Below are 228,950 nucleotides of genomic sequence, written 5' to 3' on the forward strand. Positions count from 1 at the left end.
GGCAAAACGCTGGCCAAACCCGCGTTTTTGTCACTTTTCGTACGGGATATGGCTAAATTCCTGGGCGAAACGATCGACCTGCTGCCAATCGGTGTACTCCACTTCCTTACTGGTATCCGTTTCACCACCCGTCATACGCATAATAAATTGAATCATGATGCGGTCGAACCAGCGATAGCGCGGATAACGCAATGCGCCGGCAAACACCGCGCACTGTTTTGGCTGCCACGGCGAGGTCAGCAGAAACTTGCGGGTATAAGCGTTGGTTTGCGGCGAGCGCTTTTCCGGTTTGCGCGCCGTCAGGTTCACGGCAAAGAACGCGCTCGGCATTCGATTCAGCTGCTCGGCATGACGTTTGACGAATTTATCCAGCGCCGGGTTAAAGTGCCCGTAACGGATAGAAGCACCGATCATCACCAGCTGATACTGATTAAGGTCGACCTGTTCCGCCTGCAGCAGATCGATCACCTCACAGCGCAGCGTATCCTGCAATTTGCTTGCTATATAAGAAGCGATAGCACGTGTTTGCCCGTCACGGCTCGAATAAAGTATCAATGCCTTCATGGCGTACTCCTTATATCAGGCTCACTCACGCCAGAAGGTTGGCGTAAACAGCACCAGCAATGTAAACACTTCCAGGCGCCCAAACAGCATCGTCACCACCAGGATCCACTTGGCCGCCGCCGGCATCGTGGTGAAGTTATCCGCCACTACGCCCAGGCCGGGGCCGAGGTTATTCAGCGTTGCCGTCACTGCGGCAAACGCGGAGAAATCATCAACGCCGGTAGCAATGATCGCCAGCATGCTGACGATAAACACCAGCGCATAGGCGGAGAAAAATCCCCACACCGCCTCCAGAATGCGTTCCGGCAGCGCGCGGTTGCCCAATTTGATGGTATAGACCGCGTTAGGGTGCACCAGCCTTTTCAACTCGCGCGAGCCCTGCAGGTACAACAGCAGAATACGGATCACCTTCAGGCCGCCGCCGGTCGAGCCGGCGCAGCCGCCGATGAATGCCGAACACAACAACAGCATCGGCAGGAAAAGCGGCCACTTGGCGATGCTGTCGGTCGTAAAACCGGCCGTAGTCGCCATCGATACCACCTGGAAGAACGCCTGATTGAGCGTTTCCATACCGCTCTTATAGACGCCATGTCCCCAGAGCACCAACGTACATACCACCACCAGCGTCAACTGGACGAAGATGAACATGCGGAATTCAGGATCGCGCCCGTATACCTTCAGACTGCGGCCGCTGAGCAAAGCGAAGTGCAGGCCGTAGTTACAGCCGGAAATCAGCAGGAACACGGCGATGATGGTGTTGATGGTCGGACTGGCGTAATAACCGATACTGGCGTCGTGGGTAGAAAAGCCGCCGATGGCGATGGTCGAGAAACTGTGGCCGATGGCATCGAACACCGACATTCCTGCTCCCCAGAGCGCCAGCGCACAGGCTACGGTCAGCAACACATAGATTAGCCACAGGGTTTTGGCTGTTTCGGCGATGCGCGGGCGCATCTTGTTATCTTTCAGCGGCCCGGGCATTTCCGCCCGATACAGCTGCATGCCGCCGACGCCGAGTATCGGCAGTATCGCCACCGCCAACACGATGATCCCCATGCCGCCCATCCATTGCAGCATTTGGCGATAGAACAGAATGGCCTTCGGCAGCGAATCCAGTCCCACCAGCGTCGTCGCACCGGTGGTCGTCAGCCCCGAGAAGGATTCAAAGAAGGCGTCGGTCAGCGACAAGTTGGGCCGTTCAGAAAACAGGAACGGCAATGCCCCCACGCTGCCCAGCACGGTCCAGAACAGCACGACGATCAGGAAGCCTTCGCGGGGTTTCAGTTCGTGTTTCTGTTTGCGGTTCGGCCACCACAGCATCAGACCGATGGTCAGCGCCACGAAGAAGGTTTGGCTGAACGCGCGCCCCGCCCCATCGCGGTAAATCAATGCCACCAGGCCGGGAATAAACATCGTCCCGGAGAACAGGATGACCAGCAGACCAACGATACGGGTTATGGCGCGAAAATGCATTTCAGCACGATCCTTAGCAATTCAATTGGGAGGAATTATTGCGAAATGGGGGTTAATTGCAAATTACCGCGACTAAGATCACGCAATTTATTCCCAAACAGCTCGACCTCGGTGGCCGGCAACGCCAGATGCAGCACGACGGCGGCGCCGTATTCGCCCTGCAGGATCCGACCTGCGGTTTGCTGCAGCAAGTTCTCCACCAACGCCAACTGCGCATAGTCGCACTGCAAGATATATTCGGCTTCCGGCACCTTTTGAGCCAACGCCAGCTGCTTCAACGCCTGTTGAACACCGTTGCCATAGGCTTTCACCAATCCGCCGGTGCCCAACTTGACGCCGCCGTAGTAACGAACGACCACGGCGGTCACTTCCCCGATGCCGCTGCCCATGAGCTGCGCGAGGATCGGTTTGCCGGCGGTACCCGACGGCTCTCCGTCGTCGGAGAATCCCAGCTGCTGCGAGTCATCGGGGCTGCCGGCGACGAAGGCCCAACAATGGTGCCGCGCCGCCGGGTGCTCATCCCGCACCTGCTGAATAAACGTCTTTGCCGCTTCTACCCCGCTGGTCGGCGCCAGCAGGGTGATAAAACGGCTCTTCTTTATTTCTTCGGTAAAGCAGGTTGCTTCCGCCGGTATCGGATACGGCCGCATCAGGCCAGGTTCAGATCGCGCGTCATGTTCTCGATGCGCTTTTCGTGGATTACGATGTTGTCTTCGATGCGGATGCCGCCATACGGCTTCAGCGCATCGATGCGATCCCAGGCGAAGTGCTGCTTGAACTCACCGCTGCGGCACGGCGCCAACAGAGACTCGATGAAGTACAGACCCGGCTCGATGGTCAACACCATGCCCGGCTGCAACACGCGGGTGCAACGCAGGAACGGATACTTGGCCGGCGCCGCCAGATGGGTGCCTTGCTCGTCCTGCATAAAGCCGGCGGCGTCGTGCACCTGCAGGCCCAGCGGGTGGCCCAGCCCGTGCGGCAGGAACGGCGTAGTGATGCCCGTTTCAACCATCGCCTCTTCGCTGAGGCCGTTCACCAGCTTGTGATTCTTGAGCAGCTTGGCGATGCGCTGGTGCATCTGCACATGGTAGTCGGTATAGCGCACGCCGGTTTTGATGGTGTCGATCAGCGCCAGCTGTTCACCGTTGAGATCTTTCACCAGATGGGCGAATTCGCTGCCGCTTTGCGCCGCGTAGGTGCGGGTCAGATCGGCGGCGTAGCCGTTGTATTCCGCGCCGGCGTCGATCAGGAAACTCAGGGATTCGGCCGGCGGCTGATGATCCAGCTTGGTGTAGTGCAGTACCGAAGCGTGTTCGTTCAGCGCCACGATGTTGTCGTAAGGCACGTCGGTATCGCGGTGGCCTGTCGCCGTGAGGTAGGCCAGATTGATGTCGAACTCGCTCATGCCGGAGAGGAAGGCTTCATGCGCCGCACGATGGCCGGTTACCGCCGTCTTCTGCGCTTCGCGCATGCAGGCCAGCTCATAGCCGGTTTTGATCGAACGGTGGAAATCCAGGTAGTTCAACACCGCTTTCGGGTTGATGTTTTCCGAAGGGATGCCGAGATCGCGGGCGCGCTGTTGCGCATAACCGATATAGCCCACGCGCTCGCGCTGCGGCGGAAGCTGCTGGGCGATAGCGTCGGCGTTGGCCAGCGGCATCAATTCAAGGGATTTGGTCCAGAAACTGTCCGGCAGCGGCTCTACACTGTGCCAGTAGTCAACCGGGGAGTAGAACCACAGCTTCGGCTTGTTGACGCCATCAATCCACAACCAGCAGTTCGGCACCGACGTCACCGGCACCCAGGCTTTGAAATGCGCGTTCACTTTGAACGGATAGCTATGGTCGTCCAAAAATACCTTTTGCAGTTCACCGGAGTGAATCAGCAGCGCATCCAACTTGTTGCGCTCCAGCACTTCGCGCGCGCGTTTTTGCAGCTCTGCCAGGTGGTCGTTATACAAAGAAGCCAGCGTTTCCATCACATTACCCTTATGCCTTAGCACGAAAGAAGTCATCTTAACACAGCGCTCCGGCGCACCAACCTCATCGCGTTGGGCATGCGGAGCAGCTCGCAATTCCCGGCAAATGCCGTTACATCCGCAGTTTAACCTTAGCCAGCCGAGTGCCATCTTCAGCCCCGCATCGTCGTCGCCATGACACCAGCCGCCTTATTCAGCCTAACCTCACCTGAATGATAAATCGCCGCTGGCAAGTGTATGAAGACCGACAACCGCCAGCAAATGCCGATAGCACATAAAATATAACTTCGTTTTAAATCAAAACGCTAACTTGGTGAGATGTGATCAGACCAGCAAATATGCAATCTCTCATTTGCATATTTTTAACATAAAAACCACACTCCTCATCATCTGGTCATACCAGATCATACGCTGATTCAGGAGATAGACATGCTCTACCAAGGCGAAACATTACAACTGCACTGGCTCGATAACGGCATCGCCGAGCTGGTGTTCAACGCACCGGGCTCGGTCAACAAGCTGGACACCCGCACCGTCGCCAGCCTGGGCGAAGCGCTCACCGTGCTGGAAAACCAGCCTGAGCTGAAAGGGCTGCTGCTGCGTTCCTCCAAAGCCGCGTTTATCGTCGGCGCCGATATCACCGAATTCCTTTCTCTGTTCGCCGCACCGGCTGAAAAGCTGCAAGAGTGGCTGGTGTTCGCCAACAACGTCTTTAACCGGCTGGAAGATTTGCCGGTGCCGACCATTTCGGCCATTAACGGCTATGCGCTCGGCGGCGGTTGCGAATGCATTCTGGCGACCGATTTCCGCGCCGCCTCACCGGACGCGCGCATCGGCCTGCCGGAAACCAAATTGGGCATCATGCCGGGCTTCGGCGGTTCCGTCCGCCTGCCGCGCCTGCTGGGTAACGACAGCGCGCTGGAAATCATCGCCGCCGGCAAAGACGTCAGCGCCAAAGACGCGTTGAAAGTCGGTCTGGTGGATGCGGTAGTGGCACCGGAAAAACTGGCCGAAGCGGCGCTGAAAATGCTGCAACAGGCGATCGACGGCAAGCTGGACTGGCGCGCCGCGCGTCAACCTAAGCTGGAGCCGCTGAAGCTCAGCCCGATTGAAGCCGCGATGAGCTTCACCACCGCCAAAGGCATGGTGCTGCAGACCGCCGGGAAACATTACCCGGCGCCGATGACCGCGGTGAAAACCATTGAAGCCGCCGCCAAGCTGGGCCGCGATGAAGCGCTGAAACTGGAAACCGCCAGCTTCGTGCCGTTGGCGCGTTCCAACGAAGCGCGCGCGCTGGTCGGCATCTTCCTTAACGATCAGTTCGTGAAGGGCCAGGCGAAAAAGCTGGCCAAGAATGTGGATGCGCCGAAACAGGCGGCGGTGCTGGGCGCCGGCATCATGGGCGGCGGCATCGCCTACCAATCGGCGCTGAAAGGCGTGCCGGTGATCATGAAAGACATCAGCGACAAGTCGCTGACGCTGGGCATGAGCGAAGCGGCCAAGCTGCTCAATAAGCAGCTGGAGCGCGGCAAGCTGGATGGCCTGAAAATGGCGCAGGTGCTGTCGACCATTCAGCCGACGCTGGACTACGCCGGCATCGAGCGCGCACAGGTGATCGTTGAAGCGGTCGTCGAGAATCCGAAGGTCAAAGCCGCCGTGCTGTCGGAAGTGGAAAACCTGATCGCTGAGGACACCGTTCTGGCGTCGAACACCTCGACCATTCCGATTAATCACCTGGCAAAATCGCTGAAGCGCCCGCAAAACTTCTGCGGCATGCACTTCTTTAACCCGGTACACCGCATGCCGCTGGTTGAAATCATCCGCGGCGAACAGACCAGCGATGGCACCATCGCCAAAGTGGTGGCCTACGCCAGCCGCATGGGCAAAACGCCAATCGTGGTGAACGACTGCCCGGGCTTCTTCGTCAACCGCGTGCTGTTCCCGTATTTCGCCGGCTTCAGCCTGCTGCTGCGCGACGGCGCCGACTTCCGTCAGATTGATAAAGTGATGGAAAAACAGTTCGGCTGGCCGATGGGCCCGGCCTACCTGCTCGACGTCGTGGGCATCGACACCGCGCACCACGCGCAGGCGGTAATGGCCGCCGGCTTCCCGGATCGCATGAGCAAAGACTATCGCGACGCCATTGACGTGATGTTCGACAACCAGCGCTTCGGTCAGAAAAATCAATTGGGCTTCTACCGCTACAGCCAGGACAGCAAAGGCAAACCGCGCAAGGACAACGACGAGCAGACCGACGCGCTGCTGGCCGAAGTGAGCCAACCGCGCCAGACCATCAGCGACGAAGAAATCATCGCGCGCATGATGATCCCGATGATCAACGAAGTGGTTCGCTGCCTGGAAGAGAAGATCGTCGCCAGCCCGGCGGAAGCCGATATGGCGCTGGTCTACGGCATTGGCTTCCCTCCGTTCCACGGCGGCGCGTTCCGCTACCTGGATACGCTCGGCACCGCCAACTATGTTGAGCTGGCCCAGCGCTACGCACACCTCGGCGCCCTGTATCAGGTGCCGGCCGGTCTGCGCGCCAAGGCCGAACGCAATGAAAGCTACTACCCGGTGGCGACACCGCTGTCCGACGTCGCTACCCGCCAACCGGCATGAGGTCATAAAGATGGAAAACGTAGTTATTGTTGATGCCGTACGCACGCCGATGGGCCGCTCCAAGGGCGGCGCCTTCCGCCAGGTGCGCGCCGAAGATCTCTCCGCTCACCTGATGCGTGAAGTGCTGAGCCGCAACCCGGCGCTGGATGCCGCCGAGATCGATGACATTTACTGGGGCTGCGTGCAGCAGACGCTGGAGCAAGGCTTCAACATCGCCCGCAACGCCGCGCTGCTGGCCGAGATCCCGCACCGCGTGCCGGCGGTGACCGTCAACCGCCTGTGCGGCTCTTCGATGCAGGCGCTGCACGACGCGGCGCGCGCCATCATGGTCGGCGACGCGCACGTCAGCCTGATCGGCGGCGTGGAACACATGGGTCATGTGCCGATGAACCACGGCGTGGATTTCCATCCGGGGCTGAGCCGCAGCGTGGCCAAAGCCGCCGGGATGATGGGGCTGACCGCCGAAATGCTGGCCAAGATGCACAACATCAGCCGCCAGATGCAGGATGAGTTTGCCGCCCGCTCCCACCAGCGCGCGCATGCGGCGACGCTGGCAGGTTACTTCAAAAACGAGATCATACCGACCAACGGCCACGACGCCGATGGCGTGCTGACCCGTTACGATTTCGATGAAGTCATTCGCCCGGAAACCACCGTCGAAAGCCTGTCGGCCCTGCGTCCGGCGTTCGATCCGGTCAACGGCACCGTCACCGCCGGCAGTTCTTCCGCCCTGTCGGACGGCGCTTCCGCCATGCTGCTGATGAGCGAATCGCGCGCCAAAGCGCTCGGTTTGAAGGCCCGCGCCCGCATCCGCTCGATGGCGGTCGTCGGCTGCGATCCTTCCATCATGGGTTACGGCCCGGTGCCGGCCAGCAAGCTGGCGCTGAAACGCGCCGGTCTGAGCGTGCAGGACATCGATCTGTTCGAGTTGAACGAGGCGTTCGCCGCCCAGTCGCTGCCGTGCATCAAGGATCTGGGCCTGATGGACAGCATCGACGACAAGATCAACCTGAACGGCGGCGCCATCGCGCTCGGCCACCCGCTGGGGTGTTCAGGCTCCCGCATCTCGACCACCCTGTTGAACAACATGGAACGTCGCGACGCGCAGTTCGGCCTGGCGACCATGTGCATCGGCCTGGGCCAGGGCATCGCCACCGTCTTCGAACGCGTTTAGCTGTGTCTATCTTGGGATGACCGCGTCACCACTTCAAATCGCGGCATCCCGCCAAGTTTAGTTGCCGTTCTTCCCGCCTGTCAGGGGCGGGTTTTTTATGCCTGAAGTTTGCCGGCGTCCAAATAAAAACGGGGCGACCCTCGGCCACCCCGTTCACTGCGCATCGCCTCTGTCAGATAAACGAAAACGCATCGCCGAACATATGCGCTTCCAGCGCGCCGCGCTCGGCGCAGAAACGCTCACGGGCGATTTTCGCCATCTCGAAACGCCCGGCGATATAGATATCGTGCTCCGCCAGCGTGCCGAAATCCTGCAGCACCGCGCTGAGCACGGTGCCGCTGCGGCCGCGCCATTCGGCTTCCGGCTGCTCGACCACCGGGATCACCTTCAGATTCGGATGCTGCAACGACAGCGCTTCCAGCTCGCTCAAATCGTACAGGTGCTTCAGCTCACGCCCGCCCCAGTAGATCGAAATGTCGCGATCGGGCTGCTGCTCCAACGCGGTCAACAAGATTGAACGCGCGTAAGAGAAACCGGTGCCGCCGGCGATCAGCACCAGCGGACGGCTGCCCTCTTCCCGCAGCCAGGCGTCGCCGTGCGGCACGTCGACGGTGATCGCCTGCTCTTTCAGGATGCGATCCATCACCGCCATGGCATACAGATTCAGCTCCGAAGCGCCGATGTGCAGCTCGATATAATCTTGCTGCGTCGGGGTAGATGCCAGCGAGAACGGACGCTTGTCGCGCTCGTCCATCACCACCATCAGATATTGCCCTGCCTTGAAAGAAAACGGCTGCTCGGGCACCAGACGTACCCGATAAACCGTATCGGTAATGGCCTCTACCGAGGTCACTTTACAGCTCAATATTGTCATGCGTTCCCTCTGTCGGGTCATCAATGCAAAGCTGAGAACAGGGCCTGACGCTACAGCGTCGGTTCCCTGTCACTGAAGATTGCGAGCTCATCCCAGATTTCGTCGACGCGCGCACGTACCTTTTCATCCATCTGAATCGGACGGCCCCATTCGCGATCGGTTTCACCCGGCCATTTATTGGTGGCGTCCAGCCCCATCTTCGAACCCAGGCCGGAAACCGGCGAGGCGAAGTCCAGATAGTCGATCGGCGTATTCTCCACCAGAACGGTATCCCTTGCCGGATCCATTCGTGTGGTGATCGCCCAAATCACGTCGTTCCAGTCGCGCGCATTGACGTCGTCATCGCAGACGATAACAAATTTGGTGTACATAAACTGCCGCAGGAACGACCAGACGCCCATCATCACGCGTTTAGCGTGGCCGGCGTACTGTTTTTTCATGGTCACTACTGCCAGGCGGTACGAGCACCCTTCCGGCGGCAGATAGAAATCGACGATTTCCGGGAACTGTTTTTGCAGGATCGGCACGAACACTTCATTCAGCGCCACGCCCAGGATCGCCGGCTCATCCGGCGGGCGGCCGGTATAGGTCGAGTGGTAGATCGCGTTGCGGCGCTGGGTGATGTGGGTGACGGTGAACACCGGGAACTGGTCGATTTCATTGTAGTAACCGGTGTGGTCGCCGTAAGGGCCTTCCGGCGCCATTTCACCCGGCTCGATATAGCCTTCCAGCACGATTTCGGCGCTGGCGGGCACTTCCAGATCGTTGGAAAGGCACTTGACCACTTCGGTTTTATTGCCGCGCAGCAGCCCGGCAAAAGCGTATTCAGACAAGGTATCCGGCACCGGCGTGACCGCACCGAGGATGGTGGCGGGATCGGCGCCCAGCGCTACCGCGACCGGGAAACGCTCGCCGGGGTGCGCCTGGCACCACTCCTGATAATCCAGCGCGCCGCCGCGATGCGACAGCCAGCGCATGATCACTTTGTTCTTGCCCAGCACCTGCTGGCGATAGATGCCGAGATTTTGCCGTTCTTTATGCGGGCCGCGGGTCACCGTCAGCCCCCAGGTAATCAGCGGCGCGGCGTCTTCCGGCCAGCAGTGCATCACCGGAATACGGCCCAGATCGACATCCTCACCCTGCCATACCTGCTCCTGACAAGGCGCGGATCCCAGCACCTTGGTCGGCATGTTCAGCACTTGCTTGAACTTCGGCATTTTGTCGAACAGATCGCGGAAGCCTTTCGGCGGCTCAGGCTCTTTGAGGAACGCCAGCAGTTTGCCGACTTCGCGCAGCGCGCTGATGTCTTCCTGCCCCATGCCCATCGCCACGCGATTGGCGGTGCCGAACAGGTTGCACAGCACCGGCATGTCGTAGCCTTTCGGGTTTTCAAACAGCAATGCCGGGCCGCCCGCCCGCAGGGTGCGATCGGCAATCTCCGTCATTTCCAGGTAAGGATCGATCGGCTGGCTGATGCGTTTTAGTTCCCCTCTCTTCTCCAGCAACGAGAGGAAATCGCGTAAGTCACGGTATTTCATGCTGATCATTATAACGGCCAGTGGGGAGGGCATTATAAGCCCTCTTCACGGTTGTTGCTGCAATTTTGTTAACGCCGCCCGCCATCGGGTGGCCCTCAGCCGCAGTTGAACGGCACCAGCGCAGCCAGCGCACGCGTATCCTGATATTCGCGTGTCTCCTCGCCGTGGCGGAACACCTTGAAGCCCTGCCCGTTGGCGCTGAAGTAACGCAGCTCGTTGCCTTCAACGTGCAGCAGGCTGCCTTCACGCAACGCCACCACCGATTCGCTCGGGTTGATCGCGCAGAACTCCGCCAGGCGCTCGTCACGGGTTTCGCCCATGTGGCCGCTGATATGCGCGTCGATGTAATGCGGGTTGATTTGCACCGGGAACAGCCCCAGCGCCGGCAGCACCACGCTGCAGCGCACCGGCATATCATTGGTGGTGCGAATGCTCGGCGTGGCCACGTTGCAACCGGCGCTCCAGCCGACGTAAGGCACTTCACGCTCGCGCACCGCGCGCTGGATGGGCACGATCAGGCCTTGCTCGTGCAGCATTTGGTTCAGCAACCAGGTATTGCCGCCGCTGACCAAAATGCACTCCGCCTGCGCGATCGCCGCCGCCGGCGAAGCCGCGTGATGGATACTGATGACTTCAATGCCCAGCGTTTGCGCCAGCTCCTGCGCACGCTGGTCGTAGTCGTAACGGATCAGCGCATAAGGGATAAAGACGGCGGATTTGATGCCGCGACGCGCAATCATCGCCAGCAGTTGGCTTTTGGCATACCCCAGCAGCTCGGCTTCGCCAGACAGCTTGCCGTTGCTCAACAGAAACAGCTCCATTTATCTTCCCTCGATCAAAAACGATGAATAGCGTCACAGCCGGTGGCGCAACGCCTTGCCATACTGTGACGGTAACAAATTTTTAGCCCTCTGTTATACCAGCGCCGTATCGATAAGTGTGTGACCCCTCGCTAATAGCCGCATATTCATAGAGATAGGTGATGTTACACGCTGAAACTTGCATCACTATGTATCCGGAAGCGCTTTTGATATGCTTACCGGCTGGCAGAAAGGCATGTGAAATTATGGAATCCTGGTATCTACTTTATTGCAAACGCGGTCAGCTGTTGCGGGCGCAGGAACATCTGGAACGGCAGCAGGTAAACTGCCTCAGCCCGATCATCACGCTGGAAAAGATCGTGCGCGGCAAGCGTATCGCGGTCAGCGAACCCCTGTTTCCCAACTATCTGTTTGTGGAGTTCGACCCGGAGCGCATTCACACCACCACCATCAGCGCCACCCGCGGCGTCAGCCACTTCGTGCGCTTCGGCGCGCTGCCGAGCGTCATCCCGAACAAGGTGATCGATGAGCTGCGCACGCATGCCAGCGAAACCTATGTCGATCCGGAAACCCCGCAGCCGGGGGATACCGTCCTGATCGTCGACGGCGTGTTCGAAGGGCTGCAGGCGATCTACACCGAGCCGGACGGCGAGGCCCGCTCCATGTTGTTGCTGAACCTGATCAACAAACAGGTCAGCCAAAGCATCGACAACCGACAGTTCCAGAAGATGTAATGCAAAAGGCGCCCTCAGGCGCCTTTTTGTTGGCTCATTTCACGCTTAGCGACGCATCGCGTCGTCGTGCAGCCACTGGGCGACACGCTTGGCGAAGTAGGTCAGCACGCCGTCGGCGCCGGCGCGTTTGAAGCACATCAACGACTCCATCACCGCAGGCTGCTCCTGCAGCCAGCCGTTCTGAATCGCCGCCATATGCATGGCGTACTCGCCGGACACCTGATAAGCGAAGGTTGGCACGCCGAAGGTATCCTTTACGCGGCGCACAACGTCGAGGTACGGCATGCCCGGTTTCACCATCACCATATCCGCGCCTTCCTGCAGATCCTGTGCAATCTCCTGCAGCGCTTCATCGCTGTTGGCCGGATCCATCTGATAGGTCTTCTTGTTGCCACCCTTCAGATTGCCGCTGGAACCCAGCGCATCGCGGAACGGGCCGTAGTAACAGGAAGCATACTTGGCGGAGTAGGCCATAATCTGGGTATTCACCAGACCCTGCAATTCCAGACGATCGCGGATAGCCCCGATGCGGCCGTCCATCATGTCGCTCGGCGCCACGATTTCCGCGCCCGCTTCGGCATGGGAAAGCGCCTGACGCACCAGGATGTCTTTGGTCACATCGTTAATCACATAACCCTGCTCATCGATTACCCCATCCTGCCCGTGCGTGGTGTAGGGATCGAGCGCTACGTCAGTCAGAATGCCCAGCTCAGGCACCGCGTCTTTCAGCGCGCGCACCGTGCGCTGCACCAACCCTTCCGGGTTATAGGCTTCTTCCGCATGCAGCGATTTCAGACCTGGCTCAATCACCGGGAACAGGGAGATCACCGGCACGCCGAGTTTGGCGATGGTTTCCGCTTCCTTGACCAGCAGATCGATCGTCATGCGCGATACGCCCGGCATCGAGGCCACTTCTTCCTGACGGTTGCTGCCTTCCATGACAAACACCGGATAAATCAGGTCGTTGACCGCCAGTTGGTTCTCGGCCACCAGGCGGCGGCTGAAGTCATGACGGCGCACGCGGCGCATACGGCGACCAGGGAAGGTGCCCGGAAATGCATAGCTCATAGTTTTCTCCTAGCTCAAACCAGCCGGAATAGCCGGCGGGCGTTCTCATCGGTTTTTTGCCCCAGCCATTGCGGCTCTTCCTGTCGCCAGACGGCGACCTGATGCACGATATGGGGCAGGAAACAGGGTTCGTTGCGGCGAGATGCGGGTTTAGGCTGTAAATCCCGGGGCAACAGATAAGGGGCGTCAGTTTCCAGCAGCAGACGCTCGGACGGGATCTGCGGCAACAGGGCGCGCAATTCCAGGCCGCGCCGCTCATCGCAGACCCAACCGGTAATCCCGATCGACAGGCCCAGCGACAGGCAGCTTGTTAATTCTTCGGCGGTGCCGGTGAAGCAGTGCACCACGGCCGCGGGCAGTTTATCCAACCACGGCGTCAGTAGCTCGGCAAAACGTGCGTGTGCGTCGCGGCAGTGGAGAAACACCGGCAGCGCCAACTCCGCCGCCAGCGCCAGCTGCGCGGTGAACGCCGCTTCCTGCTGCGCGGGCGTCGAGAAATTGCGGTTAAAATCCAGGCCGCATTCGCCGATCGCCGCCACTTCAGGGCGCGCGGCCAACGCATAAATCTGCTCGGCGGTGTGTTCATCCCAGCCGCTGGCGTAGTGCGGATGCACGCCGGCGGTAGACCAACAGTAGCCCGCATATTGCCGCGCCAGTTCGGCGGCCTCGCAGCTCTCCGCCAGATCGGTGCCGGTAATCAACATCCCCGTCACGCCCGCGGCGCGGGCGCGTTCCACCACCGCCTGGCGATCTTTGGCGAATTGGCTGCTGGTGAGATTAACGCCGATATCAAACATAGTTTTTTCCAAAGCAAAAGCCGCCCAATGGGCGGCTTAGCAATCAATGTGGATCATGAGGCTGGGGGTTCGTCACCCTCGTCTTCTTCTTCCGCTTGCGGACGACGCTTGCCGGTATAGAAGCGAGCGAAGAATACCCCCACTTCAAACAACAGATACATCGGTATTGCCAACAGGGTTTGCGAGAACACGTCCGGCGGCGTCAACAGCATGCCGACCACAAACGCGCCGACCAATACATACGGCCGTTTCTTCTTCAGATCTTCCGGCGAGGTGACGCCACTCCAGCACAGCAGAATGATGGCGACCGGTACTTCGAAGGCGACGCCGAACGCCATAAACAGCGCCATGACGAAATCGAGGTAGTTTTTAATGTCGGTCGCAATGGTCACCCCCATCGGCGCGGTCTTGGCAAAGAAGCCGAAGGCCAGCGGGAACACGATGAAGTAGGCGAAGGCCATGCCGAGGTAGAACAGCAGGCTGCTGGACACCAGCAGCGGCATCATCAGGCGGCGTTCATGCTTGTACAGCGCCGGCGCGATGAATGCCCACACCTGATACAGAATCATCGGCGCGGAGACAAACACCGAGACGATCATGGTCAGCTTGATCGGCGTAAAGAACGGTGACGCCACGTCGGTGGCGATCATGCTCGCCCCGGCCGGCAACTGCTTGAGCAGCGGTGCAGAAACCAGCTGGTAGATGTCGTTGGCGAAAAACACCAGCACCACGAACACCGCCAGCACGCAAATAATCGAGTTCAACAGCCGCTTGCGCAGCTCTATCAGATGACTGATAAGGGGTTGGGTATCTTCAACAGCCATGTATTAACGATCGCCACTAGGTTGGTGAGACGCTGGGATTTTATCCGCAACAGGTTCGACAGGTGCCGGCGCGGTTTCCACCGGTGCTTTAGCCGGTTGCGCCGCCACGGGCGCAGCCGGGGATGCAGCCGCAACGGCCTCAGGCTCCGCTGCCGGTTTTGGCACGGCGGCGGGCGCGCTGGCGCGGGTTGCCGCTTCCGCCGGCGTCACGCCGTCGTGCAAGGCTTCCGGATCGATGGCCTGCGGGTTATGAATGGTGTTCGCCAGCTCTTCTGTCTCGCCCCGGTAGGTGCGTTTCAATGATTCCGCCGCGTCTTTCAGCTCATCCATCGATGCCTTCAGTTCCGGCGTCAGGTTCTGCAGGCCGGCCTGTTCGGCTTTTTTCAGGCTGTCCTGCAGCTCCTGCAGCTTCAGTTCCTGAGACAGTTCGTGCTGCACCGAGGCCGCCAGCGAGCGCAGCGCGCGGATCCAGCCCGACACCGTTCTGACCGCGACCGGCAACCGTTCCGGCCCCAGAACAATCAGGCCGATCACCAGCACCAGCAGCAGCTCACTAAACCCAATGTCAAACACGGTTTATACCTGCTCTTTGTTCTTCGACTCTTCCGGTTTCACTTCCGGCTGCTTATCAGTAATAGGCTTGGCCGCGAAGTCAGCGTCATCCAGGCTGCTTTTTTCAGCCGTGTTGGGGTTCGACGGCGTATCGTCGCCGATCGCCTTTTTGAAGCCCTTGATCGAGGCGCCGAGATCGGAGCCCAGCGTGCGCAGTTTTTTGGTGCCGAACAGCAGCACCACGATCACTGCGATGATCAACAATTGCGTAATACTAATACCGCCCATTTCAATTACCTCTAATTTTAAAGGGTCTTTTAAAGCCAGCCCGCATTATAGGCTCGGCCTTACCAGAGTAACGAATTAAATCAGGTGGTTCGCTTCCAGCCAATCACCCAGCATACGATGCCGGCGGCCATCATCCAGGCGGGAAACACCTCGATTTGCCCCAGCAGCAACAGCGTACCGCTTACTAACAGTGTAGCGCCAACGCCGAACAAATAACGTGACTGCCCCTGACGAACCCGCTGAGCCTGCATTTGGTTGGTCAGCTTATCAACGCTTTGTTGCAACAGTTTATGCTGCTGCAGGCTGTCGTAAAACAGCTCGGGCAGTTCGGGCAGCTTCTCCGCCCAGAACGGCGCTTTCTCTTTCAGCGCGCGCACCACGGCGGGAATGCCGACCTGATCGCGCAGCCAGCTCTCGAGGAACGGCTTGGCGGTAGTCCACAGATCCAGCTGCGGGTAGAGCTGGCGCCCCAGCCCTTCAACATACAGCAAGGTCTTCTGCAATAACACCAGCTGTGGCTGCACTTCCATATTGAAGCGGCGCGCAGTGTTGAACAGGTTCAGCAGCACATTGCCAAAGGAAATTTCCGCCAGCGGCTTCTCGAAAATCGGCTCGCACACGGTGCGAATGGCGAATTCGAAGTCTTCCACGTTGGTGTCGCGCGGCACCCAACCGGAGTCGACGTGCAGTTCCGCCACCTTGCGGTAATCGCGGTTGAAGAAGGCGATGAAGTTTTCCGCCAGATAGCGCTTGTCATCCTTGTTCAGCGAGCCGACGATGCCGCAGTCGATGCCGATATAGCAAGGATCTTCCGGATGTTCGTAGCTGACGAAAATATTACCGGGATGCATGTCCGCATGGAAGAAGCTGTCGCGGAATACCTGGGTAAAGAACACCTGGACGCCGCGTTCCGCCAACAGTTTCATGTTGGTGCCCTGCCGTTCAAGCGTGGCGATGTCCGAGACCGGAATGCCGTAGATGCGTTCCATCACCAATACGCTTTCACGGCAGTAGTCGGAATAAACTTCCGGTACGTACAGCATCGGGCTGCCGTCGAAATTGCGGCGCAGCTGAATGGCGTTGGCCGCTTCGCGCAGCAGGTTCAATTCGTCCAGCAGGGTTTTCTCGTACTCGCGCACCACTTCACGCGGGCGCAGACGGCGGCCGTCCGGCAACAGCTTCGGCACCCAGCCGGCCAACCGGTACATCAGCCGCACGTCGGCCTTGATGATCGGCCCGATATCCGGCCGGATCACCTTCAGCACCACTTCCTGGCCGGTGGTTTTCAACCGCGCGGTATGCACCTGCGCGATCGAGGCAGAGGCCAACGGCTGCTGGTCGAAATCGTCGAACCAGGTTTCCAGTGGGCCACCCATCGCCAGCTCGATATGTTTACGCGCCAGCGCGCCGTCGAAAGGCGCCACCCGATCCTGCAGCAACGTCAGCTGATCGGCAATGTGCGGCGGAAACAGATCGCGACGGGTCGACATCATCTGGCCGAACTTGATCCATACCGGCCCCAGCTCCTGCAGCGCCAGCCGCAGACGTTCGCCCAGCGGCTTGTCCTTGTGCCGATTCGGCATCCAGAACAGCAGACGGCGGCCAAAGCGCAGCGGCAGCGTCAAACGCATTTTAGGGATCAGTTCGTCCAGCCCATAGCTGAGAAAAACGCGGACGATAAAATACAAACGGCGCAGTTCGCCTGGGGTCATCGCTTGCCCTCCAACTTGTCCATGCGGGCAAACAGCGCTTCCGCGCTGCGGGCGAGAGCATCAACTTCTTCGTTGAACCACACCACTTCCAGTGGCCCCGGCGCCAGGCGCCACTCTTCCGTCAACGTCTCCGCCATGTCCTGCTGCCGGCGCATAAAGCCGGCTTTCAGCAGCAAGGCGCCTTTTCCCAGCGCCTGCGTAATGCCCTGGGCGGCGATATCGCCGATGTAAGGCGCCAGCCACTCCGCCGGATCCCACTCCGCAAGATCGAGCAGGCCAACCAGCTGTTGCACCACCTGAATATCGCCTTCCACCGTCAATTCGCCGCTGCGCATCAGCACCGGCAACTGCTGGCGATCGCGCAGCTTCAGTAAGACGGGAATGCGGCTGCGCACCGTGCAATCGGCGCTGTCTTCGGACTGCCCAAGCACGTCTACGCGCAGTTCGCTGAACACCAGCACCAGCGGTGAAGCCAGCTCTTCCAGTTCGATGCGCAGCACCTTGCCCGCCAGGCGTTGGCGAGCGGCTTTCATGCTGCGATCGCGAAACAGCAGGTTATTCAGCGAGGTTTCCAGCGCAGCGGTCAGCAGAGGGGTAAACAGCATCGGCATCTCCCTCTCAGAACTTGAAGCCGCGATGCAGGGCGACAATCCCACCGGTCAGGTTGAAATAGGTGACGTTTTCAAAACCGGCGTTGCCCATCATGCCCTTCAGGGTTTCCTGATCGGGGTGCATGCGGATCGATTCCGCCAGGTAGCGGTAGCTGTCCGGATCTTTCACCACCAGCTCGCCGATCTTCGGCAGCACGTGGAAGGAGTAGGCATCGTAAGCCTTGCTCAGCGGCGCCAGCAGCGGCTTGGAGAACTCCAGCACCAGCAGGCGGCCGCCCGGCTTGAGCACGCGGAACATCGAGCGCAGCGCTTTGTCTTTGTCGGTGACATTGCGCAGGCCGAAGGAGATGGTGATGCAATCGAAGTAATTGTCCGGGAACGGCAGCGCTTCGGCGTTGGCCTGCACGTAATTGATGTTGCCGACGATGCCGCGATCGCGCAGCTTCTCGCGCCCCATCTTCAGCATCGAATCGTTGATGTCCGCCAGCACCACCTGCCCCTGCTCGCCGACCATGCGGGAGAACTTGGCGGCCAGGTCGCCGGTACCGCCGGCCAGATCCAGCACGCGCTGCCCGCGGCGCACGCCGCTGCAGTCAATGGTGAAACGCTTCCAGATACGGTGGATGCCGAACGACATCAGGTCGTTCATCACGTCATACTTTGCCGCTACCGAATGAAAAACGTCCGCCACCATGGCCTGTTTTTCGTCTCTAGCGACGGTGCGAAAACCGAAATCGGTGGTTTCCTGCGGTTGATCTGCCATTGTCCTGCCTGCTATTCAGTCAATTTTGTGTGGATGAGTGTACCAGAAGCTCGGAGAATACCCCACCTCGCCACGGCCTCAGCCGTGCGAAACGAAGCCCGGTTCCCCGGCAGTATCGTCATCGTCTTTCGTCTGCGGCAGCGCGGCGACATCGTCGTCGTTCGCCTCTTCCGCTTCATCGTGTTGCGCGCCGGCTTGCTGCGCCAGCAGCGGGTTTATCGGCCGTTTGACCTCAACCCCCAGCGCGCGGAAACCTTCAATTTGGCCGATAAGATTACCACGGCCTTCGCTCAGTTTGTTCATCGCCTGACGATAACTGCCCTGCGCCTTGTCCAGGCTCTGCCCCAGCGCGGACATATCGTCCACGAACAGCCGCATCTTGTCATACAGTTTCGCCGCGCGATCGGCGATGCGCTGCGCGTTCTGGCTTTGATGCTCATAGCGCCACAGGTTGGTGATGGTGCGTAGCGCCACCAGCAACGTGGTCGGGCTGACCAGCATGATGTTGTGCTTGAGCGCTTCGCTGATCAGCTCCGGTTCGCGATCGATAGCCAGCAGGAAGGCGGGCTCGACCGGAATGAACATCAGCACATAGTCCAACGAGCGCAGCCCCGGCAGCTGCTGATAGTCCTTGCGGCCCAGCATGCGAATGTGGCCGCGCAGCGAGGCGATATGTTCGCTCAGCGCCGCTTCGCGCTCCACCTCGTCTTCACCGTTGAAATAGCGCTCGTAGGCGATCAGCGACATCTTGGCGTCGATCACCACGTCCTTGCCCTGCGGCAGGCGCACGATCACATCGGGCTGCATGCGGCTCTGGTGATCCACCCGCACGTTGACCTGCGTTTCATACTCGTGCCCTTCGCGCAGGCCGGAGGCCTCCAGCACCCGGCTCAGCACCACCTCGCCCCAGTTGCCCTGCGTCTTGTTGTCGCCTTTGAGCGCCTTGGTGAGGTTGATGGCTTCGCGCGCCATCTGCGCGTTCAACTGCTGCAGATTGCGTATCTCGTGCGTCAGCGTGTGGCGCTCCCGCGCCTCCTGGCCAAAACTGTCCTGCACCTGCCGGCGGAACCCGTCCAGCTGTTCACGCAGCGGCAACAGCAACCGATCCAAACTTTGCTTATTTTGCTCGTCCACCTTGCGGCCGCTGTGTTCAAAAATGCGGTTGGCGAGGTTTTCAAACTGGGTGGTGAGGCGCTGTTCGCTGTTGATAAGCAGGCGCTGCTTCTCTTCCGCCGCCATGCGCGTCTCTTCCAGACGGATGGTGACTTCGCGCAGCTCGGCCTCCTGCGCGCTGTTGACCTCGCGCTGGGCGCGCAGCTCCTGATTAAGCAGTTCACATTCGTTGCGCCAATGGTTGAGCTGTTGCAGCTTTTCATGCCCGGCCGCCAACTGGCTGTGCAGGTTGCGTAGCTCCAGCTCGCTCTGCCGCAGCTGCTGCTCGTGGCGCTGCAGAGCCTCTTGCCGCGCCGCCGTTTCCTGCTGCGCCTGCTGCAACGCTTGCTCCAGCAACCGCAGTTCGGTTTCATGTTGCGCATTCGTCTGCTGCACCCGCAGACTGGCGATCAGCCCCCCCAACAGCATGCCGATCGCTACGCCGCCAATCCCATAAATCAGACTGGTATCCACCCTGCCTCCTGTTGCACCTTGCCGTTCCGGCGTTTCGCACGCCCATTGCCCGTCACGTTAAGGGGAGGCTGTATGGATGTCCAGCCTGATTTTGCCCGCCGAGCACAATATTGCGCGGCGCTGCGCAATTTAGCGAGAAATCAGCCCAGCCACTGGCTGAGCCACTTGATGCCGAATGCCCCCGGCGCCAGAATGCCGAACGCCCAGATCATCGCCGACGTGACGTTGGCTAACTGGAAATAACGCTGCGGCATGCCGCAAATGCCGCCCACCAGCGGCACCACGGCGCGCAGCGGGCCGAAGAAGCGGCCGATGAAAATGCCCAGCACGCCCCAGCGTTCAAAGAATGCGTGGCCGCGCACCAGCAGCTGCGGATTGCGCGACAGCGGCCACATATGGGCCACGCGATCCTGATAGTGATAGCCGATCCAGTAAGAGAGCCAGTCGCCGAAAAACGCCCCGACGGCGGCGGCGGCCCAAATCGGCCAAAAGGCGATGCCGCTTTCGCCGATCAGCGCGCCCAGCGCCAGCAGGATCACCGTGGCCGGCAGCAGCAGCGACAAAAACGCCAGCGACTCGCCGAACGCCAGGAAGAAGATGATGGGAATGGCCCAGCCTTCGTGCTGACGCACGACGTCGCTGACCCAGTTGATAACGTCATTGAGGCTCAATGCGGGGCTCCTGATACGCGATAATTCGCCGCCTAGGATAGGCCGGGGCGAGTTAAACCCCGGCTAAACGCTCGGCGATTTACTCGAGGTAGAACGCCTGCAGCGCTTCGCGCTGGGCTGCGCCCAGGCCGTATTCCGCTTCCAGCCAGCGATCGGTGGAACCGTATTGCTGACGGATGCAGCCCAGCGCCGTCATCAGGAACTCCTCGCGCGCGCTGAGCACGTAGGCGAATTGCTCCAGCGCCGCTGCATTCAGCTTGATAGACAGCTGATCCAGCATCTGCTCGCGGAAAGTGGCCAGCGTGGTTTCGGTCAGCAGATAGTCTTCCAGCACCGTCGCTTCGTCGGCCCCCAGCGCGAACAGCACCAGTGCCGAACCGACCCCGGTGCGATCCTTGCCGACCGCGCAGTGCTGCACGATGGCGCCGCCGCCAGGATTGCTCAACAGCTGCGCCAGCCGCTGATAGGCCGCATTGCCGAACGGCAGGCGGCGATACAGCTCCAGCATGAACGCGCGGGCGTCGAAGGCGGCCAGCGTCTCGTTGGTGAGCTTCTCCAGGTTGGCGTTGACTTCGCTGCTCAGCGGGTTGGCCGGCACGTGGTGATAGTCGGCGCCACTCCACAGAATATCCGGCTTGGCCTGCACCTCGTCGGCATCACGGTAGTCCAGCACCGAGCGCACCGGCACGCCGGCGAGAAAGGCGCAGTCGTTTTCCGTCAGCCGCTCGAGGGAACCGGAGCGGAACAGCAGGCCGCGCTTGATGCGGCGCCCGTCGGCCACACCGTTGCCGCCGAAGTCGCGGAAATTGATGCCGCCGTCGAGCGGCGCGAGCGAAGGATGAAGCAGGATCTGGGCGGTCATAAACGTCCTCGTTGTTTTTGTTATGACAACGCGCGGCGGCCATCGGCGCAGCGCTGAGGAGTATCACCGTAACAGATTCGCCGCGAATGGAAAAACGGGCCGCGTCGGCGGCCCGTTGGGGGAAAGGCGATTACAGCAGGCGGCGGGCGGCGTCCACCACGATCTGCACCGCTTTGCTTTCGGTGTTTTTCATGGTCTCGGCGTTCGGGATCTCTTGCTGGGTGCGGTTGACGATCACCCCGGCCACCATGCCGGCACGCAGGCCCTGGCTGGCGCACATGGTCAGCAGCGTGGCGGATTCCATTTCATAGTTCATCACGCCCATCGCCTGCCACTCTTCCATCGAGCCTTTGAAGCGGCTGACCACACGGCCGGAGTAAGTGTCGTAACGCTCCTGGCCCGGATAGAAGGTATCGGAGGAGGCGGTCACGCCGATGTGCGTGGTGGCACCGCTGGCCTTGGCCGCTTCCACCAGCGCGGTGGTGCAGGCGAAGTCCGCGACCGCCGGGAACTCCATCGGCGCGAAGTGCAGGCTGGCGCCGTCGAGGCGTACCGCCGCCGTGGTGACCAGCACGTCACCGACGTTGATGTTTGCCTGAATGGCGCCGGTGGTGCCGATGCGCAGGAAGGTGCGAATGCCCAGCTGCGCCAGCTCTTCCACCGCGATAGAGGTAGACGGGCCGCCGATACCGGTAGAGCAGACGATCACCGCCTTGCCGTCCAGCTCCGCGCGCCAGGTAGTGAATTCACGATGGGAGGCCAGATGCACCGGATTTTCCATCAGCTTGGCAATCTTCTCTACGCGCTGCGGATCGCCCGGGACGATGGCAAGCTGGGCCCCTTGTAAATCGTTCTTGGTGAGGCCGAGATGAAAAACGTCAGACTGAGACATACGAGACTCCTCATGGATCATGTTTATTGGGAGGAACAAAAAAGCACTCTACTGAAAATCGCCGCTTAATTTCGTGACGACAATCACTATGAAAAGAGAAACAAATTACATGCTACATATTTTTTGTGATTTTTATCACAAAAAAAAGAACTATGACGCATCCAGAACGCGCCGCTAAACCTCAGTCTAGCCGACAAACTCGGCTGCTCCTCGCCCGTTGGTTGCCGGCTGAAACTATTTAGCTCATCAATCCGAAATAACCCCAACTTATCGGTTGCTTAGGGACAAAAAAGCCCTCTAACGCACCTTATGGCACTTACGCGGGGCAAAACGCGTAATAACATGATAAAAAGCGCTTAAAAATGCCGCAAAGCCAGATAATTAGCCGTTTTTTATCGACTTGTCCGAAAGTGCGTCACGCAGCGCCAATAATGGGTAATCTTTCCTATAGTTAATCTCAGCGCTTTTTTCTATTGCACGGAGACCGCAATGAAAACCGAACATGTGATGACATTAGAACAGGCTCAGGGGGGATTCGCCCCGGCCGCCGCGCCATTGGCCGCCTCCGCGATTATCACCGACGAACAGGGCATTCACGCCGGGCAAACGACCATCCCTTCCCAAGGCGATGCGCTGCCGGCCTACGTCGCCAAACCCGCCGACCAGAGCGGCCCTTTCCCCATCGTGCTGGTGGTGCAGGAAATCTTCGGCGTCCATGAACATATTCAGGATCTGTGCCGCCGCCTGGCCAAGCAGGGCTATCTGGCGATCGCGCCCGAGCTCTATTTCCGCCAGGGCGACGCCAACGACTACACCGATATCGGCGAGCTGTTCCAGCAGTTGGTGACCAAGGTGCCGGATCGTCAGGTGCTGTCGGATCTGGATCACGCCGCGCACTGGGCTATTCGCCACGGCGGCGACGCCGGCAAGCTGGCGATCACCGGTTTTTGCTGGGGCGGCCGCATCACCTGGCTGTACGCGGCGCATAACCCGCAGTTGAAGGCGGCGGTCGCCTGGTACGGCAAACTGGTCGGCGAGAAAACGCTGAACTCGCCAAAGCATCCGGTCGATGTCGCCACCCACCTGTCGGCACCGGTGTTGGGGCTGTATGGCGGGCAAGACAGCGGCATCCCGCTGGAGACGGTGGAAACCATGCGTCAGGCGATCCGCGCCGCCAACGCCGAGGCCGAAATCGTGGTGTATCCCGAGGTCGGGCATGCGTTCAACGCCGATTATCGTCCCAGCTACAACGCCGAAGCGGCGGAGGACGGCTGGCAGCGCATGCTGGCGTGGTTTGCCCAGCACGGCGTCAACTAATTTCCCCCGCATAAAAAAGGGCGCCGAAGCGCCCAATCATCACACCAGTAAATCTATAAGCGGCGGTTTATCCGCCGCACGACATCACGCTTGCTCGCGCAGGCGCTGTGCCGCCAATACCATGTTGGCCAGCGACTGCCGGGTTTCCGGCCAGCCGCGGGTTTTCAGGCCGCAATCCGGGTTAACCCACAGGCGTTCCGCCGGGATGTTCTGCGCCGCTTTACGCAGCAGCGCTTCAATCCATTCCACGCTCGGCACGTTCGGCGAGTGGATATCGTAGACGCCCGGCCCGATTTCGTTCGGGTATTCGAACTCTTTGAAGGCTTCCAGCAGATCCATATCGGAACGCGAGGTCTCGATGGTGATCACGTCGGCGTCCAGCGCGGCGATGGAGTCCATGATGTCGTTGAACTCGCAGTAACACATGTGGGTGTGGATCTGGGTGTCGTCCCGCGCCACGGCGGCGTTCAGTTTGAAGGCGTCCACCGCCCAGTTCAGATACGCCGCCCAGTCGGATTGGCGCAGCGGCAGCCCTTCGCGTAGCGCGGGTTCGTCGATCTGGATGATGCCGATGCCGGCTTTTTCCAGATCTTCCACCTCATCGCGCAGCGCCAGCGCAATCTGCTTGGCAATCACTTCGCGGGTCACGTCTTCACGCGGGAACGACCAGCACAGGATGGTCACCGGCCCGGTCAACATGCCTTTCACCGGCTTGTCGGTCAGCGACTGGGCGAATTTGGCCCATTCGACGGTGATGGCTTCCGGGCGGCTGACGTCACCGATGATCACCGGCGGCTTCACGCAGCGGGAGCCGTAGCTCTGCACCCAGCCATTCTGGGTAAACACGAAGCCGTCCAGGTTCTCGCCGAAATACTCCACCATATCGTTGCGCTCGGCTTCACCGTGCACCAGCACGTCCAGTCCGAGGCGCTCCTGCTCGACGATCGCCTGTTTGATGTGCTCACCGATGCTGGTGCGGTAGTTGTTGCCGTCCAAACGGCCCTGTTTGAAGTCCAGACGCAGGCCACGGATCTCGGTGGTCTGCGGGAACGAACCGATGGTGGTGGTCGGCCAGGCCGGCAGGTTGAAACGTTCGCGCTGCGCCCTGGCGCGCTCGGCGTAAGCGCTGTGGCGTTCGCTGTCCTGCGCGGTGATCGCCGCCAGGCGGCGCTCGACCTGTGGGTTGTGCACGCGGCTCGACTGACGGCGGGCGCGGATCGGCGCGCTGTAGGCGTCCAGTTCGGCCCGTTTCGTCGCGTCAGGCGCGTTCAGCGCCGAGCTCAACAGCGCCAGCTCGGCGCATTTTTGCAGCGCGAAGGCGAACCAGCTTTTCACTTCTTCGTCCAGACGGCTTTCCACGCTCAGATCGATCGGGCTGTGCAGCAGTGAACAGGAGCTGCCGATCCACAGTGGGCGGCTGCCCACCAGCGGCTGCAGACGTTCGAACCAGCGGCTCAGATCGGCGCGCCAGACGTTGCGCCCGTTGATTACCCCCAGCGACAGCAGCCAGTCTTGCGGCAATGCGGCGCTCAGCGCGGCGATATCGTCATGGCCGGCGACCAGATCGACATGCAGCCCCTGCACCGGCAGCGTGCGGACGGTATCGAGGTTGTGGCCGACGCTGTCGAAATACGTGGTCAGCAGCAGCTTCACCTGCCCCTGCAGCGCGTCGTAAGCCGGTTTGAACGCATCCAGCCAGGCTTGCGGCAGTTCCAGCACCAGCGCAGGCTCATCAATTTGCACCCACTCGACGCCACGTTTCGCCAGCTCGGCCAGCACCTGTTGGTAAACCGGCAGGATGTCTTTCAGCAGCGACAGGCGGTCGAACGCCTCGCCCTTCACCTTACCCAGCCACAGATAGGTCACCGGGCCCAGCAGCACCGGCTTGATGCGATGGCCGAGCGCCAGCGCTTCGTCCACTTCGTCCAGCAACTGAGTCCAGCCCAGCTTGAACTGCTGGCCTTGCTGGAATTCGGGCACCATGTAGTGATAGTTGGTGTTGAACCATTTGGTCATTTCCGCCGCGGCCGCCGGCTCGCCGGTCGGTGCGCGGCCACGGCCGATGCGAAACAGCGTGTCCAGATCGATCGTGCCATCCGCATTCTGATGGCGCGCCGGCACGTTGCCCAGCAGCAGGCTGGTGGTCAACACATGATCGTACCAGGCGAAATCGCCGACCGGCACCAAATCCACCCCGGCCTGCTGTTGCTGTTGCCAATGACGAGCGCGCAGCTCGCGGCCAACCGCCAACAGCTCTTCCTGCGTTGAGTTGCCGGCCCAGTAGCTTTCCTGAGCTTTTTTCAGCTCACGTCGTAGCCCAACGCGAGGAAAACCCAGTGTGTGATTCAAAATTGCCATCGTCATATTCCCCATTTAGCCGTCCAGATGTTTACACATCCATAATCAGCAGGTACTGTATTAACCACAAGCGCAATTTATTCACTGTCAATGTGAAGGACTCTCATGATCGAACTGAAACATTTACGGACGCTGCAGGCCCTGCGCAACAGCGGTTCGTTGGCGGGGGCGGCGGCCCAACTTCATCAGACGCAGTCTGCCCTGTCGCACCAGTTCAGCGATCTTGAGCAACGTCTGGGCTTCAAGCTGTTCGTGCGCAAGAGCCAGCCCCTGCGCTTCACCGCCCAGGGCGAGATCCTGCTGCAGCTGGCGGAGCAGGTGCTGCCGCAGATCCAGCAGGCGCTGCAGGCCTGCCACGAGCCGCATCAGACCACGCTGCGCATCGCCATCGAATGCCACAGCTGCATTCAGTGGCTGACGCCGGCGCTGGACAACTTCCGCCGGCGTTTCCCGCAGGTGGTGATGGACTTTACTTCCGGCGTGACTTTCGATCCGCAGCCGGCCTTGCAACAGGGCGAGCTGGATCTGGTGATGACGTCGGATATTCTGCCGCGCAGCGGCCTGCACTATTCACCGATGTTTGATTTCGAGGTACGCCTGGTGCTGGCGCCGGATCATCCGCTGGCCGGCAAGCCGCACATCGAGCCGGAAGACTTGAGTGACGAAACGCTGTTGATTTACCCGGTGCAGCGCCAGCGGCTGGATATCTGGCGGCATTTTCTGCAGCCGGCGGGCGTTAGCCCGGCGTTGAAGAACGTCGATAACACGCTGCTGCTGATCCAGATGGTATCCGCGCGGATGGGGATTGCGGCGCTGCCGCACTGGGTGGTGGAAAGTTTCGAACAGCAGGGGCTGATAGTGACCAAAACCCTGGGTGACGGCCTGTGGAGCCGCCTGTATGCCGCCGTGCGCGACGGCGAACAGCGCCAGGCGGTGACCGAAGCCTTTATCCGCTCGGCCCGCCAGCACGCCTGCGATCATCTGCCGTTTGTGCGCGACGCGGCACGCCCTGGCGCCGCCGGCGCCAAAGCGTTGACGGCCGACGTATAAACGTGCCGGGTGGCCCGCCCGCTTAGCCGAGCCGTTTCGGCGCCACCCAGCGCCGGTGCACCCACAGCGAAGCGACGATCACCGCCCCGCCAATGATAAAGCTCGGCCAATGCGGCTGCTGTTGCCAGATGGCCAGGTTGACCAACAAACCGGCCGGCACATGCATGTTGTTCATGATGCCGAGCGTGCCGGCATCCACCTGCGTCGCACCATAGTTCCACATAAAGTAGCCCAGCCCCGATGCCACCACGCCCAGCCAGATCAACACGCCCCACTGCAGATTGGTGGTCGGCAGCTGCTGCGGATTGCCCCACAGGAACCAGGCCACCACCGCCACCACCGCCGCCCCCAGGTAGAACCAGGAAAATGCGGTGTGCTGCGGCAAGGGGTGCACCTCCATCAGGCGCTTATAGCCGACCATGCCGATGGCGAAGCTGATATTCGCCGCCTGCACCAACAGCAGCCCCCACCAAAAGTGTTCGCTCAGCTGGTGATAGCGGATGATCGCCGCGCCCAGCACCGCCAGCAGCGCGCTGAATACGTAGCCCCAACGCAGGCGTCGGCCGCTCAGCAAATCGTAGATCAAGGTGATGTACAGCGGCGTCAGCACGGTGAACAGCAGGAATTCGGGCACCGTCAGGTAGAGATAGGCGCGGAAGCTGAACAGGTACATGATGCCCAGTTGGAAAGCGCCCACCAGCATATACAGCAGGATCACCCTGGGCTTGATATTGCGCCAGCGCAGAAACGGCAGGAACACCAACGCCGCCAGACCGATGCGCACCAGCGCCGAGAACCCGCTGTCGACCTGGCCCGCCAGGTACTCGCCAATCAGGCTGAAAGAAAACGCCCACAGGATGGTGGTTATAACCAAAAGCAGCACGATGGGTTCACCCTAAAAAGACCGAAAGGGCGATTGTAACGGAAGATGCGCGCCGCGTTGGCGAAAAGGCGGTTTACATCTGAACAAAAGACAAACTACCGGCAAAATTTCACCGTTGGGTTAGGCTTAATAAAAAGGCGAGGTAACCATCATGAAAACTTCTCACATCCTGTTTGTTCTGCTGTGGCTGCCCGGCCTGGCTGCGGCGGCCAACGGCGTAACCGACCTGCGCTCACAGCAGCAGTTGCTCAACCAAAACAGCCAACAGGCTCAGCAACAGCGCCTGTTGAACAATCGGCAGATGGATCAACGCCGCCTGCAGCAGCAACGGCAGTTCGACAATCAACGGCAGCAGCTGTTGCAAACCACGCCGAACGGCGGGCAGCTGCTGCCCAACGGCAACCAGCCGCGCGATCCGTTCAATCGCACCGCGCCGGCGGTGCCGCAGGCGCCGATGCCGGCTACGCCCGCACGCCCATAACGGTGAGGATCAGCGGCGTAGTGATCGCCGCCAGCACGGTGGACATCACCAGGCTGGTGGCGGCCGGGCCGGTGAGCGTATTGAACTGGCGCGACATCAGGTAGACGTTCACCCCCACCGCCATCGAGCCCAGCAGCACCACAACCCGGGTCTCCATCGGCGGCAGATCCATCATCCAGGCCAGCAGCCAAATCACTAATGGCTGCACCAGCAGTTTCAGCACGCAGATGGCGCTGCTCAGCCGCCAGCCTTCGCCGATGCGGTACTCGGCAAGCCCCATGCCCAGCACCACCAGCGACAGCGGCGCTGCCACCTGGCCGAGCATGCTGATCGGCCGATCGACGAAGGCCGGCAGCGGCAGGCCGGTCAGGCTGAACAGGGTGCCGGACAGAATGCCGACGATCAGCGGATTGGTCAGCACGCTGCGCGCGGTTTTGGCGAAGCCGCTCAGCGTCGGCGAGCCGTTGCGCGCCCATTCGATCGACACCGTCACCAGCGTCCACAGGATCAGGCCGTTGAACACCAGTACCAGCGCCACCGACGGGATCGCCGCCTCCCCCAGCATCACGCTGGCGATCGGCAAGCCGAGCATCACGTTATTGGAGAAAATGCCGCCCAGCGCAAACACCGATCCGGCGACGCCATCCAGCCGAAAGAGGTGCCGGGCGACGAGACGGCCGAGCACGAACACGATCAGGCAACTGCCGAAAAACGCGATCAGCAGCCGGGCGTCAACCGCCGGGCGCTGCGAGAAGTCGCACATCATGCGAAACAGCATGGCGGGCAAGGCGAGGGAAAACACGAAGCGCGTCAGGCCATCGGTGATGCCGGCAGGCCATTTCCCCCAGCGAATCAGCCCATAACCCAACGCGATCAGCACAAACAGCGGTAAAGACAGCACGATCTGGTGCCACAGTGACATCATAAAGCCAGGCATCGCATTCCTTCCGGTGGTGCGGCGGCAAGGCTTGTCGTCGCGGGATTCATCGGCGCCGGATTAAAAATCCGGGCCGATCAAATCTATCCGGTCGGTGCAAATGCAGTCAACGCCCCAGTCGAGCAGCAGGCGCGCGCGATCCGGTTGGTTGACGGTATACACCAGAATGCGCAGCCCGGCGTCTTTCAACGCTTTTACCCGCTCGGCGGTCAGCGCTTTGTGATCGATATGCAGCGAGACGCAATCCAGGCGTTCGGTCAGCTCGCGCCAGTTGTCGTCCCAGTCCTCCAGCAGCAGGCCGCGCGGCAAATCCGGCACGGTGCGCTGCGCCGCCGCCAGCGCGTCCACCGAGAAGGAGGAAAGCAGCGGATCGGTCTGCCCTTGCCACAGCAGCCGCGCCGCCAGCGCCACCACCCGGCCGGTTTCATCGTCGCTGCCGGTGGTCGGTTTGATCTCGATATTGGCCATCAGGCCGTGTTCCTGGCAGCGTTCCGCCACCTCCGACAGCAGCGGCAGCCGCTCGCCCTTGAAGGCCGAGCTGTACCAGTTGCCGGCGTCCAGCTGCACCAGTTTGTCCCACGGCAGCTCGCCCGCCACGCCCCAGCCGTTGCTGGTGCGATCCAGCGTGTCGTCGTGCAGCAGGAAAATTTGCCCGTCCTGCGCCAGCTTGGCGTCGAACTCGATCATCTTGTGGCCGTGGCGCGCGCCAACGTCGATCGCCGCCAGGGTGTTTTCCGGCGCCAGAGAACCGCCGCCGCGGTGGGCGACAATATGAGGGTAAGGCCAATGTCTGGTCATCAATCCATCCGTAATCCGCTGTCGGTGTCAAAGAAGTGCAGCGCCTGAGCAGGCAGCTGCAAATATAGCGTACTGCCCGCCGCCGGCAAGGTTTCATGCGATAGCCGCACGATCACCCCGTGGCCGCCCCACTGGCCGTGCGCCAGATTATCGGCCCCCAGCAGCTCCAGCGTCTGCAGCTGCAGCGGCACGCCCTGGCCTTGCGCCACCAACTGAATATGCTCCGGCCGAATGCCCAACGTCAACGGCCGCCCCGCCCACTGCGGTTTGGCCACCGGCAACGGCAGCGCCATGCCGTCCGCCAGCAGCAGCTGGCCGCCGTCGGCGCTCAGGGTGCCTGGCAGCAGGTTCATCGCCGGCGATCCGATAAAGCCGGCGACGAACAGCGAAGCCGGCCGTTGGTACACTTCGCTCGGGGTGCCGATCTGCTCCGCCACGCCCTTGTTCATCACGATGACCCGCTGCGCCAACGTCATCGCCTCCACCTGATCGTGGGTCACGTACAGGCTGGTGGTTTTCAGACGACGATGCAGCTGTTGCAGCTCCAGGCGCATCTGCACCCGTAGCTTGGCGTCCAGGTTGGACAGCGGCTCATCGAACAGGAATACCGCCGGTTCGCGCACGATGGCGCGCCCCATCGCCACGCGCTGGCGCTGGCCGCCGGAAAGCTCGCGCGGTTTGCGTTTGAGCAGCGGCTCCAGCTCCAGGATCCGTGCCGCTTCTTCCACCCGCTGGCGGATATGATCCTTGCCGAAACCGCGGATCTTGAGGCCGTAGGCCATGTTGTCGTATACGCTCATGTGCGGATAAAGCGCGTAGTTCTGGAACACCATCGCGATGCCGCGATCCTTGGGCTCCAGATCGGTCACGCGCCGGGTATCGATATAGATATCACCACTGGTGGTGCGTTCCAGCCCGGCCACCATCCGCAGCAGCGTGGATTTGCCGCAGCCGGACGGGCCGACCATCACGATGAATTCGCCGTCCGCCACGTCGAGGTCGATCTGTTTGATCACCGGCGTTTTACCGTCGTAAGACTTGGTGACCGCCTGTAGTTTTAATCCTGCCATCGTCGTTATTTCTCGCTATCAACCAGACCGCGCACAAACCAGCGCTGCATCAGAAGCACCACCGCCAGCGGTGGCAATAAAGTCAGAATCATCGCCGCCATCACCTGGTTCCACTGGGTCGGCGCGCCGGAGGTGGAGATCATGCTCTTGATGCCCGCCACCGCGGTGCCCATCGAGGCGTCGCTGGTGATCAGGATCGGCCACAGGTATTGGTTCCAGCCGTAGATAAAGGTGATGACGAACAGCGCCGCCAGATTGGTTTTCGACAGCGGCAGCACGATGTCCCAAAAGAAACGCATCGGCCCGGCGCCGTCGATGCGCGCCGCCTCCAGCAGCTCATCCGGCAGCGTCATGAAGAACTGGCGCAGCAGGAAGGTCGCGGTGGCCGAGGCCATCAGCGGCAGCGTCAGGCCGGTGTAGCTGTCCAGCAGGTTGAGGTTGGAGATCACCTCCACCGTCGGGAAGATACGCACCTCCACCGGCAGCATCAGGGTGAGGAAAATCAGCCAGAAGAACAGGCTGCGCAGCGGGAAGCGGAAGTACACGATGGCGTAAGCCGACAGCACCGACACCGCGATCTTGCCGAAGGTGATCGCCAGCGCCATGATCACGCTGTTCAGCAGCAGCAGCGAGAACGGCACCTTGAGGTTGCCCACGCCGCCCTGCCAGATATTGCGGATGTTTTCCCACAGGTGGCCGCCGGGCACCAGCGTCATCGGCACCTGAAACACCTGCTTGTCGTCCAGCGTGGCGGCGACAAAGGCCACGTACAGCGGGAACAGCACCACCAGCACGCCGATAATCAGCATCACATGGCTGAAGATATCCAGCCCGCGTCGATTCTCAATCATTGATAGCGCACCTTACGTTCAACGAAGCGGAACTGGATCACCGTCAGGCCGATCACCAGCAGCATCAGGATCACCGACTGCGCGGCAGAGCTGGAGAGATCCAATCCGGCGAAGCCTTCGCGGTAGATCTTGTAGATCAACGTGGTGGTGGACTGCACCGGCCCGCCGCCGGTGGCGGCGTCGATCACCGGGAAGGTATCGAAGAAGGCGTACACCAGATTGACCACCAGCAGGAAGAAGCTCACCGGCGCGATCAGCGGCAGCACCAGATGGAAGAAACGCCGCACCGGGCCGGCGCCGTCGATGGCCGCCGCCTCCACCAGCGAGCGCGGGATCGACTGCAGCGCCGCGAGGAAAAACAGGAAGTTATAGCTTATCTGCTGCCATACCGAGGCCAGCACCACCAGGAACATCGCCTGGCCGCTGTTTTGCGCATGGTTCCAGTTATAGCCCAGCCCGTTGAGGAAATGGGTGATCAATCCCAGGCCGGGGTTGAACAGAAAGATCCACAGCACCGCCGCCACCGCCGGCGCCACCGCATAGGGCAGGATCATCAGCGTGCGATAGAGCCGGCTGCCGCGCAGCACGTAGTCCACCAGCGCGGCGAAGAACAGCGAAACCGCCAGCCCGATGCCCGCCACCAGGAAGCTGAAGATCAGCGTGGTGTAGAACGAGTCGAGGTAGTAAGGATCCTGAAACAGCTGCTTAAAGTTATCCAGCCCAACAAACTGGCTGGACAGGCCGAACGGATCGAGGCTCTGCACCGAATACCACAGCGCCTCGCCGGCGGGCCATAAAAAGAAGACGGCGGTAATCAGCAGCTGCGGCAGCACCAACGCATAGGGCAACCAGCTGCAGCCGAAACCGGGACGGGAAGATGACATAGCAGTTAAACCATTAATCGGGTACGGAAGGATCGGCGTGAAGACGCGAGCCCGATCGGACGGGCCCGCGACGCAGGGTTACTTGGTCGATGCTTCGAAACGGCGCAGCAGCACGTCACCGCGCTGCACGGCGGCGTCCAACGCCTGCTGAGGCGTTTTCTTGCCGGTCCATACGCCTTCCAGCTCCTCATCCACCACGCTGCGGATCTGCGGCATGTTGCCGAGGCGCAGGCCCTTGGTGAACGGCAACGGCGGCTTGTTCAGCATCTGGCGAGTGGCGACGTCGGCGCCCGGGTTCTTGTCGTAGAAGCCCTGCTGCTTGGTCAGATCGTAAGCCGCGGTGGTGATCGGCAGATAACCGGTCTTCTGGTGCCATTCGGCGGCGATTTCTGGCTGCGCCAGGTACTGCAGGAACTCGGCCACGCCCTTGTAGGTGGCGGCGTCTTTACCGTTCATCACCCACAGGCTGGCCCCGCCGATGATGGCGTTCTGCGGCGCGTTTTTCGCGTCGGCGTCGTACGGCATCATGCCGACGCCGTAGTTGAATTTGGCGTAGTGCTTGATGTCCGCCAGCGAACCGGATGACGCGGTGGTGATGGCGCAGTCGCCGTTATAAAACTTCTCGGTGGATTCGTCTTTGCGGCCGAAGTAGGTGAAATCACCCTTCTTGTTCATCGCTTCGAGCAGCGCGATATGCTTGACCTGCAGCGGCTTGTTGAACTCCAGCTTGGCGTTGGTGCCGCCGAAACCGTTGTTTTCGCTGGCGAACGGCACGCCGTGCCAGGCGCTGAAGTTCTCCAGCTGGATCCAGCCCTGCCAACCGCTGGCGTAGCCGCACTTCATGCCGGCCTCACGCAGTTTGGCGGTATCCGCCGCCAGCTCCTGCCAGGTTTTCGGCGGCTGATCCGGGTTCAGGCCGGCCTTCTTGAAGGCGTCTTTATTGTAGTACAGCACCGGCGTAGAGCTGTTGAACGGCTGCGACAGCAGATGGCCGCTCTTGTTGTCGGTGTAATAGCCGGCTACCGTCGGCACGAACACCGACTCGTCGAAGTTGATGCCGGCCTCTTTAAACACTTCATAGACCGGTTTGATGGCCTTGCTGGCCATCATGGTGGCGGTGCCCACCTCGTAAACCTGCAGGATCGCCGGCGCCTTGCCGGAGCGGTAAGCGGCGATGCCCGCCGCCAGGCTCTGTTCGTAGTTGCCTTTGTAAACCGGCACAATCTTGACGTCGCTGTGCGACTGGTTGAAGCGATCCGCCAGGGAGTCCACTTCCTTACCCAGTTCGCCTTCCATCGAATGCCAGAACGGGATCTCGGTCGCCGCCAGCGCCTGAGTGCTGACCGCCAGGGTCAATGCGACGCACAGCGTGGTTTTGCGAATAGCGTAGGTGAGCATGCCTAACTCCTGAAAAAAGCTGGTGTAAAAGCGCGTGAGCGAAAAGAATCAGTTTTTTGTTCGGAAGCTAACATGCCATGCGCGGATGACAGAAAAATAACTAAAAAGTGACAGCCATGTGACAGGAGAGTGAAGTGAAGATGGCAGTTTGATGTCGGCGGCGGGCATGCGCTCCGCCGCCGCGGGGATTACAGCGAACGGCGCAGGCGCGCCACCGCTTCCTGCATTTGTTGCTCGGTGGCGGTGGCGAACGACAGGCGGAAGGTCGAACGATCCGAGTTGTCGGAGAAGAAGTATTCCCCCGGCACGAACACCACGCCCTGCTGCAACGTGGTATTCAGCCATTCGGTGGCGTTGAACGGCTGGCGGAAACGCGCCCACAGGAACATGCCGCCCTTCGGCTTATCGAAGGTGATGTAGTCGCCCAGCTCCTGCTCCACCAATCCGGCCAGAATCTCGCCCTTCTGTTTGTAGGCGGCGCGGATCTTGTCGATCTGCGCCGGTAGGCGATCCAGGCCGAGGTAGCATTCGACGATGCTCTGCGACAGCGCGCTGGCGTGCAGATCCGCCGCCTGCTTGATGATCGCCACTTTATGCAGCAGGAACGGCGGCAGGATCGCCCAGCCCAACCGCAGACCCGGCGCCAGGATCTTGGAGAAGGTCGAGGTATAAATGATGTGGTCGGTGTTGCCCAGCACCCGCTGCGACACCTGATGCAGCGTCGGGTGGCGCTCTTCGGTGAAACGCAGCTCGCCGTACGGATCGTCTTCGATGATCAGGAAGTTATGTTCAGCGGCCAGTTTCACCAGCAGTTCGCGGCGCGCGGCGCTCAGGGTGATGCCGCTGGGATTGCCGAAATTCGGCACCACGTACACGCCCTTGATGCGCTGGGTTTTCAGCAGCTCGGCCAGCTCTTCCACCACCATACCGTCGCTGTCTGACGAGACCGACATGATGTTGGCTTCCGCCAGCTCCAGCGTTTGCAGCGCCGCCAGGTAGGTCGGGCGCTCCACCACGAACACGTCGCCGGGGTTGACGATGGCGCGCATCACCAAATCCAATGCCTGCTGCGAGCCGGCGGTGACCATCACCTCTTCCGCGCGCGCGGTGACGCCGCGCTCGGCGCACAGCGCGCAAATGCGCTCACGCAGCAGCGGGCTGCCCTCGGTCAGGCCATACTGGAACGCGCTTTTCGGCTGTTCGGTGATCGCCTGCTGGGTGGCGATGCTCAATCCTTCGAAATCGAACAGCGCATCAGAGGGGATGCCGCCCGCCAGCGAAATGACGTGTTCCATCTTGCTGTGTTTAAGCAATTCACGGATGGCCGAACTTTTTACGTTAACGATGCGCTGCGCGAGTAACCCTTCTGTCTTCATTTCTTCTTCTCGTACCTGATTATTTTAATTCGTAGGGGGGCGGATTAACCGCCCAGATACGCCGACCTCACTGCTTCGTTGGCTAACAATGCAGCCCCCGTATCTTCCAACACCACGCGGCCGTTTTCCAGCACATAACCGCGGTCCGCCAATTTCAGCGCCTGATTGGCGTTTTGCTCCACCAGGAAGATGGTCATGCCCTCTTCCCGCAGCTGCTGAATGATGTCGAAGATCTGCTGGATGATGATCGGCGCCAGCCCGAGCGAGGGCTCGTCGAGCAGCAGCAGCTTCGGCTGGCTCATCAGCGCGCGGCCGATGGCCAACATCTGCTGTTCGCCGCCGGACATGGTGCCGGCGCGCTGGTTTCGGCGCTCCAGCAGGCGCGGGAACAGAGTGAACACCCGTTCGATGCGCTGTTGATACTGCCGGCGATCGGCGAAGAAGCCGCCCATCGCCAGGTTTTCTTCCACCGTCATGCGCGAGAAGACGCGCCGCCCTTCCGGCACGATCGCCACCGCTTCGCGCATGATGCGCGAGGTTTGCCACTGGGTGATGTCCTGATCCTGAAAGACGATGCTGCCTTCGCTGGCGCGCGGTTCGCCGCACAGGGTGCCGAGCAGCGTGGTTTTACCGGCGCCGTTGGCGCCGATTAACGTCACGATTTCGCCCTGGCTTATCGTGAGGCTGACCTGATGCAGCGCCTGAATTTTGCCGTAATGGGCGGATACCTGATTGAATGACAACATATTATTCTTCGCCCAAATAAGCCCGGATCACGTCCGGGTTGCTGCGGATCTCCGCCGGTGTGCCCTGCGCCAGCGGCGTGCCCTGATTCACCACGTAAATGCGGTCGGAAATGCCCATCACCAGCTTCATGTCGTGCTCGATCAGCAGCACCGATACCTTATGCCGATCGCGCAGCTCGACGATCAGGTGATCCAGTTCGTCGGTCTCTTTCGGGTTGAGGCCGGCGGCCGGTTCGTCCAGCATCAGCAGCTCCGGCCGGGTCACCATGCAGCGGGCGATCTCCAGCCGCCGCTGCTGCCCATAGGCCAGGTTGCCCGCCGAACGGTTGGCCATCTCCAGCAGGCCGACGCGCTCCAGCCACTCCGCCGCGTGCGTCAGCGCGTCGGCTTCGGCGCGGCGGAAGGCCGGGGTTTTCAACAGCCCGGCAAACACGCCGCTTTTCAGGTGCTGATGCTGCGCCACCAGCAGGTTCTCGATCACCGTCATTTCACGGAACAGCCGCACGTGCTGGAAGGTGCGCACCACGCCCATGCGGGCGATGGCCTGCCCCGCCAGCCCTTCCAGGTGGCGATCGCGCAATTTGATGGTGCCGCCGGTCGGGCGGTAAAAACCGGTCAGGCAGTTGAACACCGTGGTCTTACCGGCGCCGTTGGGGCCGATCAGCGACACGATTTCGCCTTCGTTCAGCGTCAACGCCACGTTGTTGACCGCCAGCAGCCCGCCGAAACGCATCGACAGGCCCTCCACCTGCAGCAAAGGTTGAACGCTCATGCCTGCTCCCCCTTGCCCGCGTGAATGTCCGCCGCCTGCAGCTTCAGCTGCGGCCGTTTCATCGGCAGCAGCCCCTGCGGCCGCCAAATCATCATCAACACCATCAGCGCACCCAGCAGCAACATGCTGTATTCATTCAGATCGCGCATCAGTTCGCGCGACACCACCAGCAGGATCGCCGCCAGAATGACCGCGAACTGCGAGCCCATGCCCCCCAGTACGACGATCGCCAACACGAAGGCCGATTCGACGAAGGTGAAAGATTCCGGGCTGACGAAGCCTTGGCGCGCGGCGAACAGCGTGCCGGCAAACCCGGCGAAAGCGGCGCTGATGGTAAAGGCGGTCAGCTTGATGCGCGTCGGGCTGAGGCCCAGCGAGCGGCAGGCGATCTCGTCTTCGCGCAGCGCTTCCCAGGCGCGCCCGAGCGGCATGCGCAGCAGGCGGTTGATGACGAACAGCGTCAGCACCACCAGCAGCAGCGCCACCAGATACAGGAATATGATGCGATCGCTCGGATCGTATTTCAGGCCGAAGAAGTTATGGAAGGTATCCCAACCGCCGTCGCGCACGCTGCGGTTGAACTCCAGGCCGAAAAAGGTCGGTTTCGGGATCTGGCTGATGCCGTTCGGCCCGCCGGTGATCTCGGTATTGTTCAGTAGCAGGATGCGCACGATCTCACCGAAGCCGAGCGTCACGATCGCCAGATAGTCGCCGCGCAGCCGCAGCACCGGGAAACCGAGCAGGAAGCCGAAGGCGGCGGTGACGATGCCCGCCAGCGGCAGGCTCTCCCAGAAGCCGAGGCCGTAATAGTGATTCAGCAGCGCGTAGGTGTAAGCGCCGATGGCGTAGAAACCACCGTAGCCGAGCACCAGCAAGCCGGACAAGCCCACCACCACGTTGAGGCCGAGGCCCAGCATCACGTAGATCAGCGTCAGGGTGGCGATATCCACCGTGCCGCGCGATACCAGGAACGGCCAGGCGACCGCCGCGACGATGAGCAGAGCCGCCAGCAGCTTTTGCCGCGGCGTGGTGCCGTCGAAGCTCGGCAGCACGAACGCCGGGCCGGAGACTTTTTTCAATCCCTGCTGCAGCAGCGGGCGCAACAGCTGGAAGAAAAAGACGATGACGCAGCCGATGCCGATCCACATCCAGCGCACTTCCGCCGCGCCGTGCACCACCAGCTTGGTGCCGTCCAGGCTAAGCTGCATGCCCATCAGGAACGACGCCATCACGAACAGCACCGCCGTGGCGATCAGCGCATTGAGCAGATTGAGTTTCATACTTTCTCAACCTCCGGACGCCCGAGGATGCCGGTCGGCATGATCAGCAGCACCACGATCAGCAACGCGAACGACACCACGTCTTTGTATTCGGTGCTGAGATAGGCGGAGGTCAGCGCTTCCGCCACGCCCAGCACCAGGCCGCCGATCATCGCGCCGGGAATGCTGCCGATGCCGCCCAGAACCGCGGCGGTGAAGGCTTTCATGCCGGCCATAAAGCCGATGTAGGGGTTGATGACGCCGTAGAACTGGCCGAGCAACACCCCGGCCACCGCCGCCATCACCGCCCCGATGACGAAGGTCAGCGAGATCACCCGGTCAGTGTTGATGCCCAGCAGGCTGGCCATCTTCAGGTCTTCCGCACAGGCGCGGCAGGCGCGGCCCATGCGCGAATAGCGGATAAACAGCGTCAGCGCCAGCATCGCCAGGAAGGTCACGAGCCAGATGGTCAGCTGCATGGTGCTGATGGTGGCGGCGAAGCCATTGCTTTCCCCCAGCACCCACTGGCCGGTCACCAGGCTGGGCAGCGCCAGATCGCGTGAGCCCTGCGTCAGGCTGACGTAGTTTTGCAGGAATATCGACATGCCGATGGCCGAGATCAGCGCAATCAGGCGCTTGGAGTTGCGCACCGGCTTGTAGGCCACCCGCTCGATGCTCCAGCCGTAGGCGCTGGCGATGACGATCGAGACCAGAAACGCGGCGCCGATCAGCAACCAGCCGACGTCGATGCCGAGCATCATCAGGGCGGCGATCACGATAAAGGAGACATAGCTGCCGATCATGTACACCTCGCCGTGGGCGAAGTTGATCATGCCGATGATGCCGTAAACCATGGTGTAACCGATGGCGATCAATGCATAGGTGCTGCCCAACGTTAAGCCGTTGAACATCTGCTGCAGAAAATAGAGGAGTTGCTCTGACATACTCTGAACCCTTGGCTGCGAAACCCGCCGGCGGAGAACCGGCGGGTAAAGGGAGACGGGGCCGGCAAGCCGACCCGCCGGGCGCAGCGAGCCGCGCCCCACCCTAATCATTATGGCTTATTTGATCGGTGTGGACGTGCCGTTGGCATGCCACTCGAACACGCCGAACTCGAAGCCTTTCAGATCGCCCTTGTCATCCCAGCTCAGCGGCCCCATCACGGTCTCCACCGGCTTGCCGGTTTTCAGATCCTTGACGATGTCCGCCGGCTCCTGGCTGCCGCTGCGCTCCATGCCGGTGGTCAGCGACTGCAGCGCGGCATAGGTGGTCCAGACGAACGGGCCGGTCGGATCCAGCTTCTTGGCTTTCAACGCATCGACGATCGGCTGGTTGGCAGGCACCTGATCGTAGCGCTTCGGCAGCGTCACCAGCATGCCTTCCGAAGCGGCCCCGGCGATGTTGGACAGCGAGGAGTTGCCCACGCCTTCCGGCCCCATGAAGCGGGTGGTCAACCCAGCCTGCTTGGCCTGACGCAGGATCTGGCCCATTTCCGGGTAGTAACCGCCGAAATACACGAAGTCGATATTCTCTTTCTTCAGGCGCGCCACCAGGGTGGAGAAGTCTTTGTCGCCGGCGGTGATGCCTTCAAACATCGCCACTTCGGTGCCCTGTTTTTTCAGGCTGTCGCGCACCGAGCGCGCCAGGCCTTCGCCATATTGCTGCTTGTCGTGCACCACGGCGATGCGCTTCGGCTTGATGTCGCTGAGGATGTATTTGGCGGCGGTCGGGCCCTGATCCGAGTCCAGGCCGGTGGTGCGCATGATCATCTTGTAGCCGCGGGTGGTCAGATCGGCGTTGGTGGCCGCCGGGGTAATCATGATCACGCCTTCGTCTTCATAAATATCGGACGCCGGCTGGGTGGACGAGGAGCACAGGTGGCCGATCACGTAGCGAATGCCGTCGTTGATCACCTTGTTGGCGACCGCAACCGCCTGTTTCGGGTCGCAGGCGTCGTCGTATTCCACGCCGACCAGCTTGTCGCCCTTGATGCCGCCCTTGGCGTTGATGTCGGCAATCGCCTGGCGCGCGCCGGTAAACTCCATGTCGCCATACTGCGCGACCGGACCGGACATCGCCCCGACGATCGCCACCTTGATGTCTTTCGCCATGGCCGCCTGGCTCATGGCCATCGCAATACAACCCGCCAGCAGTGCCTTACCTGTTGTTAATTTCATCCGCAAATCCCCATCTGTCGTTGTGAACGTACCTGTTGTGTTTGCCTGCACCGGATCGTTATTGACCGCTTTTGTTATAAGTAATAATGATTTAGGCGCTTTGTCGGCATTATTTTCTAATAAGACTTTATTTTTCATGCCATTAAACAGGAATTTTCTTCTGCAAATCAACTTCATCAGGCAGAAACAAGCGGTGTAAACAGGATAAAATTCGAATTAAATCTGCGCTCTTTACCTTGAGGCGTAGTGCGTTGTGCTGGTTAACAATCCGTTTACTAACTATTTACTCGGAAAATGCCCCGTGCAAAAAACATATTGCACAGTAATCGTACAGAAAAACTTACACAACGCTCTGCACAAGATCTATTACACTGTCGGCATCATTTAGCTGCGCGGAAATTCTGCATGAAACTGACCATCGAGCGCCTGACCGCGCTGTCCCCGCAAGACCTTATCGACCTCGGCAAAATTTGGCCGCACCAGCAGCCGGAACAGTGGCAGAGCTGGCTGAGCGACGGCAAGGCGCTGTTCGCCGCCCGCTTCAACGAGCGGCTGCTGGGGGCGGTGAAAATCGCGCTGCAGAACGACCGCGCCGAGCTGCAGGACCTGCTGGTACGCGAAGTGACGCGCCGCCGCGGCGTCGGTCTTTACCTGGTGCAGGATGCGCAGCGTCAGCTGCCGCAGATCGCCCACTGGCAGCTGTCGACCGCCGGCCTGGCGCCGCGCGAACGCGGGGAAGTCGATAACTTCATGCGCGCCTGCGGCTTCGCACCGCAGGGCGAACTCTGGCAAAAATGAAACGCCGGCTGGCGGCGCTGGTCTTGATTGCGCTGGGGCTGGCGGCCGCGCTCCTCGGGCGCCAGCAGGCGCTGCGCCTGGCCTCAGGCTGGGATCAGCAGGTTTATATCTGGCAGCGGGTCTGGACGCCGCAGCACGCCGATGCGCTGGCGCACAGCCGCGATCTGTTCAGTGGGCTGCGCGTGCTGGCGCTGCAGGTACATCCGCGCGAGGGCTGGCGGGAGATCCCGGCCGATCTCAACCTGCTGCGGCAGGACGGCCGCCCGCTCTGGCTGGTGGCGCGCCTCGACGGCCAGCTGCCGCAGCTGGACCAAGAGGCCATTATCCAGCGCCTGCTGGCGCTCACCCAACGCTGGCAGGCGGCCGGGCTGCCCGTCACCGGCGTCGAGATCGATCATGACGCCGCCACCGCCCGCCTGCCGGACTACCAACGCTTTCTGCAGCAGCTGCGCCAACGGCTGCCCGCCGCTTTGCAGCTCGGCATCACCGCCCTGCCGGCCTGGATCGGCTCGCCCGACCTGCCCGGCGTACTGCAACAGGCCGACAGCTCCGTCCTGCAGGTACATGCGGTGCTCTCGCCGCAGCAGGGGCTGTTTGACGGCTCCTTGGCGCTGCGCTGGGTGCGGCAGTACGCCTCCGTCACACCGAAGCCGTTTCGCGTCGCGCTGCCGGCCTACGGCATGGCGCTGCTGGGGTTTGATGCGCAGGGCGCGCAGGTGGAGAGCGAGTCCTCGCTGCGCGTGGCGGGCAACGGCCGCGAGCTGACGGTCGCGCCGCAGCAGATCGCCGATTTTCTGCAGACGCTGGCGCAGCAAACGCCGCCCCGGCTGCGCGGCATTATCTGGTTCCGCTTGCCGCTGGCGGACGATCGGCGCGCCTGGTCGCTCGCCACGCTGCGAGCGGTGATCGAACGGCAGCCGCTGAACGTCGACTGGCAGATAAAATTTAGGCCTCAGCCACAGCAAAACGGGCTGTATGATCTGATAATTCATAACAACGGGCCGGTGGACGCCCCGCTGCCGCAAGAGGTGGCCATCCGCGCCGACGACTGCCTGGCGGCGGACGCGGTCGGCAACTACCGGCTGGAATCCGCACCGCAGCGGCAACGCTTTATTCGCATCAGCGGCGATCAGCTCCGCGCCGGGCAATCCCGGCCGTTGGGCTGGCTGCGCTGCCAACAACTGACGCCAGGAGGCACCCTTGTCACACCTTGATACGCGCGCGGCACGGAACACCCGCCGCCTTCTTCCGCTGGCCATGCTGATCGGCGCCGCGCTGGCGCTGCCGCTGAGCGGCTATGCCTGCGGCCCGGATTTCCCTAACCGGCTGCTGATCGACCGCAACGGCACCCTGCTGTATATGCCGGAGGGCAATTTCGCCTTCGAAGCCGGCCGGCTGGTGCCGGCGGATAAACAGCTGCCGCGCTGGCAAGCCCCGCCGCCGCCGATGCCGCCGAAACCGATGCCGCAATCGCCGGAAACGGTGGCGATCGGCAAAATGCGCGCCGCCAAAACGGTGGAAGAGGCTGACGCCGTCAATACGCAGGGGTTGTCCAACGCTGCACGCTTTTATCAACTGGGCGCCGTCGCTTTCGCCAGCCATGATCCGCGCGCCACAGACTATTTCCAGCAGGTGCTGAAGCTCCCGGCCGCCGAACAGGGCGACTGGGGGCTGCGGGCGCAGTATTCGCTTGGGCGGGTGTTGATGGCTGACCACGGTACGCCGGTGAATGAATCGGGTGAAGCGGCCCCCGCCGCCGAGCATCCGCCTAAAGCCGAACTTGAACAGGCGCTGGCGGCGTTCCAGCAGGTAATCGATCGGGTGAAAAGCGGCACCGCCGATCCCGACCAGCTGGCGCTGAGCAGCCTCGGGCAGCAGGCGCGCATCCACCTGTGGCTGGGTGACGTCGCCCCCGCTGCCCACCTGTACGCACAGCAGGCGGCGCAGGGCGATCCGAGCGGCGGGCAGTCGCTGCAGTACGTCTCCAGCTACCTGGTCAATCCCGACCATCTGGAAACGCTGAAGCAGGTGATCGGCGATCCGTTGATCCAGCAGCTGGTGACCATTGAGCTGTTCGCCCGCAGCGGCAATCTGCAAATGGCGGATACCGACGGCAACGGCCGCTCTGCCCAGATCATCAGCCAGATCCTGACGCTGCTGGACGGCACGGTGAAAAGCGGCTTCGCCGGCAGCGATCGGCTGGCGGCATTGGCCTACCGTTCCGGGCAGTACCCGATGGCGGCGAGCCTGCTGAAAAACGCCGGCGACAGCGGCCTGGCGTGGTGGCTGCGCGCCAAAATGGCGCTGCGCGACGGCGACGTGAAAGCCGCCACCGCCGCCTACGCCAAGGCGGCAAGCGCGTTCCCCGCCGACGAAAGCTGGGGCGAACAGCGCAACGCCGACTTCGTCGCGGAAACCATCGTCCCCGAGTGCCGGGTGGCCGGCGAACAGGCTATTCTGGCGCTGAACCGCGGCGACTATCTGCAGGCGATGGACCTGCTGTATCGCGGCAAGGCGATCTACTGGGCCGACGTGGCCGACGTGGCGGAGCGCGTGCTGACCGTCGATGAGTTGAAAGGCTTTGTCGATAAGCACGCCCCGGCGCCGACGACGCCGCTCAAGCCGGTTAACCCGGACGACTACGGTGGTGGCCAGCAAATCACGCCGGAAGTGCAGCTGCGCGAACTGCTGGCGCGGCGCTTGATGCGCGCCGGGCGGGCCGCGGAAGCCCAGGCCTATTTCGATATCCCTAACTACCGGCAAGCGGCGCAGCAGTACGCCGATGAGCTGAAGGCCGCCAAGGACAAATCCGCCGCGCCGCTGGCGCGCGCGCAGGCTTACTATCGTGCGGCCAACCTGCTGCGCGCCCAGGGGCTGGAGTTTACCGGCTATGAGATGACGCCGGACTACGCCATCTATGGCGCCGGTTATTCCTATCTGGGGGATGCGTTCGATACTCGCGAGCTGAAGCATAAAAGCTGGATCGACAGCGCAGAAGCGGCGCGCGCCAAGGCGGCGCTGCCGGCGCAGGACAACCGTTTCCTGCACTATCGCTGGCAGGCAGTGGGGCTGGCGCAACAGGCGGCCGATCTGCTGCCGCCGAAAAGCCAGGCCTATGCCGCCGTGCTGTGTAACGCCGCCAGCTGGGTTATCAAGCGCGACGCCAAGACCGGCCGGGCGCTTTATCAACGCTACATTAACACCGGCACTCGCTACCCGTGGGCGGCGAAATTCGGCTACGACTGCCCGGCGCCGGACTTTACCGCCGTGGCGCCATAACGCCGAATTTCAGGCATGAAAAAGCCCGGCTTGCCGGGCTTTTTTTTCGAATATCGCATCGACTCAGGCTTCGATCGCCATTTTCAATTTCTTCATGGCGTTCTTTTCCAGCTGGCGCACGCGTTCGGCGGAAACGCCGTACTGATCGGCCAGCTCCTGCAGCGTCGACTTGTTGTCGTCGTCGAGCCAGCGGGCGCGGATGATATGCTGGCTGCGCTCGTCCAGACCTTCCAGCGCATAGGCCAGTTTGTCTGCGGCGTTGCTTTCCCAGTTATCTTCCTCAATGCCTTCAGCGAAGTCTGAGCTCTTGTCCTGCAGGTACAGCACCGGCGCCATCGACTGGCCATCGCGGGCCTCGTCGTCCGGAGTCGGATCGAACGTCATGTCCTGCGCCGCCATGCGAGACTCCATCTCGCGCACGTCTTTGCTGGTTACGCCCAGCTCGCGGGCCACCAGTTCCACTTCGTCCTGGTTGAACCAGCCCAAACGCTGTTTGGTTTTGCGCAGGTTAAAGAACAGCTTGCGCTGCGCTTTGGTGGTCGCCACTTTCACGATGCGCCAGTTGCGCAATACGTACTCGTGGATTTCCGCCTTAATCCAATGCACCGCAAAGGAAACCAGACGCACGCCGACTTCAGGGTTGAAGCGGCGAACGGCTTTCATCAGGCCGATATTGCCTTCCTGAATCAGATCCGCCTGTGGCAGACCATAGCCTGAATAGTTGCGGGCAATATGAGCGACAAAGCGCAGGTGAGACAGGATGAGCTGCTTAGCGGCATCCAGATCGCCCTGATAATGCAGCCGTTCAGCCAGCTCCCGCTCTTCCTCTGCCGTCAGCATCGGATAGGCGTTGGCTGCCCGGATATAGGCTTCCAAGCTACCTTGGGGTACTAAGGCTAAAGTTTGCATTTCTTTGGTCATTCAAACCCTCTCTATGAGAATACAAAATCATGCAGGTGATTATTACAGCGGGGAAATGATTGATTCTACGGCAGTTGCTGAAGCAAAAGCGGTTCCACACGCCGGGCACCTTAACATTTGCTGCAATTTTTGACCGTACTCCGCCCTAAAAGTTCACCCTTTTTTGCAAGCATTGTTGCTGACAATACGTGACGAGAGTGCAGGCCGATAGGGAATTTGTGCGCTAAGAAGAGAGGTGTTGTGCTGACTTCGCTTGAGGTCACTCTTCTCCCGCAACGCGATCAAAAGCAGCAGGAGAAGAGTATACCAAAAAAATCTTACTGTGGTGTAAATCGGCGTAAATGTTGCACCGTCGCCAGCCAGGCGGCGATCCAACCGATCATCGCGGAGATGATCAGCAGCAACAGCGCCTCGTCCCAGCCCAGCCCGTGCAGGGTGAAGGTGGTGCCGAACACCTTGGCCACCCCGGCGACCACTGACTCCAGCTGCCACACCAGCGCGCCGGACAGCACCAGCGACAGCAGCGCGCCGGCAAAGCCGAGCATCGCCCCGCCGTTAAGGAACGGCCGCAGGATAAAACCGTCGGTGGCGCCGATCAGCTTCATCACGTTGATGGTGTCGCGGCGGCTGAAGATGCTCAGACGCACGCTGTTACCGATCACCAGGAACACCGCCACGATCATCAGCACGCCGATGATCGCCGCGATCTGGCCCGCCAACCCGGTCAGCGCCGCCAGGCGGGCAAACCAGCTGTCATCCATACGCACTTCTTCCACGCCCTGCACCGCCGCCACGCGATCGCGCAGGGTGTTGAGGGTATCCGAACTCTGGAAGCTCATCTTCGGCGTAACGATCGCCACCGCCGGCAACGGGTTCTCTTCCAACATGTCCAACGCACCGCCAAAGCCCGACCAGTTGCGGAACTCGCCGCGCGCTTCTTCACGCGACAGGTAATTCACCTTCTCCACGCCGGCTTCCGCCTTGATGGCGTCGAGTACTTTCAGCGCCGCGTCGTCGTCGAGCGATTTATCCAGGTAGACCGTCAGCTGCGGCGTCGGGTACCACTGGCTGGCCGCGGTGCTGACGTTTTTCCACACGATGTAGCACACGCTCGGCAGCGTCAGGGAGATGGCGATCACCATCACCGTCAACAGCGTCGCCAACGGCTGGCGCAGCATGTCTTTGATGGCGTTCATCCAGGCGTAACGCCACTGTTCGCGCCAGCCGCCGCGCAGCGCCTTGCTCTTGGCGGTTTTTGCGTTATTGGCCATGGTGAGCGCCCCCTTGCATGCGGCCCTGGCTCAGCGTCAGGATGCGGTAATTGCGGCGGGCGATAAGCCCGGTGTCGTGCGTCGCCATTAATACGGTGACGCCGACGCGGTTGAATTCTTCAAACAGGCGCAGAATGCCTTCCGACAGCGCGTCGTCCAGGTTGCCGGTCGGTTCATCCGCCAGCAACACCGCCGGCTTGTTCACCACCGCACGGGCGATGCCCACGCGCTGCTGCTCACCGCCGGACAGTTGAATCGGGAAGTTCTTCGCTTTATCCAGCAAACCGACCTTGTCCAGCGCGGCGGAGACGCGGCGGCGGATGTCTTCGGTACTGGCGCCGGCGATGATCAGCGGCATCGCCACATTGTCATACACCGTGCGATCCAGCAGCAGGTGGTGATCTTGGAAGATCATGCCGATCTGCCGACGCAGGAACGGCACCTCGCGGTTTTTCAAACGACTGATGTCGTGGCCGCCAAACCAGATGTGGCCGGCGCTGGGCCGTTCGATACCACAAATCAGTTTCAGCAGGGTACTTTTCCCCGCGCCGGAATGGCCGGTCAGAAACGCCATTTCCGCCGGGCGCAGATGGAAATCGACCCCCTGCAGCGCTTGCCGTCCGCCCAGATAAGCTTTACTGACCTGTTCAAAGCGAATCATCCGTATTAATCCTCTCGGGCAAAAAGTGCCTCAATAAAATCGTCAGCCTTAAACGGCCGCAAATCTTCGATGCCTTCCCCGACGCCGATATAGCGAATCGGGATACCGAACTGATCGGCGATGGCGAAGATCACCCCGCCCTTGGCGGTACCGTCCAGTTTAGTCAGCGTGATGCCGGTTAAGCCCACGGCCTCATTAAATAATTTCGCCTGGCTGACCGCATTCTGGCCGGTGCTGGCATCGAGCGTCAGCATAACCTCATGGGGGGCCTGGTCGTCCAGTTTTTTCATGACGCGGACGATCTTCTTCAGCTCTTCCATCAGGTGCGATTTGTTCTGCAGACGGCCGGCGGTATCGGCGATCAAGACATCGATGCCGCGCGCCTTGGCGGCCTGCACCGCATCGAAGATCACCGAAGCGGAATCCGCCCCGGTATGCTGCGCCACCACCGGAATGCGGTTGCGTTCGCCCCACACCTGCAGCTGCTCCACCGCCGCGGCGCGGAAAGTATCCCCCGCCGCCAGCATCACCGACTTGCCTTCCGACTGGAATTGGCGCGCCAGCTTGCCGATGGTGGTGGTTTTACCCACGCCGTTCACGCCGACCATCAGAATGACATACGGGGTTTTCCCGCTGACATCCAGCGGCTGATCGACCTTGGCCAGAATTTCGGACATTTCCTCCTTCAGCTTGCCATACAGCGCTTCGGCGTCTTTCAGCTGCTTGCGGCTGGCGTGCTGGGTCAGGGAGGTGATGATCTTGCGCGTGGTCTCCACGCCGACATCGGCGATCAGCAGCTGTTCTTCCAACTCGTCGAACAGGTCGTCGTCGATCTTTTTACCGCGGAACAGCCCCATAAAGCCGGAGCCGAGGTTTTGCTTGGTTTTCAGCAGGCTGCGCTTCAGGCGAGCGAAGAAACCCTCTTTGGTCGGCCGCTCCTGCTCTTGCGCAGCGGCCGGCACCACAGGTTCAAGCGGCGCTTCTTCTTCCGGCTCCGATTCTGGTTCGACGACCGGCTCGGGCTCAGCGGCTGGCTCGGGCTCAACAACCGGCTCGGGCTCGACAACCGGCTCGGGTTCAACGACCGGCTCAGGCTCGACAACCGGCTCAGGCTCAACAACTGGCTCAGGTTCAACGACCGGCTCTGGCTCGACAACCGGCTCGGGCTCAACGACCGGCTCGGGTTCAACGACCGGCTCAGGCTCAACAACTGGCTCGGGCTCGACAACCGGCTCGGGTTCAACGACCGGCTCAGGCTCAACGACCGGCTCAGGCTCAACGACCGGCTCAGGTTCAACCACCGGCTCAGGCTCAACAACTGGCTCGGGTTCAACGACCGGCTCGGGCTCAACCACCGGCTCGGGCTCGACGACCGGCTGCTGCTGCGCCACTACCTGCTCGGTCACGCTGACAATCTCTTCGGCCAACGCTTGCGCCGTCGGGTGTTCGGCCGCCGCCGGCAGGTTTTCCGCGATGGGTTCGCCGGCCTGGCCGCTATCCCACTCTCCCGGGGTGTCGACGGAGGCGGCAGGTTCAGATTCCTGGGCGGGGAGCTTGTCATCCAGCTTGGCGGTGGCCGGTTCAGCCGGCGTCTCCGCGGCCTGAGGCTCCGCCTGCTCTACCGGCTGCTCAGGTTGCTGTTGCTCTTCTTCCTTTTCCTTCTGGCCAAACCCCAGCCAGGAGAAAAACCCACGTTTCTTATCTTTTGCCATGTTATGACTCTACTCCGTACCGAAGGCTCGCTTACCCTACATACCTGAAGGATATATGCTGACAATAATCCGCCGAGTCTATCACTTTCCCTCGCGCAGCAACACGCATCCGGCACGCTTTCCAGTGTGAAATCAGACAACAAAGTTTTACCGTTCCCCCCGAAGCCCGTCACCGGTAGAATAGGGGCAACTTTTTGTTAACCTCTACGGCTCCGCGCCGCAAAAGAAATCAAACAACGCTTATGACAAGACTCTCGCCACGGGCGGCGGCCAAAAAACCGCCCCAGGCCGCAGCCGGACAGATCCGCATCATCGGCGGCCAATGGCGCGGTCGCAAGCTTCCGGTGCCGAACAGCCCGGGGCTGCGCCCCACCACCGATCGGGTGCGCGAAACCCTGTTCAACTGGCTGGCGCCGGTGATTCAGGGCGCGCGCTGCCTGGACTGTTTCGCCGGCAGCGGCGCATTAGGGCTGGAAGCGCTGTCGCGCTACGCCGGCAGCGCCACGCTGTTGGAATTCGAACGGCCGGTGGCGCAGCAGCTGGAAAAAAATCTGGCGCTGCTGCAGGGCAAGGGGGTGGTTATCAACACCAACGCGCTGAGCTGGCTGGCGGGCGAGGGCCAACCGTTCGACGTGGTGTTCCTCGATCCGCCGTTTCGCAAAGGCCTGCTGACGGAGACCGCCTTGCTGCTGGAGCAGCGTGGCTGGCTGGCCGACGAGGCCTGGATCTATGTAGAAGCCGAGGCAGAAAGCGCCGCGGCGGACGTGCCTGCCAGCTGGCAGCTGCACCGGGAGAAGGTCGCCGGCCAGGTGGCCTATCGCCTTTATATTCGTTCGCAAGAGAAAACCGACCATGCTGATTAATCTGGGCCGTCTGCTGATGCTGTGCGTGTGGGGCTTCCTGCTCTCTAACCTGTTCCATCCTTTTCCCAAGCCGCTGAAGTATTTCATCGACGTGGCGCTGTTCTTTATGGTGGTGATGCACGGCCTGCAGCTGGTGCTGTTGAAATCCACCCAGCCGAAGGATCAGCCAATCAGCTACTGGCAAGAAGCCAAGATCTTTATCTTTGGCGTGTTCGAGCTGCTGGCCTGGCAAAAGAAACAGCCGCCCATCAAGAAGAAATGACCGCTACGGCTGAACGCTGAAAGAGACGAAGCGCGTGCCCTGCATGTTCAACGTGCCCTGCGCGCCTTTTTCTATCGGGTTGTATTGCCACTGTTTCAGCCGAAGCGTGATGTCTTCACCGCCCTGGTTCGGGCTGAACACCACCTCGTAATACATCGGCTCATTGACCAGCGGTTCGCGCTGCGGCGCGCGGGTCCTGGCGACCGGGAAGCTGCGCTTGTCGCTCACCGTCACCTGCAGGCTGCGCATCGGCGCGCGATCGTTTTCCGCCTCCCGCTGGCGCTGTTTGAAGTAGCGTTGCGTGGCCAGCACGGCGATCAGCGCAATCACGGCGACAAAAAATAACGGTGGTTTGCTCATCGGTTTCCCATTTCCTTCACGGCCAAATCGGCGTAAACATAGCATTCTCAAGAAAGCATTGTCGATCGTCGGCAGGCTACCTACACTGAAATAAGAAGTGACATTGGTGACAGTTTGGAGCCGGTTGTTGCGGCTCCCTCATGCATAAGGAAGACATAAATGAGTTGGCCGTTCCTTGCCGTATTCTTTTCCGGTTGGCTGTTCGTCGACGCCTCATACCGTGGCCCGCGCTGGCAGCGCTGGGTGTTCAAACCCGTCACGCTGCTGCTGCTGTTGCTGTTGGCCTGGCAGGCGCCGGTGCTCGGCGCAGCAGGTTATCTGATCGTGCTCGGCCTGCTGGCGACGCTGATCGGCGACGCGCTGCTCCTGTTGCCGCGCGAGCGGGTGCTGTACGCCATCGGCGCCTTTTTCCTGTCCCATCTGCTGTATACCCTGAGCTTCGCCAGCCAGATGACGTTCAGCCTGTTCTGGCCGTTGCCGCTGGCGCTGCTGGCGATCGGCGCGTTGCTGCTGGCCACCCTTTGGACCCGGCTGGAAGAGATGCGCTGGCCGATCGTCACCTACGTGGCGATGACGCTGCTGATGGTCTGGCTGGCGGGCGAGCAATATTTCCTGCGCAGCACCGATTTCGGCTTCTCGCTGCTGACCGGCACCTCGCTGCTGCTGCTGGCCAACGTGGTTTGGCTGCTCAACCGCTACCGTTTCACCTTCCGCGCGGCGGACGCCATCGTGGCTTTCTGTTACTTCTCCGGCCACTTCCTGATCGTGCGTTCGCTCTACCTGTAACTCTCTGCCGCGGGTTCGGCGCGCCGAACCCGTTTTTCATTATCAAGCCAGCGCTTTCAACGTCAGGGCATCATCGGCGCCCAGCTGATTGCGATACAGATCGCCGTCGCGCGAGAAGAACGCCAGCGTGCTGCCATCCGCCCGCAGCAGAGCGATGCCGTCCGGCGCCGGGCGCCAGCCCACGACTTCCGCCGCAAACACGCTTTGCAAACACCGTTGCCGATCCACCAGCTGATAGCCGTTGGTTTCACTTTGCTCATTCGCCAAAAACTCGATTTGGCATTGCCGCTCGCTGTCGGCCACCTGCCATTGCCCCGCCAGCGACTGCGCGGTCGGCAGCGCCAGGCTGCCGGCCATGACCGCACTTGTCACCATCATGCCGCCCGCCGCCAAAGCGGTGCGCGTTAAAGTACCTTTCATACCGGGCTCCCGCATCACGCCCGGCCGAGACTGCGCCGGGCGTTCCGTTGCTGTGTTACACGATAAAGTCAGTGGCGACGTCAACCTGGCCGACGATTTTCACCAGGAAGTCCGGCGCCTGATGGCCACCGATATTCACCGACAAATCGGTCACGTTGTTGGAAGCGTTGTAGCTCAGCAGCGCTTCGCCGGCCGTGCCGCTGAAGTGATCGACGAAGTGAATGAAATCGCTGCTCTGCGCCTCTTTGTTGAAGAACGACAGGTCAATTTTGTCGATCCCTTTCTGGAAGTCGCGGATCCAGTCTGAAGCGCCCGGTGCGGAATCGCCGGCGGCAGAGAACACGAAGATGTCTTTGCCGGCACCGCCCCACAGCTCATCCGCCCCGCCGCCGCCGAACAGCACGTCGTTACCCGCGCCGCCTTTCAGCACGTTGTTGGCCGCGTTGCCGACAATCACGTCGTTGCCGGAACCGCCAATGGCGTTCTCGATGGTCACACCGGCAGCGATCGAGACGTTGCCCTTCAGGCCACCCACATCGGAGAACGATTTCTCGTTCAGGTTGATGCGCTGGTTAGCGGTGTAACCGGAGAAATCGAAGGTATCGTTACCGCCCGCATCCCAGGCCGCAAAGATCACTTTCTGCGAGTTGCTGGTGGTGCTGAGGAAGTCGCGACCGGTGTTGGAGTTAAAGCCGTACACGGTGTCGCCGGTGCGGGTCGACAGGTTGGCGCCATACAGATGCTGAATGGCGGCAATGTCATCCAGCAGCGGAGCCGCGGCATAGTGGCCGCCGTTGTCGCCACCGGTGTTGGTTTCACTCCAGTAGCTCATCAGGCTGAACTGGCGGGTATCCTCCGCATAGGTGACGTCGCGATAGGTCGGGTTACCCTCACCGGCGTTGTAGTCGCCCGGGTGGCTCAGGCCCAGCGCATGGCCAATCTCATGGGTGAACGTCTGACGGCCGTAGTCTTCGGTCGCCGGATGCTTCACGTTGGATTGGTTGACGTTGTACCAGGTCTGGCCACCCAGATCCTGGCCCTGCCAAATGGTGTTCGGCAGGAAGGCGTAGGCCTGGGTGCCGTAATCATAGTGGCCGGGACGATCCTGGCTGTAGTTGCCGAAGGTGATGTTGGCCTTTTGTCCGGCCGCCACTTCGGTGAAGGTGATATTGGCGACGTCGGCCCAGGACTGCAGCGACAGCTTAGCCTGCTGCTGCTGTTCCGCGCTGAACTTGCTCAGCCCGGTGTCGCCGGCGACGTTGGTGGAAGAGAACTTATAGTCCGGGAAGGAGAAGGTTAATTTGACCGGCTGGCCAAATACCTTGTAACCGTTCCAGGTTTGGTTCTCACGGGTAATAAACAGCCCAGCTTGCTCGTTAGAAAATGAATCCTTGCCATTAATCTGAATCCCGTTGCCCCGCTCATGATAATGCAGCAGGTCGTCTACAGCATCGTAGCCGGTTGTCGCGGCCGCAAGGCTGGATTCAGTAATTTCAATTGCCTTTTTAGTAGATTGCATTGGTTCGATTCCACTCATTACCTGATTGATATCAATCAGACAGATAGACATAACCTCCCCGTAAGCCACGGTTAATGAACCTCAGGCTTGCTGGAAGGGGCTTATGCGCCGTTGCCGGCAGTGTGTTAGGTAGAATTAATGCATATATATCAGCAAATAAGATCACCATTAAAAATGGTAATCGATTCCAATTATAGGCAGGGTCGCAAAACTGCACATAAAATAATCAACCATTTATTATCGCAACGAAAGTTTGTTATGCTGCTTTTTTGGCTTCTTTACAAAACAAATGAAACTTGATGAGGAGAAGTTGGCACCAAACTTCAATAGCAATGCGGCCTGCAGACTCAAGCGAATCATGCTGGCTTTCCCTAGGGTAAAAGGTAAATTTTGCTAAAGCGTTATAGATTAATAACTCTTTATTATTAGGTCGGGCGATTTTTTAGTTTCTATAGGAATATTATTTTCTTATTTAAACTATCGGCGGCGAGCCTGTTTCCCCAAATAGGGGATAAGAAAAGCCGATAGATTAAAATTCGCATTATTCATTATTGAATGAATCCCCCTTTCTACGCTTGAACGCCGTTAGCAATAATTCTCATCCGGCGCTTGACTCTGGAGTGGACTCCAGGGTGTAGAGTCAACTGAGCAAACCCGTTTAACAGCCCGAAGGGGGACGTTATGCACAATCAGCAAAACCATAATCATCAGGAACATCACCACGCCGAAGGCGGATGCGGCTGCAACCACAGCCACAGCAAAACGCAGCATGGCTGCAGCAGCGAACCGAAAAACGCCGCCGCGCAGGCCGAACAGGCCCACCATCATCACGATCATGGCGATAGCGGCTGCTGCGCCGCCACGCCCGACGATCCGGACGAGGAAAGCGACAGGCTGGCCGCCGCTCCCCCTTCCGGCAGCCAACGTTTCAGTTGGAAAGTCACCGGCATGGACTGCCCCAGCTGCGCCAAGAAAATCGAAAATGCCGTCACCGCACTCCCCGGCGTCGACAGCGCGCGGGTGCTGTTTGCGACCGAGAAACTGGTAGTCGACGCACAGTCCGACATCAGCCTGCGGATCCAGGACGCGGTCGCCCAGGCCGGCTTTACCCTGCTCGGCACTCAGAACGCCAAAGCCGCCGCGCCGAAAACCTCACGCTTCGGCGAATTCGCACCGCTGCTGCTGTTAACTACCCTGATGGTCGTCAGCTGGGTGCTGGATCGGGTTAACCCGGAGCTGGGGCGCATCGCCTTTATCGCCACCACGCTGGTCGGATTGGCGCCGGTCGCCGCCAAGGCGCTGCGTTTGATCCGCTCCGGCACACCATTCGCCATCGAAACGCTGATGAGCGTGGCGGCCATCGGCGCGCTGTTCATCGGCGCCACCGCCGAAGCGGCGATGGTGCTGCTGCTGTTTATGGTCGGCGAACTGCTGGAATCCTACGCCGCCAACCGCGCGCGACGCGGCGTGACGGCGCTGATGGAGCTGGTGCCGGAAGACGCGCTGCTGCTGCAAGGCACGGAACGCAAACGCGTGCCGGTCGCCAGCCTGCGCCCTGGCGACGTGATTGAAATCGCGCCCGGCGGGCGCCTGCCGGCCGACGCCGAGCTGCTCAATCCGTTCGCCAGCTTCGACGAAAGCGCCCTGACCGGCGAATCGGTGCCGGTCGAGCGCCAGCAGGGCGAGAAAGTGGCCGCCGGCAGCCTGTCCGTCGATCAGGCGGCGCAGATGAAGGTGATCTCCGAGCCCGGCAAAAACGCCATCGACCGCATTCTGCAGCTGATTGAAGAGGCCGAAGAGCGCCGCGCGCCGATCGAACGCTTCCTCGACCGGTTCAGCCGTTATTACACCCCGGCCATTATGCTGCTGGCCGTCGCGGTGATCCTGCTGCCGCCGCTGCTGTTCTCGCAGCCGTGGGATACCTGGATCTATCGCGGCCTGACGCTGCTGCTGATCGGCTGCCCATGCGCATTGGTGATCTCGACCCCGGCGGCCATTACATCCGGGCTGGCGGCCGCCACGCGGCGCGGCGCGCTGATTAAAGGCGGCGCGGCGCTGGAGCAACTGGGCCAGATACAAACCATCGCCTTCGATAAAACCGGCACCCTGACCGAAGGCAAGCCGACGGTGACCGACGTGCTGCCGATCGGCGCGCTCACCGAACAGCGGCTGCTGCAGCTTGCCGCCGCGGTGGAGGCCGGTTCACATCACCCGCTGGCGCAGGCGATCATCAACCGCGCCGCCGCAAGCGGGGCCGAGTTGCCGCTGGCGCAGGCGCGCCGCGCGCTGGCCGGCGTCGGCGTGGAAGGGATCGTGGACGGCAAGACCGTGCTGATCAGCGCGCCGGGCAAGCTGGCGCCGGGCCTGCTCGACGTTCAATGGCAGAGCAAGGTAGACAAGCTGGAAAACGCCGGTAAAACGGCGGTGGTGGTGCTGGAAGACGGCGCGCCCATCGGCTTGCTGGCGCTGCGCGACACGCTGCGCAGCGACGCCAAACAGGCGATAGCCGAACTGAACGCGCTGGGTATTCGCGGCGTGATGCTGACCGGCGACAACCCGCGTGCCGCCGCGGCGATCGCCGGCGAGCTGGGCCTCGACTATCGCGCTAGTCTGTTGCCGGAAGATAAGGTCAACGCGGTCACCGAGCTGAGCGAACTGCGCCCGACGGCGATGATCGGCGACGGCATCAACGACGCCCCGGCGATGAAAGCCTCCAGCATCGGCATCGCCATGGGCAGCGGCACCGACGTGGCATTGGAAACCGCCGACGCCGCCCTGACCCACAACCGGCTGCTGGGCGTCGCTGAGATGATCCGCATCTCGCGCGCCACCCACGCCAATATCCGGCAAAACATCACCATCGCGCTGGGGTTGAAAGGGGTCTTCCTGATCACCAGCCTGCTGGGGCTGACCGGTTTGTGGCTGGCGGTGCTGGCGGACTCCGGCGCCACCGCGCTGGTCACCGCCAACGCGCTGCGGCTGTTGAGAAAGCGCAGCTAAGTTCGGAAACCAATACGGGCGCGGCATAGCGCGCCCGTTGTCATTTCGGGGAAAGGGACTTTTCCTTCATCAACACGACCGTGTCGCCGTTATACACCTTTACGCAGCAGATAACGGTATGGCGCCTGCTCGGTCTCCTGCGCTACCAGCGTGTGCTCCATAAAGCGGCAGAACCCCGGAATATCGCGGGTGGTGGCCGGATCGTCGGCGATAATCAGCAGCGTTTCGCCGTTGTCCATATGGCGCACGGTTTTGCGCACCATCATCACCGGTTCCGGGCAACGCAGGCCCAGCGCGTCGAGCGTCTGGTCTGCCTGGGCAAATAAGTCAGTCATGCAATTTTTCTCGTTCAAAAACGATCGGCGAACGCTCGCCGCATCTCATTAGCGCCTAGTTTACGCCGGTAGTTTTTCTGCGCAAGATGCGTTAACGTTTGCGTTAAATTTAACCATTGCATTGGTTGCGCAAACGCGTATCATGCCGCCGCGCAGCGTTTTTTGCTGTTTTGACAAGACACACTGGGTTCCCTTACCCCACTGCTAAAAAGGCTACAATATGTATTCGTTTACCGCACAGCAGCGCTTCACGGCGTTGGTCTGGCTTTCGCTGTTTCATATCGCCATCATTACCTCCAGCAACTACCTGGTGCAGTTGCCGATCACCGTTTTCGGCTTCCATACCACCTGGGGCGCCTTTACCTTCCCGTTTATCTTCCTCGCAACCGATCTGACCGTGCGCATTTTCGGCGCGCCGCTGGCGCGGCGGATTATCCTGGCGGTGATGGTGCCGGCGCTGTTCATCTCTTACGTGATCTCCACCGTCACCTATCAGGGAGAATGGCAGGGCTTCGCGGCGCTGGGCAGTTTTAACCTGTTCGTGGCGCGCATTGCCGTGGCCAGCTTTATGGCCTACGTACTCGGCCAGATCCTCGACGTTCACGTCTTTAACCGCCTGCGCCAACGCAGCGCCTGGTGGGTGGCGCCGGCGGCGGCGATGTTCTTCGGCAATATCAGCGATACGCTGGCGTTCTTCTTCATCGCCTTCTACAAGAGCAGCGATCCCTTCATGGCCAACAACTGGGTGGAGATCGCGCTGGTGGATTACAGCTTCAAGGTGATGATCTGCCTGCTGTTCTTCCTGCCGATGTACGGCGTGTTGCTGAACATGCTGCTCAAACGCATCGCGGCGCGCAGCGGCAGCCTGCAGCCGGGCTGAGCCGTGTTATTCTGGGCGGCCCTATCCTTTGGAGGCCGCCCATGATCCCAATCGTCCGCATCGCCACGCTCGAAGAAATCCACCGCCTTTACCAACGCATCCCCGAATTCGGCGGCCTGCATAGCCTGGCCGATCTGCAGCGGCGCATCGGCGGTGCCCCCGCCAGCCTGTTGATCGCCGACATCGACGGCCAGCCGGCCGGTTTCAAACTCGGTTATCAACAGCGGGAAACGGTGTTTTACAGCTGGCTGGGCGGCGTGCTGCCGGCATTTCGTCGCCACGGCGTGGCGCAGGCCTTGTTGGCCGAACAAGAGCGCTGGGCGCGGGCGCAGGGCTATCGCCGGCTGACAGTCAAAACCCGTAACCGGTTCCGCGCCATGCTGACGATGCTGCTCGCCCACCACTATCAGATTGTTCAGCTGGAAAAGAAAGGCGAAGTGGCTGATTATCGGCTATTACTGGAGAAAAACTTGTGACAACATCTGCCTTGCATTTCAACCTGGAATAGGTTGCGATACGACAGTGAATCCCTACCGGAAAGGAAGAAGGAAGCCCGATGCGTAAAGTAGCGAAATTGATGGGTATCAGCCTGCTGGCGCTTGGCCTCGCGGCCTGCGACGGCGACACCAAAGACACCAAGGCAGCGTCTGACGGCGCGGCGGCCAGCGCGCCGGCCGGGCAGCAGGTCAGCCTGCTGGACGGTAAACTGGCGTTCACCCTGCCGGTCGGCATGGCGGATCAGAGCGGCAAGCTGGGCAACCAGGCCAACAACATGCATGTTTACGCAGACAGCACCGGCCAGCGCGCGGTGATCGTGATCCTGGGCGACAAGACCGCCGACAGCCTGGAGACCCTGGCCAAGCGCCTGGAGAATACCCAGCGCGCGCGTGACGCCAACCTGCAGGTGATCACCAACAAGGCGCTCGACGTCAACGGCGTGCCGCTGCGTCAGCTGGACAGCATCATCACCAGCGGCGGCGAAAAAGCCTATTCCTCCGTCCTGATCGGCTCGCTGAACAACAACATGCTGACCATTCAGGTGACGCTGCCGGCGGACAATCAGCAGCAGGCGCAGGCCGAAGCCGAAGGCATCATCTCCACCCTGAAGCTGAAGCAGTAATCCCACAGAGGGCCGGCTTGCCGGCCCTCTCGTTTTTATACCAGCGCCTGCGCCAGCAGGGTGATCGGATGCTCGCAGCGCTTGCTGGTGGACATTTCTATCTGCCATTTGCAGGTCTCGCAGTCGGTCACCACCAGATCCACTCCGCTCTCTTCGATCTGCCGGAACAGCGGCGCGCCGATGCCTTGCGAGGTGGCGTAGTTCTCCGATTTGAACCCGTAGGTGCCGGCGATGCCGCAGCACTGCGAATCCAGCACCACCAGCTCCAGCTCCGGTATCTGCCGCAGCAGCTCCAGCGTGTAGGCGGTCCAGCCCATCTTCTCCATATGGCAAGGCGTGTGATAAGCCACCCGCAGCGGCGTGCGCTTCAGCGGCAGGCTGCGCCCCTGATTGATCAGGCGATAGAGATAGCGCGTCGCCAGCTCCACCCGATCGCGCACCGGAGTGGTGTCCACGTCCAGCAGATGAGGATATTCGTCGCGCAGGGTGAAGGTGCAGCTCGATGAGGTCGCCACCACCGGGATGCCGCGCTCCAGCACCGCTTCATGCAGCGACTCGGCGTTAACCCTGGCCTGCTTTTTGGCCTGCTCGATAAACCCGTTGGCGATCAGCGGCACGCCGCAGCATTTCTCGCGTTTCAGCAGCTGCACGCCGATATCCAGCGCGTTGAATACCCGGATCAAATCCTTGCCCAGCTGCGGATGGTTATAGTTGACGAAGCAGCCGTGGAAAAACGCCACCTGCTCGGCATAGCGCCGCTGGGCCTGCGCCTGTTGCCGGTACCAGCGGCGGAAGGTGCCGAACGAGTATTTCGGCAGTTCTCGCCGGTGATCGATCTTCAGCGCCTTGTCCAGCAGCTTGCGCACCGGTTTCAGCCCGGTAGCGGCGTTGACGATCGGCGCGAACGGCGTCGACAGCGAGCCCATGATGTCGGTGTGGCTGAGGATGGCGTCGCGCAGCGTCGGCTTGCTCTGGGCGAAGTCGGCGCGGGCGCGCTGAATGATATCGCCGATTTTGACGTCGGACGGGCAGGCCACTTCACAACGTTTGCAGTTGGTGCAGTATTTCAAGGCTTCGTCGTACAGCGCCGGATCTTTCAGCCGCAGCCGCTCGCCGTCCGGCCCCGCCTGTTTCGGCCCCGGATAGAGCGGGTTCACTTTGGCGACCGGGCAATAGGTGGTGCAGACGGTGCATTTGATGCAGCTTTCAAAGCTGTGGTCCTGATGCAGGCTCATGCGTTTTCCTCCGCGGCGATCTGCTGCGCGACGTGCAGCGCACCGATCAATGACACGCCGGCGCCGCAGCCTTGCTGCAGCGGATCGTAGCCGCCGGCGACCGCGCCGATGGCGTACAGATTGTCGAACGGCATGCCCTGCTTCATCGCCCGCAGCCTGCCGTCGGTGCGCACGCCAAACTGCAAATAAGGCTGCGGCGCGAACAGCTCGCGCCGGCTCCAGTCGGCGCGATCCGCGCGGCTGTGTACGTCCAGCCCGAAGATCGGCTCGCGCACCCCGTCGAAATCCGCCACCAGCCCGTTGCTGAAGAAGCTGCCGCTGGCCAACACCACCTGCTGCGCCCGCAGCGGAATATCACCGTGGTTGCGGGTATACAGGCCCGTGACGCGGCCGGCTTCGCACTCGGCGCGCAGCACGCTGTCGCCGGGCATGAAAACGCCGCCCAGCTGTTGAAAACGCCGCCGCAGCGCCTGATGCAAGCGCATGCCGGGCACCGAAGGCGGCAGCGTCGGCAGCAGCCGGATCGGCTTGCCGACCGCATCCTGCAGCACCGCCAGCGACGCGTCGTCCTCCAATCCCAAACAGGCCGGCAGGAAGAGCGCGTCGGCTGCCCCCGCCAACCGCCGCAGTTCCTCGGCCATTGGCGGCAGGCTTTCCATCAAATCCAGCACCCGGGCGATGTTTACCGCGCGGAACTCGCTGGGGTTATTGCGCAATCTGTCCAGCGCCGGCATGTGCAGATAGGCCACCTCCGTCTCTACGCCGAGCTCCCGGCTCAGAGAGTCGGCGGCCATCTGCGGCTGGAAGTCGAGGAAGCCTTCGATGCCGATCACCGCAATGCGCCGCCACGGCAGTTGGCCGGTCAGCGGCAGCGTCGGGATCGCCTGCGGGCTGAGCCAGGTGGCGCGGCGCGTGCCGAGCGGCGTAATGCGCAGATGGTTGTTGGTGCCCTCGCCCTGCAGGTTCAGCCCGCAGCGCTCCAACAGCCGCTGCGCGGCGGCGGACAGCGTCGCCACCCGGCCGGGCCCGATCAGGGCATACGGATGCTGCGGCGCCTGCTGCGCCAGCTGCGGTAGCGCCGCCAGCGGCATCTCGACCGGCGTGCCGTCCGGCAATCTCGCCAGCAGGTCGAGCGAGCCGGAGGAGAAGTAGAGCGCGCTCTGGCCGGAACTGACCACCGCACAGCGCTTGCCCTGTTCGGCCACGGCAATGGCGCAGCTCAGGCCCGCCAGGCCGCCGCCAATCACCACTACGTCAAATCGCATCATCCGCCTCCTGCTCCTTGTCGGCCTGGGCCTCAAGCCCGCATAGCCCCTGGTAAACCCAGCTGGTAAATTCACTCTCGCGCAGCGCATCGCCCCAGGCGATCGGCCGTACGCCTTTCCACCGTTCGTTGAGGAACTGCGACAGCTGCGCGATGGACTGCTGCGGCGTGCTGACGTTAAAGCGCGTCAACAGCCCGGCGGCGCGGCAGGCACAGAGTTCGCCCTGGCAGGTGCCCATGCCGACGCGGGTGCGGCGGCGCAGATCCACCAGGTTATTGACGGTCAGCGAGTTGACCGCATAGCGCACTTCCCCGGCGGTCACCGCCTCGCATTCGCACACCAGGCTGGTGTCGAGCCGATCGGCCGCCGGCACCTGGCTGGCGCGATCGCCGTGGCGGTAAATTGCCGAGCCGCGAATGCTGGCGGGCAGAGAAACCACGCTGCGCACCGTCTCCTCCGCCGACTGGCGGGAGCCGGGCAACGCATCCTGCGCGGTGGTGCACGGGCGGTTTACGCCAAGCTTTTCGCACACCTTGTCGGTGGCCCACTCCGCCATCAGGCGGTAGGTCATCAGCTTGCCGCCGGTGATGGTGATAAACCCTTCCAGCCCGTCGCGGGCGGCGTGATCGAGCAGCACGATGCCGCGGCTGACGTTGCGCCCGCTGGGGTCGTCGTCGCTGGCCACCAGCGGCCGCACCCCGGCGTAGGCGCGCAGAATGCGGGTCTGCGCCAGGGTGGGCGCCAACAGCGCCCCCTCGCGGATCAGAATGTCCACTTCCTGCGGGGTCACCAGCATGTTGTCAATTTGGTCGTAGTCGATATGGGTCGAGGTAGTACCGATCAGCGAGATGGTGTCGCCCGGCACCAAGATGTCGGCGTCCGCCGGTTTGCGGCAGCGGTTGATCACCATGTTGTTGATGCGGTGGCCGAGGATCAGCAGCGCCCCCTTGGCCGGGAACATGCGGATGCGCAAATCGGCGTATTCGGCGATCTGCTGGCCCCAGATGCCGGCGGCGTTGACCACCACCGGCGCATGCAGCGCATAGCGCCGCTGATTCTGATGGTCGTAAACGCGCACGCCCGTCACCCGATCGCCGCTGCGCAACAATCCCACCACCTGGTGGTAGGTCAGGATCTGCGCGCCATGTTCGCGCGCGTCCAACATGTTGGCGGCGGTCAGCCGGAAGGGATCGACGGTGCCGTCCGGCACGCGCACCGCGCCGATCAGCGCCGGGTTAGCCGCCGGCTCCAGCCGCAGCGCCAGCTGCGGGTCGATCGCTTCGGCGCCGATGTCGGCCTGGCGACAGGCGGCGATAAACTGTTGCTGATAGTCCAGTGAGTCCTGCGGCAGGGTGATGAACAGCCCATCGGTGCGCTCGATGCAGTGGTGGGCGATGCGTTTCAGGATGCGGTTCTCTTCGATGCACTCGCGCGCCGACTCGCCGTCGGTCACCGCATAGCGCGCGCCGCTGTGCAGCAAACCGTGGTTGCGGCCGGTGGCGCCGGTGGCGATGTCGTGGCGCTCCAGCAAAATGCAGCGCAAGCCGCGCCGCGCGCAGTCGCGGGCGATGCCTGCGCCGGTGGCGCCGCCGCCGATGATGATCACATCCGTTTCGCCGCCGTCAAAATAGCTGCTCATGTCGCTCCCTCAGGATCGGTAGTTATGAGCCTATTGAGCCACGGTTATAAGGGTCTTTGTTTGATAAGGAACAAGAACGAACATCAAACGAAATAAAAATGTCCACAAAAAACCATCAATGTGATCATAATCACGATTTTTGGACGTTTTTCTATTTCATAACGTTAACGAATCGCTCAAAATCCGCCGTGGTTTCATAAAAGTGTAACAATTGCGCCATTCGTCACAGCGACACCAGGCGTATTTGACGACAATGGCGCTCGTTATGGAACACAAAAACACCACATTCGATATCCGCTCAATCATCAAATGAACGTAAAAGGTCATATTGATGTGATAACAGATAAAGCCATCGGAGGCGCTCATGTTGAGTATTTTTAAGCCGGCCGCACACATCGCCCGTGTGCCGAGCGATAAGGTAGACCCGCTCTACCGTAAGCTGCGCTGGCAAATTTTCCTGGGGATCTTCTTCGGTTACGCCGCTTACTATCTGGTGCGTAAGAACTTCACCCTGGCCATGCCTTACCTGATCGAACAAGGCTTCAGCCGCGGTGACCTCGGCTTCGCGCTGTCGGGCATTTCCATCGCCTACGGCTTCTCCAAATTCATCATGGGTTCGGTCTCCGACCGTTCCAACCCGCGAGTGTTCCTGCCTGCCGGCCTGATCCTGGCGGCGGCGGTGATGTTGTTCATGGGCTTCGTGCCGTGGGCCACCTCCAGCATCGCCATCATGTTCGTCCTGCTGTTCCTGTGCGGCTGGTTCCAGGGCATGGGTTGGCCGCCGTGCGGCCGCACCATGGTGCACTGGTGGTCGCAGAAAGAACGCGGCGGCATCGTCTCCATCTGGAACTGCGCCCACAACGTGGGTGGCGGCCTGCCGCCGCTGCTGTTCCTGCTGGGCATGGCCTGGTTCAACGACTGGCACGCTGCACTGTACATGCCGGCCTTCGGCGCCATCCTGGTGGCCCTGATCGCCTTCGGCCTGATGCGCGACACCCCGCAATCCTGCGGCCTGCCGCCGATTGAAGAGTACAAAAACGACTATCCGGACGACTACAGCGAAAAAGACGAAGAAGAGCTGACCGCCAAGCAGATCTTCATGCAGTACATCCTGCCGAACAAGCTGCTGTGGTACATCGCGGTCGCCAACGTGTTCGTCTATCTGCTGCGTTACGGCATTCTGGACTGGTCGCCGACCTACCTGAAAGAAGTGAAGCACTTCGCGCTGGACAAGTCTTCCTGGGCCTACTTCCTGTATGAATACGCCGGTATCCCGGGCACCCTGCTGTGCGGCTGGATGTCGGACAAAGTGTTCAAAGGCAACCGCGGCGCCACCGGCGTGTTCTTCATGACGCTGGTGACCATCGCCACCGTGGTGTTCTGGATGAACCCGCCGGGCAACCCGACCGTGGACATGATCTGTATGCTGGTCATCGGCTTCCTGATCTACGGCCCGGTGATGCTGATCGGCCTGCACGCGCTGGAGCTGGCGCCGAAGAAAGCCGCCGGCACCGCCGCGGGCTTCACCGGCCTGTTCGGCTACCTGGGCGGCTCGGTCGCGGCCAGCGCCATCGTCGGCTACACCGTAGACTTCTTCGGTTGGGACGGCGGCTTCATGGTGATGATCGGCGGCGGCGTGCTGGCGGTTATCCTGCTGCTGCTGACCATGCTGAACGAAAAGAAACACCACGCGGAAATCGCTGCCGGCAAACGCGGCTAACCGTCACACGACTTTTGCATGATTTAAAGGCCGCCCTGCGGCCTTTTTACTACCCTGCCCCCAACAACACGGAGAAAACGGAATGCGGACTCAAGTCAAAGCCCTGCTGACAGGGATCATTCTCGCTACCTCAATGGTCAGCGCCGCGCAGGCGGCGGACAAAGTGGTGATCGCCCACCGCGGCGCCAGCGGCTACCTGCCGGAACACACCCTGCCGGCGAAGGCGATGGCCTACGCGCAGGGCGCCGATTACCTCGAACAAGATCTGGTGATGACCAAAGACAACGAGCTGGTGGTGCTGCACGACCATTACCTCGATCGCGTCACCGACGTCGCCGAACGCTTCCCGGATCGCGCGCGCAAGGACGGCCGTTATTACGCCATCGACTTTACGCTGGCGGAGATCAAATCGCTGAAGTTCACCGAAGGCTTTGAAATCGAAAACGGCAAGAAGGTGCAGGGCTACCCTGGCCGCTTCCCGATGGGCAAATCCGACTTCCGCGTACACACCTTCCAGGAAGAGATCGAGTTCGTGCAGGGTCTGAACCATTCGACCGGCAAGAACATCGGCATCTACCCTGAAATCAAGGCGCCGTGGTTCCACAAACAGGAAGGCAAGGACATCTCCAGCAAAGTGCTGGCGGTGCTCAAGCAATACGGCTACACCGGCAAAAACGACAACGTCTACCTGCAGTGCTTCGACGCCAACGAGCTCAAACGCATCAAGAACGAGCTGGAGCCGAAGCTGGGCATGGATCTGAAGCTGGTGCAGCTGATCGCCTATAACGACTGGCAGGAAACCTACGAGCAGAAAGCCGACGGCAAGTGGGTAGAATACGACTACGACTGGATGTTCAAGCCGGGCGCGATGCAGAAAATCGCTCAGTATGCCGACGGCATCGGGCCGGACTACCACATGCTGGTGGTGGCGGATAAATCCAAGCCGGGCCACATCGTGCTGACCGACATGGTGAAAGAAGCGCACGCCAGCAAGCTGGCGGTACATCCGTTCACCATCCGCGCCGATGCGCTGCCGAAGTACGTGACCGACGTGAACCAGCTGTATGACGTGATTTACAACCAGGCCGGCGTCGACGGCGTATTCACCGACTTCCCGGACAAGGGCGTGCAGTTCCTGCAGAAGCAGGGCCAGCACAAGTAATGCCAAGGGCGCCGCAAGGCGCCCTTGTTATTTCCGAGAAACGCCCGGGTTATGTCAGAGGAACATCTTGCGCAGGTAGTGCGGCACCGCGTTATCGACGTTGGAGCCGATCACTTCCAGCTCCGGCAACATATCCTTCAAGCGCTGATGCGCGTCACGCATGATGCAGCCCTTGCCGGCCATCGACAGCATCTCCAGATCGTTCATGCCGTCGCCGAAGGCGATGCACTCTTGCAGCGTATAGCCGATGATCTTGGCCACTTCTTCCAGCGCATGCCCTTTCGACACGCCGCCCGCCATCACTTCCAGGCAGGTCGGGAACGAGAAGCTGACGTTGACCCGATCGCCCCAGCGCGCGTTGATGGCGTCTTCCACCTGCAGCAGCCGCTCGTGATCTTCGCAGGTGAAGTAGACCTTGCAGACGCCGTCGGTTTCCAGCAGGCCCGGTTCGAACAGCTGGTATTTGAACACCGACTCCTGGAAGAATTCTTCCTGCTCCGGGCTTTCGCGGTTGGTAAACCAATCATCGTTGCGGTAGACGTTGGTGGTGATCTCCGGATCGTCGTGCAGCATGCCGTACAGATCGCGGGCGATATCCTCGTCCAGGTTGTGGCTGAAAATCAGCTCGCCGGCGGTGTTGTGCACCCGCGCGCCGTTGGAGGTGATCATAAAGGCGCTGATCTCCAGGCTGTCGCGGATCTGCGCCACGTCGATATGGTGGCGGCCGGTGGCGAACACGAAATGCACGCCGCGCTGGGTCAGCAACTTCAGCGTTTCTTTGGCGTACGGCGACAGGGTATGGTCGGGAGACAGCAGCGTGCCATCTAAATCGGAAGCGACGACGTGATACATAGCGTTATGTTCTAACCTCTGATGGAGTTGTCGGCGGCAGCGCGCCGCCTAAGTGTTGAGCAAAGAAGCGCAGGATTGCGTTCAGTGCTTCGGCGCGCATCGCGTCCCGCTCGAACAGGATCTCATGGCGTGCGCCGTTGATAACCCACGGGAGCCCCCCTTCGCAAGGGCGCCCCGCGTCTGACAGAGCCTGACAAAAAGCCTGATGCGAACGGTTGTCGACCACCCGTTCCTCACCGGCCTGCAAAAGCAACAGCGGCGTTGTTATCTCCCCGGCCTGAGCGATAATCTGCCGGCCGGCGCGGATGCTCTCCCGCACCCAATGGTAGGTCGGCCCGCCCACCTGCAGCTCGGGGTAATCGGCGTAATAGCGCAGGCTGCGCCGATAGCGCTCGCGGCTGTGGGTCAACACGTTGACCACATAGGGCAACGGACGCCACTGGCCGGTGCCCACCGCGTAATAGTCGCGGATCGCCGGGCGCGTCTCCACCCAGTCGAGAATACGGTCGGCCAGCCAATCCGGCATCGGCAACTGGATGCCGAACATCGGCGCGCAAAACGCCGCCGCGTCGAATGCCTGCGGCCGACGCTGCAGGAACTGCGCCAGGATCGCGCCGCCCATCGAATGCGCCAGCGCGAAGCGCTGCCGATAACCGCGCGATTCGACCTCGCGCTGCCAAAGCTGCTCGAAATCGTCCACGTAGTCGGCGAAGTTTACCACATGACCGCGGTGCGTATCCGCCAGTAAACGACCGGAGCGCCCCTGGCCGCGATGATCGACGATCACCACGTCGTAACCGCAGTGGAACAGATCGTAGGCCACCTCGGGGTATTTCACGTAGCTTTCGATGCGGCCGGGGCTGACCACCACCACCCGCTGATGTCGCGCGGAGCGAAAACGCACAAAGCGGATCGGCACGCCGTCCACGCCGCTGAACTCGCCCTCTTCCCGCAGCCGCCAGAAGTCCAGCAGCGGCCCGGTGGCGAAGGCAGCGAACTGCGTTTCACGCGTTAACCAGTCATCGGAGCTGAGAGTGAACGAGGTCATCGAGAGCGTTTTCCCTGTGGGGCCGGCGGAAAATGTGACCGCTGGCACAAGAAATCATACTAGCGTATTGTGATTCAATTCTTACAAAAAACGGCGCCGCCTCGGCGCATTGTGGCACAAAACGACACTTTCAGGGAGCCGAGAACCATGACCTTGGACTGGTGGTTAACCTACCTGCTGACCACGCTTATCCTCAGCCTGTCCCCCGGCTCAGGCGCCATCAACACCATGAGCACCGGCATCAGCCACGGCTATCGCGGCGCCGCCGCGTCGATCGCCGGGCTGCAGGTCGGTCTGAGCGCGCACATCGTACTGGTGGGCATCGGCCTCGGCGCGCTGATTTCTCAATCGCTGCTGGCGTTCGAGCTGCTGAAATGGCTGGGCGCCGCCTACCTGGTGTGGCTCGGCATCCAGCAATGGCGCGCCGCCGGGGCGCTGGATCTGCATGCGCTGGCGGGCAGCATGCCGCGCCGCCGTCTGTTCCGCCGCGCGGTGCTGGTCAACCTGACCAACCCGAAAAGCATCGTGTTCCTCGCTGCGCTGTTCCCGCAGTTCATCTTGCCCAATCAGCCGCAGGCCGAGCAGTATCTGGTGCTCGGCGTCACTACCGTGGTGGTGGATATTCTGGTGATGATCGGTTACGCCACCCTGGCGACGCGCATCGCCGGCTGGCTGAGAACGCCGCGCCAGATGCAGCTGCTCAACCGGGTGTTCGGTTCGCTGTTCATTTTGGTGGCGGGGCTGCTGGCGACCGCCCGCAAAGCCTGACAAAAAAGGCCGGGCATCGCTGCTCGGCCTTGGGCATATCACCGCCGGTCAGCGGGTAAAGATCAGGTGTAACCCGAAGCCGGTAAACAGCACGCCCGCCACCCCGTCGATCCACTTGGCCAACCGCTGGTAGCCGCGGCGCATCGCCGGCAGCGCGAACACCACCGCCACCAGGCTGAACCAGACGAAGGTCTCGGCGACGATCAGCAGGAACAGTCCCCAGCGCGCCCCGGCGCCGACGCTGTCGCCGACGAACAGTGAGAACACGCTGCCGAAATAGATCACCGCTTTCGGGTTGGACAGATTGGTCAGGAAGCCGCGAATAAAGCTGCGCCCGGCCTTCGGCAACGCCACCTGAGTCTCCGCCGCCGGCTGCGCTTGCTGCGCCCGCGCGGAACGCAGCAGCTGCCATCCCATCCAGCACAGGTACATGCCGCCGCCGACCATGATGATCTGATGCAGCCAGGCCATCTTCTGCAGGATCAGATGCAGCCCCATCAACGCCACGCCGGCCCACACCACGATGCCGAGCGAAATACCGACCACGCCCATCATCGCCTCGCGGCGCGAGCGGCTGGCGGCGGTTTGCGACACGAAAAAGAAGTCCGGCCCCGGGCTCATCAGCGCAATCAGATGTACCAGCGCCACGGTAAGAAACAGCATCAGCATGATTTATCGCCCTCAGTCTTCATCATTGTCGAGATGGTCACGGATCATCGCCATAAAGGGCGCGCCGAAACGCTCCAGTTTGCGCTGGCCGACGCCGTTGACGCTCAGCAGATCGCCGGCCTTGATCGGCATCTGTTCGGCCATTTCCAGCAGCGTGGCGTCGTTGAACACCACGTAAGGCGGAATGTTTTCTTCGTCGGCGATCGATTTGCGCAGTTTGCGCAGCTTGGCGAACAGCTTGCGATCGTAATTGCCGCCGTAGGATTTCTGGTTGGCGCTGCTGCGCGACTTCAGGCTCTGGATGCGCGGCACCGCCAGCTGCAGCGCCACCTCGCCGCGCAACACCGGACGCGCCGCCTCGGTCAATTGCAGCGCCGAGTGCATGGCGATGTTCTGGGTGATAAAGCCCAGGTGGATCAGTTGACGCAGCACGCTGGTCCAGTGTTCGGTGGTTTGATCGCGGCCGATGCCGTACACCGGCAGCTTGTCATGGCCGTATTCGCGAATGCGTTGGTTGTTGGAACCGCGCAGCACTTCCACAATGTACCCGAGGCCGAAGCGCTGGCCGACGCGGTACACGCAGGACAGCGCCTTGCGCGCGTCCTCCAGCCCGTCGTAGCGCTTGGGCGGATCGAGGCAGATGTCGCAGTTGCCGCAGTTCTCGTGCTTGCCTTCGCCGAAGTAGTTGAGCAGCACCAGACGGCGGCAGGTTTGCGCCTCGGCGAACGCGCCCATGGCGTTCAGCTTGTGGCGCTCGATGTCCAACTGCTGCCCGGCGGGTTTTTCCTCCAGGCAGCGGCGCAGCCAGGCCATGTCGGCCGGATCGTACAGCAGGATGGCTTCGGCCGGCAGGCCGTCGCGCCCGGCGCGGCCGGTCTCCTGATAATAGGATTCGATATTGCGCGGGATGTCGAAATGCACCACGAAGCGCACGTTGGGTTTATTGATGCCCATGCCGAAGGCGACGGTGGCCACCACCACCTGCAGATCGTCACGCTGGAACGCTTCCTGCACCTGCGCGCGGCGATCGTTGTCCAGCCCGGCGTGGTAGGCGCCGACGCTCAGCCCGCGGCTTTGCAGACGCGCGGCGGTGTCTTCCACCTTGGCGCGGCTGTTGCAATAGATAATGCCGCTCTTGCCGCGCTGATCCTGCACGAAGCGCCACAGCTGATCGAGCGGTTTGAATTTTTCCACCAGCGTGTAGCGGATGTTCGGCCGGTCGAAGCTGCTGACCTGCACCAGCGGGTCCTGCAGCGACAGCAGGCGCACGATATCGCCGCGGGTGGACTCGTCGGCGGTGGCGGTCAGCGCGATCACCGGCATCGACGGGAAGCGCTGTTTCAGCTGACCCAGCGCGCGATATTCCGGCCGGAAGTCATGGCCCCACTGCGAAATACAGTGCGCCTCATCCACCGCCAGCATCGCCGGCGGACAGTGATCGAGCAGGCTGAGGAAGCTTTCCATCATCAGCCGTTCCGGGGCGATGTACAGCATCTTGATGGTACCGTTGCGGCAGCCGGCCATAACGTCCAGCTGCTCCTCGCGGGTTTGCGTCGAGTTGTAGCAGGCGGCGGAAACGCCGTAGGCCAACAGTTGGTCGACCTGGTCCTTCATCAGCGAGATCAGCGGGGAAACCACCAGCGTCAGGCCGTCCATCACCAGCGCCGGGATTTGGTAACACAGCGACTTGCCGCCGCCGGTCGGCATCACCACCAGGCAATCCTGCCCGCCGATCGCGGCGTTGATAATCGTTTGTTGGCCCGGACGGAATTGCTGGTAGCCAAAGGTATCGCGCAATACCTGTTCGGCCAGCAACTCTCTGTTAATCACTGCTGCGGTTGACACACACTTCCCCATTTTTTAATCGGTACACACCCAGCGGGTATGATTACATAATATCGTTCAGCATGACACCAACGCCCACCCGTGTCTGCCGGAAGTTATAGTCGATCAGCGATTCGCCGTAGCCGCTGAACACCTGGGTATAGAAACGCACGTTGCGGGTGATCGGATAGCTCCAGCCCAGCTCCGCGCCGCCGTAGCCGCTGTTCCAGTTGTAGTGGCTGTCGACGCTGAACACGCTGTCGCCCCAGGCGTAACCGACCTTCAACCGGTAGTATCCCATGTATTTGGTGATGTCCGGGTTGTCGTCGTTGCTCGAGCTCTCCGAGAAACGGAACCAGGGCTTGAGATCCACCTGCCAGTTGCCGTTTTGCGCCATCAGCCGCGCATAGCCGCGATTCCAGCTGCGCGACGTCGGATCCGAGCGGCCGTTAGACTGATGGTTAACGCCGATTTCAACATCGCGCAGCGTCCAACCGGCAAAGCGGTAATCGGTCGCCCACCCCACGAACAACTGCGGCTCGTAGTTGGTTTCGCGGAACGGCGAAGACTCGCCGCGGTTGGACAATTGCCACCAGGAGCGCTGAGTATAAGACGCGCCGAGCACCGAGTTGTCGCCGGCAATGCCCCGCCACAGCGGAAACGCCAGGCTAAGCTGGTATTTCACCTCGTCCTTGCGCGCCTTGTCGGCCCAGTTGTACGTCTTGATGGCCTCTTTGTTGATATCGCTGGTGTCGGTGTACAGCAGGTAATTGGGATCGTAAGGATACAGCGTGAACGGATTATCGTGCTCCTGCAGCAGGTTGGCGATAATGCTGCCGCGCACCGCCGGCTTATCGTGAATCTGCTGCTCTTTGGCTTCCTCAGCCAATGCCAGCGCCGGCATCAGCAGCGTGGCGGAAACGATCCCTGACAAAATGCGCATAACCTCTCCTCACTCCAACGAAAAAGGGCAAGCCCGGAAAAAATCAGGCCATTTTACACACAAAGGAGGCTTTACCGCAGCGCAGGCCGGTTTTATTGGAATAGTCTGGAAAGCAACAAAGGTTAAGCATAAAATCAACATTCCATTAACCTGGACTGACCAGTTAGCTCCCTTAAAACGCAAAAGAAAAACGGAAACCCGCTATGTCGACCACACCACTGACCCTGGAAGCCGCCCGCCGCAAGATCGGCGAAATCTTTGTCTACCACATGCCGTTCAACCGCGAGCTTGGCCTGGAGCTACGCCGCTTCGACGATGATTACGTCGAGCTGAGCTTCACCAACCAACGCAAGCTGGTGGGCAACGCGGCACAGGAAATTCTGCACGGTGGCGTGATCGCCGCGGTGCTTGACGTCGCCGCCGGATTGGCCTGCGCCGGCGGCGTGCTGACGCGCCTGGAGCCGCTGATCGAAGAGGAGATCGCCGCCAAGCTGTCGCGCATGGGCACCATCGATCTGCGCGTCGACTACCTGCGCCCCGGCCGCGGCGAACACTTCGTCGCCTCCGCCAGCGTGCTGCGCAGCGGCAATAAGGTCGCCGTCGCGCGCGTAGAACTGCATAACCACGACGGCCTGCATATCGCGACCGCGACCGCCACCTATCTGGTCGGCTGATGATTGTGTGCGGTGGGCGTCTTCAGTACACTCACCGCATCTTACGTTCCCCACCGAGTGACGTCATGGACGCAAAGCAAACGCGTCAGGGCATTTTCTTCGCCCTGGCCGCCTATTTTATGTGGGGCATCGCCCCGGCCTATTTCAAACTGATTCAGCAAGTATCCGCGGACGAGATCCTTACCCACCGGATCATCTGGTCGTTTTTCTTCATGCTGGCGCTGATCACGCTGGGCCGCAACTGGCCGAAAGTGCGCGCCGCCTGCCAAAATCGCAAACGGCTGCTGCTGCTGGCGGTCACCGCGCTGTTGATCGGCGGCAACTGGCTGCTGTTCATCTGGGCGGTGAACAACCACCATATGCTGGAAGCCAGCCTGGGCTACTTCATCAACCCGCTGGTTAACGTGCTGTTGGGGATGCTGTTTCTCGGCGAGCGCTTTCGCCGCATGCAGTGGGTGGCCGTGGCGCTGGCGTTCACCGGGGTGCTGGTGCAGCTCTGGCAGTTCGGCTCGTTGCCGATCATCGGTCTGGGGCTGGCGTTCAGCTTCGCCTTCTACGGCCTGCTGCGCAAGAAAATCGCCATCGACGCCCAGACCGGCATGCTGATCGAAACGCTGTGGCTGCTGCCGGTGGCGGCGGCCTATCTGTTCCTGTTCGCCGACAGCCCCACCAGCCACCTTAGCGCCAACCCGTGGTCGCTGAACCTGCTGCTGGTCGCCGCCGGCATCGTCACCACCGTGCCGCTGCTGTGCTTCACCGCGGCGGCCACCCGGCTGCGCCTGTCGACGCTCGGTTTCTTCCAGTATCTCGGCCCGACGCTGATGTTCCTGCTGGCGATCACCTTCTACGGCGAAACCGTCGGCCAGGACAAACTGGTGACCTTCGGCTTTATCTGGGCGGCGCTGATCCTGTTCACCCTCGACGCGCTCTACACCCAGCGCAAGCTGCGCTGAGCCCGGCGCCGCCGGGTTACAGCCAGTTCTTGCGCTTGAAGTACAGGTAAGGGGCCAGACCGGCCAGGATCATCAAGGTGATGGCGCCCGGGTAGCCGAACGACCATTTCAGCTCCGGCATGAATTCGAAGTTCATGCCGTAGCTGGAGGCCACCAGCGTCGGCGGCAGGAACACCACCGACACCACCGAGAAGATCTTGATGATGCGGTTCTGTTCGATGTTGATGAAGCCCATCGCCGCCTGCATCAGGAAGTTCACCTTCTGGAACAGCGATTCGTTGTGCGGCAGCAGGGATTCGATGTCGCGCAGCACTTCACGCGCCTGCTCCAGCTGGCCGGTCGGCAAACGCGCCTTGCGCACCAGGAAGTTGAGCGCGCGCTGGGTATCCATCAGACACAAACGCACCTTCCAGCCGATATCTTCCAGCTCCGCCAGCGTCGATAGCGCGGCGTCGTATTCATCGCCCTGATGCCCTTCCATGATCACCCGGCTGAGCTGTTCCAGATCGCTGTAGATGTTCTCTATCTCGTCCGCCAGCTGTTCAATCTTGGTTTCGAACAGATCCAGCAGCAGTTCGTAGGCGTTGCCTTCGAGCATGGTCTGGTTGCGGGCGCGCATGCGGTACAGGCGAAACGCCGGCAGTTCACGCTCGCGCAGGGTATACAGGCGGCCGTCGCGGATGGTGAACGCCACCGTGGAGTTGCCGGCGTGATCTTCCGCATCTTCAAAGTAGAAGAAGGAGTGGATATGCAGACCGTCTTCATCTTCGAAGAAACGGGCGGAGGCTTCGATGTCGTCCAGTTCGGGACGCGTCGCCAGGCTTTGTCCCAGCTCATTCTGCACGCGCTCACGCTCGCCCTCTTCCGGCTCGACCAGATCAACCCACAGCGATGACGTGAGATCATCCGAGTCGTCCAGCTCCAGACGGGACAAGCGGCGGTTATCTAATTTAAAAGCGCTCAGCATGTGCCAAAACTCCGTGAAGGTAACGGGTGCGGACAACGCGTTGAAGCACAGAAACAGAGGGGATGCGTATCACCGATTTGTTTCAGACCATGAAGAGATCTGACTCATAGCGACGCTTTGCGGGGTCGCCGACAACCACGAAGGCTATCAGCAAAAACGGAGAGCCTTAGAAGTTATACCTGCGGCGCAGGTCAGTGAGCCAGTATCTACTGGGTGTGTCCAAGGCGTCTGTCCTCAATGATAATAGTGCGCGCATGTTACGCCGAGAAGAAAAAGCCTGTCAACACGTTAGGCGGGATAATTGCGCAACAAATCATCACGATGTTCAATGGCAAAAATGGCGCCTAAACCGTACTGAAAAAGTCGCGGCGATCGCTTACCGCCACCAAGAATGTTGCTAAGATGACATCACCCTAATGGTACGACAAGCATGCGGATTTAAACGATGAAACAGATTACCGCCCATGAACTGACCGCGATGAGCGAACAGGCCGCCAGCGTGCCCCGCCTGCGCGCGCACCGCACCTTACACGAAGAGTTGAGCGACCCGGTGCAACGCCTGGCGATCGCCATGGAACCCGGCACCTATATCCGCCCGCACCGTCACCCGCAAACCTGGGAACTGCTGACGCCGCTGCGCGGCCGTTTTGTCGTGCTGCAGTTCAACGATGACGGCGTCGTGACGCAGCGCACCCTGCTCGGCGAAGAAACCAAAGTGCTGGAGATGCCGGCATTTACCTGGCATGCGGTGTTGTCGGTCGATGCCGGCGGCGTGGTGTTCGAAGTAAAGCAGGGCCCGTATCAGGCGTTGACCGAAGAGGACTGCATGCCGTGGGCACCGCAGGAAGGCGGTGAAGGCACCGAAGCGGTGATGCGCTGGTATGCCACCGCGCAGGTCGGCGATCGCTACCCTCACTGATCCTGAACGATTGCAGGGGCTGCCCCCTGCAACGCGCCCCTCTCTTTTATACCGTTTCCAGGCGAGCGTAGGCCGCCACCAGCCACTTGATGCCCTCGCCCGGGAAGGCGATCTGCAGCCGGCTGTGCTCGCCGCTGCCCTCCAGATTGACGATGGTGCCTTCGCCAAACTTGGGATGGCGCACGCGCTGGCCCAGCTTGTAACCGGTATCGTTCTCGCTGATCGGCGTGCCCATGCGGCGGTGATTGACCGGGCGCGATACGCTGGCGCGCAGACGCACTTCTTCCACGCACTCTTCCGGCAGTTCGCCGATAAAGCGCGACGGCCGGTGGTAAACCTCTTTGCCATACAGACGGCGCGTTTCGGCATAGGTCAGCGTCAGCTTCTGCATGGCGCGCGTTACGCCCACATAGGCCAGGCGGCGCTCCTCCTCCAGACGGCCGCCTTCATCCAGCGACATCTGGCTCGGGAACATGCCCTCTTCCATGCCGACGATAAACACCAGCGGGAACTCCAGCCCCTTGGCGGAGTGCAGGGTCATCAGCTGCACCGCGTCCTGATAGGCGTCGGCCTGGCCTTCGCCCGCTTCCAGCGCCGCATGCGACAGGAACGCCTGCAGCGGCATCAGATCCTGATCTTCGTCCTGATAGCTGAACTGGCGCGTCGCCGTCACCAATTCCTCAAGGTTTTCGATGCGCGCCTGCCCCTTTTCGCCTTTCTCCTGCTCATACATGATGAACAGCCCGGAATCGCGGATCACCCGGTCGGTCTGCACGTGCAGCGGCATGTCGGCGGTTTCGTGCGCCAGCGACTCCACCAGTTCGATAAAGCGCTGCAGCGCCGACGCAGCGCGGCCGGCCAACACCTTGTCCTGCATCAGCTCGCGCGTCGCCTGCCACAGCGTCAGCTGGCGATCGCGCGCCGCCTGGCGCACCACGTCGAGGGTGCGATCGCCGATGCCGCGCGTCGGGGTGTTGACCACGCGCTCGAAGGCTGCGTCGTCGTTGCGGTTGGAAATGAGGCGCAGGTAAGCCAGCGCATCCTTGATTTCCTGGCGTTCGAAGAAGCGCTGGCCGCCGTAGATGCGGTACGGCATCGCCGTCTGCAGCAGCGCCTCTTCCAGCACGCGCGACTGGGCGTTGCTGCGGTACAGGATGGCGCAGTCGTTCAGCGCGCCGCCGTTGTCCTGCCAGGTCTTGATGCGGTTGACCACGAAGCGCGCTTCGTCGAGTTCGTTGAAGGCGCAGTAGATGGAGATCGGTTCGCCTTCGCCGCCTTCGGTCCACAGGTTTTTGCCCATGCGCCCGTCGTTGTTGGCGATCAGGGTGTTGGCCGCTTTCAGGATGTTGCTGGTGGAACGGTAGTTCTGCTCCAGGCGGATGGTTTCCGCGCCGGGGAAATCTTTCAGGAAGCGCTGGATGTTTTCCACCTGCGCGCCGCGCCAGCCGTAGATCGACTGGTCATCGTCGCCGACGATCATCACGTTGCTGTTGCCGCCCGCCAGCAGGCGGATCCAAGCGTACTGGATACTGTTGGTATCCTGGAATTCGTCCACCAGCACGTTGGTGAAACGTTCGCGGTAGTGGTTGAGGATATGCGGCTTGTTCAGCCACAGCTCGTGTGCGCGCAGCAGCAGCTCGGCGAAATCCACCAGCCCCGCGCGATCGCAGGCTTCCTGATAGGCCTGGTAGATGCGCAGCCAGGTGGCTTCTACCGGGTTGTTGTAGGTCTCGACGTGCTGTGGGCGCAGGCCCTCGTCTTTCTTGCCGTTGATGTACCACATCGCCTGACGCGGCGGCCACTGCTTCTCGTCGACGTTCAGCGCCTTGATGATGCGCTTGAGCAGCCGCAGCTGGTCGTCGCTGTCGAGGATCTGGAAATCCTGCGGCAGGTTGGCTTCCAGGTGGTGGGCGCGCAACAGACGGTGCGCCAGGCCGTGGAAGGTGCCGATCCACATGCCGCCCTGGCTGGTGCCGATCAGATGTTCGATACGGTGGCGCATTTCCGCCGCCGCCTTGTTGGTGAAGGTCACCGCCATGATCGAATACGGCGAGCAGTTCTCCACCGACAGCAGCCAGGCGATGCGATGCACCAGCACCCGCGTCTTGCCGCTGCCCGCTCCGGCCAGAACCAACAGGTTGCTGCGCGGCGCCGCCACGGCTTCACGTTGTTTTTCATTCAGGCTGTCGAGCAGATCGGAGACGTCCATAGGCACCACTAATGGTTAAGGGAAAACCCGCCGCTGACGGGTTTTTCACTGGAAATTTATACAGAGTTCTGGCAGGGATTATAACAATGCTGTCAGCGATGCCAACTGCGAAATCTCAATATGCGGCAGCAGGCGGCTGTCGGCGGCCTGCATCAGGCAGCGTTGCCGATCGTTGATCCAACAGGCCTGCAGCCCCGCGCGCAGCGCGCCGGCGACGTCGGTGGTCAGATCGTCGCCCACGTGCAGGATCTGCTCGGGCGCCACGCCCAGCCGCTCGACGGCCAGGTGATACATGTCCTGATACGGCTTGGCGCGCCCGTCCGGCCCGGAGCGCAACACGAACTGGAAGTAACCGTCCAGGCCGCACTGCGCCGGATCGGCGTTGCCGTTGGTGATCGCCACCAGCGGGTAGCGCGCGGCCAGCGCCTTCAGCGTGGCGTGGGTCGCTTGCGGCACCTCGATGCGGCTGCGCCACAGCGCGAAGTTTTGCATCGCCGCATCGGCCCCGACCGCCGCGTCGGCATCGCGCAGCCCCTGCCGGCTCAGCGCCAGATGAATGGCGCGCCAGCGCCACTGGGTGACGTCGTGGTAAATCTCCGGATCCTGCTCGCGCAGCTCCTGGCGCAGGCGGTGGAAATCCGCCGACTGGAAGCTGTTCAGACCGGGGTGGTAGCTCTGCAGGAAGGCCACCGACTGTTGTTCGGTTTGCCGGATCACCGGGCGATTGTCATACAGCGTGTCGTCCAGATCGAAAGTCAGCGCCGCCAGCGGGCGCAGCGGGCGATAAAAATGCATCAGGATTTCCCCCGTTTGGCGCGCGGATGCGCGGCATCGTACACGTTCGCCAGATGTTGAAAGTCGAGGTGGGTATAAATTTGCGTGGTGGTCAGGTTGGCGTGGCCGAGCAGCTCCTGCACCGCGCGCAGATCGCCGCTGGACTCCAGCATGTGAGTGGCGAAGGAGTGACGCAGCTTGTGCGGGTGAATATGGCTGTTGACGCCCTGTTTCACGCCCCATTCGGCGAAGCGCTTTTGCACGTTGCGCGTCGAGATGCGCCGCCCCTGATTGGACAGGAACATCGCGTCATCTTCCGGCCCGAACAGATCGCGCATCGCCAGCCAGTGTTCCAGCCAGGTGACGGCGGTGCGCCCGATCGGCAATTTGCGCTCTTTACTGCCTTTCCCCATCACCCACACCTCGCCGGCCGCCATATCGACATGGCGGCAATCCAGCCCCACCAGTTCGGAGAGGCGCAGACCGGCGCCGTACATCACCTCCAGCATGGCGCGATCGCGCACCGCCAGCGGATCGTTGAGATCGATCTCCAGCAGCTGGTTCATTTCATCGACGTCGATGTTTTTCGGCAGATGGCGGCCGCTGCGCGGCGTGCGGATGCCTTTGGCGGGGTTGGCGTGCAATACGCCCTGGCTGACCAGCCAGTCGAGGAAACTGCGCAATGAAGAAAGCCGCAGCGCCAGGCTGGCGGACTGCAGGCCGGCGCGTTTGCTGCGCGCCGCCAGCATGCGCACCCGGGCGGCGTCCAGCGCCGCCCAGTCGGTGACGCCGATCTCCTGCGCCAGGCGCATCAGCGCCGCCAGCTGGCGCGAATAGCTAAGCTGCGTCAGCGGGCTGAGTTGCCGTTCTACCTTGAGATAACGCAGAAAAGCGTCCACCGGCTGCTGCAGGCTGGGCGCAATCGGCGTCATGCGCGTTCGACCCAGCGTTCCAGCAGCGCCGGCAGCATGCGCGCCAGTTGATTGAGCATCACCGTGCCCATGCCCTGCTGATAGTGTTGCGTATCTCGGCTGCTGAAGATCACCATGCCCAGTTCGCCATCGTCGCCCAGCATCGACAGCGCCACCGAGCCAATCTGGCCAATCTGTTTGGCCTGCGGCAACAGCAGCAGCAGTTCGGGGCCGTTCAGGCCGCCGAGGTAATGTTGTTCGCTGCCCAGCCGCTGAATGCGAAACGGCTCGAACGCCGAACGCGTCAGCGCCAGATGGGTGAAATCGGAAGGCGCGCCGATCTTCCAGCGCTCGGCGAACAGGCGCACCGTGGCGCCGGCCAAACCAAAACCGCGCGCCCAGCGCTGCAGGCGGTTGAGCATGTCCTGCAGGCTGTCGGCGGTGGCCAGATCGGCCTGCAGGTGCAACAACCGGGCGAACAGCCCTTCGTTGGCGCTGGCCTGCTCCATCAGCAGCGTGATCTCTTCTTCCAGCCGCTCGATGTGATTGCGCTGGCGGGCCAGATGCCATTCCACCAGCGAAACGGTGCCGCGCACCGGGTGAGGCACGCGCATCTGCTCAACCTGGCGCGCGTTGCGAATAAAGAAATCCGGGTTCTGCAGCAGGTACTGCATCACGGTGTCGTCATCCAGCGCCAGGCCGGCGACGCTCTGTTCTTCTACGCTTTTCATAGATGAATAAATCCGTCATAGACATGGGTTGCCGGGCCGGTCATAAACAGCGGGTTGCCCGGCCCTTTCCAGCGAATATGCAGGCTGCCGCCCGGCAGTTCTACATGCACCTCTTCTGACAGCAATTCCTGTTGGATCCCCACCGCCACCGCCGCACAGGCGCCGCTGCCGCAGGCCTGCGTTTCGCCGGCGCCGCGCTCGTAAACACGCAGCTTGATATGATCGCGGCTGACCACCTGCATAAAGCCGATGTTGGCCCGTTCCGGGAAGCGCTCATGACCTTCCAGCACCGGCCCGAGCAGCTCCACCTTGGCGGTTTTTACATCGTCCACCTGCAAAACACAATGCGGGTTGCCCATCGACACCACGCCGCACAGCACGGTGTGTTCCGCGGCGCGCATGATGTAGGTCTTTTCAGCCTTGGCGGCGCGGAACGGCACCGCCTGCGGATCGAAATTAGGCTCGCCCATGTTGACGCACACCAGATCGTCGTCGGTGACGCTGAGCACCATGCGCCCGGTTTGGGTGCTGACGCGGATGTCGCGTTTGTTGGTCAGCCCTTTCAGCCGCACAAAGCGCGCGAAGCAGCGCGCGCCGTTGCCGCACTGCGCCACTTCGCTGCCGTCGGCGTTGAAAATTCGGTAGTGAAAATCCAGCTCGGGATCGTAAGGCGGTTCTACCACCAGCATCTGGTCAAAGCCGACGCCCAGGTGCCGATCGGCCAGCCGGCGGATCAGCTCAGGTGAAAAATAGACATTCTGTGTAACGGCATCGACCACCATAAAGTCGTTGCCCAGACCGTGCATTTTGGAGAACTGCATATCATACTCCGCTATCTGGACGCGCTATCCGTCTTGATTTTACGGCGGCGCTCGCCACCGTAAACAGGGTGTTACTGGTCGACCATCGACGGTTTTTGCTGAGAGCCAGACTGCTCCTGCTGGTTCTTTTGCACCTGATCGCCCGTTTGCACCGGCGGCTTGGCCGGTTTTTGGCTGGCGGGGTCGGCAGGCGGGAAGTAAAGCGGGCCTTTCAGACCACAGCCGGCGAGGCCGGTAACCAGAACGGCCATCAGCGCATAGCGTAGTTGTTTTTTCATTTGCATTAATGCCTGTAATTCATGCGTCCAAGGTCTCTATAATCGCAGGTGGATCATGAAAAGCAATAGGAATTGAATATGAACGACAGCGAGTTTCACCAGTTGGCCGACCAGCTGATGCTGAATATTGAAGAGACACTGGACGATTTTGACGGCGATGCGGATATCGATTACGAAACCAATGGTGGCGTAATGACGCTGAGCTTCGAAAACGGCACCAAAATCGTCATCAACCGCCAGGAGCCGCTGCACCAGGTGTGGCTCGCCACCAAGGCCGGCGGCTACCACTTCAACTACCGCGACGGCGCTTGGCTATGCGATCGCAGCGGGCAGCCGTTTTACCAGCTGCTCAGCGAAGCGGCCAGCGCGCAGGCCGGCGAGGAATTGCGTTTTTCCTGAGGCTAAGCAGGGCTCGGCAACCGAGCCCTTGCGGCGTCAATGCAGCTGGAACTGCTGTTTCAGCGGCTGCGCGGCGCCGTCGGCCACCGTCACGCACAGGCTGGACAGCACGTTGCTGCGGAACGGGATCACCTGCGTGCGCCCGTCGAGCTGCACGATCTGATAGAACTGCGGCAGGTTGAAGTTGATGAAGCTGGAGCCGTAGGTGAAGCGATCGTGCGAGGATGAATAGAAGCGGCTGACGTCGCGCACCAGCTCCTCTTTACTGCCCTCGCAGTGGTGGTACACCTCCACCCGATTCGACTCGTCCAGAATATAGATATTGAAGCCCTTGTCGTCTGAGGTGTCTTCGAAGAAGAACTGGATGATCCCCTCGCTGGCGAAGCCGTCCACCACCGGCGGCAAATGCACCTGATCGGTTTCCACCTTGATAGACAGGCCGTGCAGCTTGTTGTTGGAGATGGCGCCGTAAAACTCCACCGCGTTCTCCAGCTTTTGCACCGATACGCTCAGGCGCTCGAAGAACAGCCCCCAGGTCTGCCCGGCGACGCGCACCGCCTTGAAGCGGCCGGGCTCCAGGCGGGTGCTGGACAGGCGCAGCTCGATGCACTCCGACACCAGCTGCTGGATACGGGTGCGGATCAGGCCGCGCAGGTGCTGGCTGTAGCAGAACACTTCCACCGACTCCGGCGGCGCGGCGTCCTGATGCATTTTGCCGAGAATGGTTTTCAGCGCTTCCAGCACCGACTGCTCGCCGCTGAAATGCAGGGTGCGCACTTCATTCCAGGAGTTGCGGTACAGCAGATCGATGCTGCCTACCAGGCACTGCTGCTGCTGGCCGAAGCTGAACACGTCCAGCTTGCGGAAATCGAAATGCACCACCTGATTGCGGAAGGCGGCGGTCGGATCGTTTTCCAGGTTGACGATGATCGCCAGATGGCGAATTTCGCACGGGCTGTACAGCGCTTTCGGCGTCGGCGCCGGCAGGCGCAGCGGGAAGTGATGGGAGACGTCGGCCACCAGCTCCTGCAGCTTGGCGGTGTCGCACAGGTTGCCGCTCTTGATGTGCAGGCGGGTCTGCGGCGTCAGCAGGCCGTTGAAATAGGCCCAGGCCACCAGCTTGTTCAGGTAGCGGTTATATTCCAGTGGCTGATGGCTGACAATAGAATCCATGGCCGGCGCCTGATTATACAGGTACCAGCCGGTGCGGTTGGCGCGGCCAACCGGCACGTGAATAAAGGTTAAGTCGTTTTCCGACAGGTCCGGCGAAATCTGCGGGTTCACCAGCGTCACCTTGCCGGGCAGCGCTTCGAACGCCGCGTACAGTTTGCGGGTCAGCACGCCGATATCCTGCGGGCTGGCGCTGACGCTGAGGTTGTTGCGGCGAGCGAAACGGATCAGGTTGCGGTAGCTCTGCATCATCGCGTCGAGCAGCTCGTTATGCGCTTCGCGCACCCGTTCGATTTTCCAGTTGGCGCGGTTGTCCAGCATCGCCAGACGCTCTTCGCTCCAGCCCCATTCGCTGACCAGCTGGCTGAGGATCTCGCGCCGCCAGCCGACGCAGGCCTTGGCCAACGACAGCTTTTCACACACTTTCAGGTAGAAACAGCGGCGGGCCAGATCGAGGCGGGTGGTGTCGTTGATGTCGGTCAGGTAGCGGGTGACGCGCTCGAGCATCATGCAGTAGGCGTCGAGCCCGAAGCTGACGATCTCGCCCTGATGCAGGCGATGTTTGATGTCCGTCGCCAGCAGTTGGGTATTGGGGTATTCCCAGGAATAGGCTTCCAGCAGCAGGGTCTTCAGCACCGCCTTGTAAGGCGAATCGATGCTCTTGTACAGCTGCCACAGGCTGGCGCCGAAGTACTCTTCCGCCGACAGCGAACTCAGGCCGCCAAGATCCAGCCACTCGTTCGGCGTCAGCGCGCCCTGCGCGTACAGCGACAGCACGTATTCATCGTAGTGCGCTTCTTCTTCGCCCGGCACCATGTTCCACAGGATGCGCTTGCCGGCCAGGCGCACCGCGGTGCGGTAGAATTCGTCGAGCAACAGGATATGCTGCGTCGAGCCGCAGTCTTCGCCGCCCAGGCTGCCGCTTTCATTATGGCGGAAGCGGTTTTCGTCGATCAGGAAGAAGCTGACTTCCACCCCCATCGAGGCGGCCCACTTCTCAAGCAGGCTGCATTTTTGCTGCAGGCGGGTGCGTTCTTCGTTGTCCAGCCAGGACTGGTGGCAGACCCAGATGTCGAGATCCGAGCTGCAGCTTTGGCCGATAGACGAGGTGCTGCCCATCGAATAGACGCCGGTGATCGGCAGCTCGCCGCTGGCCGGTTTGTCAAACGGGCTGCCCCATTTGTCTTCTAAATCGTTCAGGTAATCTTGTTGAGTTTCATCAGGCGTGTAGAGGCAAATGCCGTGGGGAACGTTACCGTTCAGGTAACCCGGCATCAGCGGGTGGTGGTGGTGCAGTAAGGTGGGCAGCAGACTGTATACCCGTTGAAACGCGGGCTTCATAGCCGCCAGGGCGCGATCGACGCGTAGCTGATTGATCGCATCCAGTCTCTGCTTCAATGTCTCGATGTAGAGGTACAAGACGTCTCGCCTGATTATCCCGGTGTTTAGAAAAAAACCCGTATTCCATAAGCGCCGTTAGTGTAAGAAGAATATTTGGCGACTTATTGCTGGAAACGTGATCAATTTAACACCTTGCTGATTGACCGTAAAGGAGGTAACGCTTCACAATTATTGTAGCGCTTCCCTAAACGATTTACCCGCAGTGTTAACTGCCCCAAAGCACATCACACGTCCCTTTGATTCCGTTGTCCTTTTTCCGCCTCCGGCTTCTTGCACTGACAGTATTGGCTCTCAGTGGTAGGATGGATGGCGAAATATAAAAACGGTAACAAGCATGTTAGACAAAATTATTCGAATTGCCACCCGACAAAGCCCGCTTGCACTCTGGCAAGCACATTATGTGCAGCAACGTCTGATGGCCTGCCATCCCGGCCTGCAGGTCGAGTTGGTGCCGATGGTGACGCGCGGCGACGTTATTCTGGATACGCCGCTGGCGAAAGTCGGCGGTAAAGGCCTGTTTGTTAAAGAACTCGAGCTGGCGCTGCTGGAAGGCCGCGCCGACATCGCCGTGCACTCGATGAAAGACGTGCCGGTCGATTTCCCCGCCGGCCTGGGTTTGACCACCATTTGCGAACGCGAAGATCCGCGCGACGCTTTTGTTTCCAACCGTTTCGCCTCGCTCGATCAACTGCCGCAGGGCAGCGTGGTCGGCACTTCCAGCCTGCGCCGCCAGTGCCAGCTGCGTGAACGCCGCCCGGATCTGATCGTGCGCGACCTGCGCGGCAACGTCGGCACTCGCCTGGCCAAGTTGGACAACGGCGACTATGACGCAATTATTCTGGCGGTGGCCGGCCTGAAACGCCTGGGGCTGGAGCAACGCATCCGCAGCCCGCTGAGCGCCGAAGAGTGCCTGCCGGCGGTCGGCCAGGGTGCGGTCGGCATTGAATGCCGTCTCGACGACAGCGTCACCCGCGCGCTGCTGGCGCCGCTGAACCATGCGGCCACCGAAACACGCGTGCGCGCCGAACGGGCGATGAACACCCGTCTGGAAGGCGGCTGCCAGGTGCCGATCGGCAGCTATGCCGAACTGGATGGCGACAGCCTGTGGCTGCGTGCCCTGGTCGGCGCGCCGGACGGTAGCCAGATGGTGCGCGGCGAGCGCCGCGGCCCGGCCGCCGAGGCCGAACGGATGGGCGTTGAGCTGGCGGAAGAGCTGCTGGCGCGCGGCGCGCGCGAGATCCTGCGCGAAGTTTATCAGGGAAATCCGCCGGCATGACGATCCTGGTAACCCGCCCATCGCCTTCGGGAGAGCAGTTAGTGAGCCGGCTGCGCGCACTCGGCCGGGTTGCCTATCATGCACCGCTGATCGACTTCGCCCCCGGCGGCGATCTGCCGCAGCTGCCGCAGGCGTTGCAGCAGTTGAACGCCGGCGATCTGGTATTCGTGCTGTCGCAGCATTCGGTGAACTATGCCGATTCGGTCATCGGCCGCGCCGGGCTGAGCTGGCCCGCGCACCTGACTTATTACGCCATCGGCCGCACCACCGGGCTGGCGCTGCACCGCATCAGCAGTTTGCCGGTGGAATACCCGCGGGAACGCGAGATCAGCGAAACGCTGCTGCTGCTGCCGGCGCTGCAAAAGCTGGCGGGCAAACGCGCGCTGATTTTGCGCGGCAACGGCGGCCGCGAGTTGCTGGGCACGACGCTGAGCGAGCGCGGCGCCGACGTCAGCTATTATGAATGCTATCAACGCAGCCCGGTGCACTACGACGGCAGCGAGCAGAGCGCCCACTGGCAGCGCGCCGGTGTGGATACGCTGGTGGTGACCAGCGGTGAAATGTTACAACAGCTCTATACTTTAGTTCCTGATTACTATCGTTCTTCATGGCTGCTGCGTTGCCGCCTGGTAGTAGTGAGCGAACGCCTGGCTACCCTCGCCCGGGATTTGGGCTGGCGTACGATTCGGGTAGCTGACAACGCCGATAATGACGCGCTGATCCGCGCGCTACAATAATCTGACTATGGGATGTGCCACTATGACGGAACAAAATACCCCATCCGCCCCGGTTGAAGAGCCAACCACCGCGGTTGAGAGCTCCCAGCAGCCAGCCGCTGCCAGCCGCAAAGGCAAGAACACCGGCCCGGTGCTCGGCGCGATCGCTATCGTGCTGGTCATCGCCCTCGGCGCGGGCGGCTATTACCACACGCACCAGCAGGCGCAACAGCTGATCGCCGCCAATCAGGCGCTGCAGCAGCAGCTTGAAGGCGTGAAGCAGAGCCAGCAGCAGGAAAGAAATGCGCTGGAAGGCCTGTTGCAGCAGCAGGGTAAAACCCTGGACGCCGCCGATCGCGAGCAGGCGAACCTTGCGCGCCAGCTGAGCGAACTGCAGGAAAAAGTGGCGACCATCTCCGGCAGCGACGCCAAAACCTGGCTGCTGGCGCAGGCCGATTTCCTGGTGAAAATGGCCGGCCGCAAGCTGTGGAGCGATCAGGACGTGACCAGCGCCGCCGCGCTGCTGAAAAGCGCCGACGCCAGCCTGGCGGACATGAACGATCCTAGCCTGCTCGACGTGCGCCGCGCCATTACCGAAGACATCGGCACGCTTGCTACGCTGACCCAGGTCGATTACGACGGCATCATCCTCAAGGTCAATCAGCTGTCCAATCAGGTGGATAACCTGCGCTTGGCGGACAACGACACCGACGAAGCGCCGATGGATCAAAACAGCAGCGAGCTCTCCGGTTCGATCGCCGAGTGGCGGCAGAACCTGGCCAAGAGCTGGCGCAATTTCATGGCCGACTTCATTACCATCCGCCGCCGCGACGCCAGCGCCGAACCGCTGCTGGCGCCGAACCAGGACATCTACCTGCGCGAAAACATCCGTTCGCGCCTGCTGGTGGCCGCGCAGGCCATCCCGCGCCACCAGAACGAGACCTACAAGCAATCGCTGGAAACCGTCTCCACCTGGGTGCGCGCCTATTTCGACACCACCGATCCGGCGACCAAGGCCTTCCTGGAAGAGCTGGACAGCCTGAGCCAACAGTCGATCTCGATGGACGTGCCGGATCAGCTGAAAAGCCAGCCGCTGCTGGAAAAAGTGATGCAGACCCGGGTGCGCAACCTGATGACCCAGTCCCCTGCCGCTCACCAGGAGGGTTAAGCCATGTTACGCGTGCTATTTCTGTTCCTGGTGGTGATCGCCAGCGTGGTGCTCGGGCCGATGCTGGCCGGGCATCAGGGCTATGTGCTGATCCAGACCGACAATTACAATATTGAAACCAGCGTCACCGGCCTGGTGATTATGCTGGTGCTGCTGTTCGTGGTGTTGCTGGCGATCGAGTGGATCCTGCGCCGCATTTTCCGTACCGGCGCCCGCACGCGCGGTTGGTTTATCGGCCGCAAGCGCACCCGCGCGCGCCAGCAAACCAAAGCCGCGCTGATCAAGCTGGCGGAAGGCGACTACAAGCAGGTCGAGAAGCTGATGACGCGCAACGCCGACCATGCTGAACAGCCGGTGGTGAACTACCTGCTGGCCGCCGAGGCCGCACAGCAACGCGGCGACGACTTCCGCACCAATCAGTATCTGGAGCGCGCTGCCGAAGCGGCCGACACCGATCAACTGCCGGTGGACATCACCCGGGTTCGCATCCAGCTGGCGCAGGGCGAGAACCACGCCGCGCGCCACGGCGTCGATCGCCTGCTGAACCAGGCACCGCGTCATCCGGAAGTATTGCGCCTGGCGGAACAAGCCTATCTGCGCACCGGCGCCTATGCGTCGCTGCTGGAAGTGCTGCCGTCGATGCGTAAAATCGAACTCCACAGCGAAGAGCAACTGCAGGCATTGCAGCAGCAGGCTTATATCGGGCTGATGAATCAGGCGATGGCGGACGAAGGCAGCGAAGGCCTGAAACGCTGGTGGAAAGATCAGAGCCGCAAGACGCGTCACGAAGTGCCGCTGCAAATCGCGATGGTGGAACACCTGATCGAATGCAACGACCACGAACTGGCGCAGGAAATTGTGCTCGACAGCCTGAAGCGCCAATACGACGAGCGCCTGGTGCTGTTGCTGCCGCGGCTGAAATCCGGCAACCCCGAGCAGTTGGAGAAAGCGCTGCGCCAGCAGATGAAGCAGCACGGCGCGACGCCGCTGCTGAACAGCACGCTGGGGCAGCTGCTGATGAAACACGGCGAGTGGCAGCAGGCGGCCGACGTCTTCCGCGAAGCGCTGAAACAGCGCCCGGATGCCTACGACTACGCCTGGTTGGCCGATACGCTGGAAAAACTGCATCGTTCGGATGAAGCGGCGCAGATGCGGCGCGAAGGACTGATGTTGACGCTGAAACAGAACGGCGGCGAATAGCGCCCTGCACGATTGAAGAACAGCGCGGCTCTTGATGCCGCGCTTTTTTTTGCCAGTTAACATCCTGAGGCGCAAAAAAAAACACTTGCCGCAGGGCAAGTGTATAAAGAAGCAATCAGGTCTAGGACAACAGGGGCGGTGCCTCACTCAACGTTTTGCCCTGAGCGTGATGACGGGTTAGTCATCGTTCTCGTGGGCGATAGGCACCCTAAATCGGCTCTGCGTCATTCCCAGGGTTTATGAGGCCTAAGGCGAACATAAGAGGTGGAATGAGCATCTACGCTATTGATATTGCACTTGGCGTGCCAACTTTAAGGCTGAGGCCATTCCCAATAAAAAACGGGTCTCAATGCATTGAAATATATTAATTTTTAATTTAACCCTGTCTTTCCTGTTATATGCCACTCTCTGGCATTCCATACCAGCAGCCGTAATAAGAATGTCGCCTCAAAACGACGACTTAAGCCAAAGCCCATTTTATCTTTTTAAATCAATCAATTATTTGTCTCAACCTGACGACAGCGCTGGATGGCGCTGTCGCTGAAAACCAACACGCTTGCCGACAGAGACAAAGTGCCCATCCTTAGATACGCAAAAAGCCCGCGCATTGCTGCACGGGCCTACCTTCGTCTCGCTTCGCGAGGTTCGAACCTCCTGCGGAGGTACTCATCCTCATAAACTGCAGGCGTAAAAAAACCGACTTGCGTCGGTTTTTTTGAAAGTGGTCGGCGAGAGAGGATTCGAACCTCCGACCCACTGGTCCCAAACCAGTTGCGCTACCAAGCTGCGCTACTCGCCGATTTGTATTGCTCATACTACCCGATTTATCAGACCATTGTCCATATAAATCTTATATTTATCAGATATTTTGCGTGGTGCGAAGAGAGGGACTTGAACCCTCACGTCCGTAAGAACACTAACACCTGAAGCTAGCGCGTCTACCAATTCCGCCACCTTCGCACTGTCACAAAATACTGCTAAATCGTCACTTCATCAGGAAGTGGGGTGGCTAATGGGACTCGAACCCACGACAACTGGAATCACAATCCAGGGCTCTACCAACTGAGCTATAGCCACCATTACTACTTCTTACTCACGCGGTAATATACCACCGCAGCTCCTGCGCACAAACTTAATGGCGCGCCCGACAGGATTCGAACCTGAGACCTCTGCCTCCGGAGGGCAGCGCTCTATCCAGCTGAGCTACGGGCGCGTAGCGCCGTTGCGGGAGGGGATACTACGGATTTACGCCAATCCTGTCTAGTGCTTTTTCGCAGAAATGTTGCGTTTGATTACGCTTTGCTCACTCCCGCGCACAAAAGCGCACTCCGTAGCCCCTTTTCGCCGTTTATTGGCGCGTTTCTACCCGATTTTCAACCGGATGATGTTTCTTGTGCATGCCGAAAGCGAAGTAGCACAGGCTGACACCGGCTAAGAAAATCGCCCCGACCAGCAGGGAAATGCGCGTATCCGGGTTGATTCCCATGCCGACCAGCACGCAAACCAGAAAAGCGATGGTCAGATAGTTCACATACGGGAACATGATCGACTTAAAGCTGTGGTTTTTGATCGCTTCCTTATGGGCGCGGCGGAAATAGAGCTGGCTTATCAGCACCACGAACCACGGCACCATGCCCGGCAGCACGCTCGCGCTGTAGACATAAACGAACACCTGCTCCGGATTCGGGATGATGTAGTTCAGCGCGGAGCCCACCAACAGGCAGCCGATGGTGACGGCGATGCAGTTCACCGGCACGCCGCTGGCGGAAAGCTTGGTCAACGCCGCCGGCAGTTGGCGGTTCTTGGCCAGGGCGTACAGCATGCGGCCGCCGCTGTACATGCCGCTGTTGCAACCGGAGAGCGCGGCGGTCAACACCACGAAGTTGATGATGCCGGCGGCGGCAACGATGCCGATCTTGGCGAAGGTCAGCACGAACGGGCTGCCGGTGGTGCCGATGCCGTTCCACGGGAAGATGGTGACAATGACGAAGATCGCACCGACATAGAAGATCAGGATGCGCCAAAGGATATTGTTGATCGCGCGTTTCAGCGTCACCTGCGGGTTCTTGGCTTCCCCGGCGGTGATGCCCACCAGTTCAACCCCCTGATAGGATGCCACCACGATGCACAGCGCAAACAGGAAGCCTTTCCAGCCGCCGGCAAAGAAACCGCCGTGCGCCGTCAAATTGGCGAAACCGATAGGTTCACCGCCGTTGCCGAAGCCGAAGAAGATCACCCCCAGCCCCACCAGAATCATCACGATGATGGTGGTGACCTTGATCATGGCGAACCAGAACTCCAGCTCACCGTACAGGCGCACCGCCGCCAGGTTGGCCAACGCGACCATCGCCACGGCGATCAGCGCCGGCACCCACTGCGGTATTTCCGGGAACCAGAACTGCACATACACCCCGATGGCGGTGATTTCAGAAATGCCGACGGCAATCCACATAAACCAGTAGCCCCAGGCGGTCAGATAACCGAAGTAGGGATTCATGTACTTATGCGCGTAAACGGCAAATGACCCGGCGACCGGCTCGAGGAACAACATTTCCCCCATCGAACGCATAATGAAGAACACGAACAGTCCGGCGATGATGTAAGCCAGCAGCACCGACGGCCCCGCCCATTTCAGCGTACTGGCCGAGCCCATAAACAGGCCGACACCGATGGTGCCCCCCAGAGCGATAAGCTCGATATGCCGGGCCTCAAGGCCCCGGTGTAGCCCTTGCGGTTTATCTTTGTGTGCCATAAATCCTCAATAATTTTTCTCGGGTCGTGTTTGCCTGCCGGCCGCTGCCGGTCGTTATTGTCATTATTAAAAGAATAAATCATCCCCTGCCGATCGGATTGGCATCAACGGGTTGTCGGAGCGAAGTGACCGTGAGAAGGACATCGTTCAGCGCTGTCGCATCAAGCTTCAGCGGCCAGGGATAATTTCCGGGCGGTATCGTTTCGCATTTCGCCGCTATAAGCAAACCGCAATTTAAAACTTTATGGAATAAATGCGACGACGTTTAGGGCCGAGGGTTATAGATATGCGGGAGAAACGCGCAAAAGCAGATTATTGGTACAGCAGACCGGAGCGGAACAGCACTTTCCGCCCCGGATGAGGGGTTACATCTTGCCGCTGTAATAGTAGCCGACAAACTTCAACAGCTTCAACTGCCGGCCGATGCGGCTGGGTTGGCTGAGCAGGCGGTAGAGCCATTCCAGACCGAGATTCTGCCACACCTTGGGCGCACGCTTCACATGGCCGGTAAAGACGTCGTAGGTGCCGCCCACGCCCATATACAGCGCCTGCGGATGCACCTTGCGGCAGTCGCGCATCAGAATCTCCTGCTTCGGCGATCCCATCGCCACCGTCACGATCGCGGCGCCGCTGGCACGAATACGCTCGAACAGCGCCTCGCGCTGATCCGGTTTGAAGTAGCCGTCCTGGCTGCCCACCAGGTTGACATTCCACTGGCTGCGCAGCTTTTGCTCGGTTTCCGCCAAAACCTCCGGCTTGCCGCCGACCAGGAAGACCGGCGTGCCTTCACGGCCGGCGCGTTGCATCAAGGCTTCCCACAGATCGGCGCCCGCAACGCGCGAAACGTCCGCCGCCGGGTATTTGCGGCGAATCGAGCGCACCATGCTGATGCCGTCTGCGTACTTGTACTCCGCCTCATCCAGCAACGCATGCAGCGCCTGGTCCTCTTCCGCCTTCAGGATCTTTTCCGCGTTCATGGCCACCAGCGTGCCCTGTTTTACCCGGCCGCCGTCGAACAAAAAGTCCATGCAGTGCGCCATATCGCGAAAGCCCCACAGGCTGAAACCGCGCAGCTCATACTGCGGCACCGAAATCTTTGCTTCCATCGTTCTCATTACCCTTACAAAAGACCGTTGACCCGAGGCGGCGACGCCAGCGCGCGGGTGCGCGTCACTCTGGCCTTGATCAGCCCGGCGGTATCGAACAGCCAATACAGCAACTTCGCCAGCACCAGACAGGCGCCGAAAATAATGCAGAAGAACACCACGCGCGACACGAATGAATCCACCCCTTCCCGCGCCAACACGATCATGTTGAACACCGCGCCGAAGCAGAACCCCTGCAGAATGGCCGCCTTATAGCGGTTCGGCTCGGTTTTGCCCAGCTCATACAGCCAGTCGAACCACTTGATGATCATGCCCACCAGAATCGCGCCGAGCGGGATAAACAGCGCGCCGCCCATCACCACCAGCGAACCGATCAGCGTCGGCGAAATCGCCAGCCCGGAGTGGTTGTTCAGCACTTCCCAGGTGAAGTAGTTGGCCGAGTTCAGCACCACGTCCGGCCGGCCGGGCCAGAGCCAGGTAGGGATAAAGACGTAGAAATCACGCAAGATCGGCGCCAGGCCCTGGAAATCGATCTTGTCGTAATTTTGCAACAGCAGCGCCAGGTTTTCCCACGGCGAGAAGGTATCGCGGGTCAGGTAGAGGAAGGTATAAAACGCTTCCGCACCGCTGACGTCCAGGCTGTAGCGCTTCAACGCCAGCCAGAACATACCGACCACGCCGAATATGCCCGCCGCCGCCAGCATCCACAGCGTGATCCAGCCGCGCACGATGCCGATAAACAGGAACAGCGCGAAGGCAATGATGATGTTGGCGCGGGTGCCGCCGACGATCACGTAGGTCAGAATGCCGAACGCCACCGTCGCCACCAGGAACAAGAACCAGGCGCGCAGATCCTGCCGCAGGAAATAGACCACCAGCATCGCCGGAATGAAGAAGTAAAAGAACCGCTTGAGCGCCACACCGGACACGTCGCTTGAGAAGATCTGGCTGTAGGAATTGAGCTTGAACAGCAGGAAGCCGTTCTGCATGAAGAAGATCCCAACGGTACCGATCGCCACCAGCGCCAGCAGCACCCAGGTCATATGGGTTTCCACCCGGTTCATGGTAAACAGCGCAGCGCGCGGCTGTGTGCGGCGCTTGCGCAGCCGAGTCTTGTAGGTAACGTAATAGATGGCGTAAAACGCCGTCGCCGACAGCAGGGCGTACAGCAGAAACTCCACCGGCACTACCTCGACGTCAAACTGGAACACCAGCAGGCAGGTCAAAGGAAAACCGAAATAAAACGTCAGCAAATACAGCAGCGAGAAGAAGACGTTGAAGTTAAAGCGCACGCGCCGAAACTCCTGATAGGTCAGCGTCAGGATAAACGTCAGGCTGACCAGATAGACGACGAACAGGCCGCCGAATTGCGCCAACGTCATGAGTGCTCTCCCGCCGCCAACGCCAGGGCTTGCTGCCAACCGTCAACATAGTTCGGATTGAAGAAGGCGATCGCCTGCTTATCGACCGCCGCCAGCTGACGCTGCGCTTCACGCACCACCGCCTCGTCCAGCGAATCGCCGTAGAACAGCACCGGCAGATGCTGTTCCGCCAAATCCTGCCAGAACGGGTTTTGCCGGCTGAGCACGAAAGGCACGCCGAACTGAATCAGCAGGCACAAGGTGCCAATCCCCTGCTGGCGATTGAAAATGAAATAGCCGAGATCGCAGGCGCGCAGAATATTGAGGTAGTCCTCAAACGCCACCTGCTGCGTGAGCAGCTGCAGGTTTTTCTCGCCGAACAGCGGCAACCCGGCGGCGCGCACCTGCTCGATGTAGGTATCGTTATTGCCCGGATAACCCATCGGCAGGATCACGCGCACGTCGGCGCCGAACTGCTGATGAATCGCCTGCAGCGCTTCGATATGCCGATTGCTGCGATCGCCGGAGTTACCCACCAGAATCGTCATCGGCCCGGCCAGGTTTTTCTCGACGTGAACGTCGGTCAGCGCCGGATCCATGCGGGTCGGGAAGTACAGCAGCGAGGCCGGCACCCGCGCATGGCGCTGCTGGTAGTGGATCACGTCGCCGCGGGTAGCAAACACGTTCCCTACTCGCCCCTGCGCAATGCGGCGCAGCAGATAGAACAGCCGGAATTTCCAGCTGGTGGCGTCTTCATACAGATCGGCGCCCCAAATATGCCAACTGACCTGACGCGCCTTGATCTTGCCGCTCAGCAGCGCCAGCCACAGCCCCGGATTGAACTGGCCGTGCAGGAAGAAGCGCGCATCGCGATCGGCCTGAGCGCGCGCGATGACCGCCGCCGCCAGGCTTTTCTTGTCTGCGTAGGGCTCAATGTTCAGGGCGGGGAAATCACCCAGTGCCGCCACATCCTTGGCCGCCACCATAAAATGCCGCGTCTGCTCAGCCGGCAAACGCGGCGCCAGCACGTCGTTGAAGAAGCGCAGCACCGTCTGGTTATGATGCGGGATATCGGATCCCAGAACGTGAATCAGTGTGGTCATACTCGTCTACGATAGATAAGAAATACGCAGCTACAGAGCGCGAAATACACGATGTAGGTTGCCATATAGGCCTGAGCCGCCCCCAGCGCGCCGTGCAGCGGGATCAGCCAGTGCGAGAACAGCGTCAGCAGCAGAAACTGGCTGACTTCCGTCAGGATATAGAAGCGCAGCGACGCTTTGGCGATCACCAGATAGCCGAACACATAAGCCCCGACTTTCAGCACGTCGCCCACCAGCTGCCAGGCAAACAGATCGCGCATGGCGACGAATTTATCCGAGAACAGCAGCCAGATGGCGAAATCACGCAGCAGCCACACCGTAAAGCTCGCCGCCGCTACCGCCGGCAGCACGAATTTCAACGAGCGCACGATCTCCCGCGAGATGGCGCCCTTGTCCGTCAGCCGCGACAGCGTCGGCAGCAGATAGACGGTAAACGAGGCGGTGATGAACTGCAGATAGGCATCGGAAATGCTGCTGACGCCCTGCCAGATCCCCACTTCATCCCAACCGTAATGCGCGGCCAACAGGTTACGCATCATCACATAGGCCACCGGCAGCGTCACCGAAGTGATCAGCGCCATGACGGTGAACTTGCCGAGGTTGCCGGCCACGAGTTTGTCCCAGCGCGGCGCCAGGTAGCGCAACGGCAGCGTTTTGCGCCGCCACAGCATCAGCCCGGCCGGCAGCACCACCAACGCCGGCACCAGCGCCAGCCCCGCCAACGCGCCTTCATAACCGCCCAGCTTGAAGCACAGGTAATAAGCCACCACGCCGAGCAGGCTGCCGCCGATCACCGCCAGCGCATTGCCCATCGCGTCGCGATAGCCTTTCAGCACCGCCATAAACAGGTTGGCGTAGGCGATGCCCATCTGAATGAAAGCGACGGCGCGCACCACATCGACGTAATCGGCATGCCCGAACAGCCCGATGCTGATCGGTTCGGCGGCGAACAGAAACACCAGCGCCAGCAAGGTCGAAAAGCCCAGCACGATGCTCGACGCGGTGCCCACCGCCAGACGCAGACGCTGCGGATCCTGGTGGTACTCCGCCACGTATTTGGTGATACCGTTAAAAATGCCCGCGCCGGACAGCACGCCCAGCACGGTAATCAACTGGCGGAAGTTACCCGCCTGCCCCACCCCGCTGGGGCCAAACGCCACCGCCAGCAGTTTCACCACCAACAGCCCCACGCCGATTTTGATCAGCGTGGAGCCGGCGGTCCATATCGATGCTTTTGCCAACGACATATCAGGCAAAGAAACTCAGGATGGTATTGATTACCGTACGCTGATTGACATCAGACATATTGTAGAACAGCGGCAAGCGCACCAGGCGCGCGCTTTCCTGCGTGGTGTAACGATCTTCGCCGGCAAAGCGGCCAAAGCGTTCGCCGGCCGGGCAATCATGCAGCGGGATATAGTGGAACACCGCCATGATTTCGGCTTCCTTCAGGTAGTCGATAAAGGCCGTGCGCTCTTCGATATCGCGCAACTTGATATAGAACATGTGCGCGTTATGCACGCAGTCGGCCGGGATGACCGGCAGTTCGATGCGGCCTGACCGGGTCAACGGCAGGAAGCTGTCGTAGTAATTCTGCCACAGAGCCAAACGGCGCTGGTTGATGCGCTCCGCCACTTCCAGCTGGCCCCACAGGTAGGCGGCCTGCAGGTCGGACATCAGATAGCTGGAACCGATGTCACGCCAGGTATATTTGTCTACCTGGCCACGGAAGAACTGGCTGCGGTTGGTGCCTTTTTCGCGGATGACTTCCGCCCGATCGATCAGGGCCGGATCGTTCACCAGCGTCGCGCCGCCTTCGCCGCCGGCGGTGTAGTTTTTGGTTTCATGGAAGCTGAAGCAGCCGATATGGCCAATGGTGCCCAATGCCTTGCCTTTGTAGGTCGACATCACGCCCTGCGCGGCGTCTTCCACCACGAACAGGTTATATTTCTTCGCCAGCGCCATGATGGTATCCATCTCGCAGGCCACGCCGGCATAGTGCACCGGCACAATCGCGCGGGTTTTATCGGTGATCGCCGCTTCGATTTTGGTTTCGTCGATGTTCATGGTGTCTGGACGCAGGTCGACGAACACCACTTTGGCGCCACGCAGCACAAAGGCGTTGGCAGTGGAAACGAAGGTAAAGCTTGGCATGATCACTTCGTCACCCGGCTGGATATCCAGCAGAATGGCGGCCATTTCCAACGACGCGGTGCAGGAAGGCGTCAACAACACTTTCGCGCTGCCGAAACGCTGTTCCATCCACTGCTGGCAGCGGCGGGTGAAACCGCCGTCGCCGCACAATTTGCCGCTGCCCATGGCAGCCTGCATATATTCCAGTTCAGTGCCAACAACCGGTGGAGCGTTAAATGGAATCATGTCTACCTCTGTATAACCAGTACGCGGTGCTTTCAATCACGGCACCCTGTCGTTGATAGAGTCGTAATGCGGCGATATTGCCCACCTGGGTCGCAACCCGCAGGCGCTGCATCCCCTGCTGCCGACATTCGGCGATCGCCGCCGTCATCAGCCTGGCGCCCACGCCCCGGCCGGATGCGCCGGGGAACGCCGCCAACAGGCCAATGCGCATTTCCTGGCCGCCAATGTCACGCAGGCTGACAAAGCCTTCGGGTTGCCCCTGGCTATCCAGCACCAGCAAGCATTGATGATCAAAGGTGCCCTGCACCGCTTTTTCGATCCAGGCCGCATAGAATCGCCCGCTATCGGCGCGATCGTACCACGGGGCGCGAAATCGGCTGGCAGCGAACACCTCACCGGCGGCAGCGCGCAATGACGGGATGTCCTCGGGAACGGCCTGACGCACCGCAACCGCCGAAGCGGCATCGGCCATCGCGCTTTCAGGCGCAACGTTCACCACCAGATCCACTTCCCCTTCGACCAGCCGGAATCCCAGCGTCGACAGCGCATCGGCCCATCCCAGGCGGTAAGCGGGAATTTTGGCCTGCACCAACGCATAGGCATCCAAATCAGCCTCGGCTACGGGTGCCGCCGAGCTATCGAAATGTAATTTGGCGCTCTCTAATTGGAAGAAGTCGCTCTCCCAAACCAGCGGCTCAATACTGGCGTGGACGCGCATGCAGTAAATCCAGTAAATATTTGCCGTAACCGGTTTTGGCCAGCGTCTGAGCCGCGCGTTTTACGCCCTCATCATCCAGCCAGCCATTGCGCCAGGCGATCTCCTCGAGACAGGCGATTTTAAAGCCCTGGCGTTTTTCTACCGTCTGCACGAAGCTGCTGGCTTCCAGCAGACTGTCGTGCGTGCCGGTATCCAACCAGGCGAAACCACGCCCCAGCAGCTCGACGTTCAACTCTCCGCGTTCCAGATACATCTGGTTAATGCTGGTGATTTCCAGCTCGCCGCGCTCCGAAGGCTTCACCTGTTTGGCAAACTCCACCACCTGGCTATCGTAGAAGTACAGGCCGGTCACCGCCCAGTTAGACTTCGGTTTAACCGGTTTTTCTTCGATCGACAGCGCGCGGAAGTGGTCGTCAAACTCCACCACGCCAAAGCGCTCGGGATCCATCACCTGATAGCCAAACACGGTCGCGCCGGTGGTGCGTGCTGCAACGCTTCTCAACTTGGGACTGAACCCCTGACCAAAGTAAATATTGTCGCCCAAAACCAGACAGCTCGGCTCACCGGCCAAAAATTCTTCACCGATCAAAAATGCTTGAGCCAGGCCATCGGGACTTGGCTGTTCGGCATAGCTGAGATTGATACCGAATGCTTCACCACTGCCCAAAAGCCGCTTGAATGAAGGCAGATCTTCCGGCGTGGAGATAATCAGAATATCTTTGATTCCCGCCAGCATCAGCACCGACAACGGATAATAGACCATCGGTTTGTCGTAGATCGGCAGCAGTTGCTTGGACACGCCGCGCGTGATCGGATGCAGACGCGTACCGGAACCGCCAGCCAGAATAATACCTTTCATACTTGCTCCAAAACCCGCCGCGCAGCCGCAGAGCGACACGGCGTTAAATTAATCTGACAGCCCCAAACGCTCGCCGGCATAAGAACCGTCTTGCACCCGGCGCCACCAGGTCTCGTTGTTCAGGTACCAAACTACGGTTTTGCGAAGGCCGCTTTCGAAGGTTTCCTGCGGCCGCCAGCCCAACTCACGATCGATTTTGCCGGCGTCGATGGCGTAACGCATATCGTGACCCGGGCGATCCTTCACGTAAGTGATCAGATCGCGGTAGTTCGCCACGCCCTGCGGCTTGTTCGGCGCCAGTTCTTCCAGCAGATCGCAAATGGTCTGCACCACTTCGATATTCTTGCGCTCGTTATGGCCGCCGATATTGTAAGTTTCGCCTACCACGCCTTCGGTCACGACCTGATAGAGCGCGCGCGCGTGATCTTCGACATACAGCCAGTCACGCACCTGCGCGCCGTTGCCGTATACCGGCAGCGGTTTGCCGGCTACCGCATTCAGGATCACCAACGGAATCAGCTTCTCCGGGAAGTGATAAGGGCCGTAGTTGTTCGAGCAGTTGGTCACGAGGGTCGGCAAACCGTAGGTGCGCAACCAGGCGCGCACCAGATGATCGCTCGACGCCTTGGAGGCGGAATACGGACTGCTCGGCGCATACGGCGTGGTTTCGGTGAATAGATCGTCGGTGCCGTGCAGGTCGCCATACACTTCGTCGGTGGAGATATGATGGAAACGGAAAGCCTGCTTCTTCTCTGCAGCCAACGGCTGCCAGTACTGGCGCGCCGCTTCCAGCATAGTGTAAGTGCCCACCACGTTGGTCTCGATAAAGGCCGCTGGGCCGTCGATAGAACGATCGACGTGGCTTTCCGCCGCCAGGTGCATCACCACGTCCGGCTGATACTGGGCAAATACCCGATCCAGCTCGGCACGATCGCAGATGTCGACCTGCTCGAAAGCATAGCGCTCGCTCTCGGCCACCACCGCCAGCGACTCGAGGTTACCGGCATAGGTCAGCTTATCCACCACCACCACGCTATCGCCGGTGGCCTCGATGATGTGCCGCACAACCGCGGAGCCAATGAAACCGGCACCACCGGTAACTAAAATACGTTTCAACGCCAGACTCCCTTAGTATCCACCACCCAGCTTTGCTTGATCTCTTCCGGCCGGATGGCCTTGAACTGCTGGTGATCGACCAACATCACGATCACATCGGCCTGCTGCAACGCTTCCGCGATTGGCGTCAACGTCACATGGCCGGCCAATGACTTCGGCAACTGTTCGACGTTCGGTTCCACCGCCAGCGTTTCGCCGACGTGCCATTCGGCGATCAGATGTACCACTTCTACCGCCGGGCTTTCACGCAAATCATCGATATTCGGTTTGAAGGCCAGGCCGAAGCAGGCAATTTTGACCTCGGACGCGCGCTTGTCGGTGGCGGCCAGACAATCGGCCACCGCCGCTTTCACCCGGTCGACCACCCACAGCGGTTTGCCGTCGTTCACCAGACGTGCGGTGTGGATCAGGCGTGCCTGCTGCGGATTCTGCGCCACGATAAACCACGGATCGACGGCAATGCAGTGACCACCGACGCCCGGCCCCGGCTGCAGAATATTCACCCGCGGATGGCGGTTCGCCAGGCGGATCAGTTCCCAGACGTTGATCCCCTGCTCAGCGCAGATCAACGACAGTTCGTTGGCAAAGGCGATATTTACGTCGCGGAAGCTGTTTTCCGTCAGCTTGCACATCTCGGCGGTGCGCGAGTTGGTGATCACACATTCGCCCTCGAGGAAAATCTTGTACAGCGCGCTGGCACGTTCCGAGCACTTCGGCGTCATGCCGCCGATCACGCGGTCGTTTTGAATCAGCTCCACCATCACCTGCCCCGGCAACACGCGCTCCGGGCAGTAGGCGATATTCACGTCCGCCGCTTCGCCCGCTTGCTGCGGGAAGCTGAGATCGCTGCGCGCCTGCGCCAGCCAGTCCGCCATTTGTTCGGTGGCCCCCACCGGCGAGGTGGACTCCAGGATCACCAGATCGCCTTTTTTCAGCACCGGCGCCAGCGATTTCGCCGCCGCTTCGACATAGGCCAGATCCGGCTCGTGATCGCCCTTGAACGGCGTAGGCACCGCGATCAGGAACGCATCGGCCGCCAGCGGTTTGGTCACCGCCCGCAGGAAACCGCCGTCGACGGCGTCCTTGACCACTTTGTCCAGATCCGGTTCGACGATGTGGATCGCGCCGCGGTTAATGGTATCTACCGCATGTTGGTTAACATCTACACCCACCACTTTTTTCTTGCGGGAAGCGAACGCCGCCGCCGTTGGCAAGCCGATATAACCCAGGCCGATAACCGAAATAGTGTCAAAACTCATAGTGTCACCTGATGATTCTTTAAAGCTTCGAGGATACGCTGACAGGCATGTCCGTCACCGTATGGGTTATGCGCCCGACTCATCGCGTGATATTCGCTTTCGTCCGTCAACAGCCGGGTCACCGCTTCAACAATTTTGGTCACATCGGTGCCGACCAGACGCACCGTGCCCGCATCTATCGCTTCCGGGCGTTCGGTGGTGTCGCGCATCACCAGCACCGGTTTACCTAACGATGGCGCCTCTTCCTGAATGCCACCGGAATCGGTCAGGATCATGTAAGCCTGGGTCATCAAATAGACAAACGGCAGATAATCCTGCGGCTCGATCAGCATGACGTTGTCGATGCCTTTCAAAATGCGATTCACCGGCTCACTGACGTTCGGATTGAGATGCACCGGATACACCACCTGTACTTCCGGGTGATTGCGGGCGATCTCCGCCAGCGCGCTGCAAATTCGCTCAAAACCGCCGCCAAAGCTTTCGCGGCGATGACCGGTGACCAGGATCAGTTTCTTGTCGGCGTCGAGGAACGGATAACGCTGTGCCAGGCCAGCCCGCAGCGCGGCATCGCTCATCACGCGGTCACGCACCCAGAACAGAGCGTCGATCACCGTATTGCCGGTCACGAAAATACGGTTGTCCGGCAGCAGTTCGCGCAACAGATTTTGGCGCGAGTTCTCGGTTGGCGCGAAATGGTACATCGCCAGGTGGCCGGTCAGTTTGCGGTTGGCCTCTTCCGGCCAGGGAGAATACAGATTGCCGGTACGCAGCCCGGCCTCGACATGCCCGACGGGGATGCGTTGATAGAACGCCGCCAGGCTGGTCGCCAGCGTAGTGGTGGTATCGCCGTGCACCAGCACCACGTCCGGTTTGAAGTCTTCCAGCACCCCTTTCAGCCCTTCCAGGATGCGGCAGGTGATTTCCGTTAGCCCCTGGCCGGGTTTCATGATGTTCAGGTCGTAATTCGGCGTGATCTCAAACAACCGCAATACCTGATCCAACATCTCACGATGCTGTGCCGTTACGCAGACTCTTGCGTCAAAAGCCTCATCCTGGGCCAGTGCATGTACCAGCGGTGCCATTTTGATGGCTTCAGGTCTGGTGCCGAAAACAGTCAACACTTTCACAGCGAATCTCTTTTGGTCGGTTAATCGCAGGCCCCGCCTGCGAATCGGGCGCTCACGCGCCCTGCATCAGATTATTATATTATTTTTAACTACGCGGCCGACGCGCCAAGGCAACGCCCGCGCCAACCAAAGCGCCCATCGCGCCCCACAGAATCAGCCAGAAGACCCGGCGTGGGCTGTCGCGTTTTACCGGCTCTTCCGGCGTGCGCAAATAACGATAGGTCTGGAACTTCTCATCCAACGTCGGGCCAACGTTCAGCGTCGCCAGCATCGCGCGGTTCTGATCGTAATCCAGGTCATAGGTAGGGCCGGAGGCCTGCAGGCCTTCCAGACGCGCCTGCAGCATAGGCCGGCCCAGCAGGAACAGATCCGAATCCGGCAGTTGCTCGGCCGGAGTGTCGGTCTGCGCGCGGCTGATCCCCTGGCTTTCGGCGATTTTCAGCGCCTGCTGCGTGGTGTTCAGCTCGCGCTTGTAAACCGACTCCGCCACCGCTTCCTGCCGCTTGACCTGCGCCTTCATTGAGGTAGTGCGAGCGGCCCACGCCCCCTGGATCTCTTCGTTCAGGTGCAGGGCAGCGCGGTGGCTGGCGAAGGCCACGTATTGACGCAGCAGGCGGTTGGCGTCCGCGGCAGTTTCCGCCGTCAGCTTCACGCCGTCGTTCGGCACTTTCTTGTCGTCGCGCGGCGTGAACAGGATGTTGTTGATCAGCTCGTCGAGCAGCGCCGCATCCGCGCGGGCATCCCCTTCCTGACGTTGCTTGTAGTAATCGCTCTGCAGCCAGAAATCGCGACGCGTATCGTAAGCCGCCAGCTGCATGATGAACTCATTGTAGGCTTCGTCCGCGATGCTCGGCTGATCGCCGGCCGTCGCCGGCAGCGTGCGCACATCCAGATTGCGCAGGAACTGCTGCTGGGAGTAGTAACCGCCCAGCGCATTTACCGTGGGTTTGTCGGTGATTGCGGTCGCGCTCCATTCTTGCTTTACCAGATAAGAGACGATCAGCGCGACCGCCGCGAACAGCACCGCAATGCCGATAATCCACGGTTTGCCGCGCCACAGGGTGCAGCACAGGCCGCGGATATCGAGTTCGTTATCCACCGCCGGGGTATGCTTGTCAGACGTTGTTTCTGGATTCATCACAGCCAAAAAGCCTCTGGTTAAGATACTTGCTTGTTATCGCTCGAACGCCGCAGGCGACGCTTGATACGCTTAATGTACCGCGCAACCCGCCAGGCGCGCTTGATGCAGTAACCGTACAGGAAGAAAGCAAGCAAGAATAATGCCAACATAACCCACTCTGGGATAAAAGTCAGGCGTTCGCCGATCACGCCAACCGCCGCCAGCAATGCGGCCGCCAGGGTAATCAACACAAAAGCCTGCCGCGGCGTAAAGCCGGCTCGCATGATCAGGTGGTGAATATGTTGACGATCGGGAGAGAAGGGGCTCATCCCCTTGCGTAAACGACGATACATGATTGCTATCATGTCCATCAGCGGAATAGCGATGATCCACAGTGCGGTCACCGGATTAATCGAGTGTGCCTTGCCCTGCGAGCTTTGCAGCAGCAGCCAAATGGCGGTAAAGCCGATCAGGGTACTGCCGGCGTCCCCCATGAACACCTTATAACGGCGGCCGAGAATGCCGAGGTTGAGCAAAATATAGGGAACGATGGTGGCGATCATCGCAAAGCACCAGAACGCCATCTCATGGTGGCCGCTCAGGTACAGCAACAGACCCAGCGCGCCGAAGGAGACGCACGACAGCCCACCCAGCAGGCCATCAATGCCGTCGACCATGTTGAAGGCGTTGATCGCCGCCCATACCGCAAACAGCGTCACCAGATAGCCGAACGGCCCCAGCAACATCTCCCAGTCGCCCAGTACATGGCCGAAGCTGCGCAGATACAGACCGGCGAACACCATCATGGCGATGCCGACCAACGCCTGCACCAGGGCGCGGATTTTAACGCTGATGTCGAAACGATCGTCGAGCGCGCCCACAAACACCAGAATGCCGGCGCAGGTAAGATAAAGCTTGGCGTGCGCGATAGGTTGTTCGGAAATCCAAAACGCGAAGCACAATCCGGCATAAACGGAAATACCGCCGACCAGTGGAATCAGCCCCTGATGGCGTTTGCGATAATTGGGTTTATCTACCAGACCAATACGTTTTGCCGCCTTGCGGGCAACAAAGAGAAAAGCCAAAGAAAACAGGAAAACAAATAGAATTTCAGTACTCATAGTGAGTAAGTTCACAGTTAACAGATCTCTGTAGAAGATAAGGCAGCTTACCACGGGCAATAGCTTGTGCCATCGACCCCCGCCACCTTTCGGTCATTTCCTATGACAACGGTGATTCATGCCTATTTTCTTCGCATCGGCTGACAAAACGACAGCAGCAAAGCCGACCGGCACCGAGCCGACCGACAAACAAGATGAATTCTCAATAAGTCGAGGAAACAACTTACTTTTCCATTACTGCTACTTATCGTATCCGCCAAAAGCGAAAAACGCCACGACTAGGCGTGGCGTTCAGCGAATTTTTTAACGAATTATGAGCGTTTCATCATATCGAAGAATTCATCGTTGGTTTTAGTCATCGCCAACTTATTAATGAGGAACTCCATCGCGTCAATCTCACCCATCGGGTGAATGATTTTGCGCAGGATCCACATTTTTTGCAGCTCTTCGGAAGTGGTGAGCAGCTCTTCTTTACGGGTACCGGAGCGGTTGTAATCGATCGCAGGGAATACGCGCTTCTCGGCGATTTTACGCGCCAGGTGCAATTCCATGTTGCCGGTACCTTTGAATTCTTCGTAGATCACTTCGTCCATCTTCGAACCGGTATCGACCAGCGCGGTCGCGATGATGGTCAGGCTGCCGCCCTCTTCCACGTTACGCGCCGCACCGAAGAAACGCTTCGGACGATGCAGGGCGTTGGCGTCCACACCACCGGTCAGCACCTTGCCGGAAGCCGGTACCACGGTATTGTAGGCACGCGCCAGACGGGTGATGGAGTCGAGCAGAATGATCACGTCTTTCTTGTGCTCAACCAGACGCTTGGCCTTCTCGATCACCATTTCGGCCACTTGCACGTGGCGCGAAGCCGGCTCGTCGAAGGTCGATGCGATCACTTCGCCTTTCACCAGACGCTGCATCTCGGTCACTTCTTCCGGACGTTCGTCGATCAGCAGCACCATCAGCACGCAGTCTGGGTGATTGTAGGCGATGCTCTGCGCAATGTTCTGCAGCAGCATGGTTTTACCGGCTTTCGGCGGCGCCACGATCAGGCCGCGCTGGCCACGGCCAATCGGTGCCGCCAGATCCAGTACGCGCGCCGTCAGGTCTTCGGTCGAACCATTGCCGCGCTCCATCCGCAGACGGGAATTGGCGTGCAACGGCGTCAGGTTCTCGAACAGGATCTTGCTGCGGGCGTTTTCCGGCTTGTCGTAGTTGACTTCGTTGACTTTCAACAGGGCAAAATAGCGCTCGCCTTCTTTTGGCGGGCGAATCTTACCGGAAATGGTGTCACCTGTGCGGAGGTTGAAGCGGCGGATTTGGCTAGGGGATACGTAGATGTCGTCGGGACCGGCGAGGTAGGAACTGTCTCCAGAGCGGAGGAAACCGAATCCATCCTGCAATATCTCGAGCACGCCGTCGCCGAAGATATCTTCTCCGCTTTTCGCATGTTGCTTCAGAATGGAGAAGATAATGTCCTGCTTGCGCATGCGGGCAAGGTTTTCCAGCCCCATATTTTCGCCGAGAGTAATCAGCTCAGAAACCGGCGTATTCTTTAATTCGGTAAGATTCATAGTGGTGGGTTCTTAAACTCGGGGTATGTCTCGAACTTGTATCGTGAATGGTATGGCAGCGAGATGCGTGCCTGTTTACTGGACGTTCGATCACCGGGCGCAGGGCCGTCGCGGTAAGAAATGGCTTACATCGGGCGCACGCATTGACGGTTGAAGATCGAAGGTACCTTAAAAATGATTTTTGCAAAACCGTTTGATTGCCAAAACACGGGCTGAGTTCAGTTTACTTTCAACGCCAGTGATTCGACACAGAGTATAGCTTTAGATTCAAACTCTTTAGATTTAAAACTTCGGGCAAGTTCTATATGCAGTGTGGTTAAACTTAACACGCTTCTTGGCAGGCGTCTAGCGGTGAATTGAACATCACCGCCAGGCGCCTGATACTGGGCTTCCCGCCCGATTACAGATTCGCGTTCAGGAAATCTTTGAGCTGACCTTTGGACAACGCGCCAACCTTGGTCGCGGCCACTTCACCGTTCTTGAACAGCAACAGCGTAGGGATGCCACGGATACCGTACTTGGGCGCGGTAGCCGGGTTCTGATCGATATTCAGCTTGGTGATGGTCAGTTTGCCTTCGAACTCTTCGGCAATCTCATCCAGAATCGGAGCAATCATCTTGCACGGCCCACACCATTCAGCCCAGAAATCGACCAGGATCGGCCCTTCCGCTTTCAGCACGTCAGCGTCGAAGCTGCTGTCAGTCAGGTGAATAATTTTATCGCTCATGTTCTACTCCACAGGATTATGTCTACCTTGTTGGTGTAGCATTAACCAACTCAAGGTGATTTTATTGCACCGCGTTTATTTCAACGGATGTGCTTTCGTAAAGCAATAGTTAGCTGATATTCTACCACACTATGAGCAAAACACACTTGACTGAACAGAAGTTTTCCGACTTCGCCCTGCACCCGTTAGTCCTTGAAGCCCTTGAGAAAAAAGGGTTTCACAATTGCACGCCCATCCAGGCGTTAGCATTGCCGCTCACGCTCTCCGGGCGTGACGTTGCAGGTCAGGCGCAAACCGGTACCGGAAAGACGCTGGCGTTTTTGGCGTCTACTTTTCACTATTTGCTGACTCACCCGGCGAAACAGGATCGCCAGACCAATCAGCCGCGCGCCTTGATCATGGCGCCTACGCGTGAACTGGCGGTGCAAATCCACTCCGACGCAGAAGCGCTCTCCCAGAGCACCGGCCTGAAACTGGGCCTGGCCTACGGCGGCGACGGCTACGACAAACAGCTGAAAGTGCTGGAAAGCGGCGTGGACATTCTGATTGGCACCACCGGCCGTTTAATCGATTACACCAAGCAAAACTATGTCGATCTCGGCGCGATGCAGGTTGTCGTGCTGGATGAAGCCGATCGCATGTACGATCTCGGCTTTATCAAAGACATCCGTTGGCTGTTCCGCCGCATGCCTGCGGCCGATCAACGCCTGAACATGCTGTTCTCCGCCACCCTGTCCTATCGCGTACGCGAGCTGGCCTTCGAGCAGATGAACAACGCCGAATATGTTGAAGTGGAACCGGAACAGAAAACCGGCCACCGCATTAAAGAAGAGCTGTTCTACCCGTCCAACGAAGAAAAAATGCGTCTGCTGCAGACGCTGATCGAAGAAGAGTGGCCGGATCGCGCCATCATCTTCGCCAACACCAAGCACCGCTGCGAAGACATCTGGGGCCATCTGGCCGCCGACGGTCACCGCGTGGGCCTGCTGACCGGTGACGTGGCGCAGAAAAAACGCCTGCGCATCCTTGACGACTTCACTAAAGGCAACCTCGACATCCTGGTCGCCACCGACGTCGCCGCGCGCGGTCTGCACATTCCTGCCGTCACCCACGTATTCAACTACGATCTGCCTGACGATTGCGAAGACTACGTGCACCGCATCGGCCGTACCGGCCGCGCAGGCGCCAGCGGCCACTCCATCAGCCTGGCGTGTGAAGAGTACGCGCTCAACCTGCCGGCGATCGAGACCTATATCGACCACAGCATTCCGGTAAGCAAGTACAATAGCGATGCGCTGCTGACCGATCTGCCGGCGCCGAAACGCCTGTCGCGCCCGCGCGGCGGCAACGGCCCACGTCGCAACTCCGCGCCTCGTCGCGGCGGCGCGCCGCGCAACAACCGTAAACGCTCGAGCTGATCGCCATGCTCAGCTCCAGCACGCTTTATGCTGCCATCGATCTCGGCTCCAACAGCTTCCACATGTTGGTGGTGCGCGAGGTGGCCGGCAGCATTCAGACCCTGGCGCGGATCAAGCGCAAGGTGCGCCTGGCGGCCGGGCTGGATCAGAACAATCACCTGTCGCATGAGGCCATGCAACGCGGCTGGCAGTGCCTGCGGCTGTTCTCCGAACGCCTGCAGGACATTCCGCGCGAGCAGATCCGCGTCGTCGCCACCGCCACGCTGCGCCTGGCGTCCAACGCCGATGAGTTCCTGCAGGCCGCCGAGCAAATCCTCGGCTGCCCGGTACAGGTGATCAGCGGCGAAGAAGAAGCACGGCTGATTTATCATGGCGTCGCGCACACCACCGGCGGGCCGGATCGGCGGCTGGTCGTCGACATCGGCGGCGGCAGCACCGAACTGGTCACCGGCACCGGCGCACAGGCATCGCAGCTGTATAGCCTGTCGATGGGCTGCGTCACCTGGCTGGAGCGCTACTTCAGCGATCGCAACCTCGGGCAAGAAAACTTCGAGCGCGCCGAACAGGCCGCGCGCGAAATGGTGCGGCCGATCGCACCGCAGCTGCGCCAGCAAGGTTGGCAGATCTGCGTCGGCGCTTCCGGCACCGTACAGGCGCTGCAGGAGATCATGGTGGCGCAAGGCATGGATGAGCGCATCACCCTGCCCAAGCTGCGCCAGCTGAAACAGCGCGCCATTCAGTGCGGCAAGCTGGAAGAGCTGGAGATCGAAGGGTTGACGCTGGAGCGCGCGCTGGTGTTCCCGAGCGGCCTGTCCATTCTATTGGCCATCTTCCAGGAACTGGGCATCGAGAGCATGATGCTTGCCGGCGGGGCGCTGCGTGAAGGCCTGGTTTACGGCATGCTGCATCTGCCGGTGGAGCAGGATATTCGCATCCGCACCATCCGCAACCTGCAGCGCCGCTACCTGATCGACACCGAGCAGGCCGAACGCGTCAGCCAACTCGCCGCCAACTTCTCGCAGCAGGTCGCCAACGAGTGGCAGTTGGATGCGCGATGTCGCGAGCTGTTGCACAGCGCCAGTCTGATCCACGAACTCGGCCTCAGCGTCGATTTCAAGCAGGCGCCGCAACACGCCGCCTACCTGATCCGCCACCTGGACTTACCCGGCTTTACCCCGGCGCAGAAAAAACTGCTGGCCACCCTGCTGCAAAACCAGAGCAACCCCCTCGACCTGTCGCTGTTGAACCAGCAAAACGCCCTGCCGCCGCGCACTGCGCAGCGTCTGTGCCGCATTTTGCGCCTGGCGATCATCTTCGCCAGCCGCCGCCGCGATGACACGCTGCCGGCGGTGCGGTTGCGCGCCAATCAGGACGATGAACTGACGGTGATCTTGCCGCCGGGTTGGCTGGAACAGCATCCGCTGCGCGCCGAGGCGCTGGAGCAGGAAAGCCACTGGCAGAGCTACGTCCACTGGACGCTGCGGTTGGAGGAACAGCGTTGAAATGACCAGGGCGCGATTCACGCCTGAGGTTAATGGCAAACCTGATGACATTGCCAGGTTTACAGAAGACAGCATATAAAAAATAAGGAAAATCAATTCATTGATTTTCGACTGATAACCACAAAGGAGGAAAAACCACGCTTTTTCCTCCTTTGTCAGTCATCTAGCCCTGTCTTTTTAATTCCCGCCTTTGGCCTTGGCCAGCTGGGCGCGGATATTGGCCAGATGGCTCTGCCCTTTCTGCATCCGCTCCTGCGGGCTCACCACTTTGCGCTCGGTTTCCCATGCCAAATCGTCCTGCGGCAGCTCCAGCAGGAAGCGGCTCGGCTCCGGCCGCACCAGCTCGCCGTACTGACGGCGCTCGCGGCACAGGGTGAAGATCAGCTCTTTTTGCGCGCGGGTGATCCCCACATAGGCCAGACGCCGCTCTTCATCGACATTGTCTTCATCGATGCTGCTCTGGTGCGGCAGCAGGCCCTCTTCCATGCCCACCAGGAACACATAAGGGAACTCCAGCCCCTTGGAGGCGTGCAGCGTCATCAGCTGTACCTGATCCAGCTCTTCTTCGCTTTCACCGCGTTCCATCATGTCGCGCAGGGTGAAGCGCGTCACCACCTGGGTCAGCGTCATCGGCTCGTCCAGATCGCTGCCTTCCAGCATCTCCGTCATCCAGCCGAACAGCGTATTGACGTTCTTCATTCGCATTTCGGCGGCCTTCGGGCTGGTCGAGGTTTCAAACAGCCAGCTCTCATAATCCACGCCGCGGATCAGATCGCGCACCGCCGCCACCGGCTCACGTTCCGCCTGCTGGGCGATGCCGCCCAGCCAGTGGGTGAAACGCTGCAACGATTCCAGCCCGCGTCCGGTCAAGTGCTGGCTCAGCCCCAGATCGAAACTGGCGTGGAATAAACTCTTGTTGCGCTGGTTGGCCCATTCGCCGAGCTTCTGCAGCGTCGCCGGGCCGATCTCGCGCTTGGGGGTATTGACGATGCGCAGGAAGGCGCTGTCGTCTTCCGGGTTGGTCAGCACGCGCAGGTAGGCCAGCAGATCCTTGATCTCTGGGCGCGAGAAGAATGAGGTGCCGCCGGAAATCTTGTACGGGATGCGGTTCTGCATCAGCATCTTTTCAAACACCCGCGACTGGTGGTTGCCGCGGTACAGGATCGCATAGTCGCCGTAGTTGGTCTTTTTCACGAAGTGGTGGGCGATCAACTCCCCCACCACCCGCTCGGCTTCGTGATCCTCGTTGTTGGCGGTCACCACCTTCAGCTCTTCGCCATACCCCAGCTCGGAAAACAGCCGTTTTTCAAACACGTGCGGGTTATTGGCGATCAGAATGTTGGCCGCCTTCAGAATGCGCTCGCTGGAACGGTAGTTTTGCTCCAACTTGATCACCTGCAGCGCCGGGAAATCTTCCTTCAGCAGCACCAGGTTCTGCGGCCGCGCGCCGCGCCAGGAGTAGATCGACTGGTCGTCGTCACCCACCACGGTAAAGCGCGCGCGGTTGCCCACCAGCAGCTTAACCAGCTCGTACTGGCTGGTGTTGGTATCCTGGTACTCATCCACCAGCAGGTAGCGGATGCGCTGCTGCCAGCGTTCGCGCACCTCTTCGTTGCGTTGCAGCAGCAGCGTCGGCAACAGGATCAGGTCGTCGAAGTCCAGCACATTGCACGCCCGCATATGGGCGTGGTACAGGCCGTAGCAGTGGGCGAACAGCTTGTCGCGCTCCGAGCGCGCCAGCGCCGCCGCCCGCTGGGGATCGATCAGGTCGTTTTTCCAGTTGGAGATGGTCGAAATCAGCTGCGCCACCAGCGTTTTATCGCTTTCCAGCCACTTTTCGGTCAGCTCTTTCAACAGCGCCAGCTGATCCTGATCGTCGAACAGCGAGAAGTTGGACTTCATCCCCAACGCCACGTATTCCCGCTTGATGATCTCCAGCCCCAGGGTATGGAAAGTGGAAATCATCAGCCCGCGCGCCTCTTTGCGCCCCAGAGTTTGCGACACGCGCTCTTTCATCTCGCGCGCAGCCTTGTTGGTAAAGGTCACGGCGGCGATGTGCCGCGCCTGATAGCCGCAATGGTGGATCAGGTGGGCTATCTTGTTGGTGATAACGCGCGTCTTGCCGGAACCGGCACCGGCCAACACCAGGCAGGGCCCGGTAACGAATTCGACGGCTTGTTGTTGGCTGGGGTTTAATCGCATGGTGCTGGCTTGCTCGGCTGTAAAACGTGGAAGGGAATTGTAGCAGAAAGCGCCGATGAGATTTAGCGGGTATAATCAGCGCAATTTTCGCATCGACAAAGGCAATACCATGGCAAAAACGGCGTGCGCCCTGCACATTCTGGTAGACAATGAAAAGCTGGCCAACGAGCTGCTGGCCAAGCTGAAGCGCGGCGTCAGCTTCGACACGCTGGCGCGCAAATACTCGAGCTGCCCGTCAAAACGCAACGGCGGCTCGCTGGGCGAATTCAACAAGGGCGCGATGGTGCCGGCGTTCGATAAAGCGGTGTTCAGCATTCCGCTGCTCAAACCTTACGGCCCGGTCAAAACCCAGTTCGGTTACCACATCATCAAGGTGCTGTACCGCAACTGAGGGGGCCTGAGCCCCCTGCTGGGCATTACTGCGCGCCGGCGTCCGTCGCCGGTGCAGCCACCGCGGCGTCGGCCGGTTTGGCTTCCTCCGTCACCACTGCCGGCGCAGGCATCATGATGCCGTCATAGGTTTCCTGCAGCTGCTTCATGCTCATTTCCGGCTCGCCCTTCGGCTGCATCAGCACCAGCGTCGCCTCCTGAGAAAGCTGCAGCTTCAGCGCCTGATTCAGCGTCTCCAGCGTCAGGCTGGACAGGAACTCCTGGCGCAGCTTCTGATACAGTTCCGGCGCGATATCCACCACCCCGCTCTGCTGCGAACGCAGGCGCTGGCTCATCAGCACATCGGTGTCGGTGCGGGCGTAGGTCGCGAACAGCTTGCTCAGCTGATCGTTTTTCTGCGCCAGCAGCGCATCGAATTCTTCTTTCGACAGGCCGTTGTCACGCACGTTGGCCAGCTCGCGGGCGATAAAGCCCAGGCTGCCGTTCAGGTTGTTGTTCGGCGTATCCAGATGGATGGCGCACTGCCCGCGCTGGTACTGCACGCGGCAGTCAAAGCCCAGATGCAGGCTCTTCTGGTCGCTTTTTTCCAGCGTCTGCTGAAGATGCCAGAACAGCGCCTCGCGGGCGAGATCGCCACGCCAGTAACGCAGCAGGCTCTGCGAATCGCGAATCGGATGCCACGGCGAATCCCACATGATCGACAGCGTATCCTGTTTCACCTGCTCGCTGATCAGGCTCACCGGCTGTTGCGGCAGCGGCGTCAGAGTCGGCATCGGGGCCGGGGTTTCACGTTTGCCCTGCAGCGGCGAGAACGCCTTGTTGATCTGCTCGCCCAGGCTGCGGCTGTCGACCTTGCCGACAACGAACAGCGTCATGGCATCCGGGGTATACCACTGTTGATAGAATTTCTTCAGCTGTTCGAGGTTGACCGGCCGTTTCGCCGGCTGCGCCGGATCGTGCGCCAGCAGCGTCGAGCCTTTCAGGCGGTAACGCCACCAGACGTCTTGGGTATTGGGCGGGAAAGTGCCGACCGGATTGATGGTGGAGTTCATCACCGCGTGCACCGTATGCTCGTCGATCGCCAGTTTGCCGGTGGTGTCCGCCAGCCAGGCCAGCGCTTCTTTCAGCAGGTCGGGCCGGTTATTCGGCAGGCTGAGATTATACATGGTGAAATCATACGAGATGATAGCCGGCGGCAGCGGCCGCTCGTTATCCACGCTCTGCTGCCACAGGGCGCGCAGCTGCGGCGCGGTAAAGCTTTCACTGCGCGTCAACGCCAGCCGCGGCAACAGCTGGGCGAAGCCGGTCTGTTGCGAAGACTCCACCAGAGAGCCGGTATTGACGATCAGCCGCAGTTCCACGCGGTCGCTTGGCCGCTGCGGCGTATCGAGAATTTGCCATGAAAACCCGTTGGCCAGCGCCCCCTGCTGCCAGGCAGGATCGGGTTGTAGTGCTTCAGCCTGCACGCTGCTACTGGCTGCAGCCAATAGCAGCCCACCAACTATAAGATGAATTCTGGTGCCCTGCATGTGAACCCCTACTTAATGACTATCCAATTTCTTATGCAAATGCGTGTATTCCATTCAATGGAATCATAAAAATACGCCCTGAGTTTCACAGTGGGGCGGAAAGCAGAAAGTGTACCATCGTGTTAGACCGCGCGCCTTTGCGGATGTCACTCATTAGAGTGAAAAATAATAGATAGCGGGGTTTTTAATGCAAGAAATCGTTACGAGGCAGGGGGAAAACCTCACCGGCCGCGGCTGCGGCCGGTGATTCGCCGTCAATATCAGGCGGAAGGCAGCGTTTTGTCCGCGCAGGCGTTTTTGTTGTTCAGCGTGGCTTTCAGCTGTTTCTCATCCAGTTGGCCGCACCACTTCGCCACGACCACGGTCGCCACCCCGTTGCCCACCAGGTTGGTCAGCGCGCGGGCTTCCGACATGAAGCGGTCGATGCCGAGGATCAGCGCCAGGCCGGCCAACGGCAGGTGGCCGACGGCGGAGATGGTGGCGGCCAACACGATAAAGCCGCTGCCGGTCACGCCCGCCGCCCCTTTGGAGGAGAGCAGCAACACCACCAGCAGGGTAATCTGATGCATGATGTCCATGTGGGTGTTGGTCGCCTGCGCGATAAACACCGCGGCCATAGTCAGATAAATAGAGGTGCCGTCCAGATTGAAGGAGTACCCGGTCGGGATCACCAGGCCCACCACCGATTTCTTGCAGCCCAGCCTCTCCATTTTATCCAGCATGCGCGGCAGCGCGGACTCGGACGACGAGGTCCCCAGCACGATCAGCAGCTCTTCTTTGATGTAGTTGACGAATTTGAAGATGCTGAAGCCGTTGGCGCGGGCGATGCTGCCCAGCACCACCACCACGAACAGGATACAGGTGATATAGAAGCACACGATCAGCTGGCCGAGTTGCACCAGGGTGCCAACGCCGTATTTACCGATGGTAAACGCCATGGCGCCGAAGGCCCCCAGCGGCGCCAGGCGCATGATCATGTTGATGATGCCGAAAATCACCCGCGAGAAGCTGTCGATCACGTTGAAGATCAGCTGCCCCTTTTCACCCAAGCGATGCAGGGCGAACCCGAACAGCACCGCGAACAGCAGCACCTGCAGAATGTTGCCGCTGGCGAACGCGCCGATCACGCTGCCGGGGATGATGTCCAGCAGGAACGGAATGATGCCCTGCTGCTGCGCCTGTTCGGCGTAGACTGCCACCGCCTTGGCGTCCAGCGTGCCGGGATCGACGTTCATGCCGGCGCCCGGTTGCACCAGGTTGACGATCACCAGGCCGATAATCAGCGCGATGGTGCTGACGATTTCAAAATACAACAGCGCGATGGCGCCGGTGCGGCCCACCGCTTTCATGCTTTCCATGCCGGCGATGCCGGTCACCACGGTGCAGAAGATCACCGGGGCGATAATCATCTTGATCAGTTTGACGAAGCCATCGCCCAGAGGTTTCATCTCGGCGCCGAGGTCAGGGTAGAAATGGCCAAGCAGGATACCCAGCGTGATCGCCGTCAGCACCTGAAAATAGAGGCTCTTAAAGATCGTTGTTTTCATATGAACATCCTATGGGGGGAAGACACGCACCAGGCAGCAGTCTAAAAATCCAGCCTGTTCATTGCTTGCGCGGAAAATAACACCCACTTAACAACATGGAAATAATTTGTTGCACCCGCCCCTGGGAGTTGATGTGAATTTAAGAGCTGAAACGCGTCAGTCGGGGTGCAAAGCTGAAAATTGCGTAATGCTTTGTTTGCACTAACGCAAAAGAGGTAGAAGAGAAATAGCGATTTTCGGACGGGGAAAAGTACCGGAAAGGCAACGCGGCGCTTACGGCGCCGCGCGGCAAAACTCGGCTTCGAACGCTGCGCGCGGCAGCGGCCGGGCGAACAGGAATCCTTGCCCGCTGCGAATGCCGTGCTGCAGCAGGCAGTTGCGCTGCTCGGCGTTTTCCACGCCTTCGGCCATCACCGGCAACGCCAGCACTTCGGAGATCGCACTAACGATGCGCACCATCGCATCGTCGGCCGGCAGCCCCTGAATGAAGCTGCGGTCGATTTTAATCAAATCGATCGGCAGGGATTTCAAGCGGTTCAGGTATTCCAGACTGGAGTAGCCCATGCCGAAGTCGTCCAGCGCGATCGACAATCCCAGATCGTGCAGCTCGCGCAGCAGCGCCAGCGCGCGGTCGAGATCGTCGATGCGCACCGTCTCGGTGATCTCCAGCAGCAGCTTGCGCGGGTCTATCCGATACTGCGCCAGCAGGTTTTTCAGATGCGGGACGAACGCCTCATGCTGCATCTGTATACCGGAAACGTTGACCGCCAGCGGCAGCGCAATGCCGCGTTGCTGCCAGTCCGCCAGGATGCGGCAGGACTCTTCTAGCACCCAGTTGCCGAGAGGCACGATCACGCCCAGCTCTTCCGCGAGCGGGATAACGTCGGCCGGCAGGGTATAGCTGCCGTCATACTGCTGCCAACGCAGCAGCGCTTCGGCGCCGATCACCTCGTTGGACTGCATGTCGATCTGCGGCTGCAGGAACAGCGTAAAATGCCGCTGCTCGATGCCGTGCAAAATCTCGCTCTCCTGCGTCAGCCGCTTCTGCGTGCGCTCCGTCAGGCTGGGCTCGAAGAACAGGATCTGATTTTTTCCTTCACGGTGGGCGGACATCATCGCCGAGGTGGCGCTGCGCAGCAGCTGTTCCGCACTTTCCCCCTGATTGAGGTAGTGCGCGATGCCGATGCTGGCGTTGGGCCGCAGCGCCAGACCTTCCAGGGTCAAGGGCGCGTTGATCTCCGCCATGATGCATCGCGCCAGCTGCATGGCGTGGAACGGGCGCTCGGTCCCCTTGGCCAGGATGGCGAATTCGGTATTGCTCAGCTGCGCCAGCACGCCGTTTTCGTCGATGCAGCCGCGCAGCTTCTTCGCCAGCGCCAACAGCAGCGCTTCACGCATCGCCGGGCTCATCACGCCCGAGGCTTCATGCAGCGTCTCGATGCCGATCACCAGCAGGTTAAAACGCTCGGGGCGCAGGCTGGAGGCGATATGCTGTTCCAGCAACGCGTTCAGCAATGCCGGATTCGGCAGTTCGGTCACCGGATGGCGGGTGCTCAGGCGGCTCATGTCGGCATGCGCCTTGGCCAGCGTCTGTTGATTACGGTTGTAGTTGCGCACCAGCAGGCCGAGCTCGTCGTCCTGGTGCAGCGTCGGCAGCATCAGCTGGTGGTAGGGCGCTTCGTCCTGCGAGATGTTTTCCAGCTCTTTGGCCATCGCGCGCAGCGGATGCACCATCAACCGGTTCATGCACCAGGTGATGGCCACCGACAGGATCAGCGCCAACAGCAGGTAGGTCGATAGCATGGTCGACAAAATGCTGCGGATAAACTGGTACATGCGGAACGAATCGGCCTGCAGCACCAGATAGGCCAGCGGCTGCTGGTTGGCCGGCACCCGCTCCAGCGAATAGAGCGGCACGGAAATTTGGATCGGCAGCTCAAACAGCCGGGCGATCAGCGTCGGCACCGGCCGCTCCGGCGGGAAATTGGCGTGCAGCGCCTGAAATTCGTTCGGCAAGACGATATCCGCCCGGCTGAGAATGCCGACCGGCAACAGCGTGTTCAGCACCTTTTTGGCTTCCGGCACGTCCATGCGCAGCACCGCTTCCGCCAGCGGCTGGCGCACGGAGTGCGCGATATTCTCCAGTTGCTGGGCGTAGTCATCCCTGCGCTGCTGCACAAAGTGGAATAACTGGATCACGATAAAGATGCAGATCGTGACCAGCGCCACGCCGGACACCGTCGCCATCTGCTTAATCGTTAACGAACGCCTGACCCGCAAACCTGCTCTCCGTGAAATCGGGCTGAAACAAAAAAAGGGGGCTGACTCTCACCCGCCCCCTCGAACCGGGCTGATTATACTCGATCATCGGCTGTTTTTATCTGGCTATGCCGCAGGCAAAACCAAGAAAATCGCGGGTTTCAGTCTTTTCCTAAAGCGAACAAACGCGACCCGGACACAGGGTAACAAAACTCCCCGGTGTCCGACACTCCGAATCTTTCCCCTCCCGGCTACTTGAAGTCGGCGTAAGGCGTCAGCGGCTGCGGCGGCAAATCGAGATCCCCCTGCCAGCCGGCCAGGGAATAGCGCAGATAAATCAACGCGTGGCTCGGCGTATAGTCCTTCGCCTGTTGAATGTCGATACCGGCGCCGAGCGTCCAGTGCGAACTGAGACGGCGTTCGACGATCGCCCGCAGGGTATAACCGACGCCGCTTGAGGAGCTGCCGTCCTCGACGGCGAACTTATCGGGCAACGAATCCGGGATCAGCCCCTGCAGCGGATAGCGGCGCTGGCTGTCGGTTTTCGAATGGGACAGCGAAACCGAACCGCCCAGCTCCCACGACCAGTTCTCGGTGCGCTGGCGATAGTTGACCGGCAGCGACAGCGACAGATATTGCTGCGGGCTGTAATAGCCGCCCTGCCCCAGCGAATAGCCGCTCAAATCCTTCTGGTAGTGCCACAGCATGGTATTGAGCCCGACGCTCAGACGGCGATTGTCTTCGTTGATCAGCTTGTAGTAGTAGCCGGCCATCAACCGCTGCCGCTGGTTATCCGCCACGTTCTTGCCGGTAATCTGGTGCGCGCTGAGATCGGCCCACACGCCGTTCGCCTCGCCGCGATCGTAGCTGGCGCTCAGGCTGACGCCGGTAGCGCGCACGCCGCCCCAGGTGGTGCCGGTGTTCGGATCCTTGGCGCCGCCGAACGCCAGCAGCGAGCTGGAGATCGGCCGCCGCGAGGCCGCCAGCGTCCAGCCGATGTGGTTCCAGTCGCCGCTGTAGGCCAGGCCGCCGGTCCAGTCGACCACCTCGAAGCCCATCGGCGTCGTGCCGATATCGGCGGCCCAACGATCGTTTTTCCAGCCGGCCGCCACGCTGGTGCCGGTGGATTTCTGATGTTCACCGCCGCGGCACCCTTGCGTATTGCAGGTGCCGAAGGTCTCGTAGTATTTGCCGCTGCCGTCGGTCGAGAAGCGGCCGGCATCCAGCTGCACGGTGTCGGTGCGCAAGAAGGCGCGCCCGTCATACAGCGGCATGTCCACCTGCAGCATGGTGTCGTGCGCATTGAAGTCGGAAATACCACCGGTGCCGCTCGAGCGCCAGTAATCGTGATCGAGCGTGACGTTCACGTCTTGCTGCCGGTACAGATCCGCGGCCTCGGAACGGATGCCGCGTTTCAACCAGTCGTCGCCCGGGTTATTGCGCGTCAGAGAGGTGTAGGTGTCATTGTCCTGCGGCAACGTCGGCGTGATGCCGCCGGCCACCATCGCCTGCCGGTAATCCTGCTGCGCCCGCTCCGGCTGCCGCTGCGCCCGTTCCAGCCGGGCGGCGTCGCGGTAGATCAGCGCCTTGGTCTGCCCCACGGGCTCCGCGGCCGCCGCCGTTTTCAGCCGACCGAAGATAGCTTCGGCCTGCTGCGGATCGCCGACCGCGCCCCAGGCGTTGGCGACCCGCCGTTGGCTGTTGAGCGAAGCGTCTTGCGGCTGCGGTTCGGTTTTCAGCCGCTGGCGCGCCGCGTCCAGATCCCCCTGCGCCACATAAGCTTCGATCTCGCCCAGCTGCGCATCCGGGTTGTTCGGTTCGCGCCGTTTCACCCGCTGATAGTCGCCCAGCGCCGCCGCATACTCCCCGCGCGCCAGCGCCCAGTCGGCCAGCAGCAAATCGATGCGGGTGTCCGCCGGCTGCCGGCGCAGATAGGCTTCCGCCGCCGGTTCGTCGCCGGCCGCCCGCAGCCGTTCGGCATGTGCAATCACCGCCTGCATTTTTAGCCGCTGCGCCAGTTCGCGCATGTTGTCGTTCCACTGCGCCGCAGGCAGCGTATTGAGCTGCGCCAGCGCCTGGTCGTCGCGATCGCTGCCGGAAAGGTAGAGCGCATAGGCATAGGCCAACTGCGGATTGGCGCGCTGACGCTGCGCCAGCTGCCGGAATAAGGCGTCCGCCTGTTGCGGCTGCCCGGCCTGACGCAGCGCCTGCGCATAGCGATAGGTCAGCCAAACGTCGTCGGGATCCATCTGCTGGGCGCGGCGATAGATTTCCGCCGCCTGTTGCCACTGCTGCTGCGCCGCCAGCGTCTGCGCCTGTTGCTTCAACATATCGAGCCGCAGCCCGTCGAGGGTGCTGCGCAGCTTGGCCTGTTGGCTGTGCGGCAGGCCGTTGAGGTAGGCCAGCGCTTTTTCCGGCGACTGGCGTTGATAGAGATTCACCAGGCCGCGCAGCGCGCTGCCGTTACCGGGATCGCGCCGCAGCGCCTGCTGATAAAACCCTTCCGCCGCGGCGTCATCCTTGCTCGCCACCGCCACATCGCCCAGGCCGATAAACGCATCGCCGTCGCGGTCGTCGAGCTGGCGCGCCTGCTGGTATTTCTGCCTGGCCAGCGCAAGATTGCCGGCCTTCAGCGCCTTGTCGCCTTCGTCTATCGCCAGCCAGTAACTGGTGCTCTTGATCAGGCTTTGCCACTTGCCGCTGTCGTAGCCGTTCGTGTCGGCGGCAAGCGCCTGGCGGAACAGCTTCAACGCCTGCGGGCGGTTGCCGGCGCGCGAATAGGCCTGGCCGAGCGCGCCCAGCACCTCGGCGTCGTTCGGCGTCGCCGCCAGCGCCTTTTGCAACGCCGGAATGGCCGCCCGGCTGCCGCCTTTATCCACCTGCGCCAGGCCGCGCACCCGCGCCTGATACGCCGGATCGGCCAACAGTTTCTGCTGTCTGGCCAGCTCTTCGCGGGCGCTGGTCGCCTGATCGCCGGTATCGAACACGCCGAGGAAACGGTTGAGCGCCGCCACGCTTTGCGCGCTGACCGGCATCGCTTTGACCTTGTCCAGCCACAGATCGGCGGCATCGCCGCGCCCGGCCGGATCGGCGGCGATCTTCTGCAGCAGCTCATAGGCCTGCGCGTCCTGGTTCTGACTGAACAGCATGCGCGCCAGCGACATGCGCAGCGCCACGTTGCCGGAATATTGCTGATCCAGCGCCTGCAGCTGCTTCAACGCTTTCGCCTCCTGCCCCGGCAAACGCGCCACCAGCCGCCAGTACTCCACTGCCAGCTCGAGCGTCGGCGGCTCGCCGTGGAACAGCGCATCGTACTGCGCCTTGGCCTCCGGCAACCGGCCGGCGGTCGCCATCAGGCGCGCCTGCTGCAGCTTCTGCCGGGTTTCCGGCTGCGTCAGCAGCATGTTCATTTGCGCCTGGCGATAGGCGCTGGACTGCGGCGCGAGGGTTTTCAGCTTGTCCAACTGCTGCTGCGCCAGCGCCATATTGCCCTGCCGCAGCGCCAAACGCATGCGCGCGGCGATCACGTCCGGGTTGTTCGGATCCATCAACTCTAGCCGGTACAGCGACTGGCGCACCAGATCGTCCTTGTTGCCGGCCTCGCCAATGCGCACCTGTTCCAGCAGCCACTGCTCCGGGGCCACGGCTTCCGCAGCGCGCGCCTGCGGCAGCATCGCCAGGCTCAGCGGAATCAAATTCAGCCAGTTTATTTTGAAGTTGTGCATTGGCCGTCCCACGAGGGTTGCAATTCACCCTGACGATTAAAGCGATAACGTTGTTGATCCCACCCCTGGCCGAACAGCGTCAGCGAGGCGCTGAAATAGGCGTCGTCCCCCGGCGGATGTTCGCTGATGCGTTGCCGCTGTGTCGCCAGCGCCTCAGCCTGCGTCGCCAACATCGGCAACATCGAGGCGGAAAAGCCGACCGGGCCGCCGCCGGTGGTTTTGCCGCTGGCGGTATCGGTTTTCTCCGGCGGCACGCCCTGTTTGGCGGTGAGCTGCGCCATCGGCTGAAAACGTTCGAGCAGCGCCGCCTTGTATTCATCGTCGTCCGCCAGCATGCCGGCCCACAGATAAACCCGAATGGCGTCGTAGCTGCCGACGTTCGGCTTGACGGGATCCGGCTGCCAGCCGGCGCCGACCCGCCACACCACCCAGTCCGGCGAGAAACCGTGCGGCGCGGTGTCCAGCCACAGCCGCTGGTTGACCTGGCGCATCGCGCGCCACGGGCCGTTCAGCGCCGCAAAACGCGCCAACAGCTGCGGCGGCAGGTAGCTGGGATTCAGCCGCCAGCGATCGTCCGTCACGAACCCGACTTTGCCCGGCAGCAGCATCAGGCCCAGGCCGGGAATGTCGGCCACCTCCTCGCGGCCGATGCGTTGCAGCAGCAGCGTTCCCAGGGTTTGATAGCGCCGGCTTTTCCACAGGCGGCTGGCTTCGAGCAGGTTGTAGGCGATCCACAGATCGGCGTCCGACGCCGAGTTGGCGTCCAGCACCTTCCACTGTTTGTCATCGCTCTCGCCCCACAGCCAGGCGGGCAAACGGGCGCTGAGATCGCCCGCCGCCAGATTGTTCTCCGTCCAGGCCAGCAGCAGATCGAAGGTCGGCCGGTCGTTGGCCACCAGGGCGAAGAACAGGCCGTAGCTCTGCCCCTCGGAGGTGGTGATTTTGTTCGGGCTGCTCGGATCGATCACCCGCCCCTGCGGGCTGATGTAGAACTGCTTGTACTGTTGCCAACCCGGCCACTCGCAGGCCGCCGCGGCGCTGAAGGCGCACAACAGCAGCATGCCGAGCGACAGGCGTTGCAGCATGGCGTTCACCGCCGTCAATCCCGATCTTCAGGCGCCAGACGACGCCGGCTGAAGGCCTTCAGGCCGCGCCACAGCATCAGCCCCAGGATCACCACCAGCACCACCGCGATCACCGCCAGCAGCACCGGATGGGTGGAGAGGGCATACCACAGCCGCTCCCACCACGGCAGGTGGCCGACATAGTAAATATCGCCGACGCGCAGGCTGTTGACCCCCGATTCGCGGATCACCGCCACCGAGCCGAACACCGCGGCGCGCTTGCCGCTGTCCAGCAGGGCATTGTTCAGCAGCTCATAGCCGCGCGGGCTGTCCGCCAACAGCGCCACGATGCTGCGCTGGTCGTTGAACGGCGACTGCACGCCAATGATCGCCGACATCGCGCCCTCGGAGCTGACGGCGGTCTTGCTGTCCGGCCGGGTGTCCTCCGCCAGCGCTTCCGCGCTGGGCAGCGGCGGCTGCCGCGTCGGCTGTTTCACCCAGCTTTGGGTCGCGTCCACCAGCAGGCTGATTTTCTTGTCGTCGCGCAGCTCCGGCGGAATGGTGCCGACCATCAGGATATCGTCGTCGCGATCCTTGGCCTGCGGCCAGTCATCGCTCAGCGTGAAGGCCAGCGCCGGGTAGCCGGTTTGCGCGCCGATCACGCCCAGCGCGTTCAGCAGCGCGCTGACCTGCGCCGGCTGCGGTTTCTGATTCACCAACACCAGCGTTTGCGACAGATCCGCCAGGCGGCTGAACGGGAAGCCGGCGTTGGCGAAGGCGCGCAGATCCGGCATCGCCATAAAGTGGCGGTAGCCGGAGAAATCGATGGTGGACGCGCCGTCGATCACCGCGTGGTTTTGCGTGAAGGAGTAGGTTTCACAGCGCCCTTCCGCGCCGCTGGCCAGCAGCGTGGTGTAATCGAAGTCAAAGCGCAGCTGGTTGGTGGCCCCCAGCCGCAGCGCCGGGATATTGACGTTCTTGTCGGAATCGAGCAGCCCCTGCGTCAACGGCAGGCGCAGCAGCTGCGCGCCCTGCTCGTGCTCCGGCACCAGCGAGTAAGCCTGCACGAACTGGTTGTTCAGGCTGACGCTCAGCCGCGAACCGTCCTGAATGCGCGGCGCGGTGTAACGGTATTTCAGGTGCATGTCGATGCCGGTGCTGCGGATCAGGAACAGGTCCGGCGGCAGGTTCATGGTCAGCGAAATCGGGCCGGGCTCGATGCCGCTGGTTTGCAGCTGCTCGGCGTACTGCTGCAGCTCGGCGAAGGTCATCGGCCGATCGGTGCGCACCCAGTTCGGCGCGTCGTACGGCTGGCGCGGCGCCAGCTGTTCCACCTTGTCCACCGTTACGTTCTGGCCGCGGAACAGGATGTTGCCCTGCGCGATGCCCTTCACCGCGGTGATCAAATCGTTGTCGTCACGCCCCTGAATCAACAGCAGTTTGACGTACGGATTGTCCGGGTGGCTGATCATCTCCACCGTCGGGCCGTTGACCGCCGGATAATCGCGCAGGAAATCCGGGCGCTGCGAGTTGGTGGCGAACACCACCGCGTGCTGCGTCGGCAGCGCGTTGTACAGCGTCGGGAAGGATTGCCCGCGCCACTGCGCCTTGCTGCCGAACCAGGACGCCAGAATGCCCGCCGCACGCTGCTGAGCGAGATCCGGCTGGCCGGCGAACACCATCGGCAGCGTCAGCGGCCGATTATCGCGGCTGTCGAAGAACGGCTCAGGGAAGTGCGACAGCTCGTTTTTCACCGGCAGCGTCTGGAAACGCAGCTTCAGCGCGCTGGACTTGCTGACGTCGAGCCACAGCGAGGTGCTGGCCGGGTTTTCGCAGATATTTTGATAATGGCCGACGAACACCAACCGAACGCGGTTAAAATCGGTGATATAGCGCGGATCGATCGCCATCTGGATGCGATTGGGCTTGCCCAGTTGCTCCTTGGCGATCGTGGTCACGCCCATCAGCTCGTCGTTCAGGTAGACCTTGACGTGCGACTCCACCGGGATCAGCGCCGGCGATGGCGTAAACTCCATATCGAGCATCGCCTGCGAGACCACCTCGTCGCTGCGCACGCCGAATTCGATCTGCCCGTCCGGCCGGGTGCCGCGCAGAACAAAGATGCCCGGTGGCGGCGCTATCTGCGCAAACGGCAGCGACACGTCGCGCACCGGCGCATTCGGATCCTGCGGCGCGGCGGTTGGCGGTGGCGCGATCGCCGTATCGGCCGCCGCGGCAATCGGCGGCTGGGCCGCCACGGTCGGCGCGGTGGCGGTTTCGGCCTGCGACAGGGTGCTGATGCCTAAGGCCAGAGCAGTTAACCAGGTTATTTTTCTCGTCATCGTATCATCATCAATGTTGGAGCCTGTTCACCGGGCGAGTGAGCGGGCGGTTGAACTCGCAGCTAACCCACTGTTTCTTGTTGACCCAAGGTCGGATCCCTGCCGACGCCGCGCGGAATAAACGACACGACCCAGGCGGTCAGCGAGGTGACCCCGACCAGCAGACCGCGCACCAGCGGCGGCGCGTAGTCCGCCATGCGCACATACCCCCGGAAGCCCAGCGCCAGTACGTCGCGCAGGCTTTCGATCGGCCGGTCTTCGGGGAACCCGTCCTGCCACAGCGCCCAGGTATCGGCGCGGGCGAAGGTGCACTGAATGAAATCGATGTGTTCGCGGGTGGAGAGGTCGACCAGGCGCACCCCCACCTTGTTGCCGAAGGCGCGCGTCACCACGCAGGGGAAGCTGTACTCCTGCTGGCCGCGCTTGAGCAGCAGCGAGAGCTTGTCGCCGTCTTTCAACGCGTTTTCCACCCGCATCTCAATGCCCACGCCGCCGTCGGAGTAATCGCGCAGCGTGCAGGGATACAGATGGCCGTCGGCGCGCGCGATCGCCGCCGGCATGGCGATTTCCACGCGGTGCGCCTGACGCACCTGCTTGGCCTCCACCGCCACCGCCACTGCGCCGCCGAGAATCGTCATGTTGTACAGCACCCACACCAGGCTGATGATCACCGTCATCACCTCGTCCGTCGGGCCATAGGCCAACCGCCAAACGCCGAACGCCAGCCCGGCCAGGTTCAGGATCACCAGGAACATGTAAGGCCGGGTGATCACCCAGTCGACGTGCTCCTCCTCCACCAGCCCGCCCTTGGCGGTGACGTTGAATTTGCCCTTGTGCGGATTGAACAGCGCCACCGTCGTCGGCCGCGCGATATACCAGGCCAGCACCGTTTCATAGATTTCGCTCCAGAACGAATGGCGGTATTTCCCCTGGATACGCGAGTTGGTCAGGCTGGCGTGGATCATGTGCGGCAGCACGTAAAGCGCGATCGCCAGCGCCGGCGCGAAGATGATGTAAGCATGCAGCAGCAAAAACGCCAGCGGCGCGGTGAGGAAGATCAGCCGCGGAATGCCCGACAGGAAGTGCAGCATGGCGTTGGCGTAGCACAGGCGCTGCGCCAGTTTCAGCCCCTTGCCCAGCAGCGGGTTGTCCAGCCGGAAGATCTGCACCATGCCGCGCGCCCAGCGAATGCGCTGGCCGATGTGCGCCGACAGGCTCTCGGTCGCCAGCCCGGCGGCCTGCGGAATGCGGATATAGGCCGAGGTGTGCCCGCGCCGGTGCAAGCGCAGCGAGGTGTGGGCGTCTTCGGTGACGGTTTCCACCGCGATGCCGCCGATTTCGTCCAGCGCGCTGCGGCGCAGGATGGCGCAAGAGCCGCAGAAGAAGGTCGCATCCCACATGTCGTTGCCGTCCTGCACCAGCCCGTAGAACAAGGTGCCTTCGTTGGGCGTCTGACGGAAGCGGCCGAGGTTGCGCTCGAACGGATCCGGCGAGAAGAAGTGGTGCGGGGTTTGCAGCATCGCCAGCTTTTTGTCTTTGAAGAACCAGCCCATGGTCAGCTGCAGGAAGGAGCGCGTCGGCACGTGATCGCAGTCGAAAATCGCCACGAACTCGCCGGTGGCCTGCTTCAGCGCGTTGTTGATGTTGCCGGCCTTGGCGTGTTCGTGGGTCGGCCTGGCGATGTATTTCACCCCCACTTCGGCGGCGAACGCCCGGAATTCGGGGCGGTTGCCGTCATCGAGGATATAGATATTCACCTTCTCTTTCGGCCAGTCGATGCCCAGCGCCGCGTAGATGGTGGGCTTCACCACCCCGAGATCTTCATTGTAGGTCGGCACCATCAGATCGATGGTCGGCCAGCTGGCGCTATCGGCGGGCAGCGGCACCGGCTGGCGGTTAAGCGGCCAGATGGTCTGGAAATAGCCCAGCACCAGCACCACCCAGGCGTAGGTTTCCGCCACCAGCAGCAACAGGCCGCACACCAGGCTTAGCGGGTCGTCCCAGTTCAGCGTGGCGGTATAGCGCCACCACAGGTAGCGACAGGAGACGGTCAGCGACAGCACGATCAGCATCAGCGCGGGCAAACGCCCCGGCACCCGGCGCACCACCATCGCGATCCCCCACAGCAGCAGGACGAACACGAACTGCGCCGGCAGATCGAACGGTTGCGAGATGCACAGCATGGCGAGGATCGCCGCCAGCACGCTGACCAGAATAAACAGCGCGCGCCGCATGCCGCGGTTCATGCGGCCGAGGCGCTCCACCGAGCGCTGTTCCACGCCGGCGTTCTTCAGCCGCTGCGGCAGGCCCTGCAGCCCGTCGGCATAGCGCTGCTGCAGGCGGCGCCAACCGGCGAAATAGTCGCGCTGCACCGGCGCGCGGCCGCTGCGAAACAGCAGCAGCCACAGCCCCTGCAGCAGATAACGCAGCGCATCCGCCGGACGCGGGCGTTCGGCGGACAGATGCGGGAACCAGTAAGCGCGGCCGGTACGCACGCGCTGCCAGGCCGGCGACTCGAAGCGCAGCAGCAGCCAGCCCAACGCCACCAGCAGCGTGGCGAAAAAGGCGGTCAGCGCCGATGCGCCATTGCGGCGATAGCCGCGGTAGCGCGTCTGCACCGCCTGACGCACCGGCGGCACCAGCAGCAGGCTCAGCACCCGGCTCATGGCGCAACGCCCCGTTTGAGGTTGATCAGGCACCAGTTGGCCAGCGTCAGCACTTCATCCGCCGCCAGGCTCTCGGGGCGGTACTCGCCCAACGGCTGTTTGACCGCCAGCGCTTCCGCCAACGCTTCGTCGCGGTGGATCACCACCGGCAACAGGCCGCTCAGCGTTTGCAGCCACAGCTGATGCAGATCCTGCTGCAGCTGGCTGGCGGAGGAGTAGTGATTGACCAGGAAACGGCAGTCGTTCGGCAACGTCTGTTGATGGAGCCGTACCTGGCAGTTGGCGTCGGGGTTCAACAGCATGAACACGCAGTCGGCAAGCTGCAGCGCCTGCTGCGCCAGCACGCCGTCCCCGACCGGGACATCCAGCAGGATCCAGCGCTGCGGATCGCCGGCGATCAGTTGGCGCAGGTTGTCGCGCCAGCGTTCCGGCTGCTCCCGACACTGACGCTGCACTTCCAGCCGTTCCGCCGCATTCAGGCGGCCAAAGGGCAGAAAGTCGAGGTTTTCACAATAACGCAGCGCGCCTTCCTGCCAGCCGCCGCCATCCCGCTCCGCGCGAGCCCAACCGCGCGCCAGCTCGAACGGCGTGTTGAAATGCAGGCGCAGCAGATTATCCGGCGTGAAATCGATCGCCAACACCGACTCACCCAACTGCTGCAACGCCCAGGCGAGCGCCGCCGTGACCGACGTCGTCCCCATTCCACCCCGCAACCCTTGCAGCGCGATCACCGGCATAGATCAATGGCTCCCCGTGGTCTGCGCCAATTCGGCCAACAGTGGCCAGCGCGTCATCATTTGCGTTAACCGCTCCTGCCGGGAAATATCGACATAGCTTAATTTCGGCAATGAAAAAGCCTGGCTGAGCGCCTGCAGGTCATCCTGGCTCTCCCCAGGCGCCGCTGCACGAAAATGGGTGGGTGCGTTATTCATTCTTCCGCCTTGGCGAAAATAGGCTATGTTAATTAACTATAGCAACGATACAAAAAGAGAGAGGCAATAAGATGATTCTCAACAAATATTGTTGCAGAGCGTCGGAGATTTGTTATTGCCAGAGTAAAAATGACTATCTTTATATATAAACGCCTTTAGTCGGCTTTCAACGAAAGTAGAACACATCCTATGGCGCACTCTTTTTCTCTAGGCATTCGGCAGATTTGGGAAGAGCTGTCGGTGATGCAGGCCCCTGGGCTTTATTGGATCAATATCGACAGGCAAAGCGACGCCGCGCTGCTGTGTCGCCAGGTCATTGCCGCCCAGCCGGCCACCCGCAAAGTCGCCCTGATCTGCAGCGGCGACAAACCCGATCGCCTGTTGGCCGAGCTGGCTTCGCCCGCGTTGCAGAAGCTGCCGCTGTATCAATTACCGGAGAAAAAAGCCGCGCTGACGCAGCTGAGCGACGATCTGATGCGCGCCCTGCGGCCGCAAAATCGCTTACTTATCCTGCTGGCCCACGCCAGCCTGTGGCAAACCTTCACCACCGAAGAGCTGCGCGAGTGGACGCGCGCCCTCGCCGCCTGGCTGCGGCGACAGGGCTGCACGCTGTTGATTCTCAGCCACGGCGGCGGCATCAATAAGCTCAAAGGGCAGCTCAGCGCGCAGCATCGCATCCTGAACGGCCTGTCCAGCCTGCAATGGCAACAGGACAGCGCGCAATATCTGGTGAACTGGTGGAGCACCGAAAACGGCATCAACGCCAATCAGCTGCTGACGCTGTACGCCGCGGAAGGCGGCTGGCAGGGTGAGGATGAAAACAGCCAACCCTCCCCCACCGCCTTGCGCAGCGATGAAGGCCTGTATCTGGCCGAGCGCAGCATCCTGGAAGGCGCGCCACCGCTGTCCGCCAACTGGCAGTTGCTGGAGAGCAACGACGAACTGGCGCAGCACGGCATGCTGAGACTCTCGGCGACGTTGATTTTCGCGCTGTACCAAAGCGACCAAATCGATCACCTGGCGCACCAGATCCACACCCTGCGCCGCAGCCGCGGCAACGGCCTGAAAATCGCGGTGCGCGAGATGAGCGCCAGCCTGCGCTACAGCGACGAGCGGCTGCTGCTGGCCTGCGGCGCCAACCTGATCGTGCCGCACGTCGCGCCGCTGTCGCGTTTTCTGACCATGCTCGAGGGCATCCAGGGGCAGCGCTTCTCGCGCCATGTGCCCGCCGACATCGATGCGCTGCTGGCCGGTTTGCGCCCGCTGCAGCTTAAAGGCTATATGCGGCCGGAACCGTTCAGCCAGGCGGTGCTTTCGCTGATGGGCAACACGCTGCTGCCCGAGGACGGCAAAGGCGTGATGGTGGCGCTGCGGCCGGCCACCGGTCTGCGCGCCGAACAGGCGATGACCCTGTGCCACCTGCGGCGCTTCGGCGACGTGATGACCGTGGTGCAGGGGCGGCTGGTGCTGTTTCTCTCCACCTGCCGCATCAACGATCTGGATACCGCGCTGAGGTTCATCTTCCGCCTGCCGGTGGATGAAGCCTTCAGCAACCGGGTGGTGTGGCATCAGGACGTCGATATCATTTCGGAAATCAAACGTATGGCCCAGGGGCGCTGGCAGATTTCGGCCACCGGCACCGCCGGCGCCGCGCCGCGCCCCCGCGAGACGGCGGCCGAGGCGCCCGCAGAACGGCGGCAGCCGGTCGCCTTCACGCTGACGCTCGGCCCGCAGGAGGAACCGCATGCTGAACCTTAACGACATCGTGCAACTGATCCTGCTGTGCGCGCTGATCTTCATCCCGCTGGGCTACGCCTTTCACCGGCGTTTTCCGCATTTGCGTCAATACTGGCAAAACCTGTTGTTATCGCCGCGCTATTTGAAATCCGCCGGTTTGTGGGTGCGCACAGGCTCCTCATCTCAGATTAAACGTAAGAAGCAGCCATGAATCCAAACTCGAAGACGCAATCCGATAACGCTCTATGGCGCTACTGGCGCGGACTGGGCGGCTGGAACCTGTACTTTCTGGCCAAATTCGCCCTGCTGTGGTTCGGCTACCTGAACTTCCACGCGCTGCCGAACCTGGTGTTCATGGCGTTTCTGCTGATGCCGATCCCGTCGCAGCGCCTACATCGCTGGCGCCATTACCTCGCCATCCCGATCGGCATCGCGTTGTTCTACCACGACACCTGGCTGCCGGGCATCAACAGCATTCTCAGCCAGGGTTCGCAGCTGGCCGGCTTCAGCGCCCAGTACCTGCTGGAGCTGATCGGCCGCTTTATCAACTGGCAAATGATCGGCGCGGCCTTCGTGCTGTTTATCGCCTACCTGTTCGTCGCGCAGTGGGTGCGCGTCACGGTGTTCACCGTGGCGGCGCTGGTGTGGCTCAATATCGTCAACATCGCCGGACCGGCAGTCTCGCTGCTGCCCGCGACCTCCACGGCCGCGGCCGGCGGCGCCAATACGCCGGCCACGTCTGCGCCGGCGGCGGGGGATGCTGCGCCGGCAGACAGCCTGCCGCCGACCAGCGCCAACCTGACGGCCTACCTGAACCAGTTCTACGAGCGAGAAAAAGGCCGCACCACCGCGTTCCCGGCCAGCTTGCCCGCCGATGCCCAGCCGTTCGATCTGCTGGTGATCAACATCTGTTCGCTGGCCTGGGCCGATATGGACGCGGTCAACCTGCAAAATCACCCGCTGTGGTCGAAGATGGACATCATGTTCGACAACTTCAACTCGGCCACCGCCTACAGCGGCCCGGCGGCCATCCGTTTGCTGCGCGCCAGCTGCGGCCAGCTTTCGCATCGCGATCTGTATCAGCCGGTGAACCAGCAATGTTACCTGTTCGACAACCTGGCGAAGCTCGGCTTCAAGGAACAGCTGATGCTCGATCACTCCGGGGTGTTCGGCAACTTCCTGAAAGAACTGCGTGAACAGGGCGACATGCAGGCGCCGCTGATGTCGCAGGCCGGCATCGGCAACGAGCTGACGTCGTTCGACGGCGAGCCGATTTATAACGATCTCGAATTGCTGACCCGTTGGCTGGATCAGCAGCAAAAAGGCGGTGACGGCCGCACCGCCACCTTCTTCAACGTCATCCCGCTGCACGACGGCAACCGCTTCGTCGGCTCCAACAAGAGCGCCGACTACCCGCCGCGCGCGCAGAAGCTGTTCGATCAGCTGAACACCTTCCTCGATCAGTTGGAGAAATCCGGCCGCAAAGTGGTGGTGGTGATCGTGCCTGAACACGGCGCGGCGTTGGTGGGCGACAAGATGCAGATGTCCGGCCTGCGCGACATTCCCAGCCCGAATATCACCCATACGCCGGTCGGCATCAAACTGGTGGGCATGAAGGCGCCGCATCAGGGCAGCCCGCTGCAGATCAAAACGCCGAGCAGCTATCTGGCGCTGTCTGAACTGGTGTCGCGCCTGGTGGACGGCAAGGTCTTCAGCGAACCCAGCGTCGACTGGCAGGCGCTGACCCAGGGGCTGCCGCAGACCCCGGTCATCTCCGAAAACGACAACGCCATCGTGATGCTGTATCAGGGCAAGCCCTACATTCGCCTGAACGGCGGCGACTGGGTGCCTTATCCGCAATAAGCGCGGCCTCATTCACCCAAAGCACGCCGTCGGCGTGCTTTTTTATTGGGTTTTTTATAATAAAAATGGCGAACGCTATCGGCCGAAATAAACTTATTAACAGCAACCCGTTGATTTCTCTTATTCGATTATTATTATCATGCGAAGATTCTTAAAAATATAACGTTTTCCAGAATTATGTTAAGAGCATAATTTAAAAGACGGGTTGTCACGATCGTCTACTGACCAACCCTTTGATTGAATAATAAAAAACGCCGGCGCTGTGCCGGCGTTTGGTTTAGGCAGGAAAATCCGGCGCTTCACGCCCCCGGATGTTCGTCCTGATCGACCGCAAAGCAGGCCACCATCTGTTCACCGTACTGTTTGAGCTGCGGCTGCAGCTGAACGCAGGTGCCGAAGGCGCGGCGGCAGCGGGCATTGAACGCACAGCCCGGCGGCGGATTCATCGGGCTGGGCAGCTCGCCGGTCAGCTTGATGCGCTCGCGGCGCATATCCGGATTCAATCGCGGCGTCGCCGACAGCAGCGCCTGAGTGTACGGATGGCGCGGATTGTTGAAGATCGCCTCTTTGCTGCCCTTTTCCACGCAGCGGCCGAGGTACATCACCATCACCTCGTCGGCGATGTGCTCCACCACCGACAGATCGTGCGAGATGAACACATAGGACAGCCCCAGATCCTGCTGCAGATCCATCATCAGGTTCAGCACCTGAGCGCGCACCGACACGTCCAGCGCCGACACCGGCTCATCGGCGATCACCACGTCCGGGTTCAGCATCAGCCCGCGGGCGATGGCGATACGCTGACGCTGGCCGCCGGAAAACATGTGCGGATAGCGGTCGTAATGCTCGGTCTTCAGGCCGACCTTCGCCATCATCTCCAGCGCTTTTTCCCGCCGTTCGGCGGCGCTGAGCGAGGTATTGATCAACAGCGGCTCCTCGAGGATCTGCCCGACCTTCTTGCGCGGGTTGAGCGATCCGTAAGGATTCTGGAACACGATTTGGATCTTCTGGCGGCGCAGCTTCTCGGCAGAGGCGTCCGGCTTCAGCAGATCTTGCCCCTGATAGTACAGCTCGCCGCCGGTCGGCACTTCGATCATCGTCAGCAGGCGGCCGAGCGTCGATTTGCCGCAGCCCGACTCACCGACCACCGCCAGCGTTTTGCCGCGCTCCAGGGTGAAGGAGACGCCGTCAAGCGCCTTGACCAGCCGCTCCGGCGCGAACAGGCCCTTTTTCACCGGGTAATGCTTCTTCAGGTCAATCGCCTGCAGTAAAGGTTGATTCTGGCTCATACGGTCGGCCTCCCCGCATCATCCAGCGGTGTGTGACATTTAACCTGACGGCCGGGAATGCTGCGCAGTTCCGGCTCCTCGTTGCGGCAGCGCTCGTTGGCGTAGGGACAACGCGGGTTGAGCAGGCAGCCGGTCGGGCGATCGTATTTGCCCGGCACCACGCCCGGCAGCGAAGCCAGCCGCGCCTTGTCGGCGGCGAACTCCGGCAGCGCGCGCAGCAGCGCCTGGGTATAGGGGTGGCGCGGGGCGCGGAAAATCTCCGCCGCCTTGCCGGATTCCACCACCTGGCCGGCGTACATCACGATGATGTGGTGCGCGGCTTCCGCCACCAGCGCCAAATCGTGGGTGATCAGCAGCAGCGCCATGTTTTCGCGCTGCTGCAGGTCCAGCAGCAGTTCGATGATCTGCGCCTGGATGGTCACGTCGAGCGCGGTCGTCGGCTCATCGGCGATCAGCAGCTTCGGCCGACAGGCGATGGCCATGGCGATCATCACGCGCTGGCTCATGCCGCCGGAAAGCTGGTGCGGGTATACGTCCAGCCGCGAGGCCGGATCGGGAATGCCCACCTGGGTCAGCAGGTCGATAGCGCGCTGGCGGCGAGTGTGGCGGTTGCCGCCCTGGTGCACCTTCAGCGCCTCCATGATCTGATAACCGACGGTATAGCACGGGTTCAGGCTGGTCATCGGATCCTGGAAGATCATCGCCACTTCGGAGCCCACCAGCTGGCGGCGCTCTTTTTCGGAGATCTTGCGCAGATCCTGGCCGTTGAACTCCAGCTTGTCGGCCATCACCTTGCCGGGGAAATCGATCAGGCCCATGATCGCCAGCGAACTGACGGATTTGCCGGAGCCGGATTCACCGACGATGCCGACCACCTGACCTTGCTCCACGCTGTAACTGATGCGGTCTACCGCGCGGAACGGGGTGCCTTCGTCACCGAAGTGCACCGAAAGCTTGTCTACATTCAATAAAGCCATCTCTCTCGTCCTCTGTTACTGCTTGAGTTTGGGGTCGAGAGCGTCACGCAAACCGTCCCCCATCAGGTTGAATGCCAGCACCGTCAGCAGGATCGCCACGCCGGGGAAGGTCACCACCCACCAGGCGCTTTGCGCGAACTGCAGCACGTCGGAGAGCATGGTGCCCCACTCCGGCGTCGGCGGCTGCGCGCCCATGCCCAGAAAGCCGAGAGCGGCCATGTCCAGAATGGCGTTCGAGAAACCGAGAGAAGCCTGCACGATCAAAGGCGCCAGGCAGTTAGGCAGAATATTGACGAACATCTGGCGCAGCGCGCCGGCGCCCGCCACCCGCGAAGCGGTGACGTAGTCGCGGTTCACCTCCACCAGCACCGCTGCGCGCGTCAGACGCACATAGTGCGGCAGGGCGACGAAGGTCAGCGCCAGCGAGGCGTTGACGATCGACGGCCCGAATACCGCCACCAGCACCAGCGCCAGCAGCAGGCTCGGCAGGGCCAGCATGATGTCGACGACGCGCATGATAATCGCGTCCACCACGCCGCCGAAGTAACCGGCCAGCAGGCCGAATATCACGCCCATGATCAGCGACAGCACCACCACCAGGCAGCCGACCAGCAGCGACAGGCGCGCACCGTACATCAGGCGCGACAGCACGTCGCGGCCCACGTCGTCGGTGCCGAGGATATATTGCCAGCTGCCGCCCTCTTGCCACACCGGCGGCTTGAGCAGCGCGTCGCGGAACTGGTCCGCCGGCGCATGCGGCGCCAGCACGCCGGCGCCGAGCGCGATCACCAGCATCAGAACGATATACACCAGGCCGACCACGGCCCCTTTATTGCGCTTGAAATAGTGCCAGAACTCCTGAAACGGGGTCATCGGCTTCGGCGCACCTTTAACTGCAGACTCAGTGATTTGAGACATGAGAGCGCCCCTTATTTCTTGTGGCGAATACGCGGGTTGACCACGCCGTAGAGCACGTCTACCAGCAGGTTAACCAGAATGATCATACAGGCGACCAGCAACACCCCGCCCTGCACCACCGGGTAGTCGCGGCGCTGCAGCGCGTCGATCAGCCAGCGGCCCAGCCCCGGCCAGGAGAAGATGGTTTCGGTCAGAATGGCGCCGGCCAGCATGGTGCCGACCTGCAGCCCAATCACCGTCACCACCGGCAGCAGCGCGTTGCGCAGCGCGTGAACGACGATCACCCGCATGCGGCTCACGCCCTTGGCGCGCGCGGTGCGGATGTAGTCTTCGCCCAACACCTCCAGCATCGAGGAACGGGTCATGCGCACGATCACCGCCAGCGGGATGGTGCCCAGCACGATGGCCGGCAGGATCATGTGCATCACCGCGTCGACGAAGTCGCCCGGCTCGCCCCAGATCAGGGTGTCTATCAGCATGAAGCCGGTCAGCGGCTGGCTGTCGTCGAGGAAGACCGTGTCGCTGATGCGCCCCGACACCGGCGTCAGGTTAAGCTGCACCGACACCAGCATGATCAGCATCATGCCCCACCAGAAAATCGGCATCGAATAGCCGGTCAGCGAGATGCCCACCGCGGTATGGTCGAAGACCGAGCCGCGTTTGACCGCCGCCAGCACCCCGACCGGGATGCCTACCAGCACCGCGAAGATCATCGCGCAAATGCCCAGTTCCAGCGTGGCCTGAAAGCGCGGAACGAACTCGCTCCAGACGGAGATGCGGCTTTTGAGGGAGGTGCCCAGATCGCCTTGCAGCACGTTGGACACGTAGGAGAAATATTGTTGATAGAGCGGCTTGTCCAGCCCCATTTCCGCCATCAGCTGCGCGTGGCGCTCGGCGGAGATACCGCGTTCCCCGGCCATGATGGTCACCGGGTCGCCGGGGATCATATGGACGAATGCAAAAGTCAGCAATGTAATGCCGATAAACGTTGGGATAACTAACCCCAAACGTCGGAGTATGAACTGCAACATATCCCGAACTCTCTGTATCAATGCCCGGCAGCTCATCGTCCGCCAGGCTTATTAACGCTCACATGCCTTTGAACGATTCGACGGCCATACGCCGGAGACTGGTCAGCAGGGGCGCAAACCTGTTGCGCCCCTGCAAGTCCATTCGTGCGTCTCCGGTAAAGCGGTCGAAATCAGTCTACAGAGACATTCTCGAAGTGATGCTTACCGAGTGGATCCACGACGTAGCCTTTCACTTCCTTACGCACAGGCTCGTACACGGTGGAGTGTGCGACAATCAGCGCCGGAGCCTGATCGTGCATCACCACCTGCGCCTGCTTGTACAGTTCGATGCGCTTGTCGTGGTTGGATTCGGCGCGCGCCGGTTGAATCAGATCTTCAAACGGCTTGTAGCACCAGCGGGAGTAGTTGGAGCCGTCTTTCGCCGCCGCGCAGCTGAACAGCGTGGCGAAGAAGTTGTCCGGATCCCCGTTGTCGCCGGTCCAGCCCATCATCACCGTCTGGTGCTCGCCCGCTTTGGCGCGCTTGAGGTATTCACCCCACTCATAGGTCACGATTTTGGCTTTCACGCCGATCTTGGCCCAGTCGGCCTGGATCATTTCCGCCATGCGGCGTGCGTTCGGGTTGTAAGGACGCTGTACCGGCATCGCCCACAGGTCGATGCTGAAACCGTCGGCCATGCCCGCTTCTTTCAGCAGCTCTTTCGCCTTGGCCGGATCGTAAGCGTAATCCTGCACCGCGTCGTTATAGCCCCACATGGTCGGCGGGATCAGGTTCTTGGCCGCCTGGCCCGCGCCCTGATAAACCGCGTCGATGATCGCCTGCTTGTTGACCGCCATGGTCAATGCCTGACGCACCTTCAGGTTATCCAGCGGTTTTTTCTCGACGTTGAACGACAGGTAGCCCACGTTCAGGCCCGGCTGCTCCATCAGGTTGATGGACTTGTCTTGCTTCATGCGGGCGATATCGGCCGGGTTCGGGTACGGCATCACCTGACATTCGTTTTTCTGCAGTTTGGCGTAGCGCACGGAGGCGTCAGGCGTGATGGAGAACACCAGGCGATCGATCTTCGGCTTGGTGCCCCAGAAACCGTCGAATGCCTTGTACAGGATCTTGGAGTCTTTCTGGTATTGCAGCAGCTGGAACGGGCCGGTGCCGATCGGGTTCAGGTCGACCTTCTCCGGCGTGCCGGCTTTCATCATCACGTCGGCGTATTCGGCGGACAGGATGGACGCGAAGTCCATGCCCAGGTCAGCCAGGAACGGCGCTTCCGGGCGGTTCAGCACGAAGCGCACGGTGTTGTCGTCCACTTTTTCAATCTTGGCGATCAGCTTAGGCATGTCCATGCCTTCAAAGTATTCGTAGCTGCCGCCGGACACTTTGTGATAGGCGTTGTTCGCATCCAACTGGCGTTCAAAGGAGAACACCACGTCGTCGGCGTTGAAATCGCGCGTCGGTTTGAAGTCTTTGCTGCTCTGCCACTTCACGCCTTTGCGCAGGTGGAAGGTGTAGGTTTTGCCGTCTTCGCTGACGTCCCACTTCTCAGCCAGGCCCGGCTGCAGTTCGGTGGTGCCGATTTTGAATTCGACCAGGCGGTTGTAGATCGGTACCGAGCTGGCGTCGTAGGTGGTGCCGGAGGTAAACAGCTGCGGGTTGAACCCTTCCGGGGAACCTTCAGAACAGTAAACCAACGTCTTGGCCTGTACGCTGGCCGCCACGGTCAGCGCGATCAGCCCAATGCCGAATTTCAGAACCCCCGATTTACCCAAGGAACGTGTCATCGTTAGTGCTCCATTGTGTGATGTGTGTCATTGCCGCCAGACCTGTATTTTTTATTGCGTGGCCTGTGCGATCGGTGCCCGAAGGCAGAAGGTGTACGAGGAGAGAATGCCGGATGGAACGCATCGCGGCGGGGACGTCTGAGCGCGTGGAATTCACTCAAACAACTCTCGCTCTTACCCCTGAGGCTATCAAGTTGCCAACTGTTTGGGGTGTCGTCAATATAACCAGTGGGGATTTACGCAGACTGTGAGAAACAGCAAACAAACATAAAAAAAACCTTTTGTTAACACTTCCAGCATGAAAATTTATGCTAAGCGGACATTTTCAGCGCATTGGTCTGACCCTCACAAACTTACTGGTTTTTAACTCCGTTAAAAAACGCCAAAACTTTGTTGCTGAATGATGAATATCTGAACGGTTATTTTTGTGATCGCCGTTAAAGACAGGAGGAAATGCTGAAGGATTACCCAAAAGGGTGAGTCCGATGAGCGCGTTTTGCGCCAGGCAGGACCACAATCTGTGCGGCGTAAAAAAACTTTCGGCGGCGAAAAAGCCGGGGGCGAAAGGATATCCCCCGGCAACGCACTGCAACCGATTATTGAACGCCGGCGCTGTTGCCCAGGCTGGCGTTCATGCTGTTGAGAATATCGCCGTTATCCGCGTCGATCTCCCAGGAGAACAGGCCGCCCAACTGCTTGTCCAACACGTACTTGCCCTTGGCCTGCACCGAGCGGGCATCGTCGAAGGTGATCAGATCGCCGGTGGAAGGTTTGAACACGTAAGGCGCTTCCGCCGTGGCGTCGTAGGTGTACTGCCAATCGCCGCTCATGAACTGGCTGGCGATTTGGCGGTAGTCCACGATGCCGTTCTCCCAGGTGCCTTTAACCGGCCCGGTGGCGGTGCCGGTGAACGGAATGTTGTTCTGGTAGCCGTTCACCCCGGTCCAGCCGCGGCCATACATGGCGGTGCCGACCACGATCTTGCCCGGCTTGACGCCCTGCGTCAGCAGCGCATTGACGCCGTTCACCGTGGTGTAGGCGGTGTCCGGTTTCCAGGCCGGCGCATTCAGCGCGGTCTGATGCCCCAGGTTTTTCAGATCGAAGGCGCCGTAGAAGTCGTAGCTCATCAGGAAGATGTGATCCATCGAGTTCTGCGCGACGTTGTAAGCCACCTTGTCGATCTTGTCCTTGCCGGCGCTGATGGCGGAGGTCAGCTCATACTTGCGGCCGGTTTCCGCCGACAGCTGATCCAGCATCGCCCGCAACTCCTTCATCAACAGCACATAGGTTTCCCCGTCTTGCGGGCTGCCCAGGTTCGGGTTGGCGCCATTGCCGCCCGGGAACTCCCAGTCGATATCCACGCCATCGAAGAACTTCCAGGTCTGCAGGAACTCTTTCACCGAACCGACGAAGCGATCGCGCTTCACCTTGTCGCCCATAAAGAAGAACGGGTCGGACAGCGTCCAGCCGCCGATCGACGGCAGGATTTTCAGGTCAGGATGCGCCTGCTTCAGCGCCATCAGCTGGCCGAAGTTGCCCTTGTAGGGGTCATCCCAGGCGGTCACGCCCTTCTGCGCTTTTTGCAGCGCGGCGAACGGATCGTGGATCGAGACTTTGAAGTCCTCGCGGCCCTGGCAGGAGCGCTGCAACGCCTGGAAGCTGCCTTCGATCTCTTTCAGGCTGTCGTTGATGCCGTTGCCGCCGCAGATCGGGATAAAGCCGTACAGCAGATGGGTCAGGTTCTGCGCCGGGATCTTGTCGACGGTGAAATTGCGCCCGTAAACGCCCCACTCGACGAAATAAGAGCCGACCACTTTGCCGGAATTCTGTTTATAGGGTTTATTCTTTTCCAGCAGCGGCTCTTTCAACGGCGCCAAATGGCTGCCGTCGGTGTCGGCCACCACAATTTCGGTGGCGTCGCTGGCGGAGCAGCCGTCGGCATTGCACAATGCCACCTGCATTTGATAACGGCCGCCTTTATTCACTTTAAAATTCGCCGTGCCGGAAGCGCCGGTTGAAGGGCCGCTCCACGCCTCTTTGCCATTTAATAAAATTTTTGCCGTCGTACCGGTGTCGCCATTCCATAAATTCCAGGAGACCGAAACGTCGGCGGCATTTTTTACCTTCACCAGATTATTATAAGCGGTGGCCGCCTGATCGACTTCGACGATGGCGAACTTGGTGTTGCCCCAGGCGATGGTCGGCTTGCCCGGCGCGGCGGCCTGCGCCGCGGAACACAGCGTGCTGCCGATCACCAGCGCCAACAGCGGTTTATTAAATTTGCGCATAACTGATTCCTTTATTCCGAGAGGATAAACATAAAAGAGTTAATCGACGCCACGCATTGCCGGAGCGAAATGATTCCGCAATAATCCACGAAGATTAACGTTAATAAATAATCACGGTATTTTCCACGCGGCGGGAATAACACATCCCGCGTTGTCCATTCAGACTATAGGTAAAAAAAACGTGAAAACAAGAGCGCTATCAACCGGGTTTTATTCGGCAAGCATGAATTTATTTAAATATGGAAATAAGAACCTAAAGGGAATAAGGAATGTGAATTAATTAAGCGTAAAGAATAAATATATTTCACGAGGACGGCAGATTGAGGCACGCCATAAAGCGAAGCCGGCCATATCGGCGGAGGTGCTCATCCTCATAAACGACAGGCGAAAAAAAACCTGCTTTAAAAGCAGGTTTTTCGAATGGTGGTCGGCGAGAGAGGATTCGAACCTCCGACCCACTGGTCCCAAACCAGTTGCGCTACCAAGCTGCGCTACTCGCCGATGCGGGGCGCATCTTACTGCTGGCAGTTATAGGCGTCAATCACTTTTTTGCCCCTGCATTTCAAGTGGTGATAAAAGCGCCATAATGCGCTGCGCCGGGGGCTGCGCAGCGTATTTTGCTCAGGCTTTGGCCGGTTTCAGCGCCGGCGTCTGCGCGCGCAGGAACGGCAGCAGGAACAGCGCCGACAGGCAGGCGGCGATGGAAATCACCACGAAGAAGCCGTTCCACTGCCAGATCTCCATCACCCGCGCGATCGGGTAGCCGGACAGCGCCGCGCCCAGGTAGGCGAACAGGCCGACAAAACCGGTCGCCGCGCCCGCCGCATCCTTATGCGAGCACTCCGCCGCCGCCATGCCGATCAGCATCTGCGGGCCGAAGATGAAGAAACCGATGGCGAAGAAGCAGCAGGCCTGCAGCAGGTAGGTCACGCCCGGCATCAACCACAGCGCCGCCACCGACAGGAAGATACCGATGGCGAAGATCAGGTTCATCGGGCCGCGGTTGCCGCGGAACAGTTTGTCGGACCCCCAACCGGCCACCAGCGAACCGATAAAGCCGCCCACTTCAAACAGCGAGATGGCCGAGTTGGCGGTCATCAGCGAATAGCCCTTTTCCTGCGTCAGGTAGAGGTTGCCCCAATCGTTGATCGCGGTGCGCACGATGTACACCAGCACGTAAGAGACCGCCAGCAGCCAGATGTACTTGTTGGTCAGCACGTAGCGTTTGATGATCTCGCGGTTGCTCAGCCCCTGGCCTTCCGATTCCTGCACCAGCTCCATGGCGTCGTTGCGCCATTTGCCGACGCTCGGCAGCCCCAGGGTGGATGGCTTGTCGCGCAGGCGCCAGCACATCAGCAGGCCAAGCACCACGCCGATGATGCCGGGGATGATCATGCCGTAACGCCAGCTGAAGTGCAGCGAGATAAAGCCCACCAGCAGCGGGATCAACGCGCCGCCGACGTTGTGCGAGGTGTTCCAGATCGCCCACCATCCACCGCGCTCGGAGCGCGAATACCAGCTGGTGAGGATTTTGGAACACGGCGGCCAGCCCCAGCCCTGGAAGAAGGCGTTGAGGATCCACAGCGTGCCCAGCATCAGCAGCGACGAACTGAGGCCGAAGAAGATATTCAGCACCCCGGTCATGATCAGGCCCAGCCCCATAAAGTAACGCGGGTTGGAGCGATCGCTGATCATGCCGGAAATGAATTTCGAGCAGCCGTAGGTGATGTAGAACAGCGTGCCGAGGATGCCGACGTCGGACATCGTCAGGCCCAGATCGCTCAGCATCGCCGGCATGATGAAGTTGAAACTTTTGCGCGTGAAGTAAAACGCGGCGTAGCCGATGTACATGGTGCACATCAGCTGGATGCGCCAGTATTTGTAGCTGGCGTCGATCTGCCGTTGATCGGTGACCTGCGGCGCGTCCGGGCGGCTTTTAAGGAAAGACCACATGTGGAACCTCAGAGGATTGAATAAAGTGCCGCTATGATGCTCCGCGCGCGCGCGGGAGGCTTACGCCGGATTCCCGACGCGGTTAGGAGTTTTTCCTAGTTTTGCGTTTGCGCCGGCGAAACTGTGGGCAAGATCACACTCAAACAGGCGCCCCCCTCAGCGGTGAACCGCAGGCTGCCGCCGAGGGCGCTGATGCGCTCCTGCATGCCGCGCAGGCCATAGCCCGGCTGATGGTTTTCCGCATCGAAGCCCACCCCGTTGTCGCGGATGGTCAGGGCGATCTGCGGCGCGGCGCCTTTGCGCGGCTGCAGGCGCGCATCCAGCTCCAGGCGGCTGGCCCCGGCGTGGCGGCACACATTGGTCACCCCTTCCTGGCACACCCGGTACAGCGTGATTTTCAGCGTTTCATCCAGCAGCTCGTCCGGCACCTGCCACTGCAGGCTGCTCACCAGCGACGCGTCCTGCGACAGCGACTCCCGCAGCATCGCCGCCACCGCCGCCGACAGCGGCAGGTTGTTCAGCGCCGCCGGCCACAGCTGGGTCAGCACGTCGTGCACCCCGTCGTAGACCCGCAGCGCCAACGCATCGATGGTGTCGGCGCAGCCGACCACCGCCGGCTCCGGTGCCAGGCGTTTGACGATGCTGGCCTGGGTGCGAATCACGGTGATGGTCTGCCCCACCTCATCGTGCAGCTCGCGCGCCACCTCGCGCCGGGTTTGCTCCTCCGCCGTCACCAGCGCCCGCGCCAGCTGGCGGTTCTCCGCCAGCCGCAGCCTCAGCTGCTGATTCAGCTCGCGCTGGCGCTGAATGCCGACGCCCAGCAGCAGCCCGGTCAGGCTTTGGGCCAGCAGCGACAGCAGCAGATCGCGGTGCGACTCCGGCTGCGGCGGCTCGTTGACCATCAGCGCCACGCCGTTGAGCAGCGTCGCCAACAGCGCGCCCTGCCAGCCGTAGCGGTAAGACATGAACACGATAGGAATGGCCAGGCAGAAAGGCGCAAAGCGCCGCAGCTCGGCGGCGTTCACCTGCTGCTGCAGCCAGATGCTGAACGCAAACAGCAGCAGGTAGCTGGCCAGATGGCCCAGACGCAGCTCCACCGGCTTGTGGATCAGCCCCGGCTCCAGCGGCACCCAGATTTGGCGCGCCAGATAGTGCCACAACAGCAGGCAGGTCGGTGCGATGGTGAAACCGCCGGTCAGGCCGAGCAGCAGCGCGCGGGCGCCTTCACCGCTCACCAGCTGCCACACCAGCGCCTGCAGCAAGGCGGCGGCGCCCACCACCGCGCCCTGCAACAGTGGCCAGCGCCATTCGCTGTCGCTCTGCTGATGGCGCAACAGCCACGGCGAGGCCAGCAGGCTGAGCAGCACCGTCAACACCAGCACCGCCACCGACGCCCACAGCGCCGGGCCGTAACCGAACTGGTCCGCCAGCAGCGCCATCAGCAGCAGGTCGGCCAGCAGGATCCCCGGCCAGAAACGGTACGGGCTCTGCAGCAAAATACCCATGCGCAGGCCGAACGGGAACAGCAGCAGCGCCTGCCAGGGCGGGTCGATCAGCGCGGTGCCGATGCCCCACAGGCAAAACGCGCTGGCGGCGTAGATGAAAAACAGCGCCAGCTGGGTGATCAGGCGCTGCGTCACAGGTTCAGCATCCGTCTGGCCAGCTCGACGTTATTGTTGATACCCAGCTTGGCGAACAGGTTGGCGCGATGCACATGCACCGTCTTCGGCGACAACCCCAAGGCGGCGGCGATCTCGCGCACCTTCTGGCCCTGCGCCAGCAACAGCGCGATCTCGCGCTCGCGGCGGGTCAACGGATCGACCCTCACCCGCGCCAGCTGCTGCGCGATTTCCGGCATCAGGTAAACGCCGCCGCCGGCGACTGTGCGCACCGCGGTGATCAAATCTTCCGGCTTGCAGCGCTTGGAGAGAAAGCCGCCGGCGCCGCGATCCAGCGCCATTTCCACCAGCGCCGGGTTATCGTGCATCGACAGCATCACCACGCGGATGCCGGAGGGAATGTCCGCCAACAGATCCAGCCCGCTGCCGTCCGGCATCGAAATGTCGCAGATGCAAACGTCCACCTCCAGCCCCGGCAGGCCGGCGCGCGCCTGCGCCGCACCGCTGAATTCGCCCACCACCTGAATATCGGCTTCCAGCGACAGCAGCTGCACGAAGCCCGAACGCACAATGTCATGATCGTCGATAAACGCCACGCGCAGGGTCATGGAAATCTCCGGTTAACAGGGGGAAGTGCGCAAGTATACCGTATGCACACACCGGAATAATTGATGAAGAGAATGTATTGGGTGAAATTGCCGGGTGCGCAAGGCAGGCACCCGGCGGGAGGGGTTACTACAGGCTAGCGGGCGCCGTTTTATCCTGCGGCAGATGGCACCAGTTGTTTTTATCCACGATGCCGCCATCGGGAGACGTGTAGCCGAGGCAGCCGAGGATGGTGTCAAACAGCTCGACGTGGCGATGCGTTTTGCCGATGCGCTGCTGCGCCTGCAGCTGCTCAAAGGCGCTGAGGTGCTGCGGGTTCTCAAGGAATTTGTCCGACGCCCATACGATCATCGGCACGCGGAACTGCTCCGGCGGCGCCATCTCGCGCGGCGTACCGTGCAGGTGCGTGTTTTCACCGATCGATTCGCCGTGATCGGCGGCATAGAACACGATGGCCTTCTTGTCGCGCACCTGGTCTATCACATTGGCGATAAAGCTGTCGGTATACAGCACCGTATTGTCGAAGGCGTTGATCAGCTGCGCCTTGGTGCAGGAATCGTCCACCCCCATGCACTCCGGCTGATAGCGCGCATAGCTGCGCGGATAACGCTGCGAGTACAGGTAGTGCGAGCCTTTGGTATGCAGGATCACCAGGTGTTTGCCCTTCGGATAGCGCGCCAGCGACTCCTTCATTTCGTCCACCAACAGCATATCGTCGACCGCCTTGCCGTCGTTGCGCTTCTCGGACGCGATCATCTCGCGGAACGAATAGTTGTTCACCTCGGTGTTGTTGTAGAACCACACCTCGCTCTGCATGGCGAACAGCTCGGAAGAGAAGCCCAGATCCTTCAGTACCGCGAACACGTTCTGCTCTTTCAGCGTGCGCTGCGGGTTGTCTTCGGTGCCGCCTTCGCGCACGAACATACAGCGCAGCGACAGCTTGGTGGAAGTGTCGCACGACTCGCCGCGAAACGCCACCAGATTCTTCTCTTTAGACAGCCGCGGCGTGGTATCACGCTCATAGCCCAGCATGCCCATGTGGTCCCAGCGCGTGGTCTCGCCGATGATGAACACCACGTAGGTGTCGTCGATATCCGCCGGCGGTACGTAGGTGAAGTGTTTGCCCGGATCGAACATCGTGCTCTGATCCTGGCTTTCGTCATAGCGGGTATAGGCAAACAACCCCAGCGCCGACAGCCAGTTGGACGGCAGATACGAGTGCGCCACCACGCCGCCGTAGCTCGGCAGATCGACGTTGGAGAGCTTCTCTTGCACGCTCTGCTCGTCGTCCAGCATGCGCAGCGGCAGCCAGACCAGCGCCACCACCGCCAGCAAGACCAGCAGCGGCTTGATGCGATGACCGGGGGTTTTCAGCTGTTCTATCAGGGTGTAACGCAGGCTGTTTTTCCAGATCAGCAGCAGCGGCAAGGCGCTGAGCGCCACCATCCACAGCACGAAGTGCAGGCCGACCACCTCTTTCGACAGATCGATGTCGGTGGTCATCACCGACACCACGATGCCGTAGCCGATCACCACGTTGAAAAACGTCATGTAGTAGCTGGCGGCGACAGAAATCAACACCAGCAGCGAAGCGACGATGCGATAAAACAGCCGGCCGCCGAGCGATACCAGCCGCATGATGAAGAACGTGAACAGGACGATAGCGATGACTTCCGTCACCGCCGAAATCAACTTAATCCCCTGAATGCCGTGCGCCAGCGAATCAAAACGACGATAAAAAACGGACAGGTTGAGAAATATGCCGATATAGATCGCTAACAATAACGATAAATTCTGCTGTGATAGCGATTTAACTTTGTTCATGTAACGCGGTGGCTCCGGGGACGGTGTAGCGGTTCTGGATCAGTCAGACACTTATTAGGGCTTCTGGTTCAGCCAACCGGCAATAAGCGTTATTTTGCGGGTAATAATCAAGAGAATTCTCACAAAACGGGCAATTTTTACGCTTTTTGCAAACGGCTTTCAAGCGGGGCAGATAAGAAAATGGAGGGTCAAACCCTCCATTTTTTTCGCGATAAGGATAAAAATCTTACTTAACGTTCAGAGTCACATCGATATTTCCGCGGGTGGCGTTGGAGTATGGGCACACCACGTGCGCCTTTTTCACCAAATCCTCCGCCACGCTGCGCTCGATGCCCGGCAGCGAGATATCCAGCTGCACTTCGATGCCGAAGCCGTTCGGGATTTCACCGATGCCGACGGTGCCGTCGATCTTCGCTTCGGCCGGGATTTTGACCTTTTCTTTCGCCGCGACAAACTTCAACGCGCCGAGGAAGCAGGCCGAGTAACCGGCGGCAAACAGCTGCTCGGGGTTGGTGACTTCGCCGCCGGCGCCGCCCATCTCTTTCGGCACGCCCAGTTTCACGTCCAACACGCCGTCGGAGGAGGTCGCACGGCCGTCGCGGCCGCCGGTTGCGGTGGCGTGAGCGCGGTAAACCACTTTCTCAATAGACATCGTTCATTCCTTCTTGCTGGTTGGCGAGATGACTACGGCTTCCACGAGGTAAAGCCGGTCACATATTTATCTTTTGCGATTAAATCGCGCACTACTTATTTTTGACGCTTATTAACCAGTGTAGACCACCCCTGCCGTTCTTGCGTCCGGCGGCGGCGGGTCAAATCTGATCGATCAGGCTGCCGCGCAGCTTTTCCAGCTGCTGTTTGAGCGAGACGATCTCGTCCAGGCTGCAGTCGGTGGCGCACATCACCGCCTCGGGCACCGATTGCGCCCGCTCGCGCAGCGCGCGGCCGGCTTCGGTGAGTGCAATGATCACCTGCCGCTCGTCGGCGGTGGCGCGATAACGCACCAGCAAACCGGCGGTTTCCAACCGCTTCAGCAGCGGCGTCAGCGTGGCGGAATCGAGGAACAGCCGCTCGCCGATATCCGATACCGTCACCCGATCGCGCTCCCACAGCACCATCATCACCAGGTATTGCGGGTAGGTGAGTTCGAGCTGATTCAACAGCTTGCGGTAGACTTTGTGCAGCGCCAGGTTGGCGGAGTACAGCGCGAAACAGAGCTGCTGATCGAGCTGCAGCAGATTCTTCGCGTGGGGTTGTTCGGTATCGGTGCTTTTCATGTGTCTGAATATAGATAGCGCACGATGTAATCGCAAGCTATTTCTTGTGAGGTATGCTACCTTTTTTTTATGCAGAGGATGCTCGGAGGGAAAGGAAATGACGAACACGCTTGTAGAACGCGCGCGCCGCTACGCCACCAAGGCGCATGCGGCCATCGATCAGCGCCGCAAATACACCGACGATCCGTACATCGTCCACCCACAGGCGGTGATGGAACTGGTGCGCAGCGTGCCGCACACCGAAGAGATGCTGGCGGCCGCCTGGCTGCATGACACGGTGGAAGACACGCCCACCACCCTCGGCGATATCGAAAGCCACTTCGGGCCGAAGGTGGCGGAGTTGGTGCGGATGCTAACCAACGTCAGCCGCGCCGAGGACGGCAACCGCTTCGAGCGCAAAAACCGCGATCGGCGCCACAGCGCCGGCGCATCGCCGCAGGCCAAAACTATCAAGCTGGCGGATCTGATCGACAACACCCGCTCGCTGCTGGACTATGACAGCCACTTCGCTCAGACCTACCTGATCGAGAAACAGCGTCTGCTGGAGGTGCTGACCGAAGGCGACCCGACGCTGTGGCGCCAGGCCAGCCATATCGTTGAGCAAGGGCTGCTCCGCTTGCAGCAGCCGCCGCACAACGTGCCCGCCAGCTGGTTCGAACACGCCCGCCGGCGCTACCGCGAGAGCGATGCGGCCTGATCAGAAGGTCACCACCGTTTTCAACGCCGTCACCCAGGCGTCCTGCGTCTCGCTGACGCCCGCCGGGTGATGCCAGTACTGCAGGCCCGGCTGCAGCTGCAACCACGGCGTGACGTTCACGCGATAATAGAGCTCCGCCGTCACCGAGTGCCCCGGCACCGGCCGGTAGCTCGGATCGTGATAATCGCTGACGCCGTTGATTTGGTTGAGATAACGCTGATTATCTTTATAGCGGTCGCTCAGCTTCACCACCGAGACGCCCAGCCCCAGCCAGTCGTCCGGCCGCGCATCGAACAGCCCGCGATAGCGAATGCCGGTCGAGGTAGACCAGTGCAGGTAGTTGCTGCGCTGATCCCCCAGCCCCAGGCTGTAAAACACGCTCAGACCGCGGTTTATGTCGTCCGCATGGCGCGTCACCTGCTGATTGAAACCGGTATACAGGAACCAGGTGCGATCGTGGCTGCGATAGCCCTGCGGATCGCTGGCGCCCGGCCCGCCGGACACCCCTTCATAAAGATCGCTCTGGCGCGCGTTGGTGAACAGCACGCCCAGGTTATACACCCCCGGCAGCTGGTTGACGGCGTGGGTTTTCAGCTCCAGCTCCATCGGCAACAGGAAGCCTTTGCTGCCCTTGGTGGACCAACTCCAGGCGTGGCTGCGGCTGGGGGCGCTCGGGTTCTGCTCCATCACGCCGCCCTTGAGCGTCAGGCCGTCGGTCAGCTTGTATTGCAGCGTGGTGCCCCAGTAATGCACGTTCCAGTTGTACCAGGTCAACGAGTTGGCAGACTTGCCGCCGCACAGCGTCAGCGTCTGAAAATCGCAGGGGATGATCTGATCGAAATCCTGCACCTTGTTCATCATGCCGATGCGCCACTGCAGCCGGCGATCGAGGAAGGACCGGCTGAAGGTCAGCCAGCCCAGGCGGGTAATCGACTGCCCGCCAAAGCTCTCCTGCGACAGATCGGTCAGGCCGACGCGCGGATCCTGCAAGCGATCGCGGGTCAGGTTGTTGTCATGGTTGCGGTTGACGATATTGCCTTCGATCGCCGCGTCCGGAATGCCGGTCAGCACCTGCAAATCCTGGCTGAAGGTCAGCGAGAATTGGTCGATGTACGACGCCTGTTTATCGTGGTTGTAACCGCCGCCAGCGTTATACGACAGCTGGCTGAGGTAGCCGAGGTTATAGTGGAAACCGTGATCCTCCAGGATCGGCCTGATCCCCAGCATATCCCCCAACAGCCCGGGCTGCGGCGGTTCAAAGCCGAGCGCCACCCCTTCCCACTTGGCGGTGGGGGCTTCGACGTCCTTGCCGGTTTGCAGCGTTTCCGCCTGCGCCTGGCTACAGAGCAGCGCCAGCGCCGCCAGGGTTATGGAACGAGGTAATAAGCTTTTCATCATTATTATATTTCTCCGCATAACGGCTGACTGCGGGCAACAGCATTCCCTGGGAGAGAATTTCCCATCATGAACAGCAGCGAATAACGTTAGGTTAATGCCCGGCGCTTGCCGCCGGGCTTAGAGGTTAGCGTCGGTCTTTCAGGCTGGCGCCGTTGCTGTGGATCACATCGCGATACCAGAAGAAACTCTTCTTGCGGCTGCGCGCGAGGCTGCCGTTGCCGGCATCGTCCCTGTCGACGTGAATGAAGCCGTAGCGCTTCGACATTTCGGCCTTCGAGGCGCTGACCAGATCGATCGGCCCCCAGCTGGTGTAGCCCATCACCTCGACGCCGTCGTCGATCGCTTCCGCCACCTGCACCAGATGGTCATTGAGGTAGTTGATGCGGTAGTCGTCGTGGATGCTGCCGTCGGCTTCGACGCGGTCTTTGGCGCCCAGCCCGTTCTCGACGATGAACAGCGGCTTCTGATAGCGGTCGTACAGCACGTTGAGCAGGTAGCGCAGCCCGATCGGGTCGATTTGCCACCCCCACTCCGAGCTGGCCAGATGCGGGTTCGGCACCATATCGAGAATGTTGCCGCGCGCCGTCTCGTACTGCTCCGGATCGGCGGTGACGCAGCCGCTCATGTAGTAGCTGAACGAGATGAAGTCGATGGTTTCGCGCAGCGTTTGCCGATCTTCCTCGGTGATCGCCACCTGAATGCCGTTTTCACGGAAGAAGCGCTGCATATAGGCCGGGTAATAGCCGCGCGCCTGCACGTCGCCGAAGAACAGCCAGTCGCGGTTTTGCCGCTGGGTTTCCAGCAGATCTTCCGGCTTGCAGCTCAGCGGATACAGAATGCCGCCCAGCAGCATGTTGCCGATTTTGCCCTCCGGCACGATCTCGTGGCAGGCCTTCACCGCTTTGGCGCTGGCCACCAGCTGATGATGGATCGCCTGATAGATGGCGCTCTTGTCGCTCTCCTGCGGCAGGCCGACGCCGGTGAAAGGCGCGTGCAGCGACATGTTGATCTCGTTAAAGGTCAGCCAGTGTTTGACCTTGTGCTTGTAGCGTTCGAACACGGTGCGCGCATAGCGTTCGAAGAAATCGATGGTGCGCCGATCGCCCCAGCCGCCGTAGTGCTTCACCAGGCCGTAAGGCATCTCATAGTGCGACAGCGTGATCAGCGGCTGAATGCCGTACTTCGCCATCTCGTCGAACAGCCGATCGTAGAACGCCAGCCCGGCTTCGTTCGGCGTCTCTTCGTCGCCCTGCGGGAAAATGCGCGTCCAGGCGATCGAGGTGCGCAGGCACTTGAAACCCATTTCGGCGAACAGCGCGATATCCTCCGGATAACGATGATAGAAATCGATCGCCACGTCCTTGATGCCGCTGTCGCCCGCCGTGCGCGGCGTGATGGCGCCGAAGATGCCCTGCGGCTGCAGATCGGAGGTCGACAGCCCCTTGCCGTCGGCCTGATACGCGCCTTCTACCTGGTTCGCCGCTACCGCGCCGCCCCACAGAAAATGTTGCGGAAACTTGCCGTTCATCGCTTGCTCCTCAATTAACGTAATAAAGTCAGCAGCGGCGCCTGTTCCTGCACCGGAGACAGGCCGCTGGTCAACACGTCCACGTAGTCATCGCTGTTGCTGATGATGATCGGCGTGGTGGTGTCATAGCCGGCGGCATGGATCGCCGCCTGGTCGAACTCGATCAGCAGATCGCCCGGGGCGACCCGCTCGCCTTCCCGCACGTGGGCGGTGAAATGCGCCCCGTCCAGCTTCACGGTATCGATGCCGACGTGGATGAGAATCTCCGCGCCGTCGTCCGATTCGATACCGATGGCGTGTTTGGTTTTGAACAGCGACGCCACGCTGCCGCTCACCGGCGCCACCACGCGCCCCTGCTGCGGCGCGATCGCCACCCCTTTCCCCAGCAGGCCGCTGGCGAAGGTCGCGTCGTTCACCTGATCCAGCGGCACGATGTCGCCGGCGATCGGGCTGAGGATGGCCTGTTTGCGGTTAAGCGGCGCGGCGGCTTCAGGCTGCGCCGTCTCTTCCGCCGGCGCGACGCCGAACAGGTAGCTGGCCAGCGCGGCGAACACGAACGACAGCAGGGTGCCGCCGATCGCGCCCCATACCGTGGCGTCGATGCCGCCGCCGGGGATGATCTGCGCGAAGGTGAATACGCTCACCAGGCCGAACGAGTAGACCGAGGTCTGGAAGTAGCCGATCACCGCACCGCCCAGCGCGCCGCCGATGCAGCCGAAGATGAACGGGCGTTTGTTCGGCAGCGTAACGCCGTACACCGCCGGTTCGGTGATGCCGAAAATCCCGGCGCCGATGGCCGAAGCGGACAGCGCCCGCAGTTTGGCGTCGCGGGTGCGCAGCATCACGCCCAGCGTGGCGCCGACCTGCCCCATCACCGCCGGCAACAGCAGCGGCACCATGGTGTCGCGCCCCAGCACGCTCAGGTTATTGATCATCAACGGCACCAGTCCCCAATGCAGGCCGAAGATCACGCACACCTGCCACATCGCCCCCATAAAGGCGCCGGCAACGATCGGGTTAAAGGCGTAAATGCTCTGATAGCCGTTGGCCAGCAGGTGGCTGAGCCAGGTCGCCGCCGGGCCGATCAGCAGGAAGGTCAACGGCACGGTGATCGCCAGGCACAGCAGCGGCGTGATGAAATTGCGCAGCGCGCTGTGGATCACCCGGTTAAACAGCGGCTCCAGGCGGCAGGATACCCAGGCCGCGAAGATGATCGGGATCACCGACGAGCTGTAGTTGATGAAGGTCAGCGGAATGCCGAAGAAATACTCGCGCACCGCCCCCGGCTGCTGCGCCGCTTCGAACGCCGCCATCATCAGCGGATGCGTCAACGCGCCGCCGATCGCCATGGTGACGAAGGGGTTGCCGCCGAATTTTTTCCCGGCGGTGTAGCCGAGCATGATCGGGAAGAAGTAGAACAGCGAGTCGCTGGCGGCGAACAGCATTTTGAAGGTGCCGCCGCTCTCCAGCAGCCAGCCGCAGGCCAGGCTCAGCGCCAGGAAGCCTTTCAGGATCCCCGAAGCGGCCATCACCCCGAGCAGCGGGGTGAAAATGCCGGACACCAGATCGATAAAGCGGCTGAGCAGGTTGTCTTTTTTGCCGCCCGCGTCGTCGCTCGGCGCGCCGTCGGCCAATCCGCCAACCCGGTTGACCGCGTCGAACACCTCCGCCACGTGGTTGCCCACCACCACCTGGAACTGGCCGCCGCTCTCCACCACCATAATGACCCCAGGATTTTTCTTCAGCGCTGCCGCGTTGGCGCGAGTGTCATCGCGCAGCTTGAAACGCAGGCGGGTGGCGCAGTGCACCAGGCTTTTCACATTGTCGCGGCCACCGACGCCGGCCAAAATCTCACTGGCTAATGTGTCATATTTCATACGGTTATCCTTAGACTTCGCGTTCTGCCGCTCCCCCCCGCACTGGCCTGGCGCTGAGGCGGAATTCGGCGCAAAAAAAAACCTAAACCTCGCGGCCTCTGCCCCATCGGGGAACAGAAACGCGAGGTTTAGGTTTTGCCTGCCGTAGCAGTAACAACCCTAAATCGGTTGAGTTATGACGTTAACACCGCGGATTTTGCCGGCGCAAGCCTTTGCGCCGGCAAATTGCCGAACTGTGATCGGGTGGGCAAAACCGTCCCGGGGTGGCAAATAAGGCCTGCCGCCCTCTATCGGCTTCAGCGCCACGGTGATATATCGCGCAGGCGATAGAATGGAAAGGGGTGGCGGAGTACCGCTCCGCTTCGCCCAAAAACATAAGATTAACTAACCTAATAATTCACTATCAAGCGAAAGTAAAGCGCTCGCTCATCCACTGCCAGTCCTCGTTTTTTCGTCACAACCCGCAATCCATAAGGTAAATAGATCGCCAAACCTGATTGCGCATCGTTAACATCCCACGATATTCACCCGCGCAAAAATCACCGTGCGCAATTGACGATGGTGACAGAAACATCAGAGAGACTAATTAAAACGACTGGACAAAAGTCACGCGGGCGATTATTACTGGTCAACGCGTAATCGATTGTAGGGATGACAGCGACCATGACGTTGCGGACTGAGTTGGGACGGATTCTGATCACCGGCGCCGGCGGCCGGGTAGCCACGGCGTTTCGTCTGGCGATGGGCGATCGCTACGCGCTGCGCCTGGCGGAACGAGACATCAGCCTGCTGAGCGATCGGCAGCCGGGCGACGAAGTCATCAGCTTCGACATCGCCGATCTCGATGCCTGCCGCGCGGCCTGCGCCAATATCGACACCGTGTTGCATTTGGCGGCCGATCCCTCCCCCGATGCCGACTTCTGCGGCTCGTTGATGGACAATAACATTCTCGGCACCTTCAATATCTTCCGCGCGGCGAAAGACGCCGGCTGCCGCCGGGTGGTGTTCGCCAGCAGCGCGCAGGCGGTGGAAGGCTATCCGCTCGATTACCAAATCCGCCCGGACGACGCGCCGAAGCCGAAGAACCTGTACGGCGCCAGCAAAGCCTTCGGCGAAGGCATCGCCGCCTACTTCGCCCATCAGGAAGGGCTTTCCGCCCTGTCGGTGCGCATCGCCAACTTCACCACCCTCAGCCCGGGCGATCGGCTCAGCGCTCGCGACATGAGCGCGTTCCTCAGCCATCGCGACGCCGCCGATCTGCTGGAGCGCTGCATTCGCGTCGAAGGGGTGCAATATGCGGTGGTGCACGGGGTTTCCAATAACCGCTACACGCGTTTATCGCTGGAAGAGACCCGTCGCCTGCTGGGTTACGCCCCGCAGGACGATGCGTTCAGCCTGCTCGGCTTTGAGTAGGTGCGGCGAGCAGGCCCGCCGCATCTGCGTATTTAGCCGTTGGCGTAAACGACTTTTGCGGCGGTGCGGCTGGTGAACAACACCAGCAGCAGCGCCAATCCGGCGATAATCGCCCCCATCACCGGCACGAAGCTGTAGCCCAAACCGGCGGAGACCACCGCGCCACCGGCGGCGGCGCCCAGCGCGTTACCCAGGTTGAAAGCGCCGATGTTGACCGAAGACGACAGCCCCGGCGCTTCGCTGGCCACGCGCATCACGCGCATCTGCAGCGGCGGCACCACGGCAAAGGTCGCCGCGCCCCAAATCACCATGCTCACCGCCGCGCCGATGTCACTGCGCGCCAGCAGCGGGATCAGCAGCATGATGGCCACCAACAGCAGCAGGAAGCCCTTCAGCGTCGCGCTCTCGGAACGGTCGGCGAACTTGCCGCCGAGGTAGTTGCCGATGGAGAAACCGACGCCGATCAACACCAGCATCACCGTCACGAACAGCGGCGTCGCCTCGGTGATGTGCTGCAATACCGGCGAGATGTAGGTATAGAGCGTGAACATCGCGCCCGCCCCCAGCACGGTCGTCAGCAGCGCGGTCAGCACCTGCGGGCGCACCAGCACCGACAGCTCGCGCTTGACGTCAGGGCGCGCCCCGGCGCTGCCTTTCGGCAACGAGAACCACAGCCCCAGCATGGCGATCACGCCCAGCCCGGCCGTCGCCAGGAACGACATGCGCCAGCCGATGGTTTCACCCAGCCAGGTTGCGGCAGGCACCCCGCCGATATTGGCGATGGTCAGGCCCATAAACATGGTCGCCACGGCGCTGGCCTGTTTCTCTTTCGGCACCACGCTGGCGGCCACCACTGAACCGAGACCAAAGAAAGCGCCGTGGTTCAGGCTGGTGATGATGCGCGACAGCATCAGGGTGGTGTAATCCGGCGCGATAGCCGACAGCACGTTGCCCAGGGTAAAGATCGCCATCAGGAAAATCAGCGCGCTTCTGCGCGCCCGGTGCGACAGCAGCAGCGTCATCAGCGGCGCGCCGACCATCACGCCGACGGCGTAGGCGCTGATCAACATGCCGGCCATCGGAATGGAGACGTCCACCCCTTTGGCGATGGTCGGCAGCAAGCCCATGGGAGAGAATTCGGTGGTGCCGATGCCAAACGCCCCCACCGCCAGCGCTAACAAGGGATAATTCACTTTCATGCAACAACTCCGGTTTACCGCTGCCGAAGCGCGGGAACAGTTAAGATGCCGAAAGTATGACATTGATCACAACAAAGATAAGCAGGCGGGAGGCTAAAAGACTTTTGCAAATTTGTTAAAAGTGAGGAGGTGAGATTGGCATTGGGCATCAAGGTTGCTTTACCGCGATCGCGGCGGTGCGTGCGGAGAATGGCGTTAATGCGTCTGAAGGATAAGCGCCGAGGGGAATCACTCTGCACTTGGGGTATTTAACCTCCGCATACCATGCCCGGATAAATCCAATGAAAAACCAACGATATTCCTTACTGATTATGCGTTATCGGCGATAGCATGGAAAACCCTTGCCCTACCAACTCACTTATATACACGCAATGAATGTAACCAACAAAATCAATTCTTATATAATTCTGAAATGAATTATATAAGCCAAATAAACACCATTGATATCAGAATACACAAAAAGAAACTAACATAATGAAATTGAAAACATTTTACAGATAGCTTCCAAAGCAATTAAATTCAAAAATAATTACAATTCATAGATTAAAATGATAAATAAGTTGATATTTAAAAATTAAAAACGCAAATAAAAAAGTCAAAGAATCCAAATAAGAAAGAGAAAATATGCCTATCTTCCATATTCTCCCCTATGGGTTGAATATATAAGCGAACATGTAAATATCTTTATGCCCGGCGCTATGGTGGCGCCGCTTTGATTAAGGAAAGATCGTATGTCTAAGTCACCTATTGGTACTACCGCCTCAACAGGACAGAAATGCCCGGAAAGCGGTGTCTGGGAAGTGGTTGGCAAACCCTCAACCACAGCGCCAATCGCCAAAGGCAATATCATGCCTCCCTATGGCGGCAAAGGCGTCACCTGGAAATTGATCCAACACGCCTAATCTGAACCCATTCAGCCTCTTTCTTTGAAAGAGGCTTTTCATCTGACTATCGGAATCGCCTCGTTTAGCGCTTTGCATTGCGCACTTTGCCCGCACGCAGTTCGATGTTCCGCTGCAGTTCACGCAGCCCGCCGGCCAGGAAGCAGGCTTCCGCCAGCACGAACAGCGGGCCGATGATAAGGCCCGTCACGTCGTCCATAAACGCCGGTTTTCGCCCCTCCCAGAAATGCCCGACAAACTGAAACAGCCAGCCGATGACGAAACCGCCGATGCCGATGCTCAGCCACGCCGCCGTCGACAGCGACGCCACCCAGGCGCCGATCCCGAGGCACAGCAGCAGCAACGCCAGCATCATGACGCCAGGGCGCAGGCTCAGCCGCAGGTAATAGAGGGCCGCGACGAAAACCACCGCGCAGGCCGGCGAAAACGGCAGCCATCCCGCGCCCCACGCCGGCCGGGAGAGCAGCGCCAGCAGGCTGACGACGATCAGCGGGATGCCGATAAAATGCGTGGCGATATTGCGCGCATCGCGGTGGTAGGCGGCATAAGCGGCAAGTTGATCTTCCAGGCTTCGCATGTTGACCTCCGGTATGTTCGGCCTTCGTCGCCGAACGCGCACAGCCGCATGCGGCTGCCCTTACCCATAGCTTAGCGCGGGATCACCAATACCGGTTGGCCAATCTCATCCAGCAGGCCGCGCGTGACGGAGGCGTTCAGCCAGCGCCCCAACGAAGACAGGTGGCGGTGCGAGATGATCAGCAAATCGCAGTTAAACAGCGCCATCTGTTCCGGGATCACCTCGATGGGCGCCCCCGCAGCCAGCAGCCCCTGGGCGTTGAAGCCCATCTGTTTCAGCGCCCGCGTCACCTGCCCGACCTGCTTTTCCGCCAGCGCCTCTTCGCGCTGGGCGGCGGGATATTCCTCGCGCTCGTCGCTGTCGAAACGCAGGCCGCTGCGGCTGAGCGTGAAGGCATTGTCTACCACCGTCAGTACGATCACGCCGCCGATGCTGCCTTGCAGACGCGCCATAAAATCCAGGGCATTGCCGCTGTGTTCAAAACAGTCCACCGCCAATAACACTCTCTCAATCATAACAACCCTCATTCGCCCGAGTTAAATCGCACCCTTGAAGTTGGCTTCGCCCTTTTTCCAATAACCCTTGGCAAACAGCGCAGCGCGGGAAATGCCCATTTCGTTGATAAAGCGCGCCTTCAGATAGGCGGCGACCTGGTGTTCGCAGGCCAGCCACACCTGCCCTTCGCCGGGCGGCAGCTCGCAATGGCTGACGGCCTGCACCAGCGGGCTGTTCATCACGCTGTCGAAATGTCGGGTGCGGATTTGCCAGCTGTTCACCTGCAAAAAGGAGTAATCGACGTCCTGAATCTCCTGCGCATCGCCCACTTCGGCGAACCACAGCACCGGCAACGGGGCAGACAGCGAGGCGAGGATGGTGCGCATGGCGGGCAGCGCGGTCTCATCGCCCAGCAACAGCAGCCAGCGGGTTTGCGGCAACAGACGAAAGCCGCCGGAGCAAGGGCCGGCGAACCCCAGCTTGTCGCCCGGCATCGCGTCGCGCGCCCAGTTCGACGCCGGGCCTTCGCCGTGCAGCACCATGTCGATATCGAAGGTGCGGGCGAGTTTGTCGATGCCGCTCAGGGTGTAAGCCCGTCCGGCCAGCGTGTCGCGCCACGGGAAGAACACCTTGACCCAGTTGGCCGGCTCCTGCGCGCGCGGATCGGCGATAAACTTATCCACATCGTCGCCGCTCAACGTGATGCGGCGGATCCGGGCGGTGACTTGCCGCACGGCGCTCACCCGGGCCTCCCGTTTGCGGCGGGTGTCCCTTTCCAGCATCTCGTCGACAATTTTATTCAGCGTATTGTGCATCAGCCTTCTCCTGTGGCGCCGCAGACGGATAGGTGTGTTCCCAGCCACCGCCCAGCGCTCGATAGATATTCACCACGGCGATCGCCGTCTCCTCCTGAGAAACAATTTGCGCGGACTGCAGATCCAGCAGCGCACGCTGCGTGCTCAGAACATGGATAAAATCGCTGGCGCCGTTCAGATAGCTGTCGCGCGCCAGCGCAAACGCGTGCCGGTTGGCGGCCAGCGCCTCGGCCAGGTGCGTCTGGCGGCGCTGCTGGGCGCGATAGCCGGAAAGCGCGTCGTCGATCTCGTGCCAGGCGCGCAGCACCGTTTGCTGGTAGGCGATGGCCATTTCCTGCTGCCGGTATTCGCTCAGGCGCACCCGCTGGGTGATTTTCCCCCCGTCGAACAGCGGCAGATACAGGGTGGGGCCGATGGCGAAGGTATGCGTGGACCAACTGCCCATATCCGCCAGCGCCAGCGCCTGATAGCCCGCGTTGCCGGTCAGCGTGATGCGCGGATAGTAGTCGGCGGTGGCGACGCCGATCTCGGCGGTCGCCTGATGCAAACGCGCCGCCGCTTCGCGAATATCCGGCCTGCGCAGCGCCAGATCCGACGGCACGCCCATCGGCACCGCGCGCGCCAGCGTCGGCAGCGGCCCCGTCGGCGACAACATCGCTTTCAGCGCGCCAGGCCGCTCGCCCAACAGCAGGCTGATGGCGTTGATCAAGCGTTCCTGCCGATCGACCAGCGTCGGCAGCAGGGCATCCACCTGCGCCAACTGCACCTGCGCCTGATCGATATCCAGTTCGTTGCCCGCGCCGCTTTGATAACGGCTTTGCGTCAGCTGCAGCGTGCGCAGCGCCGTGGCGCGGTTTTCCTGCGCCACCGCCAGCTGCTGCTGCGTGGCGCGCAGGCGCAGATAATCGCTCGCCACCTCCGCCGTCACCGACGTCAGCAGCGCGCGCCGATTCTCCTGCGAAGCGGCGAAGCCGGCGCGCGCGCTTTCCGACGCGCGACGCAGCTTGCCCCACATGTCCAGCTCCCAGCTGGCGCTGAATCCGCCGCGCCAGAGGTTATAATCCGCCTCTCCGCCGTTGCCGGACGGATCCATGCTGCCCACCGAGGTGGCGCGCTGGCGCTGATAGGCGCCGTCCAGGCTCAGATCCGGCATCAGCGCCGCCTCGGTCACGCCCAGCAGGGCGCGGCTTTGCTGCATGCGCGCCGTGGCGAGCTGCAGATCCAGGTTGCCGGCCGCCGCGCGCTGCACCAGTTGCGACAGCGGCGCGTCGTTGAATATCGACCACCAGGCCACCGGCAGCGCCCCGCCGCCGGCCTGCTCGCCCCAGTTATTGGGCAGCGCGTTCTGCGGCCGAGCGTAGTCCGGCCCTACCGCCCGGCAGCCGCTCAGCGCAATCAACAGCAGCGGGATCACGGCTCTGTTCATTGCAGGCCTCCGTCCAGCGTATTGATGCTGACGTCCGCGGACATCCCGACGCGCAGGGCGCTCAGCAAGGCGGCGTGCTCCTTGTTGCTATCAAACACGATCTTCACCGGGATGCGCTGAACGATCTTGGTGAAGTTGCCGGTGGCGTTCTCCGGCGCCACGGCCGCGAAGCTGACGCCGGAAGCCGGCGCAATGCTGTCCACCTGCCCTTTCAGCGTTTGGCCGGGAAAGGTATCGATATGGATGTCCACCGACTGCCCGTGCGCAATGTTTTCCAGCTGGGTTTCCTGGTAGTTGGCGATGATGTACAGCTTGTCCTGCGGCACGATGGCCAGCAGCGCATCGCCCGGTTTGACGAACTCCCCGACCCGCAGGCTTTTCTTGCCGACCACGCCGCCGATCGGCGCGGTGATGCGGGTGTAAGACAGGTTCAGCTCGGCCATCGCTTTCTTGGCCTGCGCCAGCATCAGCTCGGCATCGCTGTCCGCCAGCTTGGCTTGCAGCACCTGCTCCATGTTTCGCGCCGCTTTGAGCGTCGCCTCCGCCTGCGCCACATTGGCGGAAAGCGTGTGCACCCGCGTTGTCGCCTGCTGCGCCGCCTGCTGGGAGCCCGCGCCGCTGCTGGCCATTCTCTGGTAGCGGTTCTGCTCCTGGCGCGCAAACGCCAGCTCCGCCTGCGCCGCCTGACGCTCCGCCTGCGCGGCGGCGATCAGCGCGCTTTGCCGGGTCAGATTGGCCCTGGCGTCGTCCTGCCGGGCGCGGGCCGATTGCTCCTGCGCCGTCGCCTGCGCTAGGGCAACGTTGAATTCACGCGGGTCGATCACCGCCAGCAACTCCCCCTGTTTGACCCACTGATTGTCCCTGACCAACACCTGCGCAATTTCACCGGCAATCTGCGGAGAAATACGCGAGATATCGGCGCGAATATAGGCGTCGTTGGTATTCTGCTGTGTCTCTTTAATAAGGAATTTATTGATTAATAATCCCAGCGTAATGACGGTAACCGCCAATACGGCGACGGCGACTTTCTTGTTAGCCATAAAAGTGACTCCACTTAATATTTATTTCTGATGATAAAATGTCAGGCGGCGACCGAACGCGGCGGATAAATACGGGTCGGCATAAATAAAATCAGCGCGGTCAGTAATAACGCCAGGCCGGCAACCAACAGATAAAGATCGGCGCTGGCCAGCACGTGGCCCTGCCGGGCGGCAAGCTGCGCCAACTGCTCCGCCGACCCCGATGCGCGGCTGTAGGCCGAGCCAAAACCGTCGGCGATCGTGCCGGCGTGATAGTCCCCGCGCTGCCGGCTGAGCAGCGCGATGGCGCCGCCGGCCGCGGTGGCGGCGAAACCCTTCACCGCGTTGAACCAGGCCGCCGCAAACGGCCCGTCGGTCGGCAACAGCCCGCCGGTCGCCTGCATCAACAGGGGGATGATCGCCATCGGTTGAGCGACCGCCTGCAACAGCGCGATAACGCGAAACGTGTCGCCGTTCCATTCCGGCGTCAGCTGGGCGGCCAGCACGCAGGCGGTGGCCATCAACAGCAGGCTGATCGCCAGCACCCAGCGGCAATCCACCCGCGGCGTATTGCATATCATGGCGACAATTGGCAGCGTAATTAATTGCGGCAACGCTACCCACAGCATTAAGTCGGAGGTTTGTTCCTGACGATAGCCCTGAATCGCGGCTAAATATCCCGACGTAATATTGACTAGCGACACCATAATTAACAGCACGCCACCCAGCGTAATTAAGGAGAAAGACAAATTCCTTTTGCTTAATAGCTGCAAATTGAAAAAGGGCAGCGGGTGATACCATTCATTCATCAGAAATAATGCCAATAATCCGCCGCCGCCCAACAATAAAACGTAGATCAGCGGTGAGTTCAGCCAGTCGAGGCGCTCCCCCTGTGAGATGCCCATCGTCAGCATGCCGAGTGCCATGCCGCCGAGCAACAGGCCGCGCCAGTTGAACTGCCGCAGGCGCTCCAGCCGCAGCGGATCCTGCGGCAGACCGTAGCCGATACACACAGCGGCGATCGCCATCAGCGGCAGGTTCCAATAGAAGTACCCGCTCCAGCCCCAGTGAAAGGCAAAGGCGGCGGCAGTGGCGCCCAGCGTGGCGCTCCAGGCGGAGACCCAGCCATAGGCGCCCAGCCCCAGCACCTTGATCAGCGGCGGCATAAAACGCAGCACCACCGTCATCAGCATCGGCGGCAACGCGCCGCCGGCGAAGCCCTGCAGGCTGCGCACCGCCAGCAGCACGCCATACTGTTCTCCCAACCAGGGCGTCAGCAGTCCACCGGCCAGGTAAATGCCGCACATCGTCAACGCCACCCGGCGCAGCGAAAAGGTCGGCCAAAAACAGGGCGTGAACCCGGAACCGATCACAAAGCCGGTGACATAACAGGTGGTCAGCCAGCTGCCGGCATCGAAGCTCAGCAGCATGCCGCCCTGTATATCCGCCAGCGCGAACTTGCTGGCGTTTTCCCCCACGCCGCTGGCCATCACCGCCAAAAACACGCCGAACAACCCCAGCCAGGTGCGGCCGTTGATTTCGCCGGCGCTGGCGAGCCATCGATTTTTGTGGTGCGGCGTAACAGACACCTCAACCATTCCCCACTCCTGCTGTTTCAGCCTCAATCTTTGTTGTCGTGGGCAGTATCCGGGCTTACTTCGATTGTTTAAAATGAAATGATGTAATTAACTAGTTGCACAAAACACAATCCATAGAGCGCACCATTACCGGAGAGGCCATGCCGCAAAAAATTGATTTCAACCTGATCTATGCGCTGAATCTGCTGCTGGAAGAAGGGAGCGTGAGCGGCGCCGCCGAAAAGATGAATCTGAGCGCGCCGGCGATGAGCCGCATTCTGGGGCGCATCCGCCGGCAGTTCGACGACCCGATCATGGTCAGAGCCGGTAAGCATCTGGTGCCGACGCCGCGTGCGCTGGAGTTGAAACGCCAGCTCGGTGATATCATCGAGCAGGCCGCCGCGCTGATCGCGCCGAATGAATCCTTCGAGCCCGGCAAGCTGACCAGAACCTTCACCATTCGCGCCAACGACATTTTTATCGGCGCGCTGGCAGGCGGCTTGCTGGAGACGCTGCGGGACATGGCGCCGCTGAGCGGCCTGAAGTTTATCGCCGAAAGCGACGGCGAGGATGACGCGCTGCGCAGCGGCAAGGTGGATCTGGTGATCGGTTCCTCACGCGACTGGCACCCGGAAATCAAGACGCAGAGCCTGTTCACCAGCACCTTTCAGGCGTTGGTGCGGCCGGGGCACCCGATCATTGGCCGGGTAACGCCCGAAACCCTGACCCATTACCCGCATATCAGCGTCTCCCGCCGCGGGCGCACCCAGGGGCCGATCGACGACGCGCTGCGCGATCTTGGCCTGCAGCGCAACGTCGCCCTGACCCTACCGGGCTTCCATTCGGCGATGATGCTGACCATGAAATCAGACTTTATCCTGCCGCTGCCGCGCCACGTGCTGCAGGGGGTGAGCAACATCCACCTGCCGTTAGCAGAGATCGAGCTGCCGCTCGAGCTGGAATCAGTGTTTATCGTACAGGCCTGGCACCCTCGCCTCGATCGCGATCCGGCGCACCGCTGGCTGCGGCAAACCATCAAGCAGTTCTTTTTGCAAAGGGAGTGAGAGGGTTAGGTGTTGGGGAGAGAAGACGCTTGCGGCAGAACCCAAATACGCCTGCCAGATAAGCCGGTAACATGGCATTTTGCCGAAGCCCTGCGCATACTCAGACGTCTTGGGTAAACCGCGCGACACGGGCAATGGCATCGGTATTCCATTTCGCCAAGCACGAAACAGAAAGGAACTCATGCCCAGGGAGGCACAAATGACCAAAGCGTATTATTGGAAAAGTCAGGTGTGGGGAGCGGCCTATTTTTTTACCGCGCTTTATTACATCTATTCTTTCCAGGACATGGTGAATATCGCACTTTCGTTGATCCTCTCCATTCTGAGCTTTTTACTGTATCCCTGTGCTAAAAAAGGCATTGAAACGTTCGCCCTGCGGTTCACGAGTGAAGAATTTTGGCACCGCGGACTGTTCGCCGATACCATAGGCAAAAATGGCGTGCTGATCCTGTATTATGCATTCTGTTATGTCATGGCCGTGCCGCTGGGCGCCCTGTATCTGCTTGCCCTGTTCCTCAGAAATAAAAAGGCCGCGTAAGCGGTTTTTACGTCAAGGCTTACCGCCTCGTAGTCCTTCTTCATGAACGTTTCTTCTACCCACACAAGCCGCACTATCACAAAATGAGAGGAGTAAATTACCCCTACCGGAGCCGACAATCACAGGGGAGATTGGGAGATATTGATTGGCGGAAGATCACAGGAGTCGAACCTGCCCAGGACCGCTGGCGGCCCCAACCGGATTTGAAGTCCGGCCGCCCCACCGGGGACGAGGATCTTCCTTGGAGAAGAGAGGAAGCAAGGCGCTGATTATAGCGCAGTTTGTTCGCTGCGCTAAGCGGGAAATCGTGCGGCCGCCGGCGATTCGGCGGCCAAGGAGAACTACTTCAGGAAATCCTTCACGTCCAGCAGGATGAACTCGTTGTCATCCGCCATATTGGGTTGGCGGCTGGAGGAGAACGGGAAGTTGTTGTCGTTACCGACGATGATGTGGTTGGCGTCCACCACGTCCACGTTCTCAATGGTGAAGAACGGGAAGGTCAGCACGCCGTCGTTCAGCGGCTTGCGCGCCAGCTTGTTCGGATCCTGGATGTTCATCAGGTCGATATAGGCCAGTTTGTCGACCGGTTTGCCGACGTTGGCGTCCGAGAAGGCGATTTTATACACCCGCTTGAACTTGGCCACCTGGCTGAAGCAGTTGTCGGTCGGCGCGCCTGCGGCGCAGGCTTTATCCGGCGTGCCTTCGCCGTTGTCGCGCTCGATCACCAGCCCGTGGGTGGCGTCGATCATATTGAAGTCGCCGATGGCATTCTGGTTGTCTTCCAGCACGTACTGCCAGCTGCGGCCGGTCCAGGCCTGCTGTTTCACGTCGAACTCCAGCACCCGCAGATAGCGTTTGCCGCCGACGTTCTCGAACTGCTCGCCGTCCCACAGCGCCCCTTCCAGCAGCGGGTACAGCTTGCTGCCGTCCGGCGAGGCGGCCATGCCTTCAAAGCCTTTGGAGCGCGCCACCTGGAAGTTCTGCTTGCCGTCCGGCGCGCCCGGCAGGGTTAGCGTCGGGTTGTCCGGCGATTTCACCACCTTGCCGTCCACCTGGGTGTCGAACACCGCCAGCACTTTGCCGTTCAGGTCGGCCTTGATCAGGTAAGGCCCGAATTCTTCACCGATCCACAAGGCATCGTCGGCAAACTGGAAGCTTTCCGGATCGAAATCGCTGCCGGTCAGATAACGCTGCTCGGTGCTCTCGTTGATGATGTGGAACGGCACCTTTTTATCCGGATCGTGCAGGAAAACCGTCTTCAGCGGCGCGACCGTGCCGTCTTTGAAATCGATCTTGTAGTGGTTGAGATACAGCATGGCGTCCGGCGAGTTGGCCTTGCTGCCGAAGCCGTTGTCGGTCAGCACCCAGTAGGTGCCGTCGGGCATGTGTTTGATGCCTGAGTGGCCCTGCAGCGGCTGGCCTTCGATCGGCAGGCCGAGGCCGGTCAGGCGATCGGCGGATTTGCCCGCCACGCTGCCCAGCTCGGTGACGCGTTTGCCACTGGTGTACTTACCGCTCAGCTGCAGATCGCTCGGCGCGTCCTTCGGCGTGGAAACGGTGGATTTCACCGGCAGCAGCGCATGCCCCGCCAGCGTCGCCGGTACCGGCTGCGCCTCGGCCCACAGGTTGGCGCTCAGCGCCATGCAGCCGACCAGCAGCGCCAGCCGGGTTTTGGTGTTGTGCATGTCATTGTCCCTTTTCGTTGTTATCGCCCAGAAGTAAAAGCAACGTCACTATAGGGAGCGGCAATGACAGAAATATTATTCGGCGAACGCCCGCCGGTAGCTGTGCGGGTGGAAGCGCCAGGTGATGGCGATCAGCACCACCACCAGCAGCGCGTGGATCTGCCAGTCCAACACGAAGCCACCGCTGTAGTCGCGCAGCAGGCCGGAGAGGTAGGGTGTCACGCCCGCCAGCAGGAAGCCGACGCCCTGCATAAAGGCCACCAGCCGCCCGGCCGCCGCCGGCTGGTGCAGGTGATCGAGCGCCAGCACCAGGCACAGCGGGAACGCGCCGCCCAGCCCCAGCCCAGAAACCAACACCCACAGCCACGGCAGCGTCTGCGGCAGGTAAATCAGGCCGATAAAGCCGATCAGTTGCATCATCAGCGCCAGCAGCAGCAGCGGCCGCCGGTCATGATTGCGCGCCAGCGCCGGCAACAGCAGCGCGCCCACCACCTGGCCGAAGGTCATCAGCGCCAGCAGCGAACCGCTGGCCTGCGGCTGCCAACCGAGCTGCATGTAATACGGTGGCAGCCAGGCGATCAGGCTGGTATAGCCGCCGTTGATCAGGCCGAAATAGGCGCCGAGCAGCCAGGCGCGCCGGTTGCGCAGCAGGCTTGGCCCACGGTTTTCTCCCGCCGCGCCCAGGCGCGACAGCCCGCGACTGACCGGCCACCAGGCCAGCAGCGCCACCAGCGCCGGTAACGCCCACCAGGCCAGCGCGCTGTGCCAGTCGTGCCCCGCACTCATCAGCCACGGAGTGATCGCCGCGCCCAGCCCGCCGCCGCCCATCAGCGCCGCCGACCACAGCCCGGCCACCAGCGCCATGCTGTTGAGGAAATGATGCTTGATGATACCGGGCATCACCGCCTGGATTACCCCGATGCCGAGCCCGCCCAGCACCGCGCTCATCAGCAGCTGCACGCTGCCGGGGGCCAGCTCGCGCCAAAGTGCGCCCGACCCAATCGCCAACAGGCTCAACGCCACGGCGCTACGTTCGCTGAACAGCCGGTTGATGGCGCCACCCGCCAACGCCATCAGGCCCATCATCAGCACCGGCAGCGTGGTCAGCAGCGCCGCGCCGCCAAAGCTCAGCCCGGTAGCCTGGCGCAGCGTCGGCAGCAACGGGCCAATCGAGGTCAACAGCGGCCGCATGTTCAGGCCGATCAACACCAGCGCCAGCAGCAGAGGGTTGAACCAGCGGCGCGAAGAAGGTGAATTAACAGAATGATTTAACACGGTATATTCCTGGTACTGCAAAATGAAGAGTGCGGCGTCACAGCGCGATCGCCGCAGCGTTGCGTTACTGTAGGCAACGCCGCTAGTATTGGGAAATTAAATAATAAAATAGCCAACAGTGGGAAAATGAATCGCTACCCGATGTTCAATCCGCAGCTGCTGCTCAGCTTCGTCGCCGTATGCGACAGCAACAGCTTCACCCGCGCCGCAGAGCGGGTGTTTTTGTCGCAGTCCACCGTTAGCCAGCAGGTGCGCCGGCTGGAAGAGATGCTGGGCAAACCGCTGTTTGAGCGCTCCTCGCATCAGGTGCTGCTGACCGAAGAAGGCGTCAAGCTGTTGAGCTACGCGCGCCGCATCATCGCGCTGAATGAAGAGGCCCACGACGCGCTAACCGGCATCTGGCGCGACGGCGTGCTGCGGATCGGCATGCCGGAGGATTTCGCCGTGCCCACCACCGAGCTGCTGGCCGACTTCAGCCGCGAGCACCCACACCTGCGATTGGACGTCGCCAGCGGCCTGAGCGCCGATCTGCACAGCGCCTACGCGCGTGAAGAGCTGGATCTGATCCTGGTGAAGCAGCGCCGCCGACAACCGCCGCGCGCCGCGCGGCCGGAACCGCTGCTGTGGTTGGACAGCCTGGCCTTCCCGGCCATAGAGCAATCGCCGGTGCCGCTGGCGGTATTTCCGCTCAGCGGCCTGTACCGCGACGAGCTGTGCCAGGCGCTGGACAACCTCGGCAAACGCTGGCGCATCGGCTACAGCAGCGCCAGCCTGGCGGCGCTGACCGCCGCTTCCGCCGCCGGGCTGGGCGTCACCCTGTTGCCGGCCGGCTGCCGTCTGCCGACGCATCGGGTGCTGGGCGAAGCCGAAGGATTGCCGCCGATAGACAACTTCGAACTGGCGCTCTACTACCGCGACGGCGCCCCCGCCGCCACGCTGTCGCTGGCCCAGCGGCTGGCGGTGTTTTGCGGGTTGAAGTGAGGCCGCTTACGCCACTATCTGCGGATATTCACGTTGCAGCCAGTCGATAAGCCGCCCCCACAGCGCCTCTGTCTGCTCAAGGCAAGCCTGTACCGCCGCGTCCGTCACCAAGTCGCCGGAGTAATCCGCCACGTTGCGCTGCTTTCGCAATGCGTCCAGGCAGATCATTGCCTCGCGCGGCAGCCCTACGGTGAGCGGCAACGATTGGATCATGATCTGGTGATGGCCGGGCTTGCTGGTCAGCGTGCGGTATCCTTTGGCTTGTAAAGCGGCATTAGCCATTTGCATGACCGCCTTATATGCCGTGTCGAAACGGCTCTCATTGCTGAGCTGAGTGATACCCGCATCGCGTCGGTTGCGCGCGGCGGCGGCCAGCAATTTTTTGATCGCCCCCGCGTCAGGCGTTATCACCTCCAGTCCCAGCCCGACCAGATTGTCCAGCGTCATCCTTGTCTCCCACAATCCAAAGTTGGGGTTTATCCATAATGTCCTGAATAAACGCGGAGTTCTCGGCCAAAGCCGCTCGCCACTCTTCCGGCGAGTAAAGTTTGGGGTTAATTTCCCGACCCAGCGTCTCCTGCAGCGGATAAACCGCCTGAATCACCTCCGCAAAAGACAGTTTACCGACGATCAGAACATCAATATCACTGGCCGCCGTCGCTTTGCCACTGGCGACGGAACCAAAGATGAAAGCCCGTTCGATGTCTTCCCCAAATCCAGTCAGTACCTGCCGTAAGCGCGCAGCCGGCCCGCAAGCCTTGCGGAAAATCGCCGCCAACTCGGGAAAAATCAGGCAATCGGCGTTAGCCTGATAGCAAATTTGGTTGCCCTGCCGCTGCCTGAGCAAGATGCCGCCTTCAGCCAGCCTGCTCAACTCTTTATGTAAAGTCCCGGCCTGAGTTGCGGTGCGCCGCGCAATTTCTCGCACATGAAACGCCTGCCCGACTTCAATAAACAGCAGGCTTAGCACTTTTCTACGGTATTCGCTGAACAGTAATTCGAGCATCGGATCGTGCATCACGCTGGCCTCAATGTAGCTTTAATGACTACAAATGTAGCCATTAAAGCTGCGAAAGAGCAAGCCAGGAGAACCAACCCACCAGCAGACGCCGATCATTACCAAATCGAATAGTCACCAGTGGCAAATGTCGCTGCCAACCGGCCGGTTCCTCTCCTAAATTGGGGGATGTTTTCACCCCTCACCTCTGGATTAAGGAACCGAACGTGGAAAACCCTCAACAACCGGGCCGCAGAGCCTTCCTCAGCCAAACCGGCAAACTCACCACCGCCTGCGCGGTGATCGGCCTGACCGGCGGCATGGCGCAGGCCGCGTCACCGGGCGACGGGCAGTGCGCACCGGCACCGATGACCCTGACCGATCGCCACTACTGCCTGAGCGAGGTGCGGCTGGAAGACGGCTTTGAATACGACGGCGAGACGGTGATCGGCACCCGCACCGCGCTGTACACGCTGGAGATCAAAGACGGCAAGATCGCCGCCATTCACGCCGCCAACGCCGCGTTGCCCGCCGGCGTGCCCCGCTATAAGGCGCAGGGCCAGCTGCTGCTGCCGGCGTTTCGCGACATGCACATCCACCTGGACAAAACCTTCTACAGCGGCCCGTGGCAGGCGCCGCGCCCGCGCCAGGGCAAGACCATCATGGACATGATCGCACTGGAGCAGACGCTGATCCCGAAACTGCTGCCCACCTCGCAGCAGCGGGCGGAAAATCTGATCGCCCTGCTGCAGTCCAAGGGCAGCACCGTGGCGCGCAGCCACTGCAATATCGATCCGGTCAGCGGCCTGAAAAGCCTGGAGCACCTGCAGCGCGCGCTGGAAAAACACCAGGCGGACTTCAGCTGTGAAATCGTCGCCTTCCCGCAGCACGGGCTGTTGCACTCCAAAGTCGATGCGCTGATGCGCGAAGCGATGCAGATGGGCGTGCAGTACGTCGGCGGGCTGGATCCGACCAACGTCGACGGCGCGATGGAGCAATCGCTGGACGCCATGTTCCAGATCGCCCTCGATACCGGCAAAGGCGTGGATATCCACCTGCATGAGACCAGCCCGGCCGGGGTCGCCGCCATCAACTATATGATCGCCACCGTGGAGCAAAACCCGGCGCTGCGCGGCAAGGTCACCATCAGCCACGCTTTCGCCCTGACCACGCTGACGCCGGGCGAACTGGCGGAAACCGCCACCCGGCTGGCGGCGCAGCAGATCACCATCGCCTCCACGGTGCCGATCGGCGGCCTGATGATGCCGCTGCCGCAGCTCAGCGAGAAAGGGGTGTTCGTGATGACCGGCACCGACAGCGTGATCGACCACTGGTCGCCGTTCGGCACCGGCGACATCCTGGAGAAGGCCAACCTGTACGCCCAGCTGTACCGTGGCTCCGACGAGTATCACCTGTCGCGCGCCATGGCCATCTCCACCGGCGGCGTGTTGCCGCTGGACGATAAGGGCCAGCGCGCCTGGCCAAAAGCCGGCGACGCCGCCGAGTTCGTGCTGGTCAACGCCAGCTGTTCCGCCGAGGCGGTCGCCCGCCTGCCGGCGCGCAGCGCCACCTTCCATCAGGGGCGTCTGGTGGCCGGCCAGGTGAGCAAAGCCTAAGGTCGGTCCGCTGTTGTCATCATGATGGCCGTTTTTGGCCTTCTGCCAGAGTAAGGAGCGGCGCAAGATGGTCGCCACACACACAGGCGGAGGGCCGAAAATGTCACAGAGTGCGTTATTGATCATCGATGTCCAGCAATCATTCCAGCACCGTCCATTCTGGCAGGAGGACGATCTGCCGGCGTTTCAGCAGGCGCTGACGCGCCTGATCGCGGGTTGCCAACAACGCGGCGCAGCGCTGGTCGATGTGCTGCACGTTTCGCCGCAGGGGCCGTTCTCGCTGGCTTCAGGCCATGTGCAGCGCCTGCCGTTCCTCACCCACCAGGCGGATATCACCGTGCATAAGCACGTACACAATGCGCTGACCGAATCCGGCCTCGACGCCTGGCTGCGCGAGCGGGATATCAACCACCTGATCGTCTCCGGCATCCGCACCGAGCAGTGCTGCGAAACCACCACCCGGGTAGCGTCAGATCTCGGTTATCGGGTGACCTTCGTCACCGAGGCGACGCTGACCTTCCCGATGCGTCATCCCGACGGTGAAACCTTTACCCCCGCGCAGCTGAAGCGGCATACTGAAACCGTACTGGTCGATCGTTTCGCCCGCATCGCCAGCGTGGATGAGGCGCTGGCGCAACTCGCACAGGAGTAACCATGTCGCAGGCCGTCTATTTTCTGCTGTTGCCCAACGTGCTGTCGCTGGACGTCAGCGGCCCGGCGGAAACCCTGCGCCTCGCCGGGCAGTTCAGCCTGCGTTATCTCAGCCCGGCGCCGCAGATCGTCTGCTCCATCGGCATGACGCTGAGCGGCCTGCAGCCGTTGCCCGAACGCTTGGAAGACGGCGCCATTCTGGTGCTGCCGGGCGTCGGCGATTCGCAGCGCTATTTCGCCGGGGAAGAGGCCGAGCAGGCGCGCCGCTGGCTGGCGACGCTGCGGCCCGATCTGCAGCGGCAGCGCATCACCCTGGTGTGTATCTGTTCCGGCGCGCTGCTGGCGGCGCAGGCCGGGCTGCTCGACGGCTATCAGTGCACCACCCACCACGACGTCATCGAACGTATCCGCCGGCAGGCGCCGGCGGCGCAGGTGAAAGAGAACCGTATCTTCGTCGAAGATCGCGGCGTCTACACCAGCGCGGGCATCACCACCGGCATCGATTTGGCGCTGCACCTGGTCCACCGCCACTGCGGCTCCGGCCGGGCGCGCGACGTCGCCCGCGATATGGTGGTCTATTTCCGCCGTGCCGGGGACGATCCGCAGCTGTCGCCCTGGCTGCGCTATCGCAACCACCTGCACCCGGCGGTACACCGCGCGCAGGACGTGATGGCCGCCGAGCCGGAGGCCGACTGGTCGGTGCCGCAGGTGGCGGAGAAGGCGCACGTCAGCAGCCGCCACCTGGCGCGGCTGTTTCGCAACCACGTCGGCATCAGCGTGCGGGAGTATCATGAGCAGCTGCGGTTGGCGGTGGCGCAACAGCGCCTGCAGCAAGGATATGGGTTGGAGAAGGCCGCGCTGGCGGCCGGCTTTTCTTCCGGGCGGCAGCTGCGCCGCGCCCAGCAGCGCCAGCGCTCGCCGCTATGACACCAGCCGGCGGGTATCCAGCCGCTGCAGGCCGACAGACAGCAGCAGGCTGAGCCCCAGCGCCACGCCGAACACCCAGAAGATATCCAGCAGCGGGTGGCCGGTGAAATCCAGGTGCCGGCTACGCATCACGTTGACGATAAGGGCGTGAAAACCGTAGATCGCCAGCGAATGGCGGGAGAACGTGCTCAGCCAGCCGATCGGCTGCGGCAAACAGTGTTTCACCCACACCAGCAGAGCCACCGCCGCCATAAACACCAGCGGGCCGCTGTAGATGTAGTAGGTATCGGCGAAGTTGCCGTTGATGAATAGCTGGTGCTTGGTGCCGCGCGCGATCAGCGCCACGCACAGCGCAAATCCCAGCGCCGCCAGCCAGCCCACGGCGCGCCCGCGCGCCTCCATCATGCCAATCGCCCGCCCTGCCAGCGCATACAGCAGGTAGTAGAAGGTATCGCCGTAGATATACAGGTTAACCGGCAGCAGGTGCGCATTGCCGAAGGTCAGCTTGTCGGTATTCGGGTTGGCGATCGCCGCCAACACCACCAGCGCGGCGGCCAGGTAACGGCGCGACACCGGTTTGACGCTGATCAGCGGCGACAACAGGTAAATCACCGTAATGGCGTAGAAAAACCACAGGTGGTAGAACACCGGCTTTTGCAGGATGGCGCGCAGCGACGGCCAGAAGCCGATCTTGGTGAAGGCCGCGATATAGATCAGCGCGATGGCGCTGTAGAACAGAATGCAGCAGGCGATACGGGTGAAATGACGCCGGCCGGCGCTCTTTTCACCGAAGAACAGGTAGCCGGAAATCATGAAGAACAGCGGCACCGACACGCGCGACAGCGAGTTCAGTGCGTTGGCGATATCCCAGTTGTGCAGCCCTATCGCCGCGCCGTTGGTGACACAATAGGTGGTGGCGTGGATCATCACCACCATCATGCACGCTATCGCCCGCAGGTTGTCTATCCAGCCGATTTTCTCGCTCAAACGCTCGCCCGATCTTGTGTCATATTGATATGTTAAGAAGAGGTTATCGGGCACGGCGTTCGGCGACAACCCAAAAGCGAAATATCAGAATGCACTTAAACAACACCTTATGATTGCGAAGGTGAACAATTGGCGGCAAAATAGCCGCCACAACTCGCTCAGTTTGCGCTTCCCGCCCTGGCAGTTCCTTTTTCTCTTTTACTATCAGTACAATAATATGAAAACGACATTACCACCTGCGGCACGTTTGGGCCGACAGGCGCTTTTATTCCCTCTTTGTCTGGTGCTGTTCGAGTTCGCCACTTATATCGGCAACGATATGATTCAGCCGGGCATGCTGGCCGTCGTGGCGGATTTCAACGCCGGCGAAGAGTGGGTGCCCACCTCGATGACCGCCTATCTGGCCGGCGGCATCTTCCTGCAGTGGCTGCTCGGGCCGCTGTCGGATCGCCGCGGCCGCCGCCCGGTGATGCTGGCCGGAGTGGCGTTCTTTATCGTCTCCTGCCTGGCGATCCTGTTGGTCACCACCATCGAGCAGTTCATCGCCATGCGTTTCCTGCAGGGCATCGGCCTGTGCTTTATCGGCGCGGTCGGCTACGCCACCATCCAGGAGTCGTTTGAAGAATCGGTGTGCATCAAGATCACCGCGCTGATGGCCAACGTGGCGCTGATCGCCCCGCTGCTCGGGCCGCTGGCCGGCGCGGCGCTGATCCACGTCGCGCCGTGGCAGAGCATGTTCGTGCTGTTCGCCGCGCTGGCGGCCATCGCCTTCTACGGCCTGTGGAAAGCGATGCCGGAAACCGCCACGCTGCAGGGCGAGGCGTTTTCCGCCGCCAACCTGTGGCGCGACTACCGTCAGGTGCTGGGCAACCGCCGCTTCCTGTGCGGCGCTTTGGCGATCGGTTTCGCCAGCCTGCCGCTGCTGGCCTGGATCGCCCAGTCACCGGTGATCCTGATCAGCGGTGAGTCGCTGTCGACGCTGGATTACGGCCTGCTGCAAATCCCGGTGTTCGGCGCGCTGATCCTCGGCAACCTGACGCTGGCACGCCTGACCGGCAAAAACAGCGTGGAGCGCCTGATCAAGCTGGGCGCGGGCCCGATGCTGCTGGGGCTACTGATCGCCGCGCTGGCGACCCAGTTCTCCAGCCATGCCTACCTGTGGATGACCGCCGGCCTGAGCCTGTACGCCTTCGGCATTGGCCTGGCCAACGCCGGGCTGTACCGCCTGACGCTGTTCTCCAGCAACGTCAGCAAGGGCACGGTGTCGGCCACTATGGGCATGCTGAGCATGATGGTGTTCACCATCGGCATCGAACTGGCCAAGGTCGCCTACGTCTGGGGCGGCAGCGGGCTGTTCAACCTGTTCAACCTCATCAGCGGCCTGTGCTGGCTGACGCTGGTGGCGCTGTTTATCGGCAAACGCCGCAACGGCGACCCCACGCCGCAGCCGACCGGCGCGGCTTAAACGCCACGATAAACGCCGGTCCGGTTTCCCGACCGGCGTTTTTTTATGCGGCTTCAGCCGAGCAGACCCCACAGCGCATACCCCGCTCCCACCACCGCCACCCCCAACAGCAGCAACGCCGACAGGACAGAGATCGCCCGCCGCGCGCGCTGCAGCGCCGTTCCCGACAGCAGGGTGATATAGGCCAGCAAGATGGCGAAGTCCGCCAGCACCCACAGTGCAGTCAACAGCGTCAGGCTGGCGCCGATCGAGGGGGTGACGGCGATAAACTGCGGGAAAAAAGCGACGAAGAAGATAATGTCTTTGGGGTTGGCGATGCCCACCAGAAAACCGGTCAGGATCGCCGAGCGTTTTTGCGGCGGCGCAACGGGCTGCGCATCCGGGGTTCGCGCGGATAAATCCTCATACAGCGAGACGATCGCCATACGGCCGATAAACAGGCAACCCAGCAGGCCTATCCACTGCAGCAAGCGCATATCCACCGCGAACAGCCCGGTGATAATCAGCGCGGCGATGCCGATCAGCAACAAGGAGGCCCCGTTGCTGCCCAGCGCAGTCAACAGCGCGCGCCGGGCACCAAAGCGCGCCGCGGTGTTGGCCACCATCGCCACCACCGGCCCCGGCGTGGCGATCAGCAAGAAAATGGCGGCGAAATACGCCGCCAGCAACGACAGGTTCATCTTTATTTCACTCACATTCAGTCAGTTGGCTTCGCGCCATTATCCTGCCGCCGCCCCCGCCTTGAAAAAGGAGTAATCCTGTCGTTTACTGTGAATCAGACTCATTATTAGAGACGCCGCGATGGCCAGTTCCCTTCCGCCGCTTTACGCCCTGCGCGCCTTCGAAAGCGCCGCCCGCACCGGCTCGTTCACGCTGGCCGCCGAGGAGCTGCATCTCACCCCGAGCGCCGTCAGCAAGCACATCAAAACGCTGGAGCAGCACTTCGGCTGTCGACTGTTCCAGCGCAACGGCCCGCGCATCGAGGTCACGCCGCAGGGGAAAATCTTCGCCGCCGAGCTGCAGCAAGGGTTTGGCCGCATCGAGCAAGCCTGCGAGCTGTTCAGAAGCCACCGCGATCTGCTGCGGCTGAAGGCGCCCTCCACGCTGACCCTGCGCTGGCTGCTGGACTGCCTGAGCCGGTTCCGGCAAACGGCGCAGGCGTTCGAGGTGCAGGCAGCCAGCGTCTGGATGGACATCGACAGCGTGGATTTTTTCAGCGAACCCTACGACTGCGCCATCCTGCTCGGCAACGGCCACTTCGGCGCCAACACCGCCGCCGCCAAGCTGTTCGACGAATGGCTGATCCCGATTTGCGCCCCTGCACTGCTCGCCGACGGGCAGCGCGATCTCGCCGCCTGTCCGCTGATCCACCCTTCTCCCGATCGGCGCGACTGGCGGCGCTGGCTGCAAAAAAGCGGCATCGCGGCCCCGATCGATCTCACGCGCGGCCAGGTATTTGATTCGCTGGAACAGGGCAACACGGCGGCCATCGCCGGGCACGGCGTCTCGATCGGCGATCTGGCGCTGAGCCTGCGGACGATTGAGGAGGGGTTATTGGCGCTGCCCTGTGACGCCGCCGTGCGTACCGGCGACGGTTACTATCTGGTTTGGCCGGAAGAATCGGCGAAACGGCCGCTGATCGAACGCTTACAGGCGTTTCTGACCGCCCAGACGCCCGACGTCAGCCGGGCCGCCGTCAGATTTATCGGGTAGGGGAATTCGGCCTATCGCTCTTCGCGGGTATGCCAAATACGCAGAACATAAATCGTTGCCGGCTGCACCTGGTAACGTATCTCATAACGGCCGACCAGAATACGCCTCACTTCCTGCGGTAAAAACTCGTCCAGTCTTTCACCCAGGCGAGGATTATCAAGCAACGCTTTAGGCGCGGCGACCAAGGCCTTCACCGAATTCGCTGCCGCAGTACGGTTAGCCAAGGCAAGAAACTCAAACAAACGCGCCAAATCCGATAGCGCCTTACTCGTCCATTTTAACTCCATCAGCGCGGTACCGGCAGCGGATCGTCACTGTCCAGGCTGGCAGCCCAGGCTTCTACCGATTCATGATCGATAACGTTTTGCTGTTCGACATCGGCCAGCGCCGCCAGCGTTAACCGACGGCGCTCTTCCTCTTGCTCGAGCCAGGCGGTGAGGGCTTGCTTCACTATCCATCCCCGTGAGCGTTCAAGTTTGGCGGCCATTTCATCCACCTTTTCAGCCAAAGGCAGCGGGACATGAGCGGTGATGACTTTCGTATTCATCGTCTTGCTCCTCAGTACAATCAATATCAATCAAAGTGATTAAAGCTGATTATACCGCCATCAGAGAACAAAAAACACGCAATCAGTTGCCGAACAACCCACCGTCGCGCAGCAGATGCTCGTTACCCTTGCGGCGGGTAAAGCCGCTGCGATCGAAGAACTCCAGCACCTGGATCGCCAGCTTGCGCCCGACGCCGAGCCGATCGCGGAAGTCGGCGGCGTTGGCGCCGCCCCGCTCAGCATCCAGCTCGCGGATCAGCGCCGCGAACTGATCGATGCGTCGGCTGAGGTAATAGCGATCCACCACCACCGCTGTCACATGGCCCAGCTGGGCCGCCTTGCGCAGCAGCGCCCGCACCCGGCTCTCCTCCTCGCCCAGTTCGCTCGCCAGATCGCGCACCCACCACGGCTCGTCGCCGAACAGCGGTTCGATGCGCGCCCAGAGCGGCGCCTCTTCGGCGCTGAACGCCAGACCGTGTTCCGGCAGGTGCAGCCAGCCGCGCGTATTGCGCAGTGCGCCGGCCTTCAGCAGCCGATCGATCATCATAAACACCAGCGTTTCCGGCTGCTGGGGCAGGGCCATGCGCCGCAGACGGGCGCGCCCTAAGCCCAGCTGGTCGGCGTGCTGTTGGTGGTACTCCGCCAGCACCTGCAGCAGCCGACTTTCCGCCTGTTGCACCTGATCCTGCGCCAGCGCCCGGTCACCGACGATCAGCAGATCGCGGTTCGCCAGCAGTGCCGCCAGGCCGTCGTCGGTCAACTGACGCGCCCAGGCGAACGCCGTCAGAGACAGCGCGCCGTGTGGCAGCTCAAGCGTCAGCACCTGCGCATCGTCCTGCGCGTTCGCCAGGGCCTGCAGCCATGCCAGGTAGTCCGGCTGGCGCTTGCCGCGCTTGGGCGCGCTCAGCCTGAGCACCCGGGCCGCGCCCAGCGTTTGCCGTGCGCCGATATCGCGCAGCACCAGCCGATCGTTCTCCGCCAGCCACAGCGGGCGATCGAGGATCAATTCCGCCAGCCCGTCGTTCAGCAGCGAAATGCGCCCGGTGATGTGGCTGGCGGCATGGTGCAGGTGCAGCGGCTGCCAATGGCGGATCGGCCGATCCGCTTCCAGCGCCACCAGAATGCGTTCCGCCGCCTCAGGCGGACGCTGCACCAGCAGCCAGTCGCCGCGCGCGACACGGTCTTTATCGACATCGCCGCTGATGTTCAACGCGATGCGTTGCCCGGCCTGGGCCTGTTCCACAGCCTGATTTTGGGCGTGCAGGCCGCGCACCCGCACCGGCGCGTCGGCGCCGGTCAGCCACAGCGTATCTCCCACCTGCACCCGGCCGCCGAGCGCGGTGCCGGTCACCACCAGCCCCGCCCCTTTGACGCTGAACGCACGGTCTACCGCCAGGCGAAAACGGCGCGTCAGCGCGTGCTCGCCGGAGGGCAGCGCCAGCAAATGCGCGCGCAGCGCCTCGATACCCTCTCCCGCCGCCGCCGCGGTAACAAACAGCGGTGCATCGGGCCAGCCCTGGCGCGCCAGTTCGTCGCGCACCTGGCGGCGTACCTCGCCGACACGCGCCGCGTCCACCCGGTCGGCCTTGGTCAGCGCCACCGTCAGCGCCGGGCGCCCGCTCAGGCGCAGGATCGCCAGATGTTCGCGGGTTTGCGCCATCACGCCGTCGTCGCAGGCCACCACCAGCAACGCATGGTCGATGCCGCCGACGCCCGCCAGCATGTTGGCGAGGAATTTCTCGTGGCCGGGCACGTCGATAAAGCCCAGCACCCGGCCGTCCGGCTGCGGCCAGTAGGCGTAACCCAGATCGATGGTCATGCCGCGGCGCTTCTCTTCCGGCAGGCGATCCGCGTTGATCCCGGAGATCGCCTGCAGCAGGGTGGTTTTGCCATGATCGACATGGCCGGCGGTGGCGATGATCATGAGGCGCTCAGCGCGTCGATCAGCGCCCCTTCCTGTTCCAGACAGCGCAGATCCAGCCACAGCCGGCCGTCACCGAGGCGGCCGATCACCGGCTGCGGCAGGCGGCGCCAGCGTTCGGCCAACGCCTCCAGCGTGGCGCCGCGGCCGTCGCGCGGCGTGAAGGTCAGCGCATAGCTGGGCAGGCGATCCACCGGCAGCGAACCGCTGCCAATTTGCGACCAGCACGGTTCGGCGCGCAGCTCGAAATCGGCGGTGAACCGCGGTGCCAGCGCCGCCAGCAGCCGTTCGGCCGCCTGTTGCATCTCCTGCTGCGGGCGGGTCAGCAGCCGCAGCGTCGGCAGCTGCTTAGCCAGTTTTTCCGGCTGCAGATAGAGCCGCAGCGTGGCCTCCAGGGCCGCCAGCGTCAGCTTGCCGACGCGCAGCGCGCGCTTGAGCGGATGCTGCTGCAGGCGGGCGATCAACGCCTTTTTGCCGACGATGATCCCGGCCTGCGGGCCGCCCAGCAGCTTATCGCCGGAGAACGTCACCAAGTCGACGCCGGCGGCCAGCAGCCGCTGCGGCATCGGTTCGGCGGGCAGGCCGTACTGCGCCATGTCGATCAGCGAGCCGCTGCCCAGATCGGTGGCGGTCGGCACGCCCTGTTCGGCTCCGAGCTGCGCCAGTTCAGCCTCGTCGACCGCCGCGGTAAAGCCCTGAATGCTGTAGTTGCTGGTGTGCACTTTCATCAACAGGCCGGTCTGTTCGTTGATGGCCTGGCGGTAATCTTTCAGATGGGTGCGGTTGGTGGTGCCGACCTCCACCAGTTGGCAGCCGGCCTGGCGCATCACGTCGGGTATGCGGAATGCGCCGCCGATCTCCACCAGCTCGCCGCGCGACACCACCACCTCTTTGCCGGGGGCGATCGCCGCCAGCATCAGCAGCACCGCCGCCGCGTTGTTATTGACGATGCAGGCGTCCTCCGCGCCGGTCAGCCGGCACAGCAGATCCGCCACCGCCCGATCGCGATGGCCGCGCCCGGCGCCGTCGAGATCGTACTCCAGCGTCACCGCCTCCCCCATCACCGCGCTCACCGCCTCCTTCACCGGCTGCGCCAGCAGGGCGCGCCCGAGGTTGGTGTGCAGCACGGTGCCGCTGAGGTTGAACACCGGCAGCAAAGCCGGGCGTTGCTGCCGGGCCAGCTCGGCCCGCAGCGCCTGCGGCCAGTCGCCGCACCAGGCGGGTAAACGTTGCTGTTGCCCGATCGCGTCGCGCGCCTGGGCCTGCAGCCGGCGCAGCAGTTCGCCGATCAGCGTCTGGCCATGCTGCGCCACCAGCGGTTCAATCGCGGGTTCACGCAGCAGGCGGTCGATGGCGGGCAGTTGGCTGTAAAGAAGGTGGGATTCAGTGCTCATGGTCGCTCGGTTTTCAATTTAGACGTATCGGCATAGCAAAGTCCCGCCGCGGCGGGGAGAAAAGAACGTTCAGGGCGGCGCGGTGCGGGCGAAGCTTTCACGGGCGAACAGGCGTTCGGCCAGCTTGACCAGCGCCGGGCGCCCGACGCACCAGTTGGGCAGGATGCGGCGGAAATTGAGGTAGCCCAGCGCGCAGCCGGTGGCGATATCCGCCAGCGTCAGCCGCTCGGCATTGAGCCACGTTTTGTCCCGCGCCAGCGCCTCCAGCGCATCCAACCCGTGCGTCAGTTTGTCACGCTGGCGCAGCATCCAGTTTTCGTCCTGTTTTTCCGGCGCGCGCCGGCTTTCGCGAAACAGGGTCGCCGCCGCTTCGGTCACGCCGTCCGCCAGCGCCGCCACCTGGCGGACGCGCAGCGCGGCGGCGCGTTCGGCCGGCAAAAACGCCGGCTCCACCGTCAGCAGTTCGAGGTATTCGGCCACCACCGGCGAGTCGTAAAACACCTCGCCGTCATCGGCGATCAGCACCGGCACCTTGCCAAGCGGGTTCAACGCCTTCACCCGGCTGCCGGGCTCATACGGCGGATCGTTGACGAATTCGAACGCGATCCCTTTTTCCAGCAGCATCACGGAAATCTTGCGCACAAAGGGGCTGGTGTAACTGCCGATAAGCTTCATCCGGTCTCCTCCGCTTCGTCCTGGCCGCAGCGCGGCGCCCTTACTTCACCGCCAGGGTATCGATAATTCGCTGCACCAGCGCCTGATGCACTTCCGGCGTTTTGGCCGGCGACAGCATTTGCAGCGTCACCACCCGCTTGTTGAACACCGTCAACACCAGCGTGGAGACCACCTTTTGCCCGTTGACGGTCTGCTCGGTATCCACCCGGCGAAACTTCTGTTTGCCGACGCTGAAGTTCTCTTCTTTGGTGGTCTGGATATTCTGATAGCGCTCGGCCAGCACCGTGATGGCGCTCTGCGCCAGCTCTTTCAGCATTTTGTCACTGGTGTTGAGCTTCATGCCGTCCGGCGGGATCACTTCGGAAGAGACCGCGCTCTGGCGCGACTTGCCGTCGAGAAAACGCTGAATGGTGGAGGTGCTGTCGTTGATGATGCCGCTGTTCAGCGTTTGATCGCTAAAGCCCGGCGGCAGCTCGAAGGTGATTTTGCCCTTCTGCAGCGACACGTTCAGCCCCGGCGGCGCGGGCGGGGTTTCTACCGGCACAGGCGGCGGCGGTGGCGCGGGCTGCGTCACGGTCGGCTTGGTGTCCGGTGGCGGCACCGCCGGTTTGGTGTCGTCTTTGTTGTCGCAGGCCGCCAGTCCGACCGCCAGCACGGCGACCGCGGTCAGTTTTGCCAGGGTGTTTAACATCGTGGTTCCTTTCGCTTGGCGCGTTATGGCCTAAACGTAGCAACTCGTCCGGGCGAATGCCAGAAGCCCGTGCTGAAATTGCTGGTCCGGCCCCGCGCGAACGGGGCCGGGCGGTTACTCCGCCGGGAACAGGAACGGATTGATGCTGCTGCGGCCAAAACCTTCTTCTTCCATGCGGGCGTCCAGCACCAGCGAAGCCAGATCGTCGGCCACCGCTTCGACCTGCGGGTCTTTTTCCTGATACAGGATCTTCAGGTAAGTGCCGCAGTCGCCGCAGCTTTCCGCCTTCACCGCCGCCTGCTCGCTGTCCAGCGACCAGTAGTTGAGATCGCGGGTCTGCTCGCAGTTGCTGCACTTCACCCGCACCACGTGCCATTCGCTTTCGCACAGGTTGCAGTGCAGGTAGCGCAGGCCGTTGACGGTGCCGATGTGCACCATGCTGGAGACCGGGATGCTGCCGCACACCGGGCAGAACTGGCGCTGCTCGCCGTATTCGGCGCGCGCCTTGCCGGGGATCAGGCTGGCCATCTGCGCCCAATAGAGCGACAGCGCGGCCCAGAGGAACGGCGCCTTCTCGCTGCCCACCTTGCCGAACTCGCGGTTGAGCAAGGCGTCGGCCATCAGCTCCAGCTCGTGCGCCGAGGCTTTCTCCAGGTTGTCCAGCACCGCCAGGATATGCTCCGGCGCCTGCGGGCGCAGCTCGGCGATCAGCGACGCCAGCAGCTTGCGCCAGTGCTCGCTGCGCGGGAACACGCTCAGATCGAGCGGCGGTTTGCCGCTGGCGGCGCCCTGCGCCAGCGCTTCGCTAAGATCGAGCTGCAGCGGATTATCGTGCAGCGCATGCTGCTGCGCCTGCGCCAGCTCGGCGGCGAAGTTCAGATAGTCGCCCAGCGGATTGTCGACAGCCAGCTGACGCAGGCGATCGGCGCGGCGGCTGTACAGGCTTTTCAGGTTGGCGAAAAGTAACGGCGGGATGTTCTCCGCCGTTGAGGACTTCTCACGCTGTGCCCCTAACTGCTCTTTAGGAACGATGCGGATACTCATCAGGGTTTATCTTCCTGTCGTTTCTCGCGGACCTCGCGGTACCAGCGCGGATGATGTTTCTTGGCCCAGGCCGCCGGCACCCAGCCTTCCACCATCGCGGTAATGGTGCCTTTTACCCACAATGCGGCGTAAATGTGCACCATAATCACGATAATCAGGCCGACCGCGGCCAGCGAATGCACCAGCAGCGCGATGCGGATCAGCGGGATGGAGAACGACGGCGCAAAATACGGCCGCCAGATCACCACGCCGCTGGCCAGCAGCAGCACCAGGCTGATAATCGCCGCCCAGAACACGCACTTCTGGCCGAAATTATAGCGCCCGGTGTCACCCACTTCCTCGTTCATGGCGATTTTGTGGATGTTCTTGGCCCAGACGATATCTTCCCGGTTGATCAGGTTATGCTTCCAGTAGCGCAGGAACATCAGCAGGAACGCGGCAAACATGATCACCCCGACAAACGGGTGCAGAATGCGCGCCAGCTGCGGCGTCCCGAAGATGTTCATCAGCCAGTTGAAGGAGGGGAAGAAGAACCCCAGCCCGCTGATGGCGGCGAACACAAAGCAGAACGCCACGATCCAGTGGTTGATGCGCTCCGGTGCGCTGTAACGCTGAATGGGCTTTTCCTTTCTCATTTGCGCGTCTCCTCGTCGTGCGACTCGTCGTGCTCGTCCTCATCTTCGACGCGGTTAGGCCCGACGCCGACATAGTGGAACACGCTGGCCGCGAAGGTGGCGGCAAAGCCGATGGCCGCCAGGGGTTTCCACACGCCCTTCCAGAAGGTCACCGCCGGGCTGATGCTCGGGTTGTCCGGCAAACCGTGGTACAGCTGCGGTTTGTCGGCGTGGTGCAGCACGTACATCACGTGCGTGCCGCCCACCCCCGCCGGATCGTACAGACCGGCGTTCTGGTAGCCGCGGGTGTTCAGCTCGCTGACGCGATCCGCCGCCACCTGCTTCATCGCTTCCTTGGTGCCGAAGTGAATGGCGCCGGTCGGGCAGGTTTTCACGCAGGCCGGTTCCTGGCCGACGTCCACGCGGTCGACACACAGGGTGCACTTGTACACCCGGTTGTCGTCCTTGTTCATGCGCGGCACGTCGAACGGGCAGCCGGCGATGCAGTAGCCGCAGCCGATGCAGTGCTCGGACTGGAAGTCGACGATGCCGTTGGCGTACTGAATGATCGCGCCTTCCGACGGGCAGGCCTTCAGGCAGCCCGGATCGGCGCAGTGCATGCAGCCATCCTTGCGGATCAGCCATTCCAGCTTGCCGTTTTCCTCCACCTCGGAGAAGCGCATCACCGTCCACGACTTGGCGGTCAGATCGGCGGGGTTATCGTACACCCCGACGTTGTGCCCCACTTCGTCGCGGATGTCGTTCCATTCGGAACAGGCCACCTGACAGGCCTTGCAGCCGATACAGGTGGTGACATCGATCAGTTTGGCCACTTCTTCCTGGTGGTCACGGGCGCGCGGCGCCGGCGTGAAACCATTGGTGGCGGATTTACGAATGATGTCTTGAGATTGCATGGCCATAATTCGTCTCCGTTACACCTTTTCCACGTTGACCAGGAACGCCTTGAACTCCGGCGTCTGCGTATTGGCGTCGCCGACGAACGGCGTCAGCGTGTTGGCGATAAAGCCTTTCTTCGCCACCCCTTCGTAACCCCAGTGGATCGGGATGCCGATGGTGTCGACTTCCTGGCCGTGCACCTGCAGCGTGCGAATACGCTTGGTCACCACCGCCTTGGCCTTGATGTAGCCGCGGTTGGAGCTGACCTTCACGGTATCGCCGTGCTTGATGCCTTTTTTCTCCGCCAGCTTCTCGCCGATCTCCACAAACTGCTCAGGCTGCGCGATGGCGTTCAGCCGCGCGTGCTTGGTCCAGTAGTGGAAGTGCTCGGTCAGACGATAGGTGGTGCCGACGTACGGGAACTTGTCGGATTTGCCCATCGCCGCCAGATCGTCCTTGAACACGCGCGCCGCCGGGTTGGACACCACGTTCGGGTGCAGCGGGTTGGTGCCGAGCGGCGTTTCGAACGGCTCGTAGTGTTCAGGGAACGGCCCTTCCGCCATCTTGTCGGTGGCGAACAGGCGGCCCATGCCTTCCGGCTGCATGATGAACGGCCCGACGTCGCTGCCCGGCGCGGCGGTGCTGTAGTCCGGGATATCGGCCCCGACCCACTTGGCGCCGTCCCACTCCAGCAGTTGGCGTTTCGGATCCCACGGTTTTCCCTGCGGGTCCGCCGAGGCGCGGTTATACAGGATGCGGCGGTTGAGCGGCCATGCCCAGGCCCAGCCCAGCGTATTGCCGAGGCCGGACGGATCGGCGTTGTCGCGCCGCGCCATCTGGTTGCCGGCCGGCGTCCAGCTGCCGGCGAAGATCCAGCAGCCGCTGGCGGTGGTGCCGTCGTCGCGCAGCTGCGCGAACGAGCTGAGCAGCTCGCCTTTTTTCACCAGCACCTTGCCGTCAGCATCCAGCAGATCCGCCAGCGCCTTGCCGTTGTTTTCCTGCGCCACCTCTTCCGGCGCCGGGTTGTCCGGCGTCAGGTAGTCCCAGGTCATGTTCAGCACCTGTTCCGGCACCGCACCGCCGTCGCGCGCATACATCTCGCGCAGGCGGCTGAAGATGCCCGCCAGGATCTCGCCGTCGTTCAGCGCTTCGCCCGGGGCGTCCGCGCCTTTCCAGTGCCACTGCAGCCAGCGGCCGGAGTTGACGATCGAGCCGTTCTCTTCGGCGAAGCAGGTAGACGGCAGGCGGAACACTTCGGTCTGGATCTGCGCAGGATCCACCTCGTTGAACTCGCCGTGGTTCTGCCAGAAGTTGGAGGTCTCGGTGTTCAACGGATCGATGGTCACCAGGAACTTCAGCTTGGACAGCGAAGCCACCACCTTGTTTTTGTTCGGGAACGACGCCACCGGGTTAAAGCCCTGGCAGAAGTAGCCGTTGACCTTGCCCTGCGCCATCATCTCGAAGTACTGCAGCACGTCGTAGCCTTTGTCCCACTTCGGCAACCAGTCAAAGCCCCAGCTGTTGTCCTTCTGCGCCTTGTCGCCGTAGAAGGTCTTCATCATGCTGACGAAGAATTTCGGGTAGTTGCCCCAGTAGTTCACCTGGCCCGGCAGCAGCGCCTTCGGCGTGTTGGCCTTCAGGTAGGTATCGAGATCGGTCTGTTTCTCCGACGGCAGCGTCAGGTAGCCCGGCAGGCTCTGCGACAGCAGGCCGAGATCGGTCAGACCCTGAATGTTGGAGTGGCCGCGCAGCGCGTTGACGCCGCCGCCCGCCATGCCCATGTTGCCGAGCAGCAGCTGGATCATCGCCATGGTGCGGATGTTCTGCGCGCCGACCGAGTGCTGAGTCCAGCCCAGGGCGTACAGGAACGAAGCGGTTTTATCCGCGACGCAGGTTTCGGCGATGTATTCGCACACCTTGAGGAAATCGTCCTTCGGCGTGCCGCAGATGTTGGTCACCACGTCAGGCGTGTAGCGGCTCACGTGCTGTTTCAGCATGTTCCACACGCAGCGCGGATCCTGCAGCGTGACGTCGCGCTTGGCGAAGCCGTTCTCGTCGAACTGGTAGTTCCAGGTGGTTTTGTCGTACTTGCGGTTTTCCGCGTCGTAGCCGCTGAACAAGCCGTCTTCGAAGGCAAAATCTTCCCGCACCAGCAGGCTGGCGTTGGTGTAGGCCTCGACGTACTCGCGGTTGAACTTGTTGTTGGTCATCAGATACAGCAACACGCCCGACAGGAAAGCGATATCGGTCCCGGAGCGGATCGGCGTGTAGAAGTCCGCCACCGATGCGGTTCGGGTAAAGCGCGGATCGATCACGATCAGCTTGGCATTGTTGTGTATTTTGGCTTCCATCGCCCAGCGGAACCCCACCGGATGCGCTTCCGCCGCATTACCGCCCATGACGATAATCAAATTCGCGTTCTTGATATCAACCCAGTGGTTGGTCATCGCACCGCGACCAAATGTTGGAGCAAGACTTGCTACCGTTGGTCCGTGTCAGACACGCGCCTGGTTGTCTACGGCAAGCATGCCGAGAGCGCGACTAAATTTTTGCGACAGAAAACCGGTTTCGTTGCTGGCGGCCGAGGCGCACAGCATGCCGGTGGTCAGCCAACGGTTGACGGTAACGCCCTGGTCGTTGGTTTTGATGAAGTTGGCGTCGCGGTCTTCTTTCACCAGCTTGGCGATGCGGGTAAAGGCGTCGTCCCAGCTGATGCGTTGCCATTTGTCCGATCCTGGCGCCCGGTATTCCGGGTACTTGAGGCGGCTTTCGCTGTGGATGAAGTCAACCAGGCCGGCGCCTTTCGGGCAAAGCGCGCCGCGGTTTACCGGATGATCCGGATCCCCTTCGATATGGAAAATGCTTTCTTTGGCGTTTTTGGCGCCATCACCAAGGCTGTACATCAACAGCCCACAGCCGACGGAACAATACGTACAGGTATTACGGGTCTCGCGGGCGCGCAGCAGTTTGTACTGCCGGGTTTCCGCCAACGCCACTTCGGGGGCAAAGCCCAGCGCGGCCACCGTCGTTCCTGCCATACCGCCAGCGCAGATCTTAAAGAACTGCCTTCTGCTGACCTGCATGGGGGTCTCCTTTACTCTCGATTGTCACATTGTTCAAAAGCGCCTGCCCGCTAGCGCGGCAAACGCGAATGTCACTGTTGTTATACTTGCTACGAACGCCGGCCATATTACCACAGCGTGCTTGTGGTTGTTACACACTCGTGCTCATTCAGTGAACGCTTTGGCACATTTCGATACATTTCGGCGTTGGCACTCCCTACAGTATAGAGAGTAACCCGCGCGCCGGGGCGACGGCTTCACGCAGCCATCCGCCCCTTCTTCTATCAGTAGGTTAGCGCAGCGATTTGATCGTTAACCACACAGTTCACAGGGCATTGATAATCATTTTCAATATCATTTAATTAACTATAATGATCCGACTGCTTACGCGGTGCTCACGCTTTGCGCCGCCCATACACCACTGGAGATGATGATTATGAGTTATTCACTGCCATCCCTGCCGTACGCTTACGACGCACTGGAACCGCATTTCGACAAGCAGACGATGGAAATCCATCACACCAAACACCATCAGACCTACGTCAACAACGCCAACACCGTGCTGGAAGCCTACCCTGAGCTGGCCAAATACAGCGTTGAAGAGCTGATCCAGGATCTGGATAAAGTGCCTGCCGACAAACGCACCTTCATGCGCAACAACGCCGGCGGCCACGCCAACCACAGCTTCTTCTGGAAAAACCTGAAAACCGGCACCACGCTGGGCGGCGATCTGAAAGCGGCCATCGAGCGCGATTTCGGCAGCGTTGAGAAATTCCAGGAAGAGTTCGAGAAAGCCGCTGCCACCCGCTTCGGTTCCGGTTGGGCCTGGCTGGTGCTGAAAGACGGCAAACTGGCCGTGGTGTCTACCGCTAACCAGGACAGCCCGCTGATGGGCGAAGCGGTCGCCGGCGCTTCCGGTTTCCCAATCATCGGCCTGGACGTGTGGGAACACGCTTACTACCTGAAATATCAGAACAAACGTCCTGACTACATCAAGGCGTTCTGGAACGTGGTCAACTGGGATGAAGCCGCCGCACGCTTCGCCGCGAAGAAGTAATTCGCCCCCGTTGATGAAGATGCCCGCCACCGGCGGGTATTTTTTTGCCTGAAATCCGCTAAAGTTTGACCACGTCTTGCCGATGGTTTGTTCAATTGACGTTCGCCCGGAGAAGGAAAAAACGCTATGGCGGCATTGCAAGCATTGGCAGGAAAGTTCACTCATCTCACCGTAGGTAAAAAGCTCGGTCTCGGCTTCGCACTGTTGCTGCTGTTGGCGGTCATCATCGCCGGCACCGGGGCGCAATATCTGCATATCATCGAATCACGCGCCGATCGCATCGACTTCAGCAACCGGCTGAACGAAGAGATCAACCAGGCCAAATACAACCGCGCCATGTACGGCCAGACCTACCGGCCGGAGTATATTCAGAACAACCGCGCCAATATTGAAAACGCCGTCAAACTGATAGACCACGGGCAGGCGCTGGACTGGGACGCCCAAAGCCGCAAGGATCTGCAGCGTCTGGTGACGCTGATCGGGGAATATCAGCAGCAGCAAAAAGAGTTTGAACAGGCGGTCACGGCGAAAGACGCGGTGCGCCAGAGCTGGAACATGTCGGAAGTGCAGGCCAGCCTGAGCCAGGTGGAGCGCCAGCTGACCAACGGCGATCTGCAGTTGGCCTTCATCCAGCTGAACCAGAAGCTGACCCAGGTGCGCTACGGCGCGCGCGGCCTGCTGCTGAGCCTGAACAAGGAAACCGAAGCCCCGCTGATGGCGGCCATCGACGATGCGCGCGACGCGGCCAGTGCCTTGAGCCGCCGGGTCAGCGACGCGCAGCGCCCGCAGCTGCAACCGCTGCTGGCCGCGCTGGACGATTACAAAAACCGCATCGCGGCCTACCTGCCTGCCTATGAGCACGAGCAGCAGATCAGCCGGCGGCTCGGCGAACGCGCGCAGGCGATCGGCATGCTGGTGAACGCCTTTATGCAGGACGAGCTGGCGCAGACCCACAATGATATCAATCTGGCGCAGCTGCAGATGGGCATCACCACGCTGATCGCCATCATCGCCGGGGTGCTTATCGCCTGGCGCATCACCCTGCAGATCACCCGTCCGCTGCACAGCACGCTGGCCATGGCGGAACGCATCGCCGGCGGCGACCTGCGCCAGGCGCAGACCAGCACCCGGCGCGACGAGCTGGGGCAGCTGCTGAACGCGGTGGCGGCGATGAGCCAAAACCTGCGCACCATGATTGAGAAGATCCAGATGGGGGTCAGCCAGGTCTCCACCGCCTCGGCGGAAATTGCCGCCGGCAACACCGACCTCTCCTCACGCACCGAACAGCAGGCGGCGGCGGTCGAGGAAACCGCCGCCAGCATGGAACAGCTGACCGCCACGGTGAAACAGAACGCCGACAACGCCCATCACGCCAATCAGCTGGCCACCGACGCCTCGCAGACCGCGCAGCAGGGCGGCAAGCTGGTGGAAAACGTGGTCAGCACCATGCGCGATATTTCCAGCAGTTCGCAGCGCATCGCCGAAATTACCACCCTGATCAACGGCATTGCCTTCCAAACCAATATCCTGGCGCTCAACGCCGCGGTGGAAGCGGCACGCGCCGGCGAACAGGGCCGCGGCTTCTCGGTGGTCGCCAGCGAAGTGCGCAGCCTGGCGAGCCGCAGCGCCCAGGCGGCCAAGGAGATCGAAGGGCTGATCGCCGAATCGGTCAGCCGGGTGAAAACCGGCACCGAGCTGGTGGAAAGCACCGGCAACACCATGGAACAGATCGTCCGCTCGGTCACCCACGTGCGCGACATCATGGCTGAAATCGCCGCCGCTTCCGATGAGCAGACGCGTGGCATCGCCCAGATTGGCCAGGCGATCGTCGAGATGGACCACACCACCCAGCAGAACGCCGCGCTGGTGGAAGAGTCCGCCGCCGCCGCCGATTCGCTGGAAGAACAGGCCGACATGCTGCTGCAGAGCGTCTCGGTGTTCCGTTTGGCGGAGCAGACCGAACCCGCCGCCGTGAAAGCCGCCGCGCCGAAAGCGCCGGCGGTAAAACCCGCGGCCGCCAACGCCGCAGCGGAAGAGAACTGGACCACCTTCTGACGCCCCGCCGCCCGCCCGAGGATTTTCGGGCGGGTTGTTATGTCCCCCCGGCGCAACTCAGGCTATGCTGAGCCCTCGACGCGAGACACGGAGGCGCACATGCATCACCCAGACGTTTACATCGGCAGCATCCAACCCTATGAAGGCGGGCGCCCCAGCGCCATCGCCAAACGCCAGGTGGATGGCGCCATCCGGCTCACGCCGCTCGGCCTGGAAGGCGACGAGCAGGCGGAAAAAAGCTATCACGGCGGGCCGGACCGCGCGCTGTGCCACTACCCGCGCGAGCATTACGCCCACTGGCGCGCGCAGTTTCCGGCGCAGGCCGAGCAATTTTGCGCCCCGGCCTTCGGCGAGAATATCTCCACCGAAGGGCTGACCGAACACAATGTGTTTATGGGCGACATCTTCCGCTGGGGCGAGGCGCTGATCCAGGTCACCCAGCCTCGTTCGCCGTGCTTCAAGCTCAATTATCACTTCGCCATCGAGGACATTTCGGTGCTGATGCAGCAAAGCGGCCGCTGCGGCTGGCTGTATCGGGTGGTGTCGCCGGGCGCGGTCAGCGGCGATCGTCCGCTGGCGCTGGCGGCGCGCAACAGCGACGTGTCGGTGGCCGAAGCCATCGCCATCGCCTGGCATATGCCGTTCGACGCCGAACAGTATCGCCGCCTGTTGGCGGTCGCCGGCCTCTCCGCCAGCTGGAGCAAGACCATGCTCACGCGGCTTGCCGAAGGGCACCTTGAGGACTTCAACCGCCGCCTGCTCGGCCGTTGAAAGCGCGGGCGGAAAAGATGAAAAACGTGCGCCGAATGCCGCGTTAACCCTGTTCTTCCGCCTATACTGTAGCCGCGTGTTTTTCAGCCAGGAGCCAGGTAATGACCACCCCGAACCATTCGATTCATCACGCCGCCGCCGAGGGCTATCAGGCCAATGCCGATCGCTATATGAAAGGCCGGCCGGATTATCCGCCGGAAATCGCCGCTTGGCTGCGCGAGACTATCGGCCTGCACGCCGGCATGACGGTCATCGATCTCGGCGCCGGCACCGGCAAGTTCACCCCGCGCCTGCTGGAAACCGGCGCTCAGGCGATCGCCGTCGAACCGGTGCCGCAAATGCTGGAAAAACTGTCGGCGGCGCTGCCGCAGGTGAAAACGCTGGCGGGCACCGCCGAGGCGATCCCGTTGCCGGACGAGTCGGTCGATGCGGTAGTGTGCGCCCAATCCTTCCACTGGTTCGCCACGCCGCAGGCGCTGGCGGAGATCCGGCGCATTCTCAAACCCGGCGGCAAACTCGGTCTGGTGTGGAACATGCGCGATGCGCGCGTCGGCTGGGTGCGTAAACTGAATCAGATCGTCGATCGCCACGAAGGCGATGCGCCGCGTTTCTATACCGGCGAATGGCGCAAGTTCTTCCCGTTCAAAGGCTTTGAACCGCTGCAGGAGCAGGTCTTTATGTTGAGCCACCGCGGCGCGATGGAGGACGTGATCTACAACCGGGTGCGTTCAACCAGCTTTATCGCCGCGCTGCCGCAGCCGCAACAGGAGCAGGTTATCGATCAATTGCGCCAGCTGGTGGCGGAAGAAGAGGAGCTACGGGGCCAGGACACGGTCACCGTGCCCTATCAGACCAAGGCGTATTTCACCACCAAGGTCTGACGCCCGGGGGTTCAGAACGCTTTCTTGGCGTAACCGGTGACCGCTTTCAGGCCCATCTCGCGGCCCAGCGCGGTCATCGGATGCACCACGATCAGCCCGCGCGCGCTTTTCTTCAGCGCGCCCATGTCGGCCTGCTCTTTCTTGGTGATTTCGCGGCTGAACGGCAGCTTGCTCAGCTTCTGCGCTTCGGCGCTCAGCTTCTCGCCGCGCACGTTTTTCAGGCGCTCGATCTCCGTCGCCAGCTTCTCTTTCTCTTTGGTGTGCTGCGCAATCAACTCAGGGTTGCCCTGTTGGATCACGGTGGCGTCTTTGTGGTTCAAGGCGTCCAGCAGGTCGCTCAGGCGCTTGATCTCTGCCTTTTCTTTCTCTTTCATGGTCTCTGGCCCGTTGTGCCCAAAATGGCACGCTAATCAATGATACCGGCATTGTAGCAAAAGGCGCGCGCCGTTACCCGTCCTGCGCAATGCCGGGCGGCAGGCCGCTCATCTCGCAGGCTCTGGCGCCGAGCCGGGCCAACGCCTGGGTGTAGCGCGCGTTGAACGGGTAGCAACAGGAGAGCCGCAGCGCGTTGCGGTAGCGCCCGCTGGGGGAATACAGGGTGCCCGGCGTCAAACAGATCTGCTCTTCCAGCAGTTGGTGGAACAGCGCTACGCTGTCCACGTTGGGGGGGAACTCAACCCAAAACACGAAGCCGCCCGCCGGCTGCGTGGCCAGCGTGCCGCGCGGGAAATGCCGGGCGATCAGCGCCCGCGCCTCGTCTACCTGCGCCGCATAGCGCTTGCGCAGGTTGCGCAAATGGTGATCGTAACCGCCGCTCTCCAGGAAGGTCGCCAGCGTTTCCGACAGCAGCTGCGACTCGGACATCGACGACACCGCCTTCAGCTTGCGCAACGCCTCGTGAAAGCGGCCGCCGCAGATCCAGCCGACGCGAAAATCCGGCGCCAGCGTTTTGGTGAAGCTGGAGCAAAACAGCACCCAGCCGTCGCGATCGAACGCCTTCACCGCCGGCGACAGCGCGCCGCCGAACTGAATCTCGGCATACAGCCCGTCTTCAATCAACGGCACCTGATGATCGTTCATCAGCCGAGCCAGCCGCTTTTTCGCCGCCAGCGGCATGGTGCAGCCCAGCGGGTTTTGCACCGTGGGCATGGCAATCACCGCGTTCAGCCGTTTCTCGTTCAATAGCAGCTCCAGCGCGTCCAGCGACAGCCCCAGCTGCGGATCGGTGGGGATTTCCAGCGCTTTCAGCCCCAGGCTGGCCAGCAGCGGCAGCAGGTAGAAGTAGGTCGGTGACTCCAGCCCGACGCAGTCGCCCGGTTTGGTGGTGACGCGCAGCGCCAGCTGCAACGCCTCCATGCAGCCGTGGGTCAGCACCACGTCGCCCGGCTCCAGCAGCATGCCCAGCGTCATCGAACGGCGGGCGATCTGCTGACGCAGCCGCAGGCTGCCGGGCGGCAACGAATACTGTCCGATCAGATCCGGTTGACGGCGCAGCTGAGAGGACAGCATGCGCCCCAGCTTGCCGCCGGGATAAAAATCGCTGGTCTGCGGGCAGGCCAGCGCAATGTTGGTGAAGGCCGGATTCTGCTGGGCGGCGAACACAGTATCGATCAGCGCCAGCACGTCGTCCGCCGGCGGCTCGATGCGGCCGCTGGGCGCCGAGGCCATCTTCAGCGCCGGCAGCGTGCTGCGGACATAAAACCCCGATTGCGGCCGCGCTTCGATCAGCCCGCGATCCTCCAGCGTGCGGTAAGCCGACACCACAGTATTAATACTGACGCGATGGGTTTGCGCACAGCGCCGCACCGAAGGCAAGCGGTCGCCGGGCAGCAGCGTGCCGCGGCGAATGGCCTCGGCCAGCGTATCCGCCAGCTGCAGGTAACGGGTATCCGGGGTTTCATCGAGCAGGGTCACAGTTTCTCTCCAGGCAATGGGTACAGTTTACATTTTGCACAACTGTAACCATAACAATATCCAATTTGTGGTTCTGTCACCACCCCATTGCAGCGATTATGCTGATCCTCTCGTTATTACCGTCATTTTCAAGGAACCTGCCATGCTGGACTCCGCCTTTGTCAGCTACGTCACCGTCATGTCGATTACCCCCGGCCCCAACAACCTGCTGCTGGCCTCGTCGGGCGTCAACTTCGGCCTGCGCCGCACCCTGCCGATGCTGTTCGGCATCGGCGCCGGCTGCGCGGTGCAGTTGGCTATCATTATCCCGCTGCTGGCGCTGGCGCTCAGCTGGGCCGGCGTCATCCGCTTCCCGCTGGCGGTGATCGGCTGCGCCTACCTGCTGTGGCTGTCATGGAAACTGTTCAAGGCGGCCTCGCCGGACGCCAAAGAGCAGGTGAGGCCAATGAGTTTCCTCAACGGCGCGCTGTTTCAGGCGGTCAACCCCAAGGCCTGGCTGATGGTGATCAACGTGGCGATCCTGTTCACCCCGCGCGAAGGCGCCACCTTCTTCCATACGCTGAGCGTCATCGCAGGTTTCGTCGTGCTGAATTTACCCTGTGTGCTGCTGTGGGCGGTGCTGGGCGACCGGTTGCGCAACGCGCTCCAGGTCGCCTGGAAGCTGCGCGCGTTTAACGGCGTCATGTCCGGCCTGATGGCCGCCACCGCGCTGTGGTTGCTGTTCGACGAGTGGCGCGCGGCCTTTGCTTAGCCGCGGCCGAGAGGAGAGAGTCGGGAAGGTTGTTTGGCGCCGATGCCGGCGATCAGATCGGTAATGGACAGCACCATGGTGGAGCGCACCATCTGCTGATAGCGCTGACGCTGCATGGCGATCAGCGCTTCATCCGCTTCGCCCGGCTGCAGGAAGGTCGGCGCCGGCGGCAGCGCGGCCACGCAGTGCAGCTCGCCGAACGGCCCGAGGATTTCGTCGTCGACGAAGCGGTATTCCGCACCGTCGTGATTCAGCTCTTCGCGCATCGCCATCAGCAGCTCGGCGTCTTCATATTCGTGGCGGGAGATCACCCCCAGCCCATACATCAGCTTCAGGCGCACCGACAGCTCCCCCAGCGGGCCGCTGCCGGACAATAGCGGTTCGACGGCATATTTCACCGCATAGTCGTCCTTGCGGAATACCTGCACCACCAGCACGTTGAGCGCTTCCGCCAGCAGCTCTACCGCCGCGATCAGGAAACTGCGCACCGTTTTGCCCGCGTTCAGCTTTTCCAGAACCTGATTTTCAAATGCCTGTGCTTCTTCCATCATCGCTTTTCGAAAGGCGTGGGGAGGGCCGTCGATGTCGAACTCGGATTGCAGGAGCGCAGCAAGCTGCGCTCGGGTGTTCATCATCACGATTCTACTTGTGCATGGCGTTATACACAGCAACGGCCTCTTCTACAACCTCGCTTTCCGCCGGCAGGCCGGAAATTTGCGCCAGCGCGGCTTTCGGCCCGAGCGTGTTCAGCAATTCCGCCAACTCCTGCGCCTGCGGATCCTGTTCGCTGCGGTAGCTCATGGCGGCGGCGATGCCCTGGATCAGGTTGGCGTGCGGCAGGCCGTATTCCAGCGTGCCCAGCAGCGGTTTGATCAGGCGATCGCCGGCGCTCAGTTTGCGCAGCGGCTGGCGCCCCACGCGCTCGACGTCGTCGTGCAGATACGGGTTTTCGAAGCGGCCGAGGATTTTGTTGATGTAGGCGGCGTGCTTGTCGGCGTCGAAGCCGTAGCGCTTGATCAGCACCGCACCGCTCTCTTCCATCGCTCCTTTCACCACGCGGCGGATCGCCGGGTCGAGAATGGCGTCGCGAATGGTTTGCAGCCCGGCCCGTTGGCCAAGGTAGGCGGTGATGGCGTGGCCGGTATTGAGGGTGAACAGCTTGCGCTCGACGAACGCCATCAGGTTATCGGTCAGCTCCATGCCGGCGATCGCCGGAGGCTGGCCCTTGAACTGGGTCTGATCGACGATCCATTCGCTGAAGGTTTCCACCGTCACTTCCAGCGGATCGCTGCTGTCCGCCGGCGGCACGATGCGGTCGACGGCCGAATCGACGAAGCCGACGTGCTGCTCAACCCATGCCTGTTCGTCCTGCGGCAGCGCAGCGAACACATGCTGCTTCAGCTGGCTGGTGCCGCGCACCATGTTCTCGCAGGCGATGATATTCAGCGGCTGCGCATTGCCCTGCTGATGACGCAGCACCAGCCCTTTGGCGATCGTGCCGGCGATTTTGCCGAGAATTTGCGGGCCAACGGCAGTGGTCACCAGATCCGCCTCGGCGATCAGCGCCACCGCCGCCTCGCTGCCGCTGTTGACGGCGCTGACGTTGTTGACGCTCTCCACGCGTTCTTGCTCGCCCACCACGTGCACCTGATAACTTTTACGGCTGTTCAACAGATCCAGCACCGTTTGATTGACGTCGGCGAAGGTCAGCTCAACCCCGGCGTCCGCCAGCAGCTTGCCGATAAAACCGCGGCCGATGTTCCCTGCGCCAAAATGTAATGCTTTCATAACTCTACCTTCTTAATGTCGAAGGGTGCAGCAAGCTGCACCCTTTAAAATGATTCCGTTATCCGGCTTTTTTGCCGCCGAGCAGGTCCAGCACTTCCTGCACGCTGGTGGTATTCGCCAGCCGCTCGATCACGCTCTCGTCATCCAGCGCGTTGGTCAGGCTGGTGATCACCTGGATATGCTCGTTGTTGCGCGCGGCGATGCCGATCACCAGACGGGCCACTTCATCCTCTTCCTCGCCGAAGCGCACGCCCTGCGGGTACTGGCAGAACACCACGCCGGTGCGCAGCACCCGGTCTTTGGCCTCAATGGTGCCGTGCGGCACGGCGATCGACTCGCCCAGGTAGGTGGAGGTGAGTTTCTCGCGCTCCAGCATCGCCGGCACGTACTCCGCCTCGACGTAGCCGCCTTTCACCAGCTGCTCGCCGGCGAAGCGGATCGCCTGCTCTTTGTCGCTGGCCTGCAGGTTGAGGAACACGTTGCTCTCGCTCAGCTTGAACAGGTTCGATTCACCGGCTTCGAAGCTGTCGTCCAGCGCGCCCAGTACCTTTTGTTGGTTGTCGCTGGTTTTGTTGGCCGCCAGCAAACGGTCGACCAAATCGCTGTACAGCTTGCTGTCGAGGAAGTTGGTCAGCGAGATGTGCTGTGCCTGCGGCGCGTGGCGCATCGCACGCTCGGTCAGATCGCGGTGGGTAATCACCAGATCCACATCGTCCGGCAGGCTGTTGATGGCGCTGTTGGTCACCGAGATGTTCTTCAGCCCGGCATCGGCCACTTTCTTACGCAGCACCCCGGCGCCCATGGCGCTGGAACCCATGCCCGCATCGCAGGCGACGATGATTTTGCGCACGGTGCTCAGATCGCCGTCGACCGATGCCGGCGCCGCCGCGCCGCCTTTGGACTGCGATTTCATCTCTTGCATGCGACGGGTCGCGGCTTCCAGATCGTCATCCTCTTTCACCTTGGAGGTTTTCAGCAGGAAAGCGGACACCACGAAGGAGACGGCAAAGGCTGCGCACACCGCCGCAATGTTGGCGAAGTAGGCGCCTTTCGGGGTCATCGCCAGCACTGCCAGGATCGAACCCGGAGAAGCCGGAGAAACCAGGCCGCCGTTCAGCATCGTCAGGGTGAAGACGCCGGTCATGCCCCCCAGGATCACCGCCAGCAGCAGGCGTGGGTTCATCAGCACGTAAGGGAAGTAGATTTCGTGGATGCCACCCAGGAAGTGAATGATTGCCGCACCGCCGGCGGATTGCTTGGCGCTGCCGCGACCGAAGAACATGTAGGCCATCAGTACGCCCATGCCCGGGCCTGGGTTGGCTTCGATCAGGAAGAATACCGACTTGCCGACTTCCGTGGCCTGCTGGATACCCAGCGGCGAGAAGATGCCGTGGTTGATGGCGTTGTTCAGGAACAGGATTTTCGCCGGTTCAACGAAGATGGACGCCAGTGGCAGCAGGTTGTTCTTCACCATCACGTGCACGCCCGCCGCCAGCAGCTTGGAGAGCACCTCCACCAGCGGCCCGATGCCCAGGAAAGCCAGGATCGCCAGCAGCATGCCGATGATGCCGGCGGAGAAGTTGTTCACCAGCATTTCAAAACCGCTTTTGATCTTGCCGTCCACCCAGCGGTCAAAGTGCTTGATAGCCCAGCCGCCCAGCGGACCGGCGATCATCGAGCCGAGGAACATCGGCATGTCGGCGCCGACGATGACGCCCATGGTGGTGATAGCGCCGACCACACCGCCGCGCTCGCCGCCCACCAGCCGCCCGCCGGTATAACCGATCAGCAATGGCAGCAGGTAGGTGATCATCGGGCCGACCAGCTTGGCTAAGGTTTCATTCGGCAGCCAGCCGGTTGGAATGAATAGCGCGGTGATAATCCCCCAGGCGATAAAGGCGCCGATGTTGGGCATCACCATGTTGCTCAGGAAGCGGCCAAAGTTTTGTACTTTAACCTTGATGTCTGGTGAAAACATAAAACACACCCCTATTGTTACGCGCTGACAATAGAGCGCGTGATTATTGTTGTGACGATCCAGCCGTGTTGCCGCTGTATGCGAAACGGACTCTATCACGCTGTTTTTGTCATGCGAACTTCACGGATTTTTTGTGACACAAATCACATACAACACCCCAACAAACCACCCTTTATAGTGATAAAGATCACACTTATGGCGTGTAAAAAAAGCACAGTGAGAAAAAAATCGCCTGAAAACCCAAAATAAAGTGATGTTGATCACATTTTTAAACTGATGGTTTGTTTTTAAATTGTGATAAACATCACAATTTATTTTCAACTGCGGCGCCGATCGCGACGCTCTGTTTGATCATCCCTGTGAGCATTCATCCCGCCGGGAACTAGCGAAGTGATGAATGAAAGAAAACTACATTGCCGAATGAATGGATTAATTGAAGTGTAGTCTAATTCATGACCACCACCATAAAATCAATTAACATTTCAACGAAAAAACAATATAATTGACAGTCAATTTTCATTGTAATCATGAGAAATCATGAAATTTATCTATCATTTTAATAAAAAGACGCATCCAGGATAGTCATATGATTATTAACTATATCTTAGAGAATGATAAATACTTCATTGGGGTGATTATATCAGCGCTAATGATAATGTTATTCTCCATTTTCTCATTCAAAATTATAAGTAAGATTAAAACAGGAACAGAGAAGAAAGTATTTTTAGTTTATTCTTACTATTTAATAACAAAGCCTGGTTTTATGGTTTTTATTACGGCTATATTTTCAATTTTCATTTATAAGCTTTGTAGGTAAACATGGAAAACAAAATCGTAAACAAACTCTCTATAGATGATTTCATCATAGATGAAAGCGTAAGCATTATCACGAGAAAGAATGAAGTTATCAATATCACGGTCGGAGGTGACATTGAGTTATCCATCGAAGTAAAAAAAACTGGAGAAACAGCAAAAATAACTAAGAAGCCTTCAGAGAAAAAAATCAACTTCACTATACATAAAATAGATGAAATGCTGACAGACGGTTTTAGCAGCAACTTTTTCCCCATCTATTACAATGATAAAAGAAAATATTTCATGAGGATTGGTGTTGCAAAATTCTCTAAAGCCGGAATTGAACTTTTTTTAATTTTTGCCAGTAAATCCAATGAAGAATCAGAAAAAGGTTCTCTTGAGGGCGACGCATAATGAGCACGGCTGATGATGCTAATAGTGAGATTATTGACAACGAAAACGCAAACAATAACAACGAGAGCAAAGTTATTATTACTAATAACCACACCTCTGAAAAAAACATTATAGCTAAGAACACCGCAAATTTAGAGGGAGATATTGGTGTAGATGTAAAAAAAGATTTTAATATAACAAATATCACTGGTTCCGGTGAACAGGCAAAAACAAGTACTATTTGGTATGTAATATCCTTCGTCCTCACTTTATATGCATGTGTGCTGACTTTCATTCTTGTAATTGATGTGCTGTCGACTGGTGGTGAAAACATCCTAACCTATACAAAAGAATCTTGGGCAGTGTTTACTCCAATAATCACCCTATCCTTAGGGTATTTGTTTGGAAAAAAGGATGAAAGCACAAAAAGCAAAGTTGAATAAGTCAGTGATATAATAAAAAATAAATCATCAGTCATTATTTTATATTGTCAACTAAATTAGCTACTAAATTATAAAAACGGGCCGGCAATGCCGGCCCGTATGTCGTGAATGCGGTGCGTTATTGCGTCACGCTTTGAACGGCTTTCTGCGCATTCAGCAGGTTCTGCTGCTTGGCCACCAGATTCGACATCATGGTGTTGTACTGCGCCACCTGCTGCGCGGTGCGGAACTGCACGCCGTTGTTGTTGAAGCTGACCTGGTTGCCCTGGCTCTGCAGGAAATCGCCAACCTGCACCAGATCCTGCACGAAGCCGGCGGTGGTCGGGATCGCCGGCATCAAGGCATTGGCCGGTGCGGTAACGATCTTGTCATAGGCCTGGTTGTACACCGCCTTCAGATCGTCGGGCTGCTTCAGCGCCGCGCGGGCGGTATCCGCCTGCGATTTAGCAGACTGGATCTGCTGGCCCAGCAGGTTCAACGCGCCGACCGATTGCTGCAGCGCGTCGCGTTTGTTCAGGTAGTCCTGCGCGGTGCGGATCTGGTTAATCTGATCCAGCGCCGGCGTCAGGCTGGCGCCGACCGACTTGGACAGCTGCTGCGAAAAGCCGACCAAAATCGCGTAATCGCCGGCATAGTTGCCGAACTTCTGCTTCTGGTCTTCGCTCAGCGTGGGGATGTTCGCCCCGCTGCGCATCACGGTATTCTGTAAGTAATCGATAAATGCTTTGCGCTGTTCCGGCTCTTTATCGCCGCAGGCGGTCAATTGCATGACCACCAACAATGCCAATACCGGTGCCAACCAACGCGCGAAACCTCTGCTCTGGATCCCTACCGCCATGTGACATAACTCCTGTTATAAACCTGCTTTTTCATTGGACTCCGCCCCTTTTTCCGCACTCCGTGCGCCTATAAGAATAGATCAACTGGCGGCATTCCGATACGCGATTCCACTTGCGATGAGCATTGCCCCGGCCGGATGCGGTTGAAAATCGTGCGCAAAACGCACTGAGGCTCATTGCCGTCGGCGACCGGACGCTTCAATTTCCCCAAGTCGCCCCCCAAGTCGCCAGGCGACCTTGCCTTCGCACCCAGGAAACGGAAATAAAAAAGGCGCCCGCAGGCGCCTTTTCACAGCAGAGAGGCCGCTTACTGCAGCACAGAGATATCCGCCACCTGCAGGAACAGTTCGCGCAGCTTGCTCAACAGCGTCAGACGGTTCACGCGCACTTCCGCATCGTCCGCCATGACCATCACGTTGTCGAAGAACGCATCCACCGGCTCGCGCAGCGCAGCCAGCTCCACCAGCGCTTCCTGGTAGTTGCCCGCCGCGAAGTACGGCTGCAGCTTGTCGCGCAGTACCACCAGGTGAGTCGCCAGCTGGATCTCCGCTGCGTCCTTCAGCACCGAGGCGCGCACGCTGTCGTTCAGCGTTTCGGTAGACTTGGCCAGAATGTTGGAGACGCGTTTGTTGGCCGCAGCCAGCGCCGCCGCCGCTTCCAGCGTACGGAAGTGGGAGACCGCCTTGACGCGCGCGTCGAAGTCGGCCGGCTTGGTCGGACGGCGCGCCAGCACCGCCTGAATGGTATCGACAGCGTGGCCTTCCTCCTGATACCAGGCGCGGAAGCGGCCCAGCATGAATTCCACCACCTCGTCGACCACCTTGGCGTTGGTCAGCTTGCTGCCGTACAGGCGCACGGCCTCTTCGGTCAGGGTCTGCAGATCCAGCGGCAGGTTTTTTTCGACGATGATGCGCAATACGCCCAGCGCGGCGCGGCGCAGCGCGAACGGGTCTTTATCGCCTTTCGGATGCTGCCCGATGCCGAAGATGCCGGCCAGGGTGTCCATCTTGTCGGCGATCGCCAGGGAACAGGCCACCAACGACTGCGGCAGCGCATCGCCGGCGTAGCGCGGCTGATACTGCTCGTTCAGCGCAACGGCGACGTCTTCCGCCTCACCGTCGTGGCGCGCGTAGTGCATGCCCATCACGCCCTGGGTGTCGGTGAATTCGAACACCATGTTGGTCATCAGGTCGCACTTCGACAGCAGGCCCGCGCGGGTGGCGTGGTTGACGTCGGCGCCGATCTGGCCGGCAACCCAGCCCGCCAGCGCCTGAATACGGTCGGTCTTGTCGCGCAGGGTGCCCAGCTGCTGTTGGAACAGCACGGTTTCCAGGCGCGGCAGGTTGTCTTCCAGGCGTTTCTTGCGGTCAGTGTTGAAGAAGAACTCGGCGTCGGCCAGGCGCGGACGCACCACCTTTTCGTTACCGGAGATGATCTGCTGCGGGTCTTTCGACTCGATGTTGGCCACGAAGATAAAGTTCGGCAGCAGTTTGCCCGCGGCGTCGTACACCGGGAAATACTTCTGGTCGCCCTTCATGGTGTACACCAGCGCTTCCGCCGGCACCGCCAGGAATTTCTCTTCGAATTTGGCGGTCAGCACCACCGGCCATTCCACCAGCGAGGCCACTTCTTCCAGCAGGCTGTCGCTCAGATCGGCCTTGCCGCCAATCTTCTGCGCCGCCAGCTCGGCATCGCGCTTGATGAGGGCTTTACGCGCTTCATAATCGGCGACCACTTTGCCGCGCTCCAGCAGGATCTGCGGGTATTGGTCGGCGTTGTCGAGGGTGAACTCGGCTTCGCCCATGAAGCGGTGGCCGCGCACGGTGCGCGCAGAGTCGATGCCCAGCACGGTGCCCGGGATCAGATCGGCGCCCAACAGCATCGTGACGGTGTGCACCGGACGCACGAACTGCACGTCGGAGTCGCCCCAACGCATCAGTTTCGGAATCGGCAGTTTGGCCAGCGCGGTGCTGACCATGCCGGCCAGCAGCGCCTGCGCCGACTGGCCTTTGACGTGGGCGCGGTACATCAACCACTCGCCCTTGTCGGTCACCAGGCGTTCAGCCTGATCGACGGTGATGCCGCAGCCGCGCGCCCAGCCTTCGGCCGCTTTGCTCGGTTTGCCTTCGGCGTCGAACGCCTGGGCGATCGCCGGGCCGCGTTTTTCAATTTCGCGATCGGCCTGCGCCGCGCTCAGGTTGGCCACTTTCAGCGCCAGACGGCGCGGTGCGGCGAACCAGCTCACGTCACCGTGTTCCAGGCCGGCGTTGTCCAGCTCGGCGGTGAAGTTGGCGGCGAAAGATTCCGCCAGGGAACGAAGAGCCTTCGGCGGCAGCTCTTCCGTGCCGATTTCCACCAGGAAAGTCTGTTGAGTCATGGCTGCCTCTTAGTTCTCGTTCTTCTTGTTGCACATCGGGAAGCCCAGCGCTTCGCGGGAAGCGTAGTAGGCTTCGGCAACGGCTTTGGTCAGCGTGCGGATGCGCAGAATGTAGCGTTGACGCTCGGTCACCGAAATCGCCTTGCGCGCGTCCAGCAGGTTGAAGGTATGGCCCGCCTTCAGGATGCGTTCGTAGGCCGGCAGCGGCAGCGGTTTTTCCAGCGCCAGCAGCGATTGGGCTTCTTTCTCGTACTGCTCGAAGCAGGAGAACAGGAAGTCGACATCGGCGTATTCGAAGTTGTAGGTGGACTGCTCCACTTCGTTCTGGTGGAACACGTCGCCGTAGGTGGTGACGCCCAGCGGGCCGTTGCTCCACACCAGATCATATACGCTGTCCACGCCCTGGATGTACATCGCCAGGCGCTCCAGGCCGTAAGTGATCTCGCCGGTCACCGGCTTGCACTCCAGGCCGCCGACCTGCTGGAAGTAGGTGAACTGCGTCACTTCCATGCCGTTCAGCCACACTTCCCAACCCAGGCCCCAGGCGCCGAGCGTCGGGTTTTCCCAGTTGTCTTCCACGAAGCGAATGTCGTGGATGGTCGGATCCAGACCCAGCTCTTTCAGCGAGCCCAGGTAGAGTTCCTGAATGTTGTCCGGCGATGGCTTAATCACCACCTGGAACTGGTAGTAGTGCTGCAGACGGTTCGGGTTTTCACCGTAGCGGCCGTCGGTCGGGCGGCGGGATGGCTGCACATAGGCGGCGGCCATCGGCTCCGGCCCCAGTGCGCGCAGGCACGTCATCGGGTGTGAGGTTCCCGCGCCGACTTCCATGTCCAATGGTTGAACGATGGTGCAGCCCTGGCGCGCCCAATAATCCTGCAGTGTCAGGATCAGGCCCTGGAAGGTCTTGGTATCAAACTTTTGCATGTTGAATTCGCACGCGATACAAGTGGATTTAGATGGAATGCGCCAGTATACCCTTTGACCGTAAGATATACAGCCAGAATCCGGCAACAAGTGCGAATCGGGACGAGAAGCGCTGGATTTTCCCGCGGCGGGCACAGCGGGAAGGACAACACGCCGGCCGGTTACCTTGCCGTTCAGAAAGATATACCCGGCACACACATTAGATCCCCTTAACAAAAACATCACTCACCGCCGTTTAAATAGTCAATTGGCTGAACGCTATTTCCCTCTTCATCGACCAAATTTCAGCTGATTTACGTGCGTATATCCTTATATTTCCCACGAGATAAAGTTGCACCAATGTTATTTTTGTTAATTTTATCAACTAAAAAACTCCCTGCATCGAGAGATAATGTGATCAAGTGCCAGATTATTTCTTATGTCGTGAAAAATAAGGCGATATCGCGCGGCGTGCCGACGCGTTGGGTATGGAAGGAATGGCCATGGATGAAATACGGCGCTAACGGGCCACAGAAACAAATTGACAGTTAATCTTTGGTTATACAATAATAAATAAAATTTTCCCTGGTGTTGGCCAAGTGGCTACCTGATCCTTTCATAGGATCAGTTTTTTTTTGTATTTCCGCCAACGTCACTGCGGCCCGCATAATTCCCCCCAAGCCGCCTTTCGCATAAATCCCTTATCAGACCTTATGGCTTATCCTGATCCTGCGCCCTTGAACGCGCCGATGGCCAATTCAAAAACGCGCGCTGACGCCGACGTTATACATAAACTGTTCGCCGCTGCTCAGCCCGCCGGTTTGCGAGACGGTGGCGAAGGCCGATACCCTGTCCGTCAACGGCATGTTGGCCCCCAACGTGACATCCACCCAGTTTTTGTCCTGGCCCGCACTGTCGCGGGTGAACGAGGTTTGCGTCGATTTCAGGCCGCCGCCGGCGCGGTAGACGTCGTCACCGAACTGGTGCTGATAACTCACTTCCGCATAAGGGTTAAACACGCCGAATTGCGTATCCAGCCGCCAGCCCAACGCGCCGATCTGCGAGTGGTAGGTTTGATCGTTGAAGCGCATGGCGGTGCTGTCATCGCCATCTTCGCTGTAGCCGGAAACGCGGCTGTAATCCCAGGCGAACTGCGCCACCGGCCCGGTGGTAAGGTAAGAAGCGATCGGGAAGTCATAGCCGGCGGTCACGCGCGCGCCCCACTGCCTGCCGGTGGTCGAACCGGTTTCGGTGCGCGTCAGCGGCCCCAGCCGCAGGCTGCGGCGGATGTCGTCATAATCCATCGTCGTATAGTGCAAATCGGCGTTGACCCAGCCCTGCTCGAATATCGCCAGTGAACTGAAAGCCGACAGCAGCAGCCCGCGCGCCTTGTAATCAAAGCGGCTGGAAGGATGTTGATCGTCGTTGGAACCGGCGATCAACGCGCCGATCAGCCAGCCGTCGGTCAGCTGATAGTCCACCCCGACGGTCAGGTTGTGGGTGGTGGCGTTGCCCTCCCCCGCAGCCCGGTTATCGGCATAGTCATAGTGCTGGCCGGCGTAACCGCCGAACACGCCCAGCGAACCCTGCGGGTTTTCGCCGTGGCGCAGCTGCTGGAAGCGGCTGTCGAGCGTGGCGCGGCTGTCGCGCGCCATCGCCGCCGTCGCCTGATTCAGCGCCACCACCTGCGCCGGGCCATCCAACACCGCCTGGATATAATCCGCAATCAGCAGGTGCGCCTGCGGGCTCGGGTGGAAATGGTCGGAGAACAGATAGGACTGGCCGGCGTCGAAGCCGGGCATATCGGAGCTGCAGACCGCCGAGGAAACGCCCGGCGGGCAAGCCATGCCGGCGGTGTTAGCGAAGCCGAACTGCGCCGGATTGGCGATCGCTTCGGCGAACAGCTTGTTGACGTCCACCCGCACGATATTGCCGCCGCCCTGCGCCAGCAAACGGTCTTCACTTTGATTATAGAAATCGGTCAGCTGGGCGGCCTGCGCGCTCAGGCTGTCATACGCCGCGATAAGCTGCGTGGCGATCGCCTGCTGCACCTGAGGAATGGCGCTGCCCTGCTTCGCCGCGGCGGCCAACGCCGCGTGGATCGCCTGCGTGCGTGAAGCGTTGTCCGGCGTCGCCACCGAATTAAGCGTGGCATAGGCCGCCTGGATCGCCGCCCCCTGCACCGGCGACAGCGCCTGTTGAATGATCAATTCCATCAGCTGCGGCGTGGAGCCGATGTTCGGCACCGTCGGCACGATCACCGTGCCGGCACCGGCGTTCAGCAGCGAATGCACCTGCGCGGCTGCCGCGGCGGCGCTGTTATAGGCCACGCCGGGCGCGGTAGCGGCATTTAATGCCGCCGCCGCCAGATCGTTGCCGCCGATCCAATGAACGTAAAAACCGTCGCCGTCGGCCTGGCCGTTGACCCGGTTCAGATAGCGCTGCACCTGATCCTGGGTGTTGTCGGCCGGGTTCAGGCCCGGCACCGCCACGGCGCCGCCGGCGGCGTAGTTCTCACCGCCGTTGTCCGAAGCCACCAGCGCCGCCCCGATGCGTTGCGCCAACGCTTCGTCGTACAGCAGGTGCTGGTTACCGTCATAGGTGAACCGGCCGTTGTTGCCGGTATCGCTCAGGCTATCGCCAAAGACGTAGAGTTGATCGTACGCCTGAGCCGGAAGGGTCACACTGCAAAGCAACGCCACTGCAAGCGCCGCCGGGCGGGGCATGCACGTTATTTTTAGAGGCATGAATCGACTCCTGAGAGCCTGCAAATGAAGGCAATGTCGTTTTTATCGTTGGCCGGTTTTCCACCGGCCATGTAGTAACTATTGTCGGCTTTTTCGTCACGTCAAGCGGGCTGATGACAAAACAATCAGAGGCTTGCCAAGTTCGGCGCTTCGAGCGATGATTACTGTTCATAAATACAGCATAAGGACAGTCAGGATGGCAGACGAACGTTGCGGTTGGGTGACGGCCGATCCGTTGTATCTCGAGTATCACGACCAGGAATGGGGCGCGCCCACCACCGACGCGCGCGAGCTGTTTGAAATGCTGTGCCTCGAGGGGCAACAGGCCGGCCTTTCCTGGATCACCGTGCTGAAAAAGCGCGAGAACTACCGCCGCGCTTTCCACGGTTTCGATCCGCAGCGGGTCGCCGCCATGACCGAACAGGACGTGGAAAATCTGCTGCAGGACAGCGGCATCATCCGCCACCGCGGCAAGATAGAAGCCATCATCACCAACGCCAAAGCCTATCTGGCGATGGAGGCGGCCGGCGAGAATTTCGTTACCTTCATTTGGGACTTCGTCGGCGGCAGGCCGCAGCTCAACCGCTGGCAGGCGCTGAACCAGGTGCCGGCCAAAACCGAGCAGTCCGACGCCATGTCCAAGGCGCTAAAAAAACGCGGCTTCAAGTTTATCGGCTCCACCGTTTGTTACGCCTTCATGCAGGCCAGCGGGCTGGTGAACGATCATCTCACGGGATGCATGTGCTACCCAAAGCCACGGTGATCCGCCCCTGTGGCCCGGAGGATATCGACCGGCTGATGGCGCTATGGCTGCCCAGCACCATCGCCGCTCATCCGTTCGTGGCGGAAAAATACTGGCGTGAGAGCGCCGCGCTGGTGCGTGAAAACTACCTGCCGCGCGCGCAAAGCTGGGCCTGCTGGCATGACGACGAGATCGTCGGCTTTATCAGCGTGCTGGACGAGCAGTTCATCGGCGCGCTGTTTGTCGAGCGGGCGTTTCACGGCCGCGGCGTCGCCCAGGCGCTGATGACGCACGTGCAGCAGCGCTACCGCCGGCTCAGCCTGGAGGTGTACCAGCAGAACCTGCGCGCCTGCGCGTTCTACCACAGGCACGGTTTTCAGGTGACGCAGCGCCTGTTCAACGATGAAACCCAGGCCTATACGCTGATCATGAACTGGCCGGCAGTCGAAAATTCAACCCGTTATGCTTAAAAAAGGCGCATCTGCACTCCGGATGCGCACAATTAAGAATCCGCTGCATAGCGCCGCCCGGCGTTTTACCGCATAACTCCCCCAGCACTTACCCGCGCTCATCATTTGTCACGTTTTTCTCCGGAACTGCCGGCGAAACCGCGCGTCATAGGTAGCGCGGCGACGCGGGCTCCCTGCGTCACCCACTTTTTTTTGCGTCCCCGCTTTGGGCCGGCGCGTACAGATTCTGATGCCATTAAGGACAAGAACATGAAAAAACGCATTGCAATTATTGCCGGCGCCGTGAGCCTCACGCTCGCGCTGTCGGCCTGTACCACCAACCCTTACACCGGCGAATCCGAAGCCGGTAAATCCGGCATCGGCGCGGGCCTCGGGGCCGCACTGGGCGCCGGCGTCGGCGTGCTGTCCTCTTCCAAGAAAGATCGCGGCAAGGGCGCGCTGATCGGCGCAGCGGCCGGTGCAGCCCTCGGCGGCGGCGCTGGCTATTACATGGACGTGCAGGAAGCCAAACTGCGCGACAAGATGAAAGGCACCGGCGTCAGCGTCACCCGCCAGGGCGACAACATCGTGCTGAACATGCCGAACAACGTGACCTTCGACAGCAGCAGCGCCACGCTGAAACCGGCGGGCGCCAACACCCTGACCGGCGTCGCCATGGTGCTGAAAGAGTATCCGAAAACCGCGGTCAACGTTGTCGGCTACACCGACAGCACCGGCTCCCGCTCGCTCAACATGAACCTGTCGCAGCAGCGCGCCGACGGCGTAGCCAGCGCGCTGATCACCCAGGGCGTGGCGGCGAACCGTATCCGCACCACCGGTGCCGGTCCGGACAACCCGATCGCCTCCAACAGCACCGCGGAAGGCAAGGCGCAAAACCGCCGCGTCGAGATCACCCTCAGCCCGCTGCAGTAATCCCGTGCGGGGCGCCACCGGCGCCCCGCCGCCTCCCTGCGACTTTCTCCTTACCCTTCAACATTCCCGCCCGCACATCGGGTATGGTAGTCTCCTTGGCAATTAACCGCAGGAGGGCTCGGCTGTGAGCACAGGCAAGGCAACGCGCGCCTCAGGACGCGCCACCATCAGCGATGTGGCCAGCATCGCCAAAACCGGCAAGACCAGCGTGTCGCGCTATCTGAATGGTGAACAGCACCTGCTTTCCGACGATCTCAAACAGCGCATCGAACAGGCGATCCAGCAGCTCGACTACCGGCCAAGCCAGATGGCGCGCAGCCTGAAGGGCGGCCAGACCCGCCTGATCGGCCTGATCCTCGCCGATATCACCAACCCCTATTCGGTGGACGTGATGCGCGGCATCGAGGCTGCCTGCCGCCAGCACGGCTTTACCCTGCTGGTGTGTAACACCAACAACGAAGTCAATCAGGAACAGCACTACCTGCAGCTGCTCAGCAGTTACCGGGTGGAGGGCATCGTGGTCAACGCGGTCGGCATGCGCGAGGAAGCGTTATCCACGCTGCAGCAGTCGATGCTGCCGATGGTGCTGATCGACCGCAAAATCCCCGATTTCGCCTGCGACGTGGTGGGTCTGAACAACCGCGAAGCCGCCACCGTCGCCACCGAACACCTGCTGCAACAAGGTTTCGAAGCGATTTTGTTCCTCAGCGAGCCGCTCGGTACGGTCAATACCCGTCTCGAGCGCCTGCACGCTTTCAGACATACCATGGCGCAGCACCCCACGCTGTCGGCGGAGCAGGCCGAAACGCCGCTCAACGATCGGCAGAAGCTGGAGCAGGTGCTGAGCGATTTCAGCGACCGCCATCGCGGCATGCGCAAGGCGGTGATCTCCGCCAACGGCGCCCTGACGCTGCAGGTGGCGCGCGCCATGCGCCGGCTCGGCATCCAGTGGGGCAACGACATCGGCCTGCTGGGCTTCGACGAGCTGGAGTGGGCGGAGCTGGCGGGCGTCGGCATCACCACGCTGAAACAGCCCACCTACCAAATGGGGCACGCGGCGCTGGAGCGGCTGGTGCAGCGCATTCAGGGCCTGGCAGCCCCCAGCGGCGAGCAGATGTTCTCCGGCGAGCTGATCGTCCGCGGCTCCACCACCCGCTAACCCGCCTTCTCCGGGGCCGTTGCCCGCCCCGCCCTCATCGGCTGTTTTTTGCTCAGCTTCGTGATTGCGATCATATTTTTACACTCTGTCGCTTTTCGCTGGAACCGGTTCCATTTAACGTACCGGTAACAGCAGCGGCGGCGACAATGCCGCCTCAGGAGTCAAAATGAAAACAGAAATCATCGTGGTCACCGGCGCCTACGGCACCGATACCGTCAAACAATACGGCGGCCAGCGCGCGCTGTTGCCCATCATCGCCGGCGCGGGCGCCGACGGGGTGGAGATCCGCCGCGAACTGTTCGCCGCCGGCGAATTGGACAGCCTGCCGGCCCTGGCGCAAGAAATCGATCGCCAACAGTTGTTCGCCGTCTACTCCGCTCCTGAGGCGCTGTTCACCCCGCAACATACGCTGAACCCCAACCTGGCGGCGCTGCTGGCGGAAGCGCAGGCGCTGAACGCGCGCCAGCTGAAGCTGTCCCTTGGCCATTTCCGCCCCGGTTTTGATTTTACCGAGCTGAAAGTGGCGCTGGAGCAGCACCCGGTCAAACTGGTGGTCGAAAACGATCAGACGCCGGACTGCGGCATTTTGTCGATGCTGAACGCCTTTTTCCACGCCGCGGAAGATAGCCACCTGCCGGTCAGCATGACCTTCGATATGGCCAACTGGCTGTGGGTGGGGCAAGACGCTTTCGCCGCCGCCGAACGCCTGGCCCGCCACGTCGGTTACGTGCACGTCAAAGCCGCCACCCAAGGCCCGCGCGGCTGGCGCGCCGTCGCGCTGGACGATACCGACGGCAGCTGGCGCGATCTGCTGGCCCGCCTGCCGCACGATGCGCCGCGCGGCATCGAATTCCCGTTGCAGGGCGATGATCTGGAAGCCGTCACCCGCCATTACGTCAATATTTTGCGTGCGGAGTAACCCCATGATGACAACGTTAACGGCAACGACGGCGCAGCAGGCGCCCCTGGATGTGGTCACGCTGGGCGAAGCCATGGCGATGTTCGTGGCGGCGCAAACCGGCGATTTGGCGGAGGTGGAAACCTTCACCAAACGCATCGCCGGCGCCGAGCTGAACGTGGCGATCGGCCTGGCGCGCCTGGGCATGAATGTCGGCTGGGTCAGCCGCGTCGGCAACGATTCGTTCGGCCGCTTCACCCTGCAGCAGCTGAAAAAAGAAGGCATCAACTACCGGCAGGTGACGGTCGACGGCCACTATCCCACCGGCTTTCAGGTGAAATCCAAAACCGCCGATGGTACCGATCCCAGCGTGGAATACTTCCGCAAAGGCTCGGCGGCCAGCCACCTGTCGGTCACCGATTTCAACCCTGAGTATTTCGGTTCTGCGCGCCACCTGCACCTGAGCGGCGTGGCGGCGGCGCTGTCCAGCGAATCGCTGGCGCTGTGCCACCATGCGGCGCGCGAGATGCGCGCCATGGGCAAAACCATTTCGTTCGATCCCAATCTGCGCCCGGTGCTGTGGCCCAGCCGCGAGGTGATGATCGAGCAGCTGAACCAGCTGGCGTTCGCCGCCGACTGGGTGCTGCCGGGGCTGAAAGAGGGGCAGATCCTCACCGGCCAATCGACGCCGGAAGGCATCGCCGATTTCTATCTGGAACGCGGCGTGCAGGCGGTGATCATCAAAACCGGCCCGGACGGCGCCTGGTTTAAAACCGCCGCCGGCGACAAGGCGGCGGTGGCCGCGGTCAAGGTCGACAACGTGGTGGATACCGTCGGCGCCGGTGACGGCTTTGCCGTCGGCACCCTCAGCGCCCTGCTGGAAGGCAAAACGCTGATACAGGCGGTGCAGCGCGGCAACAAAATCGGTTCGCTGGCGATCCAGGCCATCGGCGACAGCGAGGGCCTGCCGACCCGCGCGGCGCTGGCCGAATAACAATAAAAAAAACGACTTCTCCGCATGACGTCAGCCTCTGGCCCTACAACCGGGACGCGTCGGGAGAGCATCTGCCCCTTCCTCTTGCATGCCCAGCGTGCCGGGCGAAGGGGACGCAACACCACTGAAGGATACTGAACATGAACAAAGCGACTGTCGCGGCCAAACGCTGGTGGTACATCATGCCCATCGTGTTTATCACCTACAGCCTGGCCTATCTCGATCGCGCCAACTTCAGCTTCGCCTCTGCCGCCGGCATCAATGAAGATCTCGGCATCACCAAAGGCATGTCCTCGCTGCTGGGCGCGCTGTTTTTCCTCGGTTATTTCTTCTTCCAAATTCCCGGCGCCATCTACGCCGAACGCCGCAGCGTCAAAAAACTGATCTTCTGGTGCCTGATCCTGTGGGGCGGCTGCGCCTCGCTGACCGGCGTGGTGAGCAATATTCCGATGCTGGCCGCCATCCGCTTTATCCTCGGCGTGGTGGAAGCGGCGGTAATGCCGGCGATGCTGATCTACATCAGCAACTGGTTCACCAAATCGGAGCGGTCACGCGCCAATACCTTCCTGATCCTCGGCAACCCGGTGACGGTGCTGTGGATGTCGGTGGTGTCCGGCTACCTGATCCACGCCTTCGGCTGGCGTGAAATGTTCATCATCGAGGGCATTCCGGCGGTTATCTGGGCGTTCTGCTGGTGGGTGCTGGCGAAAGACAAACCGGCGCAGGCCGGCTGGTTGAGTGCCGATGAGAAACAGGCGCTGCAGCAGCAGCTGGACGAAGAGCAGAAAGGCATCAAGGCCGTGCGCAACTACGGCGAAGCCTTCCGTTCGCGCAACGTGATCCTGCTGTGCGTGCAGTACTTCGCCTGGAGCATCGGCGTGTACGGCTTCGTGCTGTGGCTGCCTTCCATCCTGCGCAGCGGCATGCAGATGGGCATGGTGGAAGCCGGCTGGCTGTCGGCGGTGCCTTACCTGGCGGCGACCATCGCCATGATCGTGGTCTCCTGGGCGTCGGACAAAATGCAAAACCGCAAGCTGTTCGTCTGGCCGCTGCTGCTGATCGGCGCGCTGGCGTTCTTCGGCTCTTACGCCGTCGGCGCCAACCACTTCTGGATCTCCTACGGCCTGCTGGTGGTCGCCGGCGCCGCGATGTACGCCCCCTACGGGCCGTTCTTCGCCATCATTCCGGAAATGCTGCCGAAAAACGTCGCCGGGGGCGCCATGGCGCTGATCAACAGCATGGGCGCGCTGGGGTCGTTCTTCGGTTCGTGGTTCGTCGGCTATCTGAATGGCGCCACCGGCAGCCCGGCGGCCTCTTACATGTTTATGGCCATCGCACTGGTGGTGGCGGTGGTGTTGACGCTGATCGTCAAACCCGCCCGCAACGAGATCCAGCCGCAATTGGCTTGATCCGGTTATACTTTTTATCTGTTAACCCAACCGGGGGGCGCCATGCCCCCTTTGGCCCAGCTGGAGTTCGTGATGAAGCCTTCTATCGTATTGTACAAAAGCCTGCCCGCCGATCTGCGTGAACGTCTGGAACAGCACTTCACCGTGCACGCCTTCAACGGCCTGCAGCCGGAGAACCGCGACGAACTGCGCCAGGCGCTGCAGCAGGCCGAAGGGATCATCGGTTCCGGCGGTAAAATTGACGAAGCCTTCCTGCAGCAGGCGCCCAAACTGCGCGCGGCCTCGACCGTTTCCGTCGGCTACGACAACTTCGACGTCGAGGCGCTCAACGCCCATAACGTGCTGTTGATGCACACCCCGACGGTGCTGACCGAAACCGTCGCCGACACCATCATGAGCCTGGTGCTGGCGACCGCGCGCCGGGTGGTGGAAGTGGCGGAACGGGTGAAGGCCGGCGAATGGCGCGGCAGCATCGGGCCGGACTGGTTCGGCGTCGACGTGCACCATAAAACCATCGGCATCCTCGGCATGGGGCGCATCGGCCTGGCGCTGGCGCAGCGCGCGCACTTCGGCTTCGGCATGCCGGTGCTGTACAACGCCCGCCGCACGCACGAAGAGGCGGAGCAGCGCTTTAATGCGCGCCGCTGCGATCTGGATACCCTGCTGGCCGAGTCGGATTTCGTTTGCATCACGCTGCCGCTGACCGAACAAACCTTCCACATGATCGGCCGCGATCAGTTGGCGAAGATGAAGAAAAGCGGCATTCTGATCAACGCCGGCCGCGGGCCGGTGGTGGATGAGCAGGCGCTGATCGAAGCGCTGCAAAACGGCGTGATCCTCGCCGCCGGGTTGGACGTGTTCGAGAAAGAGCCGCTGCCGGCCAACTCACCGCTGCTCAGCATGCCGAACGTGGTGGCGTTGCCGCACATCGGCTCCGCCACCCATGAAACGCGCTACGGCATGGCCGCCTGCGCGGTGGATAATTTGATCGCCGCGTTGACCGGCACGGTGAAAGAAAACTGCGTCAACCCGCAGCTGTTGCGGAAATAACTCAGCGCGGCCGGTGGTCTGCGGATAACCGGCCGTGTTGCTCTTCCTGCTGCGGCGCGAACAGCGCCTGCAGCTGATGTTCTTCGGCGAAGTGCTGCAATTCGGCATCCTGAATTGCCTGAACGATCTCTTCTCGCCAGTTTTTGTCCGTCATCGCTAACCTCCTTTGATGTTCATCGTTTAATCTGCCGCAGCGCGCGCGCAAAGCCAAGCCGAATCAATCCGAAAACGCTCCGCCCTTTCTCTCCTCCCCGAAAAACCCTCGCAGGGAGGAGGCTATTTTTCCGCCGTTTGCCACACTGGGCGCTACCCTGCGAGAAAAACGCTTCCTGCCGCGCGTAAGGAGAGCCATGAAACTGTTACCCCTGCCCTTGTTGATGCTGCTGTCGCCTTCGGTGCTGGCCGGCTGGACGCTGCCGGGTTTCCCGGCCTTCGACGAAACTGCCGCCGGGCTGTTTACCAGCCAGGCCGCGCTGCCCAAAGGCCAACTGCCGCTGCGCCTGTATCTGGATAACCACTGCTGGCAGCCGGCCGAGGCGGTGAAGCTTAACCAGACGCTGTCGCTGCAGCCCTGCGGCGCCCATCCGCCGGCCAGCTGGCGGCAGTTCCGCGCCGGCGACTATCAGGTGCGCATCGACACCCGCAGCGGCACGCCGACGCTGCAGCTCAGCCTGCGCAGCGCGCCGGAAAGCGCCGCCGTTGTTGCCCGCAGCTGCCCGCGCTGGGACGGCAAGCCGGTCACGGTCGACGTCGCCTCCACCTTCGCCGAAGGCGAAACGCTGCGCGATTTCTATTCCGGCCAAACGGCGCAGGTGAGCCAGGGGAAAATCACGCTGCAGCCCACCGCCGCCAGCGGCGGCCTGTTGCTGCTGGAGTCCGCCGCCACGGCGAAACCGGCGGCGTTCAGCTGGCATAACGCCACAGTCTACTTCGTGCTGACCGATCGCTTTGAGAACGGCAACCCGGCCAACGACCACAGCTACGGGCGCCGCAGCGACGGCCTGCAGGAAATAGGCACCTTTCACGGCGGCGATCTGGCCGGCCTGACGCAAAAACTGGATTATCTGCAGCAGCTCGGCGTCAACGCCTTGTGGATCAGCTCGCCGCTGGAGCAGATCCACGGCTGGGTCGGCGGCGGCACCAAAGGCGATTTCCCGCATTACGCCTATCACGGCTATTACGCGCTGGACTGGACTCGCCTCGACGCCAACATGGGCACCGAACAGGAGCTGCGCACGCTGGTCGAACAAGCGCATCGGCGCGGCATTCGCATTCTGTTCGACGTGGTGGTGAACCATGTCGGTTACGCCACGCTGGCGGATATGCAGACGTTTCACTTCGGCTCGCTGTATCTGCAAGGCGCGGAGGTGGAGAAAACCCTGGGGAAAAACTGGGGCGACTGGCGCCCCGGGCCAGGGCAAAACTGGCACAGTTTCAACGACTACATCAACTTCAGCGACAAGGCGGGCTGGCGCCAATGGTGGGGGAAAAACTGGATCCGCACCGACATCGGCGACTATGACTCACCGGGCTATGACGATCTGACGATGTCGCTGGCCTTCCTGCCGGACATCAAAACCGAAGCGCCCGGCGCCAGCGGCCTGCCGCTGTTCTATCGCCACAAACCCGACACCGCCGCGCGCGACATGCCCGGCGCCACCACCCGCGATTACCTGACCGTCTGGCTCAGCCAGTGGGTGCGCGATTACGGCATCGACGGTTTTCGCGTCGATACCGCCAAGCACGTGGAAAAACCGACGCTGGCGCTGTTGAAGCAGCGCGCCACGGCGGCATTGGCGGCGTGGAAAGCGGATCATCCGCAGCAGGCGCTGGATGACGCGCCGTTTTGGATGACCGGCGAGGCCTGGGGCCACGGGGTGATGAAAAGCGACTATTACCAAAACGGCTTCGACGCGATGATCAACTTCGACTTCCAGGACCAGGCGGCGCAGGCATTGGGCTGCTTTGCCGACATTGATGCCACCTACCGGCAGATGGCCGAGCGGCTGCAGGATTTCAACGTGCTGAGCTACCTCTCTTCACACGACACCCGGCTGTTCTTCGCCAGCGACGCCAAAGGCTCGCTGCCGCTGCAACAGCGGGCGGCGAACCTGCTGTTGCTGGCGCCGGGCGCGGTGCAGATTTACTACGGCGATGAAAGCGGCCGCCCGCTCGGCCCCACCGGTTCCGATCCGCTGCAGGGCACCCGCTCCGACATGAACTGGCGTGAGCTGCTGGGGGAAAAAGCCCCGATGCTGGCCCACTGGCAACGGTTGGGGCAGTTCCGCGCTCGCCATCCGGCGATCGGCGGCGGCGTGCAAACCCCGCAGCCACACGCCGCCTACTACGCCTTCAGCCGCCGGCTCGGCGACGATAAGGTGATGGTGGTGTGGGCCGGCGAACGGTCACAATAATCCAGCGTAATATGCTACCAATCGGCCAATGGGCGAAGTTTGTGCCCATTGGTCGATTTATCGGCCGCGTTGCAGCGGGATTTGTCTGGCGGTATGGTGGGGGATTACCTGCTAAGAAACAGTACTGCTGCACCTATGACTTTCTCACTTTTCGGCGAAAAATTTACCCGTTATGCGGGCATTACCCGTTTGATGGACGACCTGAACGAAGGCCTGCGCACCCCCGGTGCCATCATGCTCGGCGGCGGCAACCCGGCGCAGATCCCAGAGATGGAAGCCTACTTCAAACAGCTGTGCCAGGAGATGCTCGATCAGGGCAAACTGACCGAAGCGCTGTGCAACTACGACGGCCCGCAAGGCAAGGACGCGCTGCTGAAAGCGCTGGCCAATCTGCTGCGCGACGAGCTCGGCTGGGAGATTTCGCCACAGAATATTGCACTGACTAACGGCAGCCAAAGCGCGTTTTTCTACTTGTTCAACCTGTTCGCCGGCCGCTACGCCGACGGTTCGCGCCGCCGCGTGCTGTTCCCGCTGGCGCCGGAATACATCGGCTATGCCGACGCCGGGCTGGACGAAGGGCTGTTCGTCTCCGCCAAACCGAACATCGAGCTGCTGCCGGACGGCCAGTTCAAATATCACGTTGATTTCGAACACCTCACCATCGGCGACGACATCGGCATGATCTGCGTTTCGCGGCCGACCAACCCGACCGGCAACGTGATCACCGACGAAGAGCTGATGAAGCTCGACCTGCTGGCGCAGCAGCGCGACATTCCGCTGGTGATCGACAACGCCTACGGCGTGCCGTTCCCCGGCATCATCTTCAGCGACGCCACGCCGCTGTGGAACCCGAACACCATCCTGTGCATGAGCCTGTCCAAGCTCGGCCTACCGGGCTCGCGCTGCGGCATCGTGATCGCCGACGAGAAGGTGATCACCGCGCTGACCAACATGAACGGCATCATCAGCCTGTCGCCGGGCAGCATGGGGCCGGCGATGGCGACGGAAATGATCGCGCGCGGCGATCTGCTGCGCCTGTCGAACGAGGTGATTCGCCCGTTCTACAAACAGCGCGTCGAGCACACCATCGAGATTATCCGCCGCTACCTGTCGCCGGAGCGCTGCCTGATCCACAAACCGGAAGGGGCTATCTTCCTCTGGCTGTGGTTCAAAGATCTGCCGATCACCACCGAAGTACTGTATCAGCGCCTGAAAAAGCGCGGCGTGCTGATGGTGCCGGGCCATTACTTCTTCCCGGGGCTGGAGCACGAATGGCCGCACACCCACCAGTGCATGCGCATGAACTACGTGCCCGATCCGGAGAAAATCGAGCGCGGCGTGGCGATCCTGGCGGAAGAGATCGAACGCGCGCATCAGGAAGGCTAACGCCAGCTGATTGAAAATCGACCGATAAAGATATACGATGCATATATCGTATATCTTTTTTTTGGAGGGCTAGCGATGACTCGCATCGTGATCGATTTACCTGAAGAAGACCTGCGGCAGCTCGACAATCTGAAAAATATCCGCCACATTCCCCGGGCCGAAATCATCCGTCAGGCCGTCTCCCGTTATCTGACGGAGAACCACGTTGAAGATCCCAGCAATGCTTTCGGGCTCTGGTCCGGGGCGATGGGCGATGGCGTAGACTACGAAAATCGTCAGCGCGAGGAGTGGGAATAATGGTGGCTCAACGGGCGTTATTCGACACCAATATCCTGATCGATTATCTCAACGGCATTCCTCAAGCCAAAGACGTTCTGACCGAATACCACATCAACCCGGCTATTAGCGCCATCACCTGGATGGAAGTGATGGTGGGTGCCAAAAAACAGGGGCCGGCGCTGGAGTTGAAAACGCGCCAGTTTTTAGGGCAATTCCTGCTGCTGCCTATTACCGATGAAGTTGCCGAACGCGCCGTAGAACTGCGCCACTCACAGCATGTGAAGCTGCCGGACGCCATTGTCTGGGCCACCGCGCAGGTGGGGTTCCGGACGCTCATCTCCCGCAACCCCAAAGATTTTGGCACTGACAACGGCGTGTTAATGCCTTATCGGCTGTAGTCGGGCAGCGTTACAGCGTCCAGAACAGCACCGCCAGCAGCTGCGGCGACATGATGCGCAGGAACATCGCCAGCGGATACACGGTGGCGTAAGACAGCGCGGCGGCGCCGCTGGTAGGATGCAGACCGTTGGCGAAGGCCAGCGCCGGCGGATCGGTCATCGATCCCGCCAGCATGCCGGACAGCGTCAGGTAGTTCATCTTGCCCACCGTGCGCGCCAGAATACCGACGCTCAGCAGCGGAATGGCGGTGATCAACGCGCCGTACCCGACCCACGTCAGCCCCTCGCCGTGCAGCAAGGTATCGATGAAGTTGCCACCCGACTTCAATCCGACCACCGCCAGAAACAGCACGATACCCAGTTCGCGCAGCGCCAGGTTGGCGCTCGGCGGCATAAACCAGTACAGCTTGCCGATGCTGCCGATGCGCCCCAGGATCAGCGCCGCCACCAGCGGCCCGCCGGCCAGCCCCAGCCGCAATGCCGCCGGGAAGCCGGGCACGAACAGCGGAATGGAGCCGAGCAGCACCCCAAGGCCGATGCCGATAAACACCGGCAGCATCTGCACCTGCTGCAGTTTTTGTTGGGCGTTGCCGACGATTGCCGTCACCGCGTCGATGGCCTCCGGCCGGCCGACCAGGTTCAGAATGTCGCCGAACTGCAGCGTCACGTTGCTGCCGGCCACCAGCTCCACGCCGGCGCGGTTGAGGCGTGAAATCACCACGTCATACTTCTGCTTCAGGTTCAGATCGCGGATTTTCTTGCCCAGCACCTGCTCGTTGGTCACCACCGCCCTCACCACCTGCAGCGCGGTGCCGCGCGTGGACAGCGAGGCGTCCACCTCTTCGCCGATCACCAGTCGGGCGTTCTCCAAATCTTCGCGTTTGCCCACCAGGTGCAGGTAGTCGCCCAGCTCCAGCCGCTCGTGCGGCGCCGGCACCATCAGCAGCTCCCCGCGTTTGAGGCGCGAACAGACGATCGCTTCACCGTTGAGCAGCGGCACCTGCTTGATCGCCATGCCCTGCAGATTGGGGTTGCGCACCGCCACGTTGATGGCGTGCAGCAGCTCACGCTGATTGCCCAGGCTGCTTTCAAACGCCTGCGCCTCGCGCTCGATGTTGATGCGGAAAAACAGCCGAATCAGCCACATCACCAGCAGGATGCCGCATATGCCGAACGGATAGGCCATGGCGTAACCCATCCCCATGCCGTCCACCAACGCCGGATCGGAACCGAGATCGGTCAGGATTTGCTGACCGGCGCCCAGCGCCGGGGTGTTGGTGACCGCGCCGGAGAACACGCCGAGGATGATCGGCAGCGGCACGTCGAACAGCTTGTGTACCGCCGCCGCCACGACGCCGCCGGTCAGCACCAGTAGCACCGCGAAGGCGTTGAGGCGCAGCCCGGAGACGCGCAGCGAAGAGAAGAAACCGGGGCCGACCTGAATGCCGATGGTGTACACGAACAGGATCAGGCCAAACTCCTGGATAAAGTGCAGCATGTCCCCGTTCAGGTTGATTTGCCCGCTCTGGGCGAAGTGGCCGACCAGGATGCCGCCGAACAGCACGCCGCCGATGCCCAGCCCAACGCCGTACAGCTTCCAGTTCCCCATCCACAGCCCAATGACGGCCGCCAGCGCCAACATGCTGACGGTCAGGGCGATATCGCTCATAGGTCACATCCTTGCCAAAGTTGAAAAGGAATTTGCGGCCAAAGACACACAATTAACAAGGATTATGACATCGGACAAACGGGGGGACTGTGGCATGCGCCACATAACGCAGCGGGGGAGACCCGTCTGGATCTCCCCCGCATGATGATGACCGTTTTTCAGTCGGTTATTTGGCTTCCAGCTCCGGCGTCGCCCCGATGGCGATGCGCTGCGGCTGCAAGGCTTCCGGCACCTGACGCACCAGATCGATGTGCAGCAGGCCGTTTTCAAATTTGGCCTCCGACACCTGCAGATGCTCCGCCAGGGTGAAGGTCAACTGGAACTCTTTGCACACCAGGCCCTGATGCAGGTATTCGACCTGTTTTTCCGGCGGTGTGGGTTTACCGCTGACGGTCAGCCGCGGCCCTTCCACTTCGATATTCAGTTCGCTCTGCCGGAAACCGGCCAGCGCCAGAGAAATGCGGTAGTGATTGTCATCGCTTTTCTCGATGTTATACGGCGGGAACCCCTGGGGTTCCTGGCCGCCCATTGAGCTGGCCAATTTATCAAAACCAATCCACTGACGCAGAAGCGGGGATAAATCGTAATTACGCATAGGAACAACTCCTTTCATTAAGCGAGATGTGTTTATTCAGCCCCCTGACGGCAGGCTAGGTATTATTTTCCGGCAGCGTACCTGCCGGCGAAACGGAAATTTATTTAATTTCGATGCGGCGCGGTTTTAATGTTTCCGGCACGATGCGTTGCATGTCGATATACAACAGGCCATTCTCCAGTTTGGCGCCTTTAATTTGAATATGTTCGGCCAGCTGGAATTTACGCTCGAAATTACGCTCGGCGATGCCCTGGTATAAATAGGTTTTTTCTGCCGGTTCGTTATTGTGCGCCCCGCGCACGATCAGCAGATTATCTTGCGTGGTGATCTCCAGCTCCTGCTCGGCAAACCCGGCTACCGCGATGGCGATGCGATAATGATTTTCGTCCACCAGCTCGACATTATAAGGCGGATAACCGCCGTTGCCCTGACTCTGGCCGGCTTCCAGCGCGTTGAACAGGCGATCGAAACCAATGGCGGAACGGTATAGCGGGGAAAGATCAAAATTACGCATAAAACAGCCTCCTAAGGCACTTCAGCGAGGTTGAAATAAATACGCCTTCCACTCTGGACAGGCTAATTAAGCCAGAATTCCCTTACGGCGAATTCTCAATTCGGCTCTGATGATAAAATGGGGGTTGATTTCATCAATTCAACAGGCGAGGATCAAAAAAACTTCGCACCGATTAGGCGAAAGTTTTTTTACCACTTACACTAAAGTGAGAGAGCCGCCACAGAGCGGGATTTTGCTTCTTTTAAAGCAGCGACAGGATGTTATAACTCAGCTTAATTTTAGGGGCACAGCAACCCTGCAGGATGGATTAATGACGACGATGAAAGCGATAGCGACGGGCTGCATGTTGTTGGCGACCAGCGGTTGCTCCAGCGTGATGAGCCATACCGGCCCGAATCAGGGTTACTATCCCGGCACCCGCGCCAGCGTGGACATGCTGAAGGACGACAACACCAGCTGGGCGATGATGCCGCTGGTGGCGCTGGATCTGCCGTTCTCTGCGGTGATGGACACCGTACTGCTGCCTTACGACTATCTGCGTTCCGGCAACGACGCCACCGCAGACTCGCCAAAAGCGCGCATCCTGCGCAGCGAGCAGCAGAATCTGGCGGCAACCGGCAATCCCGGCGAAGGCAACGACAGCGCCGCCACACACTAATCACACACGCAGCGGGCCATCAGGCCCGCCTTACACCTCAACCACAAAGATCTGGTTGAACCCCGCTATCTCGCGCATAAACGCCACTTTCTTGCCGTCCGGTGAAAACACCACGGCGTCCCCCGACGGCGGCTGCACGCTGCGCTGCGTCAAACGCTGCAGACGGCCGCCGGCGACCTCGCACAGCATCACGCTGTTGTCACACACCAAGGCAATCGCCCCGCCCTGCGGGTGCCAGCTGAAGGCAGACTGGATATCATGCTCGCTGTGGCTCACCTGGCGCGGCTCCCCGCCGTTCGGCGACACCGTCCACAGCTGCACCACGCCGCCGTCATCCTTCATCAAAAACGCGATCTGGCTGCCGTCCGGCGAGCTGCGCAGCCAGTGGCGCGGTGCGCCGGCCACGCCCGGAAAACAACGATCGCCGGTAAAGGTCACCCGCCGCTGCCTGACGCCCTGCGGCGGCGCCGGCAGCTCGCTTTCCGTTCCCTGCAGCGGCAGAGCGCCCGCCCTGGCGTAATCGGCATCGTTCTCCGGCAGATCGACGATAAACACCTCCGGCAGCTTTTCACCGGCGGCGGACAGCGTATCGCCGATGAACGCCAGCGCCCAGCGCTGCCGGCTGCCGTCGGCCTTACGGTAACCCTCGCGGCCGATCCAGCCTTCTTCGTAGGCGCGATTGATCTGATCGCTGCCCGGCTGCGGCTGCGGCACCGTCTCGCTGACCAGCACGCAATAGTGGCTACCGTCATACTCGCGCGGGTGCTGTTTCGGCGGATTGACCCCGTGCAGCGGCACGGCCACCCCGACGTTGCGCAGATCGCGCGCCGGATCGCGTTCGTGCATGACGTGGTCGTTGTAGGTAAAGCTGAGGCGGCTGCCGTCCGGACTGAAAACGTGCACATGGCTGCCGCCGCGCAGCGCACCGGGCGTGTAGGGGGCGGTGATATCCAGCGCGTCGAGGGTGATGGCCAACTCGCGATCCGGTTCGCTGACGATCACCCCGCGGCGGTGGTGAAAATCATACTGCCAGGCGCTGTCGGGGTGCTCCGGACCGTGGATAAAGGCATAGCGCGCCGGCGCATCGGGGCTGACCGTGACCACGCCGACGTGGGCGCCGTGCTGGGCGCGATAAACCACCTCCACCGCGCCGCTGGCGACGTTGACCCGCTCGATGCTCAGACCGGTGAAAGAGGCGCCGCGCGGGCGCACGTCATAAGCCAGCCATTGGCTGTCCGGCGTCCAGACGTTGATATTGGTTAACTGATGCCCGCGAGGGTCGAAAGTCAGCTGTTTTTCCCGATGGCTCATGGCGGTTCTCCTGCGCATGCCGGCACTGAGTCGCCATCTTACCGGATCGGCGGCAGCGTTTCATATGGCGCGCTGCCGCGTGAAGCAAGGTTATTTTTTCAGGGCGTTGAATTCCGTTTTGGCCCTTTGCAACTGCGCGGCGAAGGTGGGCTCCGCGTGCAGTCGGGCGACGATGGCCGAGGCGACCAAGCGCGCGGCGGTCACGTCGCTTTGCCAGTGATAACCGCAAATCACCCGGCTCTGGCCCATCTCATAGCCGCGCTGCAGTATCGTCCCCTGCCTGGGAGGGTTAATCTCCGCCAGCACCAGCGCGGTCGCCCAACCGATGGCGGTGTGCCCGGAAGGATAAGAGCCGTTCGTCGATAGCGTGCTCTCTTCATCCGGTCGGCAAGTGGGCTCATGGTAAAAAGCGAACGGCCGAATGCGCATATAGTGATTTTTGGCGCTGCGGGTAGCCAGATCGCCGGCGTCTTCACGCATTTTCATCACCAGTTTGAACAGCTCCGGCGTATTATCCTGGGTGATTTCCGTACCGAAAGCGCCGGATAATGCGGCGGCGACGCCATCCCCCGTTACGTGTGCGTCGTGATAAGCCTGTTTGCCCCGTTCGGTATTACGCAATAATTTCCCGGCATCATATTGCGCCTTGTCATTCATAAAATCGATGCTGTCAACGGCGGGCGGCGGCGGCAATAACGCCAGGCTGTCTATCGATTGCGACTCTTGCAGAAAATAAACCTCCGGTTGGGTGGTCACATCTTTGGCGGCGAAACCAAACGGTGTCAGCGCGGCGTAGGTTAATGAGGCGAGTAATATTTTTTTCATTGTCGTTCCCTTATTAAAATAATTGAGCGGTTGCGACTTCCTTAACGCAAATAAATAAAAAATCGTGCCGCTAAACTATACGTTAATGATTATTTTTCGCCGCCAGTGCGATCACATTACGCCGTGCCCGCTTTTGCCCGGCGGCCGGGCGACGGGGTTTACAATTAATACAAAAAAGTACAAACTGGATTTTTAAGTCCAAACATTCTGGAGCCGGTATGAACCCCCTCTTCGATGCCATTGTTTCTGCCCATCAGCAACTGCGCCCTCAGGTACGGGTCACGCCATTGGAGCGCAGCGTGCTGCTTTCACAGCAGCTGGGCTGCGAGCTGTATCTGAAATGCGACCATCTGCAGCACACCGGCTCCTTTAAATTTCGCGGCGCCAGCAACAAGCTAAGGTTACTGGATAGCGAGCAACGCCGGCGCGGCGTGATCGCCGCCTCTACCGGCAACCACGGCCAGGCGGTCGCTTTGGCGGGGCAGCTGATGGGCGTTGGCGTCACAGTTTATGCGCCGGAGACGGCGGCGAGCATCAAGCTAGACACCATCCGCGCGCTGGGCGGCACCGTGGAACGGGTGCCGGGCGATGCGCTGAACGCCGAACTGGCGGGGGAACAGGCCGCACGCGAACAGGGAAAAACCTATATCTCGCCGTATAACGACGAGCAGGTGATCGCCGGCCAGGGCACCTGCGGCATGGAGCTGGTTGAACAGCTCACCGGTCTGGACGCCGTGTTCGTGGCGGTAGGTGGCGGTGGTTATATCGCCGGTATCGGCACCGTTCTGCAGCAATTGTCGCCGAACACGCAGCTTATCGCCTGCTGGCCGGAAAACGCCACCAGCATGTACAGCGCGCTGGAAGCGGGCCATATCTTCCCGGTGGAAGAGCAAGACACCCTGTCCGACGGCACCGCCGGCGGCGTCGAGCCGGGCGCCGTGACCTTCCCGCTGTGCCAACAGCTGATCGACCGCAAAGTGCTGGTCAGTGAAGCAGAGATCAAGCACGCGATGCGCCGGATCGCCGCCAGCGATCGGTGGATTATCGAAGGCGCGGCCGGCGTGGCGCTGGCGGCGGCGATCAAGCTGGCGCCGGAATACCAGGGAAAAAAAGTGGCGGTGGTGCTGTGCGGTAAAAACATCGTGCTGGAGAAGTACCTCAAGGCCATCGCCGATGCACATCCTTAATCGGCAGCAAATCCTCGCCGCGTTCGACGCCGAGGCTATAACCCCGCTGTTGAAGCAGGGTTTTATCGCCTATTCGCAGCGGCGGGTGCAACAGCCGCCGGTGCAGCACTTCCTGTTCGAACAGGCCGCCGGCGATTGCTGCATCAAATCCGCCTGGCTGGAAGGCGAAGAGCTGTTCGTGGTCAAGGTCTCCGCCGGTTTCTATCGCAACGCCGAACGCGGTTTGGCCAGCAATCAGGGGCTGGTGGTGGCGTTCTCCGCCCAGACCGGCGAACCTCGGGCGCTGCTGCAGGATGAGGGCTGGCTGACCGCGCTGCGCACCGCACTGGCCGGCCGCATCGCCGCCGAACTGTGCGCGCCGCCGCATATTCAGGCGATCGGCATGGTCGGCACCGGCCTGCAGGCCCGGCTGCAGCTGCAATGTCTGAAACCGGTGACCGATTGCCGCGAAGTGTGGGTGTGGGGCCGCAACGATCAGGCGCTGGCGGCGTATCGGCGCGAAGCCGAGGCCGAAGGTTTTCGGGTGCGGGTTACGCAGGATGCGGCGGAACTGGCGGCGCACTGTCAGCTGATCGTCACTACCACGCCCAGCCGCGAACCGATTTTACAGGCGGCGGATATTCGGCCCGGCACGCACATCACCGCCGTGGGTGCCGACGCGCCCGGCAAGCAGGAGCTGGCGACCGATCTGGTGGCTCGCGCGGACGCACTGCTGGTCGATGCGCTGGCGCAGTGCGCTGACTATGGCGAGATCGCGACGGCTTATCGGCAAAATAGGCTGATTTCAACGCCAATCGTCGAAATGGGCGCCGTCTTGGCGCTGGGAGGGCGGTTGCGAAGCGAGCCGCTGCACATCACCATCGCCGATCTTACCGGGCTGGCGATTCAGGATCTGCAGATCGCCAAAGGGGTGTTGGCGGCAATATAAAGGGGCGCCGTAGCGCCCCACTTGATCAGGCGTTGAGCACGAACTTCTCGATGGCGCGCGCCACGCCGTCTTCGGTATTGGCGCCGGTGACAAACTGCGCCACCGCTTTCAGCTCGGGAATGGCGTTGCCCATCGCCACGCCGACGCCGGCATACTCGATCATCGCCGTATCGTTGGCCTGATCCCCCAGCGTCATGATGTTTTCCCGCGCCACGCCGAGGTGCTCGGCCAGCATTCTCACCCCGGCGCCCTTATCGACGTTCTTATGCAGGATTTCGAGGTAGTAAGGCGCGCTTTTCAGAATGGTGTAACGCTCGCGCGTTTCCGCCGGGATGCGCGCAATCGCGTTGTCCAGCAGCGCCGGCTCGTCGATCATCATCACTTTCGGGAAACGCATCTGGCGATCCATCTCCTCCACGCTGCGGTATTTCAACGGAATACCGGTCATTTCCGCCTCGTGTATGGTGTATTTGCCGATGTCTTTGTTCGGGGTATACAGGGTGTCAAAGTCAAATGCCTGGTAGTGAACGCCGAGCTCGCGCGCCATCTGCTCGAAGTGCAGATAGTCCTCAAAACCCAGGGTTTCCTGCAGAATACAGGCGCCGTCGGCCGCGCGCAGCACCAGCGCGCCGTTGTAGGTTATGCAAAAATCGCCGGGGCCCTGAATGTCTAACTGGCGCAGATAGTCCTGCACGCCGACATAAGGCCGCCCGGTGGCCAGCACCACGTGCACCCCTTTGCGCCGCGCCGCCGCGATAGCCTGCTTTACCGCCGGCGTGATTTGGTGCTGCGGATCCAGCAACGTGCCGTCCATGTCGATCGCAATCAGTTCAATAGCCATTCAACGCTTCTCCCAGTGGTTTTTTCCCATGCTAACGCGTTTCAGCCTTGGCTGTCAGCGCCAAAAAAGGCGTAAAAAAATCCGCGCGGGTCGCCCGGCGCGGATTTTCACAGCCATTAACGCATCAGATATCGATGTTCGCCGCTTTCAGGGCGTTTTCTTCGATAAAGGCGCGGCGCGGCTCAACCGCATCGCCCATCAGCGTGGTGAACAGCTGATCGGCAGCGATGGCGTCCTTGACGGTCACGCGCAGCATGCGGCGGCTTTCCGGATCCATGGTGGTTTCCCACAGCTGCTCCGGGTTCATCTCGCCCAGGCCTTTATAGCGCTGCACCGACAGGCCGCGGCGCGACTCTTTCACCAGCCACTCCAGCGCCTGCTCGAAGCTGTCTACCGGCTGACGACGTTCGCCGCGCTCGATGAACGCGCCGTCTTCGATCAGCCCGCGCAGCTGTTCGCCCAGCTGGCAGATCTTGCGGTATTCGCCGCCGTGGATGAAGTCGAAGTCCAGCTTATAGTCGGTATCCACGCCGTGGGTGCGGATGCGCAGCGCCGGTTCGAACATCTGGCGTTCGCGGTTCTCGAAGATCACGAAGTCATAGCTGCTGCCGTGCTGCTCTTTGTCGTTCAGCGCCTGCACCAGCGAAGCGATCCAGGTTTTCACCTTGGCCTCATCGCTCAGATCGCCTTCGTTCAGCGTCGGCTGATAGATCAGGTTGTTCAGCAGCGCGCGCGGGTAGCGGCGCTCCATGCGGCCAATCAGCTTTTGCACGCCGTAGTGTTCGGCCACCAGTTTTTCCAGCTGCTCACCGCCGAGCGCCGGTGCGCTGGCATTGGTGTGCAGCGTAGCGCCGTCCATCGCGATGGCGATCTGGTACTGATCCATCGCCTCGTCATCTTTGATGTACTGCTCTTGCTTGCCTTTCTTCACCTTGTACAGCGGCGGCTGCGCGATGAACACGTGGCCACGCTCGATGATTTCCGGCATCTGGCGGTAGAAGAAGGTCAACAGCAGCGTACGGATGTGCGAACCGTCGACGTCGGCATCGGTCATGATGATGATGCTGTGGTAACGCAGCTTGTCCGGGCTGTACTCGTCGCGGCCGATGCCACAACCCAGCGCGGTGATCAGCGTCGCGACTTCCTGCGAGGAGAGCATTTTGTCGAAACGCGCTTTCTCGACGTTGAGGATTTTCCCCTTCAGCGGCAAGATA

The 228,950-nt window shown here is 61.1% G+C and carries 203 protein-coding genes and 6 tRNA genes (1 of these 209 running past the window's edge); 66 read left to right on the forward strand and 143 right to left on the reverse strand.

What is annotated here, in order from left to right; all coding sequences use genetic code 11:
• Positions 1–30 precede the first annotated feature (30 nt).
• From hemG to pepQ, 4 genes are read right to left on the reverse strand one after another with little or no spacing between them, the layout of a single operon-like run.
• Positions 31–564 carry a menaquinone-dependent protoporphyrinogen IX dehydrogenase gene (gene hemG, locus ACJ8HH_RS17790; protein ID WP_039568028.1) on the reverse strand — a complete coding sequence of 178 codons (534 nt, stop codon included), beginning with the start codon at positions 562–564 and terminating at the stop codon, positions 31–33.
• A gap of 21 nt (positions 565–585) precedes the next feature.
• Positions 586–2,037 carry a Trk system potassium transporter TrkH gene (trkH, locus tag ACJ8HH_RS17795; protein ID WP_004934492.1) on the reverse strand — a complete coding sequence of 484 codons (1,452 nt, stop codon included), beginning with the start codon at positions 2,035–2,037 and terminating at the stop codon, positions 586–588.
• 35 nt (positions 2,038–2,072) lie between these two features.
• Positions 2,073–2,687, reverse strand: a complete 615-nt coding sequence (locus tag ACJ8HH_RS17800) for an IMPACT family protein (RefSeq protein WP_033649682.1) — start codon at positions 2,685–2,687, stop codon at positions 2,073–2,075.
• A complete protein-coding gene (gene pepQ / locus ACJ8HH_RS17805; protein ID WP_039568033.1) occupies positions 2,687–4,018 on the reverse strand; it encodes a Xaa-Pro dipeptidase in 1,332 nt (443 codons plus the stop codon). The genes ACJ8HH_RS17800 and pepQ overlap by 1 nt, the downstream gene beginning before the upstream one ends.
• A gap of 429 nt (positions 4,019–4,447) precedes the next feature.
• Here pepQ and fadB point away from each other — a divergent pair, with 429 nt between their 5' ends.
• Positions 4,448–6,637 (forward strand): fatty acid oxidation complex subunit alpha FadB, encoded by a 2,190-nt coding sequence (fadB, locus tag ACJ8HH_RS17810; protein ID WP_060452003.1) that lies wholly within the window; start codon positions 4,448–4,450, stop codon positions 6,635–6,637.
• Between the two features lie 10 nt (positions 6,638–6,647).
• Complete coding sequence (fadA, locus tag ACJ8HH_RS17815; RefSeq protein ID WP_025304928.1) at positions 6,648–7,811, forward strand: acetyl-CoA C-acyltransferase FadA; 1,164 nt, start codon at positions 6,648–6,650, stop codon at positions 7,809–7,811.
• Between the two features lie 172 nt (positions 7,812–7,983).
• Here fadA and fre read toward each other — a convergent pair whose 3' ends face one another.
• The 3 genes from fre to pepE all read right to left on the reverse strand — a co-directional run bounded on the left by fre (position 7,984) and on the right by pepE (position 11,044).
• Positions 7,984–8,685: an NAD(P)H-flavin reductase gene (gene fre / locus ACJ8HH_RS17820; RefSeq protein WP_004934474.1), complete on the reverse strand. Its 702-nt coding sequence runs from the start codon at positions 8,683–8,685 to the stop codon at positions 7,984–7,986.
• Positions 8,686–8,735: 50 nt separating this feature from the next.
• On the reverse strand, positions 8,736–10,232 hold the full coding sequence (gene ubiD / locus ACJ8HH_RS17825; RefSeq protein WP_025304926.1) for a 4-hydroxy-3-polyprenylbenzoate decarboxylase: 1,497 nt from the start codon (positions 10,230–10,232) through the stop codon (positions 8,736–8,738).
• Positions 10,233–10,318: 86 nt separating this feature from the next.
• Complete coding sequence (pepE, locus tag ACJ8HH_RS17830) at positions 10,319–11,044, reverse strand: dipeptidase PepE (protein WP_039568041.1); 726 nt, start codon at positions 11,042–11,044, stop codon at positions 10,319–10,321.
• A 245-nt stretch (positions 11,045–11,289) separates the two neighbouring features.
• On the opposite strand from pepE, the gene rfaH reads away from it, so the two are divergent.
• Positions 11,290–11,778, forward strand: a complete 489-nt coding sequence (gene rfaH, locus ACJ8HH_RS17835; protein ID WP_039568044.1) for a transcription/translation regulatory transformer protein RfaH — start codon at positions 11,290–11,292, stop codon at positions 11,776–11,778.
• 45 nt (positions 11,779–11,823) lie between these two features.
• On the opposite strand, the gene hemB is transcribed toward rfaH, so the two are convergent.
• From hemB to udp, 12 genes are all read right to left on the reverse strand, one after another.
• Positions 11,824–12,846 (reverse strand): porphobilinogen synthase, encoded by a 1,023-nt coding sequence (gene hemB, locus ACJ8HH_RS17840; protein WP_033649675.1) that lies wholly within the window; start codon positions 12,844–12,846, stop codon positions 11,824–11,826.
• Between the two features lie 14 nt (positions 12,847–12,860).
• On the reverse strand, positions 12,861–13,643 hold the full coding sequence (gene tatD / locus ACJ8HH_RS17845; protein WP_060419844.1) for a 3'-5' ssDNA/RNA exonuclease TatD: 783 nt from the start codon (positions 13,641–13,643) through the stop codon (positions 12,861–12,863).
• 53 nt (positions 13,644–13,696) lie between these two features.
• The gene (gene tatC / locus ACJ8HH_RS17850; protein ID WP_033649673.1) at positions 13,697–14,467 is read right to left on the reverse strand and encodes a Sec-independent protein translocase subunit TatC; all 771 of its coding nucleotides are present in this window, start codon (positions 14,465–14,467) and stop codon (positions 13,697–13,699) included.
• Positions 14,468–14,470: 3 nt separating this feature from the next.
• Positions 14,471–15,040 (reverse strand): Sec-independent protein translocase protein TatB, encoded by a 570-nt coding sequence (gene tatB / locus ACJ8HH_RS17855; protein WP_039568058.1) that lies wholly within the window; start codon positions 15,038–15,040, stop codon positions 14,471–14,473.
• Between the two features lie 3 nt (positions 15,041–15,043).
• Positions 15,044–15,307, reverse strand: coding sequence for a Sec-independent protein translocase subunit TatA (gene tatA / locus ACJ8HH_RS17860; RefSeq protein ID WP_033636704.1), 264 nt, complete (start codon positions 15,305–15,307; stop codon positions 15,044–15,046).
• A gap of 80 nt (positions 15,308–15,387) precedes the next feature.
• On the reverse strand, positions 15,388–17,019 hold the full coding sequence (gene ubiB, locus ACJ8HH_RS17865; RefSeq protein WP_033655130.1) for a ubiquinone biosynthesis regulatory protein kinase UbiB: 1,632 nt from the start codon (positions 17,017–17,019) through the stop codon (positions 15,388–15,390).
• Positions 17,016–17,624, reverse strand: coding sequence for a ubiquinone biosynthesis protein UbiJ (ubiJ, locus tag ACJ8HH_RS17870; RefSeq protein ID WP_060452002.1), 609 nt, complete (start codon positions 17,622–17,624; stop codon positions 17,016–17,018). Before ubiJ ends, ubiB begins: the two co-directional genes overlap by 4 nt.
• A gap of 13 nt (positions 17,625–17,637) precedes the next feature.
• Positions 17,638–18,393, reverse strand: coding sequence for a bifunctional demethylmenaquinone methyltransferase/2-methoxy-6-polyprenyl-1,4-benzoquinol methylase UbiE (gene ubiE / locus ACJ8HH_RS17875; RefSeq protein WP_025304918.1), 756 nt, complete (start codon positions 18,391–18,393; stop codon positions 17,638–17,640).
• 78 nt (positions 18,394–18,471) lie between these two features.
• The gene (rmuC, locus tag ACJ8HH_RS17880) at positions 18,472–20,019 is read right to left on the reverse strand and encodes a DNA recombination protein RmuC (RefSeq protein ID WP_060452001.1); all 1,548 of its coding nucleotides are present in this window, start codon (positions 20,017–20,019) and stop codon (positions 18,472–18,474) included.
• A gap of 140 nt (positions 20,020–20,159) precedes the next feature.
• Entirely contained in the window at positions 20,160–20,690 is a 531-nt protein-coding gene (locus ACJ8HH_RS17885) for a DedA family protein (RefSeq protein WP_033649669.1), read from the reverse strand.
• Between the two features lie 79 nt (positions 20,691–20,769).
• On the reverse strand, positions 20,770–21,552 hold the full coding sequence (locus ACJ8HH_RS17890) for a tyrosine-protein phosphatase (RefSeq protein ID WP_033636699.1): 783 nt from the start codon (positions 21,550–21,552) through the stop codon (positions 20,770–20,772).
• A 130-nt stretch (positions 21,553–21,682) separates the two neighbouring features.
• On the reverse strand, positions 21,683–22,444 hold the full coding sequence (gene udp, locus ACJ8HH_RS17895) for a uridine phosphorylase (protein ID WP_004934432.1): 762 nt from the start codon (positions 22,442–22,444) through the stop codon (positions 21,683–21,685).
• A gap of 489 nt (positions 22,445–22,933) precedes the next feature.
• Here udp and ACJ8HH_RS17900 point away from each other — a divergent pair, with 489 nt between their 5' ends.
• Positions 22,934–23,761: a dienelactone hydrolase family protein gene (locus ACJ8HH_RS17900; RefSeq protein WP_060457243.1), complete on the forward strand. Its 828-nt coding sequence runs from the start codon at positions 22,934–22,936 to the stop codon at positions 23,759–23,761.
• 84 nt (positions 23,762–23,845) lie between these two features.
• Here the strand turns inward: ACJ8HH_RS17900 and metE are convergent, their stop codons facing one another.
• A complete protein-coding gene (gene metE, locus ACJ8HH_RS17905) occupies positions 23,846–26,134 on the reverse strand; it encodes a 5-methyltetrahydropteroyltriglutamate--homocysteine S-methyltransferase (RefSeq protein ID WP_080281320.1) in 2,289 nt (762 codons plus the stop codon).
• Between the two features lie 90 nt (positions 26,135–26,224).
• Between metE and metR the strand changes: the two genes are divergently transcribed.
• The gene (metR, locus tag ACJ8HH_RS17910) at positions 26,225–27,169 is read left to right on the forward strand and encodes an HTH-type transcriptional regulator MetR (RefSeq protein ID WP_033649667.1); all 945 of its coding nucleotides are present in this window, start codon (positions 26,225–26,227) and stop codon (positions 27,167–27,169) included.
• 22 nt (positions 27,170–27,191) lie between these two features.
• On the opposite strand, the gene ACJ8HH_RS17915 is transcribed toward metR, so the two are convergent.
• Positions 27,192–28,052 (reverse strand): carboxylate/amino acid/amine transporter, encoded by an 861-nt coding sequence (locus ACJ8HH_RS17915; RefSeq protein ID WP_033649666.1) that lies wholly within the window; start codon positions 28,050–28,052, stop codon positions 27,192–27,194.
• A gap of 151 nt (positions 28,053–28,203) precedes the next feature.
• Between ACJ8HH_RS17915 and ACJ8HH_RS17920 the strand changes: the two genes are divergently transcribed.
• On the forward strand, positions 28,204–28,533 hold the full coding sequence (locus ACJ8HH_RS17920; protein ID WP_033649665.1) for a hypothetical protein: 330 nt from the start codon (positions 28,204–28,206) through the stop codon (positions 28,531–28,533).
• On the opposite strand, the gene ACJ8HH_RS17925 is transcribed toward ACJ8HH_RS17920, so the two are convergent.
• The 12 genes from ACJ8HH_RS17925 to ACJ8HH_RS17980 form a co-directional block, all read right to left on the reverse strand.
• Entirely contained in the window at positions 28,514–29,470 is a 957-nt protein-coding gene (locus tag ACJ8HH_RS17925; protein ID WP_060426717.1) for an AEC family transporter, read from the reverse strand. The two genes, ACJ8HH_RS17920 and ACJ8HH_RS17925, sit on opposite strands and share 20 nt — an antisense overlap.
• Before the next feature lie 60 nt (positions 29,471–29,530).
• Positions 29,531–30,268 carry a glycerophosphodiester phosphodiesterase gene (gene ugpQ / locus ACJ8HH_RS17930; RefSeq protein ID WP_033649663.1) on the reverse strand — a complete coding sequence of 246 codons (738 nt, stop codon included), beginning with the start codon at positions 30,266–30,268 and terminating at the stop codon, positions 29,531–29,533.
• Entirely contained in the window at positions 30,268–31,338 is a 1,071-nt protein-coding gene (locus tag ACJ8HH_RS17935) for a sn-glycerol-3-phosphate import ATP-binding protein UgpC (RefSeq protein ID WP_033649662.1), read from the reverse strand. The genes ugpQ and ACJ8HH_RS17935 overlap by 1 nt, the downstream gene beginning before the upstream one ends.
• Positions 31,339–31,343: 5 nt before the next feature.
• A complete protein-coding gene (gene ugpE, locus ACJ8HH_RS17940; protein ID WP_019455301.1) occupies positions 31,344–32,189 on the reverse strand; it encodes a sn-glycerol-3-phosphate ABC transporter permease UgpE in 846 nt (281 codons plus the stop codon).
• Positions 32,186–33,073 (reverse strand): sn-glycerol-3-phosphate ABC transporter permease UgpA, encoded by an 888-nt coding sequence (gene ugpA, locus ACJ8HH_RS17945; RefSeq protein WP_015376293.1) that lies wholly within the window; start codon positions 33,071–33,073, stop codon positions 32,186–32,188. The genes ugpE and ugpA overlap by 4 nt, the downstream gene beginning before the upstream one ends.
• 78 nt (positions 33,074–33,151) lie before the next feature.
• Positions 33,152–34,471 carry a sn-glycerol-3-phosphate ABC transporter substrate-binding protein UgpB gene (gene ugpB / locus ACJ8HH_RS17950; RefSeq protein WP_033636688.1) on the reverse strand — a complete coding sequence of 440 codons (1,320 nt, stop codon included), beginning with the start codon at positions 34,469–34,471 and terminating at the stop codon, positions 33,152–33,154.
• Positions 34,472–34,659: 188 nt separating this feature from the next.
• Positions 34,660–35,847, reverse strand: a complete 1,188-nt coding sequence (locus ACJ8HH_RS17955; RefSeq protein ID WP_060419861.1) for an aminotransferase-like domain-containing protein — start codon at positions 35,845–35,847, stop codon at positions 34,660–34,662.
• A 44-nt stretch (positions 35,848–35,891) separates the two neighbouring features.
• The gene (gene livF, locus ACJ8HH_RS17960; protein ID WP_033636687.1) at positions 35,892–36,593 is read right to left on the reverse strand and encodes a high-affinity branched-chain amino acid ABC transporter ATP-binding protein LivF; all 702 of its coding nucleotides are present in this window, start codon (positions 36,591–36,593) and stop codon (positions 35,892–35,894) included.
• A gap of 1 nt (position 36,594) precedes the next feature.
• Positions 36,595–37,365, reverse strand: coding sequence for a high-affinity branched-chain amino acid ABC transporter ATP-binding protein LivG (gene livG / locus ACJ8HH_RS17965; RefSeq protein WP_033649659.1), 771 nt, complete (start codon positions 37,363–37,365; stop codon positions 36,595–36,597).
• On the reverse strand, positions 37,362–38,645 hold the full coding sequence (locus tag ACJ8HH_RS17970; protein WP_033636685.1) for a high-affinity branched-chain amino acid ABC transporter permease LivM: 1,284 nt from the start codon (positions 38,643–38,645) through the stop codon (positions 37,362–37,364). The genes livG and ACJ8HH_RS17970 overlap by 4 nt, the downstream gene beginning before the upstream one ends.
• Positions 38,642–39,568 (reverse strand): high-affinity branched-chain amino acid ABC transporter permease LivH, encoded by a 927-nt coding sequence (livH, locus tag ACJ8HH_RS17975; RefSeq protein WP_015376290.1) that lies wholly within the window; start codon positions 39,566–39,568, stop codon positions 38,642–38,644. The genes ACJ8HH_RS17970 and livH overlap by 4 nt, the downstream gene beginning before the upstream one ends.
• Before the next feature lie 117 nt (positions 39,569–39,685).
• On the reverse strand, positions 39,686–40,801 hold the full coding sequence (locus tag ACJ8HH_RS17980; RefSeq protein ID WP_033636684.1) for a branched-chain amino acid ABC transporter substrate-binding protein: 1,116 nt from the start codon (positions 40,799–40,801) through the stop codon (positions 39,686–39,688).
• A 405-nt stretch (positions 40,802–41,206) separates the two neighbouring features.
• Here ACJ8HH_RS17980 and panM point away from each other — a divergent pair, with 405 nt between their 5' ends.
• The 3 genes from panM to ACJ8HH_RS17995 are packed head-to-tail and all read left to right on the forward strand — an operon-like array spanning position 41,207 to position 44,878.
• On the forward strand, positions 41,207–41,599 hold the full coding sequence (panM, locus tag ACJ8HH_RS17985) for an aspartate 1-decarboxylase autocleavage activator PanM (protein WP_041037176.1): 393 nt from the start codon (positions 41,207–41,209) through the stop codon (positions 41,597–41,599).
• On the forward strand, positions 41,596–42,813 hold the full coding sequence (locus tag ACJ8HH_RS17990; protein ID WP_060451996.1) for a DUF3142 domain-containing protein: 1,218 nt from the start codon (positions 41,596–41,598) through the stop codon (positions 42,811–42,813). The genes panM and ACJ8HH_RS17990 overlap by 4 nt, the downstream gene beginning before the upstream one ends.
• A 43-nt stretch (positions 42,814–42,856) precedes the next feature.
• Positions 42,857–44,878 carry a hypothetical protein gene (locus ACJ8HH_RS17995; protein ID WP_154641090.1) on the forward strand — a complete coding sequence of 674 codons (2,022 nt, stop codon included), beginning with the start codon at positions 42,857–42,859 and terminating at the stop codon, positions 44,876–44,878.
• A gap of 63 nt (positions 44,879–44,941) precedes the next feature.
• On the opposite strand, the gene rpoH is transcribed toward ACJ8HH_RS17995, so the two are convergent.
• The 4 genes from rpoH to ftsY form a co-directional block, all read right to left on the reverse strand.
• Positions 44,942–45,799, reverse strand: a complete 858-nt coding sequence (gene rpoH / locus ACJ8HH_RS18000) for an RNA polymerase sigma factor RpoH (protein WP_004934345.1) — start codon at positions 45,797–45,799, stop codon at positions 44,942–44,944.
• Positions 45,800–46,116: 317 nt separating this feature from the next.
• Complete coding sequence (ftsX, locus tag ACJ8HH_RS18005) at positions 46,117–47,070, reverse strand: permease-like cell division protein FtsX (protein WP_033636680.1); 954 nt, start codon at positions 47,068–47,070, stop codon at positions 46,117–46,119.
• On the reverse strand, positions 47,060–47,731 hold the full coding sequence (ftsE, locus tag ACJ8HH_RS18010) for a cell division ATP-binding protein FtsE (protein ID WP_004934337.1): 672 nt from the start codon (positions 47,729–47,731) through the stop codon (positions 47,060–47,062). Before ftsE ends, ftsX begins: the two co-directional genes overlap by 11 nt.
• 5 nt (positions 47,732–47,736) lie before the next feature.
• Positions 47,737–49,443 (reverse strand): signal recognition particle-docking protein FtsY, encoded by a 1,707-nt coding sequence (gene ftsY / locus ACJ8HH_RS18015; RefSeq protein ID WP_060451994.1) that lies wholly within the window; start codon positions 49,441–49,443, stop codon positions 47,737–47,739.
• 242 nt (positions 49,444–49,685) lie between these two features.
• Between ftsY and rsmD the strand changes: the two genes are divergently transcribed.
• The gene (rsmD, locus tag ACJ8HH_RS18020; RefSeq protein WP_060451993.1) at positions 49,686–50,306 is read left to right on the forward strand and encodes a 16S rRNA (guanine(966)-N(2))-methyltransferase; all 621 of its coding nucleotides are present in this window, start codon (positions 49,686–49,688) and stop codon (positions 50,304–50,306) included.
• Positions 50,296–50,568, forward strand: coding sequence for a DUF1145 family protein (locus tag ACJ8HH_RS18025; RefSeq protein ID WP_004934327.1), 273 nt, complete (start codon positions 50,296–50,298; stop codon positions 50,566–50,568). Before rsmD ends, ACJ8HH_RS18025 begins: the two co-directional genes overlap by 11 nt.
• A 3-nt stretch (positions 50,569–50,571) precedes the next feature.
• On the opposite strand, the gene ACJ8HH_RS18030 is transcribed toward ACJ8HH_RS18025, so the two are convergent.
• Positions 50,572–50,928 (reverse strand): DUF2500 domain-containing protein, encoded by a 357-nt coding sequence (locus tag ACJ8HH_RS18030; RefSeq protein WP_033649654.1) that lies wholly within the window; start codon positions 50,926–50,928, stop codon positions 50,572–50,574.
• Positions 50,929–51,087: 159 nt separating this feature from the next.
• Here ACJ8HH_RS18030 and ACJ8HH_RS18035 point away from each other — a divergent pair, with 159 nt between their 5' ends.
• Positions 51,088–51,714: a lysoplasmalogenase gene (locus ACJ8HH_RS18035; RefSeq protein ID WP_033636676.1), complete on the forward strand. Its 627-nt coding sequence runs from the start codon at positions 51,088–51,090 to the stop codon at positions 51,712–51,714.
• 42 nt (positions 51,715–51,756) lie between these two features.
• Here ACJ8HH_RS18035 and ACJ8HH_RS18040 read toward each other — a convergent pair whose 3' ends face one another.
• Positions 51,757–52,134: an AprI/Inh family metalloprotease inhibitor gene (locus ACJ8HH_RS18040; protein ID WP_038874139.1), complete on the reverse strand. Its 378-nt coding sequence runs from the start codon at positions 52,132–52,134 to the stop codon at positions 51,757–51,759.
• Positions 52,135–52,189: 55 nt separating this feature from the next.
• Positions 52,190–53,653: a serralysin family metalloprotease gene (locus ACJ8HH_RS18045; RefSeq protein ID WP_033636674.1), complete on the reverse strand. Its 1,464-nt coding sequence runs from the start codon at positions 53,651–53,653 to the stop codon at positions 52,190–52,192.
• 681 nt (positions 53,654–54,334) lie between these two features.
• Here ACJ8HH_RS18045 and ACJ8HH_RS18050 point away from each other — a divergent pair.
• Positions 54,335–56,653, forward strand: coding sequence for a zinc/cadmium/mercury/lead-transporting ATPase (locus tag ACJ8HH_RS18050; protein WP_039568114.1), 2,319 nt, complete (start codon positions 54,335–54,337; stop codon positions 56,651–56,653).
• A gap of 89 nt (positions 56,654–56,742) precedes the next feature.
• Here the strand turns inward: ACJ8HH_RS18050 and tusA are convergent, their stop codons facing one another.
• On the reverse strand, positions 56,743–56,988 hold the full coding sequence (gene tusA / locus ACJ8HH_RS18055) for a sulfurtransferase TusA (protein ID WP_025304890.1): 246 nt from the start codon (positions 56,986–56,988) through the stop codon (positions 56,743–56,745).
• 220 nt (positions 56,989–57,208) lie between these two features.
• Between tusA and ACJ8HH_RS18060 the strand changes: the two genes are divergently transcribed.
• The 3 genes from ACJ8HH_RS18060 to ACJ8HH_RS18070 all read left to right on the forward strand — a co-directional run bounded on the left by ACJ8HH_RS18060 (position 57,209) and on the right by ACJ8HH_RS18070 (position 58,988).
• Complete coding sequence (locus tag ACJ8HH_RS18060) at positions 57,209–57,868, forward strand: 7-cyano-7-deazaguanine/7-aminomethyl-7-deazaguanine transporter (RefSeq protein WP_033636672.1); 660 nt, start codon at positions 57,209–57,211, stop codon at positions 57,866–57,868.
• Between the two features lie 41 nt (positions 57,869–57,909).
• A complete protein-coding gene (locus ACJ8HH_RS18065) occupies positions 57,910–58,344 on the forward strand; it encodes a GNAT family N-acetyltransferase (protein WP_060423401.1) in 435 nt (144 codons plus the stop codon).
• Between the two features lie 80 nt (positions 58,345–58,424).
• Entirely contained in the window at positions 58,425–58,988 is a 564-nt protein-coding gene (locus ACJ8HH_RS18070) for a DcrB family lipoprotein (protein WP_033636670.1), read from the forward strand.
• A gap of 35 nt (positions 58,989–59,023) precedes the next feature.
• On the opposite strand, the gene glpC is transcribed toward ACJ8HH_RS18070, so the two are convergent.
• From glpC to glpA, 3 genes are read right to left on the reverse strand one after another with little or no spacing between them, the layout of a single operon-like run.
• The gene (gene glpC / locus ACJ8HH_RS18075) at positions 59,024–60,223 is read right to left on the reverse strand and encodes an anaerobic glycerol-3-phosphate dehydrogenase subunit GlpC (RefSeq protein ID WP_060423404.1); all 1,200 of its coding nucleotides are present in this window, start codon (positions 60,221–60,223) and stop codon (positions 59,024–59,026) included.
• Positions 60,220–61,488: a glycerol-3-phosphate dehydrogenase subunit GlpB gene (gene glpB, locus ACJ8HH_RS18080; RefSeq protein WP_060423407.1), complete on the reverse strand. Its 1,269-nt coding sequence runs from the start codon at positions 61,486–61,488 to the stop codon at positions 60,220–60,222. Before glpB ends, glpC begins: the two co-directional genes overlap by 4 nt.
• Entirely contained in the window at positions 61,478–63,127 is a 1,650-nt protein-coding gene (glpA, locus tag ACJ8HH_RS18085) for an anaerobic glycerol-3-phosphate dehydrogenase subunit A (protein ID WP_033649645.1), read from the reverse strand. The genes glpB and glpA overlap by 11 nt, the downstream gene beginning before the upstream one ends.
• 364 nt (positions 63,128–63,491) lie before the next feature.
• Here glpA and glpT point away from each other — a divergent pair, with 364 nt between their 5' ends.
• On the forward strand, positions 63,492–64,847 hold the full coding sequence (gene glpT, locus ACJ8HH_RS18090) for a glycerol-3-phosphate transporter (RefSeq protein ID WP_033636663.1): 1,356 nt from the start codon (positions 63,492–63,494) through the stop codon (positions 64,845–64,847).
• An 82-nt stretch (positions 64,848–64,929) separates the two neighbouring features.
• Entirely contained in the window at positions 64,930–66,009 is a 1,080-nt protein-coding gene (glpQ, locus tag ACJ8HH_RS18095) for a glycerophosphodiester phosphodiesterase (RefSeq protein WP_033649644.1), read from the forward strand.
• A gap of 54 nt (positions 66,010–66,063) precedes the next feature.
• Here the strand turns inward: glpQ and yigL are convergent, their stop codons facing one another.
• Positions 66,064–66,861, reverse strand: coding sequence for a sugar/pyridoxal phosphate phosphatase YigL (gene yigL / locus ACJ8HH_RS18100; protein ID WP_033636660.1), 798 nt, complete (start codon positions 66,859–66,861; stop codon positions 66,064–66,066).
• Between the two features lie 4 nt (positions 66,862–66,865).
• Complete coding sequence (gene pldB, locus ACJ8HH_RS18105; RefSeq protein WP_060451992.1) at positions 66,866–67,909, reverse strand: lysophospholipase L2; 1,044 nt, start codon at positions 67,907–67,909, stop codon at positions 66,866–66,868.
• 147 nt (positions 67,910–68,056) lie between these two features.
• On the opposite strand from pldB, the gene rhtB reads away from it, so the two are divergent.
• Positions 68,057–68,677: a homoserine/homoserine lactone efflux protein gene (rhtB, locus tag ACJ8HH_RS18110; protein WP_025304879.1), complete on the forward strand. Its 621-nt coding sequence runs from the start codon at positions 68,057–68,059 to the stop codon at positions 68,675–68,677.
• A 48-nt stretch (positions 68,678–68,725) separates the two neighbouring features.
• Here the strand turns inward: rhtB and rhtC are convergent, their stop codons facing one another.
• The 3 genes from rhtC to pldA are packed head-to-tail and all read right to left on the reverse strand — an operon-like array spanning position 68,726 to position 72,113.
• Positions 68,726–69,346, reverse strand: a complete 621-nt coding sequence (gene rhtC, locus ACJ8HH_RS18115) for a threonine export protein RhtC (RefSeq protein WP_060424200.1) — start codon at positions 69,344–69,346, stop codon at positions 68,726–68,728.
• Between the two features lie 12 nt (positions 69,347–69,358).
• Positions 69,359–71,191, reverse strand: coding sequence for an ATP-dependent DNA helicase RecQ (gene recQ / locus ACJ8HH_RS18120; RefSeq protein WP_060424201.1), 1,833 nt, complete (start codon positions 71,189–71,191; stop codon positions 69,359–69,361).
• A 43-nt stretch (positions 71,192–71,234) separates the two neighbouring features.
• Positions 71,235–72,113 (reverse strand): phospholipase A, encoded by an 879-nt coding sequence (gene pldA, locus ACJ8HH_RS18125; RefSeq protein ID WP_004934270.1) that lies wholly within the window; start codon positions 72,111–72,113, stop codon positions 71,235–71,237.
• A 203-nt stretch (positions 72,114–72,316) separates the two neighbouring features.
• Here pldA and ACJ8HH_RS18130 point away from each other — a divergent pair, with 203 nt between their 5' ends.
• Together ACJ8HH_RS18130 and rarD are read left to right on the forward strand one after the other, a co-directional pair.
• Positions 72,317–72,787, forward strand: a complete 471-nt coding sequence (locus tag ACJ8HH_RS18130; RefSeq protein ID WP_016929489.1) for a thioesterase family protein — start codon at positions 72,317–72,319, stop codon at positions 72,785–72,787.
• Between the two features lie 65 nt (positions 72,788–72,852).
• The gene (gene rarD / locus ACJ8HH_RS18135; protein ID WP_033636655.1) at positions 72,853–73,740 is read left to right on the forward strand and encodes an EamA family transporter RarD; all 888 of its coding nucleotides are present in this window, start codon (positions 72,853–72,855) and stop codon (positions 73,738–73,740) included.
• A 16-nt stretch (positions 73,741–73,756) separates the two neighbouring features.
• Here the strand turns inward: rarD and corA are convergent, their stop codons facing one another.
• A complete protein-coding gene (gene corA, locus ACJ8HH_RS18140; RefSeq protein ID WP_004934262.1) occupies positions 73,757–74,707 on the reverse strand; it encodes a magnesium/cobalt transporter CorA in 951 nt (316 codons plus the stop codon).
• Between the two features lie 445 nt (positions 74,708–75,152).
• Between corA and ACJ8HH_RS18145 the strand changes: the two genes are divergently transcribed.
• Entirely contained in the window at positions 75,153–75,626 is a 474-nt protein-coding gene (locus ACJ8HH_RS18145; protein ID WP_033636654.1) for a WbuC family cupin fold metalloprotein, read from the forward strand.
• A 46-nt stretch (positions 75,627–75,672) separates the two neighbouring features.
• Here ACJ8HH_RS18145 and uvrD read toward each other — a convergent pair whose 3' ends face one another.
• The 6 genes from uvrD to lptM form a co-directional block, all read right to left on the reverse strand.
• Positions 75,673–77,835 carry a DNA helicase II gene (gene uvrD / locus ACJ8HH_RS18150; RefSeq protein WP_033649640.1) on the reverse strand — a complete coding sequence of 721 codons (2,163 nt, stop codon included), beginning with the start codon at positions 77,833–77,835 and terminating at the stop codon, positions 75,673–75,675.
• Positions 77,836–77,913: 78 nt separating this feature from the next.
• Positions 77,914–78,630: a 5-amino-6-(5-phospho-D-ribitylamino)uracil phosphatase YigB gene (gene yigB, locus ACJ8HH_RS18155; protein WP_060443773.1), complete on the reverse strand. Its 717-nt coding sequence runs from the start codon at positions 78,628–78,630 to the stop codon at positions 77,914–77,916.
• Positions 78,630–79,541 carry a tyrosine recombinase XerC gene (gene xerC, locus ACJ8HH_RS18160; RefSeq protein WP_016929495.1) on the reverse strand — a complete coding sequence of 304 codons (912 nt, stop codon included), beginning with the start codon at positions 79,539–79,541 and terminating at the stop codon, positions 78,630–78,632. The genes yigB and xerC overlap by 1 nt, the downstream gene beginning before the upstream one ends.
• The gene (locus tag ACJ8HH_RS18165) at positions 79,538–80,251 is read right to left on the reverse strand and encodes a DUF484 domain-containing protein (RefSeq protein ID WP_033636652.1); all 714 of its coding nucleotides are present in this window, start codon (positions 80,249–80,251) and stop codon (positions 79,538–79,540) included. The genes xerC and ACJ8HH_RS18165 overlap by 4 nt, the downstream gene beginning before the upstream one ends.
• Positions 80,248–81,072, reverse strand: a complete 825-nt coding sequence (dapF, locus tag ACJ8HH_RS18170; RefSeq protein WP_004934244.1) for a diaminopimelate epimerase — start codon at positions 81,070–81,072, stop codon at positions 80,248–80,250. Before dapF ends, ACJ8HH_RS18165 begins: the two co-directional genes overlap by 4 nt.
• A gap of 71 nt (positions 81,073–81,143) precedes the next feature.
• Positions 81,144–81,350: an LPS translocon maturation chaperone LptM gene (lptM, locus tag ACJ8HH_RS18175; protein ID WP_004934241.1), complete on the reverse strand. Its 207-nt coding sequence runs from the start codon at positions 81,348–81,350 to the stop codon at positions 81,144–81,146.
• Positions 81,351–81,428: 78 nt separating this feature from the next.
• Between lptM and cyaY the strand changes: the two genes are divergently transcribed.
• Positions 81,429–81,749: an iron donor protein CyaY gene (cyaY, locus tag ACJ8HH_RS18180; protein WP_033649637.1), complete on the forward strand. Its 321-nt coding sequence runs from the start codon at positions 81,429–81,431 to the stop codon at positions 81,747–81,749.
• 36 nt (positions 81,750–81,785) lie between these two features.
• Here cyaY and ACJ8HH_RS18185 read toward each other — a convergent pair whose 3' ends face one another.
• Positions 81,786–84,338: a class I adenylate cyclase gene (locus ACJ8HH_RS18185; RefSeq protein ID WP_019452546.1), complete on the reverse strand. Its 2,553-nt coding sequence runs from the start codon at positions 84,336–84,338 to the stop codon at positions 81,786–81,788.
• 316 nt (positions 84,339–84,654) lie between these two features.
• Here ACJ8HH_RS18185 and hemC point away from each other — a divergent pair, with 316 nt between their 5' ends.
• The 4 genes from hemC to hemY are packed head-to-tail and all read left to right on the forward strand — an operon-like array spanning position 84,655 to position 88,680.
• On the forward strand, positions 84,655–85,596 hold the full coding sequence (hemC, locus tag ACJ8HH_RS18190) for a hydroxymethylbilane synthase (protein WP_004934233.1): 942 nt from the start codon (positions 84,655–84,657) through the stop codon (positions 85,594–85,596).
• On the forward strand, positions 85,593–86,333 hold the full coding sequence (hemD, locus tag ACJ8HH_RS18195) for a uroporphyrinogen-III synthase (RefSeq protein ID WP_033636649.1): 741 nt from the start codon (positions 85,593–85,595) through the stop codon (positions 86,331–86,333). The genes hemC and hemD overlap by 4 nt, the downstream gene beginning before the upstream one ends.
• Before the next feature lie 22 nt (positions 86,334–86,355).
• Positions 86,356–87,480 (forward strand): uroporphyrinogen-III C-methyltransferase, encoded by a 1,125-nt coding sequence (gene hemX, locus ACJ8HH_RS18200; protein ID WP_033636648.1) that lies wholly within the window; start codon positions 86,356–86,358, stop codon positions 87,478–87,480.
• Between the two features lie 3 nt (positions 87,481–87,483).
• Positions 87,484–88,680, forward strand: coding sequence for a protoheme IX biogenesis protein HemY (gene hemY / locus ACJ8HH_RS18205; RefSeq protein ID WP_060388290.1), 1,197 nt, complete (start codon positions 87,484–87,486; stop codon positions 88,678–88,680).
• Between the two features lie 722 nt (positions 88,681–89,402).
• Here hemY and ACJ8HH_RS18210 read toward each other — a convergent pair.
• From ACJ8HH_RS18210 to trxA, 19 genes are all read right to left on the reverse strand, one after another.
• Positions 89,403–89,479: transfer RNA gene (locus ACJ8HH_RS18210), tRNA-Pro, on the reverse strand.
• A gap of 74 nt (positions 89,480–89,553) precedes the next feature.
• A tRNA-Leu gene (locus tag ACJ8HH_RS18215) sits at positions 89,554–89,640 on the reverse strand.
• A 41-nt stretch (positions 89,641–89,681) separates the two neighbouring features.
• Positions 89,682–89,757, reverse strand: a tRNA-His gene (locus ACJ8HH_RS18220).
• Positions 89,758–89,816: 59 nt separating this feature from the next.
• Positions 89,817–89,893 (reverse strand) — tRNA-Arg (locus ACJ8HH_RS18225).
• Between the two features lie 135 nt (positions 89,894–90,028).
• Positions 90,029–91,432 carry a bifunctional threonine/serine APC transporter ThrP gene (thrP, locus tag ACJ8HH_RS18230; RefSeq protein ID WP_039568145.1) on the reverse strand — a complete coding sequence of 468 codons (1,404 nt, stop codon included), beginning with the start codon at positions 91,430–91,432 and terminating at the stop codon, positions 90,029–90,031.
• A gap of 365 nt (positions 91,433–91,797) precedes the next feature.
• A complete protein-coding gene (wecG, locus tag ACJ8HH_RS18235) occupies positions 91,798–92,538 on the reverse strand; it encodes a lipopolysaccharide N-acetylmannosaminouronosyltransferase (protein WP_033636645.1) in 741 nt (246 codons plus the stop codon).
• A 14-nt stretch (positions 92,539–92,552) separates the two neighbouring features.
• The gene (gene wzyE, locus ACJ8HH_RS18240; RefSeq protein WP_039568148.1) at positions 92,553–93,920 is read right to left on the reverse strand and encodes an ECA oligosaccharide polymerase; all 1,368 of its coding nucleotides are present in this window, start codon (positions 93,918–93,920) and stop codon (positions 92,553–92,555) included.
• Entirely contained in the window at positions 93,917–95,002 is a 1,086-nt protein-coding gene (locus tag ACJ8HH_RS18245) for a TDP-N-acetylfucosamine:lipid II N-acetylfucosaminyltransferase (RefSeq protein WP_039568151.1), read from the reverse strand. The genes wzyE and ACJ8HH_RS18245 overlap by 4 nt, the downstream gene beginning before the upstream one ends.
• A complete protein-coding gene (gene wzxE, locus ACJ8HH_RS18250; RefSeq protein WP_033649867.1) occupies positions 94,999–96,249 on the reverse strand; it encodes a lipid III flippase WzxE in 1,251 nt (416 codons plus the stop codon). Before wzxE ends, ACJ8HH_RS18245 begins: the two co-directional genes overlap by 4 nt.
• A 1-nt stretch (position 96,250) precedes the next feature.
• Positions 96,251–97,381 (reverse strand): dTDP-4-amino-4,6-dideoxygalactose transaminase, encoded by a 1,131-nt coding sequence (gene rffA / locus ACJ8HH_RS18255; RefSeq protein WP_039568155.1) that lies wholly within the window; start codon positions 97,379–97,381, stop codon positions 96,251–96,253.
• Positions 97,368–98,099: a dTDP-4-amino-4,6-dideoxy-D-galactose acyltransferase gene (gene rffC / locus ACJ8HH_RS18260; protein WP_033649869.1), complete on the reverse strand. Its 732-nt coding sequence runs from the start codon at positions 98,097–98,099 to the stop codon at positions 97,368–97,370. The genes rffA and rffC overlap by 14 nt, the downstream gene beginning before the upstream one ends.
• Positions 98,077–98,958, reverse strand: coding sequence for a glucose-1-phosphate thymidylyltransferase RfbA (rfbA, locus tag ACJ8HH_RS18265; protein WP_033649870.1), 882 nt, complete (start codon positions 98,956–98,958; stop codon positions 98,077–98,079). Before rfbA ends, rffC begins: the two co-directional genes overlap by 23 nt.
• A 48-nt stretch (positions 98,959–99,006) precedes the next feature.
• Entirely contained in the window at positions 99,007–100,074 is a 1,068-nt protein-coding gene (gene rffG, locus ACJ8HH_RS18270; protein ID WP_033649871.1) for a dTDP-glucose 4,6-dehydratase, read from the reverse strand.
• Positions 100,071–101,333, reverse strand: a complete 1,263-nt coding sequence (gene wecC, locus ACJ8HH_RS18275) for a UDP-N-acetyl-D-mannosamine dehydrogenase (RefSeq protein WP_033649872.1) — start codon at positions 101,331–101,333, stop codon at positions 100,071–100,073. Before wecC ends, rffG begins: the two co-directional genes overlap by 4 nt.
• Positions 101,330–102,460, reverse strand: a complete 1,131-nt coding sequence (wecB, locus tag ACJ8HH_RS18280; RefSeq protein ID WP_033649873.1) for a non-hydrolyzing UDP-N-acetylglucosamine 2-epimerase — start codon at positions 102,458–102,460, stop codon at positions 101,330–101,332. Before wecB ends, wecC begins: the two co-directional genes overlap by 4 nt.
• A gap of 85 nt (positions 102,461–102,545) precedes the next feature.
• The gene (gene wzzE, locus ACJ8HH_RS18285) at positions 102,546–103,598 is read right to left on the reverse strand and encodes an ECA polysaccharide chain length modulation protein (RefSeq protein ID WP_033636634.1); all 1,053 of its coding nucleotides are present in this window, start codon (positions 103,596–103,598) and stop codon (positions 102,546–102,548) included.
• Between the two features lie 20 nt (positions 103,599–103,618).
• A complete protein-coding gene (wecA, locus tag ACJ8HH_RS18290; protein WP_049233749.1) occupies positions 103,619–104,716 on the reverse strand; it encodes a UDP-N-acetylglucosamine--undecaprenyl-phosphate N-acetylglucosaminephosphotransferase in 1,098 nt (365 codons plus the stop codon).
• A 296-nt stretch (positions 104,717–105,012) separates the two neighbouring features.
• Entirely contained in the window at positions 105,013–106,272 is a 1,260-nt protein-coding gene (rho, locus tag ACJ8HH_RS18295; protein ID WP_004934188.1) for a transcription termination factor Rho, read from the reverse strand.
• Between the two features lie 400 nt (positions 106,273–106,672).
• On the reverse strand, positions 106,673–106,999 hold the full coding sequence (gene trxA / locus ACJ8HH_RS18300; RefSeq protein WP_033636629.1) for a thioredoxin TrxA: 327 nt from the start codon (positions 106,997–106,999) through the stop codon (positions 106,673–106,675).
• Between the two features lie 131 nt (positions 107,000–107,130).
• On the opposite strand from trxA, the gene rhlB reads away from it, so the two are divergent.
• Both rhlB and ppx read left to right on the forward strand, forming a co-directional pair.
• Complete coding sequence (gene rhlB / locus ACJ8HH_RS18305) at positions 107,131–108,417, forward strand: ATP-dependent RNA helicase RhlB (RefSeq protein WP_004934183.1); 1,287 nt, start codon at positions 107,131–107,133, stop codon at positions 108,415–108,417.
• Between the two features lie 5 nt (positions 108,418–108,422).
• On the forward strand, positions 108,423–109,919 hold the full coding sequence (gene ppx / locus ACJ8HH_RS18310; protein ID WP_033636627.1) for an exopolyphosphatase: 1,497 nt from the start codon (positions 108,423–108,425) through the stop codon (positions 109,917–109,919).
• Between the two features lie 177 nt (positions 109,920–110,096).
• Here ppx and rep read toward each other — a convergent pair whose 3' ends face one another.
• A complete protein-coding gene (gene rep / locus ACJ8HH_RS18315; RefSeq protein ID WP_033654001.1) occupies positions 110,097–112,121 on the reverse strand; it encodes a DNA helicase Rep in 2,025 nt (674 codons plus the stop codon).
• A gap of 109 nt (positions 112,122–112,230) precedes the next feature.
• Here rep and ppiC point away from each other — a divergent pair, with 109 nt between their 5' ends.
• Positions 112,231–112,512 (forward strand): peptidylprolyl isomerase PpiC, encoded by a 282-nt coding sequence (gene ppiC, locus ACJ8HH_RS18320; RefSeq protein ID WP_004934175.1) that lies wholly within the window; start codon positions 112,231–112,233, stop codon positions 112,510–112,512.
• A gap of 25 nt (positions 112,513–112,537) precedes the next feature.
• On the opposite strand, the gene ACJ8HH_RS18325 is transcribed toward ppiC, so the two are convergent.
• The 9 genes from ACJ8HH_RS18325 to bcsR form a co-directional block, all read right to left on the reverse strand.
• Positions 112,538–114,040 (reverse strand): M16 family metallopeptidase, encoded by a 1,503-nt coding sequence (locus ACJ8HH_RS18325; RefSeq protein WP_033636624.1) that lies wholly within the window; start codon positions 114,038–114,040, stop codon positions 112,538–112,540.
• Between the two features lie 260 nt (positions 114,041–114,300).
• Entirely contained in the window at positions 114,301–115,587 is a 1,287-nt protein-coding gene (locus ACJ8HH_RS18330) for a dicarboxylate/amino acid:cation symporter (protein ID WP_060451991.1), read from the reverse strand.
• 273 nt (positions 115,588–115,860) lie between these two features.
• Complete coding sequence (gene hmsP, locus ACJ8HH_RS18335; RefSeq protein ID WP_060438274.1) at positions 115,861–117,867, reverse strand: biofilm formation regulator HmsP; 2,007 nt, start codon at positions 117,865–117,867, stop codon at positions 115,861–115,863.
• A 230-nt stretch (positions 117,868–118,097) separates the two neighbouring features.
• The gene (bcsC, locus tag ACJ8HH_RS18340; protein WP_060431212.1) at positions 118,098–121,571 is read right to left on the reverse strand and encodes a cellulose synthase complex outer membrane protein BcsC; all 3,474 of its coding nucleotides are present in this window, start codon (positions 121,569–121,571) and stop codon (positions 118,098–118,100) included.
• The gene (gene bcsZ / locus ACJ8HH_RS18345; protein WP_442520243.1) at positions 121,553–122,665 is read right to left on the reverse strand and encodes a cellulose synthase complex periplasmic endoglucanase BcsZ; all 1,113 of its coding nucleotides are present in this window, start codon (positions 122,663–122,665) and stop codon (positions 121,553–121,555) included. The genes bcsC and bcsZ overlap by 19 nt, the downstream gene beginning before the upstream one ends.
• Before the next feature lie 5 nt (positions 122,666–122,670).
• On the reverse strand, positions 122,671–124,977 hold the full coding sequence (bcsB, locus tag ACJ8HH_RS18350; RefSeq protein ID WP_197766300.1) for a cellulose biosynthesis cyclic di-GMP-binding regulatory protein BcsB: 2,307 nt from the start codon (positions 124,975–124,977) through the stop codon (positions 122,671–122,673).
• Positions 124,978–125,039: 62 nt separating this feature from the next.
• Positions 125,040–127,643 carry a UDP-forming cellulose synthase catalytic subunit gene (bcsA, locus tag ACJ8HH_RS18355; protein WP_060438271.1) on the reverse strand — a complete coding sequence of 868 codons (2,604 nt, stop codon included), beginning with the start codon at positions 127,641–127,643 and terminating at the stop codon, positions 125,040–125,042.
• On the reverse strand, positions 127,640–128,380 hold the full coding sequence (gene bcsQ, locus ACJ8HH_RS18360; RefSeq protein ID WP_033653997.1) for a cellulose biosynthesis protein BcsQ: 741 nt from the start codon (positions 128,378–128,380) through the stop codon (positions 127,640–127,642). The genes bcsA and bcsQ overlap by 4 nt, the downstream gene beginning before the upstream one ends.
• 3 nt (positions 128,381–128,383) lie before the next feature.
• Positions 128,384–128,575 (reverse strand): cellulose biosynthesis protein BcsR, encoded by a 192-nt coding sequence (bcsR, locus tag ACJ8HH_RS18365; protein ID WP_033649881.1) that lies wholly within the window; start codon positions 128,573–128,575, stop codon positions 128,384–128,386.
• A gap of 189 nt (positions 128,576–128,764) precedes the next feature.
• Between bcsR and bcsE the strand changes: the two genes are divergently transcribed.
• The 3 genes from bcsE to bcsG are packed head-to-tail and all read left to right on the forward strand — an operon-like array spanning position 128,765 to position 132,175.
• Positions 128,765–130,333, forward strand: coding sequence for a cellulose biosynthesis protein BcsE (gene bcsE, locus ACJ8HH_RS18370; protein ID WP_033649882.1), 1,569 nt, complete (start codon positions 128,765–128,767; stop codon positions 130,331–130,333).
• The gene (gene bcsF, locus ACJ8HH_RS18375) at positions 130,320–130,523 is read left to right on the forward strand and encodes a cellulose biosynthesis protein BcsF (RefSeq protein ID WP_004934139.1); all 204 of its coding nucleotides are present in this window, start codon (positions 130,320–130,322) and stop codon (positions 130,521–130,523) included. Before bcsE ends, bcsF begins: the two co-directional genes overlap by 14 nt.
• Positions 130,520–132,175: a cellulose biosynthesis protein BcsG gene (gene bcsG, locus ACJ8HH_RS18380; RefSeq protein WP_033649883.1), complete on the forward strand. Its 1,656-nt coding sequence runs from the start codon at positions 130,520–130,522 to the stop codon at positions 132,173–132,175. The genes bcsF and bcsG overlap by 4 nt, the downstream gene beginning before the upstream one ends.
• Before the next feature lie 299 nt (positions 132,176–132,474).
• Here the strand turns inward: bcsG and dppF are convergent, their stop codons facing one another.
• The 13 genes from dppF to ACJ8HH_RS18445 all read right to left on the reverse strand — a co-directional run bounded on the left by dppF (position 132,475) and on the right by ACJ8HH_RS18445 (position 147,735).
• Complete coding sequence (dppF, locus tag ACJ8HH_RS18385; protein ID WP_033636613.1) at positions 132,475–133,464, reverse strand: dipeptide ABC transporter ATP-binding subunit DppF; 990 nt, start codon at positions 133,462–133,464, stop codon at positions 132,475–132,477.
• On the reverse strand, positions 133,461–134,441 hold the full coding sequence (gene dppD, locus ACJ8HH_RS18390) for a dipeptide ABC transporter ATP-binding protein (protein ID WP_039568180.1): 981 nt from the start codon (positions 134,439–134,441) through the stop codon (positions 133,461–133,463). The genes dppF and dppD overlap by 4 nt, the downstream gene beginning before the upstream one ends.
• 15 nt (positions 134,442–134,456) lie before the next feature.
• On the reverse strand, positions 134,457–135,359 hold the full coding sequence (gene dppC / locus ACJ8HH_RS18395) for a dipeptide ABC transporter permease DppC (RefSeq protein WP_025304838.1): 903 nt from the start codon (positions 135,357–135,359) through the stop codon (positions 134,457–134,459).
• A gap of 11 nt (positions 135,360–135,370) precedes the next feature.
• Positions 135,371–136,390, reverse strand: coding sequence for a dipeptide ABC transporter permease DppB (dppB, locus tag ACJ8HH_RS18400; RefSeq protein ID WP_033636611.1), 1,020 nt, complete (start codon positions 136,388–136,390; stop codon positions 135,371–135,373).
• A 170-nt stretch (positions 136,391–136,560) separates the two neighbouring features.
• Positions 136,561–138,168 carry a dipeptide ABC transporter periplasmic-binding protein DppA gene (gene dppA, locus ACJ8HH_RS18405; RefSeq protein ID WP_019452584.1) on the reverse strand — a complete coding sequence of 536 codons (1,608 nt, stop codon included), beginning with the start codon at positions 138,166–138,168 and terminating at the stop codon, positions 136,561–136,563.
• A gap of 596 nt (positions 138,169–138,764) precedes the next feature.
• Entirely contained in the window at positions 138,765–140,456 is a 1,692-nt protein-coding gene (locus ACJ8HH_RS18410) for a glycosyl hydrolase family 18 protein (RefSeq protein WP_060431220.1), read from the reverse strand.
• Between the two features lie 424 nt (positions 140,457–140,880).
• Positions 140,881–140,957 (reverse strand) — tRNA-Pro (locus ACJ8HH_RS18415).
• A gap of 120 nt (positions 140,958–141,077) precedes the next feature.
• Positions 141,078–142,409, reverse strand: a complete 1,332-nt coding sequence (locus ACJ8HH_RS18420) for an MFS transporter (RefSeq protein ID WP_033650009.1) — start codon at positions 142,407–142,409, stop codon at positions 141,078–141,080.
• 95 nt (positions 142,410–142,504) lie between these two features.
• Positions 142,505–144,049, reverse strand: coding sequence for a signal transduction histidine-protein kinase/phosphatase UhpB (gene uhpB / locus ACJ8HH_RS18425; RefSeq protein WP_060443767.1), 1,545 nt, complete (start codon positions 144,047–144,049; stop codon positions 142,505–142,507).
• Complete coding sequence (uhpA, locus tag ACJ8HH_RS18430) at positions 144,046–144,636, reverse strand: transcriptional regulator UhpA (RefSeq protein ID WP_060451990.1); 591 nt, start codon at positions 144,634–144,636, stop codon at positions 144,046–144,048. Before uhpA ends, uhpB begins: the two co-directional genes overlap by 4 nt.
• A 127-nt stretch (positions 144,637–144,763) precedes the next feature.
• Positions 144,764–146,458: a kdo(2)-lipid A phosphoethanolamine 7''-transferase gene (eptB, locus tag ACJ8HH_RS18435; protein WP_039568194.1), complete on the reverse strand. Its 1,695-nt coding sequence runs from the start codon at positions 146,456–146,458 to the stop codon at positions 144,764–144,766.
• 226 nt (positions 146,459–146,684) lie between these two features.
• On the reverse strand, positions 146,685–147,110 hold the full coding sequence (locus ACJ8HH_RS18440; RefSeq protein WP_004934114.1) for an organic hydroperoxide resistance protein: 426 nt from the start codon (positions 147,108–147,110) through the stop codon (positions 146,685–146,687).
• A gap of 160 nt (positions 147,111–147,270) precedes the next feature.
• Positions 147,271–147,735 (reverse strand): MarR family winged helix-turn-helix transcriptional regulator, encoded by a 465-nt coding sequence (locus ACJ8HH_RS18445; RefSeq protein ID WP_033650004.1) that lies wholly within the window; start codon positions 147,733–147,735, stop codon positions 147,271–147,273.
• A gap of 97 nt (positions 147,736–147,832) precedes the next feature.
• Here ACJ8HH_RS18445 and ACJ8HH_RS18450 point away from each other — a divergent pair, with 97 nt between their 5' ends.
• A complete protein-coding gene (locus tag ACJ8HH_RS18450; protein ID WP_033636604.1) occupies positions 147,833–148,432 on the forward strand; it encodes an HD domain-containing protein in 600 nt (199 codons plus the stop codon).
• Here ACJ8HH_RS18450 and ACJ8HH_RS18455 read toward each other — a convergent pair whose 3' ends face one another.
• The 3 genes from ACJ8HH_RS18455 to bglF all read right to left on the reverse strand — a co-directional run bounded on the left by ACJ8HH_RS18455 (position 148,433) and on the right by bglF (position 153,235).
• Positions 148,433–149,827 (reverse strand): carbohydrate porin, encoded by a 1,395-nt coding sequence (locus tag ACJ8HH_RS18455; RefSeq protein WP_039568339.1) that lies wholly within the window; start codon positions 149,825–149,827, stop codon positions 148,433–148,435.
• A gap of 127 nt (positions 149,828–149,954) precedes the next feature.
• A complete protein-coding gene (locus ACJ8HH_RS18460) occupies positions 149,955–151,358 on the reverse strand; it encodes a glycoside hydrolase family 1 protein (protein WP_033650003.1) in 1,404 nt (467 codons plus the stop codon).
• A gap of 14 nt (positions 151,359–151,372) precedes the next feature.
• Positions 151,373–153,235, reverse strand: a complete 1,863-nt coding sequence (gene bglF, locus ACJ8HH_RS18465) for a PTS beta-glucoside transporter subunit IIABC (protein WP_033650002.1) — start codon at positions 153,233–153,235, stop codon at positions 151,373–151,375.
• 663 nt (positions 153,236–153,898) lie between these two features.
• Here bglF and ACJ8HH_RS18470 point away from each other — a divergent pair.
• Positions 153,899–154,648, forward strand: a complete 750-nt coding sequence (locus tag ACJ8HH_RS18470; protein WP_033650001.1) for an NAD-dependent epimerase/dehydratase family protein — start codon at positions 153,899–153,901, stop codon at positions 154,646–154,648.
• A gap of 32 nt (positions 154,649–154,680) precedes the next feature.
• Here the strand turns inward: ACJ8HH_RS18470 and ACJ8HH_RS18475 are convergent, their stop codons facing one another.
• Positions 154,681–155,847: an MFS transporter gene (locus ACJ8HH_RS18475; RefSeq protein ID WP_039568202.1), complete on the reverse strand. Its 1,167-nt coding sequence runs from the start codon at positions 155,845–155,847 to the stop codon at positions 154,681–154,683.
• Positions 155,848–156,578: 731 nt separating this feature from the next.
• Between ACJ8HH_RS18475 and ACJ8HH_RS18480 the strand changes: the two genes are divergently transcribed.
• On the forward strand, positions 156,579–156,749 hold the full coding sequence (locus tag ACJ8HH_RS18480) for a hypothetical protein (protein WP_162846235.1): 171 nt from the start codon (positions 156,579–156,581) through the stop codon (positions 156,747–156,749).
• Positions 156,750–156,813: 64 nt separating this feature from the next.
• Here the strand turns inward: ACJ8HH_RS18480 and ACJ8HH_RS18485 are convergent, their stop codons facing one another.
• From ACJ8HH_RS18485 to ACJ8HH_RS18510, 6 genes are all read right to left on the reverse strand, one after another.
• Positions 156,814–157,326, reverse strand: coding sequence for an Mpo1 family 2-hydroxy fatty acid dioxygenase (locus ACJ8HH_RS18485; RefSeq protein ID WP_060451989.1), 513 nt, complete (start codon positions 157,324–157,326; stop codon positions 156,814–156,816).
• A gap of 71 nt (positions 157,327–157,397) precedes the next feature.
• Entirely contained in the window at positions 157,398–157,841 is a 444-nt protein-coding gene (locus ACJ8HH_RS18490) for a universal stress protein (protein WP_033636596.1), read from the reverse strand.
• 21 nt (positions 157,842–157,862) lie between these two features.
• A complete protein-coding gene (locus ACJ8HH_RS18495) occupies positions 157,863–158,636 on the reverse strand; it encodes a siderophore-interacting protein (protein ID WP_033649998.1) in 774 nt (257 codons plus the stop codon).
• Entirely contained in the window at positions 158,617–160,062 is a 1,446-nt protein-coding gene (locus ACJ8HH_RS18500) for an efflux transporter outer membrane subunit (RefSeq protein ID WP_033649997.1), read from the reverse strand. Before ACJ8HH_RS18500 ends, ACJ8HH_RS18495 begins: the two co-directional genes overlap by 20 nt.
• Positions 160,059–161,102 (reverse strand): HlyD family secretion protein, encoded by a 1,044-nt coding sequence (locus ACJ8HH_RS18505; RefSeq protein WP_033649996.1) that lies wholly within the window; start codon positions 161,100–161,102, stop codon positions 160,059–160,061. Before ACJ8HH_RS18505 ends, ACJ8HH_RS18500 begins: the two co-directional genes overlap by 4 nt.
• A 41-nt stretch (positions 161,103–161,143) precedes the next feature.
• The gene (locus ACJ8HH_RS18510) at positions 161,144–162,679 is read right to left on the reverse strand and encodes an MFS transporter (RefSeq protein WP_033649995.1); all 1,536 of its coding nucleotides are present in this window, start codon (positions 162,677–162,679) and stop codon (positions 161,144–161,146) included.
• A gap of 140 nt (positions 162,680–162,819) precedes the next feature.
• Between ACJ8HH_RS18510 and ACJ8HH_RS18515 the strand changes: the two genes are divergently transcribed.
• Together ACJ8HH_RS18515 and ACJ8HH_RS18520 are read left to right on the forward strand one after the other, a co-directional pair.
• Positions 162,820–163,722 (forward strand): LysR family transcriptional regulator, encoded by a 903-nt coding sequence (locus ACJ8HH_RS18515; RefSeq protein ID WP_033649994.1) that lies wholly within the window; start codon positions 162,820–162,822, stop codon positions 163,720–163,722.
• A 199-nt stretch (positions 163,723–163,921) separates the two neighbouring features.
• On the forward strand, positions 163,922–164,260 hold the full coding sequence (locus tag ACJ8HH_RS18520; protein ID WP_052210578.1) for a colicin E1 family microcin immunity protein: 339 nt from the start codon (positions 163,922–163,924) through the stop codon (positions 164,258–164,260).
• A gap of 146 nt (positions 164,261–164,406) precedes the next feature.
• On the opposite strand, the gene ACJ8HH_RS18525 is transcribed toward ACJ8HH_RS18520, so the two are convergent.
• From ACJ8HH_RS18525 to ACJ8HH_RS18535, 3 genes are all read right to left on the reverse strand, one after another.
• Positions 164,407–164,501: transfer RNA gene (locus ACJ8HH_RS18525), tRNA-Sec, on the reverse strand.
• A 100-nt stretch (positions 164,502–164,601) separates the two neighbouring features.
• Positions 164,602–165,945, reverse strand: a complete 1,344-nt coding sequence (locus tag ACJ8HH_RS18530) for an esterase-like activity of phytase family protein (protein WP_039568210.1) — start codon at positions 165,943–165,945, stop codon at positions 164,602–164,604.
• Positions 165,946–166,020: 75 nt separating this feature from the next.
• Positions 166,021–167,220, reverse strand: coding sequence for a cyanate transporter (locus ACJ8HH_RS18535; protein ID WP_048322035.1), 1,200 nt, complete (start codon positions 167,218–167,220; stop codon positions 166,021–166,023).
• A 126-nt stretch (positions 167,221–167,346) separates the two neighbouring features.
• Between ACJ8HH_RS18535 and ACJ8HH_RS18540 the strand changes: the two genes are divergently transcribed.
• Positions 167,347–168,201, forward strand: a complete 855-nt coding sequence (locus tag ACJ8HH_RS18540; RefSeq protein WP_033649519.1) for a LysR family transcriptional regulator — start codon at positions 167,347–167,349, stop codon at positions 168,199–168,201.
• A 6-nt stretch (positions 168,202–168,207) separates the two neighbouring features.
• Here the strand turns inward: ACJ8HH_RS18540 and ACJ8HH_RS18545 are convergent, their stop codons facing one another.
• Positions 168,208–168,648 carry a hypothetical protein gene (locus tag ACJ8HH_RS18545; RefSeq protein WP_039568213.1) on the reverse strand — a complete coding sequence of 147 codons (441 nt, stop codon included), beginning with the start codon at positions 168,646–168,648 and terminating at the stop codon, positions 168,208–168,210.
• Positions 168,599–169,219: a nucleotidyltransferase domain-containing protein gene (locus ACJ8HH_RS18550; RefSeq protein WP_049213614.1), complete on the reverse strand. Its 621-nt coding sequence runs from the start codon at positions 169,217–169,219 to the stop codon at positions 168,599–168,601. Before ACJ8HH_RS18550 ends, ACJ8HH_RS18545 begins: the two co-directional genes overlap by 50 nt.
• Positions 169,220–169,425: 206 nt before the next feature.
• On the opposite strand from ACJ8HH_RS18550, the gene ACJ8HH_RS18555 reads away from it, so the two are divergent.
• The 3 genes from ACJ8HH_RS18555 to ACJ8HH_RS18565 all read left to right on the forward strand — a co-directional run bounded on the left by ACJ8HH_RS18555 (position 169,426) and on the right by ACJ8HH_RS18565 (position 172,392).
• On the forward strand, positions 169,426–170,814 hold the full coding sequence (locus tag ACJ8HH_RS18555; RefSeq protein ID WP_060431262.1) for an amidohydrolase family protein: 1,389 nt from the start codon (positions 169,426–169,428) through the stop codon (positions 170,812–170,814).
• A 100-nt stretch (positions 170,815–170,914) separates the two neighbouring features.
• Positions 170,915–171,466, forward strand: coding sequence for an isochorismatase family protein (locus ACJ8HH_RS18560; RefSeq protein ID WP_033636578.1), 552 nt, complete (start codon positions 170,915–170,917; stop codon positions 171,464–171,466).
• A 2-nt stretch (positions 171,467–171,468) separates the two neighbouring features.
• Entirely contained in the window at positions 171,469–172,392 is a 924-nt protein-coding gene (locus ACJ8HH_RS18565; RefSeq protein ID WP_033636576.1) for a GlxA family transcriptional regulator, read from the forward strand.
• On the opposite strand, the gene ACJ8HH_RS18570 is transcribed toward ACJ8HH_RS18565, so the two are convergent.
• Complete coding sequence (locus ACJ8HH_RS18570) at positions 172,387–173,379, reverse strand: acyltransferase (RefSeq protein ID WP_060451988.1); 993 nt, start codon at positions 173,377–173,379, stop codon at positions 172,387–172,389. The two genes, ACJ8HH_RS18565 and ACJ8HH_RS18570, sit on opposite strands and share 6 nt — an antisense overlap.
• A gap of 217 nt (positions 173,380–173,596) precedes the next feature.
• Here ACJ8HH_RS18570 and ACJ8HH_RS18575 point away from each other — a divergent pair, with 217 nt between their 5' ends.
• Positions 173,597–174,844: an MFS transporter gene (locus tag ACJ8HH_RS18575; protein ID WP_043148337.1), complete on the forward strand. Its 1,248-nt coding sequence runs from the start codon at positions 173,597–173,599 to the stop codon at positions 174,842–174,844.
• A 53-nt stretch (positions 174,845–174,897) separates the two neighbouring features.
• Here the strand turns inward: ACJ8HH_RS18575 and ACJ8HH_RS18580 are convergent, their stop codons facing one another.
• Positions 174,898–175,524 carry a LysE family translocator gene (locus ACJ8HH_RS18580; RefSeq protein ID WP_043148290.1) on the reverse strand — a complete coding sequence of 209 codons (627 nt, stop codon included), beginning with the start codon at positions 175,522–175,524 and terminating at the stop codon, positions 174,898–174,900.
• Between the two features lie 121 nt (positions 175,525–175,645).
• Between ACJ8HH_RS18580 and ACJ8HH_RS18585 the strand changes: the two genes are divergently transcribed.
• Positions 175,646–176,557, forward strand: coding sequence for a LysR family transcriptional regulator (locus ACJ8HH_RS18585; RefSeq protein WP_033636572.1), 912 nt, complete (start codon positions 175,646–175,648; stop codon positions 176,555–176,557).
• Between the two features lie 11 nt (positions 176,558–176,568).
• Here ACJ8HH_RS18585 and ACJ8HH_RS18590 read toward each other — a convergent pair whose 3' ends face one another.
• From ACJ8HH_RS18590 to fdnG, 10 genes are all read right to left on the reverse strand, one after another.
• Positions 176,569–176,844 (reverse strand): type II toxin-antitoxin system RelE/ParE family toxin, encoded by a 276-nt coding sequence (locus tag ACJ8HH_RS18590; protein WP_033636570.1) that lies wholly within the window; start codon positions 176,842–176,844, stop codon positions 176,569–176,571.
• On the reverse strand, positions 176,844–177,104 hold the full coding sequence (locus ACJ8HH_RS18595; RefSeq protein ID WP_033649526.1) for a CopG family ribbon-helix-helix protein: 261 nt from the start codon (positions 177,102–177,104) through the stop codon (positions 176,844–176,846). The genes ACJ8HH_RS18590 and ACJ8HH_RS18595 overlap by 1 nt, the downstream gene beginning before the upstream one ends.
• A gap of 82 nt (positions 177,105–177,186) precedes the next feature.
• Positions 177,187–179,028 carry a selenocysteine-specific translation elongation factor gene (gene selB / locus ACJ8HH_RS18600; protein ID WP_197766301.1) on the reverse strand — a complete coding sequence of 614 codons (1,842 nt, stop codon included), beginning with the start codon at positions 179,026–179,028 and terminating at the stop codon, positions 177,187–177,189.
• Positions 179,025–180,419, reverse strand: a complete 1,395-nt coding sequence (gene selA, locus ACJ8HH_RS18605) for an L-seryl-tRNA(Sec) selenium transferase (RefSeq protein WP_085286585.1) — start codon at positions 180,417–180,419, stop codon at positions 179,025–179,027. Before selA ends, selB begins: the two co-directional genes overlap by 4 nt.
• Before the next feature lie 69 nt (positions 180,420–180,488).
• Entirely contained in the window at positions 180,489–181,094 is a 606-nt protein-coding gene (locus ACJ8HH_RS18610) for a glutathione S-transferase (protein WP_060452988.1), read from the reverse strand.
• A gap of 40 nt (positions 181,095–181,134) precedes the next feature.
• Positions 181,135–181,785 carry a DcrB-related protein gene (locus ACJ8HH_RS18615; protein ID WP_085286586.1) on the reverse strand — a complete coding sequence of 217 codons (651 nt, stop codon included), beginning with the start codon at positions 181,783–181,785 and terminating at the stop codon, positions 181,135–181,137.
• Positions 181,786–181,899: 114 nt separating this feature from the next.
• Entirely contained in the window at positions 181,900–182,829 is a 930-nt protein-coding gene (fdhE, locus tag ACJ8HH_RS18620; protein ID WP_033649531.1) for a formate dehydrogenase accessory protein FdhE, read from the reverse strand.
• Positions 182,829–183,464: a formate dehydrogenase cytochrome b556 subunit gene (gene fdoI / locus ACJ8HH_RS18625; RefSeq protein ID WP_004934017.1), complete on the reverse strand. Its 636-nt coding sequence runs from the start codon at positions 183,462–183,464 to the stop codon at positions 182,829–182,831. Before fdoI ends, fdhE begins: the two co-directional genes overlap by 1 nt.
• Positions 183,461–184,363: a formate dehydrogenase subunit beta gene (fdxH, locus tag ACJ8HH_RS18630; RefSeq protein WP_004934014.1), complete on the reverse strand. Its 903-nt coding sequence runs from the start codon at positions 184,361–184,363 to the stop codon at positions 183,461–183,463. The genes fdoI and fdxH overlap by 4 nt, the downstream gene beginning before the upstream one ends.
• A gap of 12 nt (positions 184,364–184,375) precedes the next feature.
• Positions 184,376–187,423, reverse strand: a complete 3,048-nt coding sequence (gene fdnG, locus ACJ8HH_RS18635; protein WP_197766302.1) for a formate dehydrogenase-N subunit alpha — start codon at positions 187,421–187,423, stop codon at positions 184,376–184,378.
• A gap of 415 nt (positions 187,424–187,838) precedes the next feature.
• On the opposite strand from fdnG, the gene sodA reads away from it, so the two are divergent.
• The 4 genes from sodA to ACJ8HH_RS18655 all read left to right on the forward strand — a co-directional run bounded on the left by sodA (position 187,839) and on the right by ACJ8HH_RS18655 (position 192,166).
• Positions 187,839–188,459: a superoxide dismutase [Mn] gene (gene sodA / locus ACJ8HH_RS18640; protein WP_004934003.1), complete on the forward strand. Its 621-nt coding sequence runs from the start codon at positions 187,839–187,841 to the stop codon at positions 188,457–188,459.
• Positions 188,460–188,585: 126 nt separating this feature from the next.
• A complete protein-coding gene (locus ACJ8HH_RS18645; protein ID WP_033649534.1) occupies positions 188,586–190,514 on the forward strand; it encodes a methyl-accepting chemotaxis protein in 1,929 nt (642 codons plus the stop codon).
• 99 nt (positions 190,515–190,613) lie between these two features.
• The gene (gene yiiM / locus ACJ8HH_RS18650) at positions 190,614–191,285 is read left to right on the forward strand and encodes a 6-hydroxyaminopurine reductase (RefSeq protein ID WP_033649535.1); all 672 of its coding nucleotides are present in this window, start codon (positions 190,614–190,616) and stop codon (positions 191,283–191,285) included.
• Between the two features lie 101 nt (positions 191,286–191,386).
• Positions 191,387–192,166, forward strand: a complete 780-nt coding sequence (locus tag ACJ8HH_RS18655; RefSeq protein WP_033649536.1) for a class I SAM-dependent methyltransferase — start codon at positions 191,387–191,389, stop codon at positions 192,164–192,166.
• Positions 192,167–192,177: 11 nt separating this feature from the next.
• Here the strand turns inward: ACJ8HH_RS18655 and ACJ8HH_RS18660 are convergent, their stop codons facing one another.
• Together ACJ8HH_RS18660 and ACJ8HH_RS18665 are read right to left on the reverse strand one after the other, a co-directional pair.
• Positions 192,178–192,540: a YibL family ribosome-associated protein gene (locus tag ACJ8HH_RS18660; protein WP_004933989.1), complete on the reverse strand. Its 363-nt coding sequence runs from the start codon at positions 192,538–192,540 to the stop codon at positions 192,178–192,180.
• A gap of 73 nt (positions 192,541–192,613) precedes the next feature.
• Complete coding sequence (locus ACJ8HH_RS18665; RefSeq protein WP_033636555.1) at positions 192,614–194,080, reverse strand: aminotransferase-like domain-containing protein; 1,467 nt, start codon at positions 194,078–194,080, stop codon at positions 192,614–192,616.
• Between the two features lie 142 nt (positions 194,081–194,222).
• Between ACJ8HH_RS18665 and ACJ8HH_RS18670 the strand changes: the two genes are divergently transcribed.
• Positions 194,223–194,831 carry a LysE family translocator gene (locus tag ACJ8HH_RS18670; RefSeq protein WP_033649537.1) on the forward strand — a complete coding sequence of 203 codons (609 nt, stop codon included), beginning with the start codon at positions 194,223–194,225 and terminating at the stop codon, positions 194,829–194,831.
• Here ACJ8HH_RS18670 and ACJ8HH_RS18675 read toward each other — a convergent pair.
• The 3 genes from ACJ8HH_RS18675 to ACJ8HH_RS18685 form a co-directional block, all read right to left on the reverse strand.
• Positions 194,828–195,382, reverse strand: a complete 555-nt coding sequence (locus tag ACJ8HH_RS18675; RefSeq protein ID WP_033638634.1) for an MltR family transcriptional regulator — start codon at positions 195,380–195,382, stop codon at positions 194,828–194,830. The genes ACJ8HH_RS18670 and ACJ8HH_RS18675 overlap by 4 nt on opposite strands.
• Positions 195,383–195,473: 91 nt before the next feature.
• Positions 195,474–196,619, reverse strand: coding sequence for a mannitol-1-phosphate 5-dehydrogenase (locus ACJ8HH_RS18680; protein WP_033649538.1), 1,146 nt, complete (start codon positions 196,617–196,619; stop codon positions 195,474–195,476).
• A gap of 58 nt (positions 196,620–196,677) precedes the next feature.
• Entirely contained in the window at positions 196,678–198,597 is a 1,920-nt protein-coding gene (locus ACJ8HH_RS18685) for a PTS mannitol transporter subunit IICBA (RefSeq protein WP_033636552.1), read from the reverse strand.
• Positions 198,598–199,416: 819 nt separating this feature from the next.
• On the opposite strand from ACJ8HH_RS18685, the gene ACJ8HH_RS18690 reads away from it, so the two are divergent.
• Both ACJ8HH_RS18690 and ACJ8HH_RS18695 read left to right on the forward strand, forming a co-directional pair.
• A complete protein-coding gene (locus tag ACJ8HH_RS18690; protein WP_033649540.1) occupies positions 199,417–199,806 on the forward strand; it encodes a hypothetical protein in 390 nt (129 codons plus the stop codon).
• Positions 199,806–200,228, forward strand: a complete 423-nt coding sequence (locus ACJ8HH_RS18695; RefSeq protein WP_080281318.1) for a hypothetical protein — start codon at positions 199,806–199,808, stop codon at positions 200,226–200,228. Before ACJ8HH_RS18690 ends, ACJ8HH_RS18695 begins: the two co-directional genes overlap by 1 nt.
• Before the next feature lie 118 nt (positions 200,229–200,346).
• Here the strand turns inward: ACJ8HH_RS18695 and ACJ8HH_RS18700 are convergent, their stop codons facing one another.
• From ACJ8HH_RS18700 to ACJ8HH_RS18715, 4 genes are all read right to left on the reverse strand, one after another.
• The gene (locus ACJ8HH_RS18700) at positions 200,347–201,066 is read right to left on the reverse strand and encodes a DUF3053 domain-containing protein (RefSeq protein WP_033636551.1); all 720 of its coding nucleotides are present in this window, start codon (positions 201,064–201,066) and stop codon (positions 200,347–200,349) included.
• 308 nt (positions 201,067–201,374) lie between these two features.
• Positions 201,375–203,444: a glycine--tRNA ligase subunit beta gene (glyS, locus tag ACJ8HH_RS18705; protein WP_033649541.1), complete on the reverse strand. Its 2,070-nt coding sequence runs from the start codon at positions 203,442–203,444 to the stop codon at positions 201,375–201,377.
• Positions 203,445–203,453: 9 nt separating this feature from the next.
• Entirely contained in the window at positions 203,454–204,371 is a 918-nt protein-coding gene (gene glyQ / locus ACJ8HH_RS18710) for a glycine--tRNA ligase subunit alpha (RefSeq protein ID WP_004933966.1), read from the reverse strand.
• A 737-nt stretch (positions 204,372–205,108) separates the two neighbouring features.
• Positions 205,109–207,097 (reverse strand): autotransporter domain-containing esterase, encoded by a 1,989-nt coding sequence (locus tag ACJ8HH_RS18715; protein ID WP_033649542.1) that lies wholly within the window; start codon positions 207,095–207,097, stop codon positions 205,109–205,111.
• A 196-nt stretch (positions 207,098–207,293) separates the two neighbouring features.
• On the opposite strand from ACJ8HH_RS18715, the gene ACJ8HH_RS18720 reads away from it, so the two are divergent.
• From ACJ8HH_RS18720 to ghrB, 8 genes are all read left to right on the forward strand, one after another.
• Positions 207,294–207,860: a DNA-3-methyladenine glycosylase I gene (locus ACJ8HH_RS18720; RefSeq protein WP_033636547.1), complete on the forward strand. Its 567-nt coding sequence runs from the start codon at positions 207,294–207,296 to the stop codon at positions 207,858–207,860.
• A complete protein-coding gene (locus ACJ8HH_RS18725) occupies positions 207,857–208,309 on the forward strand; it encodes an N-acetyltransferase (protein WP_033649543.1) in 453 nt (150 codons plus the stop codon). Before ACJ8HH_RS18720 ends, ACJ8HH_RS18725 begins: the two co-directional genes overlap by 4 nt.
• Positions 208,310–208,558: 249 nt before the next feature.
• Positions 208,559–209,221 carry an OmpA family lipoprotein gene (locus ACJ8HH_RS18730; protein WP_033631402.1) on the forward strand — a complete coding sequence of 221 codons (663 nt, stop codon included), beginning with the start codon at positions 208,559–208,561 and terminating at the stop codon, positions 209,219–209,221.
• 124 nt (positions 209,222–209,345) lie between these two features.
• Positions 209,346–210,380 (forward strand): LacI family DNA-binding transcriptional regulator, encoded by a 1,035-nt coding sequence (locus ACJ8HH_RS18735; RefSeq protein ID WP_033649545.1) that lies wholly within the window; start codon positions 209,346–209,348, stop codon positions 210,378–210,380.
• Between the two features lie 166 nt (positions 210,381–210,546).
• On the forward strand, positions 210,547–211,299 hold the full coding sequence (locus ACJ8HH_RS18740; protein WP_039568256.1) for a sugar phosphate isomerase/epimerase family protein: 753 nt from the start codon (positions 210,547–210,549) through the stop codon (positions 211,297–211,299).
• A 7-nt stretch (positions 211,300–211,306) separates the two neighbouring features.
• The gene (locus ACJ8HH_RS18745) at positions 211,307–212,272 is read left to right on the forward strand and encodes a sugar kinase (RefSeq protein WP_041038167.1); all 966 of its coding nucleotides are present in this window, start codon (positions 211,307–211,309) and stop codon (positions 212,270–212,272) included.
• 140 nt (positions 212,273–212,412) lie between these two features.
• Positions 212,413–213,681 carry an MFS transporter gene (locus ACJ8HH_RS18750; RefSeq protein WP_033636543.1) on the forward strand — a complete coding sequence of 423 codons (1,269 nt, stop codon included), beginning with the start codon at positions 212,413–212,415 and terminating at the stop codon, positions 213,679–213,681.
• A 72-nt stretch (positions 213,682–213,753) separates the two neighbouring features.
• Positions 213,754–214,731: a glyoxylate/hydroxypyruvate reductase GhrB gene (gene ghrB / locus ACJ8HH_RS18755; RefSeq protein ID WP_039568262.1), complete on the forward strand. Its 978-nt coding sequence runs from the start codon at positions 213,754–213,756 to the stop codon at positions 214,729–214,731.
• 1 nt (position 214,732) lies between these two features.
• Here ghrB and ACJ8HH_RS18760 read toward each other — a convergent pair whose 3' ends face one another.
• A complete protein-coding gene (locus ACJ8HH_RS18760; RefSeq protein WP_019455508.1) occupies positions 214,733–214,885 on the reverse strand; it encodes a hypothetical protein in 153 nt (50 codons plus the stop codon).
• Between the two features lie 196 nt (positions 214,886–215,081).
• On the opposite strand from ACJ8HH_RS18760, the gene ACJ8HH_RS18765 reads away from it, so the two are divergent.
• The 4 genes from ACJ8HH_RS18765 (at position 215,082) to ACJ8HH_RS18780 (ending at position 219,208) form a co-directional block, all read left to right on the forward strand.
• Positions 215,082–217,145 (forward strand): alpha-amylase, encoded by a 2,064-nt coding sequence (locus ACJ8HH_RS18765; RefSeq protein ID WP_060388267.1) that lies wholly within the window; start codon positions 215,082–215,084, stop codon positions 217,143–217,145.
• A 135-nt stretch (positions 217,146–217,280) separates the two neighbouring features.
• On the forward strand, positions 217,281–218,531 hold the full coding sequence (locus ACJ8HH_RS18770; protein ID WP_033645138.1) for a valine--pyruvate transaminase: 1,251 nt from the start codon (positions 217,281–217,283) through the stop codon (positions 218,529–218,531).
• Positions 218,532–218,606: 75 nt separating this feature from the next.
• Positions 218,607–218,828, forward strand: coding sequence for a ribbon-helix-helix domain-containing protein (locus ACJ8HH_RS18775; protein ID WP_039568270.1), 222 nt, complete (start codon positions 218,607–218,609; stop codon positions 218,826–218,828).
• The gene (locus ACJ8HH_RS18780; protein ID WP_033649548.1) at positions 218,828–219,208 is read left to right on the forward strand and encodes a type II toxin-antitoxin system VapC family toxin; all 381 of its coding nucleotides are present in this window, start codon (positions 218,828–218,830) and stop codon (positions 219,206–219,208) included. The genes ACJ8HH_RS18775 and ACJ8HH_RS18780 overlap by 1 nt, the downstream gene beginning before the upstream one ends.
• A 10-nt stretch (positions 219,209–219,218) precedes the next feature.
• Here the strand turns inward: ACJ8HH_RS18780 and ACJ8HH_RS18785 are convergent, their stop codons facing one another.
• The 3 genes from ACJ8HH_RS18785 to ibpA form a co-directional block, all read right to left on the reverse strand.
• Positions 219,219–220,877, reverse strand: a complete 1,659-nt coding sequence (locus tag ACJ8HH_RS18785) for a putative transporter (protein ID WP_033649549.1) — start codon at positions 220,875–220,877, stop codon at positions 219,219–219,221.
• Positions 220,878–221,043: 166 nt separating this feature from the next.
• Positions 221,044–221,472, reverse strand: a complete 429-nt coding sequence (gene ibpB, locus ACJ8HH_RS18790; protein WP_004933922.1) for a small heat shock chaperone IbpB — start codon at positions 221,470–221,472, stop codon at positions 221,044–221,046.
• A 100-nt stretch (positions 221,473–221,572) separates the two neighbouring features.
• A complete protein-coding gene (ibpA, locus tag ACJ8HH_RS18795; RefSeq protein ID WP_004933919.1) occupies positions 221,573–221,986 on the reverse strand; it encodes a small heat shock chaperone IbpA in 414 nt (137 codons plus the stop codon).
• Positions 221,987–222,296: 310 nt separating this feature from the next.
• Here ibpA and ACJ8HH_RS18800 point away from each other — a divergent pair, with 310 nt between their 5' ends.
• Positions 222,297–222,644 carry a YceK/YidQ family lipoprotein gene (locus tag ACJ8HH_RS18800; protein ID WP_033636538.1) on the forward strand — a complete coding sequence of 116 codons (348 nt, stop codon included), beginning with the start codon at positions 222,297–222,299 and terminating at the stop codon, positions 222,642–222,644.
• A 30-nt stretch (positions 222,645–222,674) separates the two neighbouring features.
• On the opposite strand, the gene ACJ8HH_RS18805 is transcribed toward ACJ8HH_RS18800, so the two are convergent.
• Positions 222,675–223,955: a DUF3748 domain-containing protein gene (locus ACJ8HH_RS18805; RefSeq protein WP_060451985.1), complete on the reverse strand. Its 1,281-nt coding sequence runs from the start codon at positions 223,953–223,955 to the stop codon at positions 222,675–222,677.
• Between the two features lie 90 nt (positions 223,956–224,045).
• Positions 224,046–224,780: an acid phosphatase gene (locus ACJ8HH_RS18810; RefSeq protein ID WP_033636536.1), complete on the reverse strand. Its 735-nt coding sequence runs from the start codon at positions 224,778–224,780 to the stop codon at positions 224,046–224,048.
• 218 nt (positions 224,781–224,998) lie between these two features.
• Between ACJ8HH_RS18810 and ACJ8HH_RS18815 the strand changes: the two genes are divergently transcribed.
• Together ACJ8HH_RS18815 and ACJ8HH_RS18820 are read left to right on the forward strand one after the other, a co-directional pair.
• Complete coding sequence (locus ACJ8HH_RS18815; protein WP_060424130.1) at positions 224,999–225,967, forward strand: threonine/serine dehydratase; 969 nt, start codon at positions 224,999–225,001, stop codon at positions 225,965–225,967.
• Positions 225,954–226,895, forward strand: coding sequence for an ornithine cyclodeaminase family protein (locus tag ACJ8HH_RS18820; protein WP_060438298.1), 942 nt, complete (start codon positions 225,954–225,956; stop codon positions 226,893–226,895). The genes ACJ8HH_RS18815 and ACJ8HH_RS18820 overlap by 14 nt, the downstream gene beginning before the upstream one ends.
• A 25-nt stretch (positions 226,896–226,920) precedes the next feature.
• Here the strand turns inward: ACJ8HH_RS18820 and yidA are convergent, their stop codons facing one another.
• Entirely contained in the window at positions 226,921–227,736 is an 816-nt protein-coding gene (gene yidA, locus ACJ8HH_RS18825; protein ID WP_033649554.1) for a sugar-phosphatase, read from the reverse strand.
• Positions 227,737–227,860: 124 nt separating this feature from the next.
• Positions 227,861–228,950, reverse strand: the 3' portion of a protein-coding gene (gene gyrB, locus ACJ8HH_RS18830; protein WP_039568277.1) for a DNA topoisomerase (ATP-hydrolyzing) subunit B. 1,325 nt of this gene lie beyond the right edge of the window; the window shows 1,090 of its 2,415 coding nt (coding positions 1,326–2,415); the start codon falls outside the window, past its right edge; its stop codon occupies positions 227,861–227,863.

This window comes from Serratia sp. CY32780, from assembly GCF_052169135.1.
GTDB classification, from domain to species: Bacteria; Pseudomonadota; Gammaproteobacteria; order Enterobacterales; family Enterobacteriaceae; genus Serratia; species Serratia sarumanii.

Excerpts from the sequence above, each read along its gene's own strand:
- ACJ8HH_RS18560 (WP_033636578.1), top strand. The coding sequence starts at position 170,915 with ATGTCACAGAGTGCGTTATTGATCATCGATGTCCAGCAATCATTCCAG.
- thrP (WP_039568145.1), bottom strand. The coding sequence starts at position 91,432 with ATGGCACACAAAGATAAACCGCAAGGGCTACACCGGGGCCTTGAGGCC.
- fadA (WP_025304928.1), top strand. The coding sequence starts at position 6,648 with ATGGAAAACGTAGTTATTGTTGATGCCGTACGCACGCCGATGGGCCGC.
- ACJ8HH_RS18565 (WP_033636576.1), top strand. The coding sequence starts at position 171,469 with ATGTCGCAGGCCGTCTATTTTCTGCTGTTGCCCAACGTGCTGTCGCTG.
- panM (WP_041037176.1), top strand. The coding sequence starts at position 41,207 with ATGAAACTGACCATCGAGCGCCTGACCGCGCTGTCCCCGCAAGACCTT.
- trkH (WP_004934492.1), bottom strand. The coding sequence starts at position 2,037 with ATGCATTTTCGCGCCATAACCCGTATCGTTGGTCTGCTGGTCATCCTG.
- ppx (WP_033636627.1), top strand. The coding sequence starts at position 108,423 with ATGCTCAGCTCCAGCACGCTTTATGCTGCCATCGATCTCGGCTCCAAC.
- wzzE (WP_033636634.1), bottom strand. The coding sequence starts at position 103,598 with ATGAATCCAGAAACAACGTCTGACAAGCATACCCCGGCGGTGGATAAC.
- ACJ8HH_RS18690 (WP_033649540.1), top strand. The coding sequence starts at position 199,417 with ATGGAAAACAAAATCGTAAACAAACTCTCTATAGATGATTTCATCATA.
- ACJ8HH_RS17980 (WP_033636684.1), bottom strand. The coding sequence starts at position 40,801 with ATGAAATTAACAACAGGTAAGGCACTGCTGGCGGGTTGTATTGCGATG.
- livF (WP_033636687.1), bottom strand. The coding sequence starts at position 36,593 with ATGTTGTCATTCAATCAGGTATCCGCCCATTACGGCAAAATTCAGGCG.
- ACJ8HH_RS18495 (WP_033649998.1), bottom strand. The coding sequence starts at position 158,636 with ATGCACAATACGCTGAATAAAATTGTCGACGAGATGCTGGAAAGGGAC.
- ACJ8HH_RS18750 (WP_033636543.1), top strand. The coding sequence starts at position 212,413 with ATGAACAAAGCGACTGTCGCGGCCAAACGCTGGTGGTACATCATGCCC.
- ACJ8HH_RS18030 (WP_033649654.1), bottom strand. The coding sequence starts at position 50,928 with ATGAGCAAACCACCGTTATTTTTTGTCGCCGTGATTGCGCTGATCGCC.
- ftsY (WP_060451994.1), bottom strand. The coding sequence starts at position 49,443 with ATGGCAAAAGATAAGAAACGTGGGTTTTTCTCCTGGCTGGGGTTTGGC.
- ACJ8HH_RS17890 (WP_033636699.1), bottom strand. The coding sequence starts at position 21,552 with ATGACCGCCCAGATCCTGCTTCATCCTTCGCTCGCGCCGCTCGACGGC.
- ACJ8HH_RS18550 (WP_049213614.1), bottom strand. The coding sequence starts at position 169,219 with ATGCACGATCCGATGCTCGAATTACTGTTCAGCGAATACCGTAGAAAA.
- ppiC (WP_004934175.1), top strand. The coding sequence starts at position 112,231 with ATGGCAAAAACGGCGTGCGCCCTGCACATTCTGGTAGACAATGAAAAG.
- pldB (WP_060451992.1), bottom strand. The coding sequence starts at position 67,909 with ATGACCTCGTTCACTCTCAGCTCCGATGACTGGTTAACGCGTGAAACG.
- eptB (WP_039568194.1), bottom strand. The coding sequence starts at position 146,458 with ATGAACAAAGTTAAATCGCTATCACAGCAGAATTTATCGTTATTGTTA.
- hemD (WP_033636649.1), top strand. The coding sequence starts at position 85,593 with ATGACGATCCTGGTAACCCGCCCATCGCCTTCGGGAGAGCAGTTAGTG.
- glpQ (WP_033649644.1), top strand. The coding sequence starts at position 64,930 with ATGCGGACTCAAGTCAAAGCCCTGCTGACAGGGATCATTCTCGCTACC.
- rho (WP_004934188.1), bottom strand. The coding sequence starts at position 106,272 with ATGAATCTTACCGAATTAAAGAATACGCCGGTTTCTGAGCTGATTACT.
- fdoI (WP_004934017.1), bottom strand. The coding sequence starts at position 183,464 with ATGAGAAAGGAAAAGCCCATTCAGCGTTACAGCGCACCGGAGCGCATC.
- rpoH (WP_004934345.1), bottom strand. The coding sequence starts at position 45,799 with ATGACCAAAGAAATGCAAACTTTAGCCTTAGTACCCCAAGGTAGCTTG.
- ACJ8HH_RS18685 (WP_033636552.1), bottom strand. The coding sequence starts at position 198,597 with ATGTTTTCACCAGACATCAAGGTTAAAGTACAAAACTTTGGCCGCTTC.
- livH (WP_015376290.1), bottom strand. The coding sequence starts at position 39,568 with ATGTCAGAGCAACTCCTCTATTTTCTGCAGCAGATGTTCAACGGCTTA.
- ACJ8HH_RS18040 (WP_038874139.1), bottom strand. The coding sequence starts at position 52,134 with ATGAAAGGTACTTTAACGCGCACCGCTTTGGCGGCGGGCGGCATGATG.
- fadB (WP_060452003.1), top strand. The coding sequence starts at position 4,448 with ATGCTCTACCAAGGCGAAACATTACAACTGCACTGGCTCGATAACGGC.
- hemX (WP_033636648.1), top strand. The coding sequence starts at position 86,356 with ATGACGGAACAAAATACCCCATCCGCCCCGGTTGAAGAGCCAACCACC.
- ACJ8HH_RS17900 (WP_060457243.1), top strand. The coding sequence starts at position 22,934 with ATGAAAACCGAACATGTGATGACATTAGAACAGGCTCAGGGGGGATTC.
- ACJ8HH_RS17995 (WP_154641090.1), top strand. The coding sequence starts at position 42,857 with ATGCTGATCGGCGCCGCGCTGGCGCTGCCGCTGAGCGGCTATGCCTGC.
- ugpE (WP_019455301.1), bottom strand. The coding sequence starts at position 32,189 with ATGATTGAGAATCGACGCGGGCTGGATATCTTCAGCCATGTGATGCTG.
- cyaY (WP_033649637.1), top strand. The coding sequence starts at position 81,429 with ATGAACGACAGCGAGTTTCACCAGTTGGCCGACCAGCTGATGCTGAAT.
- bcsE (WP_033649882.1), top strand. The coding sequence starts at position 128,765 with ATGGCGCACTCTTTTTCTCTAGGCATTCGGCAGATTTGGGAAGAGCTG.
- ACJ8HH_RS18505 (WP_033649996.1), bottom strand. The coding sequence starts at position 161,102 with ATGGCTAACAAGAAAGTCGCCGTCGCCGTATTGGCGGTTACCGTCATT.
- ACJ8HH_RS18455 (WP_039568339.1), bottom strand. The coding sequence starts at position 149,827 with ATGAAAAGCTTATTACCTCGTTCCATAACCCTGGCGGCGCTGGCGCTG.
- ACJ8HH_RS17800 (WP_033649682.1), bottom strand. The coding sequence starts at position 2,687 with ATGCGGCCGTATCCGATACCGGCGGAAGCAACCTGCTTTACCGAAGAA.
- ACJ8HH_RS18680 (WP_033649538.1), bottom strand. The coding sequence starts at position 196,619 with ATGAAAGCATTACATTTTGGCGCAGGGAACATCGGCCGCGGTTTTATC.
- rffC (WP_033649869.1), bottom strand. The coding sequence starts at position 98,099 with ATGCGCGTCCACGCCAGTATTGAGCCGCTGGTTTGGGAGAGCGACTTC.
- ACJ8HH_RS18450 (WP_033636604.1), top strand. The coding sequence starts at position 147,833 with ATGACGAACACGCTTGTAGAACGCGCGCGCCGCTACGCCACCAAGGCG.
- glpC (WP_060423404.1), bottom strand. The coding sequence starts at position 60,223 with ATGAGCCTGCATCAGGACCACAGCTTTGAAAGCTGCATCAAATGCACC.
- dppB (WP_033636611.1), bottom strand. The coding sequence starts at position 136,390 with ATGTTGCAGTTCATACTCCGACGTTTGGGGTTAGTTATCCCAACGTTT.
- uhpA (WP_060451990.1), bottom strand. The coding sequence starts at position 144,636 with ATGACCCTGCGCGTGGCGTTTATCGACGATCATGACATTGTGCGTTCG.
- udp (WP_004934432.1), bottom strand. The coding sequence starts at position 22,444 with ATGTCTCAGTCTGACGTTTTTCATCTCGGCCTCACCAAGAACGATTTA.
- ugpQ (WP_033649663.1), bottom strand. The coding sequence starts at position 30,268 with ATGACCAGACATTGGCCTTACCCTCATATTGTCGCCCACCGCGGCGGC.
- ACJ8HH_RS18145 (WP_033636654.1), top strand. The coding sequence starts at position 75,153 with ATGAAACAGATTACCGCCCATGAACTGACCGCGATGAGCGAACAGGCC.
- yidA (WP_033649554.1), bottom strand. The coding sequence starts at position 227,736 with ATGGCTATTGAACTGATTGCGATCGACATGGACGGCACGTTGCTGGAT.
- glyS (WP_033649541.1), bottom strand. The coding sequence starts at position 203,444 with ATGACTCAACAGACTTTCCTGGTGGAAATCGGCACGGAAGAGCTGCCG.
- glpA (WP_033649645.1), bottom strand. The coding sequence starts at position 63,127 with ATGAGCAGCTATTTTGACGGCGGCGAAACGGATGTGATCATCATCGGC.
- ACJ8HH_RS18745 (WP_041038167.1), top strand. The coding sequence starts at position 211,307 with ATGACAACGTTAACGGCAACGACGGCGCAGCAGGCGCCCCTGGATGTG.
- rhtC (WP_060424200.1), bottom strand. The coding sequence starts at position 69,346 with ATGCTGATGCTGTTTCTTACCGTGGCGCTGGTACATCTGATTGCGCTG.
- bcsR (WP_033649881.1), bottom strand. The coding sequence starts at position 128,575 with ATGAATAACGCACCCACCCATTTTCGTGCAGCGGCGCCTGGGGAGAGC.
- dapF (WP_004934244.1), bottom strand. The coding sequence starts at position 81,072 with ATGCAGTTCTCCAAAATGCACGGTCTGGGCAACGACTTTATGGTGGTC.
- ACJ8HH_RS18645 (WP_033649534.1), top strand. The coding sequence starts at position 188,586 with ATGGCGGCATTGCAAGCATTGGCAGGAAAGTTCACTCATCTCACCGTA.
- ftsX (WP_033636680.1), bottom strand. The coding sequence starts at position 47,070 with ATGGCCAATAACGCAAAAACCGCCAAGAGCAAGGCGCTGCGCGGCGGC.
- ugpB (WP_033636688.1), bottom strand. The coding sequence starts at position 34,471 with ATGCTCACCTACGCTATTCGCAAAACCACGCTGTGCGTCGCATTGACC.
- ACJ8HH_RS18815 (WP_060424130.1), top strand. The coding sequence starts at position 224,999 with ATGAACCCCCTCTTCGATGCCATTGTTTCTGCCCATCAGCAACTGCGC.
- ACJ8HH_RS18475 (WP_039568202.1), bottom strand. The coding sequence starts at position 155,847 with ATGAAAGTGAATTATCCCTTGTTAGCGCTGGCGGTGGGGGCGTTTGGC.
- dppC (WP_025304838.1), bottom strand. The coding sequence starts at position 135,359 with ATGTCTCAAATCACTGAGTCTGCAGTTAAAGGTGCGCCGAAGCCGATG.
- tatD (WP_060419844.1), bottom strand. The coding sequence starts at position 13,643 with ATGTTTGATATCGGCGTTAATCTCACCAGCAGCCAATTCGCCAAAGAT.
- ACJ8HH_RS18660 (WP_004933989.1), bottom strand. The coding sequence starts at position 192,540 with ATGAAAGAGAAAGAAAAGGCAGAGATCAAGCGCCTGAGCGACCTGCTG.
- ACJ8HH_RS18820 (WP_060438298.1), top strand. The coding sequence starts at position 225,954 with ATGCACATCCTTAATCGGCAGCAAATCCTCGCCGCGTTCGACGCCGAG.
- ACJ8HH_RS18655 (WP_033649536.1), top strand. The coding sequence starts at position 191,387 with ATGACCACCCCGAACCATTCGATTCATCACGCCGCCGCCGAGGGCTAT.
- ACJ8HH_RS18780 (WP_033649548.1), top strand. The coding sequence starts at position 218,828 with ATGGTGGCTCAACGGGCGTTATTCGACACCAATATCCTGATCGATTAT.
- selA (WP_085286585.1), bottom strand. The coding sequence starts at position 180,419 with ATGAGCACTGAATCCCACCTTCTTTACAGCCAACTGCCCGCCATCGAC.
- ACJ8HH_RS18325 (WP_033636624.1), bottom strand. The coding sequence starts at position 114,040 with ATGCAGGGCACCAGAATTCATCTTATAGTTGGTGGGCTGCTATTGGCT.
- ACJ8HH_RS18580 (WP_043148290.1), bottom strand. The coding sequence starts at position 175,524 with ATGAACCTGTCGTTGCTGGCGGCGTATTTCGCCGCCATTTTCTTGCTG.
- ACJ8HH_RS18460 (WP_033650003.1), bottom strand. The coding sequence starts at position 151,358 with ATGAACGGCAAGTTTCCGCAACATTTTCTGTGGGGCGGCGCGGTAGCG.
- ubiB (WP_033655130.1), bottom strand. The coding sequence starts at position 17,019 with ATGACCCCAGGCGAACTGCGCCGTTTGTATTTTATCGTCCGCGTTTTT.
- rffA (WP_039568155.1), bottom strand. The coding sequence starts at position 97,381 with ATGATTCCATTTAACGCTCCACCGGTTGTTGGCACTGAACTGGAATAT.
- wecC (WP_033649872.1), bottom strand. The coding sequence starts at position 101,333 with ATGAGTTTTGACACTATTTCGGTTATCGGCCTGGGTTATATCGGCTTG.
- dppA (WP_019452584.1), bottom strand. The coding sequence starts at position 138,168 with ATGACACGTTCCTTGGGTAAATCGGGGGTTCTGAAATTCGGCATTGGG.
- ACJ8HH_RS18765 (WP_060388267.1), top strand. The coding sequence starts at position 215,082 with ATGAAACTGTTACCCCTGCCCTTGTTGATGCTGCTGTCGCCTTCGGTG.
- ACJ8HH_RS18785 (WP_033649549.1), bottom strand. The coding sequence starts at position 220,877 with ATGAGCGATATCGCCCTGACCGTCAGCATGTTGGCGCTGGCGGCCGTC.
- bcsC (WP_060431212.1), bottom strand. The coding sequence starts at position 121,571 with ATGCACAACTTCAAAATAAACTGGCTGAATTTGATTCCGCTGAGCCTG.
- hemY (WP_060388290.1), top strand. The coding sequence starts at position 87,484 with ATGTTACGCGTGCTATTTCTGTTCCTGGTGGTGATCGCCAGCGTGGTG.
- ACJ8HH_RS18610 (WP_060452988.1), bottom strand. The coding sequence starts at position 181,094 with ATGAAGCTTATCGGCAGTTACACCAGCCCCTTTGTGCGCAAGATTTCC.
- ACJ8HH_RS18730 (WP_033631402.1), top strand. The coding sequence starts at position 208,559 with ATGAAAAAACGCATTGCAATTATTGCCGGCGCCGTGAGCCTCACGCTC.
- ACJ8HH_RS18585 (WP_033636572.1), top strand. The coding sequence starts at position 175,646 with ATGGCCAGTTCCCTTCCGCCGCTTTACGCCCTGCGCGCCTTCGAAAGC.
- rsmD (WP_060451993.1), top strand. The coding sequence starts at position 49,686 with ATGACAAGACTCTCGCCACGGGCGGCGGCCAAAAAACCGCCCCAGGCC.
- ghrB (WP_039568262.1), top strand. The coding sequence starts at position 213,754 with ATGAAGCCTTCTATCGTATTGTACAAAAGCCTGCCCGCCGATCTGCGT.
- ACJ8HH_RS18245 (WP_039568151.1), bottom strand. The coding sequence starts at position 95,002 with ATGACCACACTGATTCACGTTCTGGGATCCGATATCCCGCATCATAAC.
- fre (WP_004934474.1), bottom strand. The coding sequence starts at position 8,685 with ATGACAATATTGAGCTGTAAAGTGACCTCGGTAGAGGCCATTACCGAT.
- ACJ8HH_RS18165 (WP_033636652.1), bottom strand. The coding sequence starts at position 80,251 with ATGAAAAGCGTAGAAGAACAGAGCGTCGCCGGCCTGGCGCTGGATGAC.
- bcsA (WP_060438271.1), bottom strand. The coding sequence starts at position 127,643 with ATGAGCCGGGTGCTGAGCCTGCTGCTGGTGCCGCCGGTGCGTCAGGCG.
- ACJ8HH_RS17990 (WP_060451996.1), top strand. The coding sequence starts at position 41,596 with ATGAAACGCCGGCTGGCGGCGCTGGTCTTGATTGCGCTGGGGCTGGCG.
- ACJ8HH_RS18480 (WP_162846235.1), top strand. The coding sequence starts at position 156,579 with ATGTCTAAGTCACCTATTGGTACTACCGCCTCAACAGGACAGAAATGC.
- ACJ8HH_RS18595 (WP_033649526.1), bottom strand. The coding sequence starts at position 177,104 with ATGAATACGAAAGTCATCACCGCTCATGTCCCGCTGCCTTTGGCTGAA.
- rhlB (WP_004934183.1), top strand. The coding sequence starts at position 107,131 with ATGAGCAAAACACACTTGACTGAACAGAAGTTTTCCGACTTCGCCCTG.
- sodA (WP_004934003.1), top strand. The coding sequence starts at position 187,839 with ATGAGTTATTCACTGCCATCCCTGCCGTACGCTTACGACGCACTGGAA.
- wzyE (WP_039568148.1), bottom strand. The coding sequence starts at position 93,920 with ATGACGTTGGCGCAATTCGGCGGCCTGTTCGTCGTCTATCTGGTCAGC.
- ftsE (WP_004934337.1), bottom strand. The coding sequence starts at position 47,731 with ATGATTCGCTTTGAACAGGTCAGTAAAGCTTATCTGGGCGGACGGCAA.
- ACJ8HH_RS17935 (WP_033649662.1), bottom strand. The coding sequence starts at position 31,338 with ATGGCAGGATTAAAACTACAGGCGGTCACCAAGTCTTACGACGGTAAA.
- bcsQ (WP_033653997.1), bottom strand. The coding sequence starts at position 128,380 with ATGCCGGTGATCGCGCTGCAAGGGTTGCGGGGTGGAATGGGGACGACG.
- ACJ8HH_RS18590 (WP_033636570.1), bottom strand. The coding sequence starts at position 176,844 with ATGGAGTTAAAATGGACGAGTAAGGCGCTATCGGATTTGGCGCGTTTG.
- ACJ8HH_RS18070 (WP_033636670.1), top strand. The coding sequence starts at position 58,425 with ATGCGTAAAGTAGCGAAATTGATGGGTATCAGCCTGCTGGCGCTTGGC.
- ACJ8HH_RS18470 (WP_033650001.1), top strand. The coding sequence starts at position 153,899 with ATGACGTTGCGGACTGAGTTGGGACGGATTCTGATCACCGGCGCCGGC.
- ACJ8HH_RS18800 (WP_033636538.1), top strand. The coding sequence starts at position 222,297 with ATGACGACGATGAAAGCGATAGCGACGGGCTGCATGTTGTTGGCGACC.
- ACJ8HH_RS17970 (WP_033636685.1), bottom strand. The coding sequence starts at position 38,645 with ATGAAACTCAATCTGCTCAATGCGCTGATCGCCACGGCGGTGCTGTTC.
- ubiE (WP_025304918.1), bottom strand. The coding sequence starts at position 18,393 with ATGGCAGATCAACCGCAGGAAACCACCGATTTCGGTTTTCGCACCGTC.
- trxA (WP_033636629.1), bottom strand. The coding sequence starts at position 106,999 with ATGAGCGATAAAATTATTCACCTGACTGACAGCAGCTTCGACGCTGAC.
- ACJ8HH_RS18490 (WP_033636596.1), bottom strand. The coding sequence starts at position 157,841 with ATGATTGAGAGAGTGTTATTGGCGGTGGACTGTTTTGAACACAGCGGC.
- ACJ8HH_RS17920 (WP_033649665.1), top strand. The coding sequence starts at position 28,204 with ATGAAAACTTCTCACATCCTGTTTGTTCTGCTGTGGCTGCCCGGCCTG.
- pldA (WP_004934270.1), bottom strand. The coding sequence starts at position 72,113 with ATGCGCATTTTGTCAGGGATCGTTTCCGCCACGCTGCTGATGCCGGCG.
- ACJ8HH_RS18510 (WP_033649995.1), bottom strand. The coding sequence starts at position 162,679 with ATGGTTGAGGTGTCTGTTACGCCGCACCACAAAAATCGATGGCTCGCC.
- lptM (WP_004934241.1), bottom strand. The coding sequence starts at position 81,350 with ATGAAAAAACAACTACGCTATGCGCTGATGGCCGTTCTGGTTACCGGC.
- yiiM (WP_033649535.1), top strand. The coding sequence starts at position 190,614 with ATGCATCACCCAGACGTTTACATCGGCAGCATCCAACCCTATGAAGGC.
- fdhE (WP_033649531.1), bottom strand. The coding sequence starts at position 182,829 with ATGAGTATCCGCATCGTTCCTAAAGAGCAGTTAGGGGCACAGCGTGAG.
- yigL (WP_033636660.1), bottom strand. The coding sequence starts at position 66,861 with ATGTATCACGTCGTCGCTTCCGATTTAGATGGCACGCTGCTGTCTCCC.
- ACJ8HH_RS18675 (WP_033638634.1), bottom strand. The coding sequence starts at position 195,382 with ATGATGGAAGAAGCACAGGCATTTGAAAATCAGGTTCTGGAAAAGCTG.
- dppF (WP_033636613.1), bottom strand. The coding sequence starts at position 133,464 with ATGAGCCAGAATCAACCTTTACTGCAGGCGATTGACCTGAAGAAGCAT.
- wecG (WP_033636645.1), bottom strand. The coding sequence starts at position 92,538 with ATGGAAGCAAAGATTTCGGTGCCGCAGTATGAGCTGCGCGGTTTCAGC.
- ACJ8HH_RS18670 (WP_033649537.1), top strand. The coding sequence starts at position 194,223 with ATGCTGGACTCCGCCTTTGTCAGCTACGTCACCGTCATGTCGATTACC.
- metE (WP_080281320.1), bottom strand. The coding sequence starts at position 26,134 with ATGGGGAATATGACGATGGCAATTTTGAATCACACACTGGGTTTTCCT.
- ACJ8HH_RS18060 (WP_033636672.1), top strand. The coding sequence starts at position 57,209 with ATGTATTCGTTTACCGCACAGCAGCGCTTCACGGCGTTGGTCTGGCTT.
- bcsF (WP_004934139.1), top strand. The coding sequence starts at position 130,320 with ATGCTGAACCTTAACGACATCGTGCAACTGATCCTGCTGTGCGCGCTG.
- ACJ8HH_RS18515 (WP_033649994.1), top strand. The coding sequence starts at position 162,820 with ATGCCGCAAAAAATTGATTTCAACCTGATCTATGCGCTGAATCTGCTG.
- ACJ8HH_RS18065 (WP_060423401.1), top strand. The coding sequence starts at position 57,910 with ATGATCCCAATCGTCCGCATCGCCACGCTCGAAGAAATCCACCGCCTT.
- hemB (WP_033649675.1), bottom strand. The coding sequence starts at position 12,846 with ATGAGCTATGCATTTCCGGGCACCTTCCCTGGTCGCCGTATGCGCCGC.
- tusA (WP_025304890.1), bottom strand. The coding sequence starts at position 56,988 with ATGACTGACTTATTTGCCCAGGCAGACCAGACGCTCGACGCGCTGGGC.
- livG (WP_033649659.1), bottom strand. The coding sequence starts at position 37,365 with ATGAGCGTTCAACCTTTGCTGCAGGTGGAGGGCCTGTCGATGCGTTTC.
- ACJ8HH_RS18615 (WP_085286586.1), bottom strand. The coding sequence starts at position 181,785 with ATGTTAAACACCCTGGCAAAACTGACCGCGGTCGCCGTGCTGGCGGTC.
- ACJ8HH_RS18740 (WP_039568256.1), top strand. The coding sequence starts at position 210,547 with ATGAAAACAGAAATCATCGTGGTCACCGGCGCCTACGGCACCGATACC.
- tatA (WP_033636704.1), bottom strand. The coding sequence starts at position 15,307 with ATGGGCGGTATTAGTATTACGCAATTGTTGATCATCGCAGTGATCGTG.
- ACJ8HH_RS18770 (WP_033645138.1), top strand. The coding sequence starts at position 217,281 with ATGACTTTCTCACTTTTCGGCGAAAAATTTACCCGTTATGCGGGCATT.
- ACJ8HH_RS18775 (WP_039568270.1), top strand. The coding sequence starts at position 218,607 with ATGACTCGCATCGTGATCGATTTACCTGAAGAAGACCTGCGGCAGCTC.
- bcsB (WP_197766300.1), bottom strand. The coding sequence starts at position 124,977 with ATGACGAGAAAAATAACCTGGTTAACTGCTCTGGCCTTAGGCATCAGC.
- glpB (WP_060423407.1), bottom strand. The coding sequence starts at position 61,488 with ATGCGATTTGACGTAGTGGTGATTGGCGGCGGCCTGGCGGGCCTGAGC.
- dppD (WP_039568180.1), bottom strand. The coding sequence starts at position 134,441 with ATGGCTTTATTGAATGTAGACAAGCTTTCGGTGCACTTCGGTGACGAA.
- rfaH (WP_039568044.1), top strand. The coding sequence starts at position 11,290 with ATGGAATCCTGGTATCTACTTTATTGCAAACGCGGTCAGCTGTTGCGG.
- ACJ8HH_RS18700 (WP_033636551.1), bottom strand. The coding sequence starts at position 201,066 with ATGGCGGTAGGGATCCAGAGCAGAGGTTTCGCGCGTTGGTTGGCACCG.
- ACJ8HH_RS18760 (WP_019455508.1), bottom strand. The coding sequence starts at position 214,885 with ATGACGGACAAAAACTGGCGAGAAGAGATCGTTCAGGCAATTCAGGAT.
- pepQ (WP_039568033.1), bottom strand. The coding sequence starts at position 4,018 with ATGGAAACGCTGGCTTCTTTGTATAACGACCACCTGGCAGAGCTGCAA.
- bcsG (WP_033649883.1), top strand. The coding sequence starts at position 130,520 with ATGAATCCAAACTCGAAGACGCAATCCGATAACGCTCTATGGCGCTAC.
- rep (WP_033654001.1), bottom strand. The coding sequence starts at position 112,121 with ATGCGATTAAACCCCAGCCAACAACAAGCCGTCGAATTCGTTACCGGG.
- hemC (WP_004934233.1), top strand. The coding sequence starts at position 84,655 with ATGTTAGACAAAATTATTCGAATTGCCACCCGACAAAGCCCGCTTGCA.
- ACJ8HH_RS18045 (WP_033636674.1), bottom strand. The coding sequence starts at position 53,653 with ATGCAATCTACTAAAAAGGCAATTGAAATTACTGAATCCAGCCTTGCG.
- ACJ8HH_RS18540 (WP_033649519.1), top strand. The coding sequence starts at position 167,347 with ATGAATCGCTACCCGATGTTCAATCCGCAGCTGCTGCTCAGCTTCGTC.
- selB (WP_197766301.1), bottom strand. The coding sequence starts at position 179,028 with ATGATCATCGCCACCGCCGGCCATGTCGATCATGGCAAAACCACCCTG.
- tatC (WP_033649673.1), bottom strand. The coding sequence starts at position 14,467 with ATGGCTGTTGAAGATACCCAACCCCTTATCAGTCATCTGATAGAGCTG.
- ACJ8HH_RS18445 (WP_033650004.1), bottom strand. The coding sequence starts at position 147,735 with ATGAAAAGCACCGATACCGAACAACCCCACGCGAAGAATCTGCTGCAG.
- hemG (WP_039568028.1), bottom strand. The coding sequence starts at position 564 with ATGAAGGCATTGATACTTTATTCGAGCCGTGACGGGCAAACACGTGCT.
- rfbA (WP_033649870.1), bottom strand. The coding sequence starts at position 98,958 with ATGAAAGGTATTATTCTGGCTGGCGGTTCCGGTACGCGTCTGCATCCG.
- ACJ8HH_RS18575 (WP_043148337.1), top strand. The coding sequence starts at position 173,597 with ATGAAAACGACATTACCACCTGCGGCACGTTTGGGCCGACAGGCGCTT.
- uvrD (WP_033649640.1), bottom strand. The coding sequence starts at position 77,835 with ATGGACGTCTCCGATCTGCTCGACAGCCTGAATGAAAAACAACGTGAA.
- ubiD (WP_025304926.1), bottom strand. The coding sequence starts at position 10,232 with ATGATCAGCATGAAATACCGTGACTTACGCGATTTCCTCTCGTTGCTG.
- ubiJ (WP_060452002.1), bottom strand. The coding sequence starts at position 17,624 with ATGCTGTTTACCCCTCTGCTGACCGCTGCGCTGGAAACCTCGCTGAAT.
- ACJ8HH_RS18485 (WP_060451989.1), bottom strand. The coding sequence starts at position 157,326 with ATGCGAAGCCTGGAAGATCAACTTGCCGCTTATGCCGCCTACCACCGC.
- bglF (WP_033650002.1), bottom strand. The coding sequence starts at position 153,235 with ATGAAATATGACACATTAGCCAGTGAGATTTTGGCCGGCGTCGGTGGC.
- ugpA (WP_015376293.1), bottom strand. The coding sequence starts at position 33,073 with ATGTCATCTTCCCGTCCCGGTTTCGGCTGCAGCTGGTTGCCCTATGCG.
- ACJ8HH_RS18330 (WP_060451991.1), bottom strand. The coding sequence starts at position 115,587 with ATGAAAACAACGATCTTTAAGAGCCTCTATTTTCAGGTGCTGACGGCG.
- ACJ8HH_RS18805 (WP_060451985.1), bottom strand. The coding sequence starts at position 223,955 with ATGAGCCATCGGGAAAAACAGCTGACTTTCGACCCTCGCGGGCATCAG.
- glpT (WP_033636663.1), top strand. The coding sequence starts at position 63,492 with ATGTTGAGTATTTTTAAGCCGGCCGCACACATCGCCCGTGTGCCGAGC.
- ACJ8HH_RS18440 (WP_004934114.1), bottom strand. The coding sequence starts at position 147,110 with ATGTCTATTGAGAAAGTGGTTTACCGCGCTCACGCCACCGCAACCGGC.
- ACJ8HH_RS17955 (WP_060419861.1), bottom strand. The coding sequence starts at position 35,847 with ATGAAGACAGAAGGGTTACTCGCGCAGCGCATCGTTAACGTAAAAAGT.
- ACJ8HH_RS18410 (WP_060431220.1), bottom strand. The coding sequence starts at position 140,456 with ATGCGCAAATTTAATAAACCGCTGTTGGCGCTGGTGATCGGCAGCACG.
- rarD (WP_033636655.1), top strand. The coding sequence starts at position 72,853 with ATGGACGCAAAGCAAACGCGTCAGGGCATTTTCTTCGCCCTGGCCGCC.
- pepE (WP_039568041.1), bottom strand. The coding sequence starts at position 11,044 with ATGGAGCTGTTTCTGTTGAGCAACGGCAAGCTGTCTGGCGAAGCCGAG.
- fdxH (WP_004934014.1), bottom strand. The coding sequence starts at position 184,363 with ATGGCCATGCAATCTCAAGACATCATTCGTAAATCCGCCACCAATGGT.
- ACJ8HH_RS18420 (WP_033650009.1), bottom strand. The coding sequence starts at position 142,409 with ATGTGGTCTTTCCTTAAAAGCCGCCCGGACGCGCCGCAGGTCACCGAT.
- corA (WP_004934262.1), bottom strand. The coding sequence starts at position 74,707 with ATGCTGAGCGCTTTTAAATTAGATAACCGCCGCTTGTCCCGTCTGGAG.
- metR (WP_033649667.1), top strand. The coding sequence starts at position 26,225 with ATGATCGAACTGAAACATTTACGGACGCTGCAGGCCCTGCGCAACAGC.
- ACJ8HH_RS18500 (WP_033649997.1), bottom strand. The coding sequence starts at position 160,062 with ATGAACAGAGCCGTGATCCCGCTGCTGTTGATTGCGCTGAGCGGCTGC.
- xerC (WP_016929495.1), bottom strand. The coding sequence starts at position 79,541 with ATGACGCCGATTGCGCCCAGCCTGCAGCAGCCGGTGGACGCTTTTCTG.
- ACJ8HH_RS18530 (WP_039568210.1), bottom strand. The coding sequence starts at position 165,945 with ATGCACAACACCAAAACCCGGCTGGCGCTGCTGGTCGGCTGCATGGCG.
- ACJ8HH_RS18545 (WP_039568213.1), bottom strand. The coding sequence starts at position 168,648 with ATGACGCTGGACAATCTGGTCGGGCTGGGACTGGAGGTGATAACGCCT.
- ACJ8HH_RS18035 (WP_033636676.1), top strand. The coding sequence starts at position 51,088 with ATGAGTTGGCCGTTCCTTGCCGTATTCTTTTCCGGTTGGCTGTTCGTC.
- ibpA (WP_004933919.1), bottom strand. The coding sequence starts at position 221,986 with ATGCGTAATTTTGATCTTTCCCCGCTATACCGTTCCGCCATTGGTTTC.
- ACJ8HH_RS18715 (WP_033649542.1), bottom strand. The coding sequence starts at position 207,097 with ATGCCTCTAAAAATAACGTGCATGCCCCGCCCGGCGGCGCTTGCAGTG.
- ACJ8HH_RS18520 (WP_052210578.1), top strand. The coding sequence starts at position 163,922 with ATGACCAAAGCGTATTATTGGAAAAGTCAGGTGTGGGGAGCGGCCTAT.
- wzxE (WP_033649867.1), bottom strand. The coding sequence starts at position 96,249 with ATGTCGTTGGCAAAAGCATCGATATGGACCGCCGGCTCCACGCTGATC.
- ACJ8HH_RS18050 (WP_039568114.1), top strand. The coding sequence starts at position 54,335 with ATGCACAATCAGCAAAACCATAATCATCAGGAACATCACCACGCCGAA.
- rhtB (WP_025304879.1), top strand. The coding sequence starts at position 68,057 with ATGACCTTGGACTGGTGGTTAACCTACCTGCTGACCACGCTTATCCTC.
- ACJ8HH_RS18130 (WP_016929489.1), top strand. The coding sequence starts at position 72,317 with ATGTCGACCACACCACTGACCCTGGAAGCCGCCCGCCGCAAGATCGGC.
- ACJ8HH_RS18695 (WP_080281318.1), top strand. The coding sequence starts at position 199,806 with ATGAGCACGGCTGATGATGCTAATAGTGAGATTATTGACAACGAAAAC.
- glyQ (WP_004933966.1), bottom strand. The coding sequence starts at position 204,371 with ATGCAAAAGTTTGATACCAAGACCTTCCAGGGCCTGATCCTGACACTG.
- ibpB (WP_004933922.1), bottom strand. The coding sequence starts at position 221,472 with ATGCGTAATTACGATTTATCCCCGCTTCTGCGTCAGTGGATTGGTTTT.
- ACJ8HH_RS18720 (WP_033636547.1), top strand. The coding sequence starts at position 207,294 with ATGGCAGACGAACGTTGCGGTTGGGTGACGGCCGATCCGTTGTATCTC.
- ACJ8HH_RS18810 (WP_033636536.1), bottom strand. The coding sequence starts at position 224,780 with ATGAAAAAAATATTACTCGCCTCATTAACCTACGCCGCGCTGACACCG.
- ACJ8HH_RS18025 (WP_004934327.1), top strand. The coding sequence starts at position 50,296 with ATGCTGATTAATCTGGGCCGTCTGCTGATGCTGTGCGTGTGGGGCTTC.
- ACJ8HH_RS17925 (WP_060426717.1), bottom strand. The coding sequence starts at position 29,470 with ATGCCTGGCTTTATGATGTCACTGTGGCACCAGATCGTGCTGTCTTTA.
- yigB (WP_060443773.1), bottom strand. The coding sequence starts at position 78,630 with ATGCATTTTTATCGCCCGCTGCGCCCGCTGGCGGCGCTGACTTTCGAT.